The following is a 178,636-nucleotide window of genomic DNA, read 5'->3' on the forward strand; positions in this document are numbered from 1 at the left end:
GAACTCGGGTCCATGCGGATGTCCCAGCCGGCGATGAGCGAGGGCACCAGGCGCTGGGTGTTCGCGGTCGTCGTGACGCCGGCGGCCACGTCCTTGAAGGTGCCGGTCTCGTAGCCGAGGCCTGCCCCCACGAACGGCACGAAGCCGTAGAAGTTGGGATCGAACAGCTTGAAGGCCTCGAGCATCACTCCCGAGCGCGAGGTGTCGAGCTGGGCGCCGTAAGCGGCCGCCTGCCCCGCGAAGCTGCGGTAGGAGAGCCGCAGCTCGGCGTCCAGCGGATCGAGACGGTAGCCGAGGGTCATGTGGGGGAAGGTCCCCTCGGTGTAGGTAGCCCCGAGGTAGGGGCGGCGCTCGGAGAAGTAGGTCGAGTCGTTGGCATAGAGACGTGCCGAGGGTCCCATGCCCACCGAGAGGGTCGAGGCGCTCCCGTTCGCGCGGCGCTGCGCCACGCGGGCCTCCTCGGCCTCCACGAAGCCGGGCTCGACCGCAGCGGCCGAGGGGTCGAGGTTGGTCCGGATGCCGACGGTCCATTGGATGCTCGAAAGGTCCAGCCACCGGGTGGTGTAGGCCGGCGCGCGCTGGGCGAGGTCCTGGGCGACGAGGCCCGAGGCGACTTCCCAGCGATCGCCGAAGGCGTACTGGGCCTGCAGATCCAGGATGCCGCCGGGGAAGCTCCAGCCGAGGCCCAGCCCGAGCGGCAAGAGGTACTTGGTCTGGGCGCCGGGGTTGGTGGTGGGATCCACCCCGTCCGAAAACGACAGGGCGCGCAGCATCAGACCCGAGGAGACGAAGGGGCGCACCGTGCCGAGATCAAGCGCCCAGGGGTAGTACTTGAACGAGGTGAGCTGCGCGCTCGAGGCCTTGGCCTGGCGCTCAGCGCCGGGGGCGCCGATGTCGGCGGCAAAGCGCTGGACCGGGACCCCCACGTAGATCTCGGCGTGGCGGTGGAAGTGCAGCCCGCCAATCGTGAGCATCAGCGAACTCAGCGGTGCCGGGGCGACCTCCGAGAAGCCGCCGCCAGAGATGCCGAGCGGCCACTGGCTGGCGAGCGGCACCGAGGTGTCGAGGTTCATGCCCACCGAGAGGGTGGCGAAGGGGTCCTTGAGGCGCTGGTGCGGGACCCCGCCGTAGCGTAGCGACGGCACCTCGGAAACGGCCAGGGCGGGGGTGGCGAGGAGAGGAAGCAGGCTTGCGGCGGCGAGGGTGGCGAAGGGGCGCATGGTGGTCCTGAGGGTTAGGCGTGGGTGACTTCCGGGATGGAGGCTTCGAACTCGCTCCGGGCGGGCTTGGCGTCGTCGAAGCCGCCGTCCACGCGGCTGATCACGCAGGCGGCGAGGCTGTTGCCGATGACGTTGACCACGGTGCGCCCCATGTCCATGAAGCGGTCGACGCCCGCGATGAGGGCGAGGCCTTCCACCGGTAGGCCGGTGCTCGACAGGGTAGCGGCGAGCACGACGAACGAGACGCCCGGCACCCCTGCGATGCCCTTGGAAGTCAGCATCAGCACCAGTACGATCGAGACGAGCTGGCCGAAGCCCAGGTGCAGGCCGTAGACCTGGGCGATGAAGGCGACGGCGAGGCCCTGGTAGAGGCTCGAACCATCCAGGTTGAAGGTGTAGCCGGTCGGCACCACGAAGGAGACGATCCCCTTGGGGCAGCCGAAGCGCTCCAGCTTCTGCATGATGCGGGGCAGCACCGTCTCCGACGACGCCGTCGAGAAGGCGAGCAGCATCTCGGGGCCGATCAGCTTCAGCAGGCGGAAGAAGGGGATCTTGGCGGAGTAGGCGATCGCACCGAGTACCACCAGCACGAAGAAGGCCATGGTGATGTAGAGGGTGCCCACCAGCTTGCCCAGGGGGACCAGCACGCCGATCCCGTACTTGCCGATGGTGGCGGCGACCAGGCCGAAGACGCCGATGGGGGCGACCTTCATGATCATGTTGGTGAGCTTGAACATGGCGTCCGAGACCCCATGCAGGAAGTCCACCACCGGCCGGCCCACGGCCCCTGCGCCCGCGAGCGCCACGCCGAAGAGCACCGAGAAGAAGATGATGGGCAAGAGCTCGCCGTTGGCGGCCGATTGCAGGATGTTGGTCGGGATGATGTGCAGCAGCATCTGGATCGAGTCGTGATGCTGACTGGTGTACTGCGACACGTCGGTCCGGGCGAGCCCCGAGATCGAGACCCCGTGTCCCGGCTTGAAGAGGTAGGCCGACCCCACCCCGAGGACGATGGCCACCGTCGTGACGATCTCGAAGTAAAGCAGCGAGAGGCCGCCGAGCTTGCCGACCCGCTTGAGGTCGCCGACTCCCGCCACGCCCAGGATCACCGTCGAGAAGACGATGGGCACGACGATCATCTTGATCATGCGGATGAAGGCGTCGCCCAGAGGTTGGACGCTCACCCCGGCCTGGGGCAGGAAGTGACCGAAGAGGGCACCCGCGATCAACCCCAGCAGGATCTGAACGGCGAGGCCCGGCAGCTTGAGCTTCATGGCGGTCGGGGATCTCCTACTCAATTAACAGGGAAGGGACCCCGACAAGATAGCTTCCCCGCCCCAAGCCTGTCAACGCGCGGCCTCTGCTATGATTGCTCATATGAAGACCACATCCGCTCTCGGCCGTCCCACCGATTTGCCCTGTCCCGCTTGCGGCGCCCTGATGCGCACCCAGCCCTACACCCGCACCAAGTCCCTCGTCTGGTGTGCCGGCTGCGGCTGGAACCTCGCGGGCAGCGCCAAGTTCCTACGCTCGTCGAATCTGGGCGAGTTTGGCCGCGCCGCCTGGCTCTTGCCGCTCGCGGTGCCGGTGGCCTTCCTCTTCCATCGCCTGGATCCGTTCGTCGCCTACGGTCTCGATCTGCTGCTCGTGATCGCGGTCTTCCTGCCGGCCCTCCTGCGGAGCCAGGGCAACTCGAACCTGGCTCGCACCTTCGAGGCGCTCGCGGCCAAGCAGCCCTTCAAGGCGCGCGGCGGTACCTGGCAAAAGGAGCCCGAACTCGAAGCGCCGATCCCGCGTGCTGCGGGCCTTCGAGGGACCGCTGAGCCGATCAAGGGCTTGCTGATCCTGCTGCGCCTGCTGTGGGCGGTGGTCTTCATCTCGGGCCTGGTGGCCCTGACGCCCCTTGCTCGCCTGGTGGGCCCTCAGTTGCAGTTCAGCGCGCTCATGCTGCTCGCGCTCTGCGTGCTGCCCCTGTTCGGGACGATCCTCGGGGTGGTGCTCGCGCTCCTGCGCGATCGCCACCTGGTGGCTTCGGGCTACGTCTGCCAGGGGGAGATTGCCCTGCAGGCGACCCACCTGCGCCGGGTGAAGGCCGGTGAGTGGACGCTCGTCTCGCGCTACCGCTACCGCTTCACCGACCCCCACGGCACGCCCCGCGACGGGGCGGCCCGCGAGGAGGGCCGAGCCACGGTCGAGGGCGCTCCGCTCACGGTGCTCGATTCGCCCCGGGATCCGCGGCTGCACGCGAGCTACCCGGCCTGTCTCTACCTGGCGACGCCCAGCAGCGCCGCGGCTAACGGCCTTGAGTCCTCGGCGACGGGCAGCACGACGGGTGTACGCTAGCCAGCTTGCTCACCTCTTCGAAACGCCGACGCAATATGCGTGCAAACAGGTAACCTCTGCCTGCATGCTATACTTGGTCCTCTAAGCAAGGAGGTGCCTTTGCGTAAATTCGTCGTCCTGCCCCTGCTGCTCATCGGTCTGGCCCTTCCCGCCACCGCTGCGAGCCAAGCTCCCTCGCTCGCCAAGGACGATCCCGTCGTTCGCTTCATCACCTCGCACTACGGCCGCGCCAAGGCCGAGCGCTTCGCCCCGCTCATCCACGAGAAGGCCACCAAGCATGGCCACGATCCCCTGCTCATCGCTCGCCTCATCAAGCTGGAGAGCGATTTCCAGCCCCGCGAGCGCACCGGTGATGCCATGGGCCTGATGCAGATCCGCAAGGGGCACGCTCGCCGCGGCGAGGACCTCTACGATCCGGCGACCAACCTCGAGTTCGGCTGCCGCCTCTTGGCCGAGTACACCCGGATGTTCGGCGGCGACAAGCACAAGGGCCTGTCGGCCTACCTTCACGGTCCCATCTACGTCGCCAACCGCGGCGTGCGGCACACCAAGTACAGCCGCCGCCTGATGGGAGAATGAGCGAATCCTTTGAATCGCCCGGAGCCAAGCTCCGGGCGATCGACTTTAGTCCCCGCACCCTCGGTCTCTTGAGGCCCCTGAGCGGGCCCCTGACCTACCTGGGGCTGCGGGTGGGCGGCCGTGATGTGCCGGTCTACGCTTTCTTCGACCACACCTGCCGCGCGATCGCCTACCCCATGCGCTTTGCCGTCACTACCTGCCGCGATTGGCGCGGGGGGCAGCTCACCTACGACAAGCACCTGGGCACCGACTTCGTCGTGCCCGTCGGCACCCCCGTCACCGCCGCCGCCGCGGGCGTGGTGCTCGCCGCGCGCCACGAGCCCGTGGGCGGCCACTACCTCTGGATCGATCACGGGGGCGGTTACTCCACGGTCTACCAGCATCTGAGCGTGATGCTGGTGCGCGAGGGCCAGAAAGTGGCGCGCGGCGAGCTCATCGCCAAGTCGGGCGGCACGGGGCTCGCCATCGAGACCTTCTTTCCCCTGGTGCCGCCACACTTGCACTTCGCCCTCTTCATCGACGGAGTGCCCGCCGATCCTTTCCCCGGCGAGGCCTCGCCAGGCTTCTGGGCGGGTGGGACGGATCCGCGTCCCTATGACTTCGAGGCCGCGCTGGATCTGCCTCTCTCCGAGGAAGGGATCGCCAAAAGCGACCTGCTGGCGGCTTTCGCCGAGGACGAGTTGCTTGCGACCAACTTCATCCCGCCCCTTCAGGCCCTTGCGCCCGAACGCTTCAGCCACGGCGGCGACTGGCGCAACCTCTGGGATCGGCCACGATTGGCCATGAGCCTGCCTTTCAGGGCCGAGGACGTCTCACGCCTCGCTTTCTGAACTATAACGAATCGTCATTAGTAGGTTAAATCGAGCGATCTTGCGCAAGATCGCTCCTGCCATGCGCGATAAACCTATTAAGCAAGTATTAAATCCTTGTCATGAGACGATGAAAAGTGAGGTTTTCGACATGATGCAAGTTCGCTTGGCCCTCGTTGCGATGCTGGCTTTCGGTGCGCTGGCTGGCTGCGGGACCCCCACGGGCTCGCCGCTGGCGGTAGCCGAGGATGTCGATGCGGAAGCGAATCGCGCCTACACGATCATCGACATGCAGGGCATCGGCCCGGTGTACGCCGCCAAGCTCAAGGAAGCGGGCCTCAACACCACCGCCAAGTACCTCGATGCGACCAAGAGCCGCAAGGATCGTCAGGTGCTCGCCGACAAGACCGGCATCTCCTACAAGCTGATCCTGCGCTGGACTCGCAAGGCGGACCTGATGCGGATCTCGGGCATCGGCGTCAAGCAGGCCGATCTGCTCGAAGCCTGCGGCGTGGCCTCGGTCAAGGAGCTTGCGCGTCGCAACGCCCGGAACCTGGCCGAGCGCGTCTGGGCGGCCAACAACATCTCGCGTCCCTTCGTCAAGGGCGGCACCCCCACCGAGGCGCGCATCGCGGCCTGGATCGAGGCCGCCAAGGTCGTCGTCCAGCAGGTGGACGACGAGCAGCCCTAGCCTTAAGCGACTCTTCACGAAAGCGGCACCCCCGGTCGGGGGTGCCGTTTTTTTGCTGAAAACTTATGTCGTTTGTTTGTCACATGACGTTACGGAATTGTGACGCATGTCGGGACGATGGTCCCAACTCGTAAGGAGCAAGGGGGGGTATTTTCGCTGTGGGCGCTGGATTCAGCTCCCTCAGTCGAGCCGCCGCGTCGCTTTTTCACGAGTGGAGAGCATGCATGTCAGAACCCAAGAGCCGCCACCAGGCGGGACGGATTGCAGGTAGGATGGGCGGGCCGGCGCTGGTGGCCCTCGCCTTGACGCTTTCGCTCACCGGCTGCCCCCAGGCCCTGACCTCCCTGCCCGGTATCACGGGGGGAGCGCCCACTCCGGCCCCCGAGCAGCAGGCCGGCACCGTCACGGTCAAGGTTCCCCCGTTGCAGGCAGCGGTCCCCCTCACCCTCGCTGCCCCCGCGCTCCAGCAGGCTGCCGGCCTCCAGCAAGCCGCCGGTCTTCAACAAGCCGCCGGCTACCGGGTCCAGGCCGAAGATTCTTCCTACAGCGAGGCCCCGGTTCCCAACTCGGTGGTGATCGCCCTGTGCACCACGGGCGGCCAGCAGATCGTCGGCACCACCGACTCCCAGGGCCGGGTCCTCCTCAAGCTCGACCTCAACAAGGTCTACTACATCACCGCCCCCTTCGTGGACGCCCTTGGGGCTTACCGGGAGTTCCGCACCATCGTCAAGGTCGGCAAGGACCAGCGAGACAACCCGCCTCCCCAGAGCGTCAACTTCGCTTCGACCGTCGTCACGGCCGCCATCACCGCCAAGAGCGGCGGGGACTTCCGGAACCTCAAGGCGATCGACGTCAAGGAGGTCCAGAAAGCGGTCGAGGCCACCCAGACGATCATCCGGGCCAAGTCCGACCTGCTGGCTTCCGTCCTGCTGGATACCAATGCGGGGAACGCGGCGTCGATCGACATGGCCCTCAAGACCATCGCCATGGCCAAGGAGAGCGATCCGGCCCTCGCCGACGTTCCCAGCCCCATGGCGGCGGTCGAGGAGGCCCACCGGAGCCACGACGAGACCGTGAGCCTCAAGCCCTCCGGCGAGGAGGAGACGGTCACGGTCGCGGTGGGAGCGGGTCAGGATGCGACCAAGGCGGCCCAGGAGCAACTGGCGGCGGCCACCCCGGCGCCGACCCCGCGCCCGACGCCGACCCCCGCCCCCACCGCGACCCCCACGCCGCCGCCGATGCCGACCGTCTCGCGCTTCGAGTTCGAGCCGGGGATCCCCACCCAGATCTTCCTGCCGCTCGTGGTCGACGGGCTGCCCGTCGTGGACCCCGCCTACCCCGGGGCCGCCCTCATGAAGACCCGGACCGTCCTGTCCGACGACACGGTGATCGCCGCGGCCAAGTGGTCCATCGCCGCAGGGGACCAGGGAGGCAAGATCTCGGTCGGCGCCGGCATCCTGCGGATCGACCCGACGGCGGTCCCCGGCTACGTCAACGTCAAGGCCGAGCCCATCCTGCCCTCGGCGCTCTCGGCGATCAAGCCGATCCAGCTCCTGGCCACGCCGGAGCGCGTGGCCGCGGTGCGCACCGCGTTGCCGGACGGGGTTGCGGGCCTCACGGTGCCCGCGGACTTCACCGTGCCGGGCGACAACAACCTGAGCGGCCTCACCTCCGTCAAGCTCAACACTCGCCTGGTCTGGAACGATCGCCGCGAGTCGACGCTCGCAGGTAGCACGCCCCACCTGAAGTGGAGCACGACGACCCCGAACCTGGTGTCGATCGACGCGGACGGCACGGTCCGAGCGCTGCCCAACAGCGGCGGCGGCACGGCGGTGGTCACGGTGACGGCCAACTTCCCCGTCCCGCCGACCAATCGCCTGGTCGCCACCCCCTCTGCGACCGTTCAGATCCCCATCGTGCGCAAGTCCGAGACGCCGATCGAGATCGTCTTCCCCTCGTTCTAGTGGCAAGGAGACCGCAGGTGAGATTGAAGCAATACCTTCGCTGGGAGCTCTTGCTGGCCCTGAGCCTGGTGGGATGCACCGCCGCGATTCCCAACCGCCTCGGAGGCGAGGCCGGGGCCCCCGGCGCCGCCGGCACGCGCTTGGCCGAGCCGGTCGCGCAGGGCGGCAGCCTTTACTTCCAGATCCGCTGGCCCGGCCCGCGCCTGAGCACGCAGGCCGTCCAGTTCAACCCCGACGCCGTCAAGGTCTTCGTCAAGAAGGCCGATGGCACCGCGATCCAGTCCCAGGTCCTGACCCGGCCCACCGACGGGACCTTCGTGAGGACCGCGAGGTTCACCCTCGACCCGGCCCTGAAGCAGGTCGACGTCTTCGCCGAGGCCTGGCAGGCGGATAAGCTGCTGGCCAAGGGCAAGCACCTGGCGGTCCCGGTGCGCGACAACACCTCGACCCCGGTGGCGATCGCCCTGGATCTGGTCGACCAGAACGGCAACCAGACGGGCCTCGACCTGCGCCTGGCCCCCGAGCTGGCGATGCTCCACAGCCTCCCCGAGCTGGCCGCGCGCTACTCCAACCTCAGGACGTACGGCACCTCGCCCGAGTTCCTGGAGATCAAGGCCGCCCTCGACGCGACCATCGCCCGATTGTTCGGGGATCGCCGCGACGAGCGCGCCCCTTCCCCGTCGCCCACCGTGGCCGCTGCCCCGTACCGGGTGCAGAGCCTCGAGAACCCGAGCTTCCGGCTCATCGACGCCCCGTTCCAGGCCGTCGATCTCGTGGACGGCGTCCCGAGCGTCCTGTACTGGCCCGGCTTCCAGGGGGCTTATTCCTTCAGCGGCGGCAGCACCGGCCTGCACACCCTGGACCTCGCCGTGACCCCGGCCGGGCAGGACTTGACCACGGCCAACCTTCACGGGGAGCTGGATGCCGATGCCTGGGTGAGCGAGCCGAACCTGATGCCGATCGCGAAGGGCTACGAGCCGGGTGCCACCGAGGTGAGCACGCGCTCGGTCGCCTTGCTCGGCGGCATGCGCCCCGACTTCAAGACCCTGCGGCAAGGCAAGCTGCACTTGGACGTGGCTCCCGGCGGGATGGCCGCCCGGGGCGCGGCGCTGGATCTGGCCCTGGACCAGGTCCGCGACGTCTCGAGCACCGCCTTCTACCAGTTCCTCCAATCCAAGGTCCAGTCGTCGCTGCCGACCGCCAACTGGCCGTCGCACGCGGCACTCGTCGCCCAAACGCCCACCCTCGCGGCCACGGCCGACATCAAGGCCGCCGACGACTTCCTGGGCGGCCAGCTGAAGTCGATCTGGCGCCTCTTGGACAAGGATGGCAAGCCGGGCCACTACGACCTGGCTCTTGGCGTCCAGGAGCGCCTGGGCACGGTGAACGGTAAGCCCGAGATCGCCGGAGCGGACGTGGCCTTCGCCCTGGACGACGTGGCGCTCGGCTTGCGCCTGAAGGGCCTCGCCCACGTGGAGACCTCTCCGCCGAAGGTGACCATCCAGGCCTCGTTCGTCGACATCGCCTCCAACCTGGTCCTGGGAACCCTCAACTACGAGGTGCCCATCGACTCCCTGGGCCGCGTGGACTTCAGCCGTCTGGCCTCCTGGCCAGTGCTGACGGTCGCCGACCCGACCAAGCCGGATGCCCCGAAGACGTCCTACCGCCTGACGCCGGGCTTCTTCTCCGGCGACGTGGACGGCACGATTCAGGTCGAGGTGCGATAGGTGAGAGCCATGAAGCAAACGCAACTGCATACGCTGGCCATCCTGGCCCTTTCGGTGGCGATCGCGGGGTGCGCGACGCCTACCCTCCTCGGGGGCCGCGGGGCTCCCAGCCGGGTCGATGCGGCCCAGCCGGCCGCGACGGGCGGCACCGTGGAGCTCCACCTCCACTGGCCCGACAAGCAGGTCGGGTACGGCGCCCAGGCCATCCCCAACCGGGCGACTCACGCGGTGGTGACCCTGACGGAGGCTTCGGGCTCGGTCCACACGGCCGAGCTGGCCCGTCCTACCGCCCCGGCGCCAGAGCCCACCCCCAACAAGGACGGGATGACCTCGCAGGGCATGGAGGGAGGTCCACCCGCCCCCATGGGCGGCGCCTCCTGGCGCCTTGCCCAGCAAGAGGGCGTCACCCTCAAGGCCGAGCTGTTCGACCAGGAAGGCCGTAGCGTCGGGTCGGCCACCCGGACGGTGGACGTGATCGCGGGCTACCATTCGGTCGTTGCGCTGGACATCCTGGTCGAGGGGGCCCCGAAGCTCGAGGTCGTGAACCCGACCGCCTTCAAGATCGGGGATCGGATCGTCCTGGAGGGCCGGAACTTCGGTCTGTCCCACCCCGACTGGTCGCCCGCCGGGGTCTACCTGGAGAGCGAAGGGACCTACGCCTGGGGCTCGGCCTTCGGGCCCGAGACCCATCAGTACCGGAACATGGTCTACCTGCCGCCTTCCAGCGTGAAGGTCGTCTCGGACTCGCGAATCGAGGTGACGATCCCGTCCAGCATGGAGAACGGCTGGCACTTCGTGGATGCCCTCTGGAACTACTTCCACGCGAACGGCAACCAGCAGCTCTACCTGGGGGTCACGGTGGACGGCGTCAACTCGAACCGGGTGCCGGTCTCCATCCCCCGGGGGACCTCCGCGGGGGTCACCGTGACCGTCGAGCAGGGCCGCGAGGCCCCGTCGCGCGAGGCGGCGACGGCCTCGGTCGATCTGACGGCGGCCCCGTTCGGGATCCCGGCGGCGAGCGGCTCCAAGTGGGTCTTCGAGGTCGCCGGGACCGACGGGGACCGCGCCGGCGGCACCCAGACGATGAGCGTCCAGCTGCTGAACGACGACGGAGAAGCCCTCGTCTCGTCCAACGCTCAGGGGGCTCCGACCAGCGGCTGGCGCACCAACCTGCGCTGGGACTGGCAGTGGGGCTTCATGCGGAGCCTCTCGGCGCCCGCGGCCCTGGGCATTCAGGTTCTCCCCGACGAGCAGGTCCCCATGCCGGGCGGCGGCACGGCGATCGCTCGGCACCTCTTCTACACCGCGCAGGGCGGGCCTGACGCCACCTCGGTGCGGGATCTCTGGGTCGTGCCGGGGGTCGGTCCCGTCCGCATCCGCGAGGTGACCCTCCACGCGAACCAGGATCCCGGAAGCGAGGGCAAGGGGATGGCGCGCCAGACGCGCGAATACCGTCTGGTCGCCTTCGAGCCGCCCGCCGGCCCCGCGCCGGTGCGTCAATAGGGAGAGTGAGGCCCATGCTCATGAAGAATCGTTCCCCCTTCGTCGCAGTGCTCGCGCTTTCCCTGGCGACCGTGAGCGGCTGCGCGGCCTTGCCCGGAAACCTCTTGGCCGCAAGGCCCGAGGCCGCGACGACGGCCCAAGCGCTGAGCAGCCTGAAGCTGCTCGTCGACTCGGGCGCCTATCGGGCCCAGGCCGTGGACCTGTCGGCGATCGCCATCCACGTGCGGCTGGAGTTCCCGTACCAGTCCGACGCCTCCCCCCGGACCCTCGACGTTCAGAGCGGGGTGCCCGCGGTGTTCGGGGATCTGGCCCCGGGGCATGCCCTGCTCACCGTGTCGGCCCAGAACGTGGTGACAAACCAGCTCATCGACACCCAGTCGCGCTGGGTGGACCTGCTGCCCGGCGTCCAGGCGGCGGCCCAGTTCGCCTTGACCGTCGGCGGCTCCACGGCGGCCGACGTCGGGGTCACCTTCGGCGCGAACACCCGGGATTACCGGACGTTCGACCAGCCCGACGGCCTCGACCCCGACTTCAGGGCGGCACTCGGCAACGGCCAGTTCATGCCCGGGCGCCGGGTGCTGCCGTTCCAGCTGGAGACGCCCGAGGGCACGAGCTACTTGACCTTCACCACGGACGCGGACCACCTGGAGCGCCAGATCGCTCACCAGCCGTCGGTGAGCTACCCTTCCAACGCCTGGTATCAGCTGCCCGGGCATGCCGTGCGGGTCGACTCCGAGCCCCTCCTGGGGCAGACGAAGGTTCGCCACTTCCGCTGGTCGAACGAGTACGAGGCGAACGACGAGCGTCGCCTCTACACCTTCGATCGGTGGGTGACCCCCTTGGAAGGGACGATCAAGGAGACCGTCAGCGAGAACGGTGTCGTCCGCTCGACCCTGAGCCGGACCCCTGTCCGGCTCGCCGGGATGCTTCTCAGGGGATCGGATCCCCTGACCATGCCCTTCCCGCTCGGCCTCAAGCGCTGGGACGGTGAGGCCTTCGTGCCGGCTGAGGCAGGCACGGCGCGGGACGAGAAGGGGAACACCCTCTTCTTCGGGGTCACGCCAGGCCGCTATCAGGTCGTCTATGACGCGTCGACGGGGTTCATGGATCCCTCGCTCGCGGCGCGCGTCGTCTCGGCGCCCGTCCAGGTAAGCGACATGGGCCAGGCGTCGTTCGGCCTCGACGTGGGCTGGGAGCTCAGGCCCTCGATCGGTCCAACTGCGAAGCGCGAGTTCGTGCCCGGCTTCGACGCCTTCGCCTTCGCTCCGAAGAGCGGCGCGCCCGACGCCGAATACCAGGTGGTGGTCGCGTCGGCTTCCTACACGGAAGGTCGGCCAACTTACCAGCCGGTCTGGAGCTCCGCCTGGGGGCCTGCCGGCAGCGTGGCCTGGAACGGGAAGGCGGGTGAGGAGGTCAGCGATCCGGTCGGTGTCGACGCGCCGACGGGCGACTACGCCTATCACGTGAGGTTCCGCAAACAGGGGACCGCCTTCGGGGGCGAGGGTTCCTACGGCCAGAGCCACTGGCAGTCCTTCCGCCTCATGCGCGCGCCGCTTTAAAGGAGAAGCCCATGAAACCTTCGAAGCTCTTCGTCTTTGCAGGGGCGCTCTTGCTTGCGATCGCGGGCTGCGCCTCGCTTCCCCCGACTTCCCAGGCTCCGCTCGGGCCGAGCAACTCAAGTGAAGCCCCGGCGCTGACCCTCAAGCTCGACCTGGGACGTCGGGTCCAGGCGGTGGCGCGCGACGTGGCAGGAGCGCGGGTCAGCCTCTCGGTCGCAGGCCGGGTGTTCGAGACCCAGGCCACCCTGTCGGTCGTTCCGCTCGCTTCCCCTTCGCCCGGTGGCCCTACGCCATCGCCGAGCCAGGCCCCGCTCGAAAACGTGATCGAGCTGTCGAAGGCGACGGGGATGGCGCTGGTCGCAGGGGATGCCAGGGTCCACGTCGAGGCCATCGACCAGGAGGGGCGGGTGATCGGGAGCGGCGACGCGGTGGCGCCGCTCCTGATCGGGCGCCGTAGCTACGTCCAGGTCCTGGTGAAGCTGGACAGCACCGGCCGGACGGAATATATGCCCTTCACGCCCCTGGGACCGCAGCCGAGCCCATCGCCTGAGCCCACCTGGTTCCCTTCGGCCGAGCCGCTCCCGTCCCCGACCGGGAGCCCTTCGTTCGAGCCGACGCCGGAGCCTACCAGGAGCCCCTCGCCCGAGCCGACGCCATAAAACCACCCCCCTGGGCGTGATGTCCACGGCCGCAAAGACGCCCCCCAAGCGGGGGGCGTCTTTGCTTTGGGATAGAGTGACGGCGGGGCGTTCTTGTAATAAAAGCGACATAACCCGGGTAATTTCATGATGGCCCTTGCTTGTTTCGATCACATCGATTGAGCGGTGTCCATGCCGTGGAGAGCCTACATGTCCGAACCGAAGAACCTGCCCCCCACACGCACAAGCGCCCGTCGGGCCGTTGTGCTCGGCGCGCTGAGCTTGTCGCTTGCCGGCTGTCCTATGGGGGCGGGCTGGGACGATAAGCCCGGCATCACGCAGACTCCGCCGCCGACGGGCAACAACCTCGTGACCGTGGCGCCCCTCGCGACGGTTGCGCCCATCCGCGTGACCGCGCCCTCGTTGCAGCAGGCGGCGGGCCTCCAGCAGGCCGCAGGGCTGCAACAGGCAGCAGGCTTGCAGCAGGCCGCGGGATTGCAACAGGCGGCAGGGCTTCAGCAGGCCGTGGGATACCGGACCCAGGCCGGCTACGGCATCCAGGCCGACGAGAACTTTTACGCCGAGGTGCCGGTGGCAGGCGCCGAGGTCATCGCCTATCCCGCGGCAGGCGGCGATCCGGTTATCGGGAGTACGGACGAGCAGGGCTTCGTCCGCCTCAAGCTGGACGTCAACAAGGTCTACACCATCGTCGCCAAGTTCAAGGACGCCACGGGTCAGGACAAGCAGTTCAAGGCCATCACCAAGGTCGAAAAGGACCAGGTGGACAAGCCCGAGGAGCAGAAGTCCCAGCTCAAGCTGGACCTGGCCTCGACCCTGGTCGCCGAGACGGTGGCCAAGGCTCAGGGCGACAACCTCAAGACCGTCGACGTCGCCAAGGTCGCCGAGGCGGTCGCGGCGACCAAGACCGTGCTGGCGGCCAGGCCCGAGGCCCTCGTCTCGGTCCTGCTCAACACCGACACCACCAAGTTCGAGCAGGTGCAGCAGGCGCTCAAGCAGATCTCGTTCGTCCAGCAGACGACCGATGCGCTCAAGGGCCTGCGCGACGCGGCCGATGCGCTCTCTGCGGCGCAGACCAGCTTCGACCCCACGGTCAACACCCGCAAGGGCGGCGAGCAAGAGCCCGCGGCGCCCACGGCGACCCCCACCCCGACGCCGCCCTCGAGCTTCAACCAGGTCCCGGTCAAGGCCCCGACGGCCGTCAAGGTCTTCGAGCCGGCACCGAACTTCCCGACCAAGGTCTACATCCCCTTCAAGGTCGCAGGCGAAGACGTCAGCGACCCCATCGCCTTCCCGACCGCGCTGCTGCTCAAGGCGAACGCCAAGCTCACGGACGACACCGCCTTCGAGCCGACCTGGTCGCTCGTCCAAGAGAAGGCGGGCGTCAGGATCGTGGGCAGCCTGCTCGTCGTCTCCTCGGGCGCGAGGCCCGGCGAGATCACCCTGAAGGCGACGCACGGCGACCGTACCTTCCAGGTCGGCCCCATCAGCGTTCTGAGCACCCCCGTGCGGGTCAAGAAGATCTCGCTCACGGTGCCGCAACCGCTGAAGCTGGTCGTGCCGCCCGAAGGGCCCCTGCCCCCGGGCGCGACGCTCATCGGCGCCTCGACCGCATCACTTGGCCTCAGCCTCGAGATGAACAACAAGACGACCTCTACCGACTTCGGCTTGGTGGCTTGGTACGCCTCGCCTTCCGCCCACGTGCGGGTCGATGCGGCCAATCGCCAGCTGCGCGTCTTGTCGGGCGCGCCGGTCGGTCTGTACGAGATCTTCGGGCTCGCCTCCACGGACAGCGCCACGGTGTCGACCAAGGTTCAGATCGATGTCGAGCGCAAGAGCCAGATCGGCGCCGAGATTCAGTAGCGGAGGAAAGAAGACGTGAGAACGAAGCGAATCCTTCGCTGGGAGATCCTGCTCGCCCTGGGCCTGGTCGGTTGTACGGCGGTCGCGCCGAGCCGCATCGGGCCTCCATCCACTTCGACAGCCCAAGGGCCCGAAGCGTCGGCGATCGCGCCCGCCCACCACACAAGCAGCCTGATCCTTCGCATCCGCTGGCCCGAGCGGCAGGGTCTCGCGACCCAGGCCATCCCGAACGCCACCGAGAAGATCGTGGTGACCATCCTGGGCCCGAACGGCGCCAAGGTCCACGAGAAGACGGCACAGCGCCCGGCTGCCGGTCAGTTGAACACCCCCACCACCCTCACCTTCGATCTGGATCCGGCGCTCGGCTCGGTCACGCTCGAGGCGGTCGCCTACGGCCCGGGCAACACGCGCCTGGCCGAAGGCCGCCAGGCGAATATCCGCCTGCTGGACAACGTGGCGCTCGGGGTGTCGATCACGCTGACGGACACCGGCGCGCTCCAGGTCGTGTACGCGAACCAGCTGGCGCTGGTCAAGAACCTGGAAGGCTACATGGAGCGCTTCCACGACTTCGCCAACTACGAGCGGACGTCGGAAGGCGAGGCCATCAAGGGCGCCTTCGATCGCGTGTTGGGCCGGAGGACCCTCGGCGATCTGCTGCGGCCGTATTCCCCCCCGCCCGAGGATGAGGGTGGCTTCCCGATGCCGTCCGAGGGGGTGCCCCCCGCAGGCCCGGAAAGGCTCTGGGAGGTCGGCGTGGAGCCCGAGTTCGAAGGCTCCTGGGGGGTCGATCTCCTGGGTCGATCGCTCCTGGCGCTCTACTGGCAGGGCTATACCAGCCCGGATGCCTGGGCGAACTTCAAGGGGGACTGGCAGCTGAGCAGGCCCGACCCTCAGCGCTGGCAGCTTGACGTGAACGGGGCGCCCGATTCCTTCGGTGGGCAGTATTCCGACCAGAGCACCTTCGCCTTGCGCGCCAGGATGGACGCCGGCCAGTGGACGGATACGCCTTGGGGCACGCGCTTCCTTCGCGGTAGCAATGATGGCCCCTTCGTCACGCGGATCATCGATCTGTTCGGGCCGAAGACACCCGTCTTCGGGACCATGGGCGCCTTCAGCCTCGACTTCGACCTGACACCCAATGGGGATGCGGCCCGCGCTTATTCCTACCGCTTCGAGGCGGATTCTTTCAGGAGCAGCGCCTCGGTCCCGGTTGCCCTCAACACGGAGCTCGGCGGTCCGGTGGATCTGCTGTGGGACTTGCTGCGCGACCCCATCTTCTCGCGCCTGACCGACCTCAGCACCCACCTGCCTGCGCTGCCGGGGCGGGTCTCGATCGTCAGCCACTACCCGTCACTGCAGTCGACCATGTCGATGGCGGTTCGCTCGGCATCCACGATCGACCTCAACGTGGCGGCGCGCCTGAAGGACAATGCCGGTGCACGGGTGACCTTCCCCGTCGCCATGAGCTTTTCGCCGACCTACGCCTTCGAGCAAGGCAAGCGCAAGCTCGCCACCAACAAGGTGCACTTCGAGGTCGCGGATTCCCAGCAGCAGCTGAAGCTGGTGGGTGATTTCGAGCAAGGGCCGACCGTCATGACCCTGCACGCCCAGATCGTGGACACCTCGGGACGCCAGACGAACACGCTATTGGCGACCCTCGACCACACCTGGAACAAGCACCCGAATGGTGGCTTCGACTTCAGCCGCATCGCGGATTTCCCGCTCCTCGTGGTGAACGACGATCCCGATGAGTCGAAACGGACGCGCTATCGCTTGACGCCCGGCTTCTTCAACGGCGACAAGCTGGGCCACGTGAGCGTGGAGGTACGGTAGGTGATCAAGATGAGTACGCGCTCCTGGGCTTCGGCGATCGCGATCGCCACCACCCTCGCGATCGCCGCCTGCGCGATGCCGCCTTCCCTGAACGGCGGCGCGGGCAACCGGTCTGCGGCCGAGCAGGCCATCAAGCATGAGATGGGGAAGCTTGCGATCAGCGTCGCCTGGCCCCGCAAGACCCAGGCGATCCCCTTCCGCGCCACCAAGATGGTCATTCGCCTGACCAAGGCGGGCAGCGCCGCCTCGCCCGAGCACGAGCTGCCGGTCATGGATGCGAGCGATGCCGCCTTCCCGGACGTCGTCATCGACCGGGGCGATAACCCGCTGACCAGCTACGGGCCGACGACTTACGAGTGGGACATCCCACAGCAGGCGGATGTCCGCCTGTCGGCGATCCTCTACGAAGATGACGCGGTGATCGGCTCCGATGCGCGCGTTATCGACGTGATCGCCGGCGTGCACTCCCACGTGGGGCTCAACATCGTGCTCAACGCGGCGAACGCATCCCACCTGACGAGCATCTCCAGCGACTCGCTCGGGGTCGGCGACGTGATCACCCTGACGGGCTCGAACTTCGCGAAGGACCGGGAAGCCTGGAGCAAGCAGGTCTTTTTCCAGATCGAGAGCGACTGGCGGATGGGCGGTTCTCCCCATCCGTCGCCCAGCGGCGGCCCCATGGTCGAGGTTGAGCGCGTTTACTTCCCTGCCAATCGGGTCGAGGTGGTGAGCGACTCCGAGATCCGGGTGACCATCCCCGCCACCTTCCCTTACTATCCGGGGCAATCCTCGGAGTCGGGCATTCCGCTGCTCTCGAGGCTCTGGAGCTACTTCCGGGATCCCAGCGCGGCCCGTCTCTTCATCGGGGTCGATGTGGACGGCGCCGCCACCGAGCTGAAGCCCGTCACGTTCAAGCCGGGCGCGCTGGCCGCAGACGTGACACTCACCGCGGACGCGGTGGCCCCCGCCAAGGCGAGCGGGCGCAATGGCCCCCTCTGGGTGGATGACCACTACATGGATCCCGCCGTGGAGTCGGGAAGCTACTGGACCTATCGCGTGCAGGGGCCTTCGTACTGGCAGCAGCGAGAGGTGACGGTTCGCATCTCGAACCCTGGCGGATCCTGGGAGGGCGGCGCGGAGATCCTTGAGGGCCCCCAGGTGGCGCAGGTCGCGGATCTGGCCAATCACCCGGAGTTCGACTTCATGTGCTTCCTGAACCCGCAGACCCGGGTTTATCAGCAGGGCTTCGGCCCTGACAACGACACGGTCACCTACACCTACACGGTGCCTCACTTCACGCGCGGCGGTCAGAAGTACCCGAGACCCGGCGCGATTCGCGAGGTCACGATCCGGCGCAACGTCGGCGTCGTGTACATGCGCGAAACCTACCTCGCACGGTTCGGGGATCGGATCGAACGGGAAGTGAGGGAATACGGGCTGATGAACTCGCCCGTGGCGCCCTCGGCAGGGACCGTCTGGCCCACCCCGTGGCCCTCGATGACGCCCGTCCCCGGGGTCTAGTCGCGAGGGGAGGAACGAATGATGATGAGGTCCAAGATGCGCCTGCGCCACCTGCTACTCGCCGCCCTCTCGGTTTCCTTGGTCGGATGCCAGGGGCTTTCCGGTGTGCTCTCCCCGAGCACTGGCGGCGGCATGAGTGCGGTGCAGGCACAGACCGGCGGCCTGACGGTCCGACTCGGCAACGCGGCGCTCGCCTACAAGGCGCAGCAACTGACGGACTTCCCGTTGGAAGAGGTGGAGGTCCTGGTGACGGTGGAGAGCCCGGACGCGCAGGATCCCGCCGTGCGTCGCCAAGAACGAACGGTCAGGCTCGGCCAGGTGATCGAGTTCGCCCAGGTTCCTGCCGGGTACGTGGACGTGACGGCCATCGCCTTATACAAGGGGCAGGTCTTCGACCGGCAATACACCAGTGCGGCGATCATGCCCGGTGGCTCGGAGACCGTCACGCTCGAACTGAATGTGGGCGCGAGCGCGCTGGATCTCGACTTCGGGTCCGCGCTGCCCGTTCGCCGTATGGACGTTCGCGACCTGCCGGAGTTCGCGGCCTACCAGCTGCCTTCGGGCGCCGAGAGCATCGACTTCGATCTGGTGGATGCCAGCGGAGCGACCGAATCGATTTCGTTCCGCCATGCCGACGGCTGGCTCTATCGCAAGCTCGGCCTTGAGCCCTGGCCCGAGGCGAGTGAGTGGTGGCGCTTCTCGTTCGGCTGGGGCGCCCTCACGACCCTGCCCGCGCATGCGACCATCGTCGGGGCGGAGGCGCCCTGGAACGGCTGGGCCGGAACGGTGAAGCGCTTCCAGTGGGAGAACGTCTACGTCACCAATCGCAACGGGAGCACGCAGGACGTCACCTATCGCTTCGACCGCTGGTACTCGCCCACCGAGGGCCTGCTGCGCGAGGACGTCCACGAGGCGAGCGGCTCGCAGCCTATCCTGGTGACCCGCATGATCCGGAAGGGGCTTTGAGCATGAGCGTCACGAACAAGACTTTCGCCCTCCTGGGCGCCTGCGGCGCCGTGGCCGCGCTCTTGATAGCGGGGTGCGCGTCGTTCCCCGCGGCGGGGGCCGGTACCCCCGCGGGCCAGATCGCCGAGGCCCCGAAGGCCTCGCTCTCGCTGCGCGTGCGTCTGCCGAGGACGGTCCAGGTGGTGAGGAGCGAGATCACCGGCGCGACGATCAGCGTCACGATCGACGGCGAGGCGCCGATCCAGGTGCCTGTCGCCCTGTCATCCAGCGACGGCAACGTACGCCTGCCTGTGCCGGATAGGGACCTGGGGGAAGCCGAGGCGTTCTCGCTCGAGGATCTACCCCAGGGGGATGCGGTCGTGAGGCTGGACCTCTACCGAGGAACCGAGATCGTCGGCACCGGGGAGGCCCTGGTGCCGCTCATCCGGGGATACCGCTCGGCCGCTTTCATTCAGATTTACCTGGACAGCCGCGGCAAGACCGATATGAAGCCCCTGGCACCCTTGCCGGGCGCCACCGTCAGGCCCGAGAACCCGCCGTCGGATCTCTACCCGCCTGCTTAGCCGTCAGCCGCCCCGCTCCGAAGAGCGGGGCGGCGTCGTTCATGCGACCCACTCGTTGCGATCGCCGTCCGAGGCGTTGCGCTTGGGTTTGGTCCCGCGCAGGACGGCGTGGATGTCGGGCTCGTAGAGCACTTCGTGGTCCAAGAGCCCCTGAGCGAGTCGCTCCAGGTCCTCGCGCCGCTCGATGAGCACCTCGCGGGCTTGCTCGTAGGCCTCGCGCAAGACCTGCTCGACGGCCAGATCCAGCCGCTCGCGGGTGGCCTCGGAGCAGGTCAGCTCCTTGTAGTTGATGGGGGATCCCCCGAGCATCCCCAGCTCCCAGACCAGGAGCTCGGCGATCTTGGTGGCGCGCTTGAGGTCCGAGTGGGCGCCGCTCGTCACCTCACCGAAGACCATCTCTTCGGCGACGCGGCCGCCCATGAGGACGGCGAGCTCCGAGCAGTACTCTTCGCGGGTGATCAGGTGCCGGTCCTCGCGCTCCACCGACCAGGTGTAGCCCAGGGCGTGGCGGCCGGTGGGGATGATTGAGGCCTTGTGCAGGCGCTTGTGCGGCTGGGTGCGCAGGCTGACCACCGCATGGCCCGCCTCGTGGTAAGCGACCACCCGGCGCTCGTGAGGATTGAGCGGGTGCGAGGCGTTCTCGAGCCCGATCCCCAGGCGCTCCATGGCCTTCGAGAAGTCCTCGTGGCGTACCTGCGAGCGTCGCTCGCGCACCGCGAGGATCGAGGCCTCGTTGACCACCGAAGCCAGATCCGCCCCGCTCATGTTGGTGGCGGCCCGCGCCAGCGCCCGCAAATCCACGCTGCGGTCGAGCTGCACCTTGCGGGAGTAGTGGGCCAGGAGCGCCTCGCGCCCCTTGAGGTCGGGCAGTCCCACGTGGATCTTGCGGTCGAAGCGTCCGGGCCTGAGAAGGGCCGTATCGAGCGACTCCTCGTAGTTGGTCGCCCCGATGGTGATCACGTTGCTGTCGCGGCCGAAACCGTCCAGCTCGACCAGGAACTGGTTGAGGGTGTTGTTGCCCTCTTGGCCGCCGAACTGGTTGCTGCTGCGCGAGCGCCCCAACGCGTCGATCTCGTCGATGAACACGATGGCCGCAGGGTGCTTGCGGGCCTTCTTGTAGAGGGAGCGGATCCGGCTTGCGCCCACCCCCACGAAGACCTCGACGAAGTCCGCACCCGAAAGAGAGTAGAATGGGACTCCGGCCTCGTTGGCGATGGCCTTGGCCAGAAGGGTCTTGCCGGTACCGGGCGGCCCGACCAGGAGGATCCCCTTGGGAATCTTGGCGCCGATCCGCTCGAAGGTCTGGGCGTTCTTGAGGAAGTCGACGACCTCCTGGGCCTCGCGCTTGGCTTCGTCGATGCCGAGCACGTCCTTGAAGCGCACGTCATTGTTGGTCTCGCGGCTTGGGTCGAATTTGGCGCGGTTGAACATCCCCCCCATCACCCGCGCGTACACCAGGCAGAAGACCACGGCGTAGAGCACGATCATGACGAAGGTGAGGGCGAGTTGGATGAGGATTTCGAGCATGCGGCACCTCCTCGACTGGGGCCCCGGGATCGTAGCATTCAAGGAAGCGTTAGCCGTTCTCCCGGGGCGCCAAAAACCCTCCCCAGATCTGACCATCGAGGAAGGAGGGGATCCGGCGAGAATCGGGTATAGAGGGAAGAACCCACCGTCGGGTCCTTGCCGCGAGGGGGCGGCCACCATGGGACAAGAAGCGCTCCAGCCTGATCGGCTGTGCGAGAGTCATATCGACTTGCACGACCGGCAGCACTTCGAGATTGCCTTCACCTACGACGCCTCGCCGGTCCTGGTGCGTCCGGACGGCCGGGTGCGCTTCCGCGTGGACGCCTACTTCTTCCTGCCGCCCAGCCTGGGGGTTTCCGCCCTCTCCTACGGCAAGGACGACTTCTTCGACGACGTCCTGAGCTACCTGCGCTTCAAGACGCCCGACCTCAGCAGCGAGGCCCTGGCCGATCCCCTCAACGCCCTCTCGCCCCTCAACGTCCTGAGCTTCAACCTCAAGCAGCTGGTGGAGCTGCCCACCCCCGACCCTGAGCTCGAGACCTCGACCATCCACGAGGCCAAGCTTTTGGGCTGCATCCTGATCGCCAACTGGCGCGAGCTGCGCAAGCAGGCCCGAACCCTCGTCAAGACCCTGTCGCGCTTCGCCCGGCCGACTCCGGGCTTCGCCGAGGCGATCGCCGATCTGCGGCTGCGGCTCGAGGCCGAGCATGCCCTCTTGATGCGCTTTCGGAGCCTGCGCCGCGCCTACACCGACAATCAGGCGAGCCTTCCGCCCGAGCTCCTCGACACCCTGCGGGTGGTAGACGAGTACCTGACCTATCGCTTCGACGAGAACCTCGGCAAGCTCCACCAGGTCTTCGCCTCGCTCGGCGAGGCGGCCGCCGAGCTCGAGGAGCGCTTGCGCTGGCTCGGCGCCTACGAAGCCCTGTACCGGCAAGAGGAAGGCTTCATCTGCCTGACCAACTCGGATCCCCAGTCCTTCGAGCGTTACACCTACCGGACCGGTGCCCTCAAGAAGCACCTGGCGCAGGTGCTCTTCTTGGACGTGCGGACCGTGCGCGAGGTGCGCCGCTTCCGGGGGCTGGTGGCGGCCTTGGGGGCAGGCCTTGCCGCCTTCTGGAGCACCCTCGGCGATCGCAACATCAACGTGCAATTGCACGGGATCTCGACCACGCTACTTATCTTGATCGTGGTCACGGTCTATATCCTCAAGGACCGCATCAAGGACTTCTTCAAGGAGTACGTGGCCACCCAGGTCCAGCGCCTGTTGCCGGACCAGCGCATGACGATCACCGACCCCATGACGCGCCAGCGCATCGGGTCGTGCCGTCAGACGGTCCGCTACGAGCGCAAGCGTCGGCTTGCTGCCGACATCCGGCGCGTGCGGGAGTTCACCCACACCATCGACCTGGACGAGGCCCGCGAAGAGGAGGTCCTCTCGTACCGGCACGACATGACCCTCGAGGCCCGGCGGATCCACGCGACCCACGCACGACGGATGCACGTCAAGCACATCCTGCGCTACTCGGTGGCCAACCTCTTGCGCCGGTTGTCGGACCCCAACGTCGAGGTCTCGCGCTTCAACCCGCGCACCGGCCGCTTCGAGGTCGTCCTCGCCCCCAAGGTCTATCACCTCAACGTGGTCTTCAGGGTCTCCGCCATCGGGCCGGACGGTCGAGCGGCGGATCCGGTCTACCATCGCCTGCGGCTCATCCTCAACAAGGACGGGATCGACCGGGTCGAGAAGGTCGTCCACAACAAGCGCATGCGCGAGATCGGCCAGGATCACCAGCCGGAGATCCTGGAGCGCACCGACGATCCGCTGCTGAACGAGGCCGAGGATTTGTCGCCAAGCTAGCCGCAGGCGCTGAGCGAGTGGCGGGCGACCGGCGCTTTCAAGGCCTGTGCCGCTAAGGCACAATAGGGCGTGCCCGGTGATTCGGAGGCGCCATGCGCGTACAGTCCCGCATCCTCCTCGGCTACAGCCCGGTGCTCGCCATCCTCGCGGCGCTCCTGACGCTTGCGATCGCCACGAGCACCCTCTCGGCCCGTGCCTCCGACCGAGCGTTCGACAAGACCCTACCCGCCATCGTTGCGGGCGAGGAGCTGCTGTCGCTGGCGCGTAACCTGGAGGCCCTGGAGTACGTCTACTTCCTCGAGGTCGAGGCCCCGGCTCAGGGTGCGCGCGCCATGGCCGAATTCGATCGGGCGAGCCAGGAGTTCGAGGGCTATTACCAAAGCGCCGAGGCCGTCGCGGACACCCCCGTCGAGCGCCGCTACCTCGCCGATATCGACCAGGCGTACAAGACCTTCATCACGATTGATCGGCAGATCCGCGAGCGCCTCGCCAAGGGCCAGGTCGCGGCGGCCTATCGGCTGAACGCCACCGAGTCCCTGGTAGCCTACGAACGCTTCTCGCGCTCGGCGAGCGCCCTGGTGGCCTACAACCGCGAGCAGCTTGTCACGGCGCGGTCCGCCATCGCCCACCGCCGAAACACGATGCTGGCGCTCTTGGCAGGGGCGGGGGTCCTCGCGTTGCTGCTCGGACTCTGGGTCGGCGTGCGGCTCGCGCGGATCCTCGCGCGCCCGCTGGCCGAGCTTGAACAGGGGGCCGAGCAGATCGCAAAGGGCACCTTCAAGCTGCCGCCGCCTAGCCGCGAGGTGGCCGGCATCGCCGAGATCCGGGGGCTGTACGATGCGCTGGCCTGGATGGTGCGATCGCTGGAGGGACTCGCCCGCGACCTGCGCGAGGCCAATGCGAGCCTCGAGCGTAAGGTCGCCTCACGCACCGCCGCCTTGGAGGAGACCAAGCGCGCGCTCGAGGCCACCGTCGCGGAGTTGCGATCGCTCGATAAGCTCAAGAGCGACTTTCTCTCGGTGGTCAGTCACGAGCTGTTGACCCCCATCAACTTCGTGACCGGCTACGGCTCGACCTTGAGCGAGGGCCTGCTCGGTGAGTTGAGCGACGTGCAGCGCGAGGCCGTGGACAAGATGCTCGAAGGGGCCTCGCGCCTGACGCGGATCGTGCGGAACCTGCTCGACTACACCCGCATGGAGGCAGGTGAGTTGAGCGTCCGCTCCCAGCCCGTCGACGTCGCCGAGCTCCTGCACGAGACGTATGCCGAGTTCGCGCCGCTGTTCGCGCGCAAGGACCTCGCCCTCTCGCTGTCGCTGCCACCCGAGCTACCGCTCGCCTGGGGGGATCCCGCCCGCATCCACCAGGTGCTGGGCGAGCTGCTCGACAACGCCGCCAAGTTCACCGGGAGCGGCGGCAGCGTGGGGATAGAGGCGCAGTGCGCCGCGGACGCCGTGGAGATCACGGTACAGGATACCGGCGTCGGCATCGCGCCGGACGTGCTCCCGCACGTCTTCGAGCGCTTCTACCAGGGGGATTCGACCAGCACCCGCGCCTACGGCGGGACCGGGATCGGCCTGACGCTTTCCAAGCGGCTCGCCGAGGAGATGGGCGGCGCGCTTGCGATCGCAAGCGTCCTCGGCGAGGGGACCCGGGCGGTGCTCAGGCTGCGCCGTTCTACTCCTCTTGGCTGATCTGGATCGCGCGGGAGCGCGCGGCCTCGACCTTGGGCAGGCGCAGGCTCAGGATGCCCTCCTTGAGGTTCGCCTTGATCCGCTCGTGGTTGGTGTTGGGCGGCAGGCGGAAGGTCCGCTGGAAGGAGCCGTAGGTGCGCTCGATGCGGTGGGCCTTGGCGCCTTCGGGCTCCATGTAGGGGCGATCGCCCGCGAGCGTCAGCTCGTCGCCGTCGAGGTGGATTCGGATGTCCTCCTGCTTGAGGCCCGCAAGCTCGACCAAGAACACCCACTCGGTCTCGGTCTCGAACACGTCCACGGCGGGAGACCAGTTGCCGGCGGGGATCGCGGTGGGGCCCAGCGCCTGCTGGAACTCGGCGCGCAGGTCCTCAAGGGTGCGCAGGAGCGCCGGGGAGATGTTCTGCCAGCGGTTGAACCGATCCATGTCCGTACCTCCGTCTATGAGCGTGGTTCTATCAAGTCAGTTTAGCAAGCAAAGCCGGTTTCCCGCAATGGCCGGGGCTTTGGTATCATGACCCAATCGCCTGGCCGTTTGTGCCAGTTCCTAGCACGAGTTGAGGAGCCCATGTCGAAGTACGAACCGTCCGTCATCGAACCCAAGTGGCAGGCCTACTGGGATGCCCACAAGACCTTCAAGGCCACCCTGGACACGTCCAAGCCCAAGTACTACGTCCTCGACATGTTCCCCTACCCCTCGGGCTCGGGCCTCCACGTGGGCCACCCCGAAGGCTACACGGCCACCGACATCGTGTCGCGCTACAAGCGCATGAAGGGCTTCAACGTCCTGCACCCCATGGGCTGGGATGCCTTCGGCCTGCCCGCCGAGCAGCACGCCCTCGACACCGGCGAGCACCCCCGCGAGATCACCAAGCGCAACATCGCGAACTTCAAGCGCCAGATCAAGAGCCTCGGCTTCTCCTACGACTGGGACCGCGAGCTCAGCACCACCGATGAGGACTACTACCGCTGGACCCAGTGGATCTTCCTCCAGCTCTACAAGAAGGGCCTCGCCTACGTGGCCGAGGTGCCCGTCAACTGGTGCCCCGCCCTCGGCACGGTCCTGGCCAACGAAGAGGTCATCGACGGCAAGAGCGAGCGCGGCGGCCACCCGGTCATCCGCAAGCCCATGCGCCAGTGGATGCTCAAGATCACGGCCTACGCCGACCGCCTGATCGAGGACCTGGCCGAGCTCGACTGGCCCGAGAGCGTCCTCGAGATGCAGCGCCACTGGATCGGCCGCTCCGAGGGCGCTGAGATCGACTTCAAGGTGAAGGGCACCGCCCACGCTTTCACTGTCTTCACCAGCCGTCCCGACACCCTCTTCGGCGCGACCTACTGCGTGCTCGCCCCCGAGCACCCCTTGGTCGATCAGATCGCGACGGCCGCTCAGTTCGACGCAGTGCAGGCCTACAAAGAGCAGGCCGCGCGCAAGAGCGACCTGGACCGCACGGATCTCGCCAAGGAGAAGACCGGCGTCTTCACCGGCGCCTATGCCGTCAACCCGGTCAACGGCGAAGAAGTCCCGGTCTGGATCGCGGACTACGTGCTTGCGACCTATGGCACCGGCGCCATCATGGCGGTGCCTGGCCACGACCAGCGCGACTACGAGTTCGCCAAGGCCATGGGTCTTTCCATCCGCGAGGTGATCCAGGGCGGCAACCTTGAAGAGGCCGCCTACGCGGGCGACGGCCCCCACGTCAACTCGGGCTTCCTCGATGGGCTCGGCCTCGAAGAGGCCAAGGCCAAGATGAACGCCTGGCTCGAAGAGAAGGGCGTCGGCACCAAGAAGATCAACTACCGCCTGCGCGACTGGCTCTTCAGCCGTCAGCGCTACTGGGGCGAGCCCATCCCGGTGGTCCACCACATCGACGGCTCCATCCAGCCCCTCGACGAGGCCATGCTGCCTTTGGTCCTGCCCGAGACCGACGAGATCAAGCCCAGCGGCACCGGCGAGAGCCCCTTGGCGAACATCAAGGACTGGGTGAACATCACCCTGCCCTCGGGTGCCGAGGTGCGCCGCGAGACCAACACCATGCCCCAGTGGGCCGGCTCCTGCTGGTACTACCTGCGGTTCATGGACCCCAAGAACCCGGATGCGCCCGTCTCCAAGGAGGCAGAGCAGTACTGGGGCCCGGTGGACCTCTACATCGGTGGCGCCGAGCACGCGGTGCTGCACCTCCTGTACGCGCGCTTCTGGCACAAGGTCCTGTACGACCTGGGCGTCGTCTCGACCAAGGAGCCCTTCAAGAAGCTCTTCAACCAGGGCATGATCCTGGGCGAGAACAACGAGAAGATGTCCAAGTCGCGCGGCAACGTCGTCAACCCCGACGACGTGGTCAATGAGTACGGCGCCGACACCCTGCGCCTGTACGAGATGTTCATGGGGCCGCTCGAGGCCGCCAAGCCCTGGAACACCCAGAACGTGGAAGGCTCCTTCCGCTTCCTGGCGCGCCTCTACCGCCTGGTCGTGGCCGAGGACGGCCTCAACCCCGCCATCAAGGACGTGCCGGCGACCGAAGCCATGGAGCTCAACCGCACGCTGCACAAGACCATCAAGAAGGTGGGCGCCGACATCGAGGGCCTGCGCTTCAACACGGCCATCAGCGCCCTGATGATCCTGGTCAACGAGGCCTACAAGGCCGAGACCCTGCCCAAGAGCATCGTGGAGTCCCTGGTCCTGATGGTCGCGCCCTTCGCGCCCCACCTGGCCGAGGAGCTCTGGAGCCGCCTGGGCCACGCCGAGACCCTGGCTTACGCGCCCTTCCCCGCCTACGACGAGGCCATGACGGTCGAGGCCGAGGTGGAGCTCGCCATCCAGATCAACGGCAAGATCAAGGGCAAGGTGGTGGTCGCCGCTGACGCGGACCAGGCCGCCATCCTGAGCCAGGCCAAGGTGGTCGAGGGCATCCCCGAGCAGCTCGACGGCAAGACGATCGTCAAGGAGATCGTGGTGCCGGGCCGCCTGGTGAACCTGGTGGTCAAGTAATCCAGGGTCCATCTCCTCTCGCCCCGGGAAGCGCAAGCTTCCCGGGGCTTTGCTTTGGGGCAATAGGCCTTCGTTTGTCATCGTCTGAAAGTGCCAACGCGGCGCCCTCGCTCCACAATCGGGGGTTGATCGCCGGCTCGCATGCCGCCCGGTCGAGCGAGAGGATTGAGGACGATGCGCAAGATATTGGTTGCCGTGCTGTTGAGCTTGACGCTGGTGGGCTGTCGCATGCCGTCGCTCTTCGCGACGAGCCCCGGCGCCTACTTCGGCGCCGCTTCGGATGCCGGCGGGGCGCGGGTGCAGGAAGCCCCCCCGCTGAGCGGTCGGGTGCTCATCCCGCGGCGGGTACAGGCGACCATCAAGGACGACGTGGCGGTGGCTGCGACCGTGTCCTTGATCAACACGGGCAGCAATCGGACCGAGGCGACGGGCGTGACCGATGACCACGGCGTCTTCACCCTGACCCTGCCCAAGAACTATCGCCCCGATCCCAAGAGCACCTACTACCTGGAGGCGGTGAAGGGCCTGCACGAGAACAGGCCGGGCCACGCCGTGGCGCGGGTGCGGACCATCGTCAAGTTCCTGAACGGCTGGGTGTCGCTGACCAACACGACGCCAAACCAGGGCATCAACATCACCTCGCTGACCACGGCGGTGGCGATCGGGGCGGGCCTGCGCAAGGGCACGGCCTCGAAAGTGGACTTCGACGCCCTGATCGGCAAGATCGCAGGCGGCGTCTACACCCCGGTGACGAACCTCTCCCTTGCCGAGGTGACCGCCCTGACGTCGTTGGTCACTTCGAAGCTCGCGGACGATCGGGATCCGGTGGGGGCCATCACCCTCGACACGGGCACCAACGGCTTCGAACTCGCCTCCCCCGAATCTCCTCAGGTGAGCACCGCGAGCGTGGCGGTGGCGCAGGTGGGCGGGACGCTCACCCTGACGGGCTCGGGCTTCAGCACGACGCCCGCGAACAACGTGGTCACCATCAACGGGACGCCCGTGACGGTGCTGTCGGCCACCATGACCAGCCTCACGATTCAGATTCCCGAGGGGGCCACCTCGGGCCAGATCACGGTCCAGGTGGGCGGCCTCATCATCCTGGGACCCGTGTTGTCGGTGGCGGTGGAGGTCGAGACGTTCAGCGCGCCGTCGGGTGCTTCCGGCACGACGCTCACCCTCACGGGCTCGGGCTTCGACCCGTCGGATCTCGCCAACAACGTGGTGGTCTTTAGCGGCGGGGCGACCGCGAGCGTCACGGCCGCCACCGCGACGAGCCTCACGGTGACGGTGCCCTCGGGGGCGGTGAGCGGGCCGGTGAGCATCAACGTGCTCGGGAGTCAGACCACCAGCGAGATCACGTTCATCGTCCCGGTGGTGATCTCGGACTTCAGCCCTGCGGGCGGCGTTGCGGGCACGTCGGTGACCCTCTCGGGCACGGGCTTCTCCACCACGCTTGCAAGCAACTCGGTGAAGGTGAACGGCGTCGCGGCGACTCTGACCCAGGCGAGCGCGACCAGCCTTCGCTTCACGGTGCCGCTTGGCGCGACCACCGGCCCCATCGCCGTGACGGTCGCGGGCCAGACGGCTTCCACCGCAGCCTTCACGGTCGCCATGCCTTCCCTCGCCGGAGCTTCCACCATCCAGACCATTGCCGGATGGCCCCTTCCGCCTGCGAACCGACAGGCGAGCAACTGGGGCTTCAAGGCCCCCGCGGCGATGGTCCGCGATGGCGCCGGCAACACCTACGTCGCGGGGAGCGGCCGGATCTTCAAGATCGATGCCGCGGGCGTCATCACCCACGTGGCGGGGATGGGCGCCACCAACGCCCACGACGGCGATGGTGGGCCGGCAACCGGGGCCAAGTTCAGCGACAAGGTCTACGCGCTCGCGGTGGACGCCTCGGGCAACCTCTATTTCGCGGACAGCGCGTACAATTGCGTCCGCATGGTGGATACCTCGGGCGTCATCTCGACGGTCGTGGGGGTTTCCAGCACGAGCTACAGCGCCCCGGACGGTGACGGCGGTCTTGCCGTCGCGGCCCGTCTCGACCAGCCGCAGGGACTTGCGGTGGACGCTGCGGGCAACCTGTACATTTCGGAATTCACCGGCCATGTGATCCGCAAGGTCGCGGCCTCCTCGAAGATGATTAGCACCATCGCCGGCAACCGTACGGTCTTCGGCTATTCGGATGGGGCCGGGGTCGCAAAGGATGCGCGTTTCAGCAGCACCCGCGGCTTGCTGCTCGACGGTGACAACCTGTACGTGGCGGATTCCTATCGCGTCTGGCGCATCGGGCTCTCGGGCAACACCATCGAGAACCTCGCCGGGGCGGGGGCGGGCGACGAAAGCGCTTACGTGGACGGCCCCGGGGCCAGCGCCCGCTTCAAGGATTGTGTCAGCCTCGCGAAGGACGCCGCGGGGAATCTGTACGTCGGCGATCAGGGCGACCACCGCGTGCGCAAGATCGATGCCTCGCGCAACGTCACGACGGTCGCAGGGACCGGTGTCGCCGGCTACGGGGGGGATGGCGGCGTGGCGACCTCGGCCCAGCTCAACGTGCCGTACGGTGTCGTCGTGGATGGCGCCGGCCGCCTCTATGTCGCGGATTCCTTGAACCATCGCATCCGCCGGATCGAGGGGGGCACCATCTCGACGGTCTGGGGCACCGGTCTGGTCAGCTACTCCGGGGATAACGGTCTTGCCGAGGCGGCCCAGGTCGACCCGGGGGTCAACGGGGGCGTCGCCGTGGATTCGGCGGGCAACCTCTATCTTGCGGATCAGAACAACTATCGCATCCGCAAGATCGATCGGGTGACGGGCGTCATCTCGACCTACGCCGGGACGGGAGCGGTTTCGAGCAGCGGCGATGGGGGGCAAGCTACCGCCGCAAGCCTACAGCCCTCGGGGCTTGTTTTCGACGCCTCGGACAACCTCTACGTCGGTGACGTCAAGGGGGCCAGCATTCGCAAGATCGCGCGCGCGACGGGCCTCATCTCGACCTACGCGCCGGGCATGGCGTATCCCCGGGGCCTCGCCTTCGATGCTGCGGGCAACCTTTACGTCGCCAGGGGAAGCGCCCTCCCCGGCAGCTCCGGCACCGTCGTGAAGATCGACCCCTTGGGCACCGTCACCACCATCGCGGGCGGGGGAGTCTCACTCGCCGAGGGCGTTTCCGCCACCTCGGCCAGGATCAACGGCCCCATGGGGCTGGTGCTGGATGCGAGCGGGAGCGTCTACGTCGCGGACTACGGCAGCCACAAGGTCCGCAAGGTGAGCGAGGGCGTCATCACCACCGTGGCCGGGGCTGGGGCCGGTGGCGACGGAGGTCCGGCGCTCACGGCGAAGCTCACGAACCCGTACGGGCTCGCCATGGACGCCTCCGGCACCCTCTACATTTCCGAGTACGGCGCTCACCGTATCCGCAAGGTGGATCTCGCGGGGGACATCTCGCTCGTGGCGGGGACGACCCAGGGCTTCTCGGGGGATAACGGCCAGGCCGCCTCGGCCCAGCTCTCCAATCCAACCAGCCTCACTCTCGCCGATTTCGGGGGCACGCTCTACGTCAACGACAGCACGAACCTCCGCGTGCGCAGGCTGCGGTGAGGACCATGAAGGGAACGATCATGAGGAGCCGGGCAGGGTATCTCGGGGGGCTGGGGCTTTGCGCTCTCCTGTTGCTGGTGGGCTGCCCCGGGCCCGAGGACGAGGACATCATCGGAACGGTGGGGCCGAAGCCCACCGAGACCGCGGACAAGAACGTCGGCGGCTCGGTCGGAGATGAAACCCCACCCGCCACCCGATCCGCCACCCCGGAGCCGGTCACTCGGACCCCCTCCCCCAAGCCGACCGCCTCGGCCAAGGTGGGCATCAAGTCGGTGAGCGTCTCGAACATCGCGATCGCCCTCTACCCGCCCGCCCAGGACGAGGCGCTCGGGCTCGGCTACCCGAGCTGGAGGCAGCTCTCGGGCCAGGCCATGCGCACCGATGACTTCCCCTCGGGCGTGGTCTGGAGCGATCGCTCCGGTGGGCAGCTCGTCGTGAGCCCCACCGGTCGGATCGAGACCAAGGCTTCGACCCAGCCCGGAACGTACTGGGTGCGCTGCGCGGCCCTTGACGACGTCAACGTCTACCAGGACGTGGCGGTCGAGGTCCGTCCGACCAGCGAGCTCGAGGTCATCATCCGTTGAAGGGGCATGCCATGAAACGTCTTCTCGCCTTTGGAATCCCTCTGAGCCTCTTGCTCGTGGCCTGCCGCGCGCAGGGGCCTCTCGGCACCCCCGCCGAGCGTACCGGGGTCGCCGAGCCCGCTCGCGCGACCCTGCAGGTGGGGCTCCAGTGGCCCCGCCGCGAGACCCAGGTCATTCCGATCAGCGCCGACACCATCTGGGTATCCGTCAAGAAGGGCTCTCAGACCCTCCACACCACCGCCTTGAAGCGGCCCGATGCCCAGGGGACCCAGACGGCCACCCGGAGCTTCCAGGTGGATGCCGGCACGGGCCTGAGCGTCCGGGCCGAGGCCTTCCGCGCGGGCCAGGCTTCGACCAGCATCCCGATCGCCCTGGCCCAGGCGACGGGCGTGACCCTGTACGCCAACCAGCGCACCATCGTCACCCTGGATATGGCGGCGACGGGCGCCTCGACGATCTCGAGCTTCTCTCCGACCAACGGCGGGCCCGGGGTGAAGGTGAGCGTGGCGGGTCAGTTCAGCCCGAGCGGTTACTATCGCCTGGTCCTGGGACCGGCCGAAAGCGCCGCGACCTACAAAACGAGTCAGCTCCTGGAGGCCCCCGTGCCCCTCGGCGCGCAGAGCGGCCCCTTGACCGTCTACGACGATGGTTTCCCGTCGGTTTCAGCACAATCCTTCCAGGTGCTGTCGGTCTTGACCCTCTTGCCGGCGGGGCCGCAGCACGTGTCCCCGGGACAGCCTCTCGCTTTCAGCGTGCCGAGCGCCCTCGATACAAACGGCCAGCAGGTGAGTTCGCCGACCGTCACGGGCTGGCTCCTCCTGGACCCCATCTCCTTCGAGCCGAGCGCCATCGGAACCCTGGACGTTAGCGGCGGAGCCGCGACCTTCAACGCAAGCCCCACCGCCACGGGCACCGCTTGGCTTTACGTCCGCTCGGGCAGCCTCCTCGCCACCACCTCGGTGACGGTGCGGTAGTCCCTCAAATAGGCTGTTAGCCAGGCTTTTGGCAGGGTTAGAACGGTGAAAGTCGTGAGGATGCTGCTATCCTACCCATGCGGGGCTCTGAAGGGAGCCCCCAGTGATGAGGCAGACCTGATCCGAGCGCACCGTGCATGACCACTCGTATCGATGACCGACAAGGCGCTGAGAGCCTGACGCTGCTTCTCAGCGCCGGGCCGGGTGCGGGCAAGACGTCCCTCCTGAAGCGTTGGCTGGCCGAGTGGGGCCCTCGGGCGCGCTACTTCAAGCTGACGACGGGCCTGGGCGCGCCGCTTCAAGAGGCCTTGCCCGGTCTCTTTCCCGAGGCGCGCGCGGTCTTCGAGACGTTCTCGAAGCGCTTCGAGGGCCTCAACTGGGGCGCGGCCCTGGGCTTGGCCCTCGAAGAGGCCTTGCCCGATGCGGCGCTGCTGCTCGACGATCTTCATTTGGCCGAGGAGGGGCCCGACTGGGAGGCCCTGATGGCCCTGTGCCGCCACTTTCCGCCGTACGGGCGCCTTGGGTTGGCTTCACGGCATCACCTCCCTGCCATCGGCCGCGACGAGGAGCGCTCGTGGGATGCGGATCATCCCGACTGGGCCGAGCGTCCTACCCTGCAAGATTTGAACCGGCTGCCCGAGCGCCTCGTCGCCAAGGCCCTGGCCCTGCACCTCCTCGATGCCCTGCCTGCAAGCGCCGAGAGCTTCGAGTTGGTGCGGCGGAACGTCGCGCGGCCCGCGCTTGATGGGCGGCATGCCCTGCGGGTCGCCTGGGGCCCCGTCGCCGAGGAGGCCTTTTCCATCCTCGAGCGCCCAAACGTCTGGCGCATGCTGGCCGAGGAGCTGTGGGAGCAGTATGGCCTGGGCGTTCGAACGCCGGACGAGGCGCGCGTTCGAGCGGCTTGCTCGCGGCTTCCCGCCAAGGCGCGGGAGGTGCTCGAGGAGCGCTGGCGCCCCGAGCCGCTGCCCGAGGCGCCTGCGGCCTTGCGGGCTTTGCTGGCGTGCCCCGTCCTGGAGGACCGCCTGGCGTCTCACCGCCATTTCCGGGCCCTCTCGCACCTTCACGCGTCCGCCTGCGCGGAAGGCGACGCGCAGGAGGCCGTGGCGCTCGCGGATCGCCTGGTGGCCCTGAGCACCCGCATGGGCTTTTCGCAGGACCTGCTTGCGGCCCACGTGGCGCGCCTGGATGCGCGCATGCTCTCGGTCGTCCCGGCCGGGATCGCGCCCTTCCTCGCGATCCCGGCTGAGGCTTTCGCCATGGCGGAAAGCCTGGCGGATTACCTGCGCTGCCTGCGGGATCGCGCTCACTTGCTCGGAGAGTCGGGCCTGGCCGTGCGCCTAGAGGCGATCGCCGAGCAGGTGCTCGGGGTGCGGTTGCCCGCCTCTTCGCGCGAACCGCTCGTCCCCGCCCTGCGCATCCATGCGTTCGGGAAGTTCGCCCTGCTGACGGCCGATGGTTCGGAGCCGCGCTTTGCTCGGCGAAAGGCCCTGGCCTTCCTGGCGCTGCTCACCCGCCATGCGCGCGGGATGTTCGCCGAGGAGCTGGCGGCGATGCTGTTCGCCGATGCGGCGGTCTCGAATCCGCAGGAGTCGCTCAACAGTCTCACCTATGCCGTCCGAACCACGCTCAAGGCCATCGGGGCCGAGCAGTTGCTGGAGTACGAGGGCGGCTGCTATCGCTTGCGCTGGCATGAGGTGGCATTCTGCGACCTGCACGAGGCCGAGGCCTTCAGAGAGCTCGCCCTCGTACTCCAATCGCGAGGACATGTCGGGCCGGCTGCGCTCATGCGGGCCGTGGCGGACGCTTACGTCGCGGGCGAGCCGTTCGGTGGCTTGGCCGATGCGCTGGGCGCGCGCTATGGGGGGCTTGTCGCCAGCTTGAGGCTCGGCTTGTCCTCGGAGGAGCGGGCATGAGGCGCGACACACGAAGCGGTCCTCCAGAGCCGGGCCAGATGTTGCTCTTGAGCGCGGGGCCGGGAGCGGGCAAGACGCGGCTGCTTCGCCGCTGGGAGCGCGCGCTCGTCTTGCCCACCCTATACTTGCGCCTCACCCCAGAGGACCGCGACCCCGCCGTGTTGCGCCATCGCTTGCTCCGTGGCCTGTCTCGGTGCCTGCCGGAATCGTCCTTGGGGCTTTGCGCCGACCTGCCCCTCGGAACCACCCTCGCTTCTGCCTTGCCTCCCCTCGCGCTCTTGCTGGACGACTTCCATTTCCTGGCAGGAAGCCAGGCGGAGGGGCAAATGGCCGCCTTTCTCTTGGGCCTGCCGCAGGGCGCCACCGTCGTGCTGGCTTCTCGCCATCGCTTCGACGATTCGCTCGCGCTCGCGGCCGAAGACGGCGCCCGGGATGACCTGCTCGATCCCGAGCGGCCTGGGCCGGAGGATCTGGCGACCTTGCCCGACCGCCTACGAGCCTGGGCCTTGGCCCTGGGGCTGGTCGGGGAGGCCTCGTCTTCACCCGAGGTGCTGGAGCTCGTGCGGCGCAACGTGGCCGTCGAAACGGCGCCGGATCGCTTCGCGCTTCGGCCTGCCTGGGGGGTGCTTGCGCGCGAGGTGCGCGTCGCGTTTGCCGATGCGGCCACGTGGGACGCTGTCGTGGCCCTGATCGAGGCTTTCAAGGCCCGTCATCGCTGGACCGATCGCCATGGCGAGATCGCGTCGCTGGTCGCCCAGGTGCCCGCGATCGTGCGGGCGGAGCGCCCGGAGCTTCTGGCGATCGAGGCGCAGCAGTGGTACGAGGAAGGGGCCCATGCGGAGGCGCTCGCGTGCTTCGAGCGCGCGCTGGACCTGAACCCCGCCGCCCTGGAACTCGTCGGATGGCGCATCGCGGTGCTTGCGGCCTGCGATCGGGCGACTGCCTGGGAGGTCTGGCGGGAGCACCGGCACGCGCTGGCGGCTGAGATGCCCACCTGGGCCCTCGCGCTCGAAGCGCAGCTCCAGTGGTACGAGGGGGATTTCGCGGCCGTCGAAACCACCTTGCGCCGCCTGCTCGAACAGCCGATCGATGGGGATCGCTTCCGGGCGCGTCAGCACCTGATGGCCATGTACTCGCTGTGCGAGCTGAGCGCGACCCAGTTCGACACCAAGGTGGATCAGGCGTATCTCCAGCGCATGGCGGATCTCTGCGCGCGCTGGAATCTTACCGAGCGGCTTCCTTGGGTGATCGTGGCGCGCCAAAACGCCGCCCTTCAGGATCTGACGCGTGTTCAGCCACCCGAGTTGCTCGCCGAGGTCTCGAACGCCGTGTGTGCCGGCGCGCTGCGCACCTGGGTCTTGCGGTACCTGTACAACCTGGCCTGGCAGACCCAGGTGCTGCACGAGCCCGAGCTCGCCCTGAAGCTGTTCCAGCTATGCGAGCGCCTATCCTTGAACGTCCAGCTGGGGCTCGGTCACATGACCCTGACGATCCGCTGGGCGCAGATTGAGCCGCTGGCGGATCTTGGGCGGATGTGGGAGGCCAAAGCCCGTCACGACGATTATTTGCGTCATTTTCCGACGGGCCTTCAGCACGACGTGGCGGTGCTACAGTGGGCGAAGATTTGCTTGTCGCGGCGGGACCTCGACGGCGCAGGCCGGGCGCTCGCCGCCTGCGCGCCCGCTGCCGCGAAGTTGCGGCGGCGCCATCACCTGTACCAGGAAGCGCTGAGGGCCTACGAAGGCGACGTCGGCGCCCTGGAGCGAATGGGCGTCTGGCTCGATTCCCCCGAAGGGGAGAGCGTGCGCGGGGGCGAGGTCCGGCTGTTGCAGAGGCTCGGCCTCGTGAGCGGGCCCGCGCTTTTTCGGCTTTCCGCCTTCGGGGCGCTCCAGCTGGCGCGCGCGGGGCAGAGCACGCAGGGCTGGAGTCGCCGGAAGGCGATGCACTTGCTTGCCTACCTGGTGCTGCATCCGGCCGGGCTTCCTGCGGCGGAGCTGGCCGAGAAGCTCTTCGAGTCCGATGGGGAGACCACCCCGCTCCAAGCCCTTCATCAGGCTGCCCATGCCCTGCGTCAGACGCTCAAGGGTATCGGGGGCGATGGCCTCATAGACGCGTCTTCGGGCATCTTCCGGCTCGACTGGGAGCGGATCGCCTTCTGCGACCTTCGCGAGTTCGATGCGTTCTACCAGCGGGCACGCTCCCTGGAAGGGGACGGCCACCGGGCGATGGCAGCGGTCTTCTACCAGGTCGCCCTTTGTTTCGCGCGCGGGGAGCTCTTCGAGAACCTGCCGGAGGACTTCGCCGAGCACCGTGCGGCCTATCGCCGGCGCGTGCGCTACGCGCAGGCCTTCGCCGAACGGCATGCGCCGTAGCCCTGGCAATTGCAACCGCTGACAAAGTGCGTCTCGGTGGGGTGAACCATCCCCGAGTCGCTGCGTGACGAGGTTTGACGGCTTCGCGCTCAGCTGTTATCCTGCGGTGAGATGCCTGAAAACTGAATATTTCACTTATCAAGAGAAGGCGGAGGGACTGGCCCGATGATGCCCGGCAACCCTTGGGAGACCAAGAAGGTGCCAAATCCTGCAGGGGAAACCCTGGGAGATAAGACGACGTCGACCCTCTCTTGATGCCCAGGAGCGGGTCTTTTTTTGTGCGAACGGGGAGTTTCATGAGCCGATATCTCGAAGCCTTGCAGCGCCGCATCCTCGTCTACGACGGGGCCATGGGGACCTCTCTCCAGAACTTCAACCTCACGGCCGACGACTACGGCGGCAAAGAGGGCTGCAACGAGTACCTGGTGCTGGTGAAGCCCGAGGTGGTCGAGGCGGTGCACGACAGCTTCATGGCGGTCGGCTGCGACGTGCTCGAGACCGATACCTTCGGCGGCAACTGGCTCAAGCTCGAGGAGTACGGCCTCGGCGATCGCACCTACGAGCAGAACTACCAGGCGGCGCAATTGGCGCGTCGGGTGGCGGACCGTTACAGCACCCCCGAGCATCCTCGCTTCGTCGCAGGCTCGATCGGCCCTACCGGCATGCTGCCCAGCAGCGACGATCCGGCGCTTGGCAACATCACCTTCGAGCAGCTGGCGGCCATCTTCGAGGAGCAGGCCCAGCCCCTGGTCGAGGGCGGCTGCGACGTGCTCTTGATCGAGACCTCCCAGGACATCCTGGAGGTGAAGGCCGCGATCGCGGGCATCGAGCGCTACTTCAAGAAATCCGGCAAGCGCGTCGCGCTCCAGGTCCAGGTCACTCTCGACACCAGCGGCCGTATGCTGCTCGGCACCGACATCGCGGCTGCGATCGCGATCCTCGAGGCCCTGCCCATCGACGTGATCGGCCTCAACTGCTCCACCGGCCCCGAGCACATGCGCGGGCCCATCGCCATCTTCGCCGAGCGCGCCACCAAGCCCGTCTCGATCATCCCCAACGCGGGCCTGCCCCTCAACGTGGACGGCAAGGCCGTCTATCCCCTCGAACCCGCCCCCATGGCCGAGGCCCTCAAGACCTTCGTCACCGCGTACGGCGTCAACGTGGTGGGCGGCTGCTGCGGCACCACCCCCGCGCACCTCAAGGCCATCGTCGAGGCGGTTTCGGGCCTCGAACCCAAGCCCAAGAACCCGGACCGCACCCCGCACGTGGCGAGCGCCATCCGTGCGACCAGCCTTCACCAGTTGCCCAAGCCCCTCTTGGTCGGTGAGCGGGTCAACGCCCAGGGCAGCCGCAAGCTCAAGCAGTTCCTGTTGAACGACGACTACGACGGCGTGCTCGAAGTCGCCCGCGAGCAGGTGGAGGGCGGCGCGCACGTCCTCGACGTATGCGTGGCCCTGACCGAGCGCGGCGACGAGGCCGAGCAGATGCGCCGCGTCGTCAAGAAGCTCGCCATGGGCATCGAGGCCCCTCTGATGATCGACTCGACCGAGCCTGCGGTCATCGTCGAGGCGCTCAGGACCAACCCGGGCCGCGCCATCGTCAACTCGGTCCACCTCGAGAACGGTCGGACGCGCATCGACGCCCTGCTGCCCCACGTCCTGGAGCACGGGGCCGCGGTGGTGGCGCTGACCATCGACGAGGTCGGCATGGCCAAGAGCGCCGAGCGCAAGCTGGAGGTCGCCAAGCGCATCCATTCCATCGTGTGCGGCGAGTACGGCTTGCCGAACGAGGCCCTCATCTTCGACGACCTGACCTTCACCCTCGCCACCGGCGACGAGGAGTTCAGGGACTCGGCCATGGCGACCATCGACGGCATCCGCCTCATCAAGGAGGCCATGCCGGGGGTGCTGACGGTGCTCGGCGTGAGCAACGTCAGCTTCGGCCTCGCGCCTCACGCCCGTGGGGTGCTCAACTCGGTCTTCCTGCACCACTGCGTGCAGGCGGGGCTGGATCTGGCCATCGTCAACCCGGCCCACATCACGCCTCTTGCCGAGATTCCCGCCGAGCAGCGCGAGCTGACCGAGGAGCTGATCTTCAACCGCCAGCCGGACGCCCTGCAGCGCTTCATCGAGTACTTCGAGGCCAACAAGGCGGCTGCCTCGGGCGGCGCCCAGGCCGAGGACCCCACCGCGGGCATGACCTGCGAAGAGAAGCTCCACTACCAGATCCTCCACCGCAAGAAGGACGGCATCGAGGTGCTCCTGGACGAGGCCATGCAGGCAAGGAGCCCCGTCGAGGTGCTCAACACGGTCCTGTTGCCCGCCATGAAGGACGTGGGCGACAAGTTCGGCAAGGGCGAGCTGATCCTGCCCTTCGTGCTGCAGTCCGCCGAGGTCATGAAGAAGGCGGTCGCCCACCTGGAGCAGTTCCTGGAGAAGAAGGAAGGCTACACCAAGGGCAAGGTCGTGCTCGCCACGGTCTACGGCGACGTCCACGATATCGGTAAGAACCTCGCCAACACCATCCTGACCAACAACGGCTACACGGTCTACGACCTGGGCAAGCAGGTGCCCATCAACACCATCATCGACAAGGCGATCGAGGTGGGGGCGGACGCCATCGGCCTTTCGGCCCTCTTGGTCTCGACCTCCAAGCAGATGCCCCTGTGCGTCAACGAGCTGCACAAGCGGGGGCTCAACTTCCCCGTCATGGTGGGCGGGGCGGCCATCAACCGCAGCTTCGGCCGTCGAATCGCGATCGCCGACGACGGCCAGTTCTACGCGGCGGGCACCTTCTACGCCAACGACGTCTTCGAGGGCCTCTCCATCGTGGACGCCCTGACCGATCCCGAGCGCCGCGACGCCTTCGTTTCCAAGATGAAGGAGGAGGCCCTCGCTGCTGCCGCCAAGCCCAAGGCGTCAGCCTCAACGGTGGTCGCCCCTGCCGTTCGCTCGGCGGTGCGCACCGACGTGGCGATCCCCACGGCCCCCTTCTGGGGCCACAAGGTGATCGAGGGCATCCCGCTCGATCGGGTCTACGAGTGCCTGGATCTCAAGAGCCTCTTCCGCCTCTCGTGGGGCGGCCGCTCCACCAACGGTGAGGAGTGGGTGCGCCTCTTGCGCGAGGAGTTCCACCCGCGCTTGGAGGCCCTCAAGCTGCGCGCCAAGAAGGAAGGCTTCCTCACCCCCAAGGTGGTCTACGGCTACTACCCCTGCCAGGCGGATGGGGACACCCTCCTCATCTACGACTCGCCCCAAGGTAAGACGGTCCGCACGACCTTCTCCTTCCCGCGCCAGCCGGACGGCGAGTACCTGTGCCTCGCCGACTACTTTGCCCCGGTCAGCTCGGGCCGGATGGATGTGGTGGCCTTCCAGGCCGTGACCATGGGGCCCGGCTCGACCGAGCTGAACGAGGCCTTGCAGGCCAAGGGCGATTACTCGGAGGGCTATTACCTGCACGGCCTCTCGGTGGAGGCCGCCGAGGCCCTCGCCGAGGTCGCGCACCGCCACATCCGCAAGGAATGGGCCCTCACCGAGGCCCAGGGCAAGCGCTACAGCTGGGGCTACCCCGCCATCCCCGACCTGGAGGACCACGGCAAGCTCTTCGGCCTGATGCCCATCGCCGAGACCATCGGCATGACGCTGACCGAGTCCTTCCAGCTGGTGCCCGAGCAGTCGACCGTCGCGGTGGTGCTGCACCACCCGGAGGCCAAGTACTACGCCGTTCGGCCTCAGGCGGGCGAGCGTGTCAGCCCGCACCCGCGCCTCGTCAAGGAAGGGGTCTAGGGCCATGCGGGACTTCCGCGCGCTGCTTGCCGAGGACCGGGTCGTCGTCTTCGACGGGGCCATGGGCACGATGCTCTATTCCAAGGGCGTCTTCATCAACCGCTGCTATGACGAGCTGAACCTCAAGGAACCGGATCTTGTCCGCGAGGTCCACGCCGCCTATATCCGGGCCGGGGCCGAGGTGCTCGAGACCAACACGTTCGGTGCTACCCGCCCGCACCTGGAGGGCTACGGCCTAGGCGAGCAGGTGAAAGTCATCAACCGGCGCGCCGCCGAGATCGCCCGCGAGGCGGCGGGCGAGGAGCGGTACGTGGCGGGCGCCGTCGGGCCCCTGGGGATCCGCCTGGAGCCCTACGGGCCGACCTCCGAGGCCGAGGCCGAGGCGTTCTTCGTCGAGGCCATCGAGGGCCTCCTCGAAGGCGGGGTGGACTGTTTCGTGCTGGAGACCTTCTCGGACCTGCGCGAGATCCAGCAGGCCCTCAAGGCGGTGCGCAGCCGCACGGATTTGCCCGTCTTCGCCCAAATGACCATCCAGGATGACGGTAAGACCAGCTACGGCACGGACCCCGAGGATGCGGCCCGCATGCTCGATCGCTGGGGCGCGGACGTGATCGGCCTCAACTGCTCGGTGGGGCCCGCCATCATCCTGGAGGCCATCGAGAAGGTGGCCCAGGTGACCGACAAGAAGCTCTCGGCCCTGCCCAACGCCGGCATGCCCCGCGAGATCCACGGTCGCAAGATGTACATGTCGAGCCCCGACTACATGGCCAAGTACACCAAGCGCCTCATCCAGGCGGGGGTCAAGTTCGTCGGCGGCTGCTGCGGGACGACCCCCGACCACATCCGCCAGATCGCGGACGCTGCCCGCGCCCTCTCGCCAAGGCGCCAGGCCCCGGCCATCACCGTGCAGGAGCGTGGGACCCGGCCTTTGGTCGAGCCGGTGCCTCTTGCTGAGCGATCGCGTTTTGGGGCCAAGCTCGCGGCCGGCACGTTCGTCACCTCGGTCGAGATCGTCCCACCCAAGGGCTGCGATCCCAAGGTCATGCTCGAAGGGGTGCGCCGCATCCGGGATGCGGGGGTGGATGCCATCAACGTGCCGGACGGCCCGCGCGCCCAGAGCCGGATGGGGGCCATGGCGGCCTCTCTGCTCATCGAGCGCGAGGGGATCGAGGCGGTGGTCCATTACACCTGCCGCGATCGCAACCTGCTCGGCATGCAGAGCGACCTGTTGGGGGCGGCGGCCCTCGGCATCCGCAACCTGCTGCTGGTCACGGGCGATCCGCCCAAGATGGGGCCCTATCCCCAGGCGACGGCGGTCTTCGACATCGACTCGATCGGCCTCTCCAACATGGTCCACCGCCTCAACCACGGCCTGGACCTGGGCGGCAACCCCATCGGGCAGCCCACGGCTTTCTGCTTCGGCGTCGGCGTCAACCCGGCCGCGCTCGACCTTGCGCACGAGCTCGATCGCTTCGCCTGGAAGGTCGAGGCGGGGGCTCAGTATGCCATCACCCAGCCGGTCTTCGACGCAGAGCAGCTCAAGCGCTTTCTGGCGCAGGTCGCGCACTTCGACATCCCCATCATCGCGGGGATCTGGCCCTTGGCGAGCTATCGCAACGCCGAGTTCATGAGCAACGAGGTGCCGGGGGTGGTGATCCCGCCGTCGGTTCTTGCCCGCATGCAGGAGGCCGAGGCCAAGGGACGGGCGGCCGAAGAGGGCGTGGCGATCGCCCGCGAGATGCTCGACGAGGTCCGAGGCCTGGTGCAGGGCGTCCAGGTCAGCGCGCCCCTCGGCAAGATCCCCCTGGCCTTGGCGGTGTTCGGGAACGCTTAACTACAGGTAGTAGGCGACGAGGTCCCAGAGCTTGGCGAAGGGATTCTCGTACCAGCGCGAGGACGTGATCTCGTAGGCCAGGCTCCCCTGCGCCCAGTCCCGCTCGAAGAGGCGGGTCTTTAGCTCGAGCACCAGCCCCGGGTCGGTGATGGCGACGTCCAGTTCTTGGTTGTCGTTGAGCGCGCGGGTGTCCCCGTTGACGGAGCCGATGAAGGCGATCCGGTCGTCCACCGCGAAGTACTTGGTGTGGACGTAGGAGGCCACGGTTTCGCCCTTGAAGAGGCGCGCCTGCCCGCCTGCCTTGAGGATGGCGTTCAGCGACTGGTAGTTGAGGTGCTTGAAGGCCTTGTCCGAATTGCTGGGCACGATGGCCCGGACGAGGACTCCCCGCTTGGCGGCGGCCAGGAGGCGATCGCACAGGTCCTGGTCCCAGAGGTATTGCTGCTCGACCAGGATCTCGCGCTGGGCCCCGTCGATGGCCTCGAAGATGCCGTCTCTGGCCTCGAAGCGCCCCTCGGGAGGGCTCGTCACCAGGGTCTGCGTCCGGACGCTCCCGTACTGCTTGCCCGCCTCGAGCGCGGGGTAAGACAGCGCGCTCCCCTTGGCCATCTTCCAGTCGCGGGCGAACTCCTCGTGGCGCTGCTGGGCCTGGGCGCCGCGGAAGTCGATCAGGATGTCGTGGGTGGTGGTGTCGAAGGGGGCATTCAGGTTGACGCCGCCGGTCAGGCCGCGATCGCCGTCTGCCAGGTAGAGCTTGCGGTGGGTGATGTTGATGCCGCGCTTCTGGTTGTCCTTGACGATGGTGCGGGGCGACCACATCTTGAACTCGATGCCGGCGGCCGTCATCTGTTTGCCGAGCTTGGCGCCGCCCGAAAACTGGCTGCCTGCGAAGTCGCAGAGGAACTTGACCGTGACGCCGCGCTTGGCCGCATCGATCAAGAGCGGCGTGATCGCCCGGCCGTAGCTGTCGTCCGCGATGGTGAAGACTTCGATGTAGAGGGTCTTCTGGGCGCTCTTGATGAGGGCCTTGAGAGCGGGCAGGGTCTCGGCGGGATTCACGTGGAGCTGGGCCGAGCTGTTGGTTTGCCATGCAGGGGCAGGAGCAACCGAGCGCACGGGGATCGCGAAGGCCTCGATTGGCTCGCCGGTGTCTGCGATGCGCGTGTCGACTCCGAACTCCTCGGCCGGGGTGGCGATCGGCAGCTGGAGCTCCGTTGAGGGGGCGTGCGAGAGGGAAACGTCCGAGAATGGGACGCTCGTCGGCGGGATGGTCCGCAAACTGCACCCTGCCAGGCTCAGGGCGGTGATGGCGATCGCGATCGGGCTCGTCCAGCGCATCGACTTCTCCATCGTGAGGCACGCTTCCGAAACTCTCGATCTTATCGCCGGCAAGGGCTGGAATCTTGTTCGGGGGCCGCGCGAGGTTCGTTTGCTTGGCGTCCGGGTATATGAGGGAGCGCAAGGAGGCGTCCATGGCCCAATTCCCTCAAAACGGCTCACCGCGCGGCAGTGGACAGTTGCAGCGCGCACGGGGGACCGCACCGCTCGACGGCTACATGGCGTCGCAGCCAGCCGCCACGGGGACCGGCCCACTGGACCAGGTGCTGCGCCGCGAGGACCTCATGCGCGAGCTCGCCCAGGGCGAGAAACTCGTCTCGACCCTGCGGCCCCGCGTCAAGGCGCTGGATCGGGCGATCGCCGTCCACGTCGCACCGGAAGACGCCCTCGACGAGGTGTTCATCGGGGTGACCGAAAGCGAGCGCAATTTCACCATGCGCTTGTCTCGGGTGGTCGCCGAGTCCCCTGCGCGCTTGCGCCAGGTCCAGGTCCTGGTGACCCAGTTCCGGCTTGCCGACCAGGCGCTCGCCGAGGCGAAAATCGCCGCGCAACAGTTCGAGGCCGCGAACCTCACGGTCGGTCGGGTCGAGGGCTTCAGCCTCACCAAGTTCAAGGGGAGCCTTTACCCCCTCTACTACTTCTCCACGATGTTCCCGGGTGTGGCCATGCTCGAGAGCCTCTTTCCGCACATGAGGCAGCCTGCCCAGACTCAGCCGCTCTCGCGGACCCAGCCCCTGCCGCCGCTGACCGTTCAGCCGATCGCGCAGCCCGAACCGGCCCCCGCCGAGCCCATGGAGAAGCTCGGCAAGCTGGTCGGCGACCTGTGGCGCAAGTCGGGGTTCTTGAAAAAAACCTAGGCGGGGAAGACCGTCCGGGGGTGCAGCAGCGCGCCCCGGCGCTCGTAGATGGCAAGCAGCCGCTCGGGGGCATGCACGCGCACCAGGGCCCCGTCGGGCTCGTCCTGGGCGCTCAGGGTCCGGCCGTAGCCGATGGCCTCCACGTCCTCGGGCGAGGCGTCCCGGCGCGTCAGGTGCGCAAGGTAGGCGTCCTCGGAGGCGTAGCGGATGTCCTCGTCCAGGGCGAAGGCGTCGTCCAGGACGAAATCGCCCGCTCGGGTCCTCAGCAGGAAGGCCAAGGAGGCCGGGCAGCCGAGTGCTGCGCCCAGGTCGATGGCTAGCGAGCGAATGTAGGTGCCCGCTGAGCAGGCGACCCGCACCAGGGCCTTGGGGCGTGCACCGGGGTAGAACTCCACCAGCTCCAGCGCCTCGATCGTCACGTCCCGCAGGGGCAGGTCCTCGATGACGATGCCCTCGCGCGCCAGCTCGTACAGGCGCTTGCCCTGGTAGTGGACGGCCGAGACCATGGGCGGCCGCTGCTGGATGGCGCCCCTGAAGCGCGGCATCACCGCTTCGAGGGCCGCGCGGTCGAAGACGCAGTCCTGCGCGTCCAGGATCTCGCCTTCGCAGTCCCCGGTCGAGGTCGAGACACCGAACTGGATCTCGGCCAGGTACTCCTTGCCGGATTGCAGGTAGGGCAAGAGGCGGGTGGCCGTCCCCACCGCCACGGGCAGCACGCCGGTCGCCACCGGGTCCAGGGTGCCGGCATGGCCGACCTTCTTGGTGCCCAGGCGGCGGCGCAGGGCCGCGACCACGTCGTGCGCGGTCATGCCGGGGGGCTTGAGGACGTTCAGGAGGCCGGATTTAACGGGGGGCTTGGAGCTCAAGGTCGATCGCTTCTAGAAGGGTCTGGACCGCTTGGTCCATGGGCATGTCGAAGGTGCAGCCGGCGGCGCGGCGGTGGCCGCCCCCGCCGAACTTGGCCGCGAGGCGCGAGACGTCCACGGCCGCCTTGGAGCGCATGCTGGCCTTGAGGGCGCCGCTCGCGGTCTCGCGCAAGAAGAAGGAGACCTCCACCCCCGCCAGGGCGCGCAGGCTCTCCGAGAGGCCCTCGGTGTGCTCTTCTTTGGCGCCGACCTCGTCGAGCATGGCGCGGGTGATGGTCGTGTAGGCGACACGGCCGGCCGCAGCCAGCGTCGCGCTCGCAAGGCCCATGGCCTTGATCTTGAGCTCGGCGAGCGGCACGTGCTCGTAGAGGGCCCGCGAAATCACCCCGGGCTGGACCCCTGCGCGGATCAGGGCCGCGGCCATCTCGTGGCTCTCGGCGTTGGTCGCCTCGTAGGCGAAGCCGCCGGTGTCGGTCACCAGCGCCACGTACATGCCGACGGCGGCCTCGGGGTCGATGGGGATTGCGAAGTGCTTGAACAAACGATAGACCACCTCGCCCGTGGCCGCCGCGTCCTCGAGCACCACGTTCACGTGGCCGAAGCGGGGGTTCGAGACGTGGTGGTCCACGTCGACGATGAGCGAAAAGGCTTCGAGCCGCTCGCGCAGCCGCCCGAAGCGGCCCATGTCCGCCGCGTCCAGCGTGACCAGACCCGCGTCGGCGGGCAGGTCAGCGGGCAGCTCGGTGACGACCTCGTCCGCCCCCGGCAAGAAGCGGTAGGCGTCGGGCACCGGGTCCGGGCACAGGTGGATCACCCGGTGGCCGAAGGCGCGCAACAGGCGCTTCATGGCGATCGCCGAGCCCAGGGTGTCGCAGTCAGGGTTCATGTGGGAGGCGACCACCCAGGTGGTGGGCCCCCCTTCGCGCAGCCGCGCGATGTCGGTGGGCAGGCTACTCGCCATGGCCTTCCGAGTCGCCCCCTTCGCGCTTGATGCGCGCCAGGAGGTCGTGGATGTGGGCCCCGTGCTCGATGGAGCGGTCCTGCTTGAAGTGGAGCTCGGGCACCACCCGCAGCTTCACGGCCTTGCCGACCTCGGAGCGGACGAAACCGACCGCCGACTGGAGCCCTTCCATGGTCTGGGCCTGGGTGGGCTCGTCGCCGTAGATGGAGACGAAGATCTTGGCGTGGCGCAGATCACCCGAAACTTCGACGTCGGTGATCGAGACCATGCCCGTGATGCGAGAATCCTTGAGGCGGCGAATGGCGTCCGCGACCACGTCTTTGATGACCTCGGAGACCCGTTCGGCTCGCTGGTTGCCCATAATGGCCTGCTTTCGAGAGTGGGCCCCGGGCGCTTGCGGCGCCCGGGGCTAGGAATACCTGGCTACTGCTTGACCTGCATCTGGTAGGCTTCGATGACGTCGCCTTCCTGCAGGTTGTTGAAGCCGTCGAAGGAGATACCGCACTCGTAACCCGTCGCGACTTCCTTGACGTCGTCCTTGAAGCGCTTGAGGTTGTCGAGCTTGCCCTTGTAGAGCTCCTCGGTGCCGCGCAGGACCCGGGCGATCGCCCCGCGCTGCATCTTGCCTTCCTTGACCATGCAGCCCGCGATGATGTCCTGCTTGCCGACCTTGAAGATCGCGCGGACCTCGGAGCGACCGACGAAGACCTCTTCGTACTCGGGCTCGAGCATGCCCTTGATCGCGGCCTCCATGTCCTCGATGGCCTTGTAGATGATGTTGTACTCGCGGATGTCGACCCCGTCGAGGGTCGCCTTGGCGCGGGCCGCATCGTTGGCCTTGACGTTGAAGCCGATGACGATGGCGTCCGAGGCCGCCGCGAGCATGACGTCGGCTTCCGAGATGTCGCCGGTGCCCGAGTGGATGACCCGGACCTGGACGTCGCCGTCCTTGGCGGTGATCTTGGAGAGGCTGCTCTCAAGCGCCTCGGCCGAGCCCTTCACGTCGGACTTCAGGATGACCTTGAGGTCCTTGATCTTGCCTTCCTGGATGCGGCTGTACACGTCGGTCAGCGAGATGTGACGGGTCGCGTTCAGGCGCTGGGTACGGTCGTACTCGGCGCGCTGGGCGGCGATGGTCTTGGCGGTCTTCTCGTCCTCGACCACCTGGAACACGTCGCCGGCCGCGGGCACGGTGGGCATACCGAGCACCTCGACGGGCATCGCGGGGCCGGCTTCCTTCACGCGGCGGCCATGGTCGTTGATCATGGCGCGGACCTTACCGGCGATCGAGCCGACCACGAAGTTGTCGCCGACCTTGAGGGTGCCGTTCTGGACGAGCACCGTGGCCACGGGGCCCATGCCCTTGTCGAGCTGCGCTTCGATGATGATGCCCTTGGCCATCTTCTTGGGGTTGGCCTTGAGCTCGAGCACTTCGGACACCAGCAGGATCATCTCGAGCAGGTTCTCGAGACCGATCTTCTGCTTGGCTGAAACGGGGACCATGACGGTCTGACCGCCCCACTCCTCGGCGACCAATTCGTACTCGGTCAGCTGCTGCTTGACCTGGTCGGGGTTGGCGCCGGGCTTGTCGATCTTGTTGATGGCGACCAGCAGCTGGACGCCGGCTTCCTTGGCGTGGCTGATGGCTTCGATGGTCTGGGGCTTGACGCCGTCGTCGGCCGCCACCACCAGGACCGCGATGTCGGTCGCCTTGGCGCCGCGGGCACGCATGGCGGTGAACGCCTCGTGGCCCGGGGTGTCGAGGAAGGTGATGAGCTGGTCGTTGATCTTGACCTGGTAGGCGCCGATGTGCTGGGTGATGCCGCCGGCTTCGCCCGAGGCGACGCTGGTCTTGCGGATGGCGTCCAAGAGCGAGGTCTTACCGTGGTCGACGTGACCCATGATGGTGACGACGGGCGGACGGGGCAGCAGGTCGGCCTGGTCTTCGACCTCGACCTCGACGGCGGCTTCCTCTTCCATGGGGTTGACCAGCTCGAAGGTGTACTCCATCTCGGTCACGATCATCTCGGCGGTCTCCAGCTCGAGCGTCTGGTTGATGGTCGCCATGATCCCCTTCATGAAGAGGCGCTTGATGATCTCGGTCTCCTTGACGCCCATCTTGTCGGCGAGCTCCTTGACCGTGATGGAGCCCGAGAGCTTGATGTGTTTGGTCAACGTGGCCAAGTTCCCTGCCGTTTCTGCCTCGTGGCGATCACGTCCGCGACCGCGCTTGCCACGCTTGCCGCCGGACTCCATGACCTTCTGGGTGTTCTCCCGGTCTTTGTCCTTCCAGGCATCACGACGGCCGGGGCCGCCATGGCCGGGCCGGGGACCGCCGGTGCCGGGAGCCGCGGGGCTCGGGGCGCCGCCAGCGGGCCGAGCGGGACCACCGGCAGGAGCCGGACGGCCGGGACCGCCCATGGGGCGACCGGGAGCGGCAGGACGGGCCTGGGGCGCCATGGGGCGCGGAGGCTGGGGAGCCCCCGGTGCGCCGGGACGCGAGGGCAGCCCGCTGCTCGGAGCGGCCTGAGGCGCCTGAGGGGCGCTGGGGGCCTGGGGCGCGCTAGGCGCCTGCGCCTGCTGAGCAGGGCGCGTCGAGCGGAACTGGGGCACCGGGCCGCGCTCGTGGGCGGCGGGCGGCAGGGGAGGGGTGACGGCCGGACGCGCGGGAGGCGTCGGACGCGAGGTGGGGGTCACCGAGCGGTGCGCCTGGGCTGCGGCCTGAGCCGGCCGCAGCGGAGCCGGAGCCGGAGCCGGGGTAGGGGCCTGCGCCTGGGGCGGCTGGGGGGCGCCAGGAGCGCTCGGCGCGGCGGGACGCGCCGGGGCCTGGGGGGGCACCCCAGGAGCGGCCGGAGCCTCGGCGGCCTTGGGCGCCTCAGCGACGGGCGCCTCGGCAGCGGGAGCCTCGGCAGCGGGAGCCTCGGGGGCCTGCGCCTCGACGACGGCCGCAGGGGCCTCGGCGGGCTGGGCCTGGGGAGGCTGCACCGGCTGGGCGGGGCGATGGATCGCGACCTTGGGCTTGCTGGGCGTCGCCGGCTTGGCGGGGCCCTGGATCTTCTCGGTGGCCGCCTTGTCCATGGCAGGGGTGGTGTTTTGGCTGACGTTCTTGATGTCCGTGAAGCCCAGGTCGTGCAGCACCGTGATCAGGTCCTTGCTTTGGACGTTGAGCTTCTTGGCCAGTTCGTGTACCCGCATCTAGTATCCTTCCTCCTAGCCGGCGGATGATCCGCCGGACCGCCCCCCGCCTTCGTGCTCCTGGCCGAGGGCGGCGATATTCTTAGCCAGCTCAGCTGGAACATGGCACCGCAATGCCCGATCGAGTTGCCGACGCTTGAGCGCGTCCTCCACGCACCGCCCTTGGCGGTGGACGTAGGCCCCGCGCCCTTGCGCCTTGCCGCTGAGGTCCAGGAGGACGTCTCCCTCGGGTGTCCGAACCAACCGGATCAATTCTAACTTTGATCCCAATTGGCGACAACTCACGCAGCGACGAAGCGGCTCGGCACCCATGGCTTGCTTAGACGCCCTCGGCCTCTTCGGCGGGCGCCTCGGTCTCCTCGGCGGCCACGGCGATGGCTTCCTCGGTCGCGACGGCGGCTTCGGTCGCTTCCTCGACGTTCGCAGCTTCGGCGTTCTCGGCGATCGCCTCCTCGGCGTACTCCTCGTCAACCGGGTGGTACTCGATCTCGCCCATGGCGCTCTCGAGGGCCGCGGCGTTCAGCTCGCGCTGCTGGGACTCGCTCTTGATGTCGATCTTGTAGCCGGTCAGGCGAGCCGCCAGGCGGACGTTCTGACCCTCGCGGCCGATGGCCAGCGACAGCATCGCGTCGGGCACGACCACCTTGGCGGTGCGCTCGAGCGAGTTGACCGAGACCGAGACGACCTTGGCGGGCGAGAGGGCGTTGGCGATGAAGGTCGTGGGATCCTCCGACCAGCGGATGATGTCGATCTTCTCGTTGCGCAGCTCGTTGACGATGCCCTGGATACGGCCGCCGCGGGCGCCGACGCAAGCGCCGACCGGGTCGACCGACTGGTCCTTGGACCGCACGGCGAGCTTGGTGCGGAAGCCGGCCTCACGGGCGATCGCCTCGATGGTCACGGTGCCGTCCATGATCTCGGGGATCTCGAGCTCGAACAGCTCGCGGACGAGCCCCGCGTGGCCGCGGCTGACCAGCAGCTGCATGCCGCGGGTGGTCTCGCGGACCTCGCACAGGAAGACCTTGATGCGGTCGCCGGGGCGGTAGCTCTCGCCGGGCACCTGCTCGGAGCCGGGGACGATGCCCTCGACCTTGCCGAAGTTGACGATGATGTTGCGGCCCTCGAAGCGCTGGACGGTGCCGATGATCGTCTCGCCTTCCTTGCCCTTGAACTGGTCGAGGACCTGCTTGCGCTCGGCCTCGCGCAGGCGCTGGTTGAGGACCTGCTTCATCATCTGGGCGGCAAGGCGACCGAGCTCGCTCGGGTCGGGGGTGACGTCGATCTCGAGGACCTGGCCGACCTCGGCCTCGTCCAGCAGCTCCTTGGCTTCGGACAAGAGCATCTGGCTGTCGGGATCCTCGATCACCTCGACGACCTCGCGCAGGTCCAGCACGTGGAACTCGCCGGACTCGAGGTCGAGACGCGCGATGGTGTTGGGGTGCGGATTGGCCGTCTTCTTGTAGGCCGAAAGCATGCCCGCCTCGAGCGCTTCTTGGAGCACCTCGGTGCTCACGCCGCGCTCGCGCTGCATCTGCTTGAAGAGTTCCTTGTCAATCTTCATCGTCGTCTACCTCAATCGATCGTCAATCGCACCAAGGAGACTTGCTCCTTAGGAAATTCCTGTTCGCCCTCGGGGCCCTTGATAAGGATCGCCGCCTCGGTGGCGCCGAGAAGCTCGCCCGTCCACTCCTTCTTGCCCGCGATGGGCGCGTAGGCCTTGACCAGGACCTTGCGGCCCTTGAAGCGGTCGAAGTCGCGCTGGGAGCGCAGCGGGCGCTCGGCGCCGGGGCTCGAGACCTCGAGCATGTAGGCGCTGGGCAAGATGTCCGGATGGGTGTCGAGGACCTCATCGAGCGCTCGGCTGACGGTCTCGCACTCGGCGTGCGAGACGCCCGCCTCGGAGTCGATGGTGATCCGCAGGATCCAGTGACCGCCCTCCTTGACGTACTCGACGTCGAACAGCTCGACGCCGGCGCTCTCGGCGATGGGGCGGGCCAGCTCGGTGACCTGCTCGGCGATGCGTGACACGGGATCCCCCCTAGACACAAGAGAGCGGGCCGAGGCCCACTCTCCAAGGCATGCGCTCCGGCTCAACCCGTCGGGGTCGGCGTGCGCACTGGATTTATCGGCCCGAAGGCCGCGGCTGAGGATCAGTATACCATACTTTACGAACGATCGCTGAGGCCCTTAGGCGCTCGCTACTTGGTATAGCCCTCAAACCGAGGGGGTGTTACTTCGTGTACACCTCGGGCTTGAGCACGCCGATGAACGGCAGGTTGCGGAACTTCTGGCGGTAGTCGAGGCCGTAGCCGACCACGAACTTGTCGGGGATGGTGAAGCCGGTGTACTTGACCGGGACCTCTTCGAGGCGACGGGCGGGCTTGTCCAGGAGGGTGCAGATCTCGAGCGAGGCGGGGCGGCGCTCCATGAGGGTGCGCACCAGGTAGCTGAGGGTCAGCCCCGTGTCGATGATGTCCTCGAGGATGAGGACGTGGCGGCCGGTGATGCTCTCGTCCAGGTCCTTGAGGATTCGCACGACGCCGCTCGAGCGGGTCGAGGCGCCGTAGCTGGAGACGGCCATGAAGTCGAGCTCGCAGGGGATCGAGATCTGCTTGTAGATGTCACCCAGGAACATGGCGACGCCCTTGAGGACGCCGATCACCACCAGGTCCTTGCCGGCGTAGTCCTCGGAGATGGTCTTGCCGAGCTCGTTGATGCGCGCCTGCAGCTCTTCTTTCGAGATGAGGGTGGAGTCGATCGATTCGAGAAGGTTGGGGAGGTAGGTGCTCACGCGGGGTCTGCTCCTTGGCTCGAGGCGGGATGGTCGCCCCTGATCCTAGCAAAGCAGCCATTCCATGTCCACTCGAACCCCCGGTAGCCTGTAAGCCCGCTAAACCTTATACCATCAGGGGTAGAAACCGCTTGTTTGGTGTATAATCCCTCGGACCAAAACAAGCGATGAGGTCCGCCAGGGCGTCTTCCTCTTCAATCTTAGGAGCGACAAGCGTGATCAAGAAAATCCTTCCTCTCGCCCTCTGCGGCCTCATGGCGGGCTGCGCGGCGATCAAGGAATTCCAACCCCTGCAATCCGGCCTTCAGACCTTCTTCGTGCGCTCGCTGGTGGTCGCAAAGCCCGAGGGCGGCGTGGACAAGCATGCCTTCCTGATCTGGGCCAGCACTGGCGACAAGATCTCCGACATGAAGCGCAGCACCGGAGCGGGCTCGACCCCGACCGACGCGGTCGGCATCGACAAGGAGAGCTCCTTCTACGACGACCAGAACGTGAGCGAGAGCGCCACCTACGTCTACGGCGCGACTTTCGGGGCCAAGACCCTCACCCGTCAGATCAAGGTCATGGCCACCACTGACGCCGGCACCATGAACAGCCTCACCCCCAACCTCAGCGCGGTCGGCCCGAAGCCCACCTTCGGCTGGGCGGTGAACGAGACCAACGGCAAGCCCAGCGGGTTCCTGCTCTCGGTGGTCAAGGTTCCCGACGGCTCCAGCGATCCTATGATGCCCAGCGCCGAGCCCGTCTACACCGCCTTCCTCGACGCGACGGCGCACCCGACCGGCGTTACTTACGGGACCCCCTCGGACATGACGGCCATCACCAAGGAGCTGCTCGAGGTCCTGGCGAAGGTGGACCCCAAGTACGCCAAGAAGGAGAACGACCAGCCCCTCGCGCAGGGCAGCTACGGTTGGGTCATCGCCCCGATCGCCGTGGACAAGGAAAAGGCGAGCTTCGCCATCGGCACCCAGGCCGCCGGTTTCTTTACCGTCGCTCCCTAGCCCAAGCTTGATAAGAGAGGAATCAATCCCGTGAAGAAACAGCTTTGGGCGATCGCCCTGACGGCGGCGACCCTCCCCGTGATGGCCGCGCCCTCCTTCGCCGCCGAGCCCCTCGATCCCCGCGCCCTCTCGCTGGGCGGCCACTACTCGGCCTTCGCCAACAGCGACGTGAACGGCACCCTGAGCAACCCGGCCCTCTTGCACGAAGAGCGCGGCTGGCTGTACCTCGGTCCTAACCTGGGCCTCGGCGGCGGCACCAACGTGATCGGGGTGACGGATTTCCAGGAGACCGCGGCCTACGCCGGGTACCTGGGCAACTACTTCTTCGGCTATTCCCCGTCGCTGGCGAGCAATGAGCCCCAGCCCGTGCCCGACGCGGTCGCTATGCCGGCGGGCCTCAAGGCGGCCGTCAACGACAAGCTCAGCATCGACCTGGGCCTGCGCTCGGGCCTGGTCGGCTTCAAAATGCCCGTGCCGTCGCTCTTGGGCGTCCGGAACACCGGGGCGAACGGCAAGAGCCAGCTCGCGTGGGGTGCCGTCGGCGCCCGCGCCTGGGTGGACGGGGGCCTCGACCTCTCGATCGCCTCGCCCGAGCTCTTGGGCTTCGTCACCAACTACCCGACCCTCGACCAGAACCTCAAGACGGCCGTGGCTGGGCTGGTGAGCCGCCTGAACTCCAATGAGGCCGACCCCCAGGCCGTGCTCGACGACGTGGCCAAGGTCCGCGCGGAGCTTACGAGCGAGAACGGCTTCAAGCCCTTCATGAAGAAGGACGCCAACGACACCGGCGATCGCGCCCTCACCATCACCGAGACCAACCGCGCCTACGCCACCACCGCCGTCTCGCTGTCGCAGCCCATCCCCTTCCCGGCTCTGCCCTTCTTCCCCAAGGCCAAGGCCTCGGTGGGCGGCTCCTTCAAGCTGTTCGTGACGGGTCAGCCCATCCAGACCTCGCTCCAGACGTCCAACGGCGGCGGCGCCTTCAACATCGGTCCGGTCGGCAGCCTCGGCGCCCAGACGACCGTCAACCTGTCGGAGCCGCTCGGCGGCCTGGACGCGGCGCTCGCGACCATCTCGAGCGACTTCTCGAAGATGCAGGACCTGAGCCAGCAGCTCTCGAACTTCGCCAACATCGACTACGCCAAGGCCGTGAGCACCAAGCTCAAGGCGCGTGCCGCCGACAGCATGGGCTCGGGCATCGACCTGGGCGCGGTGGTGAACCTGGATGAGCGCCTCGCGGTCGGCGCCACCCTGGTCAACCCCGTCGTCTTCTGGCCCGGCTCCGAGAGCGAGTTCAACGGCAAGTTCGACGGCTCCCAGTTCAGCCTCACCTCGGTGGGCGATCGCAAGAGCATCAACTTCACTGACACCGAGCCCATGGCACTCAGCATCGGCGCGGCCTACCGTCTGCCCCTCGGTTTCACCGCCATGGCCGACATGCGCCAGTCCTTCGAGCGGGATCTCTTCTCGAACCAGCTGCTCTACGGGCCCAGCCTGCAGGGTGGTCTCGAGTGGAACATCTTCAACTTGTTGTATGCTCGTACCGGCGCGCGCTTCGGTGGCAAGAACCCGATCTACGGCGCGGGCGTCGGTCTCAACCTGTTCGTCACCAAGCTGGATCTTTCGGGTGGCGTGAGCCAGGACTTCAAGTCCGGCACCATCGCCCTCTCGACCGGTTTCGGCTTCTAGCTCGGTAGCCGGGAGGCCCACGGGCCTCCCGGCTGCTTTGGTTCTCAATGCGGTTTTTTCGTCGACCTACTTCCTCTTCTCCGGCCCCCCACGCGCAAGCGGCGGGGGGCTTCGGTGCGATCCCGGCCGGCGTGCACTGCGACGTGACGGTGCTCTTCGCCGACCTCGAAGGCTTCACCGCCATGACCGAGCAGCTACCCGCTCCCGAGGTCGTCTCGCGCCTCAATGAAACCTTCACGGCCCTCACCGACGCGGTGGACCGCTTCGGCGGACGGGTGGACAAGTTCATGGGCGACGCCATGCTGGTCGTCTGGTCCGAGGCCGACCCGCGCCGCTCGGCCGCGCTTTCGGTCCAGGCGGCCATCGCCATGCAAGAGGCCGCCGCCCAACTGCAGGCGCAGGCGATCGCCGAGGGGCGCCGACCGGTCAAGGTCCGCATCGGGATCTCGTCGGGTCGGGCGATCATCGGCGAGATCGGCGCGCCCCAGCGCCGGGAGAAGACCGTCATCGGGGATGCGGTCAACACCGCTTCCCGGCTTGAAGCTCTCAACAAGGAGTTTCACACCGACTCCATCCTGTCGGGTGCGACCTACGAGCTGGCAGGCGATCGCCTCCGGGCGCGGGACCTCGGCATGGTCTCGATCAAGGGGCGGCGTGAGCCGGTTCAGGCCTATGCCCTCATCGGTTGGAACGAGGAGGAGACCCCATGACCCCGCATACGGCCATGCTCTCGCTCGAATGGGTCGGCTTCGTCCGGGACCTGGTGGGCGTCTCGGCGCTCGCGACCATCCTGATCTACCTGTACAAGCTGGTGCGCCCCAGCCACGAGATCGATCGCATCGCCTACCTGGCCCTTGCGGTGGCGACCGTGGGCACCGTCGCGGGTCTCGCGGTGGGCCTCTTGCTCCTGCGGGCCGTGGTGCCCTGGGCGGCCTTCTGCCTGCCGGCGCTCCTGGTCTTCTGGGTGCTGGAGCTGGAGTTCGGCACGCGCCTTCTGGGCCTGTGTGCGGCGCTGGTGCTCGCGCTGGGGGCTATCTTCCTGGCGGTCTGTCCCCCGCTCTACTTCGGCGCGCTTCCCTGGGCCCTTTTGACCGCCATCGGCGCGAGCGCGGGGGCGGGGCTTCTCGTGTTCGGGGCGGCGACCGTCGTGCCGTCGCTCCTGAACCACACGGGCAGTGCCTTGACGGCGCGCAAGACCAGCCGCTTCTTCGCGCTCGCCCCCTCGACCATCGCCGAGACGGCCTACCGGACCATCGCCTGGGCGCTGCCCGTCCAGCTCGCAAGCTTGGCGGCGGGTTTCATCGCCCTGGCCGAACGACAGCTCTCGCCGCTGCCGCTGGCGCTCATGGGCCTCGCGGCCGTCCTCTCGGCCACCTACGCGGTCTGGTGCCGTCGATCCGGCTTCGGCTTCGGGTATCGGTCCTGGCTGCTCGTGATCGCGGGCGCGGCGGCGCTCGGCGCCATGCGCCTTCTGGCGCTGTGCTGAGCGTCCAGGTGAGGCTTTGCCTTGCTGTGGTAGAATAACGTCGCGACCCGTCCCCGGAGGCCTCTGAATGCCCTTGTTTTCCTTTGGTCAGAAGCGCGCTTCTGGCAAGCCCCCCAAGTCTCGGACCCGCGAGACGATCGAGACCTTCGTGGTGGCTCTGGTCCTGGCGCTCACCGTGCGCGCGACCGTCGCAGAAGCTCGTTTCATTCCTTCCGAGTCCATGCTGCCGACCCTCGAGGTGGGCGATCGCCTGATCGTCGAGAAGGTCTCTTACCGCTTCGAATCCCCCAGCCGCGGCGACATCGTCGTCTTCAACCCGCCCGCATCTGCGGGCTTCCGCGAGAACAACGCCTTCATCAAGCGCGTGATCGGGATTCCCGGCGATCGCCTCTCGGTCCACGACGGCAAGGTCTTCCGTAACGGGGTCGAGCTCCAGGAGTCCTACATCAAGGAAGCTCCTGACTACCTGATGCCGGATCCGGCCAACCCCGGGGCCTACTTCCACGACGGCCGCGAGGTCACGGTGCCTGAGGGCCACGTCTTCGTGATGGGCGACAACCGCAACAACTCGGCCGATAGCCACGTCTGGGGCTTCCTGCCCATCCAGAACATCATCGGCCGCGCGGCCGTTCGCTACTGGCCCCCGGCCCGCTTCGGCCTGCCGGGCTAGTCTTTCGTCGGTCCCGTCATGGCGAGACTCCCCTGTGCCTTCGCCCTCCTTTTGGCGCTGAGCTCGCCTGCTTTCGCCCATGAGACCACCGTTCGCATCGGCCTGGCCGAAGGGGTGGCCCGGGTGACCCTCGCCACCTCGGTCGGCGGCCTCGTCGTGGACGCATCCGGCCGGACCCTCACCCAGACCCGGGCCATGGAGGCCCTGGAAGCCAAGCGCGAGGGAACGGCGATCGCCCTGTACGGCTCCATGGGACGCGTCGCGTCCGTGCAGTTGCCTTTGCGCCTCGTGCCCCGCGCGGCGGCGGGCGAGGTGGGGTTGGTTTTCGGGGCCGGGCGCTGGTACCGCGGCGAGATGGAGCTGCGGCCGGCGGGCAATCGCCTCACCCTGGTCAATCACGTCCCGCTGGAGCACTACCTGTACGGGGTGGTGCCCGCCGAGATGAACCCTCGCTGGCCCCTCGAGAGCCTCAAAGCCCAGGCCGTCGCCGCCCGCACCTACGCGCTCGCCAAGCTCGGCCAGTTCGCCAGCCGCGGCTTCGACATGAAGCCGACCACCGAGAACCAGGTCTATCGCGGGGCCGGCGTCGAGCGGGTGCCGAGCAACATGGCGGTGGATCAGACGCTCGGACAGGTGCTGACCCACGGGGGCCGGGTGATCGCGGCCTACTTCCACTCGTCGTCCGGCGGCTACACCGAAACCGGGGCCGCCGTCTGGGGCGAACCGCGTCCCTACCTGCAGGCGGTGCCCGACTTCGACCAGCAGAGCCCCCGCTACCTCTGGCAGAAGAACGTGCAGGCTCCCAGCCTGCGCCAGGCGCTATCTGCTAAGGGCGTGCGGGTGGGCGACTTGCTGCGCTTCGAGGTCGTGGAGCGAAGCTACTCGGGGCGGGTCAAGCGCGTGAAGGTGGTCGGCACCCAGGGCCAGCAGGAAGTCTCGGGGGATGCAGTCCGGCAGGCGGCGGGCCTCTACTCCACTCTCTTTAACGTGCTGGGCTACGGCGGGGGCGCGGGGCGCCCTGCGGCCTTCGCTTTCGCCGGCCGCGGCCACGGTCACGGCCTGGGCCTCTCGCAGTGGGGGGCCAAGAGCCTCGGAGAGCGTGGTTACGGTTACGCCCAGATTCTGGCACACTATTACCCGACGTCGCAGCTCTCCACACTCGAGTCGCGGGCGCTCCACGAGAGCCCGCAGGCGCTCGCAGGGGCCCTGCAATGACGTTTCCTTCCGGGGCCTACTACCTGGTCTATGCGGCTGAGGCGTGCGCCCTGTACCTGGCCTGGCGCCAGTACAACCGCCAGCGTCCGGGTAAGCCCATGCCGCAGAGCTACCTGCTGATCGTGGGGATCCTGCTGCTTTTGCAACTGTACGGAGAATCATGGCGTCACTGAAACTCTCGGATTACGACTTCCACCTGCCCGAGGAGCGCATCGCGCAGGCTCCTGCGGCCGAGCGCGACCTGAGCCGCTTGCTCGTCGTGCACCGCGACACGGGAGCGCGCGAGCACCGACACTTCCGGGACATCCTCGACTACCTGGCCCCCGGCGACCTCTTGGTCCTGAACGACACCAAGGTGATCCCGGCGCGGCTCTACGGCGTTCGCCCTACCGGCGCACGGATCGAGGTCCTCTTGCTCGAGGAGACGACGCGCGATCGCTGGGTGTGCCTGGTGCGCCCGGGCCGCAAGGCCCAGGTAGGTACCACCCTTCACTTCGGCGAGGGCTTCTCGGGGCACATCGACGAGGTCCTGCCCGATGGCAGCCGGATGATCACCCTGCAGGCCACCGGTGAGCCCACCATGGCCGCGATCGCCCGGCACGGCGAGCTGCCGCTGCCCCCGTACATCCAGGCCAAGGCCGAGGATCCGGGTCGATACCAGACGGTCTACGCCCGCGAAGAGGGGGCCGTGGCCGCTCCGACCGCCGGCCTCCACTTCACGCCGGCCCTTTTGGAGGCCGCCCGGGCCAAGGGGGTCGAGATCACCCAGGTCACCCTCCACACCGGAATGGGGACCTTCAAGCCGGTGAGCGTTGAGGACCTGACGGACCACGAGATGCACGCGGAGCGCTACCGCCTGAGCGCCGAAACGGTCGAGGCCGTGGCGCGGACCAAGGCCCGTGGCGGCCGGGTCATCGCGGTCGGGACCACCGCCGTTCGGACCCTGGAGCACTGCGCCGAGAGCGGAGAGCTGGTGGCAGGCTCCGGCGAGACCCGCATTTTCATCTACCCGGGCTATCGCTTTCGGGTGGTGGATGCCCTCGTCACCAACTTCCACCTGCCCAAGTCCACCCTGCTGATGCTCGTCTCGGCCTTCGCCGACCAGAAGCGGCCGGGGGGCCTCGGCGGGCGCGAGCTGATGCTCGAAACCTACGCCGAGGCGATCGCCGAAGCGTACCGCTTCTACTCGTTCGGGGACGCCACCCTGATGCTCTGACCCCCTCGCTTGTCCCAGTGGGGAGCGAGGGGTATAATCCAGGCAGGATCTTATTTGGAGGTTTAACGAGATGGTGAATCTTACCCAAGAGGCCACGTCCAAGTTGACGTTGACGGTGACCCCCGAGGCCGCGACCCACATCAAGGAAGCGCTCGGCGCCCAGTCGCGCACCGATCTCGCGCTGCGCCTCTACATCAAGCCGGGCGGCTGCAGCGGCTTCGGCTACGGCATGGGGCTCGACTCCGCCAAGGCCGGCGATCTGAGCTTCGACCACGACGGCATCCCCGTGGTGATCGACCCCCACAGCGCCCCCTACCTCGAAGGTGCCGAGGTCGGCTACCGCGTCGAGGCCATGGGTGGCGGCTTCACCATCACCAGCCCCCACGTTTCTTCGGGCGGCGGCTGCGGCTCGGGTGGTTGCGGGTCGGGCGGCTGCGGCACCGGCCACAGCCAGGAAGCGCCTGCTGCCAAGTCGGGCGGTTGCGGCTCGGGCTGCGGTTGCGGCTAAACTTCTGCTACTAATCGGCGCCCGGCCTGCTTTGCCGGGCGCCGCTTTTCGTTGAATCGTCCAAGAACTCGCACCGAAGGAGCTCGCCTATGCTCGTCGTCATGGCTCAGGATGCCCAACCCACCGACGTGGAGCGTGTCATCGCGGCGATCCGCGAGATGGGCTTCGAGGCGCGCCCCATGCCGAGCGAGCGCCGCACGGCCATCGGCGTGGTCGGCAACGACCGCCGCGTCGACTCGAGCACCATCGAAGGCCTGCCCGGCGTGGCCGAGGTGATCCACGTCTCGGCCCCCTACAAGCTCGTCAGCCGCGAGTGGCAGGCCCGCGACACCGTCATCGCCCTGCCCAACGGGGTAGAGATCGGCGGCTCCCAGGTCGTCGTGATGGCGGGGCCCTGCGGGGTCGAGAGCGAGCAGCAGCTGATGGAGACGGCCGAGGCCGTGGCCAAGGCCGGCGCCCGCGTGCTGCGCGGCGGCGCCTTCAAGCCCCGCACCAGCCCTTACTCCTTCCAGGGGATGGGCCTCGAAGGCCTCAAGCTGCTCGCCAAGGCGCGCGACGCCTACGGTCTGGCCATCATCACCGAGGCGATCGATCCCGAGAGCCTGGACATGGTCGAGGAGTACGCCGACATCATCCAGCTCGGCGCGCGCAACATGCAGAACTTCGCCCTGCTCAAGCGGGCCGGCCGCGCCAAGAAGCCCGTCATGCTCAAGCGCGGGCCGTCGGCCACCCTCAAGGAGTGGTTGCTCGCCGCCGAGTACATCCTCGCCGAGGGCAACACCCAGGTCATCATGTGCGAGCGCGGGGTCCGCAGCTTCGAGGACTACACCCGCAACATGTTCGACCTCAACGCCATCCCGGTCATCAAGCAGCTCTCGCACCTGCCGGTGGTGGGGGATCCCTCGCACGGCACCGGCCGCCGCGAGCTGGTCTCGCCGGTCTCGCGCGGGGCGATCGCCGCGGGTGCTGACGGCATCATCGTCGAGGTCCACCGCAACCCGCAAGAGGCCAAGAGCGACGGGATGCAGAGCCTCTATCCGACCCAGTTCGAAGAGCTGATGAAGGGCCTGCGCGCCACGGCCGAGAGCCTCGGCCGAACCCTGTAAAGCCTTAATCCTTCCCCACGAAGATGCGGCTCGGGAACGACGTTCCCGGGCCCACCAGCTTGGCGTAGGTGGCCTGGTTGATCATCTGGCCCGTGACGATCGACCCGTCCTTGACCGTCAGGGCGATCGCGCGCTTCGGGCTGAGCTTGGCGATGAACAAGAGGCCCCCCGGCCCCGACCAGACCTGGGCGGGGCGCTGGATGGCCTTGGCCAGCTGGTCGAGGCTCACGTCGGGCAATTCGGTGTACACCCGGGTCCAACCGTGGCCCTCGGGGCCCGGTGCGCCGTCCTTCAGCACGATCGCCGCGCCCAGGGCGCTGACGGGCGGCTTGTAACGAGCGATGACCCGCTCGCCCGCAGCCGCCGGCGTGGGCTCGGGGGTGGGGGCGGCGGCTTCCTTCAGGTCGATCCGAACAGAGCTCTGGCGGTAGGGGGTGGCGGCCTCGCCCACGATGAGGATCGCCTCCTGGACTTCCTCGTCGAGGGGGAAGAGCAGGGTGGCCTGGATCGTCTGGCCGTTGCTGGTCGGCAGGAAGTGGGTGGTCCGGTCGGGGGGCGCGCCCTTGGCGGGCGGTGCCGGCACGAAGAGGACGCTGCCCTCGTCACCGGGCTCCATGTGGATGAAGAGGCGCTTGGCGCCGATCCGGTTCTCGATTGTCAGGGAAACGCGCACGGTGCGCTTGCCGCGCGCGACCTCGCCCACTTGGATGTCGAAGTCCTCGGCAGCAGCAGGTTGCACGGCGGCCGGGCGCGGCGCCTGGGCAGGCGCGCCGGGGGCGCTTGCGAGCATGAGGGCGAGCGATAGTGATGGAAGCAAGACCTTTTCTCCAAGTCGGTTCTTGAAGTTGTACCGCGAGCGAGCGCCCCTCGTCGAGCCTTCGGCTTGTGCTAGCATGGCCGTATGCAGAAACTTCGAGCCTTCGCCGAGTCCCTCGCCACGGGTGCCGGGAGCATCCTGCGCGAGCACCACGGCAAACGTCACACCATTGAGTATAAGGGAGAGATCGACCTGGTCACCGAGGTCGATCGCGCCGCCGAGGCCTACATGCGCGCGCGCATCGCCGAGATCTACCCGGATCACGAGATCCTGGGCGAGGAGGAGGGCCTCAAGACCTCCGGGTCGGCCTATCGCTGGCTCTTGGATCCGGTGGACGGCACCACCAACTACGCCCACGGCTTCCCCTACTACTGCGTCTCGGTCGGCCTCGAGCACGAGGGCCGCGTCATCGTGGGGGCGGTCTACAACCCGATGCTCGACGAGTTGTTCAGCGCGGCTCTCGGCGAGGGTGCGACCCTCAACGGCACGCCGATCGCGGTCTCCGAGACCACCGAGCTTCGCCGCTCGCTGCTCACCACCGGCTTCCCCTATCACGTCATCCAGGAGGGCAGCAACCTGCCCTTGTTCATCCGCTTTCTCTACCGCTGCCAGGCGGTGCGGCGGGCAGGATCGGCGGCTCTCGACCTGTGCCACGTGGCCTGCGGCCGCTACGACGGCTTCTGGGAGCCGGGCCTCTCGGCCTGGGATGTGGCGGCGGGCTCGCTCATCGTCCAGGAGGCGGGCGGGCGCATGAGCGACTACCAGGGCAACCCCTTCGACCCTTACGCCAAGGAGCTGCTCGCGTCGAACGGCCCGCTGCACGAGGCCATGATGGCGGTCATCAACGAGCAGAATCCCGACTGACCGGAGGTTTGGCATGAAACGCGCCTTGGCGCTCGCTCTCGTGGCGGCGACCCTGTGGACGGCAGGGGCGTCGCCCCTCGTCGCCCCTGCTTCGGCCTTCCCGTTCTCCTTCGAGTCCGAGACGCAGGTCCGGCAGGCCTTCGAGACGACTCTGCAGGAGTATCGCCAGGCCCTCGCCGAAGGCGCCGGGCCTGATTGGCAGGCCTATATCGATCGCTTCGAGGCCTTCCGAGGCCGGCTCAAGGGCAAGGTCTGGGAGCGCCGCATGGAGGCCGTCCTCATGGACTGTGCCGCCCGCGCGGGTGCTGCGGTCGATGGCCGTGGCGTCCTCGACGCCGATGCGCCCGACTGGCTCCTCTTGGCCGGGGGACAGGCTCTTTCGCAGACGGATGCCGCCGAGGCCCGCGAGGCTTATGGCCGTTTGATCGAGGATTACCCCAAGAGCCCGCTCGTCGGCGAGGCCCGCATGGCCCTCGGCGAGTTGCTCTTGGCCTCGGATCCCGCCGCCGCGGCGCGCCACCTCTTGCCGCTCGCACGGGCGGGGACGGTAGAGCCGCTCGCCGAGCGCGCCCTCTTCTTGCTCGGAACCCAGGGTCCCGAGGCGGAGCGCCTTGCGCGCCTGCGCGAGCACCGCGCGCGCTACCCGAAGGGGCCCAATCGCTTCGCGGTGGCCCGGGCCCTCTCCAAGCAGGAGGACCTGAGCGCTACCGAGCGCCTGGATCTGGCGGGCATCTTGCTGGAGGCGGCCGAGTACGGGCCTGCCGAGCGTTTGCTCAAGGGGCTCAAGTCGGGGCTTGCGGTCTTCCGACAGGGACGGGCCGCCTGGCGCCTGGGGGACTACGACCGGGGCGTGACCCTGCTCAAGAAGGCCATGGTGCTCGATCCGTCCCTCAAGGCGCGCGCGCTCGTGACCCTCGGCCAGCTCGAAGAGAAGCGCAAGCGCCGTCCCCAGGCGATCGCCTACTACCGCGAGGCCGCCAAGGACAAGGGCGACGCCGGTCTCGAGGCCTACACGCGCTGGAGCGCCATGTACCGCCGAGTGGACGACGAAGACAACGCCAAGGTCGTCGACTTGCGCCTGATCCAGGCTTTCCCCCGCTCCGAGGAGGCCACCGAGGCGCGCTGGCGCTTCCTGTGGCGAGCCTACCAGGCCAAGCGCTACGACGAGGCCAAGCTTTGGGCCCAGCGCATGGGCGACGCCATCCTGGTCAAGGTGCAGGGCCCCTCGGGGCTCTACTGGCTCGGGCGCCTTGCAGAGCGCGAGGGCGATCGCGAGGAGGCCCGCGCGAGCTATCAGCGGGTCTTGACCAAGAGCCCGCGCTCGTACTACGGCTGGCGCTCGCGCTTCCGCCTGGCGGCGCTCGACGAGGGCAAGCCCGATCCGGGCTTCGCGGTGCGCCCGGTCGAGGTCTCGCCGCGCGCCGAGGACCTCACGCCCCTCTTCGAAACCAAGCCTCCCAAGGGCGACTACCTGCGGCAGATCGCGGCCTTCCCCGCTCCGCTCAAGGAGCTGATTTATCTCGGTCAGGTGGACCCTGCCCTGCGGCACGCGCAGCGCACGGGGGCCTCGGACGACCTGAAGGCCTGGCTCTCGTTGCAGGGCGGGCGCTACTCCAAGGCGATCGCCTTCTCGGAGGGCGTCGATCCTTACCTGAGCTATCCGCTGGGCTACTACCCCCTGGTCAAGGCCGCGGCCGATCCGCAGGGGATCGACCCCCTGCTCTTCACCTCGCTGGTCAAGCAGGAGAGCCTCTTCGACCCGCAGGCGCGGTCGTGGGTGGGGGCCATGGGCCTCAGCCAGCTGATGCCGGGCACCGCCGAGTGGGTGGGCAAGAAGGTGCCGGGGCCCGTCAAAGCCCTGACGGACCCCTTCTGGAACCTCAAGCTGGGGGCTTATTACCTCTCCTGGGTGCAGAAGCGCCTGTCGGACCAGCCGGTCTTCGCGGTGGCGGCTTACAACGCGGGCCCCAACGCGGTCAAGAAGTGGATCGACGCCAACGGCCACCAGGACGTGGACGTGTGGGTCGAGCTGATCCCCTACCCGGAGACGCGCCACTACGTGAAGAAGGTCTTTGGGAACTACTGGACCTATCAGGCGTTGTACGGCAAATAAGCAGCGGGGGCGGCCCATCGGCCGCCCCCGCTTTCTGGGTGGTTACTGGTTGACCAGCAGCTCTTCGAGTTGCTCGCGGCTGACCACGTACTGCTCGTTGCAGAAGTGGCAGGTGGCCTCGGCCTGGCCCTGCTCTTCGATGATCTCGCGGATCTCGGTGGGACCGAGGCTCGCCAGCGCGCGCATGACGCGATCGGTCGAGCAGGGGCACTCGAAGCGGACCGACTCCTCGCTGTGGAGGATCTCGACGGCGAAGCCCGAGAGCGCCGCGTGGAGGATCTTGTCGAGGCTACCGTACTGCCGCGCGAGCTGGGTGAAAGAGGGCAGTTTGCTGAGGGTCTCCTCCAGGCGCTCGGCGATCTCGTCGCCGGCATCCGGCATCAGCTGGACCAAAAGGCCGCCCGAGACCTCGACCTCGCCGCTCGGCTGGACGAAGATGCCCAGCGAGAGCGCCGACGGGGTCTGCATGGAGGTGGCCATGTAGTGGGTGAAGTCCTCGCCCAGCTCGCCGCTGACCAGCTCGACCGTGCCGGTGTAGGGCTGGCCGCCCAGACCGTTGTCGTGGGTGATCGAGAGGGTGCCCGAGCGGCCCACGGCGCCGCCCACGTCGAGGGTGCCGTGGGGAGTGGGGGGCAGGTAGGTGTCGGGGCGCGAGACGTAGCCCCGCACGGCGCCGTTGGCGCGCGCATCGACCAGGATCAGGCCCAGGGGGCCGTCGCCCATCACCCGGATGGTGAGGCTGCCGCGGGGATCCTTCATGGTGGCCGACGCGACCAGGAGGCCGGCGCCGAGGGCCTTGCCGAGCGCCGCCGAGGCGGTCGGGCTCGTGGCGTGGCGTCGGCAGGCCTCGTTGACCGTCTCGGTCGTGAAGGCGGCGACGGCCCGGATGCGGCCGTCGGCGGCGGTGGCTTTGATCAGGGTATCAGGCATGGCGAAATCCTATTCGAGGGTCAGTTTTCACGCGGCAATTCGAGACATTCTATCATGGTGTAGAATCGGATGGTTCTTGAATTTGACCCCCCTTTCCCCGCTTTCCCATCCACCAAAGGAGCTCGGATGAAGGATCTTGCCCATCGGGCGCTGAACCGTGCGCAGTTGTCGGGCGCGGACTACGCCGACGTGCGCTTCGTGAAGCGCGCCTTCGAGACCATCACCGTCAAGGACGGCCACCTAGCGGGCCTTTCCCTGGACGAGAGCGAGGGCTTCGGCATCCGGGCCCTCTACCGCGGGTCGTGGGGCTTCGCCTCGAGCGCGCTGGTCACCCCCGACGAGGTGGAGCGCGTCGCCGCCCTCGCGACGGCCATCGCCAAGGCCAGCCACACCGTGCAGCGCGAGAAGGTCGAGCTGGGGCCGCCGGTCGCCACGGTGGGGTATTACGAGACCCCCGTCGGCGAGGACCCCTTCGCTGTCTCGCTCGAAGAGAAGATCGCCCTCCTGATGGCGGCCGACGCCGAGATGCGCGCCGTCCCCGGGATCCGGGCGACCGAGGCATCGCTCGGCTGCCAGCGCGAAGAGAAGACCTTCGCCTCGACCGAGGGGGCCTACATCGAGCAGGTCCTCACCGAGACCGGCTGCGGCATCGCGGCCACCGCCGTGGGCGAGGGGGACGTGCAGCGCCGCAGCTACCCCAACAGCTTCGGCCGGCACCAGGCCACGCGCGGCTTCGAGCTGGTGCGCGAGGTGGATCTGGTGGGCAACGCCCGCCGCATCGCCGAGGAGGCGGCTTCGCTGCTCACGGCGCCGGTCTGCCCCTCTGGGGTCACGACCCTGGTGCTCGATCCGACCCAGCTGGCCCTTCAGGTCCACGAGTCCATCGGCCATGCCATCGAGCTGGACCGGGTCTTCGGCATGGAGGCCTCCTTTGCGGGCACGAGCTTCCTCGACCCTGGCATGCTCGACGGCTTCCGCTACGGCTCCGAGATCGTCAACGTGACGGCCGACGCGACGGCACCGGGCGGCCTCGGGACCTTCGGCTACGACGATGAGGGGATGCCCGCGCAGCGCGCGCCGATCATCGAACAGGGCATGTTCAAGGGCTTCCTCAGCTCCCGCGAGACGGCTTCCAAGATCGGCCGGGAGTCCAACGCCACCATGCGCGCCGACGGCTGGGAGCGCATGCCCATGATCCGCATGACCAACATCAACCTCGAACCGGGTGAGCACAGCTTCGAGCGCCTCATCGGCGAGGTCGAGGACGGCATCTACATGCACACCAACAAGAGCTGGAGCATCGACGACAAGCGCGTCAACTTCCAGTTCGGCTGCGAGATCGCCTGGGAGATCAAGGGCGGGAAGCTCGGGCGCCTGCTCAAGAACCCGACCTACACCGGCCTGACCCCCGAGTTCTGGGCCAACTGTGACGCCATCGGCGATGCGAGCCAGTGGCAGATCTGGGGCACTCCGAACTGCGGCAAGGGCCAGCCCGGCCAGACGGCCCACGTGGGCCACGGCGCCGCACCCGCCCGCTTCCGCAACGTCCGCGTGGGGATTCTGTCATGACCGTGACTTCAAAGCATCTGGCCGAGCGCGTCCTCTCTCTTTCGCAGGCCGCCGAGACCGAAGTGCTCGTCGCCGAGCGCGAGAGCCACCTGACCCGCTTCGCCAATTCCGAGATCCACCAGAACGTCTCGGAGCGCAACACCGAGGTCCGCGTGCGGGTCATCGAGGGCGGACGCGTCGGCGTCGCTTCGACCAACGACCTCTCGGAGGCCTCGCTCGCGCGCCTGGTCGAGCGCGCCCGCATGCTCGCGCGCTATGCGCCCCCCTGCGACCTGCCGCCCCTGCCGGGGCCGCAGCGCTACGCGGCGGTGCCCCACGCCTATGCGGCCGCCACTGCAGCGGCTACTCCCGAGGACCGCGCCCGGGTGGCAGGGGTGGCCTGCCGCCTGGCTCTGGCGGCGGGCCTCAACGCCTTCGGCGCCTTCGAGACCGCCGCGGGCCGCCGCACGATCGCCAACTCGCGCGGCCTCTTCGTGACCCAGGAGGCCACCAAGGCCGACTACAACCTGGTCGTGATGGGCGCCGACTCGTCGGGCTACTCTTCCTTTACCGCCGCGGACGTGGCTGGGCTCGATGCCGAGGCCCTCGCGTGGGTGGCCATCAACAAGGCGCTCAAGAGCGCGCACCCGGTGGCCATCGAGCCCGGTGCCTACACCGTCCTGCTCGAGGAGGACGCCGTGGCGGATCTGCTTGACCACGTGGCAGCGGCGGGCTTCGGGGGCCAGGGGCTGGTCGACGGCGTCTCGTTCGTGGCGGGGCGCCTGGGCGATCGCCTTTTCGGCTCGAACGTGACGGTCTGGGACGATCCGCTGGGGGCCGAGATGCTGCCGGCGGCCTTCGACGCCGAAGGGGTGGGCAAGGAGCGTCTCTGCCTGATCGAGAAGGGGGTCGTTCGCGGGGTCGCCCACGACTCCTTCACCGCCCATCAGCTTGGGGTGGCTTCGACGGGCCACGCCTTCCCGGCGCCCAGCACCTCGGGTCCCCATCCCAGCCATTTGCGACTGGAGGCGGGCGATGCGACCAAGGCCGATATGCTGCGCGGGATCGAGCGGGGCATCCTCGTCACCCGCTTCCACTACACCAACCTGGCGGACGCGCACACGGCGACCATCACGGGCATGACCCGCGACGGCACCTTCTTGATCGAGAACGGCGAGGTGACGCGCCCCCTCAAGAACCTGCGCTTCACCTCGGGGGGCATCGACGCCCTGAACAACGTGCGGGCGATCGCAAGGGACACCAAGCTCGTGCCCGGCTGGTACGGGGCGACCCGTGCCCCGGCGCTGGTGGTGGATGGCTTCCGCTTCTCGGGGGCGACGCTCTTCTAGGTGCCTGCGCTCTTCTCGATCTCGGGGTGCCACGCCAGGTAGCGGATCACATCCGACTGGCTGAGCATCCCGATCACCCGCCCCTCCTCCACCACGGGTAGGCGTCCCACGTCGAGCTGGCTGAAGCGCTGGAGCGCATCGGCCACGCTGGCGTGCGGATCCAACGCCTGGGCGTCGCCCAGCGGGGTCATGACCTCGCGGACCCGCCGGCGCGACCACTCTTCCGGGGGGACGGCCTTGACCTGCTTGGCTTGCAGCAGTCCGTCCAGATGGCCGTCGACGACCGGGTAGCCCTCGTAGGGGTAACGCAAGAGGTAGTCGTCCACCACCGCCGAGAGGGTCATGTCCGGGTCGAGCACCTGCGGGTCGCGCGTCATGAGGTCGCCGACCCCCACCCCCGAGAGCGCCGCGTGCAGGACCATCTCGCCGTACTGGCTGGCTGCCGCCTGGAAGAGCAAGTACCCGATGAAGCCGATCCAGATGGCCCCGAACAGGTCGCCGGCCATCACCCGCAAGAGCCCCCAGAGCATCAAGAGACCGCCGACGATCTGACCGCCGCGCGAGGCGATGCGGGTGGCGCGCCGCAGGCTGCCCGTGGCTTGCCAGGCGGCGGCGCGCAGCACGCGCCCCCCGTCGAGGGGGAAGCCCGGCAGGAGGTTGAAGAGGCCGAGGGCCAGGTTGACCACCGCAAGCCAGGCGCAGACCCCGGCGGCGGCGAAGAAGCCCGGCATGGTGTCCAGGCCGCGCGCCAAGAGGGCGAAGAGGGCGCCCAGGGCGAAGCTCATCAAGGGGCCCGCGATCGCCACCTTGAACTCGATGGCGGGGCTCGGCAGCTCCTGGGTGGTCTCGGAGATGCCCCCGAAGACGAACAGCACGATCCGGCGCACCCGCAGGCCGAAGTGCTGGCTGACCAGCGAGTGCGAGAGCTCGTGGGCGATGAGCGAGGCGAAGAAGAGCACCGTCGTCACCGCCCCCATGAGGAGGTAGACGCCGCGGCCGAGGCCAGGGTAGGTCATCGGGAAGACCGCCGCGCTCAACGACCAGAAGATGATGGTGAAGATGATGAGCCAGGAGACGTTGATCTCGATGGGAATTCCGAACAGGGTGGCGATCCGGAAGCCTTTCACGCCTGCCTCCTCTCGTCGGGGTGTGCGCCCACCATACGCCATGCCGCGCCGGAACCCAATCAACAACCGAGGCACCTGGGGGTCTGACGCGCCTTGTGGCGCGCTTTCTAGGAGATATGATCCCGCTGCGTCACCCCTTCATTCATTCGGAAAGGAGGTTCGTCATGGCCCTCACGCGATGGGAACCCATGGGCGTTCGTACGCTCAGAGACCAGATCAACCGGATGTTCGAGGACGTCATGACCCCGGCCCTGCGCGGCGGGTTCGGCCTGATGGGGCCGGCGCTCGACGTGTACGAGAAGGACGGCGAGGTCTTCATCGAGGCCGAATTGCCCGGGATGGACATCAAGGACGTCGAGATCACCTCGACCGAGAACACCTTGACCCTCAAGGGCGAGACCACGCGGGAAACCGAGGTCAAGGAGGAGAACTTCCATCGGGCGGAGCGGCGCTTCGGCTCGTTCGTGCGCACGGTCGAGCTGCCGAGCCCGATCAATCCCGAGCAGGCCAGGGCGTCCTTCAAGGATGGCGTGCTGACCATCCATGCGCCACTCGCCGCCGGCGCGACCCCCAAGCGGATCTCCGTCGAGGGCGAACAGGCCCGAGGTGAGTTGCCGCGGACCGAGCAGCCGCAAGGCGAGCCGCCCAAGAACGAGCAGATACCGATGAGCTAGTCGAGGCTTCGAGCGGGGTAACCCGCTCGAACCCTTTTTTTCATGCCGTATAATGGAGCGTCCGCTCGTTGAGGGGGGCTCCATGATTCGCATTCGGGACATCAAGAAGCGTTACCAGGCCGGTGATCAGGCCATCTTCGCCCTCGCCGGAGTGAGCCTCGACATCCAGGAGGGCGAGTTCGTCGCCATCATGGGCACGAGCGGCTCTGGCAAGTCCACGCTCATGAACATCATCGGCTGCCTGGATCGGGCGAGCGAGGGCGAGTACGCCCTGGACGGCCTGCCCATCGGTCAGTACGACGACAACGCCCTGGCCAAGGTCCGCAACCAGAAGCTGGGCTTCGTCTTCCAGAGCTTCAACCTCTTGCCCCGCACCACGGCCCTCGAGAACGTGGAGCTGCCCTTGCTCTACGCGGGGATCAAGCCCGCCGAGCGCAAGGCCCGGGCCCTGGAGGCCCTGGAGCGGGTGGGGCTCGCCAACCGTGCCGACCACACCCCGAGCCAGCTCTCGGGCGGTCAGCAGCAGCGGGTGGCCATCGCCCGCGCCATCGTCAACCGGCCCAAGATCCTCTTGGCCGACGAGCCGACCGGTGCCCTCGACTCGCGGACCAGCGACGAGATCATGGCCCTCTTCACGGCGCTCAACGCCCAGGGAATGACCCTCGTGCTCGTGACCCACGAGCCCGACGTGGCCGCCTACGCGCGGCGGATCATCCGCTTCAAGGACGGCCGCATCCTCTCCGACGAGGCCAACGTGCCCACGAGGTCCCTTTCCGTATGAAGCGCTTCGCTCTTACCGCGCTCTTGATCGCCGCCCTCTCGCCGAGCGCGCACGCCGCCACGTCTTTGACCCTGAACGAGGCGATCGCCAAGGCGCTTGCGACCCACCCCGACGCGCTGATCGCCGACAACCGCGAGGAGGCCGCGGAGCTCGCCGTGGCCGACGCCCAGAGCCAGCGCTTCACCTTGAGTACCGACGTCTCGGCCCTCTCGCGCACCTCTCAGGCGGGACTGTTGGGCCAGGGCCCGCTGCCCCAGACCACGAACCAGCAGAGCATCAACGGCAACGTCAGCCTGACTGTGCCCCTCTTCACGGGCTTCAAGCTCACCAACGCGGTCGCTTCGGCCCAGCACCAGCGCGACGCGGCCTCCTCCTCGCGCCGGCAGACCCGCCAGGAACTCACCATCCAGGTGACGCGGGCCTTCTGGCAGCTTCGACAGGCCGAGTTGGTCGAAGAGATCCAGCAGGAGGCCATCGCCCAGACCGAGCGGACCCTGAAGCTGACTCGGGCGGGTTACGCGCTCGGCCGCCAGACCACCAGCGACGTGGACCGGGTCGAGGTCAGCGTGCTCAATGCCAAGAACGAGCAGCTGCGCTTGCAGGGCGAGACCCTTCAGGCACGGACCGAGCTTGCGACCTTGGTCGGCACCTCCGCCGATTCCCTCTCGATCGATGGGGCCTCGGTGACGCTCACGACGGCGATCGCCCTGCCCTCGCGCGAGCGGGTGGAGCGGCTGCTCGACCAGCGCCCGGACGTCCAGGCGGCGGCAGCCCGGTTGCAAGCAGCCGAGGCCTCGCTCGCGGCGGCGGGCGGCGATCGCTGGCCCCAGCTTTCCTTGATCACGACCTACCAGCACGGCAACAACCCGTACGACCCGACGCTAGGGGCCCGCGGCTTCTCGTCGTCGGTGTCGGGCACCTGGGATGCGCGGCTTGCGGCGAGCTTCAACCTCTTCGACGGCGGCAAGATCCACCGGGCGATCGCGCGCGCCGAAGGCGAGGTGCGCGAGGCTCGCGCGACCCACGAGAAGGCCCGGCGCGACGCACGCCTCCAGGCCGAGAAGGCCCTCATCCGCCTCAAGAGTGCGCGCGATCGCCTGGAGTTGACCGACAAGAGCACCGCCATCGCGGGCAAGACCCTCAAGTGGGTCGAGACCCGCTACCAGCAGGGTTACGCCTCGCAGGTCGAGGTCAACGACTCCCTGGGGAGTCTCGTCACCTCGCGCACCCAGCGGGTGCAAGCCCTCATCGACGCCCAGCTTGCGCGCGCCGAGCTCGAGCGCGCCCTCGGCACCCTCTAGCCCCGTTCCTGAAGACAAGGAGTCGCACCGTGGCCTTTCCCGTCAAAACCGTCGCCGTCCTGGGCGTCGTCGTCGCCCTGGGCGCCGGAGCCGCCACCTTCGCCTCGATCAACAAGGGCAAGAAGAACGCCGAGCCTCACGCCAAGGTCGAGCGCGGCGCCTTGCGGGTGGTCGTTTCCGAAACCGGCACCGTCCAGCCCCTGACCAAGGTCGAGATCAAGAGCAAGGTCGCAGGCCAGGTCGCCAAGCTCCTGGTGGACGTGGGCCAGAAGGTCGAGAAGGGCCAGCTCCTCATCCAGCTCGACACCACCGACATGGAGCGCGAGCGGGCGCGTGCCGCGGCCGACCGGGATCAGGCCGCTGCGCGCCTCGCCCTGCTCAAGGCCGGCTCGCGCCGCGAAGAACTGACCGAGGCCCGAGCCCAGGTGAGCCAGCAGGAAGCCGCCTTCGCGCGGGCCGAGGCCGACTATCGTCGTAGCGAAGAGGCCCTCAAGGCGGGCACCATCACCCCGCGCGAGGCCGAGAGCGCGCGTAGCGACTACTTCGCCGCCAAGGCCCAGCTCGACGCTTCTCGGGCGCGCCTCGCCAAAATCAAGGCTGGCCCCCGTCTTGAGGAGATCGCCGAGGCCAAGGCCCAGCTCGCGCGGGCTGAGGTGGCCCTCAAGGCCACCGAGGACCAGCTCTCCTACGCCTCGATCCGCTCGCCCATGGCGGGCACGGTGATCAAGCGCGGCATCGAGGTCGGCGAGATGGTCTCACCCGGCGTCTCGGCCACGGCCCAGGGGACCAGCATGCTCACCGTCGCCGATCTGGACCGCTTGATCATCGCGAGCAGCCTCAACCAGATCGACGTGGGCAAGGTTCGCAAGGGCCAGAAGGTCGAGGTGCGGGTCGACTCGGCGCCTGGCAAGGTCTTCACCGGCGAGATCCGCAAGGTGGCGCCTGCGGCCGAGGCGAGCAAGGACGGCCAGAGCACCATCCAGACCTTCCCCATCGAGACCATCCTCGCGGGCACCGACGCCGACGCCCTCAAGCCCGGCATGTCGGCGGACCTGGACGTGCTGGTCACGAACAAGGAGGGCGCCCTCTACCTGCCCGTCGAGGCGGTGATACGGGGCAAGGGCCTTTCGGGCTCGGTGACGCTGCCGGCCAAGGAGAAGGGTGCCAAGCCCGCGACCGCTTCGGTCACCCTGGGGCTTGCGACCGACACCCAGATCGAAATCCTCTCGGGCCTCGTCGAGGGCCAGGAGGTCCTCATCAAGCCAGCGCCTTCGGCCGACAACACGATGAAGTTCTAGCCCCATGCTGCGCGAGTACCTGCGCCTGGCGTTCAAGACCCTCGGGAACAACCGCCTGCGCGCGACCCTGACGGTCCTGAGCATCACCATCGGGGTGGCGGCGGTCATCCTCCTGACCAGCCTCGCCCAGAGCGGGCTTGCGACGCTGGTGCGCGGCATCGAGGACATGGGCGGCACCCGCTTCATCATGGTCATGGCCGAGACCCCCAAGAAGGCGGCCAAGAAGCAGGGCAACTACCTCAAGGGCCTGACCTACGCCGACGCGCGGGCCCTGGAGGGGCGCCTGCCCCACGTGGAGCACCTGACCCCGCTCGACACTCAGCCGTCGAGCCCCGTTCGCCGACCCGGCCAGTCGGAGAAGCTCACCGACCTGGTGGGGACGAGCGAGGCCTTCGTGGGGGCCTACCGCATGACCCTCGAGGCGGGACGAGACCTCACGGCTGCGGACCTTGCGACCCGCGCGCGGGTCTGCGTGGTGGGCGACAAGCTCGCCGAGAAGCTCTTCCCCGGCCAGGAGGCCGTCGGCCAAGAGCTGGTGCTCAAGGGCGATCGCTACCGGGTGGTGGGGCGCCTCGCTTTCAACGCCAAGGGCGGGGCGAGCATGGGCTTCGACTGGAACGATCTTGCGATCGCGCCCATCACCGTCACCTCCCCGAGCGGGCGCCTTTCCTTCTTCAGCCTCACCTCGACCGACCCTGCTCACAACCAAGCGATCATCGACCGGGCCAACGCCGTCCTGATGCTGCGTCACCACGACGTGGACGACTTCCAGTTCCTGGACTTCGGGGGCATGCTCAAGGGCTTCTACTCGGTCTTCTACGGCATGATTCTGGTGGTTGGCCTGATCGCGGGGATGAGCCTCGTCATCGGCGGGGTGGGCATCATGAACATCATGCTGGTCGCCGTCACCGAGCGAAAGCGCGAGATCGGCCTGCGCAAGGCCGTCGGCGCCACGGGCCGCTCCATCATGGGCCAGTTCCTGGTCGAGGCCATTCTCCTGAGCCTCTCGGGCGCTGCGGCCGGCGCCTTGATCGGGGTGGGGGGCGCGCAGCTCGCGGCCCTCGTCGGACCCTTGATCAACAAGGGCTGGGTCGGCGTGGTCAGCCAGCAAGCGATCGTGCTCTCCGTCCTCTCGTCGGCGGGGATCGGCCTGTTCTTCGGCTGGTATCCGGCCAAACAGGCCGCTGCCCTCGACCCGATCCTCTGCCTGCGTTCGGAGTGAGCCCATGACCTTTCTCGACGAACTCAAGAGCGTGCTCGCCACCCTCGCCGCCCATCGCATGAGGGCTTTCTTGACCCTGCTCGGGATCATCCTCGGGGTGGGCACCCTCGTGCTCCTCTCGAGCGTGGTCGAAGGCTCGGGCAAGTTCATGGAGCGCCGCTTGATGGAGGCGTCGGGCGATGACGTGATCACCCTCTCCAAGCGCTGGAGCGACGAGGCGAGCGGCAAGACGACCCACGCGCTCGATCGCTTTGACGCGCGCGCCCTCTCGCACGCTCCGCACCTGTCGGGGGCCCAGGTCTTGAGCCTGTCGTCCATGACCGTGGCCTGGGGCACGCGTTGGGGGCAGCAGACCTACGTGGTGGGCACGGTCCCGGCGGCGCTCTCCTTCTACGGCCTCGAGGTGGACAAGGGGCGCTTCCTCGTGCAGGGTGACGTCTGGAACCGCAGCAAGGTGGCGGTGCTCGGTCCCAAGGCTGGTTCGAAGCTCCTGGCAGGCGTGGCCGACCCGCTGGGGGCCGAAGTCAAGCTCAAGGGGCAGCGCTTCCGGGTGGTCGGCGTCCTGAGGCCCAAGCCCACCATGGGGGCGGGGCCCTTCCGAACCTGGGACGAGAGCGTGCTCGTGCCGGAGACGGCTTTCGCGGATCGCCTCGCCCAGTCCAAGGAGCTCAACCAGATCGTCGTGAAGGCCCCGCCCACCGTACTCGAACGCCTGGGCCTCGCGCACGTGGTCTACGCCGTGCGGGCCATCGTCCTCTCGCGTCACCACGGCATCCAGAACTTCCGGGTGTCGGACCCCTTGGAGAAGGGCCAGAGCCAGGCCATCGCGAAGCTGATCGTCGGCGGGCTGGAGGGGGCGATCGCGCTGGTCTGCCTGGTGGTCGGCGGCATCAACGTCATGAACATCATGCTCGTCACGGTGGCCCAGCGCACCCGTGAGATCGGCCTGCGCCTCGCCGTGGGCGCCACCAAGGCGAGCATCCGCCGGCAGTTCTTGACCGAAGCGGCCATCCTCTCGGGGCTCGGGGGCCTCTTGGGCGTGGCGGGGGGCACCTTGATCGCATGGCTCCTGTCCCTCGGCCTCACCATGGCCTTCGGCTACTGGCCCTTCGTGTTCATGCCGGTACAGGCCGCCGTGGGCTTCGCCGCCGCCCTGGTGACGGGGGTGGTCTTCGGGTGGTACCCGGCACGAAAGGCCTCCGACCTTTCGCCCATCGATTGCCTGAGATACGAGTGATGCGCGTCGTTCGCTTCGACCACGACCAAGTCCTCACGACGGCCTTTCTCGACCTGCCCGCTCGCGTCTACGCCGCGGACCCTCACTGGATCCCGCCTTTCAAAGACGCGGTGCGCGCCCAGCTCTCGCCCGAGGCTCCCTTCTTCCGGCACGGCGAGATGACCCACTTCCTCGCTTTCGAGGGGGAGGTGCCCGTGGCGCGCTGCTCGGCCATCCTCAACTCCCGCTACGAAGAGGACGGCGCTCCGATAGGCTTTATCGGCTACTTCGAGGCCCTGGATCGCCCCGAGGCGTCGCGGGCGGTGCTGGGCGAGGCGGTGGCCTGGCTTCGGGAGCGGGGCGCGCGCCTGGTGCGTGGGCCGGTCAACACCAGCACCTATCATCCCTACCGCCTGATGACCGAGGGGTTCGAGCGGGGGGCTTTCTTCCTGGAGCCCTACAACCCGGCCTACTACCCCCGGCACTGGGAGCTTGCGGGCTTTTCTCCCTGCCGCTCGTACATCTCTTCTGCCGTCGATGCGGCCGCCTGCGCCCAGAGCCTCGAGCGGGAGTACGCCCGTTCGCTGGCGGCGGGCTACACGCACCGCACCTTCGATCGCGCGCGCTTCGACGAGGAGCTCGCCCTCATGTTCGACCTCTCGACCCGGATCTTCACGGGCTCCTGGATGTGGCGGCCGGTGGCCTTCGAGGAGTTCAAGGCCCTGTACGCGGGCCTGAAGGGGATCATGGACCCCGGCTTGTGCTTCTTCCTGTTCAAGGGGGACGAGCCGGTGGGCTTCCTCTTCGGCCTGCCCGATTACGGCCCGGCGGTGCGGGCCATGGGGGGCTCGCGCTCGCTTTTGGCGAAGGCGCGCTTCTGGCTCAAGCGGAATCAGGCCCCCCAGGCCTTGCTCAAGACCTTCGGGGTCGTGCCGGGGAGGCGTCAGGGGGCCAACGCGCTTGCCCTCTGCCACCTCTTCCACCGGGCTGCGGTCGAGCGGGGCTACTCGCGGGCGGTGCATGCCCTCATGCGGGACGACAACACCAGCCTGCGGATGTCGGAGCGGCACGGGGGCGAGACGCTCAAGCGCTATGCCCTGTACGAGTACCGCGACCCTATTTCGTGAGTTGGAGCGAGAGCTCCTTGCCCGAGATCTTGAGGATGCCCTGGGTGGCGGTGAGCGTGACGCGATTGCCTGCCATGAGCTTCAGGCTGCGCTTGAAGGCGTAGGTGCCGTCCTGGAGCGGGAGGCGACGACCGTCCGTCTCGATCTTGAGGGCGTCCTCGTCGGCGAAGAAGACCACTTGCTCGAAGGGCCACGAGAGACTGTGGCTCTTCATGAGCATGGGGGTCCGCTTCAGCTCCAGGCCGATACCGCCCTTGCGGTAGCGGAAGCCGTCGAGGCGGTAGGCGAGCAGCGTCTGCTCGTCGATCTCGATGGGCGGGTTCGGGGCATCCATTTGCACCAGGTCGGGGCCGGGCTTGTCGGAACCGCCGTCCATCACCCGGACCAGGCCCGTGACGGTGATCCGGGCGCCCGGGTTCTTGATGAACTCCTTGTAGCTCGCAGGGAAGCGCAGGGTGGCGTCCTGAGCGGCGGTGCGCAATTCGTCGTAGGCGAAGCGCCGTTTGGCTTCGGCGAAGAGCGCGGCGGTGTCGCGATCACGGTAGCCCATCCCCGTTGCGAAGGCCTCGGTGATGGAGGCGCCGCGCGTCACCCGCTGCTTCCAAGAAGCGTCGCCGAGTCGATCGAGGATGAGGCCCATGGCGGTGCCCGTCGCCGAGAGGCGGCTCTGGCGGGTCTCTTCGCTGTCGAGGGGCTGCGAGAGCCGAGAGATCAGCATGCGATCGTCGTCCGCCTCGCGCTCCCAGCGGGTGCCGGGCAAGGGACGGTGCGTGGGGGCGCTGCCAGCGAGGGTGGCGGCGGTCTCGGTATAGCGCATGGCCCCTTGGAGGCGCTCGGTGGCGTCCTCGTAGCGCGCGATGCGGCCATCGAGCATGGCGTGGCGCGACTTGCGGACCGCTAGGAAGAAGCGACCGTATTCCCGGCGCTTGTCGGCGGCGCTCTGGAGAAGGGCGATCGCGAGGATGCGATTCTCGAGGTTCGCCAGGGCCGTGTTCTCGACGTTGCGCGAGGGGTAGGCGCGGCTTGCCGCTTCGGCCATGCGCTGCCGGACCTGGCTCCCGGCGAAGGCTTCGCGGGTGTGGGCCGAGAAGAGGGGCGGGATGAACTCGCGAGGTTGCACCTGACCGTCGTAAGTCAGGTACATGTAGGGGATGAACGCCACCTTGACCCCGCCCAGGGGCACCGTCAGGTCCTGGGCCCGATCCAGGGCATCCAGGCTACCGGCTCGCTGATGGACGTGCCCCTTGAGCAAGGTTGGCACGTCCGCGACCGGGACGAAGCCCTGAGGAGGGCGGGGGTGATTGACGAGCAGGGTGAGCCGGCCGCGATCATAGAGGGCGAAGGGCTGGGTCGAGAGGTCGAAGCCAGGCCAGAGAATCCCCTTGCTGCCGCCAGAAACGGCCGTGGCCTCGGCCAGGGCGTTCAGGATCGTCCGATCGGTTGTCGTCAGGGACGCGGCGGACGCGGTACCGGCGCTCGTCAGGAGCAGAAGCCCGGCGGCCATGGGGACGATCCGTCTCAAGCCCGGGGCCTCCTTCCTATGAGAGCACCTAACGAAACCAGGCATGTGTCGTGTTTGGCCGCTGCAAGCGGCTAGGAGGAACAGTTTCGTGAGGCGTTCTGCGGTGGGTCGCTCGCCTACGGGGATTTTACCCAGATTGCTTGCCCCCTAACGACGCTCCGGAAGCTGATAGGGAGAGCGACCAAGGGGGAAGAATAGAGGTATGGAGAAAGCAGTCGTTCATCATCCGGATAACCGGTCGCAATCGGGCTTCACCATGACCGAGCTGGTCATCGGCTCGGCGGCCTTTCTCGTGATCCTGACCTCGGCGATTTCGATGCTGACCCAGTGGATGAAGATCACGGGCGAGAGCGATCGGGCCATCGAGGCCACGGATGCGGGCGCTCGGGCGATCGCGCAGATCGCGAACGACGTGCGCATGGCCTCCTACCTTTACCACAACGCGACGGTTTCCATCACCGGCCCCGAGTCGTACAGCTTCGGAACCGCTTACCTGCCGGTGGTGACCCAGGGCGATCCGGAGGGCAAGGCCCGCTCGCTCTTCGATCCGGAGGTCACCAAGGGCGGCTCCGACCTGATTGGCATCAACAGCACGGGGGCGCGCAGCGTGCTCGCGATGTTCTCGGACCAGCCGTACGGCCTCTCGCAGCCGCGCTACATCGTCTACTGGGTCGATACCTCGGTCAAGAACAGGTTCGTCATGCTTCGTGCGAACGGCAACAACGTCGACTATTACCTCCAGCCGCTGTATCGCCTCGAGGCTTCTCCTTCGGCGACCAACGTGGATGCGACGCCGCGTGGCTGGTACACCTTCAGGGACAAGATCACCGCGGCGGCGACCTCCGGCCTCTTCATCGATCTCAGTGGCGATCGCCTCGCCGACAACTCCGGCTTCACCAATTCCATCTCGCTCGCCTCGGGCGGAAGGAAGAGCTGGCGGGTCTCCAAGGTCGCGGACGTGGTCAACGGCCCGTTCGCGGTGGGGGTGGTCCCCACGGCTGCGAACTATCCGCGCATCTTCACGCTTCGCAACCCTCATCCCTACAGCAACGCGTCCTTGATGAGCCCTTACCTCGCGACCATCTCGATCCGGACGACCGGGGTCAAGAACGGTGGCTACCTCAAGCGTAGCGGGGAGATCTTCAGCCTCAATACGCAGGCGTTTGCGCGCAACATCCCGTTGCCGCAGACCGAGTCGAAATAGAGGAGCGGCGAGATGACGCGAGCGCGCGCAATGCAGGGGTTCAGCCTGGTCGAGGTCATGGTCGCCGCGACGATGATCGGGATGACCCTGTTCGGGATGAGCGGCATCCTGACGGGCTACACCAAGGCCAAGACGGGGACCAACGGCCTGGCGGTCGCCCAGAACATCGTCCAGGCGGAGTTGGACAGCATCCTCATGGCCCAGCAGATCGAGAACAGCTTGGTCAGCGACACGAAGGGGCGCGCGCGCCCCATCTACATCGAGAGGCTCGATCTCCTGGTCTCGAGCTACTACTTCTTCAACTTCCCTGATTTCAGCGCGAACAAGGATCACAACTCGCAGGGCACGCTCTGGGACGACGATAACACGCCGGGTCGCTTCGCCAACGCGCCCGGAGTGCTCTACGATGCCGGGGGGCAGCGCCTGAATATCCAGCTTGGGATGGCCAACGGAGATGCGCTCGAGAACATGCCGCAGGTTGCCTACATTGCCCGAGTCCAGCTCTTCGGAGCAAATCAGGAACCCCCTGATGTCGAGCAGTACATCAACGGCCAGATCAGCGCAGCTAATCCGAATGGGGAGTATCTCGACACCACCGAGCAGCCCGATTACCTCGTGGCGGATACCTGTGACTCCGAGACAGGCGAGAGCGCGAACTTCCCAGGCTTGCCCTACCGCCAGAAGATCGTCGTGGTCCGGGTCTATCCTCGCCAGACCTACCTCACACCGCAGGTGGATTCGGGCAACTACACGTTCGTGAATCCCGGCGGTGGGGCGAAGCGAGAACTCGCGCATGGGTACGCGGTCATCAACGGGAAGATCAGACTATGATGAAACGCTTGCTTAGAAACTGGTTACGGAAGCCGACGCGAACTCAACAAGCGGGCTTCACGTTGGCGATGACCATCGTGCTGACGCTCATCCTGACGATGCTGGGCGCGACGATCCTTGCCAAGATGGTCGTCAGCATGAAAGATGCTAGCCGCGCCAAAGAGCGCCAGAACACGATGGACGCGGCGATGGTCGGCCTCAACATGGCCATCGACGACATCTCGCCGGGTCTTGAAAAGATGCGTAACTCCGTCTGGAGCCGAGGCGCGCTGGATGCTCGCACGGTCACTACCTATGTCGTCCAGCCCATGCTCACCGCGAGCGGCGCGACGACCTCGGAGTCCGTCCGAGAGCTCGCGCTGCTCGGCAACATTCGCAACTGGGAGGCCTTTGCCGATTGGAGCAAGCCCTACGGGAGTGCCGGATGGGACAAGGGCTGGCAGTATTTGAAGGACGACGCGGGGACCCTCTACTTCGATAGCGCCGGCAAGAGGCCGATCAAGGTCGGCAACAAGGCCACGGACGGGGCGTACTGGTACAAGCAGCTCAACCCTCAGCCACCGACCAAGGCCAACGGCGCTCCTGACATCCCGAGCACCGCGCCGAACTCCCCGATCTGGAAGAACGCCTCCGAGTATCCGAAGGGAATCTTCTACCAACCAATCTTGTACAAGACCTACGACGTGCGCCAGAACCCCAAGGTGCGCGTGACGGTCTTCGTGCGCATGTCGCTGCACGATTACTTCCAGTACGATCCCACCAGTCAGAAGTACCTCAACATCAACCCCGACTCCAAGTACTTCAACGATCCCACCACCACGACCTTCAACGGGGCGAACTTCCGTGACTCCAACGCCATCACCTTCTCGGTCTTCGCGGTGAGCGAGGAGACGGCGATCTCTCGCGGGGTCCGCATCCACCAGGCCCTCAACGTCGCGGTGGGGGGCATGGAGTACATGTCGGGGCTGGGGGCGGGGGCCTGGGCGCGTGGCCTGGAGAACCCGGCGCGCTTGACCGATGGTGGCGCGCCCCCCGGCAACTACAGCGCGCCCTACTTCGCGCCCACCCTGGACACGCCGAGCGGAAACAACCGCCTCATCGCCAACACCCAGATCACCGGGCAGGTGTTTCCCGCCAACACCGATCTGAGTCTCGACTTCACGACCCGGCCGGCGACCGAGCAGGTGGCCTTCCTGTACGAGACGATCACCTACAATCGAACGAGTCCTGGCCGTAGCAACCCGGATACCGTGATCTTCCTGATCGAGCGGATGCCCTTCGACTCGCAAACCTACTGGCGCCGACGGCTGCTCTTCGACTTCCCTCACGGTTTCGGCGCGTCGCCGATCGGGGCGGAAAGTTGGTGGGCGCCGGTAGGCTTCAAGAATGCCTCCTATTCGATCGACCCGTGGGCTCATGACGCCGACTTCCCCTCCACGTACTGGTGGGCGAGCATCCCGCAGGCTTCCGGCGGTGCCGCCGACATTCAGGTGGTCAACAAGAAAGAGGAGCACTTCTCGACCCCATCCTTCAGCATCAACAGCACCACGACCATGCGCTACCCGTTCTCGGCGATCCTGTCCGAGGTCGGAACCTTCTCGATCGGGACCCGGGGTGCGCTCGACAAGACTCGGCGCGGCAACGTGATCAACTGGCCCACCAACCCCTTGCGCGCCAAGAACGGGAACCCGCTTCCCGCCGAGATGCCCTGGGAAGGTCCCACCGTGGTGATGCCCGGAGTGGATGCGACTGTCTCGTATACCGTGACCACCTGGCCCTATCACGCCTATTCGGCTATGTGGGACGTGCGAGGTGGATCGATCGGGTTCGAGTATCCCGCCGCGACCTGGAGCATTCGGTGATCCCACTCCACGACGACGTGCCTGCCTGGCGCAGGCCCGTCGTCACTTACGCGCTGATCATCCTCAACGTCCTGGCCTTCCTGTACGAGCTAGGGATCGGCGCGAACATCACGCCCTTCCTTCAACACTGGGCGGTGATCCCGCGCGAGCTGACGCTCGAATGGCCGCACCTCTTGCAGGGGCAACTACGCCCTGCGATCTGGCTGTCGGTCCTGACGGCCATGTTCCTGCATGGGGGCTGGTTGCACTTGGGCGGCAACATGCTCTTTCTGTGGATCTTCGGGGACAACGTGGAGGATCGCCTCGGGCGCGTGGGTTTCCTGCTCTTCTACCTGGCATCCGGGGTGGCCGCCACGGCTCTGCAGGTCTACCTGAACCCCATGAGCCGGGTGCCGACGCTGGGGGCGAGCGGGGCGATCGCGGGGGTCCTCGGCGCCTACATGGTGCTCTACCCTCGCGCCCAGGTCCTGACCCTGCTACCCCTGGGGCTGCTTTCGACCACCTTCAGGGTGCCTGCGCTGTTTTACCTGCTCCTCTGGTTCGGGCTTCAAGCCGTGCAGGGGGTCGTGAGCCTCGAGACCGGACGGGCGGATACGGGCGGGGTGGCCTGGTGGGCGCACGTGGGAGGCTTCATTCTCGGGATCCTGGTCGGAGCCCTGTTGCGCTTGGGGCATCGACCGCCGCCGCGCAACCCGTACGCGGATCGGTGGTATTCGAACCGCTAGAATTCGTCGCCCGTCGAATCCCCCGAATCCTCGGGCTCGGGGGTGCGGAAGTCCAGGTCCAGGTTACGGGGCTCGCTCGTGCCGCTCCCGCTTCCGCCGCCGTCGATCTCGACCACCCAGCGATAGTTGCCCTTGGCGAGACGCTTGTCGAGGGTCGTGACGGGGGCGCCGGTCGAGCCGCTGTCCCAGACGGGCTTGGTGCCCGTGACGCCGCCGCTTACGTCGTAGATCTTGACCCGGTAGCTTCCCCCGTTGCGGTGGGTGGACCAGTGGAACGGCAGGGGCATCGTGGCGGAGTAGGTGTTGGACTTGCCCGACTCGGGGTAGATGAGCCCGTTGTACGAAACGTCGAACGCCGCGAGGCGCGCACCGCCCATGCCGAGCCGGATGCCGTTGGTGTTCCAGGTGCCGACCTGCTTGGGGCCGATGGTGGTGCCGCCCACCGCGACGAGGCTCGGCTTCACGTCGAAGCGCACCCGGTACTCGCCGTTTTTGAGGTTCTCGAAGCGGTACTGGCCGCTCGAATCGGTGACGGCGGTACCGTTGCTGCCCACGTCCGTCCAGACGGTGCCATTCCCCGACTGGAGGGTGACGGCGATCCCCGGGGCGGGGCGGCCGTCAAAGCGCACTTCGCCCACGATCGTCCCGGCGGGGACCCCGCTGAAGAGGTCGCAGCCGGCCACGCCGAGGGCGAAGAGGAAGAGAGGGAAGGCGCTAGAAGTCCGTCGAGGTCGTGATCGCATAGCCGAACCCGTCGTAGTCGCCGGCCAGGAGGTTGGACTGCATGTTCATCTCGAAGGTGAACGAGGGCAGGAACGGGTTAGGGATGCCGAACTGGAGGGTCCAGCCGGCCTTGGTACCCAGCACCGAGCCGGGGCCGCTGCCGCCGCCCTTGGTCGCGAGGGTCTGCGGCTCCTTGGCGCCGAACAGGACCGAGGGGCGCCAGCCTTCCGAGGGCACGAAGATGTAGGCCGTCGGGATGATCTCCATGGCGGTGCCGTCGGGGTCGGTCTTGTAGGTGAAGCCCGCGCAGATCTCGGAGTCCAGGAACGAGGTGATGATGCCGTTGACCCCGAACTTGGGCGTGAACTTGACACCCGCGTAGGTCAGGCCGCCCTGGATGCTCAGGCCCAGCTTGTCGCTACCGAGGTTGAGGGCGGCGGCCCCCGAGTAGACCGGGTCACCCGTCAGCGTCACGTCGCCGATCGAGTTGTGGTCCATGTCGCCGATGACCCGCACGTCGCCGAAGCTGCCCAGGTCGTAAGAGAGGCCGGCGTACATGAACTTGGTGTTGATGCCACCGCCGACGCCCAGCGAACCGAACTTGCTCTTGGCGCCGATGCCGATCTCGCTGTTGTCCCAGGTGCGGACGGTGTTGCCGCTCGGGCCCGAGAGGCCCGAGCCGATGATGCCGTCGCCGTAGTGGTGGGCGAAGCCGCCGAGCCCCATCATGGCCCCGGGGGCGAACTGGCCGACCCGGAAGGTGGAGATGCCGAGCTTCGGGTGCTTGCTGCTGATGGCGACGTTGCCGTTGAGCTCGATGGCCCCCGACGGCAGCCCTTGCTGGGTCTTGTTCCGGCGGGTGAAGAGGGGGGTGCCGCCGCTGGATCCCGCGGCGTTGCCGCCGCCGATCGAGGCCTTGTAGCTGGTGGTCTCGTCGATCTCGCCGCCGAAGGCGACCTCGAAGCTGGTGACGGCGTAGGGCAACAGGCGATCCTGCGGATCGTCCTGGATCGTGACGCCCACGTTGCCCGAGACCTTGCCGCTGCCGCCCGCGTTGTTCTTGAGGTCCCGGACGGCGGATTCCAGGGCCGTGGTCTTTTGCTCGACCGAAACCAGGCGCTTGTGGAGATCGAGCAGCTCGACCCGGAACTCGTCCTTGAGGCGCTCGACCATCTTCGCGTCGCTCGGGGTGGCGGGAATGCCCTTGCCCTCGAGGCTATCGAAGCGGTTCATGACCTGGGCAAGGACGGCGGCCAGCTCGTAGCGGCTGACGGCCTTCTGCCCCCGGAAGGTCATGTCGGGGTAGCCGCCCATGACCCGGTACTTGTCGACCAGCGACTGGATGGCGCCGTAAGCCCAGTGGTTGGGAGCCAGGTCGATGAGTTGAGCGGCCTTGACGGGCGCCTGCGCCCAGGCGGCCGAAGGCGCGAGCACGGCAGCGCCCGCCGTGGCGAGCGCGATCCAGTGGCCCAGGTACCTCGATCTCAATGAACTGCCTCCTAAAATGGTGCGGAAGGGGGTGGCACCAGGCTAATTCCCCGGTGCGATCGCGGTCTGTGACGCATGCATCCACGCGACGGGCGCGCGGAGCGCGTACAAGCGAGGTGGCATGGGATCCCGGGCATTATTCCGCGCAGAGGCCCGGTTATAACAGCCGAGCAGTAATCGTCCGCCATGGGCCGCCTTGCACGAAAACCCCCGCTCTGTTTCAGCGAATGCTCCATACCCCGGATACAGGTCGGTTGCTACGCTTGGGGCGTCGCGTCCCGCGGGTGCTGCGCTCGACGGCGCCCGACTCTGGCTGGAGGAGTCACCCGTCATGGAAGAGGACCTGATCTGGCTCGAACCCGACCTCGATACCCTCGATGCCGCCGAAGACCACGAGTGGAGCCAAGAGTGCGAGCACTTCGTCAACGGCGAGTGTCTCCAGTACGGCGCTCCCTGCCCGGCCATGGGCAACGTGGCGAGCATCCATTGCCTGTTCGACGACGCCGAGGCGGTCGACGGCGGCCCCGAATTCCAGGAAGCGTCCTAGGCAAGCCCCGGCACGGGAGGTATCATGGCCAGGCCTCCCTTGCCCCCTAGCGCCTGCGGCTTTTTCCTGAGAGGGCGATTTGCTCGACGTTTCCACCGACGTGCGCCTGGGTGATCTGGCGCAGCGCGGGCCCACCCTCCATCCCGACGATCACCTGAGCAAGGCCCAACACCTGCTGCGCCAGTCTCCCGGCCATGCGCTGCCGGTGGTCTCGGGCGATCGCCTGGTGGGCGTGGTGGCCGAGGTCGACCTGCTCAAAGCCCTGCGCCTGGGCCTGTCTGGCGCCGAGCTGGAGGCCTACCCCGTGCGCTCGGCCATGACCCCCGACGTGGTCACCGGCCAGGCGGAGGCCTCCCTCGCGAGCGCCTGGGAGACCATGGCCACGGGCCGGCTCAAGACCCTGCCCGTGCTGGACGGCCATGGGAGCTTCTCCGGGGTGGTCTTCCGCAACGACTTGCTCGCCGCCCTGCGGCGCGACCTGCGCCCGGCGCAGATCGGGGGCCTCGCCACGCCGCTCGGCGTCTACCTCACCACCGGGGACCACCGCGCCGGGGCGGGGGATTGGGGGCTCTTCCTGACGGGCGTGGTCATGGCCCTCTGCCATCTGGTCGTGCTCAACACCGTCGAAGGCCTCGCCCTGACCATGGCTGAGGTGCCGCCGCCCTGGGCGATCGCCCTGGTCGAGTTCGTCGCCTACCTCGGTCTCTTGCGCCTGACGCCCCTGACGGGGTTCCATGCGGCCGAGCATCAGGTGGTGCACGCCATCGAGCGCGGCGAGGCCCTCTTGCCCGAGGTGCTCGCGCGCCAGCCCCGCGAGCACCCGCGGTGCGGGACCAACGTGATCGCCCTGGTCTTCGGCGCCCAGCTCCTCTGGCCCTTGGCCTCGCAGCCGGTGCTCGCCGCCGTGTCGGCCCTCCTGCTGTTCGCGGTGTGGCGGCGGCTGGGGTGGATGTTCCAGCACTTCTTCACCACCAAGACGCCTACCGATCGTCAGGTGCTCTCGGCGATCGCCGCGGGGCGGTCGCTCTTGGCCTCTTACGGCCTGCGTCCCGGCTACCGGGCCTCTCGTCTGAGGCGGCTGTGGGCGAGCGGCTTCCTCCAGATGGTCGCAGGCTTTCTCGTGGTGCTGGGCGTGGTACAATGGCTCAATTTGAAGTTCCCCCAACTCGGCGTGCTCGCTTGATTTCAGGCCTTTTTTATAAGGAGTCGGAATGACCGATCTGCAGCGGTATCTCATGGTGGCGGCGATCATCGCCCTGCTGATCCTGATCCACGAAGCGGGCCACTTCTTCTGCGCCAAGGCCCTGCGCATCCCGGTCAAGGAGTTCGCCCTGGGCTTCGGCCCGAAGCTCTTGGGCTTCCGCTGGGGCGAGACCGACATGCGGCTCAACTTGCTGCCCTTCGGCGGTTACTGCGCCTTTCTGGACGACGACCCTTCGGGGGAGTACGCGGACGGTGACAAGCGTCTCTTGCGCAACCGGCCGGTGTGGCAGCGCTTCATCGTCGTCAGCGGCGGGGTGGCGGCCAACTACGCCACGGCCTTTCTCGTTCTCCTGTTCGCGGCCCTGACCATCGGCTTCGTGCAGTTCAAGATGGGCGACCTCCAGATCACCCAGGTCATGCCCGGCCAGGCCGCCGAGCAGGCCGGCTTCAAGGCCGGGGACCGGGTGCTCTCGGTGGACGGTGCCGCGATCGAGGCCCCCGACGCCTTCATCAAGGAGATCGGCGCTCGCGCCGGCAAGCCGACGACCGTGCTCGTCAAGCGCGGCGAGGAGCAGCTCGCGATCGCCGTCACCCCCAACGAGCGCGGCAAGATCGGCGTCGGGATCCAGCCCAGCTCCATCTCGCGCGAGTACCAGCGCCCCGCCAACCCCGTGCTCGCCGCCGCCCAGCAGCAGGGCACCATGACCTTCCAGACCGTGGACGGCTTCGCCAAGCTCGTCACCGGCAAGATGAGCCCCAACGACCTGGGCGGGGTGATCGAGATCGGCCGCGCCGGGGCCTTCGTGGCCAAGAACGACGTGCGCGACATGCTCGCCTTCACCGCGCTCATCTCCATCGGCCTCGCGATCATGAACGTCCTCCCCCTGCCGGCGCTCGACGGCGGGCACATGGTCTTCCTGCTCCTGGAGGCCATCCGCCGCAAGCCCGTGCCCAAGCGCATCGAGGAGCCCATCCAGCAGGGCGGCATGGTGCTCTTGATGGGCCTGATGATGCTCATGCTCATCAAGGACGTGGTCAAGCCGATCAAGTACCCCGAGCTGCCCGCGCCGAGCAGCGCCCCGAGCGCGCCGGCCCCGCAAAAGTAAGCTCCCCCATCGTTGAAAGGATCCCCTTCCGTGACGCAAGCGACCATGAACACGACCCATTCCCAGGCCCTGTGGGCCGAAGCCCAGGACCTGATGCCCGGCGGGGTCAACTCCCCCGTGCGCGCCTTCCGCTCGGTGGGCGGCGAGCCGGTCTTCATCGACCGGGGCGAAGGCCCCTTCATGTGGGATGTGGACGGCAACCGCTACGTGGACTACATCGGCTCGTGGGGCCCGATGATCCTGGGTCACGGCCACCCGGCGGTCAAGGAGGCCCTGCACGCGGCCCTCGAGCGCGGCACCACCTACGGCGCGCCCTCGCCGGGTGAGGTGACGCTCGCCAAGCTCATCCGCGAGGCCCTGCCCTCGATCGAGATGGTGCGCCTCGTCAACTCGGGCACCGAGGCGACCATGAGCGCCCTGCGCCTGGCGCGCGCCTTCACCAAGCGCGAGAAGATCGTCAAGTTCATCGGCTGCTACCACGGCCACGCCGACATGCTGCTGGTGCAGGCCGGCTCGGGGGTCGCCACCCTCGGCTTGCCCGATAGCCCGGGCGTCACCCCCGGCACCGTCGCCAACACCCTCACCGTGCCCTACAACGACCCGGCGGCGATCGACGCCCTCTTCGCCGCCAACCCCGACTCCATCGCGGCCGTCATCCTCGAACCGGTGGTGGGCAACGCGGGGACGCTCTCCCCCGAGCCGGGCTACCTGGAGCACCTGCGGGCGGTGACCGAGCGCTACGGCGCCCTGCTCATCTTCGACGAGGTCATGACCGGCTTCAGGGTCGGCTACGGCGGCGCGCAGCAGCGCTTCGGCATCAAGCCCGACCTGACCTGCCTCGGCAAGATCATCGGCGGCGGGCTGCCGGTGGGCGCCTACGGCGGCCGCCGCGAGATCATGGAGATGGTCGCCCCCGCGGGCCCCATGTACCAGGCCGGCACCCTCTCGGGCAATCCGCTCGCCACCGCGGCGGGCATCGCGACCCTCACCCAGCTCCAGGCCCCCGGGGCCTACGAGCGCCTCGAAGCCGCCGCCGAGAAGCTCACTCAGGGCCTGCTCACAGCCGCCGCCGAGGCGGGCGTCACGGTCCAGCTCAACCGGGTCGGGGCCATGTTCACCCTGTTCTTCACCGATTCTCCGGTCAAGGACTGGGATACCGCCAAGCGTTGCGACACGGCTCGTTTCGGGCGCTTCTTCCGCGCCATGCTGGCCGAGGGGATCTACCTGCCCCCGAGCCAGTTCGAGGCCGCCTTCGTGTCCATGGCCCACACCGACGCCGAGATCGCCTTCACGATCGAGGCTGCAAAGCGTGCCTTCCGGGCGCTTGCATAGGAAGCGGCGCGTGGCGCGGCGTTTCCTGCCCCTGGCCCTGCTCGTCGCCCTGCTCGCAGGCTGCGACGACGGGCCGACCGTGCCGCAGGTCAACCCGCTGCCCGGAGCACGGTTGACCTCCGACTTCGGGTCCCGCGCGAAGGACCCGGTGACGGGCAAGGCGCTCGTCGATGGGCACCACGATGGCTACGATCTGGCGGCCCCCATGGGGTCGCCGATCCGGGCGGCCAAGTCCGGGAAGGTGACCTTCGTGGGGCCGCGCGGCGGCTACGGCAACGCCGTGGTCCTCGAGCACCCCGAAGGCTGGACGACCCTCTACGGCCACGCGAGTCGCCTGGCCGTGAAGGTCGGTCAGGCGGTCAACGCCGGCGATGTCATCGCCTACGTGGGCAGCACCGGTCACTCCACCGGTCCCCACCTCCACTACGAGCTGCGGCGCAACGGCCAGGCCGTGGACCCCAAGCTCGCGGTCGCTGCCGCGCTCCGGCCGACCTCGCCTCCTGCCAAGGTCGTGAGGGGCGCCAAGACCAAGACCAAGACCAAGGCCGCGCCGAAGGCGAAGGTCGCCTCGCGCGTGAAGTCCAAGGCCAAGAAGGCCGCCTCGAACCGCACCAAGGTGGCCCGGGCCATCTCCCGCTCACGTCCCTGAGGGACTTGTCCGACAAAGTCCGACGGAATTCTGGACGAGAAACTGCAAGATCGTTAAGCCTCCTGCCGATAGAGGGTATAAAACCCTCGGTCCCTGCGGTGCGTGCCGCCTTTTTTAGGGGCAGCAGGGGGAGGTCCTCATGAACGTCAATCGTACTTCGGCGGTGCAGCCCCCCCTGCGCGCACCCCGGGTCGCCACCGCCCCAAAAATCGCAGAGGACGCCGTCAGCACCGTCGGGCGCCTCATGGGTACGAACGCCCGCAAGCACTTGAGTGCCAGCGCCCTGGTCAAGGACGCGGCGGTCGGCGGCGTTGCCAACGTGCCCTTCGACGGCCTCTTCTCCAGCCAGGCGTATCGCCGCGGAGAGCTCAAGGCCAACGAGTACGTCGCGCGCGTCGTTTCGAGCTCCGTCGGCGGTGTCGTGTGGACGGCGGGCGGCGCGCTCGCAGGCGCTCTGCTGGCCCCCCTGGGGCTGCCCGCGCTTGCGGTGGGCATCGCGGGGTTCGCGCTCGGCATGACGGCGCAGGGCCTCTTCGATCGCTTCATGGGCTTCCCCATGGCCAAGAAGCTGGCCGAGCTGATCCCCGAGAAGAGCGCGAAGCCCCTCGCGGACGGCTTCACCAAGTACATCGCCAACCCCCTGAACGATTACGTTTGGCGGCCGGTGGTCGATACCGTCAAGGAGAACAAGCTGCTCGCGGCGGGGGTCGCCGGGGCGCTCGCCCTCAAGTTCCCGGGGGCCGCCAAGGCCATCGGCAAGGAGGCCTTTTCCATGGGCGGCGGCATGGCCGCTGGGCTCGCGCTCGAACTCGGGGTGATCACGCCGCTGTTGGGGGAGGCCAAGGATCCCTTCGAGCGCGAGCAGCCTGCCGAGGCTGAAGGCCTCGCGCTCGATCCGAAGTGGGTCGAGCGTTACCAGGCGCTGCTCGACAAGGCGTACGCGATGGGCGCGAGCCCCGCCGAGGCGAGTCAGGCAGCCCAGACCTATTTCACGCGCGCCCTTGAGAGCAACGGCGCCCCTGCCGAGGAGGCGGCGGCGCTGGTGGCGGCGATCGCCAAGGCTGCCGAAACCCAGGCCAAGTCAGAGCCCCGCGCCCAGGGGCGGGCCCTGCCCCCCGGTATGTTGATGGGGCGCTAGTTCGCCATCGAGCCCCTGAGCAATATACCCGTCCTCTGTGACAAGACCCGCCCCCGGAAGAAACCGAGGGCGGGTCTTGTTGTGGGCCTGGGCGAGGCTAGATGAGAGGGGCGATGGCGCCCCAGGCTTCGCGCTTCAGCTTCTCGCCGATGCCGGCGTTCTTGAGGGTCGCGAGGTTGGCCTTGGGGCTCGCCTCCCAGTCGGGGGTCCAGAGGCGCTTGTTGACGTCCTTGGCGAAGTTCTCGTCGTCGATGAGGACGCTCAGCTCGTGGTTCGCCTCGAAGGCGCGGGTGTCGGCGTTGGCCGAGCCGAGGATCGACTTATGGTCGTCGATGACCATCAGCTTGGTGTGGCTGAAGTGCTCCTTGGGCAGGTCAGGGGTCGCCTTGCCCTCGTACCAGCGCACGTTGATGCCGTTCTCGAGCAAGTCTTCGGCGAAGTGGTTGTTGAGGTCCAGGTAGACCTTCTCGTCGTTGAGGCGGGGCAGCATGACGTTCACTTCGACGCCGCGCGCCCGGGCCTTCGAGAGGGCCTCGATGAAGGGCTCGTCTGAGAGGTACGGCATCATGACCTTGACCGACTTCTTGGCGTTGCCGATCTCGTCCAGGAAGGTCTTGGTGAGGTCGAAGATGTCCGACTCGGGATCGTTGAGGATGACCTTGGTCTTCGGAGCGGGGCCTGCCGGGTAGTGGGGCAGGGGAATGGCCTCGGCGCCGGTGCGGGTCCAGTTGCGGTTAAAGGCGGAGATCGCATCGCGGGTGGCCGGTCCCTCGATGGTGACCATGGTGTCGTGCCACTCCTTGGCGTAGCGATCGCTGATGTTCATGCCGCCGGTCATGAAGCGCTCGCCGTCCGCGATGATCATCTTGCGGTGGGTGAGGGGCATGCCCTCGGCGAGGGTGAAGACTTCGGGGTTGTGCAGGCGCACGTCCACGCCGTTCTCGCGCATGCGCTTGTAGAGCGCCATGTGAGGGGCGTCGTCCAGGTTGGAGGCGGTGCCGTAGGTGTCGAGCAAGAGCTTGACGTCCACGCCGTCCCTGCGCTTCTTGATCAGCAGATCGCTGATGCGCTTGCCGGTGTCATCGTCCTTGAAGGTGAAGGTCTCGAAGTGGAGCGAGTGCTTGGCGTCGGAGATGAGCTTCTCCATCGCCTTGAAGGCGTCCTTGCCGTCGATGTGCAGGTTGGCGCTCTCGGCGACCCGGACGGTCTTCTTCATGGCCTCGCGGGCGGCTTTCGAGATCGCGGTCTGATCCTTGGCGAGCGCTTGCTTGACGGGGGTCTCGATCAGCTCCTTGGCCTTCTTGGGCCCATCGTTCCAGACGATGTTGGCGACCATCTTGAGGTTGTCCAGCATAGCGCGATCTCCAAAAGAAAAAGGAACGACCAAGGGATTTGTACCCGAGATCGCTCCTTTTCCCCTTGCTTAGAGCAGGAAGTCGAGGGCCTCGAGCACCTTGCGCTTGAGCTTGGTCGTGAGGGGAGCGGCGTCGAGCGCCTCGAGCGAGGCGGGACGGGCGCTCTCCCAGTCGGGAATGGCGACCTTCTCCTGGAAGGCCTTGAGGGTCTTGGGATCCGAGATCATGGTCACGAGCTCGTGGTTGGAGGCGTAGGTCCGGGCGTCGCCGTTGGCCGAGCCGACCGAGAGCAACTCGCCGTCGATCATCATGCCCTTGAAGTGACTGAAGCGCTCGACTTCCTTGCCGTCGATCTTGCCGCCGTAGAAGTAGCGCACGTCGATGCCTTCCTGCAGCATCTGGCGGGCGTTCTCTTGGTTGAGCAGGGTGTAGACCGCGCCTTCGCCGCCCGCCTCGCGGTGGCCGGGCAAAAGAACCTTGACCTGGAGCTCGGGGACGGCCTGATCGATGGCCATCCGGTCGTACTTATTCTGGGCGGCGCCGAGCAGCTCGGCGCGCTTGGCAGTGTTGGCGCGCTTGGCGGAGATCAGCTCGTTGATCAGGCCATCGTCCGAGAAGTACGGGTAGATGGCCATGATCTCCTTCTGGGCGCCCCGGATGGCCTTGAAGTGAGCCTCTTGGAGGGACTTGGTGCCCGCGTGAGGATCGGTCACGAAGGACTGGATCTTGGCCTCGCCCGAGACGGGGGCGGGCTTGGGAAGGTCGCTGGGCGCCTTGCCGCCCGCACGCTCCCAGTTCTCGAAGAACTCGCGGTGAATACGGTCGGTCTCCTCGCCCTTGACGGTGTAGAGCAGGTCGTGCCACGAGGTCTCGACCTTGTCGCCGTTCTTGAAGGTCGGCTTGAGGTACTCGTCGCCGATGTTGCGACCGCCCGTGATGAAGGAGTCGTTGTCGGCGATGTAGAGCTTGCGGTGGGTGATGGGGATGCCGACCGGATCCAGCGAGACTTTGTGGCGGTTGAATTCGCGGACGTCGACGCCGTACTTGCGCATCTTGTCCATGAGCTTGGCGTCACCAGCGCCGCCCGTGCCGTTCCGGAGGCCGAGCCCGTCGATCAATACCTTGGCGTCGAACTCCTCGCCCTTCATGCGCGCCAGACGCACCTTGGCCCCGAGGCGACGGGCGATGTCGTTGCCCGCCTCGTCGTTGTGCCAGATGAAGGTCTCGATGTGGAAGGACTTCTTGGCGTTCTTGATCGAGTCCATGAGCGCCTTGTGGGCCTCGTCGGCGCTGACGTGCAGCGTCACCTGGTTACGCAGGGTGGGGCTCGACAGCACGAGGTTGTCGAGCGATTTTGCCGCCTTCTTGAGGGCGGCCTTGCCCTGGTTTTCGACGATGGGGGTGCCGAGCTCGGCCAGCTTGCGCTTGACCTGGGAGCTGACGCGCTGGCCCTTGACGAGGTTGCTCGCGATCATGGGAAAACCTCCGGAACGCTTGTTTGTCCGAGGGTTTTATACCCAGCCGAGCGATTTTTCGCCTAGTTGGTGATCTTGCCGCGGATCGGGCCGCCCGGGTACTGGGCGTCTGGATCGAGGGCGTTGGCCTTGCCCGTCACGTTGTACCAGTTCTCGCCGTTGGGGCCCACGTAGGCGATGCCGTAGCCCTGCACCCGGACGGTGCCCGAAGCCTCGTCCGCGCCGGCGAGGCTGAAGTCGTCGATCCAGAACGCCTCGTTGTTGGCGTGGCGGAAGTAGTAGAGGCGGCCGCGATCGGCCAGGGTGGTCGGGGCGGTGACCCCGATGTGCCGCTCGCCGCTGCCGAGCACGACCGGCGCCGAGACGAGGCTTTGAACGTTCTCATGCCCGTCGATCGGATCGCCGCTGAGCTCGCCACCCCAGGGGTTCTTCTTGGCGTCGTCCGGCCGCCGGGCTTCCCACAGCTTGTTGAGCTCGTCGAGTTTGGGGTAGTTGGTGCTGCGGGACGCATGCTCCTCGACCAGGGCGGCGAGGGCGAGCGCGCGGCTCTTGGCCTCGCCGTTGGCGGCGCTGACCTTCACCTGGTTGTAGAGGGTGATGGCGCCGCCCAGGACGATGATTCCGATGACCATGGCCAGCGAGACTTCGATCAGGGTGAAGCCGCCGGAGCGCGTGTGGTGTCGCATGAGAGTCCCTTCGAGTGGCAAAATGTGTCGCTCACCCTCTTGTACCCAGGATTACGGGCCATTCGAGCGATCTGCATGCAAGGGCACGATTTTGCTAAGATGGCGAGGTCCCCGTTGCTCGGAGGTTACCCGATGCGCCATGTTCGCCCTGCCTTGTTGGCCATGACCCTCGCCCTGACGGCCTGCCAGACCGAAATCTACCCGGAGGCGCCGACGGTCGTCTCGCGCCCCCAAGTGGCGCCCTCTGCCGCGCCCGAAGAGGGAGCAAGCAACCAGATCGTCGCGACCAACGGTCGCTATCTCGAATTCGCGGTGGGTGCCAACGACGTGAAGCGCTTGCTGTACGCCTTCTATCCCCTCGACGCGGCGCAGAATGGAATGGGACACGACGTGCCCATGTCGGGAACCCTGCGGATCTCGGATGCGAACGGTCGTGCGGAGACCCTTCCGCTCAGGCTCGTTCGCCCGAAGGATAAGGCGGATCCCTACCTCTTTGCTTATCCGAGCAGCCCGCCGGTGGTGGGGCAATCCTATCTGCTCCACGTCGAGATCACTGCGGGCGGCAACCCTTACGTTGGGGACTTCACCTACAACCACCGGGCAAAGTAGCGCTTTTCGCCGAGAAATCGTGCAAAATGCCAAGCGCCATCCCACCCATCGGCGTGCATCGTAACGGTGCGAGCCGCAGGCGCAGCCGCGAACCCCGACATGGGGAAGGGAGGTGGGATCCATGACCACGCATTGCAAGCGCTGGGCATCTTTCTTGGGCCTCACAGCGGCCTTCGCGGGCCTCTCGACGCCCGCTCTTGCCCAGCCTCCCACCCCCACGGCCGGCGTTTCGGGCTACCAACCGAGCGGAGCCATCGGGACCTTCGCCTGGTATGCGAACGGCAACTACTTCGCGGGCCCGAACACCCTCTCGGCCAACGCCTTCATGCCGGGCCTCGCCGTGAGCCTGGCCCTGGCGCCGGGCTTCTCGGTGGGGGCCTGGGGCATGACCGGGGCGTTCGGCGGCGCGCTCGGTGGGGTGGTGGGCCCCTTCACCAATGCCGACCTGGAAGGCAAGCTCAGGCTCGCGCAGGGCGCGACGGGGGCCCTGACGGGGGACGTCGGGATCGCCGTGCGCTCGATCGGGGTGGGCGATCTGGCCTCGCCGCGCCTGGTGGGCGTGTCCCCCAAGATCGGCGCCATCTTCGACATGCGCCTGCCTGCGAGCACCTTCTTGCAGGTGCGAGGCGATTGGGCTCCTCTCATGTACCTGGACGGGATGCGGACCGACCTGTTCGACTACAAGGTGGGCTTCGGCTGGCGCCTCGTGCAGGGCCTCGGGGTCGATCTGGGCTTGCGGGGCCAGACCGCCGTCGGGCCCACCAACGTCATCAGCCTCAACGGTCCTTACCTGGGGTTCGGGTACGTCTTCTGATATTAATGTTGGGTTTAGTTTGATTGAAACTTGACTGATCGCCCGCAAGCCATGGGCCTCTCGTTCGGATAACTCTCCTGTGAACGGTTTCTGAACGGGAGGCCCATGATGCGCACCGGCTTGATTTCCACGCTCTTTGGCACGGCGCCCACCCAGCGTCGCGGCGAGACGATCTCCAAGATCCTCGCGGGCGGTGACGATACGCCTGCCGTCGCACCGTCCGGCGATCGCCTCTCGCTCTCGGGCGCCCCGAAGAACGGGCGCTTTGCAGACGCCCCCGAGCTGCGCGCCGCCATGGCAGGTCAGGCTGTGCGCCTTGGCGCCAAGGGCGAAGGGGTGAAGGCCGTTCAGGTCGCCCTGCTCGATCTGGGCTTCGCCCTGCCCGCCGGGGCCGACGGCGCTTTCGGCGCGCAGACCACCCTCGCCCTCAAGAACTTCCAGGCGAGCCAGGGCCTGCCGAAGACCGGTGAGCTGGACGCCGCCACCATGCGCAGCCTCGACGAGGTCGCCCCCGCCCCAGGCCTCAAGGCCTGGGAGGATCCCAACCTCTCCCCCAAGGCCTTCGTCGCCCCCGAGATGGTCAAGGGCAAGCCCAGCCGGGGCGTGGCCGCCATCGACCAGCACCGCTTCTTCCTCTACGACCGCCAGGGCAAGCTCGAGAAGATCTACCCCATCGCCACCGGCAAGGGCGAGAATGCGACCGATGCGGGGATCAAGATCGTCAGCGGCAAGCTCGCCGATCCCACCAACGTCGCCAAGCAGCTGTGGCCCGAATCCGGCGGCCGCGCCTTCGGCACGCGCCTGGTGGACCTCTCCTGGTACGACCCGAACACCGGCAAGAGCACCCGCAGCGGCGAGGAGCTGCACGGTACCTTCGATCGCAACTCCATCGGCCGCGACGCCTCGCACGGCTGCATGCGCTTCTTCAACGAGGACATCGAGGAGGTCTACAACCGCCTCAAGGTCGGAGACGTGGTGGTGACCAAGGCTTGAGCGAGGGGCCTTACCTCAAGCCTACGTGATGCCTCGTATAAAGCAATGTAAAGAATGCAAGAAGGGGTGTTGACTTCAACCCGCTATCCGCAGTACTATAAAAAAGTTCCGAGGGGTTGTAGTTCAGTTGGTTAGAATGCCGCCCTGTCAAGGCGGAGGTCGCGGGTTCGAGCCCCGTCAACCCCGCTCCGAGGAATGAGAGCCCGGTACCGAAAGGTACCGGGCTCTTCTCTTTTCTTCCCCCGCGCAAGGGAGCGTCCGGGCGAGGCGATGGTATCATGCGCCAGGGAAGCTGTTCGCTTCATCTTGCCCGCCGTCCGAGGCCGAGGTTCTCCGCATGGAACGGTACCCGCCAGGCTCTCAAGCTTTTCCGGCCAACCGCGACCGCTTTCAGCGCAGCGGCCGGGGGCCGGTCTTCGCTGCGCGCGCGCCGCTGCCCGAGGCGCCGATGGCACCCGAGCTACCCGCCGAGCCCGAGGCGCGCCTGGCGCTCGCGAGCCATCCTTTGACCGCGAGCGCTCAGCTTGCCGCCCTCGCCCGGGACGAGGCCCCCGAGGTCCGGGCCATGCTCGCCAGGCGTCACGACGTGCCGGCAGAGGCCCTGCTGTTGCTCGCCTCGGATCCCGACGTCGGCCTGCGCGTCCAGCTCGCTTGCCGTCGCGACTTGCCGCCTTCGGTCGTCTCGCGCCTCGCGCGGGACGAGGCCCCCGAGGTCTTGATCGCGCTCGCCGACAACCCCACCATCCCCGAGCAGGTCCTGTGGGCCCTCGCGGATTCGCCCGCCTGTGACGCCGAGGCGGCCTCGCTGCTCCTGGCGCACCCCCGGTGCGGGGCGCCACTGGTCGAGCGCTTCGCGCGATCCGCCGACGCCTGGGTGCGTCGCCTCGCCGCCCAGCATCCCTTGCTTTCGCCCCACGCTCTGCGCCTCTTGGCTCACGACGCGGACTCGGCCGTGCGCGAGGCGGCCTACCTGAACCCCCGCGCGGATGCGGCGGTGCTCTCGGCCTTCGCCGACGATCCGGATCCGCGCCTGAGAGAGCGCCTCGCGCTCGATCGCCGCTCGGCCGAGGCGGTGCTCGCGCTCTTGGTGCAGGACGAGGAGCCGGCCGTTCGCCTTGCCCTGCTGCGCTCCGACAAGCTGACCGGGGCCTTGGTGTTGTCCCTGGCCGCCGACCCGGATCCACGGGTGCAGGAGGGGGTCGCGACCCATCCGCTGGCGGGCCCTGCGGCTCTGACGACGCTCGCCAAGAGCGGCTTTGCCCGGGTGAGGCGTGCGGTGCTCGTCCACCCCCAGGCGACCGCGGCGGCCCTCAAGCTGCTCGCGCGTGATCCCGACCCGGCGGTGCGCGCGGGCGCGGCCCTGCATCCCTTGCTCGATGCCGAGGCGCGCGAGGGGCTCGCCGACGACCCCGACCATGCGGTGGCCCGGGCGATCGCGCAGGCCCCCCATCTCTCGCCCGATGCCCTCGAACGCCTGGCGCGGCGAGACGATTCGCTGGTCCGCACGGCGGTGGCGCGCCACCCGGCAACTCCGGGCCGTGTGCTGGAGGCGCTGGCCCACGACGCCGACCCTGAGCTCGCGGCGCTCATCCTCGCCCATCCCCACGCCACCCCGGCGGCCGTGGCCACGGTCCTCTCGCTGGGGGGGCTTTCGCCCGAGGCCCTCCAGGACGTCGCCCAGGCCCCCACCACGAGTCTGGCCGCGCTCGCCTTCTTGGCCCGGGACGCCCAGGACTCGCTCTTGCGCTACCACGTGGCCATGCACCCGCACACCGCCGCCGAGACCCTCGGGGTGCTCGCCACCGACTGGGTGGCCGAGGTCCGCACCGCCGTGGCCTTCCACCCGGGGGTGACCCCCGAGATCCTGGGACGGCTCGCCTCGGACGAGAACGTCCGGGTGCGCTACGGCGTCGCCGCTCATTCCAAAGCGCCGGAGGAGGCGCTGTTGCTGCTGGCGGACGATCCCGAGCGCGACATCCGCTGGGCGGCCATGCACAATCCCCACATGACCCTGGCCATGCTCGAGGCGATCGCCCAGGATCCCGAGCTGAGCGACGGGGCGCGGTGGGACCTGCTCGCCCTTCACGCGGCGAGCCCCGGGATGCTGCTCGCGCTCTTGGAGGGGGCGGGGCTCGAAGTGAAGCAGGCGATCCTGCGCCACCCGGCGGCCGACGTCTCGGTCCAGCTCGCCCTGGCGGCGGGGGGCGAGGTTCGGCTGCGGGCGGGCCTCCTGGAGCTTGCGAGCCTCACGCCGGCCGCCCTCGAAGCACTCGCCCAGGATCCCGACGCGCGGATCCGCGCCCGTGCGGCCATGCGCGGCGACCTGACGGAGGCTGCGGCCTGTGCGCTCGCGCAGGACAGCGCCCCGGACGTCAAGCGCGTCCTGCTTGAGAATCCCCACCTCTCGTCCAAGGCCCTGCTCCTCTTGATGGACGACCCGCGGGTGGAGGTGCGCTACGGGGCGATCACGCATCCGCGGGCCTCGGTGCAGGTGGCCGAGCATGCCGCCCAGGACGAGAGCTGGGCGGTGCGGGAGGCCGCCGCCCAGAGCGGCCGTCTCGGGCGGCGCGCCCTCTCGGCGCTGGCCCAGGATCCGAACAGCTGGGTGCGCGCAGCGGCCAAGGGCGGCCGAGGAGGCTTGCTTGCCCCATTGCGCCGGGCGCAACTTGCCCAAGAACTTTTGCGCTAGCGTGTTTACTTCGAGGTCGAAGCTTGCTATATTAGATCTGCGGGGTAGAGCAGTCCGGTAGCTCGTCGGGCTCATAACCCGAAGGTCGTAGGTTCAAATCCTGCCCCCGCAACTCAGACGCCGGTCCCTCAGGGGCCGGCGTTTTTTTCGTTCGATGCTCGTTCAGCAAAACGCCCCCGCCCGATCATCGGGTGGGGGCGTTTCAAGGCGTGGGGTTTTAGCGCAGGGCCTTGACCTGGTCGGGGCTGACGGCGCCACCCTTGTTGCCCCAGGTGGTGCGCTCGTAGGTGACGACCGCGGCGATGTCTTCGTCGGTCAGCTGGCTGAACGGAGGCATGGCGCCGTTGTACTGCTTGCCCTTGACGGTGATGGGGCCCGACTTGCCCTTGAGCACGGTCTTGATGTGCTCGGCCGCATCGCCGTTGGGGATCTCGCCGCCCGCGAGCGGCGGGAAGACGTTGGGCATGCCTTCGCCGTTGGCCTGGTGGCACGAGGCGCAGTTGGCGGCGTAGACTTTCTCGCCCTTGGCCTTGAGGGCGGCTTCGTCCACCGCGGCGGGGCTGGCCGCCTGGGTGGTGGGGGCGGCGGGACTCTCAGCGGCGGGGGGCGCGCTGGGCGTGGTTTCGGCCTTCTTCTCCTCGGCGGGCTGGCAGCCGGCGAGCGAGAGGGCGAGACCGAGGCCGAGCAGGATGACGGTGGGTTTCAAACGGAATCCTCCTATCCACGTGGGAACCTGCTCGGAAGCATACCTCGCTTGAAGAAGGATGTCGATCGCCCGAGCGCTAAACCCTTTGATGAAGCGGAGCAGAGGGGTAAGCGTTAGGCCTGGGCGGCTTTTTCCTTTGGGGCTTAGCCCGTGTTGCGTAGCCCGGCGGCGATCCCCGTGATGGTGAGCGCCAACGCGCGATCCAGATCCTCGTCGGGCTTTTTGCTCGCGCGCTTGCGACGCAAGAGGTCGACCTGCAAGTGGTTGAGCGGGTCCACGTAGGGGTTGCGCAGCCGGATGGATCGCGCGAGCATCGGCTGGCGTTCGAGCAATTCTTTCTGCTCCGAGATGACGAGGATGGCCGCGCGGGTCCGGTCGTACTCTTCCTGGATCCGTTCGAAGAGGGCCGATCCTTCGCTGCCTGCGAGGCCCGCGTAGAGGCGGGCGATCGCCATGTCGGCCTTGGTGAGGCTGACCTCCAGGTTGTCGATGAGGGTCCGGAAGAAGGGCCAGCTCCGGTACCAATCGCGCATGACCTCGCGCCCGTCGGCTTCGCGGGTCATGAAGCTTTCGAGGGCCGTGCCGGCCGCGTACCAGCCGGGCAAGAGGCAGCGGTTCTGGATCCACGAGAAGACCCAGGGGATGGCGCGCAGGGACTCGATCCCCCCTTCGCGCCGACGCGAGGGTCGCGAGCCGATCTTGAGCGACTCAATCTCGGCGATGGGGGTGACGGCTCTAAAGAACGCAGGAAAGGCCGGGTCGTCGAAGACCAAAGCCCGGTACGTCTCGTAGGCCTCCTGCGAGATGCGCGCGAAGCGTTCGGCGCGCTCGGCCGCGTTGGGCGCCTTGTCGCCTTGCGAGGCGAGGGTGGCCATCAGGGTGGCGCTGACCATCTGTTCAAGATTGCGATCGGCGAGCGCCGGCTGGGCGTACTTCCAGGCGAGGACTTCGCCCTGCTCGGTGATCTTGAGGTCGCCCTGCACGCTGCCCGGGGGCTGGGCGAGGATGGCGCGGTGGGTCGGCCCGCCTCCGCGGCTGATGGAGCCACCGCGGCCGTGGAAGAGGCGTAGGCGCACTCCTTCGGCCTCGGCGAGCTCGGTGAGAGCTTGCTGTGCCTGGTACAGCTCCCAGGTGGCGCTCAGGATCCCGCCGTCCTTGTTGCTGTCCGAGTAGCCGAGCATGATCTCCTGCACGTCACCGCGCGCGCGAAGGGCGGCGCGGTAGGCGGGGTGGGCGAGCAGGGCGCAAAAGACGTCGGGGGCGGCCCGCAGGTCCGGGATGGTCTCGAAGAGGGGCACCAGGTCCAGGGCGGATTCGGCGGTGTCGTCGGGTCGGCGCCGGTAGAGGCCCGCGTCCTGCATGAGGGCGAGGACTTCCAGTAGGTCGCTCGGAGCCTCGGTCATGCTGACGATGTAGGCGTCGAGGGCGTCGGGGCCGAACTCGGCGATGGCCCGCGCGAGCATCCGCATGGTCTGGCGGGTTTCGGCCGGACCCGCTTCGAGGCGGGCCTCGGAGGGCAGCAAGGGGCGCGAGCTGGAAAAGACCTGAGCGAGGGCGGCTTGGCGGCCCGCCTCGTCCTGCTTGCCGTAGTCCGAGGCGACTCCCGCCTCGCGCAGGATGGCGTCGAGGGCCTCGTCGTGGTTGCGGGAGTTCTGCCGCACATCCAGGGTCGCGAGCTGGAAGCCGAAGGCCTCGACCTGGCGACGCAGGGTCGCAAGCTCCTGGTCGGCGACGATGCTCGCCCCTTGCGCGCGCAGGGCCTGGTCCATCAGGCGCAGGTCCGCGGCGAAGGCGGCAGCACTCGTGTACCGCTCGGGAGCGTCGGGCTTGGTGACGGCCTCGAGCCGGGCGCGCATGAGCGCGAGCATCTGCCGGTAAGGTTCGTGCGGGTTGCGGGCGCGCACCTGGGCGAGGCGCTCTGGGAAGAGCAGGCCTAATCCTTCGATGACTTCGTACAGCTCGGGGAGGGCGGGGTGCTCGCGGTCGGAGAAGGAGTAGCGGGTCCAGAGGGCGTCGAGGGAGCGCTCATACAGGTCGAGGGCCTCGGCGCGCAGGCGCGTGAGGGTGCGCCAGGTGGTCTCGGCGGTGACGAAGGGGTTGCCGTCGCGATCGCCTCCGATCCAGGTGCCCAGGCGCACTGCCGCCGGCACCTCGAAGCGCTCGTCGGGGTAGGCCTCATCGAGCGCGCTCGTCATGTCGCGCTGCAGGCGCGGCAGGGCCTCGAAGAGGGTCGAGCGGAAGTAGTAGAGGGCGCTGGTCAGCTCGTCGTCGACGGTAGGGCGCGCTTCGCGGATCTCGTCGGTCTGCCAAAGGGTGGTCAGCTCCGCGCGGATGGCGTCGTCCTGGCGTTCGCACTCGGTGGGCGTCAGCTCGCAAGCGTCGCGCGCAAAGAGCAGGTGCCCGATCCGCGTCCACTTGCTGAGCACGCTCTTGCGGTTGGGCTCGGTGGGATGGGCGGTGACGACGAGGCCGAGCCGGAGACGATCGAGGGCGTCTTGCAGGGCCTGGGGCGTGACTCCTGCGGCGTGCATGTGGCAGAAGGTGTCGAGCAAAGAGCCCGGCTGGGGCGGAGCGTGGGGATCCAGCTGGATGGCGCGGCGGCGGCGCACCCGGTGGTGCTGCTCGGCGGCGTTGACCAGGCCGAAGTAGATGGCGAAGGCGCGGATGACCCCGGTGGCTTCGTGCACGTTCAAGGACGAGACCAGGTCGCAGATGGCGTCCTCATGGTCGGTGGTCGGGTCCTGCCGGAAGCCCTTGGAGAGGGCGCGCAGCCGCTCTTCGAGCTCGTAGAGGCTCTCGCCGCCTTGCTGTCGGAGGGTCTCTCCCAGGAGCTCGCCCAGCCAGCGGATGTCGTGGCGTAGCGGAGCGTCCTTGTCCGGGCCGTCGTGCGACGGAGGCAAGGCGATGGGGGCGCGGGGCTGGATGATGCGACGCTTCATGGCGGGCCCTCCCGGTCTGTAACGAATTGTAGCAGAGATCCGGCATGCAGGCGGGAGCGCGTATCATGGAGGGCATGAAGCGCTCACTCTCTTCTCACATGGTGGATTGGATCGTCCTAGAGCCGTTGCTCTTCTTGGGCCTGATGGCGCTGCTCGCCGCCCGGGGGCCTGCCTCGTCGGTGGACTTGGCCGTGTTCATGGTCGTGGGGACGGCCGGCACGCTCATGAACCTCCTGGGGCTGTGGCTCTTCGTCTACATCGCCCTGTGGCGAATGGCGATGCCCGGTGGGCGCAAGGCGCTGTGGGCGATCGCGCTCCTCTTGTTCGCGCCCGTTGCGATTCCCGCCTTCCACTGGCTGTACTTGCGGCGCGATTTCCAGCCCGTTTAAGCCACCACGCTTGATTAAGTCAGCTGCTCGCTACGAGCGCTCTCAGGAGCGACCGTGGCCTTGACGATGGCATCGTAGAGGCGATTCACCCCCACGACCTCCAGGCCCTTGGGTAGCCGCAGGCTCTTGTCGTCCAGGCTGTGCGACGGCACGATGGCCTTGGTGAAGCCGAGCTTCGCGGCCTCCTTGAGGCGCGCCTCCAGGCCGTTGATGCCGCGGATCTCGCCGTTGAGGCCGACCTCGCCCATGGCGATCGTTTCGGGGTCGAGCGCCACGTCCCGCATGCTGCTCGCCACCGCGAGCGCCACGCCGAGGTCGCCCGCGGGCTCCTCGATGGAGAGGCCGCCCACCACGTTCACGTAGACGTCGTACTTGGAGAGCGGTAGGCCCACGCGCTTTTCGAGCACCGCGAGGATCTGCACCATGCGGTTGTGTTCGATGCCGTTCGCCGCACGGCGCGGGCTTGCGAGCGTGCTGGGGCTGACCAGCGCCTGGATCTCGACCAAGAGAGGACGCGTGCCCTCCATGGTGGGGACGATGGCCGAGCCGGTGGTCTCCTTGGTGCGCTCGGCGAGAAAGACCGCCGAGGGGTTGGTGACCTCGATCAGGCCCGCTTCCTGCATCTCGAAGAGGCCCACCTCGTTGGTCGAGCCGAAGCGATTCTTGACAGCGCGGACCAGCCGGTAGCTCTTAAAGCGATCGCCCTCGAAGTACAGCACCGTGTCCACCATGTGCTCGAGCACGCGGGGACCGGCGAGGGTTCCCTCCTTGGTGACGTGCCCGACGATGCACAGGCTGATGCCCTGGTCCTTGGCCAGGCGCATCAGGGTGCCGGTGGCGCCCCGGACCTGGGAGACCGAGCCCGGCGCCGAGTTGAGGTCGGGGTCGTAGATGGCCTGGATCGAGTCGATGACGGCCCACTCGGGCTGCACCTCGGAGAGGGTCGCCGCGATGACCGACATGTCGGTCTCGGCGAGCACGTAGAGGTGGTCGTTCTCGGCGCCGAGGCGCCGCGCGCGCATGCTGATCTGGCGGGCCGACTCCTCGCCCGAGACGTAGAGCACGCGGCGCCCGATTGCCGCCAGGTTTTGAGCGACCTGCAAGAGCAAGGTCGACTTGCCGATGCCCGGATCCCCACCCAGGAGCACCAATGAGCCTGGTACCACGCCGCCGCCGAGCACCCGATCAAGCTCATCGAGGCCGCTGCTGAAGCGCTCCTCGTCCTGGATGGAAACGTCTCGGAGGCGCTGGGGCGCACGGCCGATGGCGGGCGATTTGAAGGTGCCGGCCTTGGTGCCGCCGGTGGGCGCCGGGGCCGAGATGGCTTCCTCCACCAGGGAGTTCCAGGCGTTGCACTCGGGGCACTTGCCCATCCAGCGGGGCTGCTCGGAGGCGCACTGCTGGCAGACGTACTTGGTCTTGATCTTGGCCATGGGGGATCCTCGAATCTCGATTAAATGTTCGAGATTCTATTCTACCCCTTCACGCCCCCGCTCGTCAGCCCCGACACGATGAAGCGCTGGAGAATGAGCATGACGATCACGACCGGCAGCGAGATGATGATGCTCATGGCCGCGAACTGGCTCCAGGGCTTGAAGGTCTCGTACTGCCCCACCATGCCGTAGAGGGCCATCGCGAGGGTGAAGGTCTTGGGGTTCTCGAGCATGGTCCAGGCGAGGATGATCTCGGTCCAGCCGGTCATGAACCCGAACAGGGCCGTCACCGCCACCGCGGGCGCCGAAAGGGGCAGCACGATCCGCCAGAAGGTCTGGCTGCGGGTGCAGCCGTCGATCAGGGCGGCCTCCTCCAGGTCCTTGGGCACCGTGTCGAAGTAGCCCTTCAGGTTCCAGATGGCGAAGGGCAGGGTGCCCGCTGCGTAGGCGATCATCAGGCCGATGAGCGAGGTCCGGATGTGCAGCGACGAGAGCAGGACGTAGAGCGGGGCGATCGAGCAGACCGCGGGGAACATCTGCAGCACGATGAAGAGCATCATGCCGGCCTTCCGGCCGGGGAAACGCAGCCGGGAGAAGGCGTAGGCCCCCGACGCACCGAACAGGATCCCGAAGGCGGTGGTGCCGAGTGACACCAGGAGGCTGTTGCCCAACAGCTGCCAGAACGAGACGCCGTCGATCTCGGTCGGGTTGATCAAGACCTGCTTGAAGGCCTCGAACGAGATGCCGCGCGGGATGAGGTGCAGCTCGGTCGGCCGTGCCACCGAGCTGGGGTCCAGGGCCATGGAGACGACCCACAGCACCGGGAAGAGGGAGAAGGCGCAGAATAGGACGAGGACCAGGTGGATCAGCCCCAGCTTGAGGGGGTGTTGCTTCTTACCAACCATGCGATCAGACCTCCTCGGCCGCCTTGGTCAGGCGGAGATTCAGGAGCGTGAAGCCCAGGAGGATGAAGAAGATGACCACCGCGAACGCCGAGGCCACCCCGTACATGCCGGCGTCGACCAGCTTGTAGGCCTGGGTGATGAGGATCTGGGTCTTGCCCAGCGGGTTGCCCTGGGTCACGAAGTAGATCACGTTGAACTGGTTGAAGGTCCAGATGAAGCCCAGCATGATGGCCGGCACCATGGCGGGCCGCAGCATGGGGACGGTCACCGTCCAGAACTGCTGGAAGGGGTTTGCCCCGTCCAGGTCCGCCGCCTCGTACAGGTCCGAAGGGATGGCCTGGAGGGCACCCGAGGCCACCATCATCATGAAGGGGAAGCCGAGCCAGACGTTGACCAGCAGCACCGCGTAGAAGGCGAGCGGGAACTGCCCCAGCCAGTCGGTGTTGGTGGGCAAGAAGGGCAGGAACTTGCTCCAGTCCTTCAAGAGCAGGTTGATGGCCCCCGCCTCGGGGTCGAACATGTTCTTCCAGACGAGGCTCGTGACGTAGGTCGGCACCGCCCAGGGCAGGATGAGCAGGGCCCGGTAGATCTTGACCCCCTTGAGGCCCGGCGTGTTGATGAGCAGGGCGAGCCCCACCCCGAGGCCCACGTGGAAGACCAGGTTCGCGACCGTCCAGAGGAGGTTGAAGCCCAGGACGTGGAGGAAGCTGAAGTCCAGGTAGGGGGCGTGCCGGAAGATGTCGACGAAGTTCTGGAGCCCGACGAACTGCGGGTCCTGGTGCCGGATGTGGCGCGGGCTGAAGTTGGTGAAGGCCATCCAGATCCCGTATAGCAGGGGATACAGCGTGATGGCGCTCATCACCAGCGCGGCCGGGGCGATGAAGCGATAGGCGGTGGCGGCGTCGGAGGCTTTGCGCTTCGGCGTCATTGCTTGCGCACCGCCTCGATCTTGGCCGAGATGACCTCGCGGGCTTCCGCGAGGGCCCGCGGAGGCTGCGCCACGTCGGTCAGGACCTTCTCGATCGCCTCGTCCATGGGGGCCCAGACCTCCTTCATCTCGGGGCTCGGCGGCAGCGGGGTGCCCCAGCGCGCTTGCTGGGCGAAGGCCTCGAGGCGATCGCCCGCAGGAATCTTGACGCCGCGCTGGGCGGGGATGTGGCCCGCTACGCGCTGCATGCGCTCGGCGGCCTCGGCGCCCGTCAGTGCCAGCGCCAGTTCCAGGGCATGCGCACGCTGCTTCTGGTGGCTGTTGGGGTTGAACATGACGCACTTGACGCCGACGAAGGGCACGGCGGGGACCCCCTCTTCGACCATGGGGAGGGGGGCGACGCCGAGCGCGTCGCCGAGGACCTGGCGGTAACCGCCGAGGGCCCAGGGGCCGTTGATGGTCATGGCGGCCTTGCCGTCGCGGAAGAGGCCGTCCGCGCGGCCGTAATCGCTCTTGGCGGCGATGCGCGGGTGCCGCTTGAGGTCGCGCAAGAGTCCGAGCCAGTGCTCCGCGCCGGGGCCTGCGAGTGAAACGTCGCCCTTGGGGCCGAAGAGGCCGCCGCCCATCCCGAAGAGGTAGCCTGCCGTGAAGAAGAACTGGGTGTTGTAGGCGAGCAGGTAATCGCCCTGCCAGTAATCGCGGGAGTTGGCCAGGGTGAAGAGGTCCTGCACGGTGGTGGGGGGCGCACCCGTCACCAGGCGCTTGTTGTAGTACAAGGCCAGGGTTTCGAGGCTCTCGGGCAGGGCGTAGAGGCGGCCCTCGTAGCGCAGCGCGTCCAGGGCGACCGGCAGGTAGCGCGAGAGGTCGCGGCTCGAGACGACCTGGTCGAGCGGCAGGATCACCTCAGACTGGGCGAACTTGCCGACCCAGTCGGTCGCGCCGAGGACCAGGTCCGGTCCGCCGTTGGCGGCCGTGGAACGCAGGTACTTGTCCTGGAGCTTGTCGGAGGGGACCTGGAGGGCCACCACCTCCACCTCGGGGTGCGCGTCGCGGAAGCTCGAAAGGGTCTCTTTGAGACCGGCGAGCTCGACCCCGCCCCAGGCGTGCCAGAGCGTGAGCGTCGTGCGGGACGTCTGTCGGTCGCACCCGGCCACCGACAGCACAAGAGTCAGGGCGGATGCCATGAGGACGGAAGAGACTCGTCGGGACACGCGCGCTCCTGTCGATGCAGGGGGTGGGGCGATGGACGTGATTGCCCGTTATATATCACGCTGGCCCGAAGAGCGTCAACGCAGCGCCACTGCGGGTGAGCGCCCCACACGCTTGCTTCGATCGATCTACAGAGGGAGTAACCGTGTTATATATTTAAAATCTTTCTGAAGACTTGTAACGAGTCACCGGTGGATCTCTGCCCGGATATCCACCGGCGCAATCGTGAGGCGAGGTGTCGGAATGACCACGAACATGGATGCCCCGACGACGTCCTTGACGGGTGCCGGGTCGGGCTTGGGGGACGTGCTCGCCAACATCGGGCATGAGCTGCGCACCCCGCTCACCATCATCCAAGGGCTTTCGGAGATCCTGCTCGACGAGCTCGACGTGGGCAACGTCGACGCCGATCAGCATCGCGACTTCCTGCGCCAGATCCACCGTGCCAGCGTCTCGCTGGGCAAGCTGGTGGAGACGAGCATCATGCTCACCAAGCTCAACGCCGGTCACCTGATCATCCACCTACAGCCGCTGCACGTGGGTGAGGCGATCGAGCGCGTGCTCGGTCAGTACGCCGATGAGGTCCTGGTCAAGGAGATCGAGGTCGGGCTCGACGTGGACGACGATCTACCCCTGGTCTGGGCGGACGGTCTTTGCCTGGAGCTTGCCCTCCAGGCCCTTCACGACAACGCCATCAAGTTCAACCATCAGCGGGGCCTCATCCGCTGGCATGCCCAGCCCGAGGGCGAGGTGGTGCGGGTGACGCTCGTCGACTCCGGGGTGGGGATCCCCGCCGAGAAGCTTCAATCCCTCTTCACCGTCTTCGGCCAGCTCGACAGCGGATCGACCCGGCGCTACGGGGGCCTGGGGCTCGGCCTTCCGCTCGTTCGCAAGCTCATCGAGAGCCTCGGCGGCGAGATCGCGGCGGCGAGCAAGGGCACGAACCAGGGGGCCTCCTTCACCTTCACCCTGCGTCAAGCGGCTGTGCTATCGTAGGAGGGCTTTTCCCGCCCGCGCCTTTCCATAGAAGGAGGTCCGCTTGACCATCCTTGACGAGATCCTGGCCTCCAAGGCCCAGGAGGTCGCCTCGCTCGTCGCGGGGACACCCCCTGTCCGCCGGACCGCCCCCCGCAGCTTCATGGCCCACTTGCGCGCCCACGGTCCGGTCGCCCTGATCGCCGAGATCAAGCGCAAGTCGCCCAGCCGCCCGATGATCCGCGAGGCCTTCGAGCCTGCCGCCATGGCCCGCGCCTACGAGGCGGGCGGCGCGGCGGCGCTCTCCGTTCTGACCGACGCGCCCTACTTCGGCGGCAGTCTCTCGGACATGGCCGCCGCGCGCGAGGCCGTCGGCCTGCCGGTGCTGCGCAAGGACTTCCTCATCGATCCCCGTCAGGTCCATGAGGCCTACGCCGCCGGGGCGGATGCGCTCCTGCTCATCGCGGCGGCGCTCACGGACGATCGCCTGCGCGAGATGATGGCGGTTTGCCGTGAGGTGGGCCTGGAGTTCCTGCTGGAGGTCCACACCCCCGACGAGATGCGCCGGGCGCTGGCGCTCGAAGCCCCGCTGGTGGGCATCAACAACCGCGACCTCAAGACCTTCACGGTCGATCTTGCCGTCACACGCGAGCTGGCGACCCTGGCGCGCACGGCCGAGCGCGTGCCCATGCTGGTCAGCGAAAGCGGTATCGCCAGCCCCGAGGACCGCAGCTTGCTCGAAGCCTGGGGGATCGAGGCCATGCTGGTGGGCGAGAGCCTTTTGCGCCAGCCCGATCTGACCCTCGCAGCGCGGGAGCTCTTGGCGTGACCCGGGTCAAGATCTGCGGCCTGACGAACGAAGCGGACGTTCACCTCGCGGTCGCCGAAGGCGCCCATGCGGTCGGCTTCGTGCACGTGCCTGCTTCCAAGCGCTTCGTGGATGCCGATCGCCTTGCCTCGCTCTGCCGCGCGGCGGGGCCCATGACCACGCGGGTCGCCGTCATCGCGGACCTTGCGCTCGACGAGGCGGCGGCGCTCGCCGAGACCTGCGCTTTGGACGCCTTGCAGCTTCACGGCTCCGAGGGGACCTCGTACCTCGCGGCCCTGCGCGGCCGTCTGCGGCCAGGGGTCTCTCTCTACAAGGCCCTCAAGGTGGAAGGCTCGGAGGCGATCGCCGAGGCCCATGCTTTCGCGCCCCTGGTGGATGCCCTCGTGCTGGACTCGGGGGGCGGGACGGGGCAGGCGTTCGACTGGAGCCTGGTCGAGGGACTCTCGACCGAGACCGCGTTGGTGGTGGCCGGCGGCCTGCACCCCGGCAACGTGGGCGAGGTCATCCAGCGCCTTGCGCCTCACGGGGTCGATGTGTCGAGTGGGGTGGAGGCGGCCGTCGGTCGCAAGGACCCCGAACGGCTGAGGGCGTTCTTCGCCGAGGTGCGCGCCGCGGATGCGTTTGCGCCCAGGCGAGCACGGGTATAGGACCAGCTGGAGGTATTCCCTTTTGCGCGCCATCGACATCGACAAAGCCCAGCCCGGCATGGTGCTCGCCAAGAGCATCTTCGCCCCCGACGGTCGCCCGCTCCTGCGGGAGGGGACGGCTCTCACCGAGCGGTACCTGACCGCCCTCAAGTCGATGAAGTTCGGCTTCGTCTACGTGGTGGACCCCCGCGCCCCCGAGGCGCGGCCGCGCGACACCATCTCGGACGAGCTGCGCCAGGAGGCCATCGGCGTCATCCGCGACACCTTCGGTCAGCTCGAGGGTAGCGGCGCTTCCAAGATCGGGGTCCAGCTCAACGCCGTGGCCCAGGTCTCCAAGCAGATCGTCGATGCGATCCTCGCGAGCCGGGACGTGTCGATCCAGATGGCAGACCTCAAGAGCCACGACAACTACACCTTCGCCCACAGCGTGAACGTCTGCGTGCTCGGCACCATCCTGGGCCACCGCATCGGCCTGGACGAGTCGCGCCTCAAGGACCTGGCGCTGGGCCTCATCCTGCACGACCTCGGCAAGACGGGGATCCCCCGCGAGGTCCTGGAGAAGCCCGGCAAGCTGACCGAGGCCGAGTTCGACCAGATGAAGGAGCACTGCCGCGTCGGCTTCGACACCATGCGCGGCATCATGAGCCTGTCGGCCCAGGCCAAGATCGTGGCCCTCCAGCACCACGAGAAGTTCGACGGCACCGGCTACCCCAAGGGGCTCCAGGGCGACGACATCCACATCAACGCTCAGATTGCCGCCATCGCCGACGTCTTCGACGCTTTGACTTCCGATCGGGTCTACCGCAAGCGCTTCATGCCGCATGAGGCCATCGAGTACCTCATGGCGGGCGCAGGCAGCCAGTTCAGCCTCGACCTGGTGACGACCTTCGTCGCCAACGTGGCCCCCTACCCGCCCGGGACCTTCCTCAAGCTCTCGACGGGCGAGACGGCCATCGTCGTGGACGTGGACATGGGCATGGCCAGCCGCCCGATCGTCAAGATCATTCAAGACGCCAAGGGCGAGACCCTCGAGTTCGCCCGGATCTTCGACCTCAAGCGCGATCGCACGGTCATGATCGCGAAGGTCCTCACCGACGCCTAAGCTTCAAAGGACACCATGAACTATCTCGAAGTCGCCTTCACCGTCCCCGCCCCCGCTGCCGAGGCCGTGGCCTGGGCCCTCACCGAGCACGGCCTGCCTGGCGTGGTGGTTGGCGAGCGCCGCCCCGAGGACCCCATCAGCGAGCACGCGGTCCTCAAGGCCTACCTGCCCCAATTGGACGCCGCTCCCGATCTGGCGGCGCTCGAGGCCGCGGCCCGGCAGGCGATCGCCTCGGTCCAGCTCGAAGGCGACGTGACGCTCGCGACCCGCGTGGTGCCCGAGGAAGACTGGGCGACCAGCTGGCAGCAGTACTGGCACGTGCAGCGCATCGGCGAGCGCCTGGTGGTCCGCCCCTCGTGGGAGGAGTACACCCCCGCGGCCGACGACGTGGTCATCACCCTGGACCCCAAGATGGCCTTCGGGACCGGCACCCATCCCACCACCCGCCTGTGCATGCGCGCCCTGGAGCGCCTCGCCGCCAAGGGGCCGCTCGGCCACGTCTACGACGTGGGGGCGGGCTCGGGGATCCTGGCGATCGCTGCCCTCTTGCTCGGCGCCCCCGACGCGATCGCGGTCGACACCGACCCGGTGGCGGTGGCCGCAAGCGAGGAGAACGGCGTCATCAACGGGGTCGCCGATCGCCTCGTCAACCGGGTGGGCAGCGCGGGCGACCTGCCCGGCCAGGCCGAGCTGGTCTTCGCCAACATCCTCGCCGAGGTCATCGTGGAGCTCGCTGATGCCCTCTACGCCGTCACGGCGCCGGGCGGCACCCTCATCGCCTCGGGCATCATCGAGCGCAAGGCCGATATGGTCGCCGAGGCTCTGAAGGCTGCCGGCTACCAGGTGATCGAGCGCGAGCCCGAAGGCGAATGGGTCGGTCTCACGGCCGTTCGGCCTGCTTAAAGCGGGCCTTTCGTAAGCGCGAAAAATTCCCTGCGCTTATTCATCAACTTGATTACAAAGGCGGGCGAGTAGTTGACATAATTCGCCCGTCTTTGACTTTCAAGCAAGAGATGTGATAACCTTCACACTTATGAAGGAATTTACCATTCGGTGCAGTCTCTCGCTTGCGATCGGCCTACACCTGGTCCTCCTCTCGGCTCCGGGCCTCGCCGAGCCCCTTTCGGAGCAATCGAAAGCGTTCGCGTCGACCACCGCGACGCCACAGTCCTACGCCACCCACGAAAACACCAAGGGCCGTCCCGGCACCTCCCGCGTCTGGGTGGGTGGGCGCGCCATCCTCACCTTCGACGAACAAAAGGATATCGCCGCGCGGAGTGTCAGTGACCGCCTCAACGCGCTACACGCACGTGGCGGCCTGAACCCGAACCAGGTGCGCTACGAGCGCCGGGGCGACCGCTACGCCCTGCTCGTCGGCAACCAGGACGTCTTCGTCTTCGCCGAGCGCTTCGCCCGTCGTCAAGGCGAGAAGCCCGAGACGCTCGCCGCGCGTTACACGCGCCAGCTCCGCGAGGGCCTGATCCAGGCCCCGCTCGCTCAGACCCCGAGCGCGCCGGTCGAGCCCCATCCCGTCGTGATCGCCCGTCAGCAGCCTCAGCCTCCGGTCGAGGTCCAGCCGGCGCCTCAGGTCGTCGAGGAGCCCCGGGTGCAGCCCCTCGTCGTTTCGCCGGAGATGCTTGCCACGACGAGCGTCATCGCCGAGGTCGAGGCCACCATGAGCGCGCCGAGCGCGCCGGCGCGTCCTGCGGCCTTCGCCACCTACGAGACCACCAAGGGGCGCCACGGCACCTCGCGCGTCTGGATCGGCGATCGCCAGGTCTTCGTCTTCGACGGCGACGACGGCACCATGGCCAAGCGCGTCAGCGACAAGCTGATCGCCCTCAACAAGCAGGGGGCGCTGCGAGCGGAGCGGATCATGCCCGGTCGCCGCAAGAAGGAGAAGCTCTACGTCGTCAGCGTCGGCGGCGAGGACCTCTTGACCTTCGATCAGGCTTTCGCGAACCGGCAGGGCACCCCGCCCACGACCCTCGCGCTGCGCTACGTTTCGCAGTTGCGCGACGCCCTCGGCGGCCGCTCGCTCCAGCAGCAGATCGCCCAGACCGCCTCGCGCGGCGGCTACGGGCGCCAGCAGGTCGGCGTCGCCTCCTGGTACGGCGGCTTCTTCCACGGCCGACGTGCCGCGGACGGTTCGCGCTTCGACCAGAACGACTTCACGGCGGCCCACAAGACCCTGCCCTTCGGCACGCTCTTGCTCGTCACCAACCTCACGACCCAGCAGAGCACCCTGGTGCGGGTCTCGGACCGCGGGCCCTACATCCCGGGCCGGATGATCGACCTCAGCCGTGGCGCGGCCAAGGCCATCGGCATGCTCGGTTCCGGGGTGTCCAAGGTCCGAGTGACGATCTTCAAGCCCAAGCAGTAACCAAACAAAGAGGGCGGGCGCGGTTCGAAAACCGCGCCCGCCCTCTTTGTTTACAGGTTAGGGAAAGCTGATGGTCGCCGGCGCGTCGATGGAGGCGATGTCGAAGACGGTCGCCTTCTCGAGGTCCGCGTTGTCGGCGCGGATGGCGGTCACGGTGTAGAAGTAGATCTTGCCCTTCACGAGGCCTTCGCCCTTGAGCTGGGGATAGCCGGGGAACTTGAGGTTCTCGTCGGGCAAAGAGCCGACGGTGGCGGCGGTCGTCTTGGTGAGCGCGGCGTAGACCAGCTTGCCGTTCTTGCCGTTCTGGTTCTCGTTGACGGTCACGTAGTAGGCGGTCGCCCCGGCGCCCTCGCCCCAGCTGAGGGCGGGCTTGCCGGTCTTGGTGGTGAAGGTGCCGCTCTCGGAGGCGGCGCCGTCCAGGCGCAGGGTGCCCGGCTGGCCGACCTGTGAGGCCGAGACCTTGACCGGGGGCGTTTCGACGCTCGCCTTCTCTTCGCCGCTCGCCGAGAAGGCGGTGACGACGTAGGTGAGCTCGTGGCCCGGCTCGACCCGGTCGGTGTGGGTGGTCTTGTCGGTCGAGACGATGAGGCGCGGGGCGCTGCCGTCCACCTTGCGCGAGACCTGGTAGGTGGCGGCGTTGGTCACGCCGTCCCAGGTCAGGGTGATCGAGGCGGTGGTCATGCCCTGCTCCTTGGAGGTGACGGCCAGGAGCTTGGGGTTGAGGGCGGTGTTGCCCGCAAGGCCCATGAAGCCGGGGCAGCCGGTCAGGACCAGGGCGGTAGCGGCGGCGAGCATCAGTCTCGGTAGGCGCAAGGCGAGTCTCCTTCGGAAAATGGGGCAGGCGAGTCTCAGCTTAAGGCGTGGCGGTAACGAGGGTGATCACACCACCAGCTCTTTGAGCTTGCCCTCGTTCATGAGCGTGAACTGGTTGCGGTCGATGGAGACCAGGCCCCGGTCCTGGTAGTCCATCAGGACGCGGGTGAAGGTCTCGCGGCTGGTGCCGGTCAGGTTCGCCATCTCCTGGCGCGTCATGCGGGTGGAGAAGGTCGGCTTGCCCTCGGGCGAGACGGTGCCGTCCTCGCGGGCCAGCTCGATCAAGAGCCGGGCGACGCGGCCCGGCGCCGACAGGAAGGCGAGGCTCTCCACGTGGGCGTCGGTCGAGCGCAGGCGGCGCGAGAGCACCGTCAGGAGCTTGAGCGGGATGTTCGGCAGGTCGCGCAGGATCTTGCTGAACTCCTCGCGCTGGATGGTGAGGACCGAGGTCTCCTCGACGGCGATCGCCGTGGCCGAGCGTGGTTGGCCGTCCAGGAGCGACATCTCGCCGAACAGCTCGGCAGGGCCGACGATGCCCAGGATGTGCTCGCGGCCGTCGCCCGAGTTGACGACGATCTTGACCTTGCCGTCAACGACGATGTAGCAAGCGTTACCGGGGTCCTCCACGTAGAAGACGATAGAGCCCTTGGGGACGTTGCGCTTGCGCGTGATCGCGGCGATGGCCTCGAGCTCGGCGGGCTCCAGGTCACCGAACAGCACGGTCTGCTTCAGGAAGGGGGGAATGTTCAATGCCTTATCCTCCTCGCCGCATGTGGGCGCGCGGGTTGTAGGGGGCCATGGTGCCGAGGCGTCGCCAGAGGGCGAGCGCCTGCTCGTCGATCTCAGGGGGTAGGTGGAGTTGGACCTTCACGAAGAGATCGCCCCGCCCTTCGCCCTTGAGGTGCGGCATGCCCTTGCCCTTGATGCGGAAGGTGCGGCCGCTCTGGGTGCGGGGCGGGATCTTCATCTTGATGGCCCCGTCGAGGGTAGGGACCTCGATCTCGGCGCCGTCGATGGCTTCCCAGAAGGTCACGGGCAAATCGAGCCGCAGGTCGTCGCCCGTGCGCTCGAACAGGGAGTGAGGCTTGACCGTCACTTCGACCATCACGTCGCCGGCGCGTACCTTGGAGCCGGTGGCGACGCCCGCGGGAAGCTTGACGCGAAGCTGCTTGCCGGTGCGCGGGTTCATGACCTCGCGGCTGGTGCCGGCGAGGGCCTCTTCGAGGGTGACGTGGACCGGCACCTCGACGGGTTCGCTCGGGGTCTGGCGCGTGGTGCCTCCGCCGCCGAACATGGCGTCGAGGATGTCCTCGAAGCCGCCGCCCGAAAAACCGCCGCCGAAGCCACCACCGTGTCCCCCGAAGGGCGAGGAGCCGCGGCGCGAGGAGCGGCCGAAGGGGCCTTGAGAGCCGCCGGGCTGGAAGCCGGGGCCGAATTGTCGCATCTGGTCGTAGGTCTTGCGCTTCTCGGCGTCGCCCAGCGTGTCGTAGGCCGCGCTGATCTCTTTGAAGCGGGCCTCTGCGGCGTCTTTGCCGGCGCCCTGCACCCGGTCGGGGTGGTACTGTCGGGCGAGCTTACGGTAGGCTTTTTTGATCGCGTCGTCTGTGGCGTTCGCGGGGACGCCCAGGACCTCGTAGTAATCGCGCGTCGCCATGGGGCCTCACAAAAAATTACCAGGGCCTCCCCGATGGCCGGCAGGATCAGGCTGATCCATGACACCCGTGCTTTCCGCTTACCGCTGCTCCCTTCCGGGCCTGACGGGGTTCACGGCGCGACGCCGCATGGGACCCGACCCCGCGATCATCGGGGCGCTCTGGCATGAAGGAGTATATCAGATTCCCCGCGATCGGTCACTCGCTGGTATCGCCTCGGCGCGAGATTGGCGGCCTCGGGGGTGGGCGGTATAATAGTCGTTTCCAGGGCCATACGACCGGTCTGCCGATTTTCGCCGTCCAGAAGGAGACCTCGATGCCGAAGCGACTTTTCGCCGCCACCGTCCTGCTGGCAACCCTCTCGCTCGGCGCGAACGCCGCGCCGGCTGCCCGCGCGGCCGCGGCCTTCGGGCCCGACACCATCGCGGATCTCGCCGAGAAGGCGGCCCCTGCGGTCGTCAACATCGACACCGTCCGGCGCCAGAAGAACCCCATGGCCCAGGTGGATCCCTTCTTCCATCGCTTCTTCGGCACCGATCTGAGCCGCCTGCCCCAGTACTTCGAGCAGAAGGGGGTGGGCTCGGGCTTCGTGATCGACGCTTCGGGCCTCGTCCTCACCAACCACCACGTGACCCAGGGGGCCTCGACCATCAAGGTGACCCTCAGCGACGGGCGCTCCTTCGACGGCAAGGTGATCGGCAAGGACCCGGGCTCGGATCTCGCCCTGGTCAAGATCGAGGCCAAGGGCCTGAGCGTGCTCAAGCTCGCCGACGCGCCGCGCGTCCGGGTGGGCGAGTGGGTGGTGGCCATCGGCAGTCCCCTGGGCCTCTCGACGACGGTCACCGCCGGGATCGTCAGCGCCCTCAACCGGGACGTGGCCATCAACGACCGGGTCAGCTTCATCCAGACCGACGCGCCGATCAACCCGGGCAATTCGGGCGGCCCCCTGCTCAACCTCGAAGGCAGGGTGATCGGCGTCAACACGGCGATCGCGGCCAAGGCCCAGGGCATCGGCTTCGCCATCCCGGTCGAGACGGTGAAGTTCGTGGTTTCCGAGCTGCGCGAGAAGGGCAAGGTGGAGCGCCCCTGGCTGGGCGTTGCGATCGCCGAATTGACCCCCGAGCGCGCCGCGCAGCTCTTCCGCAAGACCGATCCCGGGGTGCTGGTGCGCGACGTGGCCGAGGGCAGCCCCGCTGCCACGGCGGGCATCCTCGAAGGGGACGTGATCGTCTCGGTCGACGGCAAGCCCGTCAGCGAGCCGAGCCACGTGACCCACATGGTCGCCAACCACCGGGTCGGCGACAAGATCAAGCTGCTCGTCAGCCGAGAGGGCCAGCGCAAGGAGCTGGTCGTGACCCTGAAGGCCGTCCCCGCCAAGGTGCAGGAGGCCGCCGAGAAACCCGCCGATCCCGAGCCTGACGAGGAAAGATGACCCAGCCGACCAAGCCCTTTATTGAACGCTTCCAGGAGGTCGTCCAGCAGCTGCCCATGTACGAGCCGCGGCCGGGGCAGCTCCAGATGGCCGAGACCATCCACCAGGCCTTCACCGAGAAGCGCCACGCCGTCATCGAGGCAGGCACCGGCAGCGGCAAGAGCTTTGGCTACCTGATCCCCCTGCTCGAGGGCCAGGGCCCCTACGTGGTCTCCACCGGCACCATCGCCCTTCAAGAGCAGCTGCTCAAGAAGGACATCCCCTTCCTCCAGAAGGCCACCGGCAACCAGTTCAAGGTCGCCCTCGCCAAGGGGCGGGGCAACTACCTCTGCAAGCAGAAGTTCTGGGAGGTGGACCGCCGCCTGCCCATGAACGACGCCTTGCGCGCCGAGTTCGACCAGATGTCGGCCTACCTCCAGGACCACGAGTGGGACGGGGACGTGGCGAGCTTGCCCTGGGTGCCGAGCCAGCGCCTCTGGGAGGAGGTCGCCTCCGACGCGGACGACTGCCTCGGGGCCAAGTGCGAGTTCTACGAAGTCTCGCCCCAGCGCCAGGCGCGGGTACGCCAGGCCCATGCGGACCTCATCATCGCGAACCACTCCCTCTACTTCGCGGACCTCGCGGCCGCCGGCGGGATCCTGCCGAGCCACGAGGCGGTGGTCTTCGACGAGGCCCACCACCTTCCCGCGTCGGCGACCCGCGCCTTCTCGGCGTCTATCGGACGCTATGCGATCGCGAAGCTCCTGCAGAAGATCCGGCGCCGGTTGGGGGCCATCCCCGACGAGATCTCCTTCTCGCTGGTCGGCCACGAGAGCCGGCTCTTCGACTGGGTCTTCAAGAGCGAACGCCTTCAGTACCGTCTCTATCCCGACGCGGTCTTCATCGAGATCCTGGACGGGATCCTCGAGGACCTGCGCCTGCTGCGCTCCTGGCTTGAGCGGGACTCGTCGCTCGGCGGCGGCATGCTGGATCCCGAGATCGCGAAGAAGGCTCCCCTGCACCGGCCGCGCCTGATCAACCAGCTCGAAGGGCTCATGGCCCGCTGGGAGTTCTTCGGCATGCAGGCGGACGCCACACTTGCCGAGCGGGTCAACTGGGTCGAGCTGGACCGCAACCGCGGCTACTTCGAGCTAAAGAGCGCGCCTCTGGACGTCTCGAAGGACCTGCACGAGCTGCTGTGGAGCCAGCGGCCGACGGTCTGTGCCTCGGCGACCCTCGGGGTCGGGGGCGACTTCAGCTTCTTCAAGCAGAAGGTGGGTATCGAGGAGGCCTTCGACCTGGAGCTGCCCAGCCCCTTCGATTACCAGCGCCAGGCCACCCTCTACGTGCCGCGCTACCTGCCCGAGCCCAACGCCCCTGAGTTCGCGCTTCACGCCCGCGAGGCCATCAAGGATATCCTGCGCGCGACCCAGGGACGGGCCTTCGTGCTGTTCACCAGCTACCGGGCCATGAACGCCGCCTTCAACGTCCTCTTCGAGACCCTGCCCTTCCCGGTCAAGAAGCAGGGCGAGCTGCCCCGCAGCCAGCTCATCGAATGGTTCAAGACCACCCCAGGGGCCGTCCTCTTCGCCACCAGCTCCTTCTGGGAAGGGGTGGACGTGCCGGGGGATGCCCTCTCGTGCGTCATCATCGATCGCCTGCCCTTCTCGGTGCCCGACGATCCGGTGGTGCAGGCCCACGTGGAGCGCCTCAAGCTGCAAGGCCGCGACTGGTTCCGCGAATACACCCTGCCCGAGGCGATCATCCGCCTCAAGCAGGGCTTCGGGCGCCTGATCCGGACCGCCACCGACCGTGGCCTGGTCGCCATCCTCGACAACCGTCTCTACACCAAGAACTACGGGCACACCATCCTGACGGCCCTGCCGGACTGCCCGCGGGTGCGCGACCTCGATCGTTTCAAGCTGGGGTAGGGGGACTTTAATCCGCCCTTGCCCCAACCTTGACCTGTTGATTACCGGTTTTCGGTTTTCCCTGGCGATAACCTCTCAAGCATGTTGGCTGCATTGAGGATCGCCGGATGGAACTGAAGAACAACGTCGCTGCCGCCTATCCCACCCTGGCACGCCGCCTTGAGGCCTCCATGCAGGCTGCATACGGCCCCGCGATTCAACCCGTCGCGCCTCAGGGCCTCGGCCAGGACGCCTGGGTGCCCACCACCCTGCCGACCCACCTCAACACCCGCATGCAGGACATGATCCAGCGCCTGCACACCCTCTTGCACGAGACGAAGACGCCCCCGCCCGCTCCGACCAAGCCGCCTGCGCAGCCGCCTGCACAGCCGTCAGCCCCTGCGACCTACACGGTCCAGAAGGGCGACTCCCTCTCGAAGATCGCCAAGCAGCTTTTAGGTGACGGCGCCCGCTGGCCCGAACTCTACGAGGCCAACCGCGCCACCCTCTCGAACCCCGACCGGATCTTCCCCGGCCAGCAGCTGATCGTGCCGGGCGCCAAGGCCCCCAATACCACCCAGCCTCCTGCGCCTTCGGGCCCTGCCCCTGCCGCGCCGCCCCGTTCCGGCAGCGGCTCTCTCGCCACGCTTGGCATCCCGCTGAGTGACGAGGAGATCGCCAAGGCCCTGAACGTGCCGCTCGAGAACATCAAGGCGAACCTGCCCTACGTCGTGGACGCCCTCAAGGAGCACGGCATCACCTCCGAGGACGCTGTCATCTCGGTGCTCGCCACCATCGCGGTCGAGACCGGCAACTTCAAGCCCATCACCGAGTACGCGAGCGGTGACGCCTACGAGGGCCGCAGGGATCTGGGCAACACCCAGCGCGGCGACGGCCGACGCTACAAGGGGCGTGGCTACATCCAGATCACCGGCCGCTACAACTACGAGAAGTACGGCAAGCAGCTCGGTGTCGACCTGGTGGGCAATCCCAGCCTCGCGTTGGACCCCAAGATCGCGGCCCAGATCCTCGCGCGCTACTTCAAGGACCGCAACATCGCGGCCAAGGCCGAGCGGGGCGACGTTGAGGGGGTGCGCCGGGCGGTCAACGGCGGCACCAACGGGCTTGCGCGCTTCGAATCGGCGGTCAACAAGCTCGAGGCCTACGCGTAGTCAATCAGGACCCCAAGCTCGAAGGGGCGGCGCCATCGGCGCCGCCCCTTCCGTGTGCTATCGGTACAGCTCCAGCGTGGAGCGGACGTAGGTCGCCTCGCTCCAGGCGAGAGGGAAGGCGCTGACCCAGACGCGCTTGGCCTCGTCGAATTGCTCGCCGAGCATGAGGCTGTCGGTCTGGTAGGCGTAGCCCGTCATGATGTCGAAGAGGCGCTGGGCCCCTGCGCGATCGCCTGCCGTCAGCTTGTAGAGCGCAAGCCAGCCGGTGGTGACGGGCCAGGCCTGGCCGTCGTAGTAGGTGTCGTTCTCGTAGCGCCGGATGCCGCCCATGGGGCTCGACAGGCGCTGCTCGATCAGCGCGGCGGTCGCCTTCATGCGGGGATCCCGGTCCTCGAAGGCGCCGAACCACGCCGAGCCGAGCGCGAGGTTCGCGGCCTCGAGGGTCGCATCCACGCCCTTCTTGCGCTTGCCGCGGGCGAAGGCGCCGTTCACGACCAGCTCGCGCTCCATGGCCGCGTGCAGCTTGTCGGCCGTCTGGCGGTACTTGGCGGCCAGGGTGCGATCGCCCATCCGATCGGCGAGCTCGGCGCCCGCCACGAGTCCGGCCCAGCCCGCGGCGTTCGAGAAGGTCCAGGTGCCGTCGTGGGAGAGCTCCCACAGATCGCGGCAGTGGCTCAGGAGACCGTCCTGCTCCTGGACCATGACGAGGAAGTCGCAGGCCTTGCGGACCGCCGGCCAGCGGGCGGAAAGCCAGCTCGCATCGCCGGTCTTGCGGTAGACCTGCATGATCGCCCAGGGGAAGGTGCCCACCTGGTCGTGCTCGTTGCCGTTGGTGCCGAAGTCCCACAGGGCGCGGCTCGCGTCCGGGAAGTAGTTGATGGCCCAGCCGCCCGAGCTCTGCTGCAGGCGCTCGAGGAACTCGAAGAAGGCCTTGGCCTCGCGGTCGTAGCCCGCCTCGAGCAGGGTCAGGGCGTTGATCGAGCCGTCGCGGGGCCACACCAGGCGGTAGGGGGGATCCATGTTGGTGGGAGCGGCGATGAGCGCACCCTTGGTGTTCTGGTGCTGCTTGAGGGTGATGAGGGCGCGGCGGTAGACGGCGCGGACCTTCTCGGGCATGGCGGGCATGCGCCCCTGAGAGAGGAAGCGCTGCCAGCGCTCGGCGTCCTCGCGCTGCGCGCCCTCCCAGCCGAGCTTGAGCGCGCCCTTCGCCTCGGCGAGGGCCTGGCTCTCCTGGCCTGCGATCCCGATGGCGTAGGTCACCTCGGCGCTCTGGCCGGGGGCGATCTCGGGGAGGGCCTGGGCCACGGCGCCGTTGACGCCCGTCACCAGGGTGCTGGCGCGATCGCTACCGTTCAACTTGCCCGACTCGGCCGCAAGGCGCGCGTCACGCTTGGAGCCGATGGGCACGTTGGCCTCGCCGCACTGCCAGCCTGTAGCAGGGCGGTCGGAGGCGAGCGCCACGGCGACGCCCTTGGCGGTCTGGACCAAGGCGCCCCCGGCGCGGTCGAAGCGCAGGGTATCACCGCCCGGCAGGTGATTGAGGGTGAAGAAGGCGTAGCAGGTGGTCGAGAGGTCGCGAAGCGGAGCGTTCGAGGTGTTGGTGACGCTCACGCGACGGACGTGTGCGTGGTTGCCCGGGCGGACCAGGTCCGAGATTTTCAGCTCATAGCCCGGCCCCTCGAAGGTGCTGACGGCCATGCCGGTGTCGGGCACCAGGCGCTGATTCACCAGCTTGATCTGGTGGGCCCACTTGAGCTGGCCCTGGACCGTGACCCCCACGTACGAGTCCCACAGGTGGTCCTTGGCGTAGTCGGGGTAGTACAGCTCCATCAGGGCGCCGGCCTTGGCGCCGCGGCCGTAGTCGCGCGAGACGGCGGTCATCATGTCGCCGTTGCTCATCTGGGCGAAGTTGGGAGAGTCGCCGACCAGCGCTGAAATGATGTCGCGCTGCGCCGTCGCCTCGGGGTCTTCCCCTTGCTTGAGCGCACCGGGAGCCAGGCCGCAGCCGGCGAGCACGAGACTGCTCAGGGCGATCGCAGTGGGACGCTTCAACCATCCGGACCAGTGCTGCATTGTTAACTCCAGTTTATCGTTTGGTTGTCATCTTCTGTCCTTATCGCCGATCGATCGCACAAGCTTGTCTCTTTCATGCGAAAAGCGCCCCCGCCTTGGCGGGGGCGCTTTCGAAGCGAGAATTAGCGGAACTGGCGAGTGGTCGCCTCGTAGGTCTCGGCGAGCTGCCAGGCGAGCTCAGCCAGGCGGCGCTCGCGGCTCGTCAGCAGCATCCGGGCGTAACGGCGCAGGATGCGGGCTTTGTGGAGGCCGCTGTGATCCTTGGCGAAGATGAGGCGCTCGACACCCTCGAAGAAGCGCTCGCTGCGCGTGTCCAGCTCCCCGTCGAACGTCACGTGGAGCGCGAGGGTCGCAGGCAGGGGGCTGGCGAAGGCGGGCGTCACAGGGGCGTGCTGAATGGCGGTCGACATCGTGGCTCTCTCTTCGGGTGGGATGGAAGACTGTGCGGTTAAGCCAAGGTTAATTTCGATAGTCCTATCTTAACCGATCTCTCAACCCTTTGTCTTCAGATCCGTGCCTGGAGTTTTGTTAAATCTTTGCTAAAACTTGGTCAGGGCTTGATTTATGGCGCTCTTAGTTCACGCCCACCGCGATCGAGACCTGACCGACCGACTGGACCTTGAACTTGGCGTTGATCTCGGCGTACGAGATGACGGCCATGGTCGGGAAGTTGCGCTCGATGAGGCCTTTGACGTGCGGCCGGATGGTCGGGTTGGTGAGCAGCACCGGGTTGGAGCCGCGCGCCACCGCCTCCTGCTGGACGGCCGCGAGGCGCGCCAGGATGAGCTGCATGATCTGCGGGTTGACCGCCGCCTGCGGTCCCAGCGGGGTGTTGGTGATCGAGCCCTGGATCGTGTTCTCCACGCCCGGATCCAGCGTGATGACCTCGATCACGCCCTCTTCGGTCGCGAGGCTCGCGCAGATCTGGCGCGAGAGCTGCTGGCGGATCATCTCGTTGAGCAGGAAGATGTCCTTGGTCATCTTGCCGTAGTCGGCGAGGCGCTCCAGGATGGTCGCCAGGTCGCGGATGCTCACCCCTTCGCGGATCAGGCCCTGGAGGACGCGCTGGACCTCGGACAGCGAGAGGATCTCGGGCACCAGGTCCTTGACCGTGACCGGGGCCTTCTCCTTGAGGCGGTTCAGCATCATCTGGACCTCCTCGCGGCTCAGGATCTCGTGCGCGTACGAGCGGACCGTGTGCTCCATGTGGGCGGTCAGCACGTTGGTGGGATCCTGGATCAGATAGCCGAGCTGAGCAGCGCGCTGGGCCTCGGCGCCGGCCACCCACACCGCGGGCTTGCCGAAGGCGGGGTCGGTGGTCGGGAAGCCCACGAGCTCCTGGCTGGTGTCGGTGGTGCTCTGCTGGATAGCGAGCATGTAGCCGACCAAGAGCTCGCCGGTGGCGACCACGTTGCCCTTGACCAGGAGCTGGTAGGCGTTGGGTCTGAGGTTCAGGTTGTCCTTGAACTGGATGCCCGGCATGACGAAGCCCAGATCCAGCGCGATGTTGACGCGCATGGGCACCACGCGGTCCATCAGCTCGCCGCCGAGGCCAGGGTCCACCAGGGGCACCAGGTCCAGGCCAAGCTCCAGGGTCAAGGGCGGCACCCCGAGCATCTTCATGACGTTCTCGGGGTTCTTGAGGTCCTCCTCCGACTCGGGCGCGTAGTCGTCCATCATATCGTCCATGGGCATGCCGAAGTCGTCGGACACGCCGCCCGCGGGCATTATGGACTTGCGCACGGAGAGGAAGGCCGAAGCCCCCAGCGCCAGCGCGAGGGGGATGAAGAGGAACTTGGGGAAGCCCGGCACCCAGGCGATCAGGAAGGTGACGGCCGCCGCCACGCCCATGCTCTTGGGGTTGGAGAAGACCTGCTGCTTGATGTCCGCCGCGAGGTTCTGGTCCGAGGCCGAGCGCGAGCTGACCAGACCCGCCGAGATCGAGATCAGGATACCCGGGATGAGGCCCACCAGGCCGTCACCGACCGTGAGGATGGCGTACTTGGCGAGCGCCGTCATCACGTCCATCTTCTTCATCAGGATGCCGATCAGGATGCCGCCCACGATGTTGACGACGATCAGGATGATCGAGGCGATGACGTCGCCCTTCACGAACTTGTTGGCGCCGTCCATGGCCCCGAAGAAGTTGGCTTCGCGGACCAGGTCCTCGCGCCGCTGCTTGGCCTGGTTGCCGTCGATCAGGCCGGCCGCCAGGTCCGCGTCGATGGACATCTGCTTACCTGGCATGGCGTCCAGGGTGAAGCGGGCCGCGACCTCGGCGATACGCTTGGAGCCCTCGGTGATGACGATGAAGTTGACGATGATCAGGATGATGAAGATGATGATGCCGACGATGTAGTTGCCGCCCATGACGAACTCGGCCATGGTGTGGATCACGTTGCCGGCCTCGGCGTGGAGGAGGATCGAGCGCGTGGTTGCGACCGAGAGGGATAATCGGTAGAGCGCCGTCAGCAGCAGCATGGACGGGAAGGTCGCGAAGTCCAGCGGCCTGACGATGTACAGCGCCACGAAGACGATGATGATCGCCATGACGATGTTCAGGACGATCAAGACGTCCAGCATCCAGACCGGCAGCGGCAAGAACAGGATGCCGAGGATCGCGACCATCAGGCCCGCGATCACGAAGTCCCGGATCGGGACCCCCTTGCCTCCCCCCATGGCGCCGACCATCTAGGCTACCCGACGTTCGCGCCGAGCTTGCGCTTGAGGTTCTGGCTCGCCATGCGGGCGGTCATGGAGGGCAGGGTCGCCCCCTGGTTCACCCGGTTGAAGACATCCTCCTGGATGCTGGGATCCAGGTACTGGAGGACCTGCTCGGCGTAGCTCGGGTCGAGGGTCGCGAGCACCCCCGCGATGGTCGCCGGGCGCTCGCCATCGAAGGCCGCCGCCGCGGCATCTGGGCTGACCTCGTACATGAAGTCGAACGCGCCGCCGCCCTGCGGGGCCTGAGCCTGGGCACCCATGTCGGCGTAGCCCTGCTGATCGTACCCAGCGTCGGCGTAGCCGCCCTGCTGGTCGAACTGGCCGCCGAACTGATCCATCCCCGGCTGCATGAAGCCGCCCTGGCCCATGTCGAGCCCGGGGAAGGCGTTCGGGTCGAAGCCGCCCAGCGCCTGCTGGTCGAACATGGGCAGCGCCTCGGCCTCGCCGCCCAACGAGGCGGTGAGGGTGTCGAGGGGATTCGCCTCCTTGCGGGTGGCGCGGCGCAGGAGCGCGAGCAAGAGGAAAATCAGCAAGAGCGCGCCGCCGATCCACCAGACGATGGCCCACGAGACCGACTGGCCCTTCTTGGCCGTCTTCTCGGCGGTCTCTTCTTCGGTCAGCTGTTTCTTGAGGTCGTCGTAGGTGCTCGCGTCGAACCGGACCCGCTCCACGTTGACCTGGTCACGGCGGGCGGGGTCCGCGCCGGCGGCGGTCGCGATGATGATGCGGAGGCGGTCGGCGCTCTCCTGCTTGAGGGTGTCGGGGATCAGCACCGCGATCGACATGCGCTTGATGTTGCCGCTCGAAGGCTGGACCAGCTGGGTCTCCTCGTTGAAGGCCGGCTGCTCCTTGAGGTTCTTCTTGGTGACTTCCTTGCTACCACCCGGCGTCGAGGGGATCGCGGGGTAGGTGGGCACGTTGGCCACGGTACCCGGTGCGCCGCCGTCGCCCCCGCCCTGCACGGTCTCGGTCTGCTCGGACTTGGTGAGGGGCACGGTCTCGCCGTTGCCGTTGGTGACGGCCGCCTTCAGGGTGTTGCGGACCAGGCGCTTGTTGAAGTCCAGCTCCAGGCTCACGCGGACCACGGCCTTGCCCGAGCCTACGACCTTGTCGAGCAGGGTCGTCAGCTTCTGCTCGATCTCCTGCTCTTTCTGGCGCTGGAGGCTCATCTGCATGTTGAGGACCCGCGACACCATGCGGTCCTCCTTGTTGCCGGCGTTGGCCTCCATCCCCGAGGTCAACAGGTTGCCCAGGTCGTCGGTGATGGTGACGTTGTCGGTCAAGAGACCCGGCACGGAGCTTGCGATCAGGTGGGTGAGACCCTCGACCTGGCTGGGGGTCAGCGATCGCTTGGGCTGCATCTTGACCATGACCGCCGCGGTGACGGGCTTCTTCTCGGTCTGGAAGAGGCTGTCCTCCGGCATGGTGACCATGGCGGCCGCGTCCTCGACGCCGTCCACCTGCTTGACCAGGCGCTTGATCTCGCCGTTCATGGCGCGCAGCAGCTTGATCTTCTTGTCGAAGTCGGTGGAGATGAAGTCGCTCTTGTCGAAGAGGCTGAAGCCGGGATCGCCGTCCTTGGGCAAGCCGGCGGCCGCGAGCGACACCCGGGCCTTGTCGGACTTGTCCTTGGGGACCGAGATGGCGGTGCCGTCCTCGACCAGCTTGAAGGGGATGCGCTCTTCTTGCAGCTTGGCGGCCGCTTCGCCAGCGGAGAGCTGCGACATGCGCCGGTAGAGCACCACGTCGTTCTTGTTGAGTTGCTCCTCGGTGGGCTGCTTCTTGCCGCCGCCGCCGATCGCCATGCCGATAAACAGGGTGATCACGATCAGCAAGACCGGCACGCCGGCCATGATGCCGATGCGGACCGGTGGGGGGAAGCGGTTCAGGAAGTCGAGCATGGCTCTGGGCGCCTCAGGGTGGGGGTTAGATCTGCATGTTCATCAAGGTCTGGTAGCTGGACGCGACCTTGTTGGTGACGGCGGACATCAGGTGGAGCTGCGCTTCGGCCTTGGCCTGCTCGATCATCACCTGGTGGGCGTCCACGTCCTTGCGGCCGAGGGCGAAGTCGAGACCCGTGTCCACGGCCTTCTGGTCCTGGGCCGAGACGCCGTCGACGGCCTCGGTCAAGAAGTCCGCGAAGCTGCGGCCGTTGGTGGCGTCCGTCTTCTGGCCGAAGCCGTCGATGGTCGCGTCGCCGAACTCGGGGTTGGTGTCGATCGAGAAATCGAGCGACGGGAACTCCGGGAAGCCGGCGCCGATGCCGGGCGTTGACCGGTTGAGACCGGGCATGAAGTTCTGGTTGACCAGCATGGGCCTTCCTCCTTAAAAACCTTAGCGGCCGATCTCGAGGGCCTTCTGGTGCATGTTCTTGCCCGCGTTGAAGGCGGTGACGTTGGCGTCGAAGGCGCGCTGAACGGTGATCATGTCGACCATCTCGGTGACGATGTTGACGTTGGGCATCCGCACGAAACCGTTGGCATCCGCGTCGGGGTGGCCCGGCTTGTAGACCAGTTCGCCGGGCGTCGCGTCGCGGACGGTGCCTGCGACCTGCACGCCCTTGCCCATGCCCGTCTCCTCGTCGAGGATCTGCTGGAAGACCGGGATCTGGCGCTGGTAGGGGCCGCCCTCGGCGGTGCGCGTCACGTTGGCGTTGGCCATGTTGTTGGAGATGGCCTCCAGCCAGAAGCGGTTGGCGGTCATGGCGCTCGCGCCGGTGTCGAATACCTTGTGAAGGCTCATTCGCTCCTCCTACTCTACTTCTGGTCGGTGATGAACTTGAAGGTGCGGTACTGGGTCGCGATCTGGGTCGCGAGGGTGTTGTACTTCTCGACCGACTGGACCAGCTGGCTCATCTCGTGCTCCAGCGACACGCCGTTGCCGTCGCGGCGCATGCCCTGCCCCTTGGTGGCGGTGGTCGACGGCTTGAAGGTTTCGAGCATGTCGTCGGTGGGGCGCGCGGCCGAGCCGAAGAGGTTGGTGAAGGGATCCTGCGCCTCGGCAACACCGGGGGAAGGCTCCGAGTCGATGGCCGAGATCAGCGCATCCTCGAAGCGCACGTCCTGGCGGGCGTACTGCGGCGTGTTGATGTTGGCGATGTTGTTGGCCTGGGCGGCAAACCGGGCGGCGAAGCCGTCCATTGCGCGCTCGAGACCTCGGACCTCACGACTGATCACGTGGCTACCCTCCGTTCGGGGAGTGTTCCCCAGTCTCAGTATGGCGCAAGAGCGGCAAGCGGTCGGTGCGTTATGTACATGAGCGAGCCCCTGTCTGGCTTGTACCCAGACAAGGGCCGGATCGTTGTAAACCTTGGATTAAGCTTGTCCGCTCGTTTCCGACTACCAACTAATAAAGTCGTCGAGGCTCTTCTTCTTGCCGAGCTTCTGGCGCAGCTGCTCCAGGGCGCGGCGGTGGATGCGGCTCACCCACGACTCCGACAGGCCCAGCTTCTGGCCGATCTCGTTGAAGGACATCTTCTGGAAGTAGTAGCACCGCAGGGTGGTGCGCTCCTGCACCGGCAGCTGCTCGATGGTCAGGCGCAGGAGCTGCTGCAGCTCTTCGAGCTCCATGTCGTGCTGGATGGTGTCGGCAGCGCCGAGCTGGTTGAGCAGCGAGAAGCTCTCTTCGCCGTCCGAGCCCTGGGGGGCGTCTAGCGAGAGGATGTACGAGTAGGTCAGCTGCTGGATCTGGTTGACCAGGACGGTGGCGTCCGATTCGGCCTGCTCGCCGTCGTTGAGGATGGCCTCCTCTTCGGCCTGGGCCATGGCGGCCTGCACCCGCTGGCTCTTGGGCACGGTGGGCAGCTTGGGCAGGTTGTCGAGGATGGCGCCCTTGATGTAGTAGGTCGCGAAGGTCTCGAACTTGACGCCACGCTCGGGGTCGAAGCGCTCGGCCGCAGCCATCAGGCCCATCACGCCGTCGGAGACCAGGTCTTCCATGTCGTAGTGACGCGGCAGTTTGGTCGAGATGCGGCGCGCGATCGCCCGGACCATCGGCATGTACTGCTTGATGGCGGCATTGTCGAGGCTGCGCTTCCCCTCTAGCGAGGCAGGCTTTTTTAACACGACCACTCCACTGTCTTACTCTTGGGCGCTCTGCCCTTGCTGGCGCGTGAGCTGCGCCACCAGCTGCTCAACCAGGGCGTTCCCGCCACTGGTGGCGTAGTGCTTGCCGAGCGCCTGGTCGAAGAAGTCCATGAACATTCCAGCCTGCTCGCCTGAGAACAACCCGCCCTCCTCTCCGGAGTCTTCGGGGCGCATCTGGGAGAACACCTGGGCATAGAGGTAGCTCGCGAAGCTCTCCGCCGCTTCCCTCTTTTCTTTTTGTTGTACCTCGACAGGGGCCGAAGGTAACCTCCCCTCGCTCGTCAGGCCGGAGATCGGCCCAAAGGGCAGCCGAGGCGGTTGTGGCAGGCCGTTGATGTCCATGGCCGTTGGCTCCTAGATGATCTCGAGCTGGGCGTTGAGGGCGCCGGCGGCCTTGACCGCCTGCATGATGGAGATCATGTCGCGGGGGGTGGTCCCCAGGGCGTTGAGGGCCCGCACCAGCTGGCCGAGGGTCGTTCCCGACTCGAAGACGACGCTCTTGGCTTTCTGTTCGTCCGCGGTGATGGTCGACTCGGTGGTGACGGCGGTGCCGCCGCCCGAGAGGGCATTGGGCTGGGAGACGGTCTGCTTGGTGTCCACCCGCACGATCAGGTTGCCGTGCGAGACCGCCACGGCCCCGATCCGGACGCCGGAGCCCAGGATCACCGTGCCGCTGCGCTCGTCGATCACGACCTTGGCGATGGCGTCCGGCAGCACCGAGACCTGCTCGATGCGGGCGATGAGATCCACCAGGTTGTCCCGGTACGAGGTGTTGACGTAGACCCGGACGGTGCCGGCGTCCACCGCCTGGGCCATGCCGAGCTGGGACTTGGTGATGGTGCTTGCGACCCGCGAGGCGGTCACGAAGTCGGGCTGGGCCAGGTTGACGAACATGAAGCCGTTGGCGTCCAGCATGGTGACGGGCACCTCGCGCTGGACGATGCCGCCGTTCGGGATCCGGGCGACCAGCGTCTGGTTCTTGCGGACCTGGCTGCCGTTGGCCTCGACGCCGAAGCCGCCCGTCGAGAGCGCGCCCTCGGCGGTGACGTAGACCTTGCCGTCCGGCCCGCGCAGCTCGGCGCCGATCAGGACCCCGTCGGCGAGGCTCTTGGCGTCGCCGATGGAGGCGACCGTCACGTCGATCTTCTGGCCCGGCTTTACGAAGGGGGGCAGGTTGGCCCGCACGGCCACCACCGCCACGTTCTTGACGCGGATCCGCTCCTGGGGGATGTAGACCCCCGAGTTCATGATGAAGTTCTTGAGCACCCGGTCGGTGAAGCCGGTCGAGACGGTGTCGCCCGATTGGTTGAGGCCGATCACGAGGCCCATGCCCTGCAACTGGTTGTCGGTGGCACCCTGGATGCTGGCGATGTCCTTGAGACGCAGGGGCGTGCCGCCCCTGAGGGCCTGGGCGTCGCTGGGAGCGCTCAGGCCGAGGGGCAGGGCGATCGCGAGGAAGAGGGCGAGGATTTTGCGCATGGGAGGCTTCCTGCTTAGAACAGCCAGTTGAACAGGCGGGAGAGAATGCCGGGGGTGGCCTTGGCCGAGGCCGAGCCCGTGCCGCGGAAGTCGACCTGGAGGTTGGCGACCTTGGTGGACTGGATCTGGTTGGCGCCGTCGATGTCGTAGGGGCGCACGGTGCCCGAGATCACGACGGTGCTCTCTTCGTCGTTGACCCTGAGGCGCTTCTCGCCTGCCAGGCGGAGGCTGCCGTCCGGCAGGATCTCCTGGATGGTGGCGGCGACCAGGAGGGTGACGGTGTCGGCGCGCTTGGTCACCCCGTCGCCCTGGAACTCGTTGCGGCCGTTCAGATCGAAGGAGCTCTTGGTCGCTCTCGGGAGCAGGCTGCCGAAGTCCCAGCTGGCCTGGGTCCGGCCCTGCTTGGAAGCCTTGGTGGTCGCCCCGGAGCTTGCGATCATGTTCTCGGTGACGAGCACCGTCACGAGGGCGCCGGGGCCGAGGGTCGAGCGGCGATCGCCCAGACGATCGGTCAAGAAGCCGCCCGCGTCCTCGGTGTAGAGGCTGTCGGCGAGCGCCGGCGCGCTCACGCCGGGCGCAAGCAGCAAAGCAGCCATCAAAGCAAGAACCATCCGTCGCATGTCGAACCCTTTTTAATTCTGGCCCGAGGGGCCTTCTTCGAGGCGAACCTCGACCTCGTCGATCCCCGTCACCCGCGCCACGTAGTCCTTCCGGGAGTCGGGGTTGTACACCCGCACCAGCTGGCCCATGGCGCCGTCGGCGACCGCCTGCCCACGTGTCACGATGACGAGCTCCCCGCTGACGAGCCGGACCGTGACCTCCTTGCCGTTCTTGACCAGGGCGGGCAGGTCGAACATCTCGTTGACCAGGACCGTCCCGGCGGGGATCTCGCGCTTGACCACGGCGCCCGCCAGGGGGGCGAGCGCGGCGGCGGGCGACCCCATCACCGTCTCGAGGCTGCGACGATCGGCGCGGCCCAGGGACGGATTGAAGAGCTGGCCGCGGTGCAAGGCCTCGGTCGAGACCCACACGTCCTGCCATACCTTGATCTCGACGCGCGGGTACACGGTCTTGAGCTTTTTGCCGTTGATTTCGATCGCGATCGGCACCGCCGTCCGGCCCAAGAGGCGCGGCACCCCCACGATCGAGAAGCTCGCGGCCCCATCCGGCAGGGGTTTGCTGCCCAACAGCGACACCAGGCTCGGCCCGTTCCAGCGGACCTCGACCCGTTTGCGCTCCACCTGCTGGCGCTGCGCGACCTGCTCGGTGAGGAAGTCGAGCACGTCCGCCTCGCGGACCGGTGCCGCCCAGGCGGCAGCCGGCAGCATGCAACCGACGGCGACGACGGTTGCGGCGAGGCGGGGCAGGAGCGCGACGAAACGGGCCAAGAGACCTCCTTAAAGGTTACCGCTGGAGCTGGTTGGCGGTCTCCATCATCTTGTCGGAGACGGTGATGGCCTTCGAGGACGTGTCGTACGCCTTCTGGGTCGCGATCATCATGACCATCTCGCGCACCAGCTCCACGTTCGAGGCCTCGAGAGCACCCTGACGCAATCCACCGAACCCGTCAATGGCCGGCTGCCCTTGCCGGGCCGGTCCCGAGGCCGAGGTCTCGACCATCAGGTTGTTACCGATGGCCTGGAGGCCTGCCGGGTTGATGAACTGGGTCAGCTGGATCTGGCCGATGATCTGCTGCTCGGTGCCGTTGGGCGGGGTCCCGAAGACCGTGCCGTCCTTGCGGATGTAGAGGTTGGAGGTGCCCGGGGCGATGGTGATGGGGGGCTCCAGGGGCTGACCGGTCGAGGTCACCAGGCGCCCGGTGGCATCCAGCTTGAAGGAGCCGTCGCGGGTGTAGGCCACCTGCCCGTTGATCTGGGTAACGCCGAAGAAGCCGTCGCCGTCGATGGCGATGTCGAGGGGGTTGTTGGTGACCTGGAGGTTGCCCTGGTCGTAGAGCTTGGTCACCGCCACCGGTCGAACGCCGAGGCCGATCTGGACGCCGGCGTTGTCGGTGCCGGGCTGGTTGATGGTCTGGTAGAGCAGGTCCTGGAAGTCGACGGCCGAGCGCTTGTAGGACGTGGTGTTCACGTTCGACAGGTTGTTGGCGATGACGTCGATTCGCATCTGCTGCGCCTGCATGCCGGTCGCTGCGGTCCAAATGCCGTGGATCATGGCGGGCTCCTTTCCGCTTGGTTACGAGATGCGGCCGAGGTCGTTGGCGGCCTTCTGGAGGATCTGGTCGTGGGCGCTGATGACCTTCTGGCCGAAGCCGTAGGCCCGGTTGGCGGTCATCATCGAGACCATCTCGGTGACGACGTTGACGTTGGAGTGCTCGAGGAAGCCCTGCTTGATCGAAACGTTGGTCGAAGGGGGCAGGCCCGGAGGGGCGAGGGGGAACTGGGTCTCGAGCGCGATCTTGGGGGGCTCGACCACCATCAGCTGGCCCACCGGCTGCTCACCCACCGAGATCCGGCCGTCCTCGGCGATCTGCATGGTGTGCAGGTCGCCGGTGAGCAGGATCGGGCGGCGATCGGTGCCGAGCACCAGGTCGCCCGAGCGGGTGGTGAGGCGGCTGTTGGTATCGAGCTGGAAGTCCCCGTCGCGGGTGACCTTCTCGACCCCGTCGGCGCCGCGGGTGAGGAAGTAGCCGGAGCTTGCGATCGCCACGTTGAAGCGATTCTTGGTCTGGACCAGGTTGCCCGGGGTCTCGTAGCGGGCGATGCCGTCGGCCTTGATCCCGGTGCCGATGACGTTGTCGGTGCCCGGGGCCTGGTCGGTGAACTGGACCAGCAGGTCCCCGAACGAGGAGCCGACGAGCTCCTTGCGCTTGTAGCCGTTGGTCTCGACGTTGGCGAGGTTGTTGGCGATGGTGTTGACCTGCTGCATCTGGAACATCATGCCGGTCGCAGCCGAGTAGATTCCTCTGAGCATGGGCTACCTCCTCTGGATCTGCTTGCGCTTCTCGGCCACGTCGTCCATCTGGTAGATGTAGGTCAACATCTCCGAGATGGCGGGCATCAGCTCGGCGGGTACGGCCTGCTGGACGGCGAGGCCTTGGATGATGTCCGCGACGGCGGGGTGGGTGGGCTTCAGCTCGCCCGTCGCCGGCGCCTGGGGGCCGGTCTTGGCGGGGAGCTTCTTCAGGCGCTTGCGCTCTTGTTCGGCCATGCTAGATCACCCCGATGGCGCGGCCGAGCTTGCGCAGGTCGCGTCGCTTGGGCAGCAGGACGCTGGTCGCGCGCTCCTGGCCGGTGGGCAGGCACATGATGGTGGCCACCTGGTAGGGCGTGCGGAAGGTGAGCCGGTGGCGCAGATCGGGCAGGCCCCGTTCGAGGAACTGCTTGGTCGGGGTGTCCTGGACCTCGAGCTTGACGGTCAGGTGCCCCCGGACGGTGGTGAAGCTGATGGTCATGCGGCCCAGGTTGCGGGTCTCGACCGCGAGGGTGACCTGGGCGAAGCCTGCCGCCTGGAAGCTAGGGTTGTCCTCGGTCTCGACCAGGAGCTCGCCCGGCATGGGCTGCTGGTCGCGCCACTGGTAGAAGGGCACGTAGACCGCGGTCTGAGGATCCTTTACCAGCATCTTCTGGGCGTGGAGCAGATCCTTGAGCTGCGCGAGTTCGTTGATGAGCTCGCTGGGGACCTTGGCGGGGTCGAGGTTCGAGAGCATCCGGGAGAGCTGCTGCTTGAGCTGCTGGAACTGCGCGAGATCGGCGCCCAGCTGCTCGGGGCCGGTGCCGAGTTTCCAGAAGGCGTTGAGCTGAGCCCGGATCTCCTGGAGTTGAGGGTTGAGGGTCTCCTGGTTCTTGAGGGCCATGGTGAGCTGCGCGAGCAGGTGGCTCATGGGGCCGCCGTTGAGCAGCTGGGTCATGGCCGCGACGTTCTGGGGACCGGCCTCGATGCCCTGGGTGAAGAGGGCGAGAAGGGCCTCCAGCTCGACCAGCGAGGCGCTGCCCATCCCCTGCCACATCTGGCGGAAGTGGTTGAGGGCGTCGGCGCTGAGCGGGATGCCGTAGCGGAGCATCTGCTGAGCGAGGCGCAGGTTGACGGGATTGGGGGCGATGCCCTGCTGCGCGAGGCGCGCGGCGATCGAGGCGTCGTTGTGGTAGCCGAAGAACTGGGGGCCTGCGGGGCGCTCTTTGGCGGCCTGCTCCAGGCTGGGGGCGGTGGGGCCCGTGACGCGCGGCGCGCTCTGGGCACCGCCCTGCGAGCCGGTGCGGATGTCCGGGTTTGGATTTAAGTTGCGACCGATGTTGATCCCGGCCATGTTCCCCGTCCTGGCCGCTGTGGGCGGCGTGATGATCCTGCCACCGACGCTAGCATGCTATACCCGCGCCATGCTGTGACAAAACACCCGGCCGTTTCCAGCAAAAACGCCGCGCCCCAAGGGGCACGGCGTCGAAAGGGTTCGGGAAAGGGCTAGGCGATGGACGCCAGCTCGGCGGTCGGGGCCATGGTGATGGTCACTCGCAGCTCACGCTGGAGATCGGCCGGGGGGTTCGAGAAGAACTGGCTCTGGCAGCGATGAGAGCAGAAGTGATAGCGCTGACCCCGATACATCACCGGGCCCACGGCATCGCTCAGATCGAGCGTGCAGCCGCAGATGGGGTCGAACGAAGAAACGTGCGTCATTGCAATTCCTTCCTGTGTTTGAGGGCCCGATCGAGCGGGCCTGCGCGCTGTAAAAGCTGGCCGTGACCAACCGCTCTTTAATTATAGCAAGCCGGCTCATGTTTCTGAAGCAAGTTTGAAGATCTTTCTGCTGCTCGTGTGATTTTTTTTTGCCAGTGGGTTTAAATGTGGAAGCAACCGGGATCGCCTGGTTCAGGTTTCCGGGTGAAGTGCCCCTCGGGGTCACGTTTTTCGAAGCTCTCTCTTTCTCTCTCGAACGGAGGATTGAATGGTCCGCAACACCTCGAAGCAGGCAGGCTTCACCCTTATCGAACTGCTGGTAGTCGTCGTCATCATCGGCATCCTCGCCTCGGTCGCGATCCCCAACTTCATGGGCGCCCAGGACAAGGCGAAGAACTCGGGCGTTCAGGCGAATGCCGCCAACATCCAGTCGGCCCTTGAGCAGTATTCCGTCGACTTCGCCGGCCAGTACCCCCCTACCCTCACGGACAACACCTTCATGGGGGCGGGTACCGGCTACATCACGGCCTTCCCGCGGACGCCCTGGAACACCCTGCAGGCGGCTAACATCGCCGGTGGGGCAGGAAACGTCGCCGGAGCGGGTAGCAACCCCGACGTGGCGCTCGGCGCCGGTAACAACCCGACGCTTTACAACGCGGCCGGTAACAACCTCGTTCCTACGACGAATCAGCAATTCGGCGCCCTCATGTACAACCGGAGCGGCCAGGCTCAGGACAACTACTCGGTCCAGGGCGCTGGTAAGCGCGGCGCTGCTTCGATCTGCGTCATCAACAAGAGGAACTTCTAGGAAGCCGCGCTTCCTGGGGGAATTTCAAACAGGAGGGGGCCGGGATTCCGGCCCCCTCCTGTTTATTGCTCTCTTCTCGTGGTATACATCGAGCGGTAAATCGCAATGCTACAGGAGCCTCTCTCTGTCATGAGTCAGATCGCTGTTGATATTCAGAATCTCGGCAAAGTCTACTCGCCGCAGCTTGGCCAGTCGGCCAAGACGGCCCTCGAGGGCGTGACGCTCCAGGTCACGCGGGGCGAGACGTTTGGCCTGCTCGGGCCTAACGGGGCGGGCAAGACCACTTTGCAGAAAATCTTGCTCGGCCTTGTCCGTCCCTCTTCGGGCGAGGCCACGGTGCTAGGGGCCTCGCCCGAGGATACGCGTGCTCGCGCTCGGATCGGTTATCTGCCTGAGAATCCCTACTTTTACACCTACTTGACCGGACGCGAGTTCGTGGAATTCTGCGGCGGTCTTTTCGGCCTGTCCGGTCGGCCTCTTCGCGATCGGGCCACTGAGCTGCTCGATCGCGTGGGCATGGCGCATGCCGAGAATACCCAGCTTCGCAAGTACTCCAAGGGGATGCTGCAGCGGGTCGGGGTGGCGCAGGCACTGGTCAACGATCCCGAGGTCGTCTTTCTCGACGAGCCCATGAGCGGCCTGGATCCGGTCGGTCGGCGTGAGCTGCGGGATATCATTCTCGATCTCAAGCGCGAGGGGAAGACCATCTTCTTCAACTCTCACATCTTGTCGGATGTGGAGGCGCTGTGCGATCGCGTCGGGATCCTCCATTCGGGCAAGCTCGTGGCCTGCGGCAGCGTGCGGGATCTGACGGTGGGCGGCGCTAGCTTGGAGGACGTTTTCGTCAAGGCGGTGGGAGGGGCGAGGGCATGACCCGCCTCTGGGATCTTGTTCGCAACACCTTTCGTGAAACGATTCGCGACCGGGTTCTCTACGTCATCCTGGTCTTCGCCTTCGTGATGATCGGGGCGAGCACCCTCTTCGGGACGCTCACCGTCGGTCAGGACCGCAAGATTATCCTGGACCTGGGCCTTGCCGCCATCGAGTTGTTCGGCGTGGCGATCGCCGTGTTCGTCGGGACGAATTTGCTCTTCAAGGAGATTGATAAGCGCACCGTCTACGTGGTGTTGACCAAGCCCATCCCGCGTTCGGTCTTCCTGCTGGGCAAGTTCTTCGGGCTCGCGCTGACCCTCGGGTTGCTGCTCGTGCTGATGGGGGGCGCTTATCTCGCCCTGGCGTCCGTGAAGGGAGCCTATTCGCCGGCGTTGCTCGGGGCGATCGCCCTGATCGGTTTGCAGCTGCTGGTGGTGGTGGCGCTGACGCTCTTCTTCTCGACCTTCGCTTCGCCGATCATGAGCATGGTCTTCACCACTTGCCTTTACTTCATCGGTCACAACACGGAGGCCCTGCGGGCCCTCGCGCAGAAGGCCAGCCCTCTCCAGAAGGCGGCTGTCGAGGCGCTTTACTACGTGCTGCCGAACTTGAGTACGTTCGACGCCAAGAACATGGTGGTGTACGGAGACGCGGTCTCTGCCGGGCGCTGGCTGTGGGCGATCGGGTATGCCGCCGCCTACGTCTGCGCACTGCTTGCGACCGCCTCGGCGCTCTTCGAACGCAAGGAGTTCTAGCGCCATGCGCCGTCGTGTCGTTGCGCTGGGTCTGGCGGCGCTGCTATGGGGAGTTCAGGCGGCTTGCCTCAAGCAACTGGGCGCCGCCCAGAGCGCGGGGATCTCGCGCCTGACGGTCCCGAACCCGCAGCTGGTCAAGCTGGCGGTTTCGGATTTCGATAACCTCACGGCCGATCTGCTCTGGATGCAGGTCATCGTCCACAACGGCGAGCAGCTCGTGGCCGATGGCGATGCCATGCGCGACTTTAGCGGCATGTACGAGGCCCTGGATCTGGTGACGGATCTGGATTCGCGCTTCCGCGAAGCCGCCATCTTCGGCTCCTGGATGCTCTCTGACGCGGGGAAGGTGGATGAGGCCCGGCGTCTGCTGGTCAAGTCGATGCACCAGCACCCTTCCGAATGGATCTACCCGTATCAGCTCGGGTTCGTCGAGTTTCTCTATGCCCGTCGGTACATTGAGGCCGCCGAGTATTTCTCGCGGGCTGCTTCTTTGCCTGATGGGCCAGCGGGGGCGGCTCGAATGGCTGCTGGCATGTACGCCAAGGGCAACAAAACCGATCTGGCCATCGCCTCCTGGAGGAATATCCATGCCAAGGGGGATGCGCGCGTTCGAGGGTTCGCCCGCCGGGCCCTCGCCAAGCTCGGAGTCTCGGTCGATCCCTGAGTCCTGGCGGGATTATGTGCGCGGCGCACCGCAAAACGCCCGCTCGGACGGTAGAATGAGGGTAACCCTCGCGTGATAGGTTCATCATGGGAGTGGGTAGAATCGTTTGAAGAAGCCGTTTCAAGGCTTGGCGGCGAGGAAGCGCAACCGCGATGACGATGGATCAAGTACACCTCCCTTTGGCGTTCGTCGCGATCGCGGCGTGCGTCTTTGGTTGTTTGATCGGGAGCTTCCTCAACGTCGTCATCTACCGCCTTCCCAACGAGGAATCCATCGTCTGGCCCGGCTCCCACTGTCCCAAGTGCGAGACCTCTCTCCACTGGTACGAGAACATCCCGCTCCTGAGCTACGCCGTGCTCGAGGGCAAGTGCCGGACCTGCAAGCAGCCCATCTCCTGGCGTTACCCGCTGGTCGAGGCGACGACCGGCCTGCTCTGGCTCGCCCTCATGCTCCGCGAGGGGCCGACTCCGCGCTTCTTCGCCGAGGCGATCCTGGCGTCGGTGCTGGTGGCCATCTTCTGGATCGACGTGGACACCATGCTGATCCTCGACGTCATGACCTGGCCGGGCATCGCCCTGGGCCTCGTCTACGCCGCCCTGATCGCCCAGGCTCTCCCCTTGCACCTGGCGGCGGCCGTAGGAGGGTATGCTTTCTTCCTGACCATCGAGCTGGTCTCTCGGTGGGTTTTCAAGGTTGACGGGATGGGGCGCGGGGACGCCAAGCTCGCGGCCATGATGGGCGCCTGGCTCGGGCCTTCCGGTCTCGCCGTCGCCCTGATGATCGCCTTTGCTTTGGGCTCGGTCATCGGGCTGGTGCTCAAGGCCCGCGCCGGGGGTGAGAGCAAGCCCTTCCCCTTCGGCCCCGCCCTGGTCCTGGGGACCTTCGCCAGCATGTTCGCTGGTTCGGCCATCTGGACCTGGTACGTCGGGCTGCTGATGGGTTAGGCAAGGAATCGCGATGGAACTGACGACGCTGCTCGAACGCCTGAAGTCGGGCTTCAAGAAAAAGAAGTGCATCGGCCTGGACATCACGGCCGACACCATCGTGGTGGTCGAACTCAAGCGGCAGCGCGGAGCGATCTCGCTCGAGAACATCGCCATCGCGAGCACCCCGCTCAATGCCGTCCAGGACGGCGAGATCGTGGACCCCGGCGCGGTTGCCGAGGTCATCGCCGTGCTGCTCGAGGAGAACGGCATCGAGGCCCAGGAGGCCGTCTGTGCGGTGGCCGGCCAGAGCACCATCATCCGCCCGGTGCGCTTCCCCATGATGCCCGAGAGCGAGCTCAAGGAAGTCATCAGCATCGAGGCCGAGCGCTACATCCCCTTCGCCATCGACGACGTGAACGTCTCGTTCCAATCCCTCAACGAGGTCGAGGAGGACGGCGCGCCCAAGCAAGAGGTCGTGCTCGTCGCGGCCCAGAAGACCTTGGTGGAGTCCTACCAGCAGACCGTCGCCGAGGCGGGCCTCGAGCTGGTGTGCGTGGACGTGGCCTCCTTCGCGGTGATGCGGGCGATCGCGAACACCGAGCAGCTGGATGACGACCAGAGCGTGGCGCTGGTGCACATCCAGGGGTGGACCACCGACATCAACATCATGGTGGGCGGGGTGCCGCGTTTCTCGCGCTCCATTCCCATCGGCTTCTCGTACTTCCTCGACACCATCATCAACTCGCTGGGCCTCGACGAGGAGACCGCACGCTCGGTCCTCGACGAGATCGACGTGGATCCGCAGGGCTTCGAGGCATTGGCCCCTCAGGTCGAGCAGGCCACCGAGATCATTCGCCCCGCCCTGATGGAGCTGATCGGCGAGATCGGCCGCTCGATGGACTTCTACCTTTCGCAGGGGACCGAGCCCCTCACGCACGTGGTGCTCAGCGGCAGGGGTGGCAACCTCCGCAACCTGGATCGCTTCCTCACCAATCGCCTCGGGATGCAGACGCAGCTGGTCGATCCCTTCGTCACCGTCGAGATCGATGAGGGGGCCTTCGATCCCGAGGTGTTGCAGCCGCAGGCACCGACGCTTGCGACGGCCATTGGGCTCGCGATCCGGGGGGTGCAGGGCGTATGAAGATTATCAATATCAACCTGCTGGGGGATCGGCCCCCGTCGCTGCTGCCTTCCAACCTCAACATCGACCCGGAGCTGCTCCTCAGGGGCATCGTCGGCGCGATCATCGCCCTCATCCTGCCGCTCATCATCGGTTTCTCGGTGGACAAGCTGATGCTCGGGCCCGCCGTTGCCGAGAACGACCGGATTCTGCGGGATCTCGGCACCAACAAGAATACGGCTTCGGTCCTGCGGAAGGAGAAGGAGAGGGCAGAGGCCCTCGAGAAGGATTACGAGAGCCTCTTGAAGCTCGCGCGTCAGAGCGCGACCTGGAAGAGCGTGCTCGAAGAGGTTCGAGACCTGACCCCCACCGATGCCTGGCTGACGCGTCTGTCCATCGACGGCGGCAACAAGCTGAAGATCGAGGGCAAGGCCCTCGACTACCGTGCGATCGCCTTTTTCTACACCAACTTCCAGAACGCCAACCACTTCGCCCGTCCGGTGCTGGGGAGCCTCCAGAGCGAGAGCGTGGGCGGCCAGGCGGTCATCCGCTTCAACCTGGATTGCGACATCAACGACCAGGGGCTGGGAGGATAGCCGGTGGAAAGTATTACTCTCTTCGGCCGTACCATCCAGCTGACCCCGGAAGTCCAGTCGCGGGGCGTCATCATCGGCTGCGTGGTCCTGGGCTTGCTGATGTTCAACAGCAGCGCCTGGCCCAAGATCCAGGAGTACATGGCGATGCGCGCGACGCTCGATGAGAGCCGCACGGCGCTCGATAACGCCAAGGCACTCACCCAGACAGGCCCCCAGATCAAGGCGCGTCTCAAGCGGGTCGAGGACAATCTGGCCGCGCTGCACGGCCGCTTCCCGCCGCGCAACCAGGTGCTCTCGATCATGATCCTGGACCTGGCCAAGATCTTCAAGGACACCCACAACGAGCTGGTGAGCTTTCAGCCGCGCGAGTTCACGAACCTTCCCCAGGAGTCCCTCAAGGACCTCGGCAAGATCAGTGTTGAGGTCACGGCCAAGGGCACCTATCCCTCGGTTATCCTGCTCTTCGATCAACTCAGCCGCTACGAGCGCGTGCTGACGATCGAGGCGCCCACCCTTACGCCGGGTGAGGCCGACTCGCTCAACAGCAACCTCACCGTGACCTTCACCCTCACGACCTATGCGCTCAGCCAGTAAGAGGATTTCGCCGATGAAGCCCCGCAAACGAGTCACTTTTCAGCAGGTGATGATCATCCCGGCGCTCACCACGCTGGGTCTGGGCAGCCTCCTCTACGCTCAGAACCTCTCGCTGACGACGCCGGTCAACGCCGCGCCGCTGGCGGCTGCGGCTGCGGGCCTGGCGACCACCACCAGCGAGATCACGACCGCCGATGGCCCCGTCCAGCTCGCGGCCGCCCCCGTGCGCGCTGCGACGGCGAGCGCGGTCTTCGCGGGCAATCCGGAGTTCGGCTCCGGGGCGGCCTTCCCTGCCGAGCGCGATCGGATCAAGGCCACCACCAAGATGGACCTGGTGCGGATGGCCCGCGAGAACTCGGGGCGCGAAGACCCGTTCGTCGCCCTGATCAATCCGAGCTCGGACATCATCCAGTCCCTGCCGAACCTGCCCGTGCTGCGCCCGCAGACGGTGCCGCTGCCGGTGGAGCGCCCCGTCGTGGTCCCCAAGCCCCCGGTCCAGGTCGCGACGCGCATCAACCGCGAGGGTAACCGGGAGATCATCATCGATCCCCCCGAGGCCGGCGACGAGCCGGTGCGCGGCCCCTTGATCGTTCCGAAGTGGACGCTGTCGGGGGTCCTGAACACCGGGCGCGAGCAGATCGCCCTCCTGGAGTCGGAGGGCTCCAGCCGCGAGGCGCGCCTCGGCGAGGTCCTGGAAGACGGCTCGCGCGTGGTGCGACTCGAAAGCAGCAAGGTCGTCCTCATGCTGAACGGACGACGGTTCCCCAAGACGATCGGAGGCGCGGATGCGGCCAACTAAGCTGAAGTGGAAGGTGGCGCGCGCAGCGCTCGCGACGAGCGTCGCCCTGGGCGCCATGGGCGTCAACATGGGCCCGAGCTTCGCGCAGATCAAGGACGCCACGGGCGCCAGTGCCGTGACCGACCGGACGGCGACGCCCGAGCGCCCCAAGCTGATCACCAACCCGACCCTCTTGACCCTCAACCTCGCCAACGCCGACGTGCGGGCGCTCCTGGACATGATGGGCAAGAAGGGCGGCATGAACCTGCTCATCGACGATTCGGTGACGGGGATGGTCTCGCTCTCGCTCAAGGCGGTGCCGCTCGATGAGGCCCTGAACCTGGTTCTCAAGATGAGGGGGCTTTCGGCTCGCCGTATCGGCGGGAGCCTGCTCATCGCCTCGGAGGAGTCCTTCCGCAAGAAGGGCTTCTCGGGGACGCAGACGGCCCTCTTGCGCTTCGACAACGCCAAGGTCGAGGACGTCGAGAAGATCATGAAGGACGCCCTGAGCGACGGCGCGGGCGGGGGTCAGGGGGGTGCTCCCGGTCAGGGGATGGCCGTGAACACGGTCAACGCCAAGATCATCAAGGACGACCGGACCAACTCGCTGCTCATCACCGCTCCCGAGGACATCATCGACCGGGCGCGGGCCCTCAAGGCGCTCTTGGACGTCCCGACCCCCCAGGTCGAGATCGAGGTCAAGGTCCTGGAACTGTCGGACAGCGCGAGCCGAAAGCTGGGCTTCAATTACGGCTACGGCGGCGGGAAGTTCGGCCTCGGCTACAACAACAGCAATCCGGACGCGACGGCGGGCGGTCCCGGCAACCAGGCGGGCAATCCGAGCACGGCGGCCGATGGTATCAGCCTGACGTTCAGCGCGCTGGGCAACATGACCTCCAACTTCAACGTTCGCCTCGACGCGGCGATCTCGGATGGCCAGGCCACCATCATGGCCAACCCCAAGGTCGTCGCCCAGGACAACAAAGAAGCGAACATCAACATCGTCAACAAGTACCCCGTCCTCAAGACGCTCACGACGACGACCGGCACCCAGACCGACGTGGAGTTCCTCGAGGTGGGCCAGAAGCTCTCCCTCACCCCGCGGATCGATCCTTCGGGCTTCGTGACGATGGAGCTCTCGCCGGAGGTGAGCGTCGAAGGCGGCTCCGCCCTGGTCAACGGCAACTCGGTCCCCGTGGTGAACTCGCGATCGGTCAAGACCAGCATGCGGGTGAGGGACAAGGAGAGCATCGTGATCGGCGGCCTGAAGCGGACCGAGGCGGTCACGACGGTGAGCAAGGTGCCCATCCTCGGCGACATCCCGCTGCTCGGCTTGCTGTTTCGCAACAACGACGTGCGCAACCGTCAGACGGATATCGTCATCATCGTGACTCCCTACATCCAGACGCGGATCTCGCCCTCGACCGATACGGTCCCCTCCAATTCCGGTGGTCCCGCGTCGGGTGGCGCAGCGCCGCCCTCATTCTAGGGACAGACTTTTCGAGGCGCCGCTGATTCAGCGGCGCCTCGATGCTTAGGGCGTGAGGATCGAGTCGGTCGCTTCTGCTTGGGGTTGGACCGGCTCGACGACGGCCCTACTCTCGGCCTCGCTCAGCGTGAGGCCGAACCACTGGGCGACGGTGTGGTAGTAGGCCTGGAAGTCCTCCCAGGCCACCGGCTGACCCGCGCCGGGGAAGAGGCGCAGCCCGCGAGGCTCGGGGGCGACCAGGTGCAGCTGGCGCAGCAGCCCGCCCGGGTCCTCCTTGCTGCCGAGCAAGAGAATCGGGGTGCCCTTGGCCTTGGGCAAGAGCTCGGCGGTCTCGGGACCGCGCCCGCCCGCGATGCGCACCCCCGCGCCCAGGCGCCAGTAGAGGCGCCCGAACACGTTGCCGGGGTCCTGGAACCAGGCGCCGCGTACGGGGGCCTCGCCCCAGTGGCCGGTGGGGGCTGCGAGCGCCATGCTGCGGATGCTCTTCTGCTCGCTGGCGGCCACGATGGCGGGCAGCGTGGATTCGCGCTCGGCCAGCACCCCCACCTGGTTGACGCCGTGGGCGTTGAGGTAGGCGACGGCTGCCAGGAGGTCGTACTTGGCCTTGAGGTCGGGCGTCTGCTTGCCGCCGCTGTCGCCGGTGCCGCGCGGATCCAGCACCAGCACGTCGAAGCGCGGGGCGAGCCACTGGGCGAGTGAGGCGATCGCGAAGCCCTGGCGATCGCTCGCCCAGCCGGGGACCAGCACCACGCCCACCCCGGTGCCGCGACCCATGTAGGTCGCCTTCAGGCTCACCCCGTCGGCGGTGGTCAGGGTGACCTCCTTGGCGCTCGCCGGGTAGGCGAGCGGCTCGTGCGGCAGGGTGTAGCCGGGAGCGCCCTTGAGGGTCGAGCGGTAGGCGGCCTGGGCCCAGAGCACGTAACAGGCGCCCAGCACCACGGCCGTCGCGCCGGCCAGGGCGATGCGGGGGCGGACGCCCTGGCGCATGGCGAAGTAGGCGGTCGCGACGGCGAAGAGGGAGTTGAGCCCCGCGATGAGCACGGCGATCGCGGGATGGCGATCGCAGACGGGGGTCAGGAACTGGAGGATCCAGCCGAAGAACAGCCCGGCGCCGAGGAGGCCCCCGCTGAGCCAGAGCGGATCGACCGCGGAGGGATCGAGCGAGCGCTTGGGCGCGCCCGTCGGGCGGCCGACGGCGGCGCGGGAGGTTCGGGGATCGGGAGATGGGGACACGATGAGACCTTCCTGAGTCAAAGCCGCGGGTGCTCTTGAAAGCCGTGGGCGTTGGCGAAAGAGCGACTTCCTTATCATACGGCCCTTGATCCGACCCCGGCAACGCACCGTTTAGCCTGCTTGGCGCATGGGTATGCGGGGGTTATGAACAAAGTGCTGATCGCCGCAGGCGGCCTCGCCATCGCCATCGGGCTCGGGGCTTTCGCCGCTGACCCCCGTAACCAGGCCGCCCTCCGCCTTGTCGTCAACAACATGGCCGCCGAGAAGCCCGCCATGCAGGGCGTGGTCTTCAAGGTCCCCTTCCTCAAGGACCCGCCTCCCAAGAAGGCCTACCATGGCCTCTACCCCGAGCACTTCACCTGGGGAACGGACGCGGTCCTCAAGTACTACGACCTGGGCGAGGGCTACTGGCAGACGCCGGGCATCAACCTCGTGAACGGTCGCTCGGTGGAGAGCGAGGCTGACGAGTGGCAGGCGCACTTCCGCTTCAAGTTCAACCCGCCCTCGGATCCGCTGCACCCGGGCCACACCCTGGTGGCGATTGACTCGCCGCAGCACGCGCTGAGCTTCGCGCCGCTGGGGCCGGTGGACTTCGACGGGGTGCGCACGATTCCCGCCGACAAGTGGCTCAAGCGCAACGAGAGCGAGCGCGCGGCGGTGTGGAACCTCAAGGCCGGCGACGTGGTGGGGATCAAGATCGACGCGGTCTCTCTGGCCGAGCCTGAGCGGGCCTCCGGCAGCGCCAAGCCGGCGACGCCCAAGCGCCACGCCTTCGTGGCCAAGGTGCGACTCAAGAAGCTGTCCCACTCGACGGTGCGCTTCGACTTCGTCTACCGCAACGACGGCAAGCTCGATTTCCCCGCTCCCAATCACCCGGAGGCGGGCGCGAAACACTAGGGAGTGTCCCAGTCGCCGAACAGGGTCTCGATCAGCGTTCGCACCTCGGTGCGGATGTCGCAGCAGAGCGCGTGCTCCTCGGGAAAGGCCCAGACGCCCTCGATGGTCGCAGCCTCCAGCAACTGGCGCAGCTTCGAGGTCGCCACGTAGTCGTCGAGGTAGTAGCGGCCCCCATCCTGGTGCAGTTCGCGCACCTCGATGACCTTGCCCCACAGGCTCTGGTCGAAGACGATGGCCTCTCCGCTGGTGAAGGCGACCCGATGGGTCGAGACGAGTTCGGGATCCGGTTCGAACATGGCGTACCTCTTGGTTTCGCCATTCTAGCATCGCGCGCTCCGGGGCTTTAAATCTTCGTGAAAGGCGCTTGCCCGCTCGTCGCGCGGGTATACTCCCTACAGTACGTGCTGAAAGGGGGCAACGATGCAGATCGATTCCATCGTCATCGAACGGGAAGACGGCCCTCTCTTCTGTGGCTTGCTGTTCTTCCAGCACGAGGCCACCGCCCAGTACTTGCCCTGGACCGTGGACCTCAACGATCCGAAGAAGATCGTGCTCAAGCTCTTCCCGCCCGAGGCCGCCGGCACCCTGCCCGTGGTCCAGGCCCACTATGAGACCATGGCCGGCGCCATCGTCGATCGGGTCCTCCAGGAGCATTGAGCGTCTAACAAAACTGTTCCTTCGAGCCGCCCCCGGCGGCCATCAGTCGTAACATGCCTGGTTTTGTTAGATGCTCTAACGGGCGTACCGCCCGCTTCCCTTCTTCCTGCATCCGCCTCTCACCCCCTGCTGACAGCCGTTTGGACGAGCGTTGTCCATGGCAGGGGGGGATGCTACCATGGCCGGGGCCTAAGTGAGGCATTGCTTGTTCAGGGTGCGATCGAACCCGGCGCGAGCCTCCGTCGTCAAGAGATGCAGCAGCGTCCCCCGCCTCGTTGGAAGAAGGAATGCGCATGAACCGATTCGCCTTGAAAGTCGTGGCCGTGGCCCTTTCGGTCTCGACCCTGCCGGTCGCCCTCGCGAGCGCCGCGTTCGCGGCTCCCACCCCCACCCAGCTGGTCCGGCAGGTGCTCGATTCGCAAGGCTCGGTCTCCTATACCGGCAAGCGCGTCCAGCTCCTCACCCGCCAGACCTTGGCCCTCAAGGCCGCCATGCGGGTCTTCTACCAGGACGACAAGAACTACCGCGTCACCGTGCAGGAGCCTTCGACCCTCACGGGCGTCAATCTGTGGATGAAGGACAACCGCGCCAACGTCTTCTTCCCCGCCGAGAATCTGCTCTTCCGCAACGACAACCCCACCGGCAGCAACGAGGCCGCCAGCACGATCTTCGGCCAGCTGACCGCCAACCCGACCCTCTTGCAGCGCAACTACGCCCTGCGCATCCTCTCGGACGCCGAGGAGCCCAACAGCATCGTCGCCATGACGCCCTGCTACGTGCTGGAGGCCGAGCCCATCCGCGGCTACGTCACGCCGGGGCACCGCTTCTGGATCTCGAAGGACACCAACCAGGTCCTCAAGGAGGAACGCACCTGGGGCAAGGGCCTTTCGCCTTACTTCTCCAGCTACTTCGAGGACTTCGTGCCCTCCCCGCGGGTGGACACCGAGGTCGGCCTGCCTTCCTCCAAGCTCAACACCGTCCAGCTCCAGCGGGATCAGAAGAACAGCTTCGTGCAGTACCGCTCGGTCGAGGAGGCCGAGAAGGCCATCGGCGAGAAGGTCGCCCTGCCCAGCTACGTGCCGGCGGGCTTCCAGCTCCACTCGCTCCAGTTCGCGAGCTTCTTCGGCACGCGCATCACCCTTTTGCACTACACCGACGGCCTCAACTGGATGTTCGTCTCCTATCGCCCCAAGCCCAACATGTTCCTGACCGTCATGGCCGGGGCCATGGCCCTGGGGCTGGTGGACAAGATGAGCTCGCTGAGCTACCAGGCGCCTTACAACTACTTCGGCTCCGAGCAGGCCGGTCAGCTCCTGTACGCGTACGGCGACCTCTATCCGGACGATCTGCAGCGGACCGTGAACTCGGTCACCTTCGCGAGCGCCGCCAAGTAGCCTGGTGAAGGAAAGAGGTCTCATGCGCATCGGCTCTTTCGGAGCGTCGCTCCTGATCCATGCCCTGGTGCTCGGTGCGCTCGTCTTCCCGGCGGGCAGTGCCGCTCGCCGGGTGCCCCCCATGCCCCTGCCCACCCCGAACATCACGGTGGCGCTGGTGGCGCTCGAGAAGCTCCAGCCCAAGACCGTCGAGATCAAGAAGGGGACCATCCAGTACCCCGACAAGAAGAAGCCCGAGCCCAAGCCGACCCCCACCCCGAAACCCGCCGCGACCCCGAAGGTCGCCGCCAAGCCGACGCCTGCGCCCGCCAAGGTGGCCACCAAGCCGAAACCGGCCCCGACCCCCAGGCCCACGCCCTCGGCCAAGCCGGTGGACAAGGACCATGCGACCTTCGAGGCGCTGCGCCAGTACAAGGAGTACGCGGGGCTCACCGACGAGCAGATTCGCAAGATGCCCCTGCCGCCCGGCATGAAGGACTGGAAGTCGGTCCTTGCCATGACCAAGGAGCTGGACAAGCTCGACTGGACCCAGCCGCCGCCCGATACGGGCGACAAGACGAAGAAGGTCTCGGGTGGCGGGTTCTTCGGCTGGGCCCCGAGCGGGCTAGGGCAGTCGACCGAGTACATGGGAGGCCCTGCGCGCGAGCAGGTGGACGGCAAGTGGCGCTACGCCTTCCAGTACTTCGGGGCGGTCATGGTCGCCGAGTGGGTCGAGGGGGCCGACGTGGCCAAGGTCGCGTACTACCCCTACGGCCAGAAGCCGGATGAGTCGAAGACCTTCGAGATCTCGGTCAAGCCCAAGGACGAGGATATGAGCGCCGAGATGATCGCGCAGTACACCCTCATCAGCATGGGCCAGGCACCGATGCCGGTGTCGCGCCAGAAGTGATCGCCGAGCGTCTGGCCGAGCGCCTTTCCGAGCTGCGCAAGGCCGCGAGCATGACCCAGTCGCAGCTCGCCGAGCGCGCGGGCATCAGTCGCGCCTACCTGGCGGCTCTGGAGCGCGGCTTCTCGAGCGCGACCAAAGCGCCTCCCAACCCCTCGCGCCAGGTACTCGAAGACCTGGCGCGCGCGCTCGGCGTCGAGCGCGCGGCGCTCCTGGGGGATCGCACCCACCAGCCGAGCCTGCCGTTTCCCGAGCCGTCGCCCTTGCCTGCTCTCAGGCACCTCGGGTGTGCCCCGGGGCCCGTGCCCGCCGAGGACGGCTCTCCCTGGGCGTTGCCCGAGGCCGAGGGCGTGGTCGAGGTGGGTCTGGAGGTGGACGAGGGCCTGGGGCTCGTGCCCGGCGATTCGGTCCTGATCCGCTGGCTCTCGCCCGTCGACGAGGAGCCCGAGGGGCTTTGCCTCATCGAGCAGAGCGGACGATGGGCCTGGGGGCGGATCGCCTACATTGCCAAGCAGCCGTTCATGAGCGCTCCGGATGGGAGCTATCGGCCCTTTCCGAAGGGCGCGATCGCGAAAGCCGTGGCGATCGCCCTCGTTCGGCGGTTGCACGAACCCTCGAACGGGGCATAAGACTTGAACGGAGGATCAAGCCTTATGAAGAATCTCGGGAAGCTCCTGCTCCTGCTCAGCCTTGCCATGTTGCCCGTCGCCTGCGCCGTCGAAGAAGACGACATGCCGGGCGTGGTCGGCCCCCCTTCGTCCGGCGGTGGTGACAACACCCTCGTCGGGGGCGTGGGGAACGGTGGTAACGACGCGACCAAGAGCGCCAATCCCTAGCCCCTCGGAGCGTCGAACCCCCGCGAAACCTCGCCTCTTGAAGGTTTGACGCGCCCTCCCCTGCGTGATATACCTGAGGTTGCGGCAAGGTGTTCTACACCTTGCGCCCCGTTGTTGTCGCTTCTTAGAGGATCCCAATGCCCTTCTTTAAAGTCTTCTTGAGCATTTCGCAGGTCTTCCTCTCGATCGCCCTGATCGTCGCCGTGCTGTTGCACTCCGCCAAGGGCGAAGGGCTCGCCGGTATCGGCGGACAGGCGCACATGTTCGGAAGCCAGAAGGGCGTGGAAGCCGGTCTCAACCGGATCACGACGGTCATCGCCGCCTGCTGGATCCTGGTGGCGATCGCGCTGGCGGTCATCGGCCGCTCGGGTCTCTAGGGTGCAGCACCTGATGGTCCGTCAATTGCATCGCACTCTCCTCCCTGCAATCCTGGCTGTCACCCTCGGTCTTACCGGCTGCTTCGCTTCGAACAGCAAGCGCCCTGAGCCGGTTCCCTACGACAAGGTCACCTACTCGATCCCCAACCCCAAGGTCCAGAGCGGCACGCTCGGCAAGGGGCAGCGGATCCTGACGGGGGTCTTCTCGTCCGAGCCCAACTCCTTCAACAAGTTTTACGCCGAAGGCGTCAACTCGCAGTACGCCCTGACCTTCATGTACGAGGGCCTGGTCGAGTCGAACCCCAAGACCGCCGCGGTCGAGCCCGGTCTCGCCGAGTCCTGGACGGTGTCGCCCGACAACAAGACCTTCGTCTTCAAGCTGCGCGAGGGGCTCAAGTGGTCCGACGGCCACCCCCTCACCGCCGACGACGTGGTCTTCACCTTCAACGAGATCATCTGCAGCCCCAACTTCCCTGACAACCGGCAGGTGGACGGGGTCAAGATCGACGGCAAGTTCCCCAAGGTCACCAAGATCGACGATCTGCACGTCAAGTTCGAGCTGCCGCGCGTGTTCGGGCCCTTCTTGAGCACCGTCGCCGGCACCGCCTTCGTGCCCAAGCACCAGTGGGAGCCCCTGGTCAAGGAGAAGGACAAGAGCGGCCGTCCCAAGCTGTACCAGGCCTTCGGGGTCAACGACGACGTCACCAAGCTGATCGGCAGTGGTCCCTACACCATCGCCGAGTACATCCCGGGCCAGCACATCCTCCTCAACCGCAACCCCTACTACGGGCTGCGGGTCGACGAGGCGAAGAAGCCCCTGCCTTACTCGGACCAGGTTCTCTTGCTCATCACCCCCAACTTCTCGACCGAGTCGCTGAAGATGATGGCCAAGGAAGCGGACTTCATGCTCGAGCAGGTCCGTTCCAAGGACTACCAGCTCATGAAGCCCATGGAGAAGACCAGCGGCTTCACCGTCGCCGACGGGGGCACCGACTTCGGCAGCTTCTCGGTCTACATCAACATGAGCCGGGACAAGGGCCCGAACGGCGAGTACTACGTGCCGCTCAAGAAGCAGCGCTGGTTCAACAACGTCCACTTCCGCCGCGCGCTGAGCCACAGCCTCGACCGCGACACGGTCATCACCAACCTGGCCCTGAACCTCGCCGAGCCCGCCTACGGCCCGCTCTCGTCGAGCAACCCCTACTACACCGACGACGTGCCCAAGTACTCCTACAACCTGGCCAAGGCCAAGGAAGAGCTCGTGAAGGGCGGCTTCAAGTGGGATTCGCAGGGTCGCTGCCTCGATGAGCAGGGCAACCCGGTCGATTTCGACCTCCTGGTCTACTCGGAGAGCCCCAACTCGATCCCCTTCGGCAACATCTTCAAGGCGGACCTCGAGAAGAACGGCATCAAGCTCAACGTGAAGCCGATCACCTTCAACGCCCTGGTGGACCGGACGGGCAAGAGCCTGGACTACGACACCTGCATCATGGGCTTCACCGGCAGCACCGAGCCCAACACCGGCGCGAACCTCTGGACGAGCGACGGTACCCTGCACATGTTCAACCAGCGCTCGCCCAAGTCGACCTACAAGGCTCCGAACAACCCGTGGGAGACCCGCATCGACCGGATCTTCAGCGAGGCGAGCGGCACCATGGACGAGAACAAGCGCAAGGCGCTGTTCGCGGAGTGGCAGCGCATCGTCGCCGACGAGTTGCCGTTGCTGCACATCTACAACAAGACGGCGTTCTACGTGTACCGCTCGAGCCTCCAGAACACCGAACCCACGGCCCTCACGGCCACGTTCATGTACCATCCGTTCGTGAATTTCTGGCAGATGTACGCGGAGTAAGGAGCCCAGAGTGTTTCGCTATCTCATCAAGCGCCTCCTTCAGATGATCCCCCTCTTGATCATCATCTCGGTGATCTCGTTCGGGGTCACCAAGCTCGCGCCCGGCGACTTCCTCTCCAAGATGGAGATGAACCCCAACGTCAGCGCCGAGACCATCAAGAAGGAGCGGGAGCGCCTGGGCCTCGACCAGCCGATCCACATCCAGTACCTGCGCTGGGCCGGCAACTTCGCCAAGGGCGACATGGGCATCTCGTTCACCTACAACGCCCCGGTGGCGGCGGTGATCGGCCAGAAGCTCGGCAACACCCTGATCCTGGGGCTCGCCGCCATGCTCTTCACCTGGCTCATCGCCATCCCGCTAGGCATCTACTCGGCGGTGCGGCAGTACTCGCTGGGGGACAAGGTCGCCTCGATCTTCTCGTTCGTGAGCCTGGGCATCCCTGACTTCTTCCTGGCGCTGCTCTTGCTCTACTTCGCGTCGCGCACGGGGATCTTCCCCATCGGCGGCATGATGAGCCCGCAGTCCTTCACCTTCCCGTGGTACCAGCAGGCGCTCGATCTGCTCTACCACCTGATCGTGCCGACCATCGCGGTGGGCATCGGCTCGATCGCGATCCTTCAGCGCCGCATGCGCGGCAACATGCTCGACGTGCTGGGCGAGGAGTACATCCGCACCGCCCGCGCCAAGGGCCTGCCCGAGAACAAGGTCATCTACAAGCACGCGGTCCGCAACGCCATCAACCCCATGGTCACCCTCTTGGGTTACGACCTCGCGGCGCTCCTCTCGGGCTTCGCGCTGGTCGAGAACGTGGTGGGCTGGCCGGGCCTCGGTCAGCTGATGCTGCAGGCGATGGTGGGCATGGACATGACCCTCTCGATGGCCGGCCTGATGATCGGCGCCACCATGCTGATCGTGGGCAACCTGCTCGCCGACTTGCTGCTCGCCGCGGTTGATCCGCGCATCAAACTGGAGGCCTAGCCCATGTCCGCTTTGACGCAGACCGCTCACAACGCCACCCAGGCGGAGAAGGACGGCCTCGACGAGAAGATGGTCTCCTCGCGCGTCCGCGTGTGGCGCCGCTTCCGCAAGCACAAGATGGCCATGGCGGCCGGCGCGGTGCTCATCGTCATGTACCTGGTGATGCTCTTCGCGAGCTTCATCGCCCCGTACACCGACGCCACCGAGCATCGCACCCTCTCGCTCGCGCCGCCCACTCCGATCCACGTCATGCACGAGGGCAAGTTCATCGGGCCCTTCGTCTACAACGCGGTCCGGCACTTCGACCCTGATACCCGGCTCATGAGCTATCAGGAGGATCGGAGCAAGCCCTATCGCTTTCAGTTCTTCGCCAAGGGCGACCCCCACAAGCTGCTGTGGGTGATCCCGACCGATCGCCACCTGTTCGGGGTCGCGAAGCCCGGTAACGTCTTCCTGTTCGGTACCGACCAGATGGGTCGCGACCTGCTCTCGCGCATCCTGTACGGCTCGCGGGTGTCGCTGACCGTCGGCATCATCGCCATGGCGATCTACATCCCCATCGGTCTCACGGTGGGCGGCATCGCCGGGTACTTCGGCGGCTGGGTGGACAACACCTTGATGCGCATCGTCGAAGCCCTGATGGCCTTCCCCTCGTTCTACCTGCTCTTGGCGCTGTTCGCGGCGACCCAGAAGTGGGAGATTACCTCGTTCCAGCGCTACATCGTCATCACGGCCATCCTGAGTTTGCTCGCGTGGACGGGCCTGGCCCGTGTCATCCGAGGCATGGTGCTCTCGATCAAGCAGAACGAGTACATCGAGGCCTCGAAGGCCGCCGGCGCCTCGTCCTGGTGGATCATCACCAAGCACGTCCTACCGCAGACCTCGACCTGGGTCATCATCAGCGCCTCGCTGTCGGTGCCGAGCTTCATCCTGAGCGAGTCGGCGCTGTCCATGCTGGGCGTGGGCGTGCAGGAGCCCGCGGCGAGCTGGGGCAACATGCTCAACCAGGCGCTCGACATCCCGAGCTTGACGCTCTACCCCTGGCTGACCCTGCCCGGCTTCTTCATCACTATCGCGATCGTCGCCTTCAACTTCCTGGGCGACGGCCTGCGCGACGCGTTCGATACCAAGCGCCGGGTCTAAGAGACCAAGTTCTTCGGTCATTCGCCCCTCGATAACCCCTTCTTGCCTCCTTAGCATTGGAGGCAGGGAGGGGTTGCGTCATGAAGGCACGTGCATGGGGTGCGCTACTCAGCCTGGGCTTGGGGGGGATGGTGCTCATCGCCTGCTCCGAGCCCGAGCCGACGACCTACGTCTTTCGCTCGGCTCCGCCGAAGGTGCCGACCGCGACGAACCAGGCCACCGTGAGCGTCGGGGTCCTGACGGGCAAGATCTTCCTCGCCGACAGCGAGGAGCTGGATCGCGCCACGGGCCTGCCCAAAGGGTACCGGCTCCTCGACGGCGAGGCCAAGGTGTCGGTGCGGGTGACGGTCGATCTCAAGACGCGGACGCTGAATGGGACGGTGAATGCCGGGAACTACCGGGTGACGGGGGTGCCCGTGGGGGTACCGGTCCAGGTGACGGCCGGGCGTACAGGGACGGTCTCCAAGACCCAGTCCTACGCCATGCCGCCCAACGGGCAGGGCCGCCTCGACTTCGTCTACGCGGGCGGCAAGGGCGATAGCTACCTGGTCGGGCCGCCGGCTTACGCGACGCCTGCGATCAAGGATGGCAAATAGGGTTAGAGGGTCTGACAAGACTGTTCCATCAAGCCGCCCTCGGCGGCCAATGGCCGTCACATGCCTGGTTTTGTCAGATGCTCTTAGCGCGTGGGCGCGCCCAGGGAGTTGAGCAGCTCCGAGAGGTGCTGCTTGCTGGCTTCGTCGTTGGCGAGCAGCTGCGCTTTCGTCCACTCGGTGCGGGCTGCTTCGAGCTGGCCCTCGGAACGGAGGACGACCCCCAGGTTGAGGTGGGCCTGCAGGTGGTCGGGGTTCTTGGCGATGACGGCCTCGAAGGCCTGCTTGGCCTCGGCGGTGCGGCCCGAGTAGAAGAGGGCGGTGCCGTAGTCGACCCGGACGTTGTGCTCATCCGGCTGGATGGCGAGCGCGCGGGTGTAGGTCGCGGCGGCTTCGGGGTAGCGCTTGAGGTCGTAGTAGCTGTTGCCGAGGAGGGTGAGGATCGCGGCGTCCTTGGGGTTATCCTTGGCGGCGGCTTCGAGCTGGGGGAGCGCCTGGCCGATCGTATCCACGGGCTGCGGGCCCCGGTCGAAGATGCTCAGCAGCGGCACCAGCGACGAGATCAAGACGGCGAAGCCGAGGATACCGATGCCGACGCGCACCACCCAGTTGCGCTTCTTCTGGGGGATCTCCTCGTCGCGCTGGGGGGCACGCCGTACGACCTTCTGTTTCAATTCCGTCTATCCCTGATACCTGATGATGAGCGGTTCCGCGCCTATTCTACACGGCCGGACGCCGCTTGGCCACGCGGTTGTTCCCAAGAAGCAAGCTTTCCCTTAATATGCCGATAACCTAACAACGGATTCCTGGCCCTGGAGGTGCACGTGCGCTCAGCCCCCCATCCCTCGCCGCGAAAGGCTCCCCTCGCGATCGCCATGCTGGCCGTATCGGTCCTGAGCGCCGCTTCGGGGCTGACAGGGTGCGGCGAGGGCCCCACGGGGGCACCGAGCGCGAACGGGGCGGCCTCCTTCGGGATCCTGGGCACGCTGCCCTACCACCGGATCGATCCCGTGCCGTTCGGGCCTGCACGCTTCCCTGCCTGGGTCGTCGCCCATCGCGGCTACTCGAGCCGCTACCCCGAGAACACCGTCGCCGCGGTTCGGGCTGCCGCCGAGTTCGGCGTGGATATGGTCGAGGTGGACGTGCAGCTCACCAAGGATCGCGAGCTGGTGGTCATGCACGACGCCAGCGTCGACCGGACCACCAACGGCAAGGGCAACGTCCGGGACCTGAAATTCGCGCAGATCCGCGCGCTGGATGCGGGGAGCAAGTTCAAGCCCGAGTTCGCGGGCGAAAAGGTCCCCACCCTGGACGAGGTCCTGGATGCGGTGCGGGGCAAGGCGATGCTCAACATCGAGGTGAAGGGCAAGCTGAACGCCGAGGAGCGCGCCTTCATGGCCGCCAAGGTCAACGAGGCGATCGAGCGCAAGCAGTATCTTTCGCACGTCCAGGTCATGTCCTTCGACAGCGCCTTCATGCAGGAGATGCGCCGGGTGAACCCGCGCGTCAGCTGCGCGCTGCTCGGCCTGGTGGACCCGCTCGACCATCGCCTCTCGAGGGCCACGAAGCTCAAGATGGACGGGCTCAACCTGATGCTGGCCACGCTCGACTCGGGCGACGTGGAGCAGATCCAGAAGGCGGGCCTCAGGGTTCACGTCTGGACGGTCAACAAGCAGAAGACCATGCTCAAGGCCCTGGGGCGCGGGGTGAACGGCCTCATCACCAACTACCCGGAGGTGGCGATGGCCGCCATGGACTCCTACTTCAACGGCAAGCCCCTGCGCATGATGCAGGACGGCGAGGACGAGATCGAGTCCTAGCTACTGCGGCCGCTCCTTCTTGATGCTCGCCTGATAGGTGACGACCACCTCGCCGCCCGCCGGGACGGTGGGGGTGAACTTGGCCTGGGTGGTCGAGAGCTTCTCGAAGGGGATGGAGCTGCTGGTGATGGTCCAGTCGCCGTTCATCTGCTCGATCAACTCGACGGTGACGGGCACGTCCTGCTGGTTGCGCAGGGTGATGCGGTAGGCGACCTCCTGGCCCTGATCGGTCACCCGGTAGTCGGTCTGCACGCGCTTGGCGGTGACGTCGAAGGCCTCGCCGAGATCCAGGATGAGGTCCTGCTCCTTGGGGGTGTCGGGGATGCGCGGTTCGCCTGCGATCGCAAGTCGCCCCTGCGTATCGGGCGTGTAGACGGCGACCTTGCCGCGCGGGATGGGCAAGCCCAGGCCCGAGGCGCCGGTGTTCTTGATGGTGAGTCTGAGCCGCGCCTTCTGGGGCAGCTCGGGCTCGGTGATCCGGTAGAAGGCCACGGCGCTCTCGAACCGGTAGACCCGGGTGATGGCGACCCCGTCCCGGGTGCCGAGCTTGAGGCGCTCCTCGGCGCCACGCGCAAGCGTCAGGGGCTCGGGCAGGACGTACTGGTAGCGCGCGGCGTAGGGCTCGGCCGGGATGCTCTGGGCCGTGTCGGCATAGGCCCGGGCGCCGCCCGCGAGCATGGGAAGAGGGACGATGTGCTCCTTGCGGGTGACGTCGCCCGCGACGAGGGTCACCCGGGCGTTCCGATAGGCGGCGCCCGAACGGTTGGTGATGGCTGCCCAGTGGGTCCACTCGCCCCGGGTCTGGAGCCGGTCGGTGACGAGGGTGTACTCGCTCTGCCAGCCGAGCTGGTTGGCGACGTAGGAGGCGGTGGCGACGCCGCTCCAGGGGTTCGAGGGGGCGGCGATCCACTCCAGGGTGGGATCGGTCGCGAGATCCGGCCGGTCGGGCAGGGCGACCTTGCCGGGGGGCTCGGGGTAGATCGTGTCGCCGATCTTGTAGACGGGCCCCGTGTCGGTCATCAGCAGGGTGGCCTGAAGGGAGCCCGTGGCGTCCTTCGGGACGATCTCGACGATGCTGCCGTGGTACTGCTCCAGCAGCTTGTCGCGCGTCTTGAGGTCGTAGCGGAAGCGCCGGGCGTCGACCCGCGCCGGGATCTGGAGATAGGCGTTGCGGTCGTCGGTCTGGGAGGGGACCCCGGGGAAGCGAACGATCTGGTCCCCTGACCCCAGGCTGACGGGCCGCGCGTCCGTGACGAGCGCCCAGCTGTCACCGTACAGGGTGAGCGCGAGGGTGGCCGAGGCGTGGGGGGCCTGCTGCACGGGCAGGCCCCCCCAGTTCATCGCGGCGACCCCCCACGCCAGGCCGGGGCCCTTGCAGCCAGCGAGGATGCTCAGGCTCGCAGCGACGCGGATTGCCGTTCCGAACGTCCGCTTCTTCACGGACCGCCTCCTTTTGCTCTTCGTGGACAAGCCCTGTTTTAGCTCGAAGCCCGTTGTCGGTAAACGGATGCTCTTTCGGCCCAAAGGCGCGGGGACCGCCGCGTGATGCGGCTTAGGGGCCCAATGGAGAAAAGCTTGGGGTTCTCTCGCAGGTGATATAGTTGAAAGGCGGCATGGCGCTCGGCGCCTGGGATTCAGCCGCCTCACCCGACGATGAAGGCCCCTGTCCATGTGGAGTACCGCCCTGCTCTTCGCCCTGATGATCGCAGCCGGCTATGCGTTTCGCCGCCTGCGCCTCGTGGGCCCCGACGCGACCCGCGACATCAATCAGCTGGTCATCAACTTCTGCCTGCCCTTCCTGATCTTCCTCTCGCTGCACCGCGCCGTCCTGTCGTGGTCGTACGCGGTGATGCCTGCGATCGCCTGGTTTTCGATCCTGCTCGGCATCGGGATCGGCTGGGGGCTCGCCCGCTTGGGCGGCCTGTCCAGGTCCCAGGCAGGGGCCCTGATGCTCCTGATGTCGCTGGGCAACACGGCCTTCATCGGCTACCCAGTCCTCTCGGCGGTGTACGGTCTGGAGCACCTGACGCTCGGTATCTTCTACGACCAGCTCGGCATGTGGATCGCCCTCAACACGGTGGGGATCGCGATCGCAAGCAGCGCCGGCGGCACCGCGGTCCGGCCGCGGGACCTGATGCGCAAGCTGCTCTCCTTCCCGCCGCTCTACGCGGTCATCCTGGGCTTTGCGCTGCACGGCCTCGCGATCCCCGGTTGGCTGGACGGAGCCATGCAGCGGATCGCCGACATGACGACCCCCCTCATCATGTTCTCGCTGGGGCTGGCCCTCAGGGCGAGCAACTGGCGCCAGGATTCGCGTCTGGTGGGGACGGTGGTGCTGGTGCGGCTCGTGCTCATCCCGCTCGTGGTCTGGGGGCTGGTCAAGGTCCTGGGCTTGCCGCCGACCTTCCAGCAGACGGCGGTGCTCCAGGCGGCCATGCCGACCATGCTGTCGTGCCTGACGCTGGCGGTGCTCTACGAGCTGGACGTGGTGCTCGTCGTGAACGGGCTGATGGCGACCATCTTCTGTAGCCTCGTGACGCTGCCCATCTGGTATCGCTTGCTGGCGCTTTGAGTTAGCCGTCGCAAACTGTTAGGATGGTTGGATACCCGGCAAGACGGTTTCCGCAAGCCGCTCGTAGCGGCGCTTCGCGACTCTTGGCCGTACTTGTCGGGCCCCGTGCGATCCGTCCCACCCTCGAAGGAGCCCTTGATGTCCGCCGCCGAAGACCGCGTCCGCTTTGCCCGTGAACTCCGCATGTCGGTGGGGGGCATGTTCCTCACGGTCGTGCTCTACAGCGCGATCGTCGTCTGGCTGTGGAAGGTCGCACCCGTGCCGATGAACCGGACCCTCGAGATGCTCGAAGGGATCTTCCTGGTGGTGGCGAACGCCCTCTTGCTCGGAGGCTTCATCTACTGGCGCCGGCTCCCCTTCAAGAAGATGAAGGAGCTGCCCGCCCGCAAGTTCGGCAAGGCCGAGCGCGAGCCCGGGCCCACCCCGCGCGCCCTCGCCCTTCGCAAGCACACCTTCATCGTGGCGGCCATGCTGGAGGGCCCCGCGGTCCTCGGCCTGGTGCTGCACGCCATGGGGGCGCCCACTTCGCACTCGCTGACCTACATCGGCGCGAGTGCGCTCGGCGTGATCTGGCTCTGGCTCGCCATTCCTCGTAAGGCCCAAGAGGTGCTCGCTTGAGCCGCACGCTCAAGTTCCTGCACGTCGCCGACATCCACCTTGGCGCTACCCCGTACCACCACGAGGAGCGCAGCAAGGACTTCTTCCGTGCGCTGCACCACGTCGTCGTTCGCTACGGGGTGGAGGAGGGCGTGGACTTCGTGGTGGTCGCAGGCGACCTCTTCGACAAGCGCAACATCGAGCCGCGGGTCCTGACCCAGGCGACCGTCGTCTTCAAGGAGCTCAAGGAGGCGGGGATCCCCGTCTTCGCCATCGAGGGCAACCACGACCGTTCGGGGCATTCAAGCCAGGTCACCTGGCTGCGCTACCTCTCGGACTGGGGCTGGTTCCGCTTGCTGGAGCCCGCGCACCAGGAGGACGGCAGCATCGTGCTGCACCCCTGGAGCGACGAGGAGCATCACGGCGGCTACCTGGACTTCAAGGGCGTGCGGATCGTGGGCTCCAAGTGGTACGGTGCCACCACAGCCTCGGTGATCAAGCCTCTGGCCGATGCCATCGCGGCCTTGCCCGGCGACCCTTACACCCTCCTGATGTTCCACACGGGCCTGGACGGCTACCTGGACCACTACTCGGGGGGCGTCACCCACCACCAGCTCAAGCCCTTCAAGGAAGCGGGCGTCAACTACCTGGCGCTCGGCCACATCCACAAGCGCTACGACGAGGGGGGCTGGATCTACAACCCCGGCAGCCTCGAAGCCGCCAACGTGGGCGAGTACCGCGAGGAGCGCGGCGCCTACCTGGTCGAGATCGATCCCGAGGCGCGCACCCACGTCGCCACCCACATCACCGACTATCCCTCGCGCCCCTTCCACCGCCTCAGGCTGGACGTGAGCCCCTTCGTCTCGCCCGAGGAGACGATGGAGGCGATCGAGGCGCACCTGATCCGCGAGTGGCCGCGCTGCAAGCCCCAGTGGCCCACCGACGAGACGGTATCGAAGCCCGTGGTGGAGCTGACCCTGCACGGGACCCTGGGCTTCAAGCGTCACGAGCTGGACCTGGACGCGGTCGCTTCCCTCATCGTCAAGCACTGCGACCCGTTGCTGCCTCGCGTGAAGTACGACGCCATCCCGGCCGAGTACGCGGTGGCGCCGGGGGCGGCCATCGGGATGGACCGGAAGGAACTGGAGCGCCAGGTGGTCCAGGACCTGGTGAGCCGGGATGCGCGCTACCAGCCCAAGGCCGAGGCCTACGGCCAGGTCGTGCTCTCCTTGAAGCAGCAGGCGATCGCTGGGGCTCCCCCTGCCGAGATCGCGGCGTACCTGACCCAGACCCTGTCGGAGCTTTCGTAGGCATGCACATCGTCTCGGTCGAACTGGAGAACATCAAGCGGTACACCCACGACCGCTTCGAGTTCATGCTGGGCACCAACGCCATCTCGGGACCCAATGGAGCGGGCAAGTCCACCATCCTGGAGGCCATCGGCTTCACCCTGTTCGATAGTCTTCCCTATAAGAAGGAGGATTTCCTGCGCCGGGGGGCCACGACGGGCACCGTGCGGGTGACCTTCGAGTCCGGGGTGGACGAGCGCGAGTACACGGTCGTCCGCAACACCAAGTCCACCTACTACGTCTTCGACCCCGCCACCAAGACCCGCGTGGCCGAGCAGAAAACGGACGTGCTCGCCTGGCTGCGCCAGCACCTGGGGGTGGCGCCCGATACCGACCTGGACGAGTTCTTCCGCACGACCATCGGTGTGCCGCAGGGGACCTTCACCGCGATCTTCATGGACACGGCCACGCGCCGCAAGGCCGTCTTCGATCGGATCCTGCGGGTCGAGGAGTACCGCCAGTCCTCGGACGCGCTCAAGGAGACGCAGCAGCACTTCCAGGCACGGATCCACGAGGCCGACCAGGAGCTTGCGAGCTACCAGGGGCGCCTCCTGCGCATGCCGGACCTGGAGGTGCAGCAGGCGCAGCTCGAGACCGAGCGCCGCTCGACCGAAGAGCGCCTCGAACGCGCCAAGAAGGAGCTCATGCTCTGGCAGGGGCGCCTCGCCGAGATGGACGCGCTGGAGAAGGCGATCGCCCAGGACCGACGCGATCTGGAGGCCCTCGGCACCAAGCGCGAGTACGCCGCCAAGGAGCGTGACGCGGCCCAGGCCCGCTTCGAAGAGGCCGAGCGCGCCCAGGCCGAGCGCCAGGTCCTCGAAGCGGATCACCAGGCCTACCAGGCGGCGGAGAAGGACCTCATCACCCTCCAGGCGGATCTTGCGGCCCGTGACGCCCTGCGCACCGAGCGCGCCGCCCTGCAGCGTCGGCTGGACGAGGCCACCTTCGCCACCCAGACCCTCAAAGCGCAGCTCGCTGCCCTTGCGAAGGACGCCGAGGCCCGCGAGGCCCTGCTGCCTCAGGTCGAGGCCCAGGCGAAGCACGAGGCGACCCTTGCAGCGCTCAAGGCGCGCCTGGCCGAAATCAAGGCGAGCGCGGAGCGCCTTTCGCGCACGCGCGCCGAGCACCAGACCTGGGCCGAGCGGCTCGAAAAGCTCAAAGCCGAGCTGGATGCGCTCGATGCGCTTCGGGATGCCCCGGCGCGCGTGGAGCAGCTTTCGGCTGCCCTGAAGGAGCAAGAGGCGGCACTCGCGGCGTATCAAGAGGCGGAGCTGAAGCGCAAGGAGCGCGAGAGCCGCCGCAAGCTCCTCGACGAGGCCGCCGCCAAGGAGCGCCGCGCCGTCACGGCCCACGCCGCGACCTTGGCCGGCCTGGAGCCGTTGCGCAAGGTCGCTTCCGAGCTCGATGCCTTGACCGAGCAGGGCCAGGCCCTCAGGGATCGTCTGGCCGTGGTCGAGGCGGAGCTTGCCCGCGATCGCAAGGCCTCCACCCAGTTTCAGGCCGGAAACCTTTGCCCCATCCTCAACGTGGGCTGTCCTATCCTGGAGGGCCAATCCCCCGAGGATTACTACCGGGGCCTCATCACGGAGGGCGAGGCCAAGGCCAAGGCCCTCAACGACGAGCTGCTGGCCCTGCGCAAGCGCTGGAAGGTGGCGAGCGATGCGAGCAAGCAGGTTGCGACGCTCGACGGCATCCGCCTCCAGCACGACGAGGCCAAGGCGGCCCTCGCCAAGCACGAGGCGGCTCTCGAAGCGCTTGTGGCCGAGGAGGCCGCCGCCCCTGCCGCTCCTGGCGAGCGGGAGCGCCTGGCGCAGGCCATTGCTGCCAGCCGCGAGGCCTTGACCAAGGCCCAGGCCGAGGCGGCCCGCTACGCGCAGCGCGAGGGCCTCGCCGCCCAGCGCGACGCGGTGACCAAGGAGCAAGCCGGGCGCGTCGCGGCCATCGCGGTCGACGAGCAGGTGGTCGGAGCGCAGGCAGAGCTTTTGAGCCAGCTCGAGGCCGTCGAGCAGGAGCTTGCGCGCCTGGGAGATCCCCGCTCGCGCGAGATGGCCCTCGCCCGGGCGATCTCCGAGCGCCCCCGCCTCGAAGCCGAGCATGCCAAGCAGACGGCGATCGCCAAGGACGAGGCCGCAGCCCTTAAGATCTTGGACGAGCGTCTGGCCCCTTTTGCCGCCCTCGATGATCGCTTGCAGCAGGCCGCTGCGCGGAAGAAGGCCGCCGAGCCCGGCTACCTGCGCTACCTGGCCGTGGCCGGGATCGCCGACGAGCTGGCTCCGCGCAGCCAGGCGCGCGCCGAGGCGATCGCACGGTATGAGGCGCTCGAAAAGGAGCTTGCGACACTTTCGGCCCAGGCCCGCGAGCGGAGCGGAGCGTACCAGGCTGATGAGCATTCGAGCCTGCGCGAGCGGGTCGAGGGCCTCAAGGCCGAGACCATCCGATTCGAGCAGGCGGTGGGTTTCCTCTCGCAGCAGCTGGAGCGCACGCGGCAGGAGATGGCCGACCTGCGCCGGGTCCAAGAGGAAATGAAGGATGCGATCGCTGCGCGCGAGCGCCTGGTGGCGCACACGTCCTTCGTCGAGTTCGCCCGCTCCACCCTCAAGGAAGCCGGCCCCTACATCACCGAGGCCTACCTCATGAACATCTCGCTGGAGGCCGATCGCCTCTTCCGCGAGATCACGGGCCACCACCACGTCCACCTGAGCTGGAGCAACGACTACGAGATCCTGCTCGAGGAAGAAGGACGCCCTCGCCCCTTCAATAACCTCTCGGGGGGCGAGCAGATGGCCGCGGCCCTCTCGGTTCGCCTGGCGCTCCTCAAGGAGACCTCCAGCGTGGACATGGCCTTCTTCGACGAGCCGACCACCAACATGGACGAGAGCCGGCGCAGCAACCTCGCGCACCAGATAGGCGAGATCCGGGCCTTCAAGCAGCTCTTCGTGATCAGCCACGACGATACCTTCGAGCAGTGGACCGATCACGTGGTCCGGGTGGCCGGCCGATAGCAGTCGACCGAGCCGAAACCGGCCCCATCCCGCCTGTGACCTTGCTCACCCCCCGATAACCGCCGCTTCCTGGGAGAAACGGGTTCCGAGCGGCTTTCAGGGGTCATGATCGAGCAAGCGCAAAGCGTCTGGCGACAGCCCCCCTTGGGCGAAACGCACGTACGGGTCCTTGGTCTTCCCGTGCTAAAAAAGGGGCATCGAAGTTCACCACCGGTCCACGAAATCAAATGACCCGATTCCTAAACGGTATTCCTCTCAAAGAACGCATTTTCTACGCTGCGAAACGTGCCGGTGGTTTTCGCCCCGCCTCAACCGGAGCGAATGAGAAGGAAGGATGGGAACGGTATGCGCGTGAACCACTTCAACGGTCTTCTCGTCGGTCTTGCCCTCGCTCTCGTTGCCAGCGGCTGTAGCACCGCGCCCACCGCGGCCCCGGCCAATCCGGCCCCCGTGGTCCACCCGGTCCAGCAGCTCGAGCCCGCCGGTGGCGCGGCGCCGGTGGCCCCGGCTCCCCTCGCGGTCAATCCCTGTAACCCCTGTGACGGCATCGGGGGCTATGGCCCCTACGCTGGGGCGCCGTACTATCCCTACACGGGGCTTCCTCTTCCGGGCTTGAGCGTCGGTTTTGTTGATACCTTCTTTGACCCCTTCTTCGTGAACGACGTCGTCGTCCAGGACAACGTCCGGCCCGACAACGTCATCCGGGACAGCAGCATCAACATCACCGGGGACAACAACACGGTGATCATCAAGCAGGGCGGCCGCCGCGGCGGGCGCATCGACGGGCTTGACGTGAACATCGACGGCGACGGCAACGTCGTCAAGGTCAAGCAGGGCGGCGATCGCAAGAAGAACGACAAGCACGCCTAAGCTGCCGCATCAGCTGTCTCGTCGCACAGCGCCGGGGGAGGACACGAGTCCTCCCCCGGCGCTGCTTTATCGAGCAAGGGATGAAAACGCCCGTCAAGCTGCCCTGGATCCAGGTGTGAGCTTCATCACGTCCCTAAAACGGATGCTTCTTCGGAGAAGTGGGCGTAGGGCGGCTTTCAGGGGGCAGGATCGAGCAAGCGTAAAGCGTCTGGCGACAGCCCCGCTTAGGCGAAACGCACGTATGGGTCCTATGCTCTTCCGTGTTAAAAATTGACCATCGAAGAATTGATGACCGGCTCATACGGGTGCCTCTTCCCACAGATTGAAACGACTTCCTCTTAAATCTCTCGGATTTCACCTCGAGAAAGAGAGTCGGTGATCTCGCCCCAGGTCAACCGGGGCGCACGAAAAGGAAGGATGGGAACGGAATGCGCATGAACCACCTCAACGGCCTTCTGCTCGGTCTTACTTTCACCTTCATCACCAGCGGCTGCAGCACCGCGCCCACCGCAGCCCCGGCCGCCCCGGCCCCGGTCCAACCGATCCAGCAGGTCGAACCCACCGGTGGCGCAGCCCCGGTGCCCCCCGCCCCCCTCGCCGCCGCTCCCTGCAACCCCTGCGACGGCTTCGGTGGCTATGGCCCCTACGGCGCTCCTTACGGCCCCTATGGCGCTCCTTACGGGCCCTACGGTCTCGGCGTCAGCACCGTCTTCTTCGACCCCTTCGCCTTCAACTCGGTGGTCTTCGACACGGTCGTCGTGAACGACAGGGAGCGTCCCCGTAACGTCATCCGCGACACCACCGTCGACATCGCCGGCAGCGGCAACCAGGTCGTCATCAAGCAGGGTGCCCACGGTGGTAGCCGGATCGACACCCTCGACATCGCGATTAGCGGCGACGGCAACTCGGTCAAGATCAATCAGGGGGGGCGCCGTCGTTAGCCCCCGACCCATTGTGACGAGGCGCGCCTCCACGAGAGAAGGGAAGACTGAATGCGCATGAACGCTACTTACGGGTTCCTGATCGGCCTCACGGCCACGATGGTCACGGTCGGGGGGTGCAGCACTCCCGCCCCCACGGCGCCGAGCGAGCCCGAGCCGGTTGCCCCGGCTCCGATCCAGCCGAACGGTGGGCAGCCCATGCAGCAGGTGGCGCCGCCGCCCGCGCCGGAGCCCTGCCCTCAGCCCATCCCCCCGATGCCGCTCGCGACCAATCCCTGTAATCCCTGTGACGGTATCGGCGCTTACGGCCCCGGCGGTATCGGTCCCTGGGGCGGCGGCATCGGGCCCTGGGGGGGCGTTGGCCCCTGGGGCTGGGACTATCCCTTCTTTGGGAACGCCATCCCCTTCTTCTTCAACGACACGGTCGTGGTCTTCGACGATGACGATCGCAAGGGACACGGTCGCGGTCGGGGCAAGGGCCATCACGGTGGCCACGGCAACGGCAATGGCGGTCACTGGAACGGCAACGGTAATGGCAACGGCGGCGGTCACTGGAACGGCAACGGTAATGGCAACGGCGGCGGTCGGCCGGGCCGTGGCGAGGGCCGCGGGGGCGGTCGCAGCGAAGGGCGTGGCGGACGTCGCTAGCCTTTCTCGCCTCAAAGCTGACGGGCGCCTTCCCACTGTGGGAAGGCGCCCGTGGCGCTCAGCGCGACAGCCACCAGAGCAGCAGCTGCGCACCCAGGATCTTGGCGATCATCGCAAGGGGCATGATCGCTGCGTACGCCCGGTTGGGGGCCTCGGAGCGCGCGCGTTCGTTGGCGAAGGCCAACAGCGCAGGTTGGGTCTGGCCGCCCGCCATGAGGCCGGCGGCGCTCACCCAGTCCGCCCGGAGCAGGGCCATGGCCCCCCAGAGCAGGATCGCGCTCGAGGCGAGGGTGGCGATCGCGCCCACCGCAACGAGCTCGGGGCCGTGGGCGCTCAGGGCCGCGGCGAAGTGGCGGCCCGAGCGCAAGCCCACCGCCGCGAAGAACAGCACCAGGCCCAGCTGGCGAAGCGCGTGGTTGGCCGCGAGCGGCAGGCTCCAGATGATGGGCCCCGTGCGCCCGAGGCGGCCGAGCACCAGGGCGACGAGCAAGGGGCCGCCGGCGAGCCCCAGCTGGAGCTGCATCCCGCCGGGCAGCGGCACGCGCAGAAGGCCGAGCGCGACGCCCATGAGCGCGCCGATCGAGAGGGAGAGGAAGTCGGTCTCGCTGATCCCCTTGAACGAGTCCCCGAAGTAGCGCGCGACCGCCGGCATCTGGTCGGTGCGGGCGACCACGCGGAGCCGGTCGCCGCGCTCGAGCACCGTGTCGTCGGTCGGGACGAAGTCCAGGTCGCCGCGGCGGATCCGGGTGACGATCGCTTCCCAGCGGTTCTCGAGGGCGATGTCGCCGAGCCGACGGCCCACCAGGCGTGGGTTGGAGAGGATAATCCGGCGGAAGTCCACCTCGTCGCGGCGGCTCTCGGGACCGGCGGCCCCCTGGGCCTCGGGGCCCAACAGGCGCTCGGCCCGGGTCAGCGCGTCCGGACTGCCGACCACGCGCAGGATGTCGCCCGCCTGAAGGACCGTGCCGGCGGTCGCCACCGCCACGTGGTCGCCTCGCTGCACGCGGCTGACCCGTACGCCCAGATCGTCGAGCGGCGTTGCTTCGAGCACGGTGCCGATCAAGCCCGGGTTGGTGAGGCGGAGGTTACGGGCGCTGGCGGGCTCGGTCTCTTCGCCGCCGTCGCGCTCCGCCTGCCGGGCCGCTGCTGCCACGTCGATCCGCCGCAGGCGCAAGGTCAACTCCGCCAGGAGGATGGGCAGCCCCACGCCCAGCGGATACGCGATTGAGTAGCCGACGGTGGGCAGCACCGCCGAGGGGGTGCCCCGCAGCGCCTCCGAAACGGCTGCGAGCGCCGGGGTGTTGGTCAAGCTGCCGCAGAACAGGCCCACGGCGAGCGCCGGATCGAGCCCGAAGCGGTGCGCCGCGAGCCAGATGAGGCCCCCCGCGCCGACGATGGCGCCGAGCGCGAGCAGCAGGAGGCCCAGGCCTCGTTCTTTCAGGATGCGGAAGAAGCCGGGGCCCGCTTCGAGGCCGATGGCGTACACGAAGAGCAGGAGCCCGAACTGCCCGACGAGCTCGGGCAACTCGAAGCGCTCGCCGCCCCATGCTCCCAGCCCGAGGCCCACGAACAGGACGGCGGCCACGCCGAGCCCCACTCCACGCAGGCGCACCTGGCTCAGGAGGTAGCCCGCGCCGATGGTGAGAAAGAGGATCCCCAGCGGGGCATGACCCAGCCCCTCGCGCAGCGCGTCGAGCATGGCCTAGACGCCCGCCACCTCGAGCGTGACGCCGACCGGGTAGATCAGCACGCCACAGGGTGCATGCATCAGCACGCTCTCGGCCACGCTGCCGTGGAGCATGCGCTCGGCCCCCTTGCGCCCGTGCGAGCCGAGCACGATCAGGTCCGCGCCGATCTCCTTGGCGCACGCGACGATGGCCGGAGCCGGCTCGCCCGTCTTCACGAGGCCCTGGGCCCCGAAGCCGGCGGCACGCAGCTCGGCCGTGGCGTGGTCGATGGCGCTGAGGGCCGCATCGGCCGCCCCGTCGTAGCTTGCGACCACCTGGGGCAGCTGGTCGGGAAGGGTCGGCCGGGTGATGACCGAAAGGACGAAGAGCTCGAAGGGCTGCGTCCCCAGCACGGCGATGAACTGTCGGATGGCCGCGGCGGAGATGGTGGACCCTTCGGTGGCGATGAGGATTCGGCGCATGGCGGGCCTTTCTAGGGGCAGCAAGAGAGCGACCCCATGAGTCTAGTATGGAAGCCCGAGGGGTCGGGTCCGTAGCAATTACGCGTCGATCGGCAGCCAGTGGTGCGCGATGCGATCGGGAAAGAAGTCGATGAGGCCCACCGAGGGCGGCGTGCCGTCGTAGTTGTAGGCGGCACTCGACGGGCAGAAGGCCTGAACCCGGCCAGCGTCCTGGTAGGCGCGTCGGTGGATGTGCCCGAACAGCACCAGTCGGCAGTCCATGTCGTCCGCGTGCCCGACCAGCTTGACCAGGTCGTGCTTGACCCCGTGGCGGTGGCCGTGGGTGAGCAGGATGGGCCAGCCTTCGAGCTCGATCTGCTTCTCGGGCACCACGTCCAGGGGCAGGTCGTTGTTGCCCAGCACCTGCACGATGGGCACGGGCTGCATGAGGGCGAGCTGCTGGCCGTCCTTGAAGCCGTCGCCCAGATGGACGATCAGGTCGCACCCCTCGGCGAGCCGGGCGATCGCCGGCAGGTTCGCGCGGCCGTGGGTGTCGCTGACGACCAGGAGGCGCTTCACGCCAGCGCCTCGAGCAAGAGGCGCACCGCCCGGGCCCGGTGCGAGTGCGTGTTCTTCTCGTCGGCGCTCAGCTCGGCGTAGGTCTTGCCCAGGCCGTCGACCTCGAAGACCGGATCGTAGCCGAAGCCCCCTTCGCCCCGAGGGGCCTCGGTGACTTGGCCCTTCACGATACCCTCGACCGCGACCTCGCGGCCGTCGGGGTAGGCGAGGACCACCGCGCAGTGGAAGGTCGCCGCTCGGTTGGCCTTGTCGTCGAGTTCGCCGAGAAGCTTGGCGATGCGCGCGGTGTCGCTTGCAGCGTAGCGGGCCGAGGCGATACCGGGCCGGCCGTCCAGGGCTTCGACCGCGATCCCCGAGTCGTCGGCGAGGCACGGCACCTGGAAGCGCTGGGCGCAGGTGCGGGCCTTGAGGCGTGCGTTCTCGACGAAGGTGCTCCCCGTCTCTTCGACCTCGACGGCCTCGGGCATGGCTTCGAGGGTGAAGGGCGCGTCCAGCAAGAGGGGCTGGAACTCGGCGAGCTTGTGGGCGTTGGTGGTGGCCAGGTAGACGATCACGGCGACTTTCTTACTTCTTGTTGACGGGACGGCTCTTCTGCGACTTGGCGACGCGGTAGGCCTGGAGCACGTCGGGGATGCGGCTGAGGGTCGCGATCACCTTCTGGAGGTGGGCCATGTCCAGGACGTCGATGATCAGGGTGATGATGACGATCTTGTCGCGGGCCTGGCGGACCTTGACGGTGCGGATGTTGGTCTTGATGTCCGCGATCCGGATGGTGATGTCCTTGAGGACGCCGACCCGGTCGATGACCTCGACGGCGATCTCGACGGGGTAGCTCGCCGACGCGCTCACGCCGGACCAGCTCACGTTGAGGCGACGCTCGGGCTCGACGGCGAGCAGGTTGGGGCACTCGGTCGAGTGGATCGAGATGCCGCGGCCGCGGGTGACGGTGCCCATGATGGGCTCGCCGGGTACCGGCGAGCAGCACTTGGCGATCTGGAGCTGCATGCCCGCCTCGCCGTCCACCAGGATCCCGGTGCCGTTGCGGGCCTTGGTCGGGACGGGCTTGGCCTTGAAGGTCTCGGCGGTGATCTCGGGCTCGGGCGGAGCGAACTCGGCGCGGATCTGGTTGGCCACCTGCACGGAGGTCTTCTCGCCGTAGCCGATGGCGGCGATCAGGTCGTCGACTTCCTTGTAGTTGAGCTTCTGGGCGATGCCCAGGAGCTTGTCGCCCTTGAGCAACTGTTCGAGACCCGTCCGGCCCAGCTCGCGCTCCAGGGCCTCGCGGCCGAGGGCGATGTTCTCGTCGCGGCGCTGCTTGCGGAACCAGCTGCGGATCTTGTTCTTGGTCGAGCTGGTGGCGACGAAGTTGAGCCAGTCGAGCGACGGGTGGCCGTGCTTGGTCGTCAGGATCTCGACGATGTCGCCGTTCTTGAGGTGGTGGTCCAGCGTGACGATCCGGCCGTTGACCTTGGCGCCGATGCAGCGGTTGCCCACCTCGGTGTGGACCCGGTAGGCGAAGTCCACCGGGGTCGCCCCGGAGGGCAGGTCGATGACGTCGCCTCGGGGCGAGAAGACGAAGACCTCCTCGGCCTGGAGATCCTCCTTGACCGTCTCGACGAACTCCTGGGAGTTCTTGGCGTCCCCTTGCCAGTCCAGGAGCTGCTTGAGCCACGAGAGCTTCTGGTCCGCCTCGGTCAGGGCGCTGCCGCCCTCCTTGTAGCGCCAGTGGGCCGCGATACCGTACTCGGCGACGCGGTGCATCTCGAAGGTGCGGATCTGGACCTCGACCGGCTTACCGCCGGGGCCGATCACCGTGGTGTGAAGGCTCTGGTAGAGGTTGGGCTTGGGCATCGCCACGTAGTCCTTGAAGCGACCCGGGATGGGGCGCCACAGCGAGTGGACCACGCCGAGGACCTCGTAGCACTCCTTGATGTTGTCGACCAGCACGCGGATGGCCGTGATGTCGAAGATGTCCGAGAACTCCTTCGACTGGTTCCGCATCTTCTGGAAGATGCTGTAGAAGTGCTTGGGGCGGCCGTAGACGTCGGCGTCCTTGATGCCGACCCGGCCGAGCTCCTCTTCGATGCTGCCGACGATTTCCTGGATGTAGCGCTCGCGCTCGTCGCGCTTTTCGCCGAGGAACTGGGCGATCTTGTAGTAGTCGTCGGGGTGCAGGTAGCGAAGGCTCATGTCCTCCAGCTCCCACTTGATTTTCCCCATACCCAGGCGGTGCGCGAGGGGGGCGAAGATCTCGAGGGTTTCCTTCGAGATCTCCTGCTGCTTCTCGGCGCGCATGTGCTTGAGGGTGCGCATGTTGTGGAGGCGGTCGGCGAGCTTGATCAGGATGACGCGCACGTCCTTGGCCATGGCCACGAACATGCGGCGGAAGTTCTCGGCCTGGCGCTCTTCCTTGGAGGAGAACTTGAGCTTTTCGAGCTTGGTGACGCCCTCGACGAGCTTGCAGACCTCGCGCCCGAACATCTTGGCGAGCTCGTCGGGCGTGACCTCGGTGTCCTCGAGCACGTCGTGCAGGAGGCCGGCGGCGACGGTGGCCCCGTCCGCCTCGAGCTGCGCCAGGATCAGGGCGACCTCGTACGGGTGGATGATGTAGGGCTCTTCGCTCTTGCGGAACTGCCCCTCGTGCTCGGCGCGCGCGAACTCGTAGGCGCGCCCGACGAGATCGATCTCTTCGGGCGAGGCGTACTTGCCCATGGTGTTGATCAGGGCTTCTGTCGCGATCGCAGTCATGTCCGTCTCCCGAGGCTTTCTATTATATATCGGCGGTGGGGCGTGCGAAGGGTCTTATACCCGCCAAGCGGTAGTTATGACGCCTTTTTTCGGCGCCGCTCAGGCTTGGCCGGCTTGTGAAACGCCGTGCAGGCGCAACTGGACCTTGAGCTGCCCATTGAAGTAGTTGAACTCGGGGGTGAAGGTCAGGGAGATCTCTTCGGGGACCGGGTGGAGCGTTCCCATGTTGAAGCCGACGGCCTCGCGGATCTCGAGCCCGTGCTGCACCTCGAGGAAGAGGTGGCGCTTCTCCTTTCCGCGCAGCTTCTGCTTGACGACCTTGACCTCGCGGACGGCGAGCACCGGCTCGGGGTTGCCCTGGCCCGTGGGCTGCAGCCACGCGAGCTCGCGGACCACCTGGGGGGTCACCTCGGCCAGGTGGACCTCGGCGTCCACGTAGCGGGGCGGGCGCTCCGAGACGTCCAGCCCCTGCTGCTGCACGGCCTGGTTGAGGCGCGCGCGGAAGGCTTCCAGGTTCTCCTGCGAGAGGCCGACCCCGGCGGCCTGGGCGTGGCCGCCCCAGCGCGCGAGCAGGTCGCGCGAGGCCTCGAGGGCCTTGAAGAGGTTGACGCCCTCGGGCGAGCGGCCCGAGCCCTTCCAGTGGTCGCCGTCGAGGGCGAGCAGGATGACCGGGCGCGCGTATGCCTCGACCAGGCGTGCGGCGACGATGCCGATCACGCCGTGGTGCCAGTCCTCCTTGGCGAGCACGATGGCGCTGTCCTTGGCGGGATCCACCTCGAGCTCGGCGAGCATCAGGGCCTCGGCCTCGACCCGCTTGGAGGTCTCTTGGCGCAGGCGGTTGAGGCGATCGAGCTCCAGGGCGAACTCGCGCGCGTCGTCCAGGGTCTCGGAGAGGAAGAGCTTGAGGCCGACTTCGGGATGGTCCATGCGGCCGGCGGCGTTGATGCGCGGCCCGATCCGAAAGCCGATGTCGCCCGCGTTGATGGCTGCCAAGCTGTTGATGTTGGCGATCTCGGCGAGGGCCTGAATGCCGGGGCGCGGCTCGGTCGCGATCAGGTGAAGGCCGCGCCCGACGAGCGTGCGGTTGACGCCGGTCAGGGGGGCCATGTCCGCGATGGAGCCGATGGCGACCAGGTCCAACAGGTCCTCGACGCCGTGCTCGGAGGGGGCGATCGCTTCGAGGGCGCACGCGAGGGTATAGGCGACCCCCACGCCGGCGAGCCCCGCCATCTCGGGCGGGCAGCCGCCCAGGCGCGGGTTGATGAGCGCGTACGGGGTGGGAAGGATCTCGGGCGGGGTGTGGTGGTCGGTGATGATGACTTCCATGCCGCGCGACGTGGCGAATTCGACCTCATGGACGGAGGAGACGCCGTTGTCCACCGTGACGACCAGCTTGAGGCCCCGGTCGGCGAGGTCCTGGAGGGCGTTGCAGTTCATGCCGTAGCCGTCTTCGAAGCGGTGGGGCAGGAAGTACTGGACGTTGTAGCCGGCGCGCGCCAGGTAGCTGAAGAGCAGCGAGGTACTGGTCACCCCGTCGGCATCGTAATCGCCGTAGACGACGATGGGCTCGCCGGTTTCGAGGGTGCTTGCGAGACGGCGGGCGGCCTTTTCGATGCCGGGCAGGGCCCAGGGATCGAGCTCGTAGGGTTCGTGGCCCAGGTAGCGGCGTCCGGCTTGGGGGTCCGAGACCCCGCGGACGGCGAGCATGCGGGCGAGCAAGGGGGTGATGCCGAGTTCGTACGAGAGGCGGTCGATGAGGTCGGCGTCGGCGTCGCGGAGGTGCCAGGTGTCTTCGAGGTGATGCATAGGTTTTTCATACCCCGGAAGGCCTCGCTCCATCTTTACAAGGGGGGGATCTCCTGGTAGGATTGGTTCCTGTTTCGAGGAAACGTCGAGACGTTCGCCGGATTAGCACAGCGGTAGTGCATTCGATTCGTAACCACGTTTGTGGTCCCGGCAGTCCCACAATCAAAAGGTCATGTAACCCTGGAAGCGGAAGGCTCCCAGGGATTTGCTTTTTTTGGGCAATTTGATTCTTTCATGAAACCAATGAAACCCGTGAAACCGATTTCGTTTCACTCAAAACCGGGAGTACATCCGAACTAATGTTCGACAATCCTGACTACTTACGTAAATAGCTTAAATCCGTTTAGACCGAATGCAACTGAGGGATCAATTCTAAAAAGATCTTTTCAACGTGATTAATAAAGTCATCACAAAATTTTGAATTTATACGGATATATCCGATCACTTCAAAACCTGGACCGTGTGCTTCGACGGTTAGCCCTGAAAACCTTTGGGAAAACTGCTGAAACAGGGTAAGCGTCTTTGCGTGTCTAATTCTTCCGATTTCGTGTGTTAAGATATTTCTGATTTTGGAAAAAGTATAAAAATCGTTCCAATACCCGTCTCTAATCTGGTATCCGGCAACTTTTTCGAGATATTTTCTGATCTTCTGTGGACCATCTCCAGTTAAATCATCGATATTTAACTTGCTTCCAGTTGATTTACTGACTGCATCACAAAACCCATACAATTCCGTCTCAACAAACGAAAAGCAAGACAAAAATACGCCCTTGTATAATAATTCCTTGAAATCACGCAGTGCATATTCCTGATATTGCTGGTATACCAAACCGTCTTCGACTTCACTATCACACTTGGCACTTGTTATTTGTTGCGAGACCTCCTCTTTTACCTCATCAAGCCGTTTCTCATAAAGAGAATCAGTTACAGATAGGTACTCTCTCATGGTGCTAAGAGAGTTAATTACGTAATGATGATAAAACTCACCAGTTTCAATCATGATTTCTGACCTACGATTCCCTATTGCTATAAATACTTTCTTGCGATCGCCATTTCAAAGTCAGACAAGCCGTCTAGCGTCCGGGGGTCAATCTTCGCCTTAGCTCTTACTTCATCGACATTTGAGCAATCGAGAAATCGCTTTGCCACCTTGTTAACTAAGTTTGTAGGCAAACCAGTTTCTCGTAATGAGATTTCGTGGTCTTCCACAAAGCCATATTCCAATTTCGTGATAACGTACGCCAAATTAATAGGTTTCTCAGGGCAGACAAAATTATATAAATTTTCGAATGCCGCTAGATAACGAGGCAAGGCGTATTCGAAGTATTTGTAGATCAGGCTGAAGACAGCACGAACACGGGTGTCTATATGAGCTGCCGAATGCTTGGCAATCATATCTTTAATCGTAGGCTGACCATAGAGATACATCTTTGTAAAAAACTTTAGTGAAGACAGTGACTGAAGCCTTGCATTAACTACTCCTTTGTCTGCTTCCGTGAAGAGATTATTGAAGCAAATTTCTATAATGCCGTCGATTTGGGCCTTCTTCGGCATAGCTCCAGAGAACCTCAAGCATTCAACAAGATCAGGGTTATTACGCAAAGTCGTTATCAGAGCCACTTGCTTAAAGATAGGTATGTATTTATTTTTTCTTATTAGTTCGATGGGGATATGATAGCTATCTAGCTCTCGAACGATGCGTTTCCTTTCGGAAAGGTTATACTTTGATAGGTCTTCCTCATCCAGGAGTATGTTTTCTTCTGGGGTAAGGTCATCATAGTCAAAAAGCGCAAAATCAACGTTGTCTAATTCTTCATCCGTTGGAAGATCAACTAAGGAAATAGATCGACCAATAAAATGTGAACCAAGTCTTCCAGCGCGACCTTTGATGTTTTTTACATCAAATCCACTAAGTGGTTCAGTTCCCTTAGTGTTTTCGGCGAAGATTACGTTTCTTGCGGTTGTATTAACGCCTTCAATTAGTGTTGGACTGCACACAATGACACGAATTGCTTTTGCATTGAATGCATCTACAATTTCCGAAGCAACAAACTTTGGTAGTCCTGCATGATGGAAAGCTACGCCCGTACGCAAATATTTTATGAGAGACCATTCATGTGACACGTTGGATTCTATGTACTCAATCAATGCATCCAGATACTTATTATCGGTGACAACAGTTGAGGCATCAGAAATACGCTTTGTTCTAGTCTCTACACTTCTCTTACTTCCAGCATATACTAGTGATTGTCCATCAATATTGTTGATGATTCTTGCGAGATTTTTATCGTTATTCTTATACTTTTGCCATTTTTTATTGCCAATATCTATTGTCGTCGATCTGCTTGATGGGCCAAAGTAAAATTCATCTTTTTGAACTATTTCAGATTCGAAATGTATCATGCGAGCATTCGTGCTTTTCATAAATGCTTTGCTGAAATCACTAAAGTACGGACCAATCAAATAGAAATCACGCGCCATTCTTGCCAAACGATATAGGCAATTCATGAAAACAAGCGATCTGTCGTCTGGCTCCGAGATTTTATAGATTTCATCCATTACGAAAAAATCTATATTAAAGTCCGGGTT

General features: G+C 66.8%; 158 protein-coding genes, 2 tRNA genes, 1 other RNA gene, 1 pseudogene and 1 riboswitch (1 of these 163 only partly in view). Of the genes and pseudogenes, 101 read left to right on the forward strand and 61 right to left on the reverse strand.

Annotated features, from left to right (window positions below; all coding sequences use genetic code 11):
- A protein-coding gene (locus tag J7643_14255; protein ID MBO9541748.1) for a hypothetical protein crosses the window boundary here: on the reverse strand, positions 1 to 1,220 show its 5' portion. Its footprint begins 142 nt before the window's first position; only the first 1,220 of its 1,362 coding nucleotides appear in the window; the start codon lies at positions 1,218 to 1,220; the stop codon falls past the left edge of the window.
- A gap of 14 nt (positions 1,221 to 1,234) precedes the next feature.
- Entirely contained in the window at positions 1,235 to 2,494 is a 1,260-nt protein-coding gene (locus tag J7643_14260; GenBank protein ID MBO9541749.1) for a cation:dicarboxylase symporter family transporter, read from the reverse strand.
- A 103-nt stretch (positions 2,495 to 2,597) separates the two neighbouring features.
- Between J7643_14260 and J7643_14265 the strand changes: the two genes are divergently transcribed.
- The 14 genes from J7643_14265 (at position 2,598) to J7643_14330 (ending at position 19,797) form a co-directional block, all read left to right on the forward strand.
- Positions 2,598 to 3,563: a hypothetical protein gene (locus J7643_14265; protein MBO9541750.1), complete on the forward strand. Its 966-nt coding sequence runs from the start codon at positions 2,598 to 2,600 to the stop codon at positions 3,561 to 3,563.
- Positions 3,564 to 3,662: 99 nt separating this feature from the next.
- On the forward strand, positions 3,663 to 4,142 hold the full coding sequence (locus J7643_14270) for a lytic transglycosylase domain-containing protein (GenBank protein ID MBO9541751.1): 480 nt from the start codon (positions 3,663 to 3,665) through the stop codon (positions 4,140 to 4,142).
- Complete coding sequence (locus J7643_14275; protein MBO9541752.1) at positions 4,139 to 4,972, forward strand: M23 family metallopeptidase; 834 nt, start codon at positions 4,139 to 4,141, stop codon at positions 4,970 to 4,972. The genes J7643_14270 and J7643_14275 overlap by 4 nt, the downstream gene beginning before the upstream one ends.
- Before the next feature lie 130 nt (positions 4,973 to 5,102).
- The gene (locus J7643_14280) at positions 5,103 to 5,642 is read left to right on the forward strand and encodes a DUF4332 domain-containing protein (GenBank protein ID MBO9541753.1); all 540 of its coding nucleotides are present in this window, start codon (positions 5,103 to 5,105) and stop codon (positions 5,640 to 5,642) included.
- Positions 5,643 to 5,866: 224 nt separating this feature from the next.
- On the forward strand, positions 5,867 to 7,606 hold the full coding sequence (locus J7643_14285) for a hypothetical protein (protein ID MBO9541754.1): 1,740 nt from the start codon (positions 5,867 to 5,869) through the stop codon (positions 7,604 to 7,606).
- Positions 7,607 to 7,623: 17 nt separating this feature from the next.
- On the forward strand, positions 7,624 to 9,333 hold the full coding sequence (locus J7643_14290) for a hypothetical protein (GenBank protein MBO9541755.1): 1,710 nt from the start codon (positions 7,624 to 7,626) through the stop codon (positions 9,331 to 9,333).
- A 9-nt stretch (positions 9,334 to 9,342) separates the two neighbouring features.
- Positions 9,343 to 10,836 (forward strand): hypothetical protein, encoded by a 1,494-nt coding sequence (locus J7643_14295; GenBank protein MBO9541756.1) that lies wholly within the window; start codon positions 9,343 to 9,345, stop codon positions 10,834 to 10,836.
- A 20-nt stretch (positions 10,837 to 10,856) separates the two neighbouring features.
- The gene (locus J7643_14300; GenBank protein ID MBO9541757.1) at positions 10,857 to 12,395 is read left to right on the forward strand and encodes a hypothetical protein; all 1,539 of its coding nucleotides are present in this window, start codon (positions 10,857 to 10,859) and stop codon (positions 12,393 to 12,395) included.
- Between the two features lie 11 nt (positions 12,396 to 12,406).
- Positions 12,407 to 13,054, forward strand: coding sequence for a hypothetical protein (locus J7643_14305; GenBank protein ID MBO9541758.1), 648 nt, complete (start codon positions 12,407 to 12,409; stop codon positions 13,052 to 13,054).
- 189 nt (positions 13,055 to 13,243) lie between these two features.
- On the forward strand, positions 13,244 to 14,914 hold the full coding sequence (locus tag J7643_14310) for a hypothetical protein (protein ID MBO9541759.1): 1,671 nt from the start codon (positions 13,244 to 13,246) through the stop codon (positions 14,912 to 14,914).
- A gap of 15 nt (positions 14,915 to 14,929) precedes the next feature.
- On the forward strand, positions 14,930 to 16,747 hold the full coding sequence (locus tag J7643_14315; GenBank protein ID MBO9541760.1) for a hypothetical protein: 1,818 nt from the start codon (positions 14,930 to 14,932) through the stop codon (positions 16,745 to 16,747).
- Positions 16,748 to 18,268: a hypothetical protein gene (locus J7643_14320; protein ID MBO9541761.1), complete on the forward strand. Its 1,521-nt coding sequence runs from the start codon at positions 16,748 to 16,750 to the stop codon at positions 18,266 to 18,268.
- An 18-nt stretch (positions 18,269 to 18,286) separates the two neighbouring features.
- Entirely contained in the window at positions 18,287 to 19,234 is a 948-nt protein-coding gene (locus J7643_14325; protein MBO9541762.1) for a hypothetical protein, read from the forward strand.
- Positions 19,235 to 19,236: 2 nt separating this feature from the next.
- Positions 19,237 to 19,797: a hypothetical protein gene (locus J7643_14330; protein ID MBO9541763.1), complete on the forward strand. Its 561-nt coding sequence runs from the start codon at positions 19,237 to 19,239 to the stop codon at positions 19,795 to 19,797.
- A gap of 39 nt (positions 19,798 to 19,836) precedes the next feature.
- Here the strand turns inward: J7643_14330 and J7643_14335 are convergent, their stop codons facing one another.
- Positions 19,837 to 21,324: an AAA family ATPase gene (locus tag J7643_14335; GenBank protein MBO9541764.1), complete on the reverse strand. Its 1,488-nt coding sequence runs from the start codon at positions 21,322 to 21,324 to the stop codon at positions 19,837 to 19,839.
- A 178-nt stretch (positions 21,325 to 21,502) separates the two neighbouring features.
- Here J7643_14335 and J7643_14340 point away from each other — a divergent pair, with 178 nt between their 5' ends.
- A complete protein-coding gene (locus J7643_14340; GenBank protein MBO9541765.1) occupies positions 21,503 to 23,182 on the forward strand; it encodes a hypothetical protein in 1,680 nt (559 codons plus the stop codon).
- A 92-nt stretch (positions 23,183 to 23,274) separates the two neighbouring features.
- On the forward strand, positions 23,275 to 24,873 hold the full coding sequence (locus J7643_14345) for an MCP four helix bundle domain-containing protein (protein MBO9541766.1): 1,599 nt from the start codon (positions 23,275 to 23,277) through the stop codon (positions 24,871 to 24,873).
- Here the strand turns inward: J7643_14345 and J7643_14350 are convergent.
- The gene (locus J7643_14350) at positions 24,857 to 25,297 is read right to left on the reverse strand and encodes an Hsp20/alpha crystallin family protein (GenBank protein MBO9541767.1); all 441 of its coding nucleotides are present in this window, start codon (positions 25,295 to 25,297) and stop codon (positions 24,857 to 24,859) included. The genes J7643_14345 and J7643_14350 overlap by 17 nt on opposite strands.
- Before the next feature lie 141 nt (positions 25,298 to 25,438).
- On the opposite strand from J7643_14350, the gene J7643_14355 reads away from it, so the two are divergent.
- The 8 genes from J7643_14355 to J7643_14390 all read left to right on the forward strand — a co-directional run bounded on the left by J7643_14355 (position 25,439) and on the right by J7643_14390 (position 42,927).
- A complete protein-coding gene (locus J7643_14355) occupies positions 25,439 to 27,859 on the forward strand; it encodes a leucine--tRNA ligase (GenBank protein MBO9541768.1) in 2,421 nt (806 codons plus the stop codon).
- Positions 27,860 to 28,033: 174 nt separating this feature from the next.
- Complete coding sequence (locus J7643_14360; GenBank protein MBO9541769.1) at positions 28,034 to 31,465, forward strand: IPT/TIG domain-containing protein; 3,432 nt, start codon at positions 28,034 to 28,036, stop codon at positions 31,463 to 31,465.
- 20 nt (positions 31,466 to 31,485) lie between these two features.
- Complete coding sequence (locus J7643_14365) at positions 31,486 to 32,049, forward strand: hypothetical protein (GenBank protein MBO9541770.1); 564 nt, start codon at positions 31,486 to 31,488, stop codon at positions 32,047 to 32,049.
- An 11-nt stretch (positions 32,050 to 32,060) separates the two neighbouring features.
- The gene (locus J7643_14370) at positions 32,061 to 33,023 is read left to right on the forward strand and encodes a hypothetical protein (GenBank protein MBO9541771.1); all 963 of its coding nucleotides are present in this window, start codon (positions 32,061 to 32,063) and stop codon (positions 33,021 to 33,023) included.
- Positions 33,024 to 33,160: 137 nt separating this feature from the next.
- Positions 33,161 to 34,936: a hypothetical protein gene (locus tag J7643_14375; protein ID MBO9541772.1), complete on the forward strand. Its 1,776-nt coding sequence runs from the start codon at positions 33,161 to 33,163 to the stop codon at positions 34,934 to 34,936.
- Positions 34,933 to 37,308 carry a hypothetical protein gene (locus J7643_14380; GenBank protein ID MBO9541773.1) on the forward strand — a complete coding sequence of 792 codons (2,376 nt, stop codon included), beginning with the start codon at positions 34,933 to 34,935 and terminating at the stop codon, positions 37,306 to 37,308. The genes J7643_14375 and J7643_14380 overlap by 4 nt, the downstream gene beginning before the upstream one ends.
- A 132-nt stretch (positions 37,309 to 37,440) precedes the next feature.
- Positions 37,441 to 37,544, forward strand: a riboswitch (SAM riboswitch).
- A 60-nt stretch (positions 37,545 to 37,604) separates the two neighbouring features.
- Positions 37,605 to 41,093 carry a methionine synthase gene (metH, locus tag J7643_14385; protein ID MBO9541774.1) on the forward strand — a complete coding sequence of 1,163 codons (3,489 nt, stop codon included), beginning with the start codon at positions 37,605 to 37,607 and terminating at the stop codon, positions 41,091 to 41,093.
- 4 nt (positions 41,094 to 41,097) lie between these two features.
- A complete protein-coding gene (locus J7643_14390) occupies positions 41,098 to 42,927 on the forward strand; it encodes a bifunctional homocysteine S-methyltransferase/methylenetetrahydrofolate reductase (GenBank protein ID MBO9541775.1) in 1,830 nt (609 codons plus the stop codon).
- On the opposite strand, the gene J7643_14395 is transcribed toward J7643_14390, so the two are convergent.
- The gene (locus tag J7643_14395) at positions 42,928 to 44,265 is read right to left on the reverse strand and encodes a phosphatidylserine/phosphatidylglycerophosphate/cardiolipin synthase family protein (protein MBO9541776.1); all 1,338 of its coding nucleotides are present in this window, start codon (positions 44,263 to 44,265) and stop codon (positions 42,928 to 42,930) included.
- Positions 44,266 to 44,399: 134 nt separating this feature from the next.
- Here J7643_14395 and J7643_14400 point away from each other — a divergent pair, with 134 nt between their 5' ends.
- Entirely contained in the window at positions 44,400 to 45,122 is a 723-nt protein-coding gene (locus J7643_14400) for a hypothetical protein (GenBank protein MBO9541777.1), read from the forward strand.
- On the opposite strand, the gene truB is transcribed toward J7643_14400, so the two are convergent.
- The 8 genes from truB to hpt all read right to left on the reverse strand — a co-directional run bounded on the left by truB (position 45,119) and on the right by hpt (position 52,935).
- Complete coding sequence (gene truB, locus J7643_14405; GenBank protein ID MBO9541778.1) at positions 45,119 to 45,988, reverse strand: tRNA pseudouridine(55) synthase TruB; 870 nt, start codon at positions 45,986 to 45,988, stop codon at positions 45,119 to 45,121. The two genes, J7643_14400 and truB, sit on opposite strands and share 4 nt — an antisense overlap.
- A complete protein-coding gene (locus tag J7643_14410; GenBank protein MBO9541779.1) occupies positions 45,966 to 46,949 on the reverse strand; it encodes a DHH family phosphoesterase in 984 nt (327 codons plus the stop codon). The genes truB and J7643_14410 overlap by 23 nt, the downstream gene beginning before the upstream one ends.
- On the reverse strand, positions 46,939 to 47,310 hold the full coding sequence (gene rbfA / locus J7643_14415) for a 30S ribosome-binding factor RbfA (protein MBO9541780.1): 372 nt from the start codon (positions 47,308 to 47,310) through the stop codon (positions 46,939 to 46,941). The genes J7643_14410 and rbfA overlap by 11 nt, the downstream gene beginning before the upstream one ends.
- Positions 47,311 to 47,372: 62 nt before the next feature.
- Complete coding sequence (gene infB / locus J7643_14420; GenBank protein ID MBO9541781.1) at positions 47,373 to 50,144, reverse strand: translation initiation factor IF-2; 2,772 nt, start codon at positions 50,142 to 50,144, stop codon at positions 47,373 to 47,375.
- Between the two features lie 15 nt (positions 50,145 to 50,159).
- Positions 50,160 to 50,456, reverse strand: a complete 297-nt coding sequence (locus J7643_14425) for a YlxR family protein (GenBank protein MBO9541782.1) — start codon at positions 50,454 to 50,456, stop codon at positions 50,160 to 50,162.
- Positions 50,457 to 50,463: 7 nt separating this feature from the next.
- Complete coding sequence (gene nusA / locus J7643_14430; GenBank protein ID MBO9541783.1) at positions 50,464 to 51,705, reverse strand: transcription termination/antitermination protein NusA; 1,242 nt, start codon at positions 51,703 to 51,705, stop codon at positions 50,464 to 50,466.
- 11 nt (positions 51,706 to 51,716) lie between these two features.
- Complete coding sequence (locus J7643_14435) at positions 51,717 to 52,172, reverse strand: ribosome maturation factor RimP (protein ID MBO9541784.1); 456 nt, start codon at positions 52,170 to 52,172, stop codon at positions 51,717 to 51,719.
- Between the two features lie 202 nt (positions 52,173 to 52,374).
- On the reverse strand, positions 52,375 to 52,935 hold the full coding sequence (hpt, locus tag J7643_14440) for a hypoxanthine phosphoribosyltransferase (protein ID MBO9541785.1): 561 nt from the start codon (positions 52,933 to 52,935) through the stop codon (positions 52,375 to 52,377).
- Positions 52,936 to 53,150: 215 nt separating this feature from the next.
- Between hpt and J7643_14445 the strand changes: the two genes are divergently transcribed.
- The 10 genes from J7643_14445 (at position 53,151) to aroF (ending at position 61,826) form a co-directional block, all read left to right on the forward strand.
- Positions 53,151 to 53,936 carry a hypothetical protein gene (locus tag J7643_14445; protein ID MBO9541786.1) on the forward strand — a complete coding sequence of 262 codons (786 nt, stop codon included), beginning with the start codon at positions 53,151 to 53,153 and terminating at the stop codon, positions 53,934 to 53,936.
- 30 nt (positions 53,937 to 53,966) lie between these two features.
- On the forward strand, positions 53,967 to 55,625 hold the full coding sequence (locus tag J7643_14450; protein ID MBO9541787.1) for a hypothetical protein: 1,659 nt from the start codon (positions 53,967 to 53,969) through the stop codon (positions 55,623 to 55,625).
- A 131-nt stretch (positions 55,626 to 55,756) separates the two neighbouring features.
- The gene (locus J7643_14455) at positions 55,757 to 56,335 is read left to right on the forward strand and encodes an adenylate/guanylate cyclase domain-containing protein (GenBank protein MBO9541788.1); all 579 of its coding nucleotides are present in this window, start codon (positions 55,757 to 55,759) and stop codon (positions 56,333 to 56,335) included.
- On the forward strand, positions 56,332 to 57,111 hold the full coding sequence (locus J7643_14460) for a hypothetical protein (protein ID MBO9541789.1): 780 nt from the start codon (positions 56,332 to 56,334) through the stop codon (positions 57,109 to 57,111). Before J7643_14455 ends, J7643_14460 begins: the two co-directional genes overlap by 4 nt.
- Before the next feature lie 67 nt (positions 57,112 to 57,178).
- Positions 57,179 to 57,781, forward strand: a complete 603-nt coding sequence (gene lepB / locus J7643_14465; GenBank protein ID MBO9541790.1) for a signal peptidase I — start codon at positions 57,179 to 57,181, stop codon at positions 57,779 to 57,781.
- A gap of 18 nt (positions 57,782 to 57,799) precedes the next feature.
- Positions 57,800 to 58,996: a SpoIID/LytB domain-containing protein gene (locus tag J7643_14470; protein ID MBO9541791.1), complete on the forward strand. Its 1,197-nt coding sequence runs from the start codon at positions 57,800 to 57,802 to the stop codon at positions 58,994 to 58,996.
- The gene (locus J7643_14475; protein ID MBO9541792.1) at positions 58,993 to 59,169 is read left to right on the forward strand and encodes a hypothetical protein; all 177 of its coding nucleotides are present in this window, start codon (positions 58,993 to 58,995) and stop codon (positions 59,167 to 59,169) included. Before J7643_14470 ends, J7643_14475 begins: the two co-directional genes overlap by 4 nt.
- A complete protein-coding gene (gene queA, locus J7643_14480; GenBank protein MBO9541793.1) occupies positions 59,166 to 60,212 on the forward strand; it encodes a tRNA preQ1(34) S-adenosylmethionine ribosyltransferase-isomerase QueA in 1,047 nt (348 codons plus the stop codon). Before J7643_14475 ends, queA begins: the two co-directional genes overlap by 4 nt.
- Before the next feature lie 70 nt (positions 60,213 to 60,282).
- On the forward strand, positions 60,283 to 60,720 hold the full coding sequence (locus tag J7643_14485) for an iron-sulfur cluster assembly accessory protein (protein MBO9541794.1): 438 nt from the start codon (positions 60,283 to 60,285) through the stop codon (positions 60,718 to 60,720).
- A gap of 89 nt (positions 60,721 to 60,809) precedes the next feature.
- A complete protein-coding gene (aroF, locus tag J7643_14490) occupies positions 60,810 to 61,826 on the forward strand; it encodes a 3-deoxy-7-phosphoheptulonate synthase (GenBank protein MBO9541795.1) in 1,017 nt (338 codons plus the stop codon).
- 4 nt (positions 61,827 to 61,830) lie between these two features.
- Here the strand turns inward: aroF and J7643_14495 are convergent, their stop codons facing one another.
- A complete protein-coding gene (locus tag J7643_14495) occupies positions 61,831 to 62,643 on the reverse strand; it encodes a hypothetical protein (GenBank protein ID MBO9541796.1) in 813 nt (270 codons plus the stop codon).
- Positions 62,644 to 62,727: 84 nt separating this feature from the next.
- Between J7643_14495 and J7643_14500 the strand changes: the two genes are divergently transcribed.
- Both J7643_14500 and J7643_14505 read left to right on the forward strand, forming a co-directional pair.
- A complete protein-coding gene (locus J7643_14500; protein MBO9541797.1) occupies positions 62,728 to 63,507 on the forward strand; it encodes an inositol monophosphatase in 780 nt (259 codons plus the stop codon).
- Between the two features lie 13 nt (positions 63,508 to 63,520).
- A complete protein-coding gene (locus tag J7643_14505; protein MBO9541798.1) occupies positions 63,521 to 65,620 on the forward strand; it encodes a transglycosylase SLT domain-containing protein in 2,100 nt (699 codons plus the stop codon).
- A 42-nt stretch (positions 65,621 to 65,662) separates the two neighbouring features.
- Here J7643_14505 and hslO read toward each other — a convergent pair whose 3' ends face one another.
- Entirely contained in the window at positions 65,663 to 66,550 is an 888-nt protein-coding gene (gene hslO, locus J7643_14510) for an Hsp33 family molecular chaperone HslO (GenBank protein MBO9541799.1), read from the reverse strand.
- A 126-nt stretch (positions 66,551 to 66,676) separates the two neighbouring features.
- On the opposite strand from hslO, the gene J7643_14515 reads away from it, so the two are divergent.
- Together J7643_14515 and J7643_14520 are read left to right on the forward strand one after the other, a co-directional pair.
- Positions 66,677 to 68,119 (forward strand): TldD/PmbA family protein, encoded by a 1,443-nt coding sequence (locus tag J7643_14515; GenBank protein ID MBO9541800.1) that lies wholly within the window; start codon positions 66,677 to 66,679, stop codon positions 68,117 to 68,119.
- Entirely contained in the window at positions 68,116 to 69,447 is a 1,332-nt protein-coding gene (locus J7643_14520) for a TldD/PmbA family protein (GenBank protein MBO9541801.1), read from the forward strand. Before J7643_14515 ends, J7643_14520 begins: the two co-directional genes overlap by 4 nt.
- Here J7643_14520 and J7643_14525 read toward each other — a convergent pair.
- A complete protein-coding gene (locus J7643_14525) occupies positions 69,444 to 70,574 on the reverse strand; it encodes a site-2 protease family protein (protein ID MBO9541802.1) in 1,131 nt (376 codons plus the stop codon). The two genes, J7643_14520 and J7643_14525, sit on opposite strands and share 4 nt — an antisense overlap.
- Positions 70,575 to 70,738: 164 nt before the next feature.
- Between J7643_14525 and J7643_14530 the strand changes: the two genes are divergently transcribed.
- From J7643_14530 to J7643_14560, 7 genes are all read left to right on the forward strand, one after another.
- The gene (locus J7643_14530; protein ID MBO9541803.1) at positions 70,739 to 71,248 is read left to right on the forward strand and encodes an Hsp20/alpha crystallin family protein; all 510 of its coding nucleotides are present in this window, start codon (positions 70,739 to 70,741) and stop codon (positions 71,246 to 71,248) included.
- 82 nt (positions 71,249 to 71,330) lie between these two features.
- Positions 71,331 to 72,029, forward strand: coding sequence for an ABC transporter ATP-binding protein (locus J7643_14535; protein ID MBO9541804.1), 699 nt, complete (start codon positions 71,331 to 71,333; stop codon positions 72,027 to 72,029).
- A complete protein-coding gene (locus tag J7643_14540; protein MBO9541805.1) occupies positions 72,026 to 73,330 on the forward strand; it encodes a TolC family protein in 1,305 nt (434 codons plus the stop codon). Before J7643_14535 ends, J7643_14540 begins: the two co-directional genes overlap by 4 nt.
- Positions 73,331 to 73,359: 29 nt before the next feature.
- A complete protein-coding gene (locus tag J7643_14545) occupies positions 73,360 to 74,628 on the forward strand; it encodes an efflux RND transporter periplasmic adaptor subunit (GenBank protein ID MBO9541806.1) in 1,269 nt (422 codons plus the stop codon).
- A 4-nt stretch (positions 74,629 to 74,632) separates the two neighbouring features.
- Positions 74,633 to 75,850, forward strand: a complete 1,218-nt coding sequence (locus tag J7643_14550) for an ABC transporter permease (GenBank protein MBO9541807.1) — start codon at positions 74,633 to 74,635, stop codon at positions 75,848 to 75,850.
- Between the two features lie 4 nt (positions 75,851 to 75,854).
- Complete coding sequence (locus J7643_14555; GenBank protein MBO9541808.1) at positions 75,855 to 77,087, forward strand: ABC transporter permease; 1,233 nt, start codon at positions 75,855 to 75,857, stop codon at positions 77,085 to 77,087.
- Positions 77,087 to 78,193: a hypothetical protein gene (locus J7643_14560; protein ID MBO9541809.1), complete on the forward strand. Its 1,107-nt coding sequence runs from the start codon at positions 77,087 to 77,089 to the stop codon at positions 78,191 to 78,193. Before J7643_14555 ends, J7643_14560 begins: the two co-directional genes overlap by 1 nt.
- Here the strand turns inward: J7643_14560 and J7643_14565 are convergent.
- Positions 78,183 to 79,715: a hypothetical protein gene (locus tag J7643_14565; protein ID MBO9541810.1), complete on the reverse strand. Its 1,533-nt coding sequence runs from the start codon at positions 79,713 to 79,715 to the stop codon at positions 78,183 to 78,185. The genes J7643_14560 and J7643_14565 overlap by 11 nt on opposite strands.
- Before the next feature lie 202 nt (positions 79,716 to 79,917).
- On the opposite strand from J7643_14565, the gene J7643_14570 reads away from it, so the two are divergent.
- From J7643_14570 to J7643_14585, 4 genes are all read left to right on the forward strand, one after another.
- Positions 79,918 to 80,919: a type II secretion system protein gene (locus J7643_14570; GenBank protein MBO9541811.1), complete on the forward strand. Its 1,002-nt coding sequence runs from the start codon at positions 79,918 to 79,920 to the stop codon at positions 80,917 to 80,919.
- A gap of 12 nt (positions 80,920 to 80,931) precedes the next feature.
- Positions 80,932 to 81,750 carry a hypothetical protein gene (locus tag J7643_14575; protein ID MBO9541812.1) on the forward strand — a complete coding sequence of 273 codons (819 nt, stop codon included), beginning with the start codon at positions 80,932 to 80,934 and terminating at the stop codon, positions 81,748 to 81,750.
- A 62-nt stretch (positions 81,751 to 81,812) separates the two neighbouring features.
- Positions 81,813 to 83,612, forward strand: a complete 1,800-nt coding sequence (locus J7643_14580) for a hypothetical protein (GenBank protein ID MBO9541813.1) — start codon at positions 81,813 to 81,815, stop codon at positions 83,610 to 83,612.
- Entirely contained in the window at positions 83,609 to 84,337 is a 729-nt protein-coding gene (locus J7643_14585) for a rhomboid family intramembrane serine protease (protein ID MBO9541814.1), read from the forward strand. Before J7643_14580 ends, J7643_14585 begins: the two co-directional genes overlap by 4 nt.
- On the opposite strand, the gene J7643_14590 is transcribed toward J7643_14585, so the two are convergent.
- Positions 84,334 to 85,080, reverse strand: coding sequence for a carboxypeptidase regulatory-like domain-containing protein (locus J7643_14590; GenBank protein MBO9541815.1), 747 nt, complete (start codon positions 85,078 to 85,080; stop codon positions 84,334 to 84,336). The two genes, J7643_14585 and J7643_14590, sit on opposite strands and share 4 nt — an antisense overlap.
- The gene (locus tag J7643_14595) at positions 85,052 to 86,548 is read right to left on the reverse strand and encodes an S-layer homology domain-containing protein (GenBank protein MBO9541816.1); all 1,497 of its coding nucleotides are present in this window, start codon (positions 86,546 to 86,548) and stop codon (positions 85,052 to 85,054) included. Before J7643_14595 ends, J7643_14590 begins: the two co-directional genes overlap by 29 nt.
- A 331-nt stretch (positions 86,549 to 86,879) precedes the next feature.
- On the opposite strand from J7643_14595, the gene J7643_14600 reads away from it, so the two are divergent.
- The 6 genes from J7643_14600 (at position 86,880) to J7643_14625 (ending at position 92,523) form a co-directional block, all read left to right on the forward strand.
- Positions 86,880 to 87,095 (forward strand): hypothetical protein, encoded by a 216-nt coding sequence (locus J7643_14600; protein ID MBO9541817.1) that lies wholly within the window; start codon positions 86,880 to 86,882, stop codon positions 87,093 to 87,095.
- Between the two features lie 79 nt (positions 87,096 to 87,174).
- Complete coding sequence (locus tag J7643_14605) at positions 87,175 to 88,278, forward strand: DUF1385 domain-containing protein (GenBank protein MBO9541818.1); 1,104 nt, start codon at positions 87,175 to 87,177, stop codon at positions 88,276 to 88,278.
- A 28-nt stretch (positions 88,279 to 88,306) separates the two neighbouring features.
- On the forward strand, positions 88,307 to 89,404 hold the full coding sequence (gene rseP / locus J7643_14610) for an RIP metalloprotease RseP (protein MBO9541819.1): 1,098 nt from the start codon (positions 88,307 to 88,309) through the stop codon (positions 89,402 to 89,404).
- A 30-nt stretch (positions 89,405 to 89,434) separates the two neighbouring features.
- Entirely contained in the window at positions 89,435 to 90,736 is a 1,302-nt protein-coding gene (gene hemL / locus J7643_14615; GenBank protein MBO9541820.1) for a glutamate-1-semialdehyde 2,1-aminomutase, read from the forward strand.
- Positions 90,705 to 91,385: a M23 family metallopeptidase gene (locus J7643_14620; protein ID MBO9541821.1), complete on the forward strand. Its 681-nt coding sequence runs from the start codon at positions 90,705 to 90,707 to the stop codon at positions 91,383 to 91,385. The genes hemL and J7643_14620 overlap by 32 nt, the downstream gene beginning before the upstream one ends.
- Positions 91,386 to 91,524: 139 nt before the next feature.
- Positions 91,525 to 92,523: a hypothetical protein gene (locus J7643_14625; GenBank protein ID MBO9541822.1), complete on the forward strand. Its 999-nt coding sequence runs from the start codon at positions 91,525 to 91,527 to the stop codon at positions 92,521 to 92,523.
- A gap of 97 nt (positions 92,524 to 92,620) precedes the next feature.
- On the opposite strand, the gene J7643_14630 is transcribed toward J7643_14625, so the two are convergent.
- The 3 genes from J7643_14630 to J7643_14640 all read right to left on the reverse strand — a co-directional run bounded on the left by J7643_14630 (position 92,621) and on the right by J7643_14640 (position 96,039).
- Entirely contained in the window at positions 92,621 to 93,877 is a 1,257-nt protein-coding gene (locus J7643_14630; GenBank protein ID MBO9541823.1) for a phosphatidylserine/phosphatidylglycerophosphate/cardiolipin synthase family protein, read from the reverse strand.
- A 69-nt stretch (positions 93,878 to 93,946) separates the two neighbouring features.
- Positions 93,947 to 95,353, reverse strand: coding sequence for a phosphatidylserine/phosphatidylglycerophosphate/cardiolipin synthase family protein (locus J7643_14635; GenBank protein MBO9541824.1), 1,407 nt, complete (start codon positions 95,351 to 95,353; stop codon positions 93,947 to 93,949).
- A 62-nt stretch (positions 95,354 to 95,415) separates the two neighbouring features.
- Positions 95,416 to 96,039 carry a type II secretion system protein gene (locus J7643_14640; GenBank protein ID MBO9541825.1) on the reverse strand — a complete coding sequence of 208 codons (624 nt, stop codon included), beginning with the start codon at positions 96,037 to 96,039 and terminating at the stop codon, positions 95,416 to 95,418.
- A gap of 132 nt (positions 96,040 to 96,171) precedes the next feature.
- Here J7643_14640 and J7643_14645 point away from each other — a divergent pair, with 132 nt between their 5' ends.
- From J7643_14645 to J7643_14670, 6 genes are all read left to right on the forward strand, one after another.
- Complete coding sequence (locus tag J7643_14645) at positions 96,172 to 96,648, forward strand: hypothetical protein (GenBank protein MBO9541826.1); 477 nt, start codon at positions 96,172 to 96,174, stop codon at positions 96,646 to 96,648.
- A gap of 121 nt (positions 96,649 to 96,769) precedes the next feature.
- Positions 96,770 to 97,462, forward strand: a complete 693-nt coding sequence (locus tag J7643_14650) for a hypothetical protein (GenBank protein MBO9541827.1) — start codon at positions 96,770 to 96,772, stop codon at positions 97,460 to 97,462.
- A 108-nt stretch (positions 97,463 to 97,570) separates the two neighbouring features.
- A complete protein-coding gene (locus tag J7643_14655; protein ID MBO9541828.1) occupies positions 97,571 to 98,455 on the forward strand; it encodes a murein L,D-transpeptidase in 885 nt (294 codons plus the stop codon).
- 112 nt (positions 98,456 to 98,567) lie between these two features.
- A tRNA-Asp gene (locus tag J7643_14660) sits at positions 98,568 to 98,641 on the forward strand.
- Positions 98,642 to 98,792: 151 nt separating this feature from the next.
- Positions 98,793 to 101,144 carry a hypothetical protein gene (locus tag J7643_14665; GenBank protein MBO9541829.1) on the forward strand — a complete coding sequence of 784 codons (2,352 nt, stop codon included), beginning with the start codon at positions 98,793 to 98,795 and terminating at the stop codon, positions 101,142 to 101,144.
- Between the two features lie 38 nt (positions 101,145 to 101,182).
- Positions 101,183 to 101,256: transfer RNA gene (locus tag J7643_14670), tRNA-Met, on the forward strand.
- Between the two features lie 105 nt (positions 101,257 to 101,361).
- Here the strand turns inward: J7643_14670 and J7643_14675 are convergent.
- On the reverse strand, positions 101,362 to 101,952 hold the full coding sequence (locus tag J7643_14675) for a cytochrome c (GenBank protein MBO9541830.1): 591 nt from the start codon (positions 101,950 to 101,952) through the stop codon (positions 101,362 to 101,364).
- A gap of 41 nt (positions 101,953 to 101,993) precedes the next feature.
- The gene (gene ppc / locus J7643_14680) at positions 101,994 to 104,789 is read right to left on the reverse strand and encodes a phosphoenolpyruvate carboxylase (GenBank protein ID MBO9541831.1); all 2,796 of its coding nucleotides are present in this window, start codon (positions 104,787 to 104,789) and stop codon (positions 101,994 to 101,996) included.
- 74 nt (positions 104,790 to 104,863) lie between these two features.
- On the opposite strand from ppc, the gene J7643_14685 reads away from it, so the two are divergent.
- On the forward strand, positions 104,864 to 105,178 hold the full coding sequence (locus J7643_14685; protein MBO9541832.1) for a hypothetical protein: 315 nt from the start codon (positions 104,864 to 104,866) through the stop codon (positions 105,176 to 105,178).
- Positions 105,179 to 105,192: 14 nt separating this feature from the next.
- On the opposite strand, the gene radA is transcribed toward J7643_14685, so the two are convergent.
- Genes radA through J7643_14705 form a run of 4 tightly spaced genes read right to left on the reverse strand, consistent with a single transcriptional unit; the run spans position 105,193 to position 109,655 of the window.
- On the reverse strand, positions 105,193 to 106,611 hold the full coding sequence (gene radA, locus J7643_14690) for a DNA repair protein RadA (GenBank protein MBO9541833.1): 1,419 nt from the start codon (positions 106,609 to 106,611) through the stop codon (positions 105,193 to 105,195).
- Between the two features lie 41 nt (positions 106,612 to 106,652).
- Entirely contained in the window at positions 106,653 to 107,516 is an 864-nt protein-coding gene (locus J7643_14695) for a sugar ABC transporter permease (GenBank protein ID MBO9541834.1), read from the reverse strand.
- A gap of 4 nt (positions 107,517 to 107,520) precedes the next feature.
- Positions 107,521 to 108,444, reverse strand: coding sequence for a sugar ABC transporter permease (locus J7643_14700; GenBank protein ID MBO9541835.1), 924 nt, complete (start codon positions 108,442 to 108,444; stop codon positions 107,521 to 107,523).
- The gene (locus J7643_14705; protein ID MBO9541836.1) at positions 108,441 to 109,655 is read right to left on the reverse strand and encodes an extracellular solute-binding protein; all 1,215 of its coding nucleotides are present in this window, start codon (positions 109,653 to 109,655) and stop codon (positions 108,441 to 108,443) included. Before J7643_14705 ends, J7643_14700 begins: the two co-directional genes overlap by 4 nt.
- Before the next feature lie 241 nt (positions 109,656 to 109,896).
- On the opposite strand from J7643_14705, the gene J7643_14710 reads away from it, so the two are divergent.
- The 6 genes from J7643_14710 to J7643_14735 all read left to right on the forward strand — a co-directional run bounded on the left by J7643_14710 (position 109,897) and on the right by J7643_14735 (position 115,589).
- Positions 109,897 to 110,649 (forward strand): HAMP domain-containing histidine kinase, encoded by a 753-nt coding sequence (locus J7643_14710; GenBank protein ID MBO9541837.1) that lies wholly within the window; start codon positions 109,897 to 109,899, stop codon positions 110,647 to 110,649.
- Positions 110,650 to 110,692: 43 nt separating this feature from the next.
- Positions 110,693 to 111,457: an indole-3-glycerol phosphate synthase TrpC gene (trpC, locus tag J7643_14715; protein MBO9541838.1), complete on the forward strand. Its 765-nt coding sequence runs from the start codon at positions 110,693 to 110,695 to the stop codon at positions 111,455 to 111,457.
- Positions 111,454 to 112,104: a phosphoribosylanthranilate isomerase gene (locus J7643_14720; GenBank protein ID MBO9541839.1), complete on the forward strand. Its 651-nt coding sequence runs from the start codon at positions 111,454 to 111,456 to the stop codon at positions 112,102 to 112,104. The genes trpC and J7643_14720 overlap by 4 nt, the downstream gene beginning before the upstream one ends.
- A 22-nt stretch (positions 112,105 to 112,126) precedes the next feature.
- A complete protein-coding gene (locus J7643_14725) occupies positions 112,127 to 113,206 on the forward strand; it encodes an HD-GYP domain-containing protein (GenBank protein MBO9541840.1) in 1,080 nt (359 codons plus the stop codon).
- A gap of 15 nt (positions 113,207 to 113,221) precedes the next feature.
- Complete coding sequence (gene prmA / locus J7643_14730) at positions 113,222 to 114,109, forward strand: 50S ribosomal protein L11 methyltransferase (GenBank protein MBO9541841.1); 888 nt, start codon at positions 113,222 to 113,224, stop codon at positions 114,107 to 114,109.
- A 730-nt stretch (positions 114,110 to 114,839) separates the two neighbouring features.
- On the forward strand, positions 114,840 to 115,589 hold the full coding sequence (locus J7643_14735; protein MBO9541842.1) for a septal ring lytic transglycosylase RlpA family protein: 750 nt from the start codon (positions 114,840 to 114,842) through the stop codon (positions 115,587 to 115,589).
- 57 nt (positions 115,590 to 115,646) lie between these two features.
- Here J7643_14735 and J7643_14740 read toward each other — a convergent pair whose 3' ends face one another.
- The 4 genes from J7643_14740 to ffs form a co-directional block, all read right to left on the reverse strand.
- Entirely contained in the window at positions 115,647 to 116,402 is a 756-nt protein-coding gene (locus tag J7643_14740; GenBank protein MBO9541843.1) for a hypothetical protein, read from the reverse strand.
- A gap of 66 nt (positions 116,403 to 116,468) precedes the next feature.
- Positions 116,469 to 117,152 carry a Crp/Fnr family transcriptional regulator gene (locus tag J7643_14745; protein ID MBO9541844.1) on the reverse strand — a complete coding sequence of 228 codons (684 nt, stop codon included), beginning with the start codon at positions 117,150 to 117,152 and terminating at the stop codon, positions 116,469 to 116,471.
- 4 nt (positions 117,153 to 117,156) lie between these two features.
- Positions 117,157 to 118,056: a J domain-containing protein gene (locus J7643_14750; protein ID MBO9541845.1), complete on the reverse strand. Its 900-nt coding sequence runs from the start codon at positions 118,054 to 118,056 to the stop codon at positions 117,157 to 117,159.
- A 41-nt stretch (positions 118,057 to 118,097) separates the two neighbouring features.
- Positions 118,098 to 118,196: signal recognition particle sRNA small type (gene ffs, locus J7643_14755), an RNA gene on the reverse strand.
- Positions 118,197 to 118,370: 174 nt separating this feature from the next.
- Between ffs and J7643_14760 the strand changes: the two genes are divergently transcribed.
- From J7643_14760 to J7643_14770, 3 genes are all read left to right on the forward strand, one after another.
- Entirely contained in the window at positions 118,371 to 119,486 is a 1,116-nt protein-coding gene (locus J7643_14760; protein MBO9541846.1) for a trypsin-like peptidase domain-containing protein, read from the forward strand.
- Positions 119,483 to 121,396, forward strand: coding sequence for a DEAD/DEAH box helicase (locus J7643_14765; protein ID MBO9541847.1), 1,914 nt, complete (start codon positions 119,483 to 119,485; stop codon positions 121,394 to 121,396). The genes J7643_14760 and J7643_14765 overlap by 4 nt, the downstream gene beginning before the upstream one ends.
- 107 nt (positions 121,397 to 121,503) lie before the next feature.
- Entirely contained in the window at positions 121,504 to 122,547 is a 1,044-nt protein-coding gene (locus J7643_14770; protein ID MBO9541848.1) for a LysM peptidoglycan-binding domain-containing protein, read from the forward strand.
- Between the two features lie 57 nt (positions 122,548 to 122,604).
- On the opposite strand, the gene J7643_14775 is transcribed toward J7643_14770, so the two are convergent.
- The 17 genes from J7643_14775 to J7643_14855 all read right to left on the reverse strand — a co-directional run bounded on the left by J7643_14775 (position 122,605) and on the right by J7643_14855 (position 137,537).
- Positions 122,605 to 124,620 carry a hypothetical protein gene (locus J7643_14775; GenBank protein MBO9541849.1) on the reverse strand — a complete coding sequence of 672 codons (2,016 nt, stop codon included), beginning with the start codon at positions 124,618 to 124,620 and terminating at the stop codon, positions 122,605 to 122,607.
- Positions 124,621 to 124,742: 122 nt separating this feature from the next.
- Positions 124,743 to 125,030 (reverse strand): hypothetical protein, encoded by a 288-nt coding sequence (locus J7643_14780; GenBank protein ID MBO9541850.1) that lies wholly within the window; start codon positions 125,028 to 125,030, stop codon positions 124,743 to 124,745.
- Positions 125,031 to 125,193: 163 nt separating this feature from the next.
- A complete protein-coding gene (locus tag J7643_14785) occupies positions 125,194 to 127,311 on the reverse strand; it encodes an FHIPEP family type III secretion protein (GenBank protein MBO9541851.1) in 2,118 nt (705 codons plus the stop codon).
- A 5-nt stretch (positions 127,312 to 127,316) separates the two neighbouring features.
- Entirely contained in the window at positions 127,317 to 129,245 is a 1,929-nt protein-coding gene (fliF, locus tag J7643_14790; protein ID MBO9541852.1) for a flagellar M-ring protein FliF, read from the reverse strand.
- Positions 129,246 to 129,270: 25 nt separating this feature from the next.
- Positions 129,271 to 129,657, reverse strand: coding sequence for a flagellar hook-basal body complex protein FliE (fliE, locus tag J7643_14795; protein ID MBO9541853.1), 387 nt, complete (start codon positions 129,655 to 129,657; stop codon positions 129,271 to 129,273).
- A gap of 21 nt (positions 129,658 to 129,678) precedes the next feature.
- Entirely contained in the window at positions 129,679 to 130,086 is a 408-nt protein-coding gene (gene flgC / locus J7643_14800) for a flagellar basal body rod protein FlgC (GenBank protein ID MBO9541854.1), read from the reverse strand.
- A 14-nt stretch (positions 130,087 to 130,100) separates the two neighbouring features.
- Entirely contained in the window at positions 130,101 to 130,520 is a 420-nt protein-coding gene (gene flgB / locus J7643_14805; protein MBO9541855.1) for a flagellar basal body rod protein FlgB, read from the reverse strand.
- A gap of 162 nt (positions 130,521 to 130,682) precedes the next feature.
- Positions 130,683 to 131,408 (reverse strand): sigma-70 family RNA polymerase sigma factor, encoded by a 726-nt coding sequence (locus tag J7643_14810; GenBank protein ID MBO9541856.1) that lies wholly within the window; start codon positions 131,406 to 131,408, stop codon positions 130,683 to 130,685.
- A gap of 15 nt (positions 131,409 to 131,423) precedes the next feature.
- Entirely contained in the window at positions 131,424 to 131,771 is a 348-nt protein-coding gene (locus J7643_14815; GenBank protein ID MBO9541857.1) for a rod-binding protein, read from the reverse strand.
- 12 nt (positions 131,772 to 131,783) lie between these two features.
- Entirely contained in the window at positions 131,784 to 132,908 is a 1,125-nt protein-coding gene (locus tag J7643_14820; GenBank protein MBO9541858.1) for a flagellar basal body P-ring protein FlgI, read from the reverse strand.
- Positions 132,909 to 132,922: 14 nt separating this feature from the next.
- Entirely contained in the window at positions 132,923 to 133,528 is a 606-nt protein-coding gene (locus J7643_14825; GenBank protein ID MBO9541859.1) for a flagellar basal body L-ring protein FlgH, read from the reverse strand.
- 12 nt (positions 133,529 to 133,540) lie between these two features.
- Positions 133,541 to 134,296 carry a flagellar basal body P-ring formation protein FlgA gene (gene flgA / locus J7643_14830; protein MBO9541860.1) on the reverse strand — a complete coding sequence of 252 codons (756 nt, stop codon included), beginning with the start codon at positions 134,294 to 134,296 and terminating at the stop codon, positions 133,541 to 133,543.
- A 16-nt stretch (positions 134,297 to 134,312) separates the two neighbouring features.
- A complete protein-coding gene (flgG, locus tag J7643_14835; protein ID MBO9541861.1) occupies positions 134,313 to 135,080 on the reverse strand; it encodes a flagellar basal-body rod protein FlgG in 768 nt (255 codons plus the stop codon).
- A 21-nt stretch (positions 135,081 to 135,101) separates the two neighbouring features.
- On the reverse strand, positions 135,102 to 135,839 hold the full coding sequence (locus J7643_14840; protein ID MBO9541862.1) for a flagellar hook-basal body protein: 738 nt from the start codon (positions 135,837 to 135,839) through the stop codon (positions 135,102 to 135,104).
- A 3-nt stretch (positions 135,840 to 135,842) separates the two neighbouring features.
- Positions 135,843 to 136,076 carry a hypothetical protein gene (locus J7643_14845; protein MBO9541863.1) on the reverse strand — a complete coding sequence of 78 codons (234 nt, stop codon included), beginning with the start codon at positions 136,074 to 136,076 and terminating at the stop codon, positions 135,843 to 135,845.
- A 1-nt stretch (position 136,077) separates the two neighbouring features.
- The gene (locus J7643_14850; GenBank protein ID MBO9541864.1) at positions 136,078 to 137,172 is read right to left on the reverse strand and encodes a flagellar hook-length control protein FliK; all 1,095 of its coding nucleotides are present in this window, start codon (positions 137,170 to 137,172) and stop codon (positions 136,078 to 136,080) included.
- Positions 137,173 to 137,324: 152 nt separating this feature from the next.
- Complete coding sequence (locus tag J7643_14855) at positions 137,325 to 137,537, reverse strand: YHS domain-containing protein (protein MBO9541865.1); 213 nt, start codon at positions 137,535 to 137,537, stop codon at positions 137,325 to 137,327.
- Positions 137,538 to 137,805: 268 nt separating this feature from the next.
- On the opposite strand from J7643_14855, the gene J7643_14860 reads away from it, so the two are divergent.
- The 10 genes from J7643_14860 (at position 137,806) to J7643_14905 (ending at position 146,140) form a co-directional block, all read left to right on the forward strand.
- Positions 137,806 to 138,345 (forward strand): prepilin-type N-terminal cleavage/methylation domain-containing protein, encoded by a 540-nt coding sequence (locus tag J7643_14860; protein MBO9541866.1) that lies wholly within the window; start codon positions 137,806 to 137,808, stop codon positions 138,343 to 138,345.
- A gap of 105 nt (positions 138,346 to 138,450) precedes the next feature.
- Positions 138,451 to 139,218: an ABC transporter ATP-binding protein gene (locus J7643_14865; protein MBO9541867.1), complete on the forward strand. Its 768-nt coding sequence runs from the start codon at positions 138,451 to 138,453 to the stop codon at positions 139,216 to 139,218.
- Positions 139,215 to 139,973, forward strand: a complete 759-nt coding sequence (locus J7643_14870) for an ABC transporter permease (protein ID MBO9541868.1) — start codon at positions 139,215 to 139,217, stop codon at positions 139,971 to 139,973. The genes J7643_14865 and J7643_14870 overlap by 4 nt, the downstream gene beginning before the upstream one ends.
- 4 nt (positions 139,974 to 139,977) lie before the next feature.
- A complete protein-coding gene (locus J7643_14875) occupies positions 139,978 to 140,637 on the forward strand; it encodes a hypothetical protein (GenBank protein MBO9541869.1) in 660 nt (219 codons plus the stop codon).
- Between the two features lie 152 nt (positions 140,638 to 140,789).
- Complete coding sequence (locus tag J7643_14880) at positions 140,790 to 141,581, forward strand: prepilin peptidase (GenBank protein ID MBO9541870.1); 792 nt, start codon at positions 140,790 to 140,792, stop codon at positions 141,579 to 141,581.
- Positions 141,582 to 141,594: 13 nt separating this feature from the next.
- Positions 141,595 to 142,704: a type IV pilus assembly protein PilM gene (gene pilM / locus J7643_14885; protein ID MBO9541871.1), complete on the forward strand. Its 1,110-nt coding sequence runs from the start codon at positions 141,595 to 141,597 to the stop codon at positions 142,702 to 142,704.
- Positions 142,701 to 143,279, forward strand: a complete 579-nt coding sequence (locus J7643_14890) for a PilN domain-containing protein (GenBank protein ID MBO9541872.1) — start codon at positions 142,701 to 142,703, stop codon at positions 143,277 to 143,279. Before pilM ends, J7643_14890 begins: the two co-directional genes overlap by 4 nt.
- 3 nt (positions 143,280 to 143,282) lie before the next feature.
- A complete protein-coding gene (pilO, locus tag J7643_14895; GenBank protein ID MBO9541873.1) occupies positions 143,283 to 143,873 on the forward strand; it encodes a type 4a pilus biogenesis protein PilO in 591 nt (196 codons plus the stop codon).
- A gap of 13 nt (positions 143,874 to 143,886) precedes the next feature.
- Positions 143,887 to 144,672 carry a hypothetical protein gene (locus J7643_14900; protein ID MBO9541874.1) on the forward strand — a complete coding sequence of 262 codons (786 nt, stop codon included), beginning with the start codon at positions 143,887 to 143,889 and terminating at the stop codon, positions 144,670 to 144,672.
- The gene (locus J7643_14905) at positions 144,659 to 146,140 is read left to right on the forward strand and encodes a secretin and TonB N-terminal domain-containing protein (GenBank protein MBO9541875.1); all 1,482 of its coding nucleotides are present in this window, start codon (positions 144,659 to 144,661) and stop codon (positions 146,138 to 146,140) included. Before J7643_14900 ends, J7643_14905 begins: the two co-directional genes overlap by 14 nt.
- 45 nt (positions 146,141 to 146,185) lie before the next feature.
- On the opposite strand, the gene J7643_14910 is transcribed toward J7643_14905, so the two are convergent.
- Complete coding sequence (locus J7643_14910) at positions 146,186 to 147,373, reverse strand: hypothetical protein (protein MBO9541876.1); 1,188 nt, start codon at positions 147,371 to 147,373, stop codon at positions 146,186 to 146,188.
- A 144-nt stretch (positions 147,374 to 147,517) separates the two neighbouring features.
- On the opposite strand from J7643_14910, the gene J7643_14915 reads away from it, so the two are divergent.
- A complete protein-coding gene (locus J7643_14915) occupies positions 147,518 to 148,270 on the forward strand; it encodes a hypothetical protein (GenBank protein ID MBO9541877.1) in 753 nt (250 codons plus the stop codon).
- Here J7643_14915 and J7643_14920 read toward each other — a convergent pair.
- Entirely contained in the window at positions 148,267 to 148,566 is a 300-nt protein-coding gene (locus J7643_14920; GenBank protein MBO9541878.1) for a hypothetical protein, read from the reverse strand. The two genes, J7643_14915 and J7643_14920, sit on opposite strands and share 4 nt — an antisense overlap.
- Positions 148,567 to 148,690: 124 nt before the next feature.
- Here J7643_14920 and J7643_14925 point away from each other — a divergent pair, with 124 nt between their 5' ends.
- The 10 genes from J7643_14925 to J7643_14970 all read left to right on the forward strand — a co-directional run bounded on the left by J7643_14925 (position 148,691) and on the right by J7643_14970 (position 156,990).
- Positions 148,691 to 148,927 (forward strand): hypothetical protein, encoded by a 237-nt coding sequence (locus J7643_14925; protein ID MBO9541879.1) that lies wholly within the window; start codon positions 148,691 to 148,693, stop codon positions 148,925 to 148,927.
- 293 nt (positions 148,928 to 149,220) lie between these two features.
- Complete coding sequence (locus J7643_14930) at positions 149,221 to 150,321, forward strand: hypothetical protein (protein MBO9541880.1); 1,101 nt, start codon at positions 149,221 to 149,223, stop codon at positions 150,319 to 150,321.
- A gap of 22 nt (positions 150,322 to 150,343) precedes the next feature.
- Positions 150,344 to 151,210, forward strand: a complete 867-nt coding sequence (locus tag J7643_14935; GenBank protein MBO9541881.1) for a hypothetical protein — start codon at positions 150,344 to 150,346, stop codon at positions 151,208 to 151,210.
- Positions 151,207 to 151,836: a helix-turn-helix transcriptional regulator gene (locus tag J7643_14940; GenBank protein MBO9541882.1), complete on the forward strand. Its 630-nt coding sequence runs from the start codon at positions 151,207 to 151,209 to the stop codon at positions 151,834 to 151,836. Before J7643_14935 ends, J7643_14940 begins: the two co-directional genes overlap by 4 nt.
- A 24-nt stretch (positions 151,837 to 151,860) precedes the next feature.
- Complete coding sequence (locus tag J7643_14945; GenBank protein ID MBO9541883.1) at positions 151,861 to 152,043, forward strand: hypothetical protein; 183 nt, start codon at positions 151,861 to 151,863, stop codon at positions 152,041 to 152,043.
- Positions 152,044 to 152,180: 137 nt separating this feature from the next.
- Positions 152,181 to 152,420: a preprotein translocase subunit SecG gene (secG, locus tag J7643_14950; protein MBO9541884.1), complete on the forward strand. Its 240-nt coding sequence runs from the start codon at positions 152,181 to 152,183 to the stop codon at positions 152,418 to 152,420.
- Between the two features lie 13 nt (positions 152,421 to 152,433).
- The gene (locus J7643_14955) at positions 152,434 to 154,272 is read left to right on the forward strand and encodes an ABC transporter substrate-binding protein (GenBank protein MBO9541885.1); all 1,839 of its coding nucleotides are present in this window, start codon (positions 152,434 to 152,436) and stop codon (positions 154,270 to 154,272) included.
- Between the two features lie 10 nt (positions 154,273 to 154,282).
- On the forward strand, positions 154,283 to 155,251 hold the full coding sequence (locus tag J7643_14960; GenBank protein MBO9541886.1) for an ABC transporter permease: 969 nt from the start codon (positions 154,283 to 154,285) through the stop codon (positions 155,249 to 155,251).
- A 69-nt stretch (positions 155,252 to 155,320) separates the two neighbouring features.
- Positions 155,321 to 156,394 carry an ABC transporter permease gene (locus J7643_14965; protein MBO9541887.1) on the forward strand — a complete coding sequence of 358 codons (1,074 nt, stop codon included), beginning with the start codon at positions 155,321 to 155,323 and terminating at the stop codon, positions 156,392 to 156,394.
- An 80-nt stretch (positions 156,395 to 156,474) separates the two neighbouring features.
- Positions 156,475 to 156,990: a hypothetical protein gene (locus J7643_14970; GenBank protein MBO9541888.1), complete on the forward strand. Its 516-nt coding sequence runs from the start codon at positions 156,475 to 156,477 to the stop codon at positions 156,988 to 156,990.
- A gap of 83 nt (positions 156,991 to 157,073) precedes the next feature.
- On the opposite strand, the gene J7643_14975 is transcribed toward J7643_14970, so the two are convergent.
- Complete coding sequence (locus J7643_14975) at positions 157,074 to 157,661, reverse strand: tetratricopeptide repeat protein (protein MBO9541889.1); 588 nt, start codon at positions 157,659 to 157,661, stop codon at positions 157,074 to 157,076.
- A gap of 150 nt (positions 157,662 to 157,811) precedes the next feature.
- Here J7643_14975 and J7643_14980 point away from each other — a divergent pair, with 150 nt between their 5' ends.
- Positions 157,812 to 158,807, forward strand: coding sequence for a hypothetical protein (locus tag J7643_14980; GenBank protein MBO9541890.1), 996 nt, complete (start codon positions 157,812 to 157,814; stop codon positions 158,805 to 158,807).
- Here J7643_14980 and J7643_14985 read toward each other — a convergent pair whose 3' ends face one another.
- Complete coding sequence (locus J7643_14985; GenBank protein ID MBO9541891.1) at positions 158,808 to 160,247, reverse strand: hypothetical protein; 1,440 nt, start codon at positions 160,245 to 160,247, stop codon at positions 158,808 to 158,810. It lies immediately after the preceding gene.
- Between the two features lie 229 nt (positions 160,248 to 160,476).
- Here J7643_14985 and J7643_14990 point away from each other — a divergent pair, with 229 nt between their 5' ends.
- From J7643_14990 to J7643_15020, 7 genes and pseudogenes are all read left to right on the forward strand, one after another.
- Complete coding sequence (locus J7643_14990) at positions 160,477 to 161,379, forward strand: AEC family transporter (protein ID MBO9541892.1); 903 nt, start codon at positions 160,477 to 160,479, stop codon at positions 161,377 to 161,379.
- A 138-nt stretch (positions 161,380 to 161,517) separates the two neighbouring features.
- Entirely contained in the window at positions 161,518 to 161,997 is a 480-nt protein-coding gene (locus J7643_14995; protein MBO9541893.1) for a hypothetical protein, read from the forward strand.
- On the forward strand, positions 161,994 to 163,286 hold the full coding sequence (locus J7643_15000) for an exonuclease SbcCD subunit D (GenBank protein ID MBO9541894.1): 1,293 nt from the start codon (positions 161,994 to 161,996) through the stop codon (positions 163,284 to 163,286). Before J7643_14995 ends, J7643_15000 begins: the two co-directional genes overlap by 4 nt.
- 2 nt (positions 163,287 to 163,288) lie before the next feature.
- Positions 163,289 to 166,327 (forward strand): SMC family ATPase, encoded by a 3,039-nt coding sequence (locus J7643_15005; GenBank protein MBO9541895.1) that lies wholly within the window; start codon positions 163,289 to 163,291, stop codon positions 166,325 to 166,327.
- A 345-nt stretch (positions 166,328 to 166,672) separates the two neighbouring features.
- Positions 166,673 to 167,197: a hypothetical protein gene (locus J7643_15010; GenBank protein MBO9541896.1), complete on the forward strand. Its 525-nt coding sequence runs from the start codon at positions 166,673 to 166,675 to the stop codon at positions 167,195 to 167,197.
- Positions 167,198 to 167,808: 611 nt separating this feature from the next.
- A pseudogene (locus J7643_15015) lies at positions 167,809 to 167,889 on the forward strand (sulfur globule protein CV1).
- 300 nt (positions 167,890 to 168,189) lie between these two features.
- Positions 168,190 to 168,786: a hypothetical protein gene (locus tag J7643_15020; GenBank protein MBO9541897.1), complete on the forward strand. Its 597-nt coding sequence runs from the start codon at positions 168,190 to 168,192 to the stop codon at positions 168,784 to 168,786.
- A gap of 58 nt (positions 168,787 to 168,844) precedes the next feature.
- Here J7643_15020 and J7643_15025 read toward each other — a convergent pair whose 3' ends face one another.
- The 8 genes from J7643_15025 to J7643_15060 form a co-directional block, all read right to left on the reverse strand.
- Positions 168,845 to 170,485: a transporter gene (locus tag J7643_15025; protein ID MBO9541898.1), complete on the reverse strand. Its 1,641-nt coding sequence runs from the start codon at positions 170,483 to 170,485 to the stop codon at positions 168,845 to 168,847.
- 3 nt (positions 170,486 to 170,488) lie between these two features.
- Positions 170,489 to 170,935, reverse strand: a complete 447-nt coding sequence (locus tag J7643_15030) for a universal stress protein (protein MBO9541899.1) — start codon at positions 170,933 to 170,935, stop codon at positions 170,489 to 170,491.
- 78 nt (positions 170,936 to 171,013) lie between these two features.
- Entirely contained in the window at positions 171,014 to 171,493 is a 480-nt protein-coding gene (locus tag J7643_15035; GenBank protein ID MBO9541900.1) for a YfcE family phosphodiesterase, read from the reverse strand.
- Entirely contained in the window at positions 171,490 to 172,047 is a 558-nt protein-coding gene (rdgB, locus tag J7643_15040) for an RdgB/HAM1 family non-canonical purine NTP pyrophosphatase (GenBank protein MBO9541901.1), read from the reverse strand. The genes J7643_15035 and rdgB overlap by 4 nt, the downstream gene beginning before the upstream one ends.
- 10 nt (positions 172,048 to 172,057) lie before the next feature.
- Positions 172,058 to 174,241, reverse strand: a complete 2,184-nt coding sequence (locus J7643_15045) for a bifunctional (p)ppGpp synthetase/guanosine-3',5'-bis(diphosphate) 3'-pyrophosphohydrolase (GenBank protein MBO9541902.1) — start codon at positions 174,239 to 174,241, stop codon at positions 172,058 to 172,060.
- 99 nt (positions 174,242 to 174,340) lie between these two features.
- Positions 174,341 to 176,047 (reverse strand): single-stranded-DNA-specific exonuclease RecJ, encoded by a 1,707-nt coding sequence (recJ, locus tag J7643_15050; GenBank protein MBO9541903.1) that lies wholly within the window; start codon positions 176,045 to 176,047, stop codon positions 174,341 to 174,343.
- Positions 176,048 to 176,390: 343 nt separating this feature from the next.
- Positions 176,391 to 177,047 (reverse strand): hypothetical protein, encoded by a 657-nt coding sequence (locus J7643_15055; GenBank protein ID MBO9541904.1) that lies wholly within the window; start codon positions 177,045 to 177,047, stop codon positions 176,391 to 176,393.
- Between the two features lie 26 nt (positions 177,048 to 177,073).
- Positions 177,074 to 178,636: hypothetical protein (locus J7643_15060; protein ID MBO9541905.1), on the reverse strand; the 1,563-nt coding region annotated here is incomplete at its 5' end.

Source organism: bacterium, from assembly GCA_017744355.1.
Classification (GTDB): Bacteria; Cyanobacteriota; Sericytochromatia; order S15B-MN24; family UBA4093; genus JAGIBK01.

Coding starts and splice junctions, on each gene's coding strand:
- J7643_14260 (MBO9541749.1), bottom strand. CDS start 2,494: ATGAAGCTCAAGCTGCCGGGCCTCGCCGTTCAGATCCTGCTGGGGTTG.
- J7643_14265 (MBO9541750.1), top strand. CDS start 2,598: ATGAAGACCACATCCGCTCTCGGCCGTCCCACCGATTTGCCCTGTCCC.
- J7643_14275 (MBO9541752.1), top strand. CDS start 4,139: ATGAGCGAATCCTTTGAATCGCCCGGAGCCAAGCTCCGGGCGATCGAC.
- J7643_14280 (MBO9541753.1), top strand. CDS start 5,103: ATGATGCAAGTTCGCTTGGCCCTCGTTGCGATGCTGGCTTTCGGTGCG.
- J7643_14285 (MBO9541754.1), top strand. CDS start 5,867: ATGTCAGAACCCAAGAGCCGCCACCAGGCGGGACGGATTGCAGGTAGG.
- J7643_14295 (MBO9541756.1), top strand. CDS start 9,343: ATGAAGCAAACGCAACTGCATACGCTGGCCATCCTGGCCCTTTCGGTG.
- J7643_14300 (MBO9541757.1), top strand. CDS start 10,857: ATGAAGAATCGTTCCCCCTTCGTCGCAGTGCTCGCGCTTTCCCTGGCG.
- J7643_14305 (MBO9541758.1), top strand. CDS start 12,407: ATGAAACCTTCGAAGCTCTTCGTCTTTGCAGGGGCGCTCTTGCTTGCG.
- J7643_14310 (MBO9541759.1), top strand. CDS start 13,244: ATGTCCGAACCGAAGAACCTGCCCCCCACACGCACAAGCGCCCGTCGG.
- J7643_14325 (MBO9541762.1), top strand. CDS start 18,287: ATGATGATGAGGTCCAAGATGCGCCTGCGCCACCTGCTACTCGCCGCC.
- J7643_14330 (MBO9541763.1), top strand. CDS start 19,237: ATGAGCGTCACGAACAAGACTTTCGCCCTCCTGGGCGCCTGCGGCGCC.
- J7643_14335 (MBO9541764.1), bottom strand. CDS start 21,324: ATGCTCGAAATCCTCATCCAACTCGCCCTCACCTTCGTCATGATCGTG.
- J7643_14340 (MBO9541765.1), top strand. CDS start 21,503: ATGGGACAAGAAGCGCTCCAGCCTGATCGGCTGTGCGAGAGTCATATC.
- J7643_14345 (MBO9541766.1), top strand. CDS start 23,275: ATGCGCGTACAGTCCCGCATCCTCCTCGGCTACAGCCCGGTGCTCGCC.
- J7643_14350 (MBO9541767.1), bottom strand. CDS start 25,297: ATGGATCGGTTCAACCGCTGGCAGAACATCTCCCCGGCGCTCCTGCGC.
- J7643_14355 (MBO9541768.1), top strand. CDS start 25,439: ATGTCGAAGTACGAACCGTCCGTCATCGAACCCAAGTGGCAGGCCTAC.
- J7643_14360 (MBO9541769.1), top strand. CDS start 28,034: ATGCGCAAGATATTGGTTGCCGTGCTGTTGAGCTTGACGCTGGTGGGC.
- J7643_14365 (MBO9541770.1), top strand. CDS start 31,486: ATGAGGAGCCGGGCAGGGTATCTCGGGGGGCTGGGGCTTTGCGCTCTC.
- J7643_14370 (MBO9541771.1), top strand. CDS start 32,061: ATGAAACGTCTTCTCGCCTTTGGAATCCCTCTGAGCCTCTTGCTCGTG.
- J7643_14375 (MBO9541772.1), top strand. CDS start 33,161: ATGACCACTCGTATCGATGACCGACAAGGCGCTGAGAGCCTGACGCTG.
- J7643_14380 (MBO9541773.1), top strand. CDS start 34,933: ATGAGGCGCGACACACGAAGCGGTCCTCCAGAGCCGGGCCAGATGTTG.
- metH (MBO9541774.1), top strand. CDS start 37,605: ATGAGCCGATATCTCGAAGCCTTGCAGCGCCGCATCCTCGTCTACGAC.
- J7643_14390 (MBO9541775.1), top strand. CDS start 41,098: ATGCGGGACTTCCGCGCGCTGCTTGCCGAGGACCGGGTCGTCGTCTTC.
- J7643_14395 (MBO9541776.1), bottom strand. CDS start 44,265: ATGCGCTGGACGAGCCCGATCGCGATCGCCATCACCGCCCTGAGCCTG.
- J7643_14400 (MBO9541777.1), top strand. CDS start 44,400: ATGGCCCAATTCCCTCAAAACGGCTCACCGCGCGGCAGTGGACAGTTG.
- J7643_14410 (MBO9541779.1), bottom strand. CDS start 46,949: ATGGCGAGTAGCCTGCCCACCGACATCGCGCGGCTGCGCGAAGGGGGG.
- rbfA (MBO9541780.1), bottom strand. CDS start 47,310: ATGGGCAACCAGCGAGCCGAACGGGTCTCCGAGGTCATCAAAGACGTG.
- infB (MBO9541781.1), bottom strand. CDS start 50,144: ATGCGGGTACACGAACTGGCCAAGAAGCTCAACGTCCAAAGCAAGGAC.
- J7643_14425 (MBO9541782.1), bottom strand. CDS start 50,456: ATGGGTGCCGAGCCGCTTCGTCGCTGCGTGAGTTGTCGCCAATTGGGA.
- nusA (MBO9541783.1), bottom strand. CDS start 51,705: ATGAAGATTGACAAGGAACTCTTCAAGCAGATGCAGCGCGAGCGCGGC.
- J7643_14460 (MBO9541789.1), top strand. CDS start 56,332: ATGACCCCGCATACGGCCATGCTCTCGCTCGAATGGGTCGGCTTCGTC.
- lepB (MBO9541790.1), top strand. CDS start 57,179: ATGCCCTTGTTTTCCTTTGGTCAGAAGCGCGCTTCTGGCAAGCCCCCC.
- J7643_14470 (MBO9541791.1), top strand. CDS start 57,800: ATGGCGAGACTCCCCTGTGCCTTCGCCCTCCTTTTGGCGCTGAGCTCG.
- J7643_14475 (MBO9541792.1), top strand. CDS start 58,993: ATGACGTTTCCTTCCGGGGCCTACTACCTGGTCTATGCGGCTGAGGCG.
- J7643_14485 (MBO9541794.1), top strand. CDS start 60,283: ATGGTGAATCTTACCCAAGAGGCCACGTCCAAGTTGACGTTGACGGTG.
- aroF (MBO9541795.1), top strand. CDS start 60,810: ATGCTCGTCGTCATGGCTCAGGATGCCCAACCCACCGACGTGGAGCGT.
- J7643_14500 (MBO9541797.1), top strand. CDS start 62,728: ATGCAGAAACTTCGAGCCTTCGCCGAGTCCCTCGCCACGGGTGCCGGG.
- J7643_14505 (MBO9541798.1), top strand. CDS start 63,521: ATGAAACGCGCCTTGGCGCTCGCTCTCGTGGCGGCGACCCTGTGGACG.
- hslO (MBO9541799.1), bottom strand. CDS start 66,550: ATGCCTGATACCCTGATCAAAGCCACCGCCGCCGACGGCCGCATCCGG.
- J7643_14515 (MBO9541800.1), top strand. CDS start 66,677: ATGAAGGATCTTGCCCATCGGGCGCTGAACCGTGCGCAGTTGTCGGGC.
- J7643_14520 (MBO9541801.1), top strand. CDS start 68,116: ATGACCGTGACTTCAAAGCATCTGGCCGAGCGCGTCCTCTCTCTTTCG.
- J7643_14530 (MBO9541803.1), top strand. CDS start 70,739: ATGGCCCTCACGCGATGGGAACCCATGGGCGTTCGTACGCTCAGAGAC.
- J7643_14535 (MBO9541804.1), top strand. CDS start 71,331: ATGATTCGCATTCGGGACATCAAGAAGCGTTACCAGGCCGGTGATCAG.
- J7643_14540 (MBO9541805.1), top strand. CDS start 72,026: ATGAAGCGCTTCGCTCTTACCGCGCTCTTGATCGCCGCCCTCTCGCCG.
- J7643_14550 (MBO9541807.1), top strand. CDS start 74,633: ATGCTGCGCGAGTACCTGCGCCTGGCGTTCAAGACCCTCGGGAACAAC.
- J7643_14555 (MBO9541808.1), top strand. CDS start 75,855: ATGACCTTTCTCGACGAACTCAAGAGCGTGCTCGCCACCCTCGCCGCC.
- J7643_14560 (MBO9541809.1), top strand. CDS start 77,087: ATGCGCGTCGTTCGCTTCGACCACGACCAAGTCCTCACGACGGCCTTT.
- J7643_14570 (MBO9541811.1), top strand. CDS start 79,918: ATGGAGAAAGCAGTCGTTCATCATCCGGATAACCGGTCGCAATCGGGC.
- J7643_14575 (MBO9541812.1), top strand. CDS start 80,932: ATGACGCGAGCGCGCGCAATGCAGGGGTTCAGCCTGGTCGAGGTCATG.
- J7643_14590 (MBO9541815.1), bottom strand. CDS start 85,080: ATGCGATCACGACCTCGACGGACTTCTAGCGCCTTCCCTCTCTTCCTC.
- J7643_14600 (MBO9541817.1), top strand. CDS start 86,880: ATGGAAGAGGACCTGATCTGGCTCGAACCCGACCTCGATACCCTCGAT.
- rseP (MBO9541819.1), top strand. CDS start 88,307: ATGACCGATCTGCAGCGGTATCTCATGGTGGCGGCGATCATCGCCCTG.
- J7643_14625 (MBO9541822.1), top strand. CDS start 91,525: ATGAACGTCAATCGTACTTCGGCGGTGCAGCCCCCCCTGCGCGCACCC.
- J7643_14630 (MBO9541823.1), bottom strand. CDS start 93,877: ATGCTGGACAACCTCAAGATGGTCGCCAACATCGTCTGGAACGATGGG.
- J7643_14635 (MBO9541824.1), bottom strand. CDS start 95,353: ATGATCGCGAGCAACCTCGTCAAGGGCCAGCGCGTCAGCTCCCAGGTC.
- J7643_14640 (MBO9541825.1), bottom strand. CDS start 96,039: ATGCGACACCACACGCGCTCCGGCGGCTTCACCCTGATCGAAGTCTCG.
- J7643_14645 (MBO9541826.1), top strand. CDS start 96,172: ATGCGCCATGTTCGCCCTGCCTTGTTGGCCATGACCCTCGCCCTGACG.
- J7643_14650 (MBO9541827.1), top strand. CDS start 96,770: ATGACCACGCATTGCAAGCGCTGGGCATCTTTCTTGGGCCTCACAGCG.
- J7643_14655 (MBO9541828.1), top strand. CDS start 97,571: ATGCGCACCGGCTTGATTTCCACGCTCTTTGGCACGGCGCCCACCCAG.
- J7643_14665 (MBO9541829.1), top strand. CDS start 98,793: ATGGAACGGTACCCGCCAGGCTCTCAAGCTTTTCCGGCCAACCGCGAC.
- ppc (MBO9541831.1), bottom strand. CDS start 104,789: ATGAAGCGTCGCATCATCCAGCCCCGCGCCCCCATCGCCTTGCCTCCG.
- J7643_14685 (MBO9541832.1), top strand. CDS start 104,864: ATGAAGCGCTCACTCTCTTCTCACATGGTGGATTGGATCGTCCTAGAG.
- radA (MBO9541833.1), bottom strand. CDS start 106,611: ATGGCCAAGATCAAGACCAAGTACGTCTGCCAGCAGTGCGCCTCCGAG.
- J7643_14695 (MBO9541834.1), bottom strand. CDS start 107,516: ATGGTTGGTAAGAAGCAACACCCCCTCAAGCTGGGGCTGATCCACCTG.
- J7643_14700 (MBO9541835.1), bottom strand. CDS start 108,444: ATGACGCCGAAGCGCAAAGCCTCCGACGCCGCCACCGCCTATCGCTTC.
- J7643_14710 (MBO9541837.1), top strand. CDS start 109,897: ATGACCACGAACATGGATGCCCCGACGACGTCCTTGACGGGTGCCGGG.
- prmA (MBO9541841.1), top strand. CDS start 113,222: ATGAACTATCTCGAAGTCGCCTTCACCGTCCCCGCCCCCGCTGCCGAG.
- J7643_14735 (MBO9541842.1), top strand. CDS start 114,840: ATGCTTGCCACGACGAGCGTCATCGCCGAGGTCGAGGCCACCATGAGC.
- J7643_14750 (MBO9541845.1), bottom strand. CDS start 118,056: ATGGCGACGCGCGATTACTACGAGGTCCTGGGCGTCCCCGCGAACGCC.
- J7643_14760 (MBO9541846.1), top strand. CDS start 118,371: ATGCCGAAGCGACTTTTCGCCGCCACCGTCCTGCTGGCAACCCTCTCG.
- J7643_14765 (MBO9541847.1), top strand. CDS start 119,483: ATGACCCAGCCGACCAAGCCCTTTATTGAACGCTTCCAGGAGGTCGTC.
- J7643_14770 (MBO9541848.1), top strand. CDS start 121,504: ATGGAACTGAAGAACAACGTCGCTGCCGCCTATCCCACCCTGGCACGC.
- J7643_14775 (MBO9541849.1), bottom strand. CDS start 124,620: ATGCAGCACTGGTCCGGATGGTTGAAGCGTCCCACTGCGATCGCCCTG.
- J7643_14780 (MBO9541850.1), bottom strand. CDS start 125,030: ATGTCGACCGCCATTCAGCACGCCCCTGTGACGCCCGCCTTCGCCAGC.
- J7643_14785 (MBO9541851.1), bottom strand. CDS start 127,311: ATGGTCGGCGCCATGGGGGGAGGCAAGGGGGTCCCGATCCGGGACTTC.
- fliF (MBO9541852.1), bottom strand. CDS start 129,245: ATGCTCGACTTCCTGAACCGCTTCCCCCCACCGGTCCGCATCGGCATC.
- fliE (MBO9541853.1), bottom strand. CDS start 129,657: ATGCTGGTCAACCAGAACTTCATGCCCGGTCTCAACCGGTCAACGCCC.
- flgC (MBO9541854.1), bottom strand. CDS start 130,086: ATGAGCCTTCACAAGGTATTCGACACCGGCGCGAGCGCCATGACCGCC.
- J7643_14815 (MBO9541857.1), bottom strand. CDS start 131,771: ATGGACATCAACGGCCTGCCACAACCGCCTCGGCTGCCCTTTGGGCCG.
- J7643_14820 (MBO9541858.1), bottom strand. CDS start 132,908: ATGCGCAAAATCCTCGCCCTCTTCCTCGCGATCGCCCTGCCCCTCGGC.
- J7643_14825 (MBO9541859.1), bottom strand. CDS start 133,528: ATGCGACGGATGGTTCTTGCTTTGATGGCTGCTTTGCTGCTTGCGCCC.
- flgG (MBO9541861.1), bottom strand. CDS start 135,080: ATGATCCACGGCATTTGGACCGCAGCGACCGGCATGCAGGCGCAGCAG.
- J7643_14840 (MBO9541862.1), bottom strand. CDS start 135,839: ATGCTCAGAGGAATCTACTCGGCTGCGACCGGCATGATGTTCCAGATG.
- J7643_14845 (MBO9541863.1), bottom strand. CDS start 136,076: ATGGCCGAACAAGAGCGCAAGCGCCTGAAGAAGCTCCCCGCCAAGACC.
- J7643_14850 (MBO9541864.1), bottom strand. CDS start 137,172: ATGGCCGGGATCAACATCGGTCGCAACTTAAATCCAAACCCGGACATC.
- J7643_14855 (MBO9541865.1), bottom strand. CDS start 137,537: ATGACGCACGTTTCTTCGTTCGACCCCATCTGCGGCTGCACGCTCGAT.
- J7643_14860 (MBO9541866.1), top strand. CDS start 137,806: ATGGTCCGCAACACCTCGAAGCAGGCAGGCTTCACCCTTATCGAACTG.
- J7643_14865 (MBO9541867.1), top strand. CDS start 138,451: ATGCTACAGGAGCCTCTCTCTGTCATGAGTCAGATCGCTGTTGATATT.
- J7643_14870 (MBO9541868.1), top strand. CDS start 139,215: ATGACCCGCCTCTGGGATCTTGTTCGCAACACCTTTCGTGAAACGATT.
- J7643_14875 (MBO9541869.1), top strand. CDS start 139,978: ATGCGCCGTCGTGTCGTTGCGCTGGGTCTGGCGGCGCTGCTATGGGGA.
- J7643_14880 (MBO9541870.1), top strand. CDS start 140,790: ATGACGATGGATCAAGTACACCTCCCTTTGGCGTTCGTCGCGATCGCG.
- pilM (MBO9541871.1), top strand. CDS start 141,595: ATGGAACTGACGACGCTGCTCGAACGCCTGAAGTCGGGCTTCAAGAAA.
- J7643_14890 (MBO9541872.1), top strand. CDS start 142,701: ATGAAGATTATCAATATCAACCTGCTGGGGGATCGGCCCCCGTCGCTG.
- J7643_14900 (MBO9541874.1), top strand. CDS start 143,887: ATGAAGCCCCGCAAACGAGTCACTTTTCAGCAGGTGATGATCATCCCG.
- J7643_14905 (MBO9541875.1), top strand. CDS start 144,659: ATGCGGCCAACTAAGCTGAAGTGGAAGGTGGCGCGCGCAGCGCTCGCG.
- J7643_14915 (MBO9541877.1), top strand. CDS start 147,518: ATGAACAAAGTGCTGATCGCCGCAGGCGGCCTCGCCATCGCCATCGGG.
- J7643_14920 (MBO9541878.1), bottom strand. CDS start 148,566: ATGTTCGAACCGGATCCCGAACTCGTCTCGACCCATCGGGTCGCCTTC.
- J7643_14925 (MBO9541879.1), top strand. CDS start 148,691: ATGCAGATCGATTCCATCGTCATCGAACGGGAAGACGGCCCTCTCTTC.
- J7643_14930 (MBO9541880.1), top strand. CDS start 149,221: ATGAACCGATTCGCCTTGAAAGTCGTGGCCGTGGCCCTTTCGGTCTCG.
- J7643_14935 (MBO9541881.1), top strand. CDS start 150,344: ATGCGCATCGGCTCTTTCGGAGCGTCGCTCCTGATCCATGCCCTGGTG.
- J7643_14945 (MBO9541883.1), top strand. CDS start 151,861: ATGAAGAATCTCGGGAAGCTCCTGCTCCTGCTCAGCCTTGCCATGTTG.
- secG (MBO9541884.1), top strand. CDS start 152,181: ATGCCCTTCTTTAAAGTCTTCTTGAGCATTTCGCAGGTCTTCCTCTCG.
- J7643_14955 (MBO9541885.1), top strand. CDS start 152,434: ATGGTCCGTCAATTGCATCGCACTCTCCTCCCTGCAATCCTGGCTGTC.
- J7643_14965 (MBO9541887.1), top strand. CDS start 155,321: ATGGTCTCCTCGCGCGTCCGCGTGTGGCGCCGCTTCCGCAAGCACAAG.
- J7643_14970 (MBO9541888.1), top strand. CDS start 156,475: ATGAAGGCACGTGCATGGGGTGCGCTACTCAGCCTGGGCTTGGGGGGG.
- J7643_14990 (MBO9541892.1), top strand. CDS start 160,477: ATGTGGAGTACCGCCCTGCTCTTCGCCCTGATGATCGCAGCCGGCTAT.
- J7643_14995 (MBO9541893.1), top strand. CDS start 161,518: ATGTCCGCCGCCGAAGACCGCGTCCGCTTTGCCCGTGAACTCCGCATG.
- J7643_15005 (MBO9541895.1), top strand. CDS start 163,289: ATGCACATCGTCTCGGTCGAACTGGAGAACATCAAGCGGTACACCCAC.
- J7643_15010 (MBO9541896.1), top strand. CDS start 166,673: ATGCGCGTGAACCACTTCAACGGTCTTCTCGTCGGTCTTGCCCTCGCT.
- J7643_15020 (MBO9541897.1), top strand. CDS start 168,190: ATGCGCATGAACGCTACTTACGGGTTCCTGATCGGCCTCACGGCCACG.
- J7643_15025 (MBO9541898.1), bottom strand. CDS start 170,485: ATGCTCGACGCGCTGCGCGAGGGGCTGGGTCATGCCCCGCTGGGGATC.
- J7643_15030 (MBO9541899.1), bottom strand. CDS start 170,935: ATGCGCCGAATCCTCATCGCCACCGAAGGGTCCACCATCTCCGCCGCG.
- J7643_15045 (MBO9541902.1), bottom strand. CDS start 174,241: ATGACTGCGATCGCGACAGAAGCCCTGATCAACACCATGGGCAAGTAC.
- recJ (MBO9541903.1), bottom strand. CDS start 176,047: ATGCATCACCTCGAAGACACCTGGCACCTCCGCGACGCCGACGCCGAC.
- J7643_15055 (MBO9541904.1), bottom strand. CDS start 177,047: ATGATTGAAACTGGTGAGTTTTATCATCATTACGTAATTAACTCTCTT.